The organism is Pseudoduganella sp. OTU4001 (genome assembly GCF_038440195.1).
Taxonomy (GTDB): domain Bacteria; phylum Pseudomonadota; class Gammaproteobacteria; order Burkholderiales; family Burkholderiaceae_D; genus Rugamonas.
On sequence record NZ_JASATG010000002.1, the window covers coordinates 55076 to 285761 of the forward strand.

The 230686-nt window shown below is 63.0% G+C and carries 191 protein-coding genes, 3 tRNA genes and 2 pseudogenes (2 of these 196 cut by a window edge); 67 read left to right on the forward strand and 129 right to left on the reverse strand.

Annotated elements, in window-relative coordinates:
- The 10 genes and pseudogenes from AAHE99_RS02295 to AAHE99_RS02340 all read right to left on the reverse strand — a co-directional run.
- Positions 1–39 carry the start of a hypothetical protein gene (locus AAHE99_RS02295; RefSeq protein WP_342113998.1) on the reverse strand. 408 nt of this gene lie to the left of the window's left edge, so only the first 39 of its 447 coding nucleotides appear in the window; its start codon is at positions 37–39; the stop codon falls past the left edge of the window.
- The gene (locus tag AAHE99_RS02300; protein WP_342113999.1) at positions 36–305 is read right to left on the reverse strand and encodes a hypothetical protein; all 270 of its coding nucleotides are present in this window, start codon (positions 303–305) and stop codon (positions 36–38) included. The genes AAHE99_RS02295 and AAHE99_RS02300 overlap by 4 nt, the downstream gene beginning before the upstream one ends.
- 19 nt (positions 306–324) lie before the next feature.
- The gene (locus tag AAHE99_RS02305; protein ID WP_342114001.1) at positions 325–711 is read right to left on the reverse strand and encodes a ribonuclease E inhibitor RraB; all 387 of its coding nucleotides are present in this window, start codon (positions 709–711) and stop codon (positions 325–327) included.
- A gap of 62 nt (positions 712–773) precedes the next feature.
- Positions 774–1340 carry a hypothetical protein gene (locus AAHE99_RS02310; protein ID WP_342114003.1) on the reverse strand — a complete coding sequence of 189 codons (567 nt, stop codon included), beginning with the start codon at positions 1338–1340 and terminating at the stop codon, positions 774–776.
- Between the two features lie 65 nt (positions 1341–1405).
- Positions 1406–1948 carry a tetratricopeptide repeat protein gene (locus tag AAHE99_RS02315; RefSeq protein ID WP_342114005.1) on the reverse strand — a complete coding sequence of 181 codons (543 nt, stop codon included), beginning with the start codon at positions 1946–1948 and terminating at the stop codon, positions 1406–1408.
- 75 nt (positions 1949–2023) lie between these two features.
- Positions 2024–2743, reverse strand: a complete 720-nt coding sequence (locus AAHE99_RS02320) for a tyrosine-type recombinase/integrase (protein WP_446728886.1) — start codon at positions 2741–2743, stop codon at positions 2024–2026.
- A gap of 54 nt (positions 2744–2797) precedes the next feature.
- Positions 2798–3333 (reverse strand): annotated as a pseudogene (locus AAHE99_RS02325) (tyrosine-type recombinase/integrase); the annotation flags it as partial.
- A gap of 230 nt (positions 3334–3563) precedes the next feature.
- Positions 3564–3654: transfer RNA gene (locus tag AAHE99_RS02330), tRNA-Ser, on the reverse strand.
- A gap of 147 nt (positions 3655–3801) precedes the next feature.
- Positions 3802–5760, reverse strand: coding sequence for an acetate--CoA ligase (gene acs / locus AAHE99_RS02335; protein WP_342114011.1), 1959 nt, complete (start codon positions 5758–5760; stop codon positions 3802–3804).
- Between the two features lie 103 nt (positions 5761–5863).
- Complete coding sequence (locus AAHE99_RS02340) at positions 5864–7003, reverse strand: acyltransferase family protein (protein ID WP_342114013.1); 1140 nt, start codon at positions 7001–7003, stop codon at positions 5864–5866.
- Between the two features lie 130 nt (positions 7004–7133).
- Here AAHE99_RS02340 and AAHE99_RS02345 point away from each other — a divergent pair, with 130 nt between their 5' ends.
- The 5 genes from AAHE99_RS02345 (at position 7134) to AAHE99_RS02365 (ending at position 11186) form a co-directional block, all read left to right on the forward strand.
- Positions 7134–7742, forward strand: a complete 609-nt coding sequence (locus AAHE99_RS02345; RefSeq protein ID WP_342114015.1) for a YqhA family protein — start codon at positions 7134–7136, stop codon at positions 7740–7742.
- A 19-nt stretch (positions 7743–7761) separates the two neighbouring features.
- Positions 7762–9288: a fumarate hydratase gene (locus AAHE99_RS02350; RefSeq protein WP_342114017.1), complete on the forward strand. Its 1527-nt coding sequence runs from the start codon at positions 7762–7764 to the stop codon at positions 9286–9288.
- Positions 9288–10124, forward strand: a complete 837-nt coding sequence (murI, locus tag AAHE99_RS02355) for a glutamate racemase (RefSeq protein ID WP_342114019.1) — start codon at positions 9288–9290, stop codon at positions 10122–10124. The genes AAHE99_RS02350 and murI overlap by 1 nt, the downstream gene beginning before the upstream one ends.
- An 82-nt stretch (positions 10125–10206) precedes the next feature.
- A tRNA-His gene (locus AAHE99_RS02360) sits at positions 10207–10282 on the forward strand.
- Between the two features lie 166 nt (positions 10283–10448).
- Complete coding sequence (locus tag AAHE99_RS02365; RefSeq protein ID WP_342114021.1) at positions 10449–11186, forward strand: PEP_CTERM-anchored TLD domain-containing protein; 738 nt, start codon at positions 10449–10451, stop codon at positions 11184–11186.
- Positions 11187–11233: 47 nt separating this feature from the next.
- On the opposite strand, the gene AAHE99_RS02370 is transcribed toward AAHE99_RS02365, so the two are convergent.
- Complete coding sequence (locus AAHE99_RS02370) at positions 11234–11992, reverse strand: substrate-binding periplasmic protein (protein WP_342114023.1); 759 nt, start codon at positions 11990–11992, stop codon at positions 11234–11236.
- Between the two features lie 68 nt (positions 11993–12060).
- On the opposite strand from AAHE99_RS02370, the gene AAHE99_RS02375 reads away from it, so the two are divergent.
- Positions 12061–12771 (forward strand): hypothetical protein, encoded by a 711-nt coding sequence (locus AAHE99_RS02375; RefSeq protein ID WP_342114025.1) that lies wholly within the window; start codon positions 12061–12063, stop codon positions 12769–12771.
- 80 nt (positions 12772–12851) lie between these two features.
- Positions 12852–13292: a hypothetical protein gene (locus AAHE99_RS02380; protein ID WP_342114027.1), complete on the forward strand. Its 441-nt coding sequence runs from the start codon at positions 12852–12854 to the stop codon at positions 13290–13292.
- 214 nt (positions 13293–13506) lie between these two features.
- On the opposite strand, the gene AAHE99_RS02385 is transcribed toward AAHE99_RS02380, so the two are convergent.
- The 8 genes from AAHE99_RS02385 to typA form a co-directional block, all read right to left on the reverse strand.
- Positions 13507–13827, reverse strand: a complete 321-nt coding sequence (locus AAHE99_RS02385) for a hypothetical protein (RefSeq protein WP_342114029.1) — start codon at positions 13825–13827, stop codon at positions 13507–13509.
- 82 nt (positions 13828–13909) lie between these two features.
- Positions 13910–14473, reverse strand: a complete 564-nt coding sequence (locus tag AAHE99_RS02390; protein ID WP_342114031.1) for a hypothetical protein — start codon at positions 14471–14473, stop codon at positions 13910–13912.
- Between the two features lie 61 nt (positions 14474–14534).
- Positions 14535–14870: an energy transducer TonB gene (locus tag AAHE99_RS02395; protein WP_342114033.1), complete on the reverse strand. Its 336-nt coding sequence runs from the start codon at positions 14868–14870 to the stop codon at positions 14535–14537.
- Between the two features lie 27 nt (positions 14871–14897).
- Positions 14898–15230 carry an energy transducer TonB gene (locus AAHE99_RS02400; protein ID WP_342114035.1) on the reverse strand — a complete coding sequence of 111 codons (333 nt, stop codon included), beginning with the start codon at positions 15228–15230 and terminating at the stop codon, positions 14898–14900.
- A 42-nt stretch (positions 15231–15272) separates the two neighbouring features.
- The gene (locus AAHE99_RS02405; RefSeq protein ID WP_342114037.1) at positions 15273–17003 is read right to left on the reverse strand and encodes a methyl-accepting chemotaxis protein; all 1731 of its coding nucleotides are present in this window, start codon (positions 17001–17003) and stop codon (positions 15273–15275) included.
- A 345-nt stretch (positions 17004–17348) separates the two neighbouring features.
- Complete coding sequence (gene dusA / locus AAHE99_RS02410; RefSeq protein WP_342114040.1) at positions 17349–18329, reverse strand: tRNA dihydrouridine(20/20a) synthase DusA; 981 nt, start codon at positions 18327–18329, stop codon at positions 17349–17351.
- A gap of 161 nt (positions 18330–18490) precedes the next feature.
- Positions 18491–20635, reverse strand: coding sequence for a DUF3141 domain-containing protein (locus AAHE99_RS02415; protein WP_342114042.1), 2145 nt, complete (start codon positions 20633–20635; stop codon positions 18491–18493).
- A gap of 79 nt (positions 20636–20714) precedes the next feature.
- Complete coding sequence (gene typA / locus AAHE99_RS02420; protein ID WP_342114044.1) at positions 20715–22550, reverse strand: translational GTPase TypA; 1836 nt, start codon at positions 22548–22550, stop codon at positions 20715–20717.
- Positions 22551–22748: 198 nt separating this feature from the next.
- Here typA and AAHE99_RS02425 point away from each other — a divergent pair, with 198 nt between their 5' ends.
- The gene (locus AAHE99_RS02425; RefSeq protein WP_342114047.1) at positions 22749–23261 is read left to right on the forward strand and encodes a DUF6622 family protein; all 513 of its coding nucleotides are present in this window, start codon (positions 22749–22751) and stop codon (positions 23259–23261) included.
- Here the strand turns inward: AAHE99_RS02425 and truB are convergent.
- From truB to AAHE99_RS02490, 13 genes are all read right to left on the reverse strand, one after another.
- Positions 23258–24190 (reverse strand): tRNA pseudouridine(55) synthase TruB, encoded by a 933-nt coding sequence (gene truB, locus AAHE99_RS02430; RefSeq protein ID WP_342114049.1) that lies wholly within the window; start codon positions 24188–24190, stop codon positions 23258–23260. The genes AAHE99_RS02425 and truB overlap by 4 nt on opposite strands.
- A complete protein-coding gene (gene rbfA, locus AAHE99_RS02435; protein ID WP_342114051.1) occupies positions 24187–24588 on the reverse strand; it encodes a 30S ribosome-binding factor RbfA in 402 nt (133 codons plus the stop codon). The genes truB and rbfA overlap by 4 nt, the downstream gene beginning before the upstream one ends.
- A gap of 84 nt (positions 24589–24672) precedes the next feature.
- Positions 24673–27558: a translation initiation factor IF-2 gene (gene infB, locus AAHE99_RS02440; protein ID WP_342114053.1), complete on the reverse strand. Its 2886-nt coding sequence runs from the start codon at positions 27556–27558 to the stop codon at positions 24673–24675.
- A gap of 50 nt (positions 27559–27608) precedes the next feature.
- Entirely contained in the window at positions 27609–29174 is a 1566-nt protein-coding gene (gene nusA / locus AAHE99_RS02445; protein ID WP_342114057.1) for a transcription termination factor NusA, read from the reverse strand.
- Positions 29171–29659 carry a ribosome maturation factor RimP gene (rimP, locus tag AAHE99_RS02450; RefSeq protein WP_342114060.1) on the reverse strand — a complete coding sequence of 163 codons (489 nt, stop codon included), beginning with the start codon at positions 29657–29659 and terminating at the stop codon, positions 29171–29173. The genes nusA and rimP overlap by 4 nt, the downstream gene beginning before the upstream one ends.
- 212 nt (positions 29660–29871) lie before the next feature.
- Positions 29872–31827, reverse strand: a complete 1956-nt coding sequence (gene rluB, locus AAHE99_RS02455) for a 23S rRNA pseudouridine(2605) synthase RluB (RefSeq protein WP_342114062.1) — start codon at positions 31825–31827, stop codon at positions 29872–29874.
- A complete protein-coding gene (gene scpB / locus AAHE99_RS02460) occupies positions 31814–32551 on the reverse strand; it encodes an SMC-Scp complex subunit ScpB (RefSeq protein ID WP_342114065.1) in 738 nt (245 codons plus the stop codon). Before scpB ends, rluB begins: the two co-directional genes overlap by 14 nt.
- 182 nt (positions 32552–32733) lie before the next feature.
- A complete protein-coding gene (locus tag AAHE99_RS02465; RefSeq protein ID WP_342114068.1) occupies positions 32734–33744 on the reverse strand; it encodes a glucokinase in 1011 nt (336 codons plus the stop codon).
- A 242-nt stretch (positions 33745–33986) separates the two neighbouring features.
- Positions 33987–34907 carry a VTT domain-containing protein gene (locus AAHE99_RS02470; RefSeq protein WP_342114071.1) on the reverse strand — a complete coding sequence of 307 codons (921 nt, stop codon included), beginning with the start codon at positions 34905–34907 and terminating at the stop codon, positions 33987–33989.
- Between the two features lie 29 nt (positions 34908–34936).
- The gene (locus AAHE99_RS02475) at positions 34937–37477 is read right to left on the reverse strand and encodes an ATP-binding protein (protein ID WP_342114073.1); all 2541 of its coding nucleotides are present in this window, start codon (positions 37475–37477) and stop codon (positions 34937–34939) included.
- A 59-nt stretch (positions 37478–37536) separates the two neighbouring features.
- Positions 37537–39204, reverse strand: coding sequence for an ABC transporter ATP-binding protein (locus AAHE99_RS02480; RefSeq protein WP_342114075.1), 1668 nt, complete (start codon positions 39202–39204; stop codon positions 37537–37539).
- Between the two features lies 1 nt (position 39205).
- A complete protein-coding gene (locus tag AAHE99_RS02485; protein WP_342114078.1) occupies positions 39206–40243 on the reverse strand; it encodes an ABC transporter permease in 1038 nt (345 codons plus the stop codon).
- Positions 40244–40253: 10 nt separating this feature from the next.
- Positions 40254–41189, reverse strand: a complete 936-nt coding sequence (locus AAHE99_RS02490; RefSeq protein WP_342114081.1) for an ABC transporter permease — start codon at positions 41187–41189, stop codon at positions 40254–40256.
- Between the two features lie 239 nt (positions 41190–41428).
- Here AAHE99_RS02490 and AAHE99_RS02495 point away from each other — a divergent pair, with 239 nt between their 5' ends.
- Both AAHE99_RS02495 and AAHE99_RS02500 read left to right on the forward strand, forming a co-directional pair.
- Positions 41429–44191, forward strand: a complete 2763-nt coding sequence (locus AAHE99_RS02495) for a TonB-dependent receptor (protein WP_342114084.1) — start codon at positions 41429–41431, stop codon at positions 44189–44191.
- Between the two features lie 155 nt (positions 44192–44346).
- On the forward strand, positions 44347–47163 hold the full coding sequence (locus AAHE99_RS02500; RefSeq protein WP_342114086.1) for a TonB-dependent receptor: 2817 nt from the start codon (positions 44347–44349) through the stop codon (positions 47161–47163).
- 39 nt (positions 47164–47202) lie between these two features.
- Here the strand turns inward: AAHE99_RS02500 and aroG are convergent, their stop codons facing one another.
- Positions 47203–48261: a 3-deoxy-7-phosphoheptulonate synthase AroG gene (aroG, locus tag AAHE99_RS02505; RefSeq protein WP_342114088.1), complete on the reverse strand. Its 1059-nt coding sequence runs from the start codon at positions 48259–48261 to the stop codon at positions 47203–47205.
- A 307-nt stretch (positions 48262–48568) separates the two neighbouring features.
- Here aroG and AAHE99_RS02510 point away from each other — a divergent pair, with 307 nt between their 5' ends.
- The gene (locus tag AAHE99_RS02510) at positions 48569–51208 is read left to right on the forward strand and encodes a TonB-dependent receptor (protein ID WP_342114092.1); all 2640 of its coding nucleotides are present in this window, start codon (positions 48569–48571) and stop codon (positions 51206–51208) included.
- On the opposite strand, the gene udk is transcribed toward AAHE99_RS02510, so the two are convergent.
- The 4 genes from udk to AAHE99_RS02530 are packed head-to-tail and all read right to left on the reverse strand — an operon-like array spanning position 51205 to position 58325.
- Complete coding sequence (gene udk / locus AAHE99_RS02515; protein WP_342114094.1) at positions 51205–51837, reverse strand: uridine kinase; 633 nt, start codon at positions 51835–51837, stop codon at positions 51205–51207. The two genes, AAHE99_RS02510 and udk, sit on opposite strands and share 4 nt — an antisense overlap.
- 44 nt (positions 51838–51881) lie before the next feature.
- Entirely contained in the window at positions 51882–53342 is a 1461-nt protein-coding gene (tldD, locus tag AAHE99_RS02520; protein WP_342114095.1) for a metalloprotease TldD, read from the reverse strand.
- A gap of 37 nt (positions 53343–53379) precedes the next feature.
- The gene (locus AAHE99_RS02525) at positions 53380–54177 is read right to left on the reverse strand and encodes a carbon-nitrogen hydrolase family protein (RefSeq protein WP_342114096.1); all 798 of its coding nucleotides are present in this window, start codon (positions 54175–54177) and stop codon (positions 53380–53382) included.
- Positions 54174–58325 carry a YhdP family protein gene (locus tag AAHE99_RS02530; RefSeq protein WP_342114097.1) on the reverse strand — a complete coding sequence of 1384 codons (4152 nt, stop codon included), beginning with the start codon at positions 58323–58325 and terminating at the stop codon, positions 54174–54176. The genes AAHE99_RS02525 and AAHE99_RS02530 overlap by 4 nt, the downstream gene beginning before the upstream one ends.
- A 101-nt stretch (positions 58326–58426) precedes the next feature.
- Between AAHE99_RS02530 and glnE the strand changes: the two genes are divergently transcribed.
- On the forward strand, positions 58427–61156 hold the full coding sequence (glnE, locus tag AAHE99_RS02535) for a bifunctional [glutamate--ammonia ligase]-adenylyl-L-tyrosine phosphorylase/[glutamate--ammonia-ligase] adenylyltransferase (RefSeq protein ID WP_342114098.1): 2730 nt from the start codon (positions 58427–58429) through the stop codon (positions 61154–61156).
- Between the two features lie 122 nt (positions 61157–61278).
- A complete protein-coding gene (locus tag AAHE99_RS02540; protein ID WP_342114099.1) occupies positions 61279–64131 on the forward strand; it encodes a TonB-dependent receptor plug domain-containing protein in 2853 nt (950 codons plus the stop codon).
- Positions 64132–64197: 66 nt separating this feature from the next.
- Here the strand turns inward: AAHE99_RS02540 and AAHE99_RS02545 are convergent, their stop codons facing one another.
- Positions 64198–64776: a glutathione S-transferase family protein gene (locus tag AAHE99_RS02545; RefSeq protein WP_342114100.1), complete on the reverse strand. Its 579-nt coding sequence runs from the start codon at positions 64774–64776 to the stop codon at positions 64198–64200.
- A gap of 91 nt (positions 64777–64867) precedes the next feature.
- On the opposite strand from AAHE99_RS02545, the gene AAHE99_RS02550 reads away from it, so the two are divergent.
- Positions 64868–65836, forward strand: coding sequence for a helix-turn-helix transcriptional regulator (locus AAHE99_RS02550; protein WP_342114101.1), 969 nt, complete (start codon positions 64868–64870; stop codon positions 65834–65836).
- Between the two features lie 95 nt (positions 65837–65931).
- Here AAHE99_RS02550 and gap read toward each other — a convergent pair whose 3' ends face one another.
- Positions 65932–66942, reverse strand: a complete 1011-nt coding sequence (gene gap, locus AAHE99_RS02555) for a type I glyceraldehyde-3-phosphate dehydrogenase (RefSeq protein ID WP_342114102.1) — start codon at positions 66940–66942, stop codon at positions 65932–65934.
- Positions 66943–66966: 24 nt separating this feature from the next.
- Positions 66967–68958 (reverse strand): transketolase, encoded by a 1992-nt coding sequence (gene tkt / locus AAHE99_RS02560; protein WP_342114103.1) that lies wholly within the window; start codon positions 68956–68958, stop codon positions 66967–66969.
- Positions 68959–69083: 125 nt separating this feature from the next.
- Here tkt and AAHE99_RS02565 point away from each other — a divergent pair, with 125 nt between their 5' ends.
- Positions 69084–69809 (forward strand): 16S rRNA (uracil(1498)-N(3))-methyltransferase, encoded by a 726-nt coding sequence (locus AAHE99_RS02565; RefSeq protein WP_342114104.1) that lies wholly within the window; start codon positions 69084–69086, stop codon positions 69807–69809.
- 11 nt (positions 69810–69820) lie between these two features.
- Here the strand turns inward: AAHE99_RS02565 and AAHE99_RS02570 are convergent, their stop codons facing one another.
- The 6 genes from AAHE99_RS02570 to AAHE99_RS02595 form a co-directional block, all read right to left on the reverse strand.
- Positions 69821–70621 (reverse strand): tetratricopeptide repeat protein, encoded by an 801-nt coding sequence (locus tag AAHE99_RS02570; protein WP_342114105.1) that lies wholly within the window; start codon positions 70619–70621, stop codon positions 69821–69823.
- A 24-nt stretch (positions 70622–70645) separates the two neighbouring features.
- A complete protein-coding gene (locus tag AAHE99_RS02575; RefSeq protein WP_342114106.1) occupies positions 70646–71104 on the reverse strand; it encodes a hypothetical protein in 459 nt (152 codons plus the stop codon).
- 86 nt (positions 71105–71190) lie between these two features.
- Entirely contained in the window at positions 71191–73983 is a 2793-nt protein-coding gene (locus tag AAHE99_RS02580) for a TonB-dependent receptor (RefSeq protein ID WP_342114107.1), read from the reverse strand.
- A 224-nt stretch (positions 73984–74207) separates the two neighbouring features.
- A complete protein-coding gene (locus tag AAHE99_RS02585; protein ID WP_342114108.1) occupies positions 74208–77138 on the reverse strand; it encodes a TonB-dependent receptor in 2931 nt (976 codons plus the stop codon).
- Between the two features lie 483 nt (positions 77139–77621).
- Entirely contained in the window at positions 77622–80639 is a 3018-nt protein-coding gene (locus AAHE99_RS02590) for a TonB-dependent receptor (RefSeq protein WP_342114109.1), read from the reverse strand.
- 416 nt (positions 80640–81055) lie between these two features.
- Complete coding sequence (locus tag AAHE99_RS02595) at positions 81056–84070, reverse strand: TonB-dependent receptor (RefSeq protein ID WP_342114110.1); 3015 nt, start codon at positions 84068–84070, stop codon at positions 81056–81058.
- 246 nt (positions 84071–84316) lie between these two features.
- Here AAHE99_RS02595 and AAHE99_RS02600 point away from each other — a divergent pair, with 246 nt between their 5' ends.
- Complete coding sequence (locus AAHE99_RS02600) at positions 84317–84535, forward strand: hypothetical protein (protein WP_342114111.1); 219 nt, start codon at positions 84317–84319, stop codon at positions 84533–84535.
- 73 nt (positions 84536–84608) lie between these two features.
- Positions 84609–86243 (forward strand): NAD(P)/FAD-dependent oxidoreductase, encoded by a 1635-nt coding sequence (locus tag AAHE99_RS02605; protein WP_342114112.1) that lies wholly within the window; start codon positions 84609–84611, stop codon positions 86241–86243.
- A gap of 1 nt (position 86244) precedes the next feature.
- Here the strand turns inward: AAHE99_RS02605 and AAHE99_RS02610 are convergent, their stop codons facing one another.
- From AAHE99_RS02610 to glnA, 10 genes are all read right to left on the reverse strand, one after another.
- Positions 86245–87012 carry a sel1 repeat family protein gene (locus AAHE99_RS02610; protein ID WP_342114113.1) on the reverse strand — a complete coding sequence of 256 codons (768 nt, stop codon included), beginning with the start codon at positions 87010–87012 and terminating at the stop codon, positions 86245–86247.
- A 62-nt stretch (positions 87013–87074) separates the two neighbouring features.
- Entirely contained in the window at positions 87075–90218 is a 3144-nt protein-coding gene (locus AAHE99_RS02615; protein WP_342114115.1) for a TonB-dependent receptor, read from the reverse strand.
- Between the two features lie 389 nt (positions 90219–90607).
- Positions 90608–91948, reverse strand: a complete 1341-nt coding sequence (locus tag AAHE99_RS02620; RefSeq protein WP_342114116.1) for a sensor histidine kinase — start codon at positions 91946–91948, stop codon at positions 90608–90610.
- A 9-nt stretch (positions 91949–91957) separates the two neighbouring features.
- A complete protein-coding gene (locus AAHE99_RS02625; protein ID WP_342114117.1) occupies positions 91958–93484 on the reverse strand; it encodes an HD domain-containing phosphohydrolase in 1527 nt (508 codons plus the stop codon).
- Between the two features lie 57 nt (positions 93485–93541).
- Entirely contained in the window at positions 93542–94507 is a 966-nt protein-coding gene (gene corA / locus AAHE99_RS02630) for a magnesium/cobalt transporter CorA (protein ID WP_342114118.1), read from the reverse strand.
- 74 nt (positions 94508–94581) lie between these two features.
- Positions 94582–97419 carry a TonB-dependent receptor domain-containing protein gene (locus tag AAHE99_RS02635; RefSeq protein ID WP_342114119.1) on the reverse strand — a complete coding sequence of 946 codons (2838 nt, stop codon included), beginning with the start codon at positions 97417–97419 and terminating at the stop codon, positions 94582–94584.
- A 239-nt stretch (positions 97420–97658) separates the two neighbouring features.
- Positions 97659–99149: a nitrogen regulation protein NR(I) gene (gene ntrC, locus AAHE99_RS02640; RefSeq protein ID WP_342114120.1), complete on the reverse strand. Its 1491-nt coding sequence runs from the start codon at positions 99147–99149 to the stop codon at positions 97659–97661.
- A 10-nt stretch (positions 99150–99159) separates the two neighbouring features.
- Positions 99160–100251 carry a nitrogen regulation protein NR(II) gene (gene glnL / locus AAHE99_RS02645; protein WP_342114122.1) on the reverse strand — a complete coding sequence of 364 codons (1092 nt, stop codon included), beginning with the start codon at positions 100249–100251 and terminating at the stop codon, positions 99160–99162.
- Positions 100248–100736: a DUF4124 domain-containing protein gene (locus tag AAHE99_RS02650; RefSeq protein WP_342114125.1), complete on the reverse strand. Its 489-nt coding sequence runs from the start codon at positions 100734–100736 to the stop codon at positions 100248–100250. Before AAHE99_RS02650 ends, glnL begins: the two co-directional genes overlap by 4 nt.
- An 82-nt stretch (positions 100737–100818) precedes the next feature.
- The gene (gene glnA, locus AAHE99_RS02655) at positions 100819–102234 is read right to left on the reverse strand and encodes a type I glutamate--ammonia ligase (RefSeq protein ID WP_342114126.1); all 1416 of its coding nucleotides are present in this window, start codon (positions 102232–102234) and stop codon (positions 100819–100821) included.
- Between the two features lie 217 nt (positions 102235–102451).
- On the opposite strand from glnA, the gene AAHE99_RS02660 reads away from it, so the two are divergent.
- Entirely contained in the window at positions 102452–102910 is a 459-nt protein-coding gene (locus AAHE99_RS02660) for a rhodanese-like domain-containing protein (protein ID WP_342114128.1), read from the forward strand.
- A 3-nt stretch (positions 102911–102913) separates the two neighbouring features.
- Here the strand turns inward: AAHE99_RS02660 and AAHE99_RS02665 are convergent, their stop codons facing one another.
- The 9 genes from AAHE99_RS02665 to AAHE99_RS02705 form a co-directional block, all read right to left on the reverse strand.
- On the reverse strand, positions 102914–105058 hold the full coding sequence (locus AAHE99_RS02665) for an NHL domain-containing protein (protein WP_342114129.1): 2145 nt from the start codon (positions 105056–105058) through the stop codon (positions 102914–102916).
- Between the two features lie 102 nt (positions 105059–105160).
- The gene (locus tag AAHE99_RS02670; RefSeq protein ID WP_342114130.1) at positions 105161–107644 is read right to left on the reverse strand and encodes a TonB-dependent receptor plug domain-containing protein; all 2484 of its coding nucleotides are present in this window, start codon (positions 107642–107644) and stop codon (positions 105161–105163) included.
- A gap of 99 nt (positions 107645–107743) precedes the next feature.
- On the reverse strand, positions 107744–109039 hold the full coding sequence (locus AAHE99_RS02675; RefSeq protein WP_342114132.1) for a TAXI family TRAP transporter solute-binding subunit: 1296 nt from the start codon (positions 109037–109039) through the stop codon (positions 107744–107746).
- A 9-nt stretch (positions 109040–109048) separates the two neighbouring features.
- Positions 109049–112231, reverse strand: coding sequence for a transglycosylase domain-containing protein (locus AAHE99_RS02680; RefSeq protein ID WP_342114135.1), 3183 nt, complete (start codon positions 112229–112231; stop codon positions 109049–109051).
- 313 nt (positions 112232–112544) lie between these two features.
- Positions 112545–113330 carry a competence/damage-inducible protein A gene (locus AAHE99_RS02685; protein WP_342114137.1) on the reverse strand — a complete coding sequence of 262 codons (786 nt, stop codon included), beginning with the start codon at positions 113328–113330 and terminating at the stop codon, positions 112545–112547.
- A complete protein-coding gene (locus AAHE99_RS02690) occupies positions 113315–114142 on the reverse strand; it encodes an EI24 domain-containing protein (RefSeq protein ID WP_342114138.1) in 828 nt (275 codons plus the stop codon). Before AAHE99_RS02690 ends, AAHE99_RS02685 begins: the two co-directional genes overlap by 16 nt.
- A gap of 4 nt (positions 114143–114146) precedes the next feature.
- Positions 114147–115112, reverse strand: a complete 966-nt coding sequence (locus AAHE99_RS02695) for a sterol desaturase family protein (RefSeq protein ID WP_342114139.1) — start codon at positions 115110–115112, stop codon at positions 114147–114149.
- Positions 115109–115897, reverse strand: coding sequence for a polysaccharide deacetylase family protein (locus AAHE99_RS02700; RefSeq protein ID WP_342114141.1), 789 nt, complete (start codon positions 115895–115897; stop codon positions 115109–115111). Before AAHE99_RS02700 ends, AAHE99_RS02695 begins: the two co-directional genes overlap by 4 nt.
- On the reverse strand, positions 115897–116865 hold the full coding sequence (locus AAHE99_RS02705; RefSeq protein ID WP_342114143.1) for a YVTN family beta-propeller repeat protein: 969 nt from the start codon (positions 116863–116865) through the stop codon (positions 115897–115899). The genes AAHE99_RS02700 and AAHE99_RS02705 overlap by 1 nt, the downstream gene beginning before the upstream one ends.
- A gap of 142 nt (positions 116866–117007) precedes the next feature.
- On the opposite strand from AAHE99_RS02705, the gene AAHE99_RS02710 reads away from it, so the two are divergent.
- Complete coding sequence (locus tag AAHE99_RS02710) at positions 117008–117364, forward strand: FKBP-type peptidyl-prolyl cis-trans isomerase (RefSeq protein ID WP_342114145.1); 357 nt, start codon at positions 117008–117010, stop codon at positions 117362–117364.
- A 10-nt stretch (positions 117365–117374) separates the two neighbouring features.
- Here AAHE99_RS02710 and AAHE99_RS02715 read toward each other — a convergent pair whose 3' ends face one another.
- Positions 117375–118133, reverse strand: a complete 759-nt coding sequence (locus AAHE99_RS02715; RefSeq protein ID WP_342114147.1) for an anti-sigma factor — start codon at positions 118131–118133, stop codon at positions 117375–117377.
- Complete coding sequence (locus AAHE99_RS02720) at positions 118130–118633, reverse strand: RNA polymerase sigma factor (protein ID WP_342114149.1); 504 nt, start codon at positions 118631–118633, stop codon at positions 118130–118132. Before AAHE99_RS02720 ends, AAHE99_RS02715 begins: the two co-directional genes overlap by 4 nt.
- An 89-nt stretch (positions 118634–118722) precedes the next feature.
- On the opposite strand from AAHE99_RS02720, the gene AAHE99_RS02725 reads away from it, so the two are divergent.
- Entirely contained in the window at positions 118723–120084 is a 1362-nt protein-coding gene (locus tag AAHE99_RS02725) for a S8 family serine peptidase (RefSeq protein ID WP_342114151.1), read from the forward strand.
- 6 nt (positions 120085–120090) lie between these two features.
- Here the strand turns inward: AAHE99_RS02725 and AAHE99_RS02730 are convergent, their stop codons facing one another.
- Positions 120091–120270: a hypothetical protein gene (locus tag AAHE99_RS02730; protein ID WP_342114153.1), complete on the reverse strand. Its 180-nt coding sequence runs from the start codon at positions 120268–120270 to the stop codon at positions 120091–120093.
- Between the two features lie 168 nt (positions 120271–120438).
- Here AAHE99_RS02730 and AAHE99_RS02735 point away from each other — a divergent pair, with 168 nt between their 5' ends.
- The 9 genes from AAHE99_RS02735 to AAHE99_RS02775 all read left to right on the forward strand — a co-directional run bounded on the left by AAHE99_RS02735 (position 120439) and on the right by AAHE99_RS02775 (position 125047).
- Positions 120439–121422, forward strand: a complete 984-nt coding sequence (locus tag AAHE99_RS02735; RefSeq protein ID WP_342114155.1) for a hypothetical protein — start codon at positions 120439–120441, stop codon at positions 121420–121422.
- 173 nt (positions 121423–121595) lie between these two features.
- Positions 121596–121883 (forward strand): HU family DNA-binding protein, encoded by a 288-nt coding sequence (locus AAHE99_RS02740; protein WP_057261775.1) that lies wholly within the window; start codon positions 121596–121598, stop codon positions 121881–121883.
- A gap of 175 nt (positions 121884–122058) precedes the next feature.
- Positions 122059–122310, forward strand: coding sequence for an acyl-CoA-binding protein (locus AAHE99_RS02745; protein WP_342114160.1), 252 nt, complete (start codon positions 122059–122061; stop codon positions 122308–122310).
- An 85-nt stretch (positions 122311–122395) separates the two neighbouring features.
- Positions 122396–122734 carry a hypothetical protein gene (locus tag AAHE99_RS02750; RefSeq protein WP_342114162.1) on the forward strand — a complete coding sequence of 113 codons (339 nt, stop codon included), beginning with the start codon at positions 122396–122398 and terminating at the stop codon, positions 122732–122734.
- Positions 122713–123225: a DUF2867 domain-containing protein gene (locus AAHE99_RS02755; protein WP_342114164.1), complete on the forward strand. Its 513-nt coding sequence runs from the start codon at positions 122713–122715 to the stop codon at positions 123223–123225. Before AAHE99_RS02750 ends, AAHE99_RS02755 begins: the two co-directional genes overlap by 22 nt.
- 45 nt (positions 123226–123270) lie before the next feature.
- Positions 123271–123519 carry a hypothetical protein gene (locus tag AAHE99_RS02760; protein WP_342114167.1) on the forward strand — a complete coding sequence of 83 codons (249 nt, stop codon included), beginning with the start codon at positions 123271–123273 and terminating at the stop codon, positions 123517–123519.
- A gap of 42 nt (positions 123520–123561) precedes the next feature.
- Positions 123562–124056 carry a GNAT family N-acetyltransferase gene (locus AAHE99_RS02765; RefSeq protein ID WP_342114169.1) on the forward strand — a complete coding sequence of 165 codons (495 nt, stop codon included), beginning with the start codon at positions 123562–123564 and terminating at the stop codon, positions 124054–124056.
- The gene (locus tag AAHE99_RS02770; protein ID WP_342114171.1) at positions 124053–124664 is read left to right on the forward strand and encodes a hypothetical protein; all 612 of its coding nucleotides are present in this window, start codon (positions 124053–124055) and stop codon (positions 124662–124664) included. Before AAHE99_RS02765 ends, AAHE99_RS02770 begins: the two co-directional genes overlap by 4 nt.
- On the forward strand, positions 124661–125047 hold the full coding sequence (locus AAHE99_RS02775) for a DUF1801 domain-containing protein (protein ID WP_342114173.1): 387 nt from the start codon (positions 124661–124663) through the stop codon (positions 125045–125047). The genes AAHE99_RS02770 and AAHE99_RS02775 overlap by 4 nt, the downstream gene beginning before the upstream one ends.
- On the opposite strand, the gene AAHE99_RS02780 is transcribed toward AAHE99_RS02775, so the two are convergent.
- Positions 125044–125325 carry a polyhydroxyalkanoic acid system family protein gene (locus tag AAHE99_RS02780; RefSeq protein WP_342114175.1) on the reverse strand — a complete coding sequence of 94 codons (282 nt, stop codon included), beginning with the start codon at positions 125323–125325 and terminating at the stop codon, positions 125044–125046. The genes AAHE99_RS02775 and AAHE99_RS02780 overlap by 4 nt on opposite strands.
- A gap of 126 nt (positions 125326–125451) precedes the next feature.
- On the opposite strand from AAHE99_RS02780, the gene AAHE99_RS02785 reads away from it, so the two are divergent.
- The 6 genes from AAHE99_RS02785 (at position 125452) to AAHE99_RS02810 (ending at position 130587) form a co-directional block, all read left to right on the forward strand.
- Positions 125452–126861 (forward strand): hypothetical protein, encoded by a 1410-nt coding sequence (locus tag AAHE99_RS02785; protein ID WP_342114178.1) that lies wholly within the window; start codon positions 125452–125454, stop codon positions 126859–126861.
- The gene (locus AAHE99_RS02790; RefSeq protein WP_342114180.1) at positions 126858–127136 is read left to right on the forward strand and encodes a protealysin inhibitor emfourin; all 279 of its coding nucleotides are present in this window, start codon (positions 126858–126860) and stop codon (positions 127134–127136) included. The genes AAHE99_RS02785 and AAHE99_RS02790 overlap by 4 nt, the downstream gene beginning before the upstream one ends.
- Positions 127137–127276: 140 nt before the next feature.
- Positions 127277–127600, forward strand: coding sequence for a ferredoxin FdxA (gene fdxA / locus AAHE99_RS02795; RefSeq protein ID WP_028100735.1), 324 nt, complete (start codon positions 127277–127279; stop codon positions 127598–127600).
- Positions 127601–127682: 82 nt separating this feature from the next.
- Positions 127683–128750: an NAD(P)/FAD-dependent oxidoreductase gene (locus tag AAHE99_RS02800; RefSeq protein ID WP_342114183.1), complete on the forward strand. Its 1068-nt coding sequence runs from the start codon at positions 127683–127685 to the stop codon at positions 128748–128750.
- A gap of 220 nt (positions 128751–128970) precedes the next feature.
- On the forward strand, positions 128971–130206 hold the full coding sequence (locus AAHE99_RS02805) for a polyhydroxyalkanoate depolymerase (RefSeq protein WP_342114184.1): 1236 nt from the start codon (positions 128971–128973) through the stop codon (positions 130204–130206).
- 75 nt (positions 130207–130281) lie between these two features.
- Positions 130282–130587, forward strand: a complete 306-nt coding sequence (locus AAHE99_RS02810; RefSeq protein ID WP_342114186.1) for a metalloregulator ArsR/SmtB family transcription factor — start codon at positions 130282–130284, stop codon at positions 130585–130587.
- Positions 130588–130628: 41 nt separating this feature from the next.
- Here the strand turns inward: AAHE99_RS02810 and AAHE99_RS02815 are convergent, their stop codons facing one another.
- A complete protein-coding gene (locus AAHE99_RS02815; RefSeq protein ID WP_342114188.1) occupies positions 130629–131405 on the reverse strand; it encodes a substrate-binding periplasmic protein in 777 nt (258 codons plus the stop codon).
- Positions 131406–131520: 115 nt separating this feature from the next.
- Between AAHE99_RS02815 and rsxB the strand changes: the two genes are divergently transcribed.
- Both rsxB and nth read left to right on the forward strand, forming a co-directional pair.
- Positions 131521–132198, forward strand: coding sequence for an electron transport complex subunit RsxB (gene rsxB, locus AAHE99_RS02820; protein ID WP_342114190.1), 678 nt, complete (start codon positions 131521–131523; stop codon positions 132196–132198).
- Positions 132195–132842 carry an endonuclease III gene (gene nth, locus AAHE99_RS02825; RefSeq protein ID WP_342114192.1) on the forward strand — a complete coding sequence of 216 codons (648 nt, stop codon included), beginning with the start codon at positions 132195–132197 and terminating at the stop codon, positions 132840–132842. The genes rsxB and nth overlap by 4 nt, the downstream gene beginning before the upstream one ends.
- 112 nt (positions 132843–132954) lie before the next feature.
- Here nth and proB read toward each other — a convergent pair whose 3' ends face one another.
- The 4 genes from proB to rplU all read right to left on the reverse strand — a co-directional run bounded on the left by proB (position 132955) and on the right by rplU (position 136020).
- Positions 132955–134073, reverse strand: coding sequence for a glutamate 5-kinase (proB, locus tag AAHE99_RS02830; RefSeq protein WP_342114194.1), 1119 nt, complete (start codon positions 134071–134073; stop codon positions 132955–132957).
- Between the two features lie 132 nt (positions 134074–134205).
- Positions 134206–135315, reverse strand: coding sequence for a GTPase ObgE (obgE, locus tag AAHE99_RS02835; RefSeq protein ID WP_342114195.1), 1110 nt, complete (start codon positions 135313–135315; stop codon positions 134206–134208).
- An 89-nt stretch (positions 135316–135404) separates the two neighbouring features.
- Positions 135405–135665 carry a 50S ribosomal protein L27 gene (rpmA, locus tag AAHE99_RS02840; protein WP_342114197.1) on the reverse strand — a complete coding sequence of 87 codons (261 nt, stop codon included), beginning with the start codon at positions 135663–135665 and terminating at the stop codon, positions 135405–135407.
- A 43-nt stretch (positions 135666–135708) separates the two neighbouring features.
- The gene (gene rplU, locus AAHE99_RS02845) at positions 135709–136020 is read right to left on the reverse strand and encodes a 50S ribosomal protein L21 (protein ID WP_055933037.1); all 312 of its coding nucleotides are present in this window, start codon (positions 136018–136020) and stop codon (positions 135709–135711) included.
- Positions 136021–136221: 201 nt separating this feature from the next.
- Between rplU and ispB the strand changes: the two genes are divergently transcribed.
- On the forward strand, positions 136222–137196 hold the full coding sequence (ispB, locus tag AAHE99_RS02850; protein ID WP_342114203.1) for an octaprenyl diphosphate synthase: 975 nt from the start codon (positions 136222–136224) through the stop codon (positions 137194–137196).
- Between the two features lie 55 nt (positions 137197–137251).
- On the opposite strand, the gene AAHE99_RS02855 is transcribed toward ispB, so the two are convergent.
- Both AAHE99_RS02855 and arsC read right to left on the reverse strand, forming a co-directional pair.
- Entirely contained in the window at positions 137252–138070 is an 819-nt protein-coding gene (locus tag AAHE99_RS02855; RefSeq protein ID WP_342114205.1) for a hypothetical protein, read from the reverse strand.
- Positions 138071–138418, reverse strand: a complete 348-nt coding sequence (arsC, locus tag AAHE99_RS02860) for an arsenate reductase (glutaredoxin) (protein ID WP_342114208.1) — start codon at positions 138416–138418, stop codon at positions 138071–138073.
- A 95-nt stretch (positions 138419–138513) separates the two neighbouring features.
- On the opposite strand from arsC, the gene AAHE99_RS02865 reads away from it, so the two are divergent.
- Positions 138514–138590 (forward strand) — tRNA-Pro (locus AAHE99_RS02865).
- Between the two features lie 11 nt (positions 138591–138601).
- On the opposite strand, the gene AAHE99_RS02870 is transcribed toward AAHE99_RS02865, so the two are convergent.
- From AAHE99_RS02870 to gcvA, 12 genes are all read right to left on the reverse strand, one after another.
- The gene (locus AAHE99_RS02870) at positions 138602–138823 is read right to left on the reverse strand and encodes a hypothetical protein (protein WP_342114210.1); all 222 of its coding nucleotides are present in this window, start codon (positions 138821–138823) and stop codon (positions 138602–138604) included.
- 114 nt (positions 138824–138937) lie between these two features.
- A complete protein-coding gene (locus AAHE99_RS02875; protein ID WP_342114212.1) occupies positions 138938–141313 on the reverse strand; it encodes a glycoside hydrolase family 31 protein in 2376 nt (791 codons plus the stop codon).
- A complete protein-coding gene (locus AAHE99_RS02880) occupies positions 141300–142565 on the reverse strand; it encodes a sugar MFS transporter (protein ID WP_342114215.1) in 1266 nt (421 codons plus the stop codon). Before AAHE99_RS02880 ends, AAHE99_RS02875 begins: the two co-directional genes overlap by 14 nt.
- A gap of 23 nt (positions 142566–142588) precedes the next feature.
- Complete coding sequence (locus AAHE99_RS02885) at positions 142589–144976, reverse strand: GH92 family glycosyl hydrolase (protein ID WP_342114217.1); 2388 nt, start codon at positions 144974–144976, stop codon at positions 142589–142591.
- Positions 144973–145899 carry a carbohydrate kinase family protein gene (locus AAHE99_RS02890; RefSeq protein WP_342114219.1) on the reverse strand — a complete coding sequence of 309 codons (927 nt, stop codon included), beginning with the start codon at positions 145897–145899 and terminating at the stop codon, positions 144973–144975. The genes AAHE99_RS02885 and AAHE99_RS02890 overlap by 4 nt, the downstream gene beginning before the upstream one ends.
- Positions 145892–147106 carry an AGE family epimerase/isomerase gene (locus tag AAHE99_RS02895; RefSeq protein ID WP_342114221.1) on the reverse strand — a complete coding sequence of 405 codons (1215 nt, stop codon included), beginning with the start codon at positions 147104–147106 and terminating at the stop codon, positions 145892–145894. The genes AAHE99_RS02890 and AAHE99_RS02895 overlap by 8 nt, the downstream gene beginning before the upstream one ends.
- A gap of 23 nt (positions 147107–147129) precedes the next feature.
- Entirely contained in the window at positions 147130–148116 is a 987-nt protein-coding gene (locus tag AAHE99_RS02900) for a LacI family DNA-binding transcriptional regulator (protein WP_342114223.1), read from the reverse strand.
- A 104-nt stretch (positions 148117–148220) separates the two neighbouring features.
- Positions 148221–150857, reverse strand: a complete 2637-nt coding sequence (locus tag AAHE99_RS02905) for a beta-mannosidase (RefSeq protein WP_342114225.1) — start codon at positions 150855–150857, stop codon at positions 148221–148223.
- Entirely contained in the window at positions 150854–152368 is a 1515-nt protein-coding gene (locus tag AAHE99_RS02910) for a tryptophan halogenase family protein (protein ID WP_342114226.1), read from the reverse strand. The genes AAHE99_RS02905 and AAHE99_RS02910 overlap by 4 nt, the downstream gene beginning before the upstream one ends.
- A 65-nt stretch (positions 152369–152433) precedes the next feature.
- Positions 152434–155520: a TonB-dependent receptor gene (locus AAHE99_RS02915; protein WP_342114228.1), complete on the reverse strand. Its 3087-nt coding sequence runs from the start codon at positions 155518–155520 to the stop codon at positions 152434–152436.
- Positions 155521–155727: 207 nt separating this feature from the next.
- Positions 155728–156474, reverse strand: coding sequence for a carbohydrate-binding family 9-like protein (locus AAHE99_RS02920; protein ID WP_342114230.1), 747 nt, complete (start codon positions 156472–156474; stop codon positions 155728–155730).
- 97 nt (positions 156475–156571) lie between these two features.
- Complete coding sequence (gene gcvA / locus AAHE99_RS02925; RefSeq protein ID WP_342114233.1) at positions 156572–157474, reverse strand: transcriptional regulator GcvA; 903 nt, start codon at positions 157472–157474, stop codon at positions 156572–156574.
- Between the two features lie 113 nt (positions 157475–157587).
- Here gcvA and gcvPA point away from each other — a divergent pair, with 113 nt between their 5' ends.
- The 5 genes from gcvPA (at position 157588) to ygjK (ending at position 166644) form a co-directional block, all read left to right on the forward strand.
- Positions 157588–158970, forward strand: a complete 1383-nt coding sequence (gene gcvPA, locus AAHE99_RS02930; protein WP_342114235.1) for an aminomethyl-transferring glycine dehydrogenase subunit GcvPA — start codon at positions 157588–157590, stop codon at positions 158968–158970.
- 5 nt (positions 158971–158975) lie between these two features.
- Positions 158976–160553: an aminomethyl-transferring glycine dehydrogenase subunit GcvPB gene (gene gcvPB / locus AAHE99_RS02935; protein WP_342114237.1), complete on the forward strand. Its 1578-nt coding sequence runs from the start codon at positions 158976–158978 to the stop codon at positions 160551–160553.
- Positions 160550–161683, forward strand: a complete 1134-nt coding sequence (locus tag AAHE99_RS02940; protein WP_342114239.1) for an ATP-NAD kinase family protein — start codon at positions 160550–160552, stop codon at positions 161681–161683. Before gcvPB ends, AAHE99_RS02940 begins: the two co-directional genes overlap by 4 nt.
- Before the next feature lie 34 nt (positions 161684–161717).
- A complete protein-coding gene (locus tag AAHE99_RS02945) occupies positions 161718–164210 on the forward strand; it encodes a TonB-dependent receptor (RefSeq protein WP_342114241.1) in 2493 nt (830 codons plus the stop codon).
- 76 nt (positions 164211–164286) lie between these two features.
- A complete protein-coding gene (gene ygjK / locus AAHE99_RS02950; RefSeq protein ID WP_342114242.1) occupies positions 164287–166644 on the forward strand; it encodes an alpha-glucosidase in 2358 nt (785 codons plus the stop codon).
- Here ygjK and AAHE99_RS02955 read toward each other — a convergent pair.
- From AAHE99_RS02955 to AAHE99_RS02970, 4 genes are read right to left on the reverse strand one after another with little or no spacing between them, the layout of a single operon-like run.
- Positions 166580–168028 carry an amino acid permease gene (locus AAHE99_RS02955; protein ID WP_342114244.1) on the reverse strand — a complete coding sequence of 483 codons (1449 nt, stop codon included), beginning with the start codon at positions 168026–168028 and terminating at the stop codon, positions 166580–166582. The two genes, ygjK and AAHE99_RS02955, sit on opposite strands and share 65 nt — an antisense overlap.
- A 7-nt stretch (positions 168029–168035) precedes the next feature.
- The gene (locus tag AAHE99_RS02960) at positions 168036–168491 is read right to left on the reverse strand and encodes a beta-galactosidase subunit beta (RefSeq protein ID WP_342114246.1); all 456 of its coding nucleotides are present in this window, start codon (positions 168489–168491) and stop codon (positions 168036–168038) included.
- A gap of 2 nt (positions 168492–168493) precedes the next feature.
- The gene (gene ebgA, locus AAHE99_RS02965; RefSeq protein WP_342114248.1) at positions 168494–171475 is read right to left on the reverse strand and encodes a beta-galactosidase subunit alpha; all 2982 of its coding nucleotides are present in this window, start codon (positions 171473–171475) and stop codon (positions 168494–168496) included.
- 3 nt (positions 171476–171478) lie between these two features.
- The gene (locus AAHE99_RS02970; protein ID WP_342114250.1) at positions 171479–172258 is read right to left on the reverse strand and encodes an SDR family NAD(P)-dependent oxidoreductase; all 780 of its coding nucleotides are present in this window, start codon (positions 172256–172258) and stop codon (positions 171479–171481) included.
- A 181-nt stretch (positions 172259–172439) separates the two neighbouring features.
- On the opposite strand from AAHE99_RS02970, the gene AAHE99_RS02975 reads away from it, so the two are divergent.
- Both AAHE99_RS02975 and AAHE99_RS02980 read left to right on the forward strand, forming a co-directional pair.
- Entirely contained in the window at positions 172440–172727 is a 288-nt protein-coding gene (locus AAHE99_RS02975) for a hypothetical protein (RefSeq protein ID WP_342114252.1), read from the forward strand.
- Between the two features lie 74 nt (positions 172728–172801).
- Positions 172802–173341 carry a hypothetical protein gene (locus tag AAHE99_RS02980; protein ID WP_342114254.1) on the forward strand — a complete coding sequence of 180 codons (540 nt, stop codon included), beginning with the start codon at positions 172802–172804 and terminating at the stop codon, positions 173339–173341.
- On the opposite strand, the gene AAHE99_RS02985 is transcribed toward AAHE99_RS02980, so the two are convergent.
- Entirely contained in the window at positions 173304–174230 is a 927-nt protein-coding gene (locus tag AAHE99_RS02985; protein ID WP_342114256.1) for a LysR family transcriptional regulator, read from the reverse strand. The two genes, AAHE99_RS02980 and AAHE99_RS02985, sit on opposite strands and share 38 nt — an antisense overlap.
- Before the next feature lie 123 nt (positions 174231–174353).
- Here AAHE99_RS02985 and AAHE99_RS02990 point away from each other — a divergent pair, with 123 nt between their 5' ends.
- Together AAHE99_RS02990 and AAHE99_RS02995 are read left to right on the forward strand one after the other, a co-directional pair.
- Positions 174354–175037, forward strand: a complete 684-nt coding sequence (locus AAHE99_RS02990; protein ID WP_342114258.1) for a type 1 glutamine amidotransferase domain-containing protein — start codon at positions 174354–174356, stop codon at positions 175035–175037.
- Positions 175034–175330 carry a putative quinol monooxygenase gene (locus AAHE99_RS02995; protein ID WP_342114260.1) on the forward strand — a complete coding sequence of 99 codons (297 nt, stop codon included), beginning with the start codon at positions 175034–175036 and terminating at the stop codon, positions 175328–175330. Before AAHE99_RS02990 ends, AAHE99_RS02995 begins: the two co-directional genes overlap by 4 nt.
- Here AAHE99_RS02995 and AAHE99_RS03000 read toward each other — a convergent pair.
- Entirely contained in the window at positions 175327–177630 is a 2304-nt protein-coding gene (locus tag AAHE99_RS03000) for a DNA polymerase II (RefSeq protein WP_342114262.1), read from the reverse strand. The genes AAHE99_RS02995 and AAHE99_RS03000 overlap by 4 nt on opposite strands.
- A 114-nt stretch (positions 177631–177744) precedes the next feature.
- Here AAHE99_RS03000 and AAHE99_RS03005 point away from each other — a divergent pair, with 114 nt between their 5' ends.
- Positions 177745–178263, forward strand: a complete 519-nt coding sequence (locus AAHE99_RS03005) for an outer membrane beta-barrel protein (RefSeq protein WP_342114265.1) — start codon at positions 177745–177747, stop codon at positions 178261–178263.
- Between the two features lie 47 nt (positions 178264–178310).
- On the opposite strand, the gene AAHE99_RS03010 is transcribed toward AAHE99_RS03005, so the two are convergent.
- On the reverse strand, positions 178311–179651 hold the full coding sequence (locus tag AAHE99_RS03010) for a S41 family peptidase (RefSeq protein ID WP_342114267.1): 1341 nt from the start codon (positions 179649–179651) through the stop codon (positions 178311–178313).
- Positions 179652–179771: 120 nt separating this feature from the next.
- On the opposite strand from AAHE99_RS03010, the gene AAHE99_RS03015 reads away from it, so the two are divergent.
- The 3 genes from AAHE99_RS03015 to AAHE99_RS03025 all read left to right on the forward strand — a co-directional run bounded on the left by AAHE99_RS03015 (position 179772) and on the right by AAHE99_RS03025 (position 183245).
- Positions 179772–182129 carry a S9 family peptidase gene (locus AAHE99_RS03015; RefSeq protein ID WP_342114269.1) on the forward strand — a complete coding sequence of 786 codons (2358 nt, stop codon included), beginning with the start codon at positions 179772–179774 and terminating at the stop codon, positions 182127–182129.
- 142 nt (positions 182130–182271) lie between these two features.
- The gene (locus AAHE99_RS03020) at positions 182272–182802 is read left to right on the forward strand and encodes an outer membrane beta-barrel protein (RefSeq protein WP_342114271.1); all 531 of its coding nucleotides are present in this window, start codon (positions 182272–182274) and stop codon (positions 182800–182802) included.
- Between the two features lie 11 nt (positions 182803–182813).
- Positions 182814–183245: a hypothetical protein gene (locus AAHE99_RS03025; RefSeq protein ID WP_342114272.1), complete on the forward strand. Its 432-nt coding sequence runs from the start codon at positions 182814–182816 to the stop codon at positions 183243–183245.
- Here AAHE99_RS03025 and AAHE99_RS03030 read toward each other — a convergent pair.
- The 3 genes from AAHE99_RS03030 to AAHE99_RS03040 are packed head-to-tail and all read right to left on the reverse strand — an operon-like array spanning position 183242 to position 186140.
- Positions 183242–183691 (reverse strand): thioesterase family protein, encoded by a 450-nt coding sequence (locus tag AAHE99_RS03030; protein WP_342114274.1) that lies wholly within the window; start codon positions 183689–183691, stop codon positions 183242–183244. The two genes, AAHE99_RS03025 and AAHE99_RS03030, sit on opposite strands and share 4 nt — an antisense overlap.
- A gap of 14 nt (positions 183692–183705) precedes the next feature.
- Positions 183706–184932, reverse strand: coding sequence for an ArgE/DapE family deacylase (locus AAHE99_RS03035; protein ID WP_342114276.1), 1227 nt, complete (start codon positions 184930–184932; stop codon positions 183706–183708).
- Positions 184932–186140 carry a urate hydroxylase PuuD gene (locus AAHE99_RS03040; protein ID WP_342114278.1) on the reverse strand — a complete coding sequence of 403 codons (1209 nt, stop codon included), beginning with the start codon at positions 186138–186140 and terminating at the stop codon, positions 184932–184934. Before AAHE99_RS03040 ends, AAHE99_RS03035 begins: the two co-directional genes overlap by 1 nt.
- A gap of 82 nt (positions 186141–186222) precedes the next feature.
- Between AAHE99_RS03040 and AAHE99_RS03045 the strand changes: the two genes are divergently transcribed.
- On the forward strand, positions 186223–187167 hold the full coding sequence (locus AAHE99_RS03045; protein WP_342114279.1) for a LysR family transcriptional regulator: 945 nt from the start codon (positions 186223–186225) through the stop codon (positions 187165–187167).
- Here AAHE99_RS03045 and yidD read toward each other — a convergent pair.
- The gene (gene yidD / locus AAHE99_RS03050; protein ID WP_342114281.1) at positions 187127–187549 is read right to left on the reverse strand and encodes a membrane protein insertion efficiency factor YidD; all 423 of its coding nucleotides are present in this window, start codon (positions 187547–187549) and stop codon (positions 187127–187129) included. The two genes, AAHE99_RS03045 and yidD, sit on opposite strands and share 41 nt — an antisense overlap.
- A gap of 69 nt (positions 187550–187618) precedes the next feature.
- On the opposite strand from yidD, the gene AAHE99_RS03055 reads away from it, so the two are divergent.
- On the forward strand, positions 187619–189376 hold the full coding sequence (locus AAHE99_RS03055; RefSeq protein ID WP_342114283.1) for an allantoate amidohydrolase: 1758 nt from the start codon (positions 187619–187621) through the stop codon (positions 189374–189376).
- On the opposite strand, the gene AAHE99_RS03060 is transcribed toward AAHE99_RS03055, so the two are convergent.
- From AAHE99_RS03060 to AAHE99_RS03085, 6 genes are all read right to left on the reverse strand, one after another.
- The gene (locus AAHE99_RS03060; RefSeq protein WP_342114285.1) at positions 189360–189566 is read right to left on the reverse strand and encodes a helix-turn-helix transcriptional regulator; all 207 of its coding nucleotides are present in this window, start codon (positions 189564–189566) and stop codon (positions 189360–189362) included. The two genes, AAHE99_RS03055 and AAHE99_RS03060, sit on opposite strands and share 17 nt — an antisense overlap.
- A gap of 4 nt (positions 189567–189570) precedes the next feature.
- Positions 189571–190017 (reverse strand): hypothetical protein, encoded by a 447-nt coding sequence (locus AAHE99_RS03065; protein ID WP_342114287.1) that lies wholly within the window; start codon positions 190015–190017, stop codon positions 189571–189573.
- 62 nt (positions 190018–190079) lie between these two features.
- Positions 190080–191150, reverse strand: a complete 1071-nt coding sequence (locus AAHE99_RS03070; protein WP_342114289.1) for a CaiB/BaiF CoA transferase family protein — start codon at positions 191148–191150, stop codon at positions 190080–190082.
- A 1-nt stretch (position 191151) separates the two neighbouring features.
- Positions 191152–193284 (reverse strand): FAD-dependent oxidoreductase, encoded by a 2133-nt coding sequence (locus AAHE99_RS03075; protein ID WP_342114291.1) that lies wholly within the window; start codon positions 193282–193284, stop codon positions 191152–191154.
- 12 nt (positions 193285–193296) lie between these two features.
- Positions 193297–194502, reverse strand: a complete 1206-nt coding sequence (locus tag AAHE99_RS03080; RefSeq protein WP_342114293.1) for an acetyl-CoA C-acetyltransferase — start codon at positions 194500–194502, stop codon at positions 193297–193299.
- 10 nt (positions 194503–194512) lie between these two features.
- Positions 194513–195649: an acyl-CoA dehydrogenase family protein gene (locus AAHE99_RS03085; protein ID WP_342114295.1), complete on the reverse strand. Its 1137-nt coding sequence runs from the start codon at positions 195647–195649 to the stop codon at positions 194513–194515.
- A gap of 94 nt (positions 195650–195743) precedes the next feature.
- Between AAHE99_RS03085 and AAHE99_RS03090 the strand changes: the two genes are divergently transcribed.
- A complete protein-coding gene (locus AAHE99_RS03090; protein ID WP_342114298.1) occupies positions 195744–196379 on the forward strand; it encodes a TetR/AcrR family transcriptional regulator in 636 nt (211 codons plus the stop codon).
- 185 nt (positions 196380–196564) lie between these two features.
- Here the strand turns inward: AAHE99_RS03090 and AAHE99_RS03095 are convergent.
- From AAHE99_RS03095 to AAHE99_RS03135, 9 genes and pseudogenes are all read right to left on the reverse strand, one after another.
- Positions 196565–196702, reverse strand: a pseudogene (locus AAHE99_RS03095) (antitoxin); the annotation flags it as partial.
- Positions 196703–196765: 63 nt separating this feature from the next.
- Positions 196766–198001, reverse strand: a complete 1236-nt coding sequence (locus AAHE99_RS03100) for a Zn-dependent hydrolase (protein ID WP_342114303.1) — start codon at positions 197999–198001, stop codon at positions 196766–196768.
- 9 nt (positions 198002–198010) lie between these two features.
- Entirely contained in the window at positions 198011–199405 is a 1395-nt protein-coding gene (gene hydA, locus AAHE99_RS03105) for a dihydropyrimidinase (protein WP_342114305.1), read from the reverse strand.
- Positions 199406–200884, reverse strand: coding sequence for an NCS1 family nucleobase:cation symporter-1 (locus AAHE99_RS03110; RefSeq protein WP_342114307.1), 1479 nt, complete (start codon positions 200882–200884; stop codon positions 199406–199408).
- Positions 200881–202167, reverse strand: coding sequence for an NAD-dependent dihydropyrimidine dehydrogenase subunit PreA (gene preA, locus AAHE99_RS03115; protein WP_342114309.1), 1287 nt, complete (start codon positions 202165–202167; stop codon positions 200881–200883). Before preA ends, AAHE99_RS03110 begins: the two co-directional genes overlap by 4 nt.
- Positions 202167–203534: an NAD(P)-dependent oxidoreductase gene (locus AAHE99_RS03120; protein WP_342114311.1), complete on the reverse strand. Its 1368-nt coding sequence runs from the start codon at positions 203532–203534 to the stop codon at positions 202167–202169. The genes preA and AAHE99_RS03120 overlap by 1 nt, the downstream gene beginning before the upstream one ends.
- A 12-nt stretch (positions 203535–203546) precedes the next feature.
- A complete protein-coding gene (locus tag AAHE99_RS03125) occupies positions 203547–205049 on the reverse strand; it encodes a CoA-acylating methylmalonate-semialdehyde dehydrogenase (protein ID WP_342114313.1) in 1503 nt (500 codons plus the stop codon).
- 15 nt (positions 205050–205064) lie between these two features.
- Positions 205065–206180 (reverse strand): alanine dehydrogenase, encoded by a 1116-nt coding sequence (gene ald, locus AAHE99_RS03130; protein ID WP_342114315.1) that lies wholly within the window; start codon positions 206178–206180, stop codon positions 205065–205067.
- A 12-nt stretch (positions 206181–206192) separates the two neighbouring features.
- The gene (locus AAHE99_RS03135) at positions 206193–207509 is read right to left on the reverse strand and encodes an aspartate aminotransferase family protein (RefSeq protein ID WP_342114317.1); all 1317 of its coding nucleotides are present in this window, start codon (positions 207507–207509) and stop codon (positions 206193–206195) included.
- Positions 207510–207673: 164 nt separating this feature from the next.
- Between AAHE99_RS03135 and AAHE99_RS03140 the strand changes: the two genes are divergently transcribed.
- Both AAHE99_RS03140 and AAHE99_RS03145 read left to right on the forward strand, forming a co-directional pair.
- A complete protein-coding gene (locus tag AAHE99_RS03140; protein ID WP_342114319.1) occupies positions 207674–209113 on the forward strand; it encodes an aminotransferase-like domain-containing protein in 1440 nt (479 codons plus the stop codon).
- On the forward strand, positions 209100–209744 hold the full coding sequence (locus AAHE99_RS03145) for a TetR/AcrR family transcriptional regulator (protein WP_342114321.1): 645 nt from the start codon (positions 209100–209102) through the stop codon (positions 209742–209744). Before AAHE99_RS03140 ends, AAHE99_RS03145 begins: the two co-directional genes overlap by 14 nt.
- On the opposite strand, the gene AAHE99_RS03150 is transcribed toward AAHE99_RS03145, so the two are convergent.
- From AAHE99_RS03150 to AAHE99_RS03165, 4 genes are read right to left on the reverse strand one after another with little or no spacing between them, the layout of a single operon-like run.
- The gene (locus AAHE99_RS03150; RefSeq protein WP_342114323.1) at positions 209716–210666 is read right to left on the reverse strand and encodes a diguanylate cyclase domain-containing protein; all 951 of its coding nucleotides are present in this window, start codon (positions 210664–210666) and stop codon (positions 209716–209718) included. The two genes, AAHE99_RS03145 and AAHE99_RS03150, sit on opposite strands and share 29 nt — an antisense overlap.
- A gap of 3 nt (positions 210667–210669) precedes the next feature.
- Complete coding sequence (locus tag AAHE99_RS03155) at positions 210670–211104, reverse strand: nuclear transport factor 2 family protein (protein WP_342114325.1); 435 nt, start codon at positions 211102–211104, stop codon at positions 210670–210672.
- Entirely contained in the window at positions 211101–211784 is a 684-nt protein-coding gene (locus AAHE99_RS03160) for a hypothetical protein (protein ID WP_342114327.1), read from the reverse strand. Before AAHE99_RS03160 ends, AAHE99_RS03155 begins: the two co-directional genes overlap by 4 nt.
- Complete coding sequence (locus AAHE99_RS03165) at positions 211784–212158, reverse strand: VOC family protein (protein WP_342114329.1); 375 nt, start codon at positions 212156–212158, stop codon at positions 211784–211786. Before AAHE99_RS03165 ends, AAHE99_RS03160 begins: the two co-directional genes overlap by 1 nt.
- Before the next feature lie 78 nt (positions 212159–212236).
- Between AAHE99_RS03165 and AAHE99_RS03170 the strand changes: the two genes are divergently transcribed.
- From AAHE99_RS03170 to AAHE99_RS03200, 7 genes are all read left to right on the forward strand, one after another.
- Positions 212237–212788 (forward strand): GNAT family N-acetyltransferase, encoded by a 552-nt coding sequence (locus AAHE99_RS03170; protein ID WP_342114331.1) that lies wholly within the window; start codon positions 212237–212239, stop codon positions 212786–212788.
- A gap of 113 nt (positions 212789–212901) precedes the next feature.
- On the forward strand, positions 212902–213144 hold the full coding sequence (locus AAHE99_RS03175) for a hypothetical protein (RefSeq protein ID WP_342114333.1): 243 nt from the start codon (positions 212902–212904) through the stop codon (positions 213142–213144).
- Positions 213137–214033 carry a sensor histidine kinase gene (locus AAHE99_RS03180; protein WP_342114335.1) on the forward strand — a complete coding sequence of 299 codons (897 nt, stop codon included), beginning with the start codon at positions 213137–213139 and terminating at the stop codon, positions 214031–214033. Before AAHE99_RS03175 ends, AAHE99_RS03180 begins: the two co-directional genes overlap by 8 nt.
- Positions 214034–214036: 3 nt before the next feature.
- The gene (locus AAHE99_RS03185; RefSeq protein WP_342114336.1) at positions 214037–214825 is read left to right on the forward strand and encodes a LytR/AlgR family response regulator transcription factor; all 789 of its coding nucleotides are present in this window, start codon (positions 214037–214039) and stop codon (positions 214823–214825) included.
- Between the two features lie 78 nt (positions 214826–214903).
- Entirely contained in the window at positions 214904–215329 is a 426-nt protein-coding gene (locus AAHE99_RS03190; protein ID WP_342114338.1) for a VOC family protein, read from the forward strand.
- On the forward strand, positions 215329–215727 hold the full coding sequence (locus tag AAHE99_RS03195) for a VOC family protein (protein ID WP_342114340.1): 399 nt from the start codon (positions 215329–215331) through the stop codon (positions 215725–215727). Before AAHE99_RS03190 ends, AAHE99_RS03195 begins: the two co-directional genes overlap by 1 nt.
- Positions 215728–216108: a YybH family protein gene (locus AAHE99_RS03200; protein ID WP_342114342.1), complete on the forward strand. Its 381-nt coding sequence runs from the start codon at positions 215728–215730 to the stop codon at positions 216106–216108.
- Here the strand turns inward: AAHE99_RS03200 and AAHE99_RS03205 are convergent.
- The 7 genes from AAHE99_RS03205 to xapA form a co-directional block, all read right to left on the reverse strand.
- The gene (locus AAHE99_RS03205; RefSeq protein WP_342114344.1) at positions 216101–217315 is read right to left on the reverse strand and encodes a nucleoside deaminase; all 1215 of its coding nucleotides are present in this window, start codon (positions 217313–217315) and stop codon (positions 216101–216103) included. The genes AAHE99_RS03200 and AAHE99_RS03205 overlap by 8 nt on opposite strands.
- A gap of 1 nt (position 217316) precedes the next feature.
- On the reverse strand, positions 217317–217721 hold the full coding sequence (locus AAHE99_RS03210; RefSeq protein ID WP_342114346.1) for a cytidine deaminase: 405 nt from the start codon (positions 217719–217721) through the stop codon (positions 217317–217319).
- Positions 217722–217769: 48 nt separating this feature from the next.
- On the reverse strand, positions 217770–219092 hold the full coding sequence (deoA, locus tag AAHE99_RS03215) for a thymidine phosphorylase (protein ID WP_342114348.1): 1323 nt from the start codon (positions 219090–219092) through the stop codon (positions 217770–217772).
- A 124-nt stretch (positions 219093–219216) separates the two neighbouring features.
- Positions 219217–221604, reverse strand: coding sequence for an aldehyde dehydrogenase family protein (locus AAHE99_RS03220; RefSeq protein WP_446728885.1), 2388 nt, complete (start codon positions 221602–221604; stop codon positions 219217–219219).
- A gap of 12 nt (positions 221605–221616) precedes the next feature.
- Entirely contained in the window at positions 221617–222579 is a 963-nt protein-coding gene (deoC, locus tag AAHE99_RS03225; RefSeq protein WP_342114350.1) for a deoxyribose-phosphate aldolase, read from the reverse strand.
- On the reverse strand, positions 222576–223769 hold the full coding sequence (locus AAHE99_RS03230) for a phosphopentomutase (protein ID WP_342114352.1): 1194 nt from the start codon (positions 223767–223769) through the stop codon (positions 222576–222578). Before AAHE99_RS03230 ends, deoC begins: the two co-directional genes overlap by 4 nt.
- Before the next feature lie 111 nt (positions 223770–223880).
- Positions 223881–224720, reverse strand: a complete 840-nt coding sequence (gene xapA, locus AAHE99_RS03235) for a xanthosine phosphorylase (protein ID WP_342114355.1) — start codon at positions 224718–224720, stop codon at positions 223881–223883.
- A gap of 222 nt (positions 224721–224942) precedes the next feature.
- Here xapA and AAHE99_RS03240 point away from each other — a divergent pair, with 222 nt between their 5' ends.
- The 3 genes from AAHE99_RS03240 to AAHE99_RS03250 are packed head-to-tail and all read left to right on the forward strand — an operon-like array spanning position 224943 to position 227861.
- The gene (locus AAHE99_RS03240; RefSeq protein WP_342114357.1) at positions 224943–226043 is read left to right on the forward strand and encodes a carbohydrate kinase; all 1101 of its coding nucleotides are present in this window, start codon (positions 224943–224945) and stop codon (positions 226041–226043) included.
- A 4-nt stretch (positions 226044–226047) separates the two neighbouring features.
- A complete protein-coding gene (locus tag AAHE99_RS03245) occupies positions 226048–226974 on the forward strand; it encodes a pseudouridine-5'-phosphate glycosidase (protein ID WP_342114359.1) in 927 nt (308 codons plus the stop codon).
- Positions 226959–227861 carry a LysR family transcriptional regulator gene (locus AAHE99_RS03250; RefSeq protein ID WP_342114361.1) on the forward strand — a complete coding sequence of 301 codons (903 nt, stop codon included), beginning with the start codon at positions 226959–226961 and terminating at the stop codon, positions 227859–227861. The genes AAHE99_RS03245 and AAHE99_RS03250 overlap by 16 nt, the downstream gene beginning before the upstream one ends.
- Here AAHE99_RS03250 and pcp read toward each other — a convergent pair.
- The 4 genes from pcp to AAHE99_RS03270 form a co-directional block, all read right to left on the reverse strand.
- A complete protein-coding gene (gene pcp, locus AAHE99_RS03255; RefSeq protein ID WP_342114363.1) occupies positions 227858–228502 on the reverse strand; it encodes a pyroglutamyl-peptidase I in 645 nt (214 codons plus the stop codon). The two genes, AAHE99_RS03250 and pcp, sit on opposite strands and share 4 nt — an antisense overlap.
- Positions 228499–229449, reverse strand: a complete 951-nt coding sequence (locus AAHE99_RS03260; RefSeq protein ID WP_342114365.1) for a DUF979 domain-containing protein — start codon at positions 229447–229449, stop codon at positions 228499–228501. Before AAHE99_RS03260 ends, pcp begins: the two co-directional genes overlap by 4 nt.
- Positions 229446–230144, reverse strand: a complete 699-nt coding sequence (locus tag AAHE99_RS03265) for a DUF969 domain-containing protein (RefSeq protein ID WP_342114367.1) — start codon at positions 230142–230144, stop codon at positions 229446–229448. Before AAHE99_RS03265 ends, AAHE99_RS03260 begins: the two co-directional genes overlap by 4 nt.
- Positions 230145–230224: 80 nt before the next feature.
- Positions 230225–230686: the final stretch of a TonB-dependent receptor gene (locus AAHE99_RS03270; RefSeq protein WP_342114369.1), read on the reverse strand. It continues 1785 nt past the right edge of the window; the window shows 462 of its 2247 coding nt (coding positions 1786–2247); its start codon lies beyond the right edge, outside the window; its stop codon occupies positions 230225–230227.

Sequence of the window (230686 nt, forward strand, 5' to 3'; positions counted from 1 at the left end):
TTCAGTGGTCAGGTCATAAACTTGTTTTCTCATCTTCATTCGCACCTCGGCAATTGCGCGAGCCATGCTTCGACGCTTTGCAAGACCTCATCCAGCGGAGGGGTAAAACCGTCGTCATCGTGCCATTGGGCTATTTCTAAATCCATCGCCAAGGATTCAATTGCTCTAATAAGCGGGTAGGGCATCGCCTCAAGCGCCTTCCCATTTCCACGAAGGGTTTCCGCGAGTGCCTTGGCGCTTGATTGTCCGGCGCGGGTGGCTGCCAGCGCAGATTCCATGCGCATGATTAACGTACGATTCGACATCAGGGGCGATCGTCCATTTTCATTTGGCCACTGGGGCGCCCCAGCCGTCGTAGTCGCCACCATATTTTTTTGCGAGCGTCGTAAACGCTATCGTAGTCGCCTGCATGTCGTCCACTTGCACCAGTTGACGGCGCTCGACATGAACTTCCCAGGGTTTCTGCTTGGGTGGTACGCCGATTTGTTGGACCGCGAAACCGGCTGCCGCCAGCTCCGCTGCGATTGCTTTTGCGCTCGCCTCGGTAGGCATAACGAAAAAGTAGTCGACGCGATGATGTTTCGTGAAATCAGAACCGTTCTTGCGAAGCGACTCGATGACTTGTGCGTCTTGCGCCAGAGCTGCCGACTGAGCATAGGCAAGCAGGGTGGTTGCTGCCAGCATGCAGCCGATGATGAATTTTTTGAGCATGGGTAGGGATGGATCTATGCGTCCGTCTGTTGGAATGAGCCGCTCGTAGAACTAAGCAGCGCTCATCTCCAGCGCGGATTGTCGCTTGTTTTGAAATCGTTGAAGAGTGATTCGTAACGCCAGCCGTCATCGGCGACGACGCTACAATCGGTGGCGCTCACCCGTTCATGCAGCAATTGAATTGGATCTGGGATTGCCGGGATCGGCAAGGTTGCCATGATTCTTTTCTTGGCAGCAGGGAGGTCAGGAAAGTCTAATACATATTCTCGCTCCATAAACTCTGCGGCCTTGCGCATTTCAGCCAAATTACCGCCACCCGAAAACTTGAGCAGATCCTGCCAGTATGGGACCGCCATCATCATGCCCAGAAGCTCAGTTAAATGGGCTGCAAGGCAGCCAGCTTGGCCTTCGGACGTTGCGTAGAGTATCGGAAGCCGTTCGATTTCATCGTCTCCATACCCAAGGAACACGCCACCGCAGCTTTCGCCAGCGAGTACGGTGAATTTCGTCGGTGGTTCCATCTTGATCCAAGAGTTATCGCGTGAAGCACGGTCTAAATTGAAATCGAAGTGGCACGCGAGATCCTCAACAATGGACCGCGATGCTTGTATGTCACGAAGGGAAATCATGGAATGCATATCGTGGGAGATGACGGCGGCTCGGGACTGAACTGCGGCGGTTGCAGGCCGGACCTTTACTGGTCACTGCCAGCGTATTTCGCTATACACTGCTTTGCGAGGATTTCACCATTAGCGAAATCCTCTTTACTTAACTTGCTGAGCAATTTTTCCAGCGATTGGCGGGCGTCATTTGCAAGGTCTTGTTCATATTCCTTGTCGTCGCCTGCTGTTGCCTTTGCGCTTGCCGCCGCGCATCGGTACCAGGAATAGGCCTCGGCGTAATTTTGCGAAAGTGCTTTGCCGTCTTCATAAGCCTGGCCCAGATGCCATTGAGCTTCAGAGTGGGCGGCGACTGCTGCTTTGCGCCACAGCGCCACGGCGCGCGCTTGATCGGCGGAGCCGCCCATACCGTAGTAGAGAAGGTAACCTAGGTTGTTTTGCGCCAGCGGGTCATTGGACTGGATGGCTACTTCCCAGTGTTGGCGTGCAGTGGCGAAGTCCTTGACCCGAAACGCATCGACGCCTTTGTTGTACGCGCTGTCTGCGTTGGCTGCAACAGTGCCGGCTTGTAGAGCTATGGCGATGACGAAGAGGACGTATCGAGCAGATATGCGCATTTGATTCTTACCGATTAACCGCAAAAGATTGCTAATGTAACATCAATGATGCTGCTTGGCTATTTTGTAACTTGTTCAGGCATGATGCTTGTCTGTCCCATCACTACGGCTGAATTCGTCATTGACGACAACAAGACGAGGTGATTGCGGAGGCGACCCCTTGCCGCTGACAGCATCGATGTAATCCGCCCAGTCTTGCATCATCCTGCGCCGCTCAGCGAGGAACTGGGCGCGGTCGTAGGCACTCGCTACCTTGTCCTTTGGTGCATGCGCCAACTGTCTGTCCACGACCTCATGCCGGTAGCCCAGGCGCTCTTTAATCGTGCTCATGGCCAGTGCCCGGAACCCATGGCCGGTCATCTTGCCCTTGTACCCCATGCGGCCAAGCGCCACCAGTATCGTGTTATTGCTGATGGGCTTTTCGTGATCGCGCTGGTTCGGGAACAGGTGCTTGCTGCGGCCCGTGATGGTGTGCAGTTCTCGCAGCAATTCCAGTGCCTGCCGCGACAGGCAAACATGATGGTTGGTCATATCCGGATTGACGGTTAGCCTGCCGCGCTTCATACGCTGCCACGGAATGATCCACTCACCGCGCTCCAGGTCGATCTCGCTCCAAGGCGTTTCGATCAACTCGCTGGTGCGCATGAAGCACAGCAGCATCAGGCGCAATGCAATGCGCGTCGGCGCGAACATGCGCGCTTCGTTCCGCTCCAGTATGGACAGGAACTGCGGCAGTTCGTCGGCATCGATGGCGGCGAAATGTCCAGCGCGGACAGTCTTCAGCACATCCTTCATGTCCACCACCAGATTGCGGTCAGTGAATCCGCACTGGATCGCGTAGCTGAAAATCTGCGAACAGACCGCTTTCAGGCGGTGCGCCACTTCGTTCGCGCCGCGCTCTTCGATCTTGCGCAACGTGGCGATCACGTCGCGGTGCTTGATTTCATCGATGGGCATGCGGCCAATGCTGGGAAAGATGCGGCTTGCAGACGCTGGATGGTGTTCTTGGCAGTGCGTTCGCTCCACGTCGGCACCTTGTTGGCGTGCCACTCGCGGGCGATCTTTTCGAACGTATTGCAGGCCTTGTCTTTCGCCAAGCGCTTGGCTTCGTCGCGATGCTTGGCGGGGTCTATCCCTTGCAGCAGCAGTCGGCGCGCAGCCAAGCGCTTTTCTCGTGCGTCCTGCAAGGTGATTTCCGGGTAGGGGCCGAACGTCAGCGTGTTCTCTTTGCCGTTGGCTTGCCGGAACTTGAAGCGCCAGATGCGGGAACCGATGGGAGAAACGTCGAGGTACATGCCATCGCCATCGAACAGCTTGTACGGCTTCTCGCGTGGCTTGGCGCTTTTGACAAGGATATCTGTCAGCGGAGCAAAGACCTTAGGCATGGCAACCTCCTTCGAAGCATGCTGTAAGAATCAATATAGTCCGTTTTCCAACGTTTGGGGGTACGCGGAATCGTTAGGGTAAGACGTGCCCCCAAGCATGCACTGGTGTAGTTGAGATGTAGGGAGTCGTCGTGAAACGTCCAGAAACGAAAAAACCGCTTAGATTCAGCATCTTAAGCGGTTTCGGTGAGACGTTTTGGAACGTCTTGGTACTTCCTGATTTGTGTCCTTGGCGGAGAGAGGGGGATTCGAACCCCCGATAGGCTATGAACCTATACACGCTTTCCAGGCGTGCGACTTAAACCACTCATCCATCTCTCCTGCATCTCTCACTCATCGCGAGAGGCCCGAATTATAGCAGCGTTTTGCGAGATGGCAAAGACTTTCTGCTTAGAACCGTTAAAACCGGTAAACCAGCCGGATGGCCGTCCCGTCTGACCCATAGGGTCAGACCCCGTCTGTTCAGGCTTAGGAGGTTTCTTTCAGTTGCTCGAGGATGGCGGGGTTTTCGAGCGTGCTGACGTCTTGGGTGATGGTTTCGCCTTTGGCCAGTACGCGCAGCAGGCGGCGCATGATCTTGCCGGAACGGGTCTTCGGCAGGTTGTCGCCGAAGCGGATCTCTTTCGGCTTGGCGATCGGGCCGATCTCTTTACCTACCCAGTTGCGCAGCTCGGTGGCGATTTGCTTGGCTTCGTCGCCAGTCGGGCGGGCGCGCTTCAAGACCACGAAGGCGCAGATCGATTCGCCGGTGGTTTCGTCTGGCTTGCCTACCACTGCGGCTTCGGCGACCAGCGGGTTGGCGACCAGGGCGGATTCAATCTCCATCGTGCCCATGCGGTGGCCGGATACGTTCAGCACATCGTCGATACGGCCGGTGATGGTGAAGTAGCCGGTTTCGGCATTGCGGATTGCACCGTCGCCTGCCAGGTAGTATTTGCCGCCCAGTTCTTCTGGGAAGTAGCCGGCCTTGAAGCGGTCCGGGTTGCCCCAGATGGTGCGGATCATCGATGGCCATGGGCGCTTCACCACCAGGATGCCGCCACTGCCGTTCGGTACGTCGTGCCCTGCTTCGTCCACAATCGCGGCCATGATGCCTGGCAGCGGCAGGGTGCAGGAGCCTGGGACCATCGGGGTAGCGCCTGGCAGCGGGGTAATCATGTGGCCGCCGGTTTCGGTCTGCCAGAAGGTGTCGACGATCGGGCACTTCTCGCCGCCGACATTCTTGTAGTACCACATCCATGCTTCCGGATTGATCGGCTCACCCACGGTGCCCAGCAGGCGCAGCGAGGAGATGTCGAAGTTCTTCGGATGCACTTTCGGGTCGACGTCGGAGGCTTTGATCAGCGAGCGGATCGCGGTCGGTGCGGTGTAGAAGATGTTGACCTTGTGCTTGGCGATGTTTTCCCAGAAGCGGCCGGCGTGCGGGAAGGTCGGGATGCCTTCGAATACCACCTGGGTGGCGCCAACCGCAGTCGGTCCGTAGGCGATATAGGTGTGGCCGGTGACCCAGCCGATATCGGCGGTGCACCAGTACACATCTTCCGGCTTGATGTCGAACGACCACTTCATGGTCAGCGCTGCCCACAGCAGGTAGCCGCCAGTCGAGTGCTGCACGCCTTTCGGGGTGCCGGTGGAGCCGGAGGTGTACAGGATGAACAGCGGGTGCTCCGCTTCCACCCATTCAGGTTCGCAGGTGGTGGCCTGGCCTTCCACCAGGTCGTGCAGCCAGATGTCGCGGCCTTCGGTCCAGGCGATGTTGCCGCCGGTGCGCTTGTACACCACCACGTTCTTGATCGAGTCGCAGCCGCCCATGGCCAGCGCTTCGTCGACGATGGCTTTCAGTGGCAGTTGTTTGCCGCCACGCAGCTGTTCGTCGCAGGTCAGCACGGCAACGGCGCCGGCGTCGATGATGCGTTCTTGCAGGGACTTGGCGGAGAAGCCGCCGAACACCACGGAGTGGGTGGCGCCGATACGGGCGCAGGCCTGCATTGCAGCCACGCCTTCGACAGACATGGACATATAGATCACAACGCGGTCGCCTTTCTTGATGCCGCGCGCCTTCAGGCCGTTGGCGATCTTGCAGACCTTGTCGTGCAGTTGCTGGTAGCTGACGCGGGTCACTTCACCGTCGTCGGCTTCAAATATGATGGCGGTCTTGTCGCCCAGGCCCTTCTTGATATTGCGGTCCAGGCAGTTGTAGGAGACATTCAGCTTGCCGTCTTCGAACCATTTGTAGAACGGTGCGTTGTCTTCGTTCAGGGTGCGGGTGAATGGGGTTTGCCACTCGATATGCTCGCGCGCCAGGCGCGCCCAGAAGCCTTCGTAATCGCGCTCGGCTTCATCGCACAGCGCTTTGTACGCGGCCATGCCGGATACGGCAGCCTTTTCCACGAATGCCGCAGGTGGCGCGAAAATGCGCGATTCCATTGGTCCCTGTTGATCTGCGCCTTGGTTGGTCATGCTTGTCTCCGGTTAGTGATGGTTTGCTAGCAACGATAGTGCCTGTCGCTTACTGCCCCCTTACACTTGATCAGGAGGCTATTTTTGACATTTTAATCACTTCTTTGGGCGCAGGTACAGCGCGCGAAGACAATATGCGATTGACCAGCAATACCAATTTGTCGCGCACCCATTCGCCCAGGCCGCGCTCGAGCAATCGGTGCGAGAGCGCGGCGAGCGGCATCGCCAACAGCAGCGTGAGGAACACCTCATTCCAGCTGTGATCGTGCAGGCCGAGCTGTTCGAGCCAGCGGGTCAAGACCACTTGGCCGAGGAAATGCGTCAGGTACATCGAGTACGACACGGTGCCGGTCCACACCAGCCAGCGCGGCATCGTCAGCGCGACGGTCTTGCTGGCGATGGCGAGCGCCAGCACCATCAGCGCCAGCGGCCAGCCCCACCCTGCCGGGCCGTGGAAGCCGCCCACGCCGGACCAGCCCCACCACAGCACAAAGCCGGCACTGCAAACGACGGTTTGCCACGCAACGGTCTCGTTCCTGATGCGGATGCGCGGGTTCAGGTAAATCAAGCCGATCACCACGCCGGCCAGGAACTCGTAGATGATCGGATTGGTCACCAGCTGCATATAAGCGGATCGGAACGACAGGTACTGCTGCACGTTCAGCGTTGGGCCGCCGTGCGTGGCGGGCAGCAGCACCAGCGTCAGGAGCATCCAGCTTGCCAGCACGAACCAGCGCAGGCGGCCGGCCAGCATGCTGATGCCGAACACGATATAGAAGTACATCTCGAACGCGAGCGTCCAGGCCAGCGGGAACACCAGGCCGAAGAACGGCGCCTCCTGCGGCGCCAGCGGCTGGAAGGCCAGTGATTTAAACAGGGCACGCAGGCGGTCCGCGTCATGGAAGAACCCCATGCCACCGCGGCTGATGAAAATCCAGAGGATGGTCACCACGGCGTAGGCCGGCCAGATGCGGGCGAAGCGCTTGACCGTGAACAGCGCCGCATCGCGCGGGCCGCTGGCGCCTTGCGTGGTGTAGACCATGATGAAGCCGCTGATCAGGAAGAACAGGTCCACGCCCATCGCGCCCGGCAGGAAGAACAGGTTGCCCAGCCCTTCGTTCGGGGTACCGCCCAGGAAATAGCGCCCGTGGGTGAGCACAACACCCAGCACGGCGAGCCCGCGCAGCCCTTGCAACCAATCCAGCTTCATCTTCACTTGCCAAATAAACAAAGGGTTGCACTGTAGCAGCATTCCATTAATGAAGCAATTGCGCCTGCCGCTGCCGTGCGGGCCTTGCCCGTGTAGAATATCGGCTTGTTTTATTCAACAACATTCACAGATGACCGAGCCACTGAACACCAACGGCAAACGCCTGAGCCCTATCCCTGCCTTTATCTTCATGTCCCGCTGGCTGCAGCTGCCGCTGTACCTGGGCCTGATCCTGGCGCAGTGCGTCTATGTGTTCCATTTCTGGGTCGAGCTGAAGGACCTGATTGGCGCCGCAATGGGCAATGCCGACTCGCTGGCGCACATTTTCCAGGCCATCGCCGTGCCTGGACAGCAACCGCCGACCAAATTGAGCGAAACCATCATCATGCTGGTGGTGCTTGGCCTGATCGACGTAGTCATGATTTCCAACCTGCTGATCATGGTGATCGTAGGCGGTTATGAGACCTTCGTTTCGCGAATGCATTTGGAGGGCCACCCGGACCAGCCTGAATGGCTGTCGCACGTGAACGCCTCCGTGCTGAAGACCAAACTGGCGATGGCGATCATCGGTATCTCCTCGATCCACCTGCTGAAGACCTTCATCAACTCGCATGCCTACGAGCCGAAAGTACTGATCGCGCAGACCGTAATCCACTGCGTATTCCTGTTGTCGGCAATGGCGATTGCCTACACTGACCGCATCACCACCCTGACGCACAACGATACAAAGCATCACTAATTAGCCAAACGAGCCAATCATGACCATCATCAAGCAAGACGACCTGATTGAATCTGTCGCCGCCGCGCTGCAGTACATCAGCTACTACCACCCTGCCGACTACATCCAGCACCTGGCGCGCGCTTACGAATCCGAGCAAAGCCCGGCTGCGAAAGATGCGATCGCCCAGATCCTGACCAACTCCCGCATGTGCGCGGAAGGCAAGCGTCCGATCTGCCAGGACACCGGCATGGTGAACGTCTTCCTGAAGATCGGTATGGGTGTACGCTTTGAAGGCTTCACCGGCACCGTGACCGACGCCGTCAACGAAGGCGTGCGCCGCGCGTACAACTTCGCCGACAACAAGCTGCGCGCCTCCATCGTGGCCGACCCGCACTTCGAGCGCAAGAACACCAAGGACAACACCCCAGCCGTGGTGCACATGGAACTGGTGGAAGGCAACACCGTCGATGTGGCCGTTGCAGCCAAAGGCGGCGGCTCCGAGAACAAGACCAAGTTCGTCATGCTGAATCCATCCGACTCGCTGGTGGACTGGGTGCTGAAGACCGTGCCGCTGATGGGCGCTGGCTGGTGCCCGCCAGGCATGCTGGGTATCGGTATCGGCGGCTCCGCAGAAAAAGCCATGCTGCTGGCCAAAGAGTCGCTGATGGAAGACATCGATATGTACGAGCTGAAAAAGCGCGGCCCGCAGAACAAGCTGGAAGAACTGCGTATCGAACTGTGCGACAAGATCAATGCCCTGGGCATCGGCGCGCAAGGCCTGGGCGGCCTGACCACCGTGCTGGACGTGAAGATCAATATGTACCCGACCCACGCTGCCTCCAAGCCGGTCGCCATGATCCCGAACTGCGCGGCCACCCGTCACGCCCACTTCGTGCTGGATGGTTCCGGCCCGGCCTACATCGAGCCGCCGAAGCTGTCCGACTGGCCTGATGTCACCTGGGCTGCCGACACCGAGAAGTCCAAGCGCGTCGACCTGAACACCCTGACCAAGGAAGAAGTCGCGTCGTGGAAGCCGGGCCAGACCCTGCTCCTGAACGGCAAGATGCTGACCGGCCGCGATGCCGCCCACAAGCGCATCCAGGACATGCTGTCCAAAGGCGAAAAGCTGCCGGTGGACTTCACCAACCGCGTGATCTACTACGTGGGTCCGGTCGACCCAGTGCGCGACGAAGTGGTAGGCCCGGCCGGCCCGACCACCGCTACCCGCATGGACAAGTTCACCGACATGATGCTGGAAAAAACCGGCCTGATCTCCATGGTCGGCAAGGCGGAACGCGGCCCTACCGCGATCGAATCGATCCAGAAGCACAAGTCGGCTTACCTGATGGCTGTTGGCGGCGCTGCTTACCTGGTGTCGAAAGCGATCAAGGGCGCCAAGGTCGTCGGCTTTGAAGACCTGGGCATGGAAGCGATCTATGAATTCGACGTGGTGGACATGCCTGTCACCGTGGCCGTTGATTCTTCCGGCACTTCCGTGCACAACACCGGCCCGAAAGAGTGGCAGGTGAAGATCGAGTCCCTGAAAGCAGCACAACCAGCCTGATGACACACGCTGTTCCCTCCTCCGCCGATGCGCCCATCGGCGTCTTCGATTCAGGCGTTGGAGGGCTCTCCGTGCTGCGCCATATCCACGCGCAGCTGCCGCATGAGCATGTGCTGTACTTTGCCGATTCCGCCTTCGCGCCCTACGGTGCGAAGACGGATGAATGGCTGGTGCAGCGTGCGCTCGACGTTACCGCTTTCCTGATTTCGCGCGGCGCCAAGGCGCTGGTGGTGGCCTGCAATACCGCCACCGTGGCCGCCATCAAGGCGGTGCGCACCGCCTACCCCGCCCTGCCGGTGGTCGGCGTGGAGCCTGGCCTCAAGCCCGGCGCCGCCGCCACGCGCAACGGCACCGTCGGCGTGCTGGCCACCGCCAGCACCCTGCGCGGCGAAAAATTCCTGGCACTGCGCGAGCAGATCTCCAGCGCCAACGGCACCCGCTTCCTGCTGCAACCATGCGGCGGCCTGGTGGAACGCATCGAACAGGGCGACCTGTCGGGCGCTGAAACTGCCGCCATGCTGGAAGGCTTTGTCACACCCTTGCTGGACCAGGGCGCCGATACGCTGGTACTGGGCTGCACCCACTACCCCTTCGTGCGCGAAGCCATCGCCAGCCTGGTGGCTGAACGCGGCGACAGCGCGGCCGTCACACTGATCGACACCGGCGACGCCGTGGCGCGCCAGTTGGCCCGCCTGCTGGAAGGGGCCGGCCTGCAGCGCCCGGGCGGCACGCCAGCCCACCTGCGCGGCTACACCAGCGGCAACGCGGCGGCCCTGGAGCAGCAGTTCGCCAACCTGCTCGGGCTCCATCCGCAAGTCGAATCAGTGCAAGTTTGAAATAAATTTGCGAGATTCCGGGAGTCCCTATATAATCTCGGCTCTGTCGCGCTGCGGTGCGATAAAAAAGCAGTTTTCAGTGGTGGCTGTAGCTCAGTTGGTAGAGTCCAGGATTGTGATTCCTGTTGTCGTGGGTTCGAGCCCCATCAGCCACCCCACCGAATTCACGAAGAAGGCCTGATCGAAAGATCAGGCCTTTTTTGTTTTCCGATGTTAAATCACTGTCGGAAAATTTTACACTCCCCTCCCGCCTCTATTCCTTCAATTTTGTAAGTGACTGATTTAACTGATGCAATTATTATTTCCACATAGATGGAATAATTCTTGCATGTTAACTTTGGTTATTCATCAACAAGGAAGCACATGCAGTTCAAAGCAATTCTCGCCGGCGCAACCCTGCTGGCGGCCAGTACCCTCACCCATGCTGGCGTGATCGTCGGCGGCTCCGACCTCCTGAACACCGCAAACCAGGCACAGCTCGAAGCATGGCTCGGCAAAGGCCCGCTGACGCTGACCAACATCTTCGACAAGAAAACCGGCGATAACGCCACCACTTTCCATAACGCAGTCAACGGCAAAGGCGCCACCTTCTCCGTAATGAGCGTTTCGCTGAACGGCCAGAGCTGGGAAACCATTGGCGGCTACAATCCGTCCAGCTGGTTTAACGTCGATCAGAACGGCCATGCAAATTACAACTACACCTTTGCGGCTGCCGATCAAACCGGCTTTATCTTTAACCTGACCGATTCCGTAAAGTGGAGCCAGAGGCATGTCTATCAAACTTACAATTATGTGGGCTATGGCCCAACCTTCGGCGGCGGGCATGACCTGTATGTCGATTACGGCTTGAGCTATGGTTACAGCCGCAGCCATACCTACGGCGCCGCCAACATCGGATACGACTACAACATTCTTACGCAGCAGGCTTTTGCGGCCGGCTTCCAGGTGCGGGATCTGGAAGTATTCACCGTCGCCCAAAGCACCGTGCCTGAACCGGGCAGCCTTGCGCTGATGGGCCTGGGCCTGCTGGGTCTGGCCTTCGCTGCCCGCCGCAAGCAGTAACGCAAAGCATCCCTTGCATTCAAAGCCCAGCCTCGCGCTGGGCTTTTTTATGGGTGGTCTTGCTGGTAGCGTTTATAGGCTGGACTGTTGCGGGCGTCCTGCACTGCCTGCCACAAACGCTGCGCAAGCTCAGGCTGCTGGGCGTGGAACTGCTTCGACAGCATCAGGTACATGGGCGTCAGGTCGAACGCCATGCCGGCGCGCTCGATTCGGCCAGCGTGGCGGCTGGCGACCAGGCGGTCGGCCTCCAGGTCCATGCCGATCACCACGTCCACCCGGTCGGCACGCAGCTTGTCCATGTTCTGCTCCAGCGTCTTGGCGCCGTCGTCAAACGGCACGCCAAGCGCGCGCAGGCGGTCGGTGACGAAGATGAAGGCCGACTCCACGCCGACGCTGCCATCCAGGCCATGGAAGCGCTGGCCATCCCAACTCACCTCACTGGCGACGCGCCGGTAAGGGTAATAGCGCACCGCGCCGAAAGACTTGGTGACATCGGGCGCCTCGCCGGACATGGGAAAGGCCGCAATCGCGGTGCGCTCCGGCGAATAGGCGCCGATCATGCCGTCAACGATGCCGGTCCGGACCTCGTCCAGGCAGCGCCGGCGCGGCGCGATTTTGCGCTCGATGGTGACGCCGGCCTTGCGCGCGGCCAGCTGCAGCAGGTACTGGTAATGGCCGGTGCCATCGACCCGCGCCACCGGCGCAAAGTCGATATCCAGCGAACAGAATCGCAATACCGGCGCCGCATTGGCGGCATGCACCGCAGGCAGCGCGGCAAGCAGCAGGAGGGGGAGCAAATGCTTCATCTTCACGCCGCAAGCGTAGCACAGGATACAGGGCGGGATCTGACCGCATTCGCACTTATGCTGGCGCCATGGACACCTACCCAATCATTGAATTCCGCCGCTACACGACCATCGAGGGCGGCCAGGCAGCGTTTGCGCGCTATTTCGAAACCCTGTTCCCGGAAGCCTTCCAGCAGCTGGGCGCGCTGGCCCTGGGCCAGTTCACGGAGCCGGAGCGGCATAACAGCTTCCTCTGGCTGCGCGGCTTCGCCAGCTGGGAGCAGCGCGCCATCGTCAACGGCGCCTTCTACTACGGGCCGGTATGGAAGGAGCACAAGGCCACGCTGAACGGCCTGATGACGGACAGCGACAATGTGCTGCTGTTGCGGCCACTGCGCCCCGGTAGCGGCGTGGCCGACTTGCCCGCCGTCGATCCCTACCGCGAGCCGCAGGGCGCACAGGGCGAGGCGGTGGCGGTAGTCTTCACGCTGCAGCCCGGCGCGGACGCGCTCGAGCGCTTCGCCGAACTGGCCGCCCCCACCTTCGCCGCCTGGCGCGATAGCGGCTGGCGCCAGGCCGGCGTGCTGGCCACGCTCGACATGCCGAACAACTTCCCCCAGCTGCCGGTGCGCGGCGACGGCCCGCACCTGGTCTGGCTTGGCATCGCCGCCCCGGGCAGCGCCCCACCCGTGCTGGAACTCCTGGATGACACCGCGCGCGCCCTGCTGCGCGAGCCGCCCGAGCGCATCCTGTTGTGCCCGACACAACGTTCGCGGCTGCGCTCCCACCGACAAAATTAATCCGGTCCGCCTTTGCCCGGCGGCATTAGTTTGGCGCTAAAATAACGGCTGGAAAAAATTTTGCGGGATTGGAAGAAGCCATGTCGGAGTTGAAAGATTTAACTACTTACAGCAAAGATACCCCAGTCGGCCTGCCGGTCGTGGGTGGCCGTGCTGGCGTCTTCGTCCCAACCGAGGAGTTCGATTTGAAGAACTCCACCACCATCCGTAAAGGCGCCGGCATCGTCGGCTTCGGCAATCCGGATGGCTCGCTGACGGTCTACTTCGAAGCCAACCGCTTCGATGAATCCAGCCTGCACAAATGGGAAAACAAGGCCCGTAAAGCCTACGACCGCCTGGTCATGGTGGCGCCGACCGTGTCGAAAGCCAAGATGGATGCCAAGTACCTGGAATTCATCGGCTACATCGACGGCGCCGGCATCACCCTGAAGGAACCGGAGCGCCTGATCCACTGGCTGTCGCAGTCCGACGCGATGGATACCGCCCCGGCCGGACCCGTTGTACTTTGGGGTAAAAAATAAAGGACGAGCAATAGTCCTACAAAGGCATCGGCAACCATCCGATGCCTTTTTTATTTGCTCTTGAATAAGATGGAGTTAAATCTACGGCAGGAGCGAAAACATGTCCCATCACCCTTACCTCAGCAGCGCACTGGCGCTTAGCCTCGCGGCTTCGGCCACCTGGCTGCTGTGTTCAGCGGACGTGCTGATGCACATCGCCCCTTACTTCCACTGATCAGCGGCGGCCGCGGCGGCCATGCCAGTGGCGGTTGGTGAACAGGAAATCAAAGCCAATCGTCACCGGCGGATAGTAATAGGCCGGCGCTGGCGCATAGTAAGGGGATGGCGCCACATACACCGGCTGCGGTTGCGCATACACCGGCTCACTGTAATACGTCACCGGCGCCCCGGAACGCGCCGCAGTACCATTCGGCACCGGCGTCACCGAAACGGTTTGCCATTCATACGGATTGCCGGACGCATAGCGCGCAGGCTGCTGGACAGCGCATCCGGCCAGGCCCAGGGCCAGTACCGGCAAGATCATCAAAGTTTTCATCACAAATTCTCCTCCCAGTATTCAACTATAGGGAAAATTCGCGCCCGTGCCGCCGCTTTTACAATCGCTTACAGCGGACACATCAAATATACGGAATCTCGCATTTATCCAGCGCCTTGCCCGTTTCGTCGACCCGCTGGGCACACAGCCGGTACGTGATGCCGTGGTCCATATCGATACGGTACACCTTCCCATACGGGAGCGATACCGTTTCCTGCAGCACGTGCTGGTAGCTGATGGCCGGCACATCGGCCGGCACCGCGATCGAGGTATGGAAGTTACGGCGCCGGTCCTGCTGGCGCCGATGCACGTCGACATTCACCGCCAGGTCGAGCGAAATACCGCCGGGCAGGAAGTTATAGCGCGTCACGCTGCGCGACGCACTCAGCACGCCCCAGGCGCACGGCAGCGCCTCCGGACAATTCTTGAGCTGGGCCAGCGGGAAGATTTCCTCGTGGTTGACGAGCTGGGGCAAGGGCCAGACGGTGCGGGTGCCGTCAGTCTTGCCGCTGGCCGCATTCGGCCAGGTCATGGAATTAACCACCACCACGGACTGCCTGTCGCGGGACGGATCGTTCGGATTGCGCCACATCGCGCAACCGGACAACAGCATGCCGGCCAGTGGAACGAGAAACAGAACTTTCATGGAAGCTAGATTAACAAAAAACGGCCCCGAGGGGCCGTTTTTCTTGTATCGGGCAGCCGGCTTAGTCCAGCTTCCAGGCGTAGTCCACCTTGGTCCAGGTTTCGGCCGGTGCGCCGTCCTTGGTGCCAGGCTTGAACTTGCACGCGCTGATGGCCTTGAGAGCGGCCTTGTCCAGGTTCTTGAAGCCGGACGACTTGTCCAGCTTGGAGTCCTTCACGTCGCCGCTGGCCGACACCAGGAAGGACATGCTGACGGTGCCCTGTTCCTCGTTCATCAGGGATGCTTTCGGATACTCAGCCTTGCAATTCTTGGCGTCGAAAGATGCTGGAACTTCCGCGGCGAATGCCGAAGCGCCCATCGCCAGGGCTACTGCCATAACACTCAACTTCGTAATCATGATGTTCCCCTAATGAGAGAGAATGAATTACAGGGACCAGGCGTAGTCGACCTTGGTCCAGGTCTGGGCTACGGCGCCATCCTTGGTGCCCGGCTTGAATTTGCAAGCGCTGATAGCTTTCTGGGCAGCCTTGTCCAGGTTCTTGTAGCCACTGGACTTATCGATTTTCGAATCCACGACTTCACCGGAAGCGGATACCAGGAAGGCCAGGCTGACGGTGCCCTGCTCTTCGTTCAGCAGGGAAGCCTTTGGGTATTCAGCCTTGCAGTTCTTGGCATCGAAAACTGCCGGAGTTTCAGCCGCGGAAGCGGAGAAGGACACGATGGATGCTGCGATAAAACCAATCAGACGCTTGTTCATTTCTATCCCAATCAAAATTTACTGAAAAACTGTTTTATATTTTTAAAACTCTTCCCACTCGTCGCTACCGGCAGTAGCGGCGACAACTTTCTTAGGCGCTGGAGCAGCGGCTGGCTTGGCTGCTGCAGGGCGGGCTGCGGCCCTCGGCACTACGGCAACCGCAGTCTGGGTCACGGCCGGCTTGGCGGCGCTCAGCGCATATTCGGTCTCCGCGTCCAGCTTGAAGATCGACACCACGCGCGACAGTTCGCTAGCCTGGTCTTGCAGCGACTGCGCAGCGGCAGCAGCTTCTTCCACCAGCGCAGCATTCTGCTGGGTCATGGCATCCATCTCGATGATGGACTGGTTCACTTGTTCGATGCCGGCGCTCTGTTCCTGCGAGGCCGAAGCGATTTCGCTCATGATGTCGGTCACGCGGCGGACGGAAGCAACCACTTCATCCATGGTCACGCCAGCCTGGCCCACCAGTTTCGAACCGCGTTCCACTTTCTCGACGGAGTCGCCGATCAGGGACTTGATCTCTTTTGCTGCGCCAGCGGAACGCTGGGCCAGGTTACGCACTTCGGAAGCCACTACCGCGAAGCCACGGCCCTGCTCACCGGCACGGGCTGCTTCAACCGCAGCGTTCAGCGCCAGGATGTTGGTCTGGAAGGCGATGCCGTCGATCACGCCGATGATGTCGACGATCTTGTTGGCGGAGGCGTTGATCGAGCTCATGGTCTCAACCACTTGTGACACCACCTGGCCACCCTTCAGTGCCACGTCGGAGGCGGAAGCTGCCAGCTGGTTCGCTTCGCGGGCATTGTCGGCGTTCTGCTTCACGGTGGAGGTCAGTTCTTCCATCGCGGAAGCGGTCTTCTCCAGGTTCGAAGCCTGCATCTCGGTACGCGAGGACAGGTCGATATTGCCGGCGGCGATTTCACGCGATGCGGTGCCGATGGTCTCGGTACCCTGGCGCACCTGGCCAACGATCTCCACCAGGCTATTGCGCATTTCTTTCATTTCAACCAGCAGGGAATCCTTGTCGGTCGAAACGGTGTCGATGCTGACCGACAGGTCGCCGTTGGCGATGGCGCCAGCGATCGATGCAGTGTAGTCAGGCTCGCCACCCAGTTGCTTCAGCAGGCCGCGGGTAATGACCCAGGCAGCGCCGACCGAGATCACCACCGCAGCCAGGCCGGCCACGATCATGAACAGGCGGGCGGAGGAGAAGCCTTCAGCAGCTTCCACCTTCATGTCTTCGTTCAGTTTGTCTTCCAGGGCAGCCAGCTGGTCCAGCGCTTCCATCCACTTCTTCTGCGCAGGACGGATTTCCTTGATCAGGATACGGGTAGCACCAACGGCATCGTTGGCCAGCCACAGGTCGGACGCCTTCTTGATGGCTGGCAGGGCCACGCCTTCGTGTTCCTTCACCTGCGCCAGCAGGGTCTTTTCTTCTGCGGTCGCGTCTTTGGCGTACAGGGCGGACAGCTTCTTGCTCAGCTCTTCGTACTTAACGCCCTGGTCGTTCAGGCGCTTCATTTCCGGTTCCATATCGGCCGGATCGGACATCAGGGTCAGGACTTTCAAGCCATTGATGCGTTCGTTGACGTTGTTACGCATGTCAACAACCAGACGGGTGGCGACAGAGTTGACACTTACTACATGATCCAGGCGGTCCTGAATCTGAGCCATGCGCCAGATACCGACGATAGTGATAATGACGAGGAACGCCAGTACCAGTGCGAAACCGAGACCAAGACGGGTCCCTACCTTCATTTTACTCAAATTCATTTCGGCTCTTATTTATAGAAGTGACACAAGTTGTTGACTGCCTAAGATGCATTAATGAAATATTTACTGCATCCACTGACCCTTGCTGCTACGCAAGTAGCGACAGTAGCAAACTATGACTGCGAATGCAAAGATCGCTTTCGCCGCAGGATGAAACCTGTCGTATTTCATCCCTAAAACACACGGTAGGAACCGTAAATAGCATGTGTGTATCAGCGGAATTATAGTCCTGAGGTTTCCGCACGGCAAGCAAATTTTGCTCAAATTGTGGGCAAGTGAACTTTCTTTGGGGAAAGAGCTCAGCCGCAGCGGGAAACGGAAGTGAATGCGCAGGATTTCTTTTGTTTACGCGGTTCGGCTGAATGCCTCGAGCAGGAGGCGCGGATCGCCGGCCGCCAGCTGCTTGGCGTCGGACAAAGTTTGGCGATATTGGCGCGCGCCCTTCAAGCCCTGGGCGATGCCGAGCAGGTGGCGCGTGATGGAGTTGATCTTCAAGCCGCGGCCGGCCTCTTTTGCCAACTGCTCCTCAATGTACGGGATCATCGCCTCCAGCACCTGCTGGCGGGTGCGCGGCGCTTCGCTGGCGCCGTAGTAGCGCTGGTCGAAGTCAGCCATCAGGTAAGGGTTGTGGTAAGCCTCGCGGCCCAGCATCACGCCGTCCACGTGCTCGAGGTGGGTGTCGATTTCGTCCAGCGTCTTGATACCGCCGTTGATCAGGATCTCGAACTGCGGGAAATCTTTCTTCAGCTGGTAAGCGTACTCGTACTTCAGCGGCGGGATTTCGCGGTTTTCCTTGGGCGACAGGCCCTTCAGGATGGCGTTACGGGCGTGCACGATAAAGGTAGTGCAACCGGCTTCCGCCACGGTGCCCACGAAATCGCGCACAAAGTCGTAGCTCTCCTCGTAATCGATGCCGATACGGTGCTTGACGGTGACGTCGATCTGCACCGCATCCTTCATCGCCTTGACGCAGTCGCGCACCAGTTCCGGCTCCGACATCAGGCAAGCGCCGAAAGCGCCCTTCTGCACCCGCTCCGACGGGCAGCCGCAATTGAGGTTGATTTCATCGTAGCCCCACTTCTCGCCCAGTTTGGCGGAAATGGCCAGGTCCTTCGGATCCGAACCGCCCAGCTGCAGCGCCACCGGATGCTCCTCCTCATTGAAGCGCAGATGGCGCTCCACATCGCCATACACCAGCGCACCGGTAGTCACCATCTCCGTATACAGCCAGGTGTATTTCGAGATCAGGCGATGGAAATGGCGGCAATGGCGGTCGGTCCAATCCATCATCGGCGCCACGGAAAGGCGGCGGGAAGGCTTAGTCATAGTAACAAGCGTCAAAACAAGGGCTGCACATTATACAGGCACCAGCACTGCCGCGCTCGTGTCCCACCATGGGGTCACACCCTAAACGGGACACGGACACAGCAGCGCATCAGTCGAGCTCGTGTCCCACTTGGGGTGTGACCCCAAGGTGGGACACGGGCTCAGCCATTGAAGAGTTCCTCGACGCGGGACATGCGGCGGGCCGCCTCGCCTTCCAGCTGGCCGGAGGCGGTCATGATCTGGCGCACGCCTTCCAGCGCGCGTTTGCGGTCGACGTCGGCCAGAAGCTTGGGCAGCGCCGCCATGGCGCGCTCTTCGTCCAGTTGGAGGATCATGTTCTGCTCCTGCACCACCTCCTTGAAGCGCGCCAGCGACATGCGCTCCTTGGCCGGCAGACGGGTACGCAGCTCGCGCAGGGTGGCGAAGGCGCGTTCGTCGGCGGCGCGCATTTCCGGGCTGCGGGCGATGTACAGGATGGAGCGCATCACCGCTTCGCGCTCGCCCCCACTGGCCAGGCGCTTGGCGGCTTCGGTGCGGCGTGCGGCCACCACCGATTCGCGGGCGATGTCGCGCCCAATCCGGCGGCGGATATTGGCCGAATCGGCGCGCAAGCCCACCAGCGTTTGCAGCAAGGGCTGGCCATAAGTCGAGAGGAAGAACTGCTCCACCGACTGGTCGCGCATTTCCTGGTAGCGGTCCAGCACCGCCACGATCTGCTGCGAGGCCGCTTCCTGCATCTGCAGGAAAGGATTATCCGGCGACACCGGCTTGCGCTGCGCCCTCACCTGTTCCGCCATCGCGCAGATCCCTTTGAGGAAGGGATTCATGTCGGAGAACATCTCGTAGCGCAGGCGGTATGGGTGCATGCGCCGCATCCATTCAGCAGTCTGCTCATTGGTGGTGGCGCGCACGAAGGGGCTCATGAAGGTGCGGTACAGGCCCTGGTTGATTTCCGACAGCCGCGCCACGGTGGCGAAGCGGCGCTCGTCCTCATCGTCATTGCCGCCCAGCGCGCGCAGCTCGTTCAGGTCGCGCCGCTCGAAGCGCACCACATAGTCGCCCTGCGCCAGCTCGGGACTATGCACGCCCTCCTCGCCCTTGTCGATGAAGACTGCCTCGTACAGGCCCGGCGGCAGCACATCGATCAAGTCCATGGAGCGGGTGAATTCGTCATGCTCCTTGTTCGCCACCGAGGCGGAAACGAAGATCCCCAAGTGCCCGATCGATTCATGCAGCGTATAGACCACGGTCTGCCCGCCCGCCACCATCGCCGCATCGGTCTCGTACAGGTCGAGCAGCCAGCCCAGCGCCTGCTGCGGCGGCGTGATGTCGTCGCCCCAGGAGCAGAACACCACGATCGGCGAACGGATATTGCGCAAGTCGATACGGCGTCCGTCCGAGTCGTGGATAGTGCCGTTGCTCAGGCGATTGCCGACAAACAGGTTGTCGGTGATGAACTGGATTTCCTCGGCATTGAGCAGCACCGGGTTGCCCCACCAGCGCTCGAACTCCAGGAAGCGCTTCTCTTCCGTATCCACGTTGGCGTACACGTGGTAACCCTTCTTCCAATAGGTATTGGAAGGATTCATATTCTCGAAGTTGCTGACCAGGTGGGCGCCGTCGAATTTGCCGTTGCCAAGGTCGCCGGCCAGGGATGTCATCCAGGTACCGCCGGTCAGGCCGCCCAGATAACGCAGGGGATTCTTGCCGCGCACGCCAGCCCAATAGGACAGCGGCGCGCCGGCCAGCACCAGCGGGCCGGCCAGCTCGGGATGCAGGGCGGCCGTCATCATGATCTGCCAGCCGGCCTGGCAATTGCCGATCAGGGCCGGCTTGCCCTCGGCGTCCGGGTGCAGGTAGGCCACCTGTTCGATGAATTGCGCCTCCGCGTGGCAGACATCCTCGATGGTCTGCCCCGCCACGGGTGCCGGCAGGAAGCCGATGAAGTAGCAGGGATTGCCGGCCTTGAGCACGACGCCGATTTCGCTGTCCTGCTTCATGCCACCGATGCCGGGCCCGTGCCCGGCGCGCGGGTCGACCACGATGAAGGGGCGCTTGGTATCGTCGATCTCCATCCCTTCAGGCGGGATGATGCGCATCAGCGAATAATTCACCGGCCGCGCCAGCGTGCGGCCGTCCACGATGGTCTCGAATTCGAAGTTGAGCACATGGGGCGCGGTTTCGCGCTCGCGGGCGTTGCGCTCAGTCCCCCTGCGGTACAACACGTCCATGAACAGGATGGAACGCTGCCAGGCGTCGGTCCAGTATTCCACGGCCTGGGTGGCCAGGTTGGTGTATTCGGCCATGCTGGTGCTCCTCGTCGGTTCCGGCTGGGACGTACAGGTTACCACGAAAAAAAACCCGCCTTGCGGCGGGTTTTTCATATTACGCGTTCTCTTTGGAAGCGCGCTTACGCTCGTGCTCTTTCAGGAAGCGCTTACGCAGGCGGATCGACTTAGGAGTCACTTCCACCAGTTCGTCGTCTTCGATGAATTCCACTGCGTATTCCAGCGACAGCTGGACTGGCGGTACCAGGCGCACTGCTTCGTCGGTGCCGGAAGCACGCACGTTGGTGAGCTGCTTGCCCTTGGTCGGGTTCACAACCAGGTCGTTGTCGCGCGAGTGGATACCGATGATCATGCCTTCGTACACTGGGTCGTTGTGGACCGAGAACATACGGCCGCGATCCTGCAGCTTCCACAGCGCGTAGGCAACAGCCTGGCCGTCTTCCTGCGAGATCATCACGCCGTTGCGGCGGCCGGCCATTTCACCCTTGGAGGTATCTACTGGAGCGTAGGCGTCGAACACGTGCGACATCAGGCCGGTACCACGGGTCAGGGTCATGAATTCGCCCTGGAAGCCGATCAGGCCACGTGCCGGGATGCGGTATTCCAGACGCACACGGCCCTTGCCGTCGGATTCCATGTTCTGCAGGTCGCCACGGCGGCGGCCCAGTTCTTCCATCACGCCGCCCTGGTTGGCTTCTTCCACGTCAACCGACAGCATTTCGTATGGCTCGTGACGTACGCCGTCCACCATCTTGAACACCACGCGTGGACGCGATACGGCCATTTCGAAGCCTTCGCGACGCATGTTTTCGATCAGGATGGTCAGGTGCAGTTCGCCGCGGCCGGACACTTCGAAGATGGTGTCGTCGTCGGTCGGCGCAACGCGCAGCGCCACGTTCGATTTCAGTTCCTTGTCCAGGCGGTCGCGCAGCTGGCGCGAGGTCACGAACTTGCCTTCGCGGCCAGCCAGTGGCGAGGTGTTAACCATGAAGTTCATGGTCAGGGTAGGCTCGTCCACGGTCAGCATTGGCAGCGGATCAGGAGTGTCAACCGCGCACACGGTGGAGCCGATACCGATTTCTTCGATACCGTTGATCAGGACGATGTCGCCGGCAACCGCTTCGTCAACCAGCACGCGCTCCAGGCCCTTGAAGTTCAGCACCTGGTTGATGCGGCCCTTGATCGGGGTGCCTTCCGGACCGTCGATCACCACCACGTCCTGGCCAGCTTTCGCGCGGCCACGGTTGATACGGCCGATACCGATCTTGCCCACGTAGGACGAGTAGTCCAGCGAGGTGATTTGCATCTGCAGCGGACCGTCCGGGTTATCGTCACGCACTGGCACGTACTTCAGGATCGCTTCGAACAGCGGCTTCATGTCGCCGGAGCGCACGTCTTCGGTTTCGCCGGCGTAGCCGTTCAGGCCCGATGCGTAAATGATTGGGAAGTCCAGCTGCTCGTCGTTCGCGCCCAGCTTGTCGAACAGTTCGAAGGTCTGGTTGATCGCCCAGTCAGCGCGCGCGCCAGGACGGTCGATCTTGTTCAGCACCACGATCGGCTTCAGGCCCAGGGCCAGCGCCTTACGGGTCACGAAACGGGTCTGAGGCATTGGGCCTTCTTGTGCGTCGACCAGCAGCAGAACCGAGTCAACCATCGACAGCACACGTTCCACTTCGCCGCCGAAGTCGGCGTGGCCTGGGGTGTCGACGATGTTGATGTGGGTGCCTTCGTACTCAACGGCGCAGTTCTTCGACAGAATGGTAATGCCGCGTTCTTTCTCCAGGTCGTTGGAGTCCATGACGCGGTTATCAACCTGCTGGTTTTCACGGAAGGTACCGGACTGGCGCAGCAGTTGGTCCACGAGGGTGGTCTTGCCATGGTCAACGTGGGCGATGATGGCGATGTTGCGAATTGCGCGTTTAGTATTAGACATGATTTGTGTATTGACAGGAATTCTGCACGTGCGGAGGCACTGAACCCACTAGTATAGCATGCTGCGCCGCAACCAACCAGCCATTCCGCCTGAACCTTGTTTCGCGCCGCCCTCCCCCGGTTTCGTCGCAATGCGCTGGCTTCGGCGCGGCCCGCGCGGCAAAGTACGGTCATCGTTACTTACTTCGTGGAGCGCCAAATGCTGCAACAGATCATCAGCCATACGCCAACTTATGTCTGGGCCCTCCTGGGCCTGCTGGTCTTTCGCGGCGTGGCTGCGAGCCGCGACGGGGAGATGCGCATACGTGCGGTCTTCATCATGCCGGTCGTCATGCTGGCGTTGGGCTTGCATAGCGTTGCCACCGGCTTCGGGCTAGCGTCGCCGGCTGGTGCGGCGTGGCTGGCGGGTCTCGCGGTGGGCGCGGGGATGGCGTGGCGCGTGGCCAGCGTGCGTGTCGATCGCGCAGCGGGAACGGTGTGGCTGCGTGGCAGCTGGGTGCCGATGATGTTGATGCTGACGATCTTTGTGGCGAAGTTCGCGTTTGCCGTGGCGCTGGCGATGCGGCCGGCCCTGCGCGGCAGCATCGCGTTTGCGCTGCCGGCTTGCGCGCTGTTTGGCGCGCTGGCCGGCGCCTTCCTGGGCCGACCACTGCGCGTGGCGGCGGCGCTACGCGCTGCACCGGCTGGCGCAGCGCGGGCCGCGGTAGTTTAAGCCTGGGCGCTGGCGATCAGGCGCTCGGGGGCGAGGATGGCGTATTCGCCGAAGATGCCGGTGCCAAGCAGGCGGCCGGTTTCGTCGTAGATGCGCACGCGGCCTTCGTATGGCGTCGGCACGGCGATCGATGGTTCTTTGCCGAGCGGCAGGCGCTGGCCGTGCAGGAAGCGTTTCGCCAGGTCGGCGTTCAGCACGATGCGCGGGAACGACGACAGCAGCGCGTCCACTGGCGCCAGCAGCTCGCGCGGGGCGGCGTGGGCTGCCAGGTCTTCCAGCGTGACCATCTTGTCGGTGGTCAGGGCGCCGACTTGCGTGCGGCGCAGCGCGTTCAGGTGCGCGCCGCAACCAAGCGCGGCGCCGATGTCCTCGCCCAGCACGCGGATGTAGGTGCCTTTGCTACAGGTGACTTCAATGCGCAGGAACGGCGCTTCATAGCCGACGATTTCCAGCTTGTGGATCACCACGTCGCGCGCCTCGCGTTCGAGCGTGATGCCTTCGCGGGCGTATTCGTACAGCGCTTTGCCGTCGCGCTTGAGCGCCGAGTACATCGGCGGCACCTGCTTGATCGGGCCGCGGAAGCGCGGCAGCACGGCTTCGATATCGGCCAGCGTAGCGCTGGCTTCGCGCGTCTCCAGCACCAAGCCTTCGGTGTCGCCGGTATCGGTGCGCACACCCAGATGCACGGTGGCCAGGTAGGTCTTGTCGGCTTCCAGCAGGTCTTGCGAGAACTTGGTCGCTTCGCCGAAGCACAGCGGCAGCAGGCCGGTGGCGAACGGGTCGAGCGTGCCGGTATGGCCGGCCTTCTTCGCGTTCATGAAGCGCTTGGCCTTGATCAGGGCGTCGTTGCTGGACAGGCCAACCGGCTTATCGAGCAGCAGCACGCCGTCCACGGCATCACGCACGCGCTTTACACGGACTTCGGTCATTCTTCGTCGGCGTTTTCGTCGTAATCCGCAGCGCGCGAAGCGTTGGCCTTGTCGATCAGGGCTGACATCGCCATGCCGCGCGATGCCGACATATCGTGCACGAAGTGCAGCTGCGGCAGCGTGTGGATATGCAGGCGCTTGCCCAGCTGGTTGCGCAGGTAGCCTGCGGCGGCGGTCAGGCCGGCCAGCACGTTCTTGATCGACTCAGGATCGTCCTTCAGCGTGGTGAAGAACACCTTGGCGTGGGCGTAGTCGGGCGTCAGCTGCACTTCCGACAGGGTGATCATGCCCACGCGCGGGTCCTTCAGTTCGAAGGCGATCAGCTCGGACAGGTCTTTCTGGATTTGATCCGCCACGCGCACGCCGCGCTGGGGAATGGATTTGCTATGTTTTGCCATGATAAAGCCTAAAAATGAAGACGGGCGCCTGGCCTCGCCGAAGCGAGGCGGGAGGCACCCGCCGTGTATCGCGCCGTCCTGCTGTTACAGGGTACGGGCGATCTCCTGTACTTCGAAGACTTCGAGCTGGTCGCCCACTTCGATGTCGTTGTAGCCCTTCAGGTTCAGACCGCACTCCAGGCCGGCGCGAACTTCCTTCGCATCGTCCTTGAAGCGCTTGAGCGAGTCGATCTCGCCGGTCCACACCACGATATTGTTGCGCAGCAGGCGGACGGAAGACGAACGCTTGACCACACCATCGGTAACCAGGCAGCCCGCAATCGCGCCGACCTTGGATACGTGGATGACCTGGCGGATCTCGACCTGGCCGGTAACGTGTTCGCGCTTCTCCGGAGCCAGCATGCCCGACATCGCCGCTTTGACCTCTTCGATCGCATCGTAAATGATGTTGTAGTAGCGGATGTCGACGCCGTTGGTCTCGGCCAGCTTGCGCGCCTGTGCATCGGCACGGGCGTTGAAGCCGATGATGACTGCCTTGGAAGCGGTCGCCAGGTTGACGTCCGATTCCGAGATGCCGCCCACCGCTGCGTGCACAACCTGTACGCGCACTTCGGAGGTCGACAGCTTCTGCAGCGAGCCAACCAGCGCTTCCTGCGAACCCTGCACGTCGGTCTTGATGATCAGCGGCAGGTTCTTCACTTCGCCTTCGGCCATCTGGTCGAACATGTTTTCCAGCTTCGCTGCCTGCTGCTTGGCCAGCTTCACGTCGCGGAACTTACCTTGACGGAACAGGCCGATCTCACGGGCTTTACGCTCGTCGGCCATGACCATGGCCTCTTCACCGGCGGCCGGCACTTCGGTCAGGCCCTGGATCTCCACTGGGATCGAAGGACCGGCTTCCGAAATCGCCTTGCCGTTTTCGTCCAGCATCGCACGGACGCGGCCGAACGAGGAACCAGCCAGCACGACGTCGCCGCGCTTCAGGGTACCGGACTGCACCAGGATGGTGGCCACAGGGCCACGGCCCTTGTCCAGACGGGCTTCCACCACCAGGCCGCGCGCAGGCGCTTCGACCGGTGCTTTCAGTTCCAGGACTTCGGCTTGCAGCAGCACTTGCTCCAGCAGGTCGTCGATGCCCTGGCCAGTCTTTGCCGACACCGGCACGAATGGCGAATCGCCACCGTATTCTTCCGGCACCACTTGCTCGGCCACCAGTTCCTGGGTCACGCGGTCAACATTGCCGCCTGGTTTATCGATCTTGTTGATCGCCACCACCAGCGGTACGCCTGCTGCTTTAGCGTGCGAAATCGCTTCTTTGGTCTGCGGCATCACGCCGTCGTCGGCTGCCACCACCAGGATGACGATGTCGGTTGCCTTGGCACCACGGGCACGCATTGCGGTGAACGCCTCGTGACCTGGGGTATCCAGGAAGGTGATGGTGCCGCGCGGGGTGTCCACGTGGTACGCACCAATGTGCTGGGTAATGCCGCCGGCTTCGCCCGACGCCACTTTGGCGCGGCGGATGTAGTCCAGCAGCGAGGTCTTACCGTGGTCGACGTGACCCATCACGGTCACCACCGGTGCGCGCGGGGTTGCTTCGTACTCGGCGTGCTCGCCCTGGTCGGCCAGGATCGCTTCCGGATCGTCAACAGCGGCAGCGAAGGCTTTGTGGCCCATCTCTTCCACCACGATCATCGCGGTTTCCTGGTCCAGCACCTGGTTGATGGTGCACATCTGGCCCAGCTTCATCAGCTGCTTAATGACCTCGGATGCCTTGACTGCCATCTTGTGCGCCAGTTCGGCCACGGTGATGGTTTCCGGCACGTGCACGTCATGGATGATCGCTTCGGTCGGCTGCTGGAAGTTGGTTTCACGGTCTTCGTGATGGCCACCGCGGCGGCCACCTTTGCCGCCTGCGCGCCAGCCGTCACGGCCGCCGGCATTCGCGCCCGCACCGCCACGGCCTTTGCCCGCGCCGCCGCCAGGAGCGCCACGGCGCTTGGCGTCGTCGTTCCAGGTCGATGCCACGTTGGCCGACTTGATGGACTTCTTGTCGCCCGGCTTCTTGTCGTCTTTCTTGTCTGCGCCAGGAGCAGCTGCACCGGCAGCCGGCTTCTTGTCGGCTGGCTTGTGCAGGGTGCCTTCCGCGACTTTCGGCTTGGCGGCAGCAGGTGCCGGCTCAGGAGCCTTCATTACGCGGCGCGGCTGGGACATCATCAGCTTGATCTGGGCCACTTCATCGGCCACGGCCTTGCGGGCGCGCTCGGTCGCTTCGGCGCGCTCGGCGGCTTCCTTGGCGGCGATTTCGTGCTTGCGCTTGGATTCTTCGGCGTCTGCCAGGCGTTTCTTTTCTTCTTCGTCGGCGGCGGCCTTCTGCGCGGCGCCGGCGGCTGCGGCGGCAGCGGCCTTTTCAGCGGCGGCCTTGTCGGCGGCGGCTTTCTTGGACTGCTCTTCCGCTACGCGCTTGGCTTCCTCTTCCGCGGCTTTGGCTTGTGCAGCCTTTTCCTCGTCCAGCTTGGCCAGGCGTTCCTGTTTCTCTTTCAGCTCCGCTTCCTGGCGAGCGATCAGCTCGGCCTGGCGGCGTGCTTCTTCATCGCGGCGCGCCTGTTCGGCAGCGTCGACCACCGGGGCGGCCGGCTTGGCGGCGGTGGTGGTCACCACGTCGTCGCGCTGGACGAAGGTGCGCTTCTTGCGCACTTCGACCTGGATAGTGCGGGCCTTGCCGGAGGCGTCGGCCTGCTTGATCTCCGTGGTCTCTTTACGAGTCAGGGTGATCTTTTTCTTCTCGCCCGGCTCGGAGCCTGCACCGTGGGTACGGCGCAGGTGCTCCAGCAGCTTGTCCTTATCATCTTTTGACAATGGATCTGACGCCGAACTCTTTTCGACGCCAGCAGAACGCAGCTGCGACAGCAGCAAATCTGCAGGCATCTTCAGTTCGGTGGCAAATTGGGCTACGTTGTTACTCGCCATTCAGTCCTCTTTTCTATGTGTCTCGATGATAAATAAAGCTGCTACTACTTTTAGGCCTTGGCGGCTTCGGACGACGCCCACGCCTTGGCTTGCAACGCCTTGGCACGATCATCGTACTTACCGTCGACCAGCTTCATTTCATCGTCGGTCACATTCTCAAACTCATTCGAAATCAGTTCACGTGCGCGGTCGGTCGACAGGGCCAGGATGGCGCCGAACTCGTCGTAGGCCAGACCGGCGAATTGCGCCAGGGTCTTGATGCCTGCGAGGCCCAGCTTGCCCGCGGTGATGCGGTCCATGCCTTCCAGGCCAACCAGCTGTTCTTCCATGCCTTCCAGGCCCTCTTCCGAAGCGATCGCCTCGGTCACCAGGGCGTCGCGGGCGCGGGTACGCAGCTCGTTGACGGTGTCTTCGTCGAACGCTTCGATGTCCAGCATCTCGGAGATCGGCACGTAAGCGATTTCTTCCAGGCTGCTGAAGCCTTCTTCCACCAGGATGTCGGCCACTTCCTGGTCCACATCCAGTTTTTCCATGAACAGTGCGCGCACTGCTGCGGTTTCAGCGGCCAGCTTGTCGGCCGATTCTTCCGCGGTCATGATGTTAATCTTCCAGCCGGTCAGCTCGGAAGCCAGGCGCACGTTCTGGCCGGAGCGGCCGATCGCGATTGCCAGGTTTTCCTCGTCCACCACCACGTCCATGGCGTGCTTGTCTTCGTCAACCATGATCGAGGACACGTTGGCAGGAGCCAGCGCGCCAATCACGAATTGCGCAGGATCTTCCGACCACAGCACGATGTCCACGCGCTCGCCGCCCAGTTCACCGGTCACGGCCTGCACGCGCGAACCGCGCATGCCGACGCAGGTACCGATCGGGTCGATGCGCTTGTCGTTGGTGTGCACGGCAATCTTGGCGCGGACGCCGGCGTCGCGTGCAGCGGATTTGATCTCCAGCATGCCCTGCTCGATCTCTGGCACTTCCAGTTCGAACAGCTTCATGATGAATTCCGGCGCGGTGCGCGACAGGATCACCTGCGGGCCGCGCATATTGCGGTCAACGCGCAGGATGAAGGCGCGTACGCGGTCGCCGATACGCAGATTCTCTTTCGGGATCATCTGGTCGCGCGGCAGGCGGGCTTCGATCTTGCCGGATTCGACGATCGCATCGCCGCGTTCCATACGCTTGATGGTGCCGGTCACCAGCGCGTCGCCGCGCTCCAGGAAGTCTTGCAGGATCTGCTCGCGTTCCGCATCGCGCACGCGCTGCAGCACGACCTGCTTGGTGTCCTGCGCGAAGCGGCGGCCGAATTCAACGGATTCGATCGGCTCTTCGATGTATTCATCGACTTCGATATCAGGGATCTGTTCTTTCGCTTCGAACAGCAGCACTTCCTGGTCAGGCAGCTGCAGGCCGGCTTCGTCCGGCACTACGTGCCAGCGGCGGAAGGACTCGAACTCGCCGCTTTCACGGTCGATCGAAACGCGAATATCGACTTCGCCTTCATAGCGCTTCTTCGTGGCTTGCGCCAGTGCGAATTCAAGCGCGCCGAACACGACTTCCTTGTCGACGTTCTTTTCGCGCGCCAGCGCATCAACCAATAACAATACTTCGCGACTCATGCTTTGCGGCTCCCAAAATTCACCTGCGGCACCAAGCGTGCCTTATCAATGTCCGCGAGCGTGAAATTCAGCACCGCCGGACCTTCTTTACCTTCAAATTCAATACCCAGTTGATCGCCTTCCGGCTCCGTCAGCAGTCCCTGGTAGGACTTGCGGTTCGCCGTGCCAGGAATGGCCATGCGCAGCTTGACGATGGCTTCGCAGCCGGCAAAGCGGACGAAGTCGCTGAACTTGCGCAGCGGACGGTCCAGGCCGGGCGACGAAATTTCGAGGCGCTCGTAAGGAACGTTCTCGACCGTCAGCACGTGCGACAGCTGGTGGCTCACCGTGGCGCAGTCTTCAACCGTGATCGGGCCCTTTTCTTCCGCATCTTCCGCCGTGAAATCGATATAGACGCGCAGCAGACCACGTTCGGCCCGCTCGAAGTCGACCAGGTCGTAGCCAAGGCCAGCGACGGTTTTTTCAATCAATTCAGGCAGTTGCAAAGAAAATCTCCAGATACTTAAAACGATTCAACCAAAAAAAAATGGGCAACTGCCCATCTTTCGTTACTGCAGCCAGGTGAAAGTTGCGATGAACTTTAACTAGGCTGCTCATTATAGCGTGATATTGATTTCGCTGCAATGCCACATACCACATCGTACGCGGGTGTAACAATAGCAAGGTGCCTAAAATCCAACACCTCGCCCACTACGCATTAGCCCTTGCGGCGGCGTGGCATGCCGTGGTCGGAAGCCCCGCCGCGCGGCTGGTGGCCGCCGCGGCGCTGCTGACCCTGGCCGTGGCCATGGCCTGCGAAGCCGAAAGTGGTCATCAGCGGATCCGGCTGGCGCGGGCCGCCCTGCCCCTTGCCCTTGCCTTTACCCTTGCCGCCACCGCCGGCGCCGCCGCGGCCACCCGGCTGCTGGTCGCCAAAGCCACCGAAACCGCCACCGCCATGACGCGGCGCACCATAGAACGCGCCTTGCCCCTGGCCACGGCCGCCACGCGGCGCCTGCGGGAACGGATCGGCGTTCTTGTTGCTCACATCCATGCGGTTGCCATTCGGCTCGCGCTCGCGCTCGCGCTGGCCGCCCTGCGGCTTCTTGCCTTCGCCGGCGTTCGGGCTGCCGCCTTCCTTCTTGAAGCCCACCGCCGTCAGCAGGTCGCGCACGGTGTTCTCTTCCATCTCTTCCCAGCGGCCGCGCTTCAGGTTGCTCGGCAGGGTCAGCGCACCGTAACGGGTACGGATCAGGCGCGACACGGTCAGGCCGATTGCCTCGAACATACGGCGCACTTCGCGGTTACGGCCTTCGCCGATCACCACGCGGTACCACTTGTTGACGCCTTCACCGCCGCCATCGGCGATCTTGGTGAACTGCGCCATGCCGTCCTCCAGCTCAACGCCGGCCAGCAGCTTCTGGCGCATGCCCTCTTCCAGCTCGCCCAGGGTACGCACCGCGTACTCACGGTCGATGTTGTAGCGCGGGTGCATCAGGCGGTTCGCCAGGTCACCGGAAGTGGTGAACAGCAGCAGGCCTTCGGTATTGAAGTCCAGGCGGCCAACGGCCAGCCACTTGCCGGTCTTCATGGTCGGCAGGCGGTCGAATACCGATGGACGGCCATCCGGGTCGTCGTGCGACACGATTTCGCCGGCCGGCTTGTGGTAGACCAGCACGCGCGGCGGCTTCTTGGACACCTTGCGCTGCACCAGCTTGCCGTTGATGCGCACCGCATCGGTCGGCAGGATGCGCTGGCCGATGTGGGCCGGCTCGCCGTTCACCGACACGCGGCCGGCGATGATCAGTTCTTCCATGTCGCGGCGCGAGCCCATGCCCGCCTCCGCCAGCACCTTGTGCAGCTTCGGCGCATCGTCTTCCGCCGTCAGGTCGCGGCGCACCTTGGCAGGCTTGCCCGAACCGCCCTCGTCGCGGTCAAACGCGTCCGAGGTCACGAAGGAGAACACGGCATCGGCTTCGGACGACTTGTCCTTGGCCCGCATCTTGTTGCCGAAGGCGCCGTGCACGCGTTTCTGCTGCTGGCCACCCTCGCCGGCTGGCGCGCCCTGGCCTTCGCCATGCGCCGGCTTGCCGTGCTTGCCCTTCTTTCCCTTGTGCTTACCGTGCTTGTCGTGCTTGTCGTGGCGCTTTTCCGCCGGGACAGCGGCTGGCCATGGGCTGCCGCCTTCGGCAGCGGCCTCGCCCGCCGGCGCAGCATCCGCACCCTGCGACACCGCAACCGCAGCAGCCTTCTCAGCCTGGCGCAGCGCGCGCTGTTCGCGCATCTGACGCGGGCCGCGCGGCGCACGGCCACGGTCCTTGCCCTGGCCGTCGGCCGCTTCACCAACATCGGCCGCGCCCGCAGGGGCCGCAGCCGGCGCTGGAGCCGCTGGCGCAGCTTCCGCTGCCAGCACTTCCGCCACCGCAGCCGCCTTTTTGGCGCGCGTTTTCTTCGCAGGCGCCGCCTCGGCGCTGGCGGCAGGCTGCTCGCCCGCTACATCTTCGGCCGCAGCCTTGGCTTTGGTGGTGCGCTTGGGCTTCGGCTCCACGCCGGCGGCCAAAGCAGCAGCGTTATCGGCTTCGATTTGCGCCTTGGTGCGGCGCTTAGGCTTGGCAGGTGCGGCTTCGGCGGATGCCGGAGCGCCAGTCTCTGGGGTGTTATCAGGGTTGTTCATTATTCGTTTCTGCTAAGGGCTCGACGTTATCGGGCGCCGGGTCGTCTGTTACCGACGGCGCCTCGTCCGGCGTCGCCTCATTCTCTTGTTCTTGTGCTGCCTGTGCTACGTGCGCCGCCTTCTCGAAGTTCTCCGTCAAGCGGGCCTCCAGTACTTCCAGCGGATTTTCATTCTGCGTATCGCTAATTTCCTGCAACGGCGGCAGTTGCGACAACGATTCCAGCCCCAGGTCATCCAGGAACTGCTTGGTGGTGCCCAATAGTGCGGGCCGGCCCAGCACATCGCGGTAGCCCACCGTATCGACCCAGCCGCGGTCTTCCAGCATCTTGATCGTCTGCGAGTTCACCGCCACACCGCGGATCTCTTCGATGTCGCCCCGGGTGACCGGCTGGCGGTAAGCGATGATGGCCAGCGTTTCCAGCGTCGCCCGCGAATACTTCTGCGGCTTTTCCGGGTTCAGCCGGTCCAGGTAGAGCTTCATTTCAGGCCGGCTCTGGAAGCGCCAGCCGCTCGACAGGCTGACCACCTCAATGCCGCGCCCCTGCCACTCCTGGCGCAATTCTTCCAGCAATTCCTTGATCGTATCGGCACCGACACCCACGCCGAGCGGATTGCCCAGGTCGTCGGTCTCGACGTACAGCTTTTTCAGGCTGTGGATCGATAAGGGTTCACGAGCGCATAGCAGCGCAGTTTCGAGGACTTTCTTAGCCTCTACAGTATCCATACTCTACAAGTTGGTAATAACTATGCAAGAAGATGCGCCGGACCGCTGCGCGCCGGGGCGAGAGTCTCAGGTGGAGAGCGTTTTCGGGGCGAAAACAAGGCGGGCGACAGGCGCCGCTTCATCCAACTTGGGCAATTGTACCTGATAAAACTGCGGAGAAGTGTAAAAGCCTGTAGCTTCGCTCAGGCTGCCAGCTTTTCGGCCAGAATTGCCGAAACGCCAACAAAGGCCGGATACTCGGCGGTGATCACATAGGTCGGGATCGCCGCCAGGTAGCCGTGGAAGCGGCCCTTCTCCTCGAACCGGGCGCGGAAACCGGAACGGTCGAAGCGCTCCCCCAGGCGCGGCACGATGCCGCCGCCAATATAAATACCGCCCGTCGCCCCCAGGGTCACGCCCAGGTTGCCGGCAATGGTGCCCAGCATGGTGCAGAAGTGCTCAATCACATCGTCGCACAGCTTGCACTCGCCCTCCAGCGCACGGCGCGCAATTTCGGGCGCCGCCAGGGTACGCTCATCCGCGCCACGCTGGGCCGCCAGGGCGCGATAGATCAGTTCAATGCCCACGCCCGACAGCAGGCGCTCGGCGGAAACGTGCGGGAATTCAGTCCAGGCATACTGGAGGATTGCTACTTCCTCCGGATTCATCGGCGGGAAGCTCACGTGGCCGCCCTCGCTCAGCAGCGCCGTCCAGCCCGCCGCCGACGGGATCAGGCCCGACACGCCCAGGCCGGTGCCGGCGCCGATCAGGCCCAGCGGCGCACCGGCTTGCGCCGCGCCGCCGCCCACCTGGCGTTTCTGGCCCTCCGCCAGCAGCGGCAGCGAACGCGCCAGCGCCGTAAAGTCATTGGCCACCACCAGCACCTCGAAACCGACCGCCACACGCAAGGCCTCGATCGAGAATTCCCAATGATGGTTGGTCATTTTTACGAAATCGCCATTGACCGGATTGGCAATCGCAATCGCCCCATGGCGGATCCCCTGCCCCGCAGCCGCCGCCACGTCCGGCAGCGCCAGATAAGCCTTCAAGGCTTCGGCCAGGGTGGGATAGGCCGCGCAGGCCAGCACATGGATGTTGCCAATTGCACCATCAGCCAGTTCCAGCGCAAAGCGCGCATTAGTACCACCCACATCGGCCAGCAGGCGCGGGCTATGGACGGCGGTAGGCGATGCGGAGTGAGTCTGGACGGTCATGGGCGCAAACGGTTAAGTGGAGCCCTAATCCTAAGGGATATGTTAGCCGAGACGCAAGGATTTCTTTGTAGTTTGAGTACAAGAATCGTCATCAGCAGGTATAAATGCTACATCGCGGAATATATTCTCGGTAGTATGACTACGAAAAAGTCGGGGTCATGTCTGACATTCGGACACGGGCCCAGCCGTTGGCGACGCCAACGGCTGGGCCCGTGTCCGAATGTCAGACATGACCCCGACCTTTATTCGTTGCGGAAGGCGTTGTTCCAGGCGTCGAGGCCGCCGTGCAGGGGCTTGGCGCGCTTGTAGCCGCTGGCGTGCATCTGCTTGGCGACCTTGGCGGCGGTGACGTCGTTGGGGCAGCTGCAGTAGACGATGATGTGGCGGTCTTTCGGCAGGGATTTGATGATCGACAGCGGATCGCTGGAACCAACCAGCAAGGCGCCCGGCACCGGCGGCTCCAGCATCTGGGCGGTGGCGCTGCGGGCGTCGACCATGACCGGGTCGTGCCCGCTGTCCAGCAGCTCCTTCAGCTCGTCGACGCTGATGCGCTCGGTCTGCATCGCTTTCTGGAAACGGCGGCGTTCGATGTACTTGGCCAGCACGAACAGGCCCAGCAGGATGGCCAGCACCGTCAGCGCTGTCGAGCCCATGGTCGACAGCACTTCCAGTACCTTGTCGACGTCGGCGTGGAAGTAGGCGCCGATCGCCAGGCCGGTGGCGCTCCACAGCAGCCCGCCCAGCAGGCTGAAGGCGAGGAAGGTCGGCACCCCAGTGCCCAGCGCGCCCGCCATCGGCGGGGCGATGGTGTTGAAGCCGGGGATGAACTTGGCCACCACCATCGACTTCGGCCCCCATTTGCGGAAATTGTCTTCGGTCTGGCTGACGCAGTAGTCGGGCGACAGGGAGATCTTGCACAGCAGTTTGAGAATGCGCTTGCCGAAGCGGCGCCCGGCGCGGAACCAGAAGACGTCGCTAAGCAGGCAGGCCGCCATGGCGACAGCCAGCACCAGCGGGAACGGCGTGCCGCCGTCGACCGCCAGCGCACCGGCAACAATCAGGATCGGGTACGCGGGGATGGGTAACCCCATCTGTTCGACCAGCACCACGGCAAAGACGATCAGGACTCCATACTGCTGCAACAAGGTAATAAGGTTAGCCATAGTCCGACTATGGTAGCGCAAATCGGCGCTTACGGCAGGGCGCCCTCCGCCTCCTCCAGCATGCGGCACAGCTGCCGGTATTCATGCCGCACCACCATGCGCTGGATCTGCTTGGCCAGCTCCGGCGCGCTGCTGCGGCAGGCGGCCAGCACCTGTTCGATATGGGCCGGATTCAGTTCGCGCAGCGCGCCATGCAACTCGCTGCGCAGGGCGGAAGGCAAGGTGGCCAGGGCGGCCGGCGTCAATGCGGCGGACGCCGCCTCGGCGTCGGCAGCCGGCGCCGGCGCGGCCAGCACTGTATCGGCATATTCCACATCGAGCTGTTGCGCCAGCACGCGGAACAGCTTGTCCTGCTCCACCGGCTTGCGCAAGAAGTCGTCGGCGCCGGCGGCCAGGGCCTGCTGGCGCTCTTCTTCGAAGGCGGAGGCGGTCAGCATCACCACCCGCGGCTGCGGCAAGCTGCGGTCGGCGCGCAGGCGGCGCGTCGCTTCCAGGCCGTCCAGCACCGGCATGCGCCAGTCCATCAGCACCAATTCCGGCTGCTCGCGCGCAATCGCATCCAGCGCTTCAACACCGTCGGAGGCTTCATAAACGTCGAAGCCGGCCGGCACCAGCAGGCTGCGCAGCAGGTGGCGGCCATCGACGCCATCGTCCACCACCAGGATGCGCCGCGCCTGGTGCGCTGGCGCCAGGTGCGGCAGGCGCGCCAGCGGCGCCACGTCCTGCGCCGCATCGACTTCCTCCGCTTCGATCGTGAAGCGGAAAGTCGAACCCACGCCGGGCTCGGACTGCACCTCCAGCTCGCCGCCCATGATGCGCACGTACTGGCGCGAGATGGCCAGGCCCAGGCCGGTGCCTTCGCTCACGCCGTCATTGCGCGCCTGCACAAACGGCTCGAAGATGCGCTGCTGCTCCTCGGGTGCGATGCCGATGCCGGTATCGCGCACGGCAAACGCCAGGCCATAGCGCCCGCCCGGCAAGAGCGTGGCGCGCAGCGACAGGGTAACGCTGCCGCTGCGCACGAACTTGAGCGCGTTGGAGGCGAGATTGAGCAGCACCTGGCGCAGCTTGGCGCCATCCAGCAGCAAGGCGCGCGGCAACGCATCGCATTCGGACTTGAGCGCGATGCCGCCCTGCTCCGCACGGGCGCTGACCATATCGCACACATCGCGCATCAACTGGGCGACGTCGTTGGCCTCGCGGTGCAGGCTGACGCCGCCCGCCTCGATCTTGGACAGCTCCAGGATATCGTTGATCAGCGTCAGCAAATGCTGGCCGGAGCGGTGGATGATGGCCATATTGCGCTTCTCGTCAGCCGACATGCTGGCCGAATGCGCCATCAGCCGCGAGAAGCCGATCACGGAATTCAGCGGGGTGCGCAGCTCATGGCTCATGGTGGACAGGAACACGCTCTTGGCGCGGTTGGCCGCCTGCGCCTCGGTCACGGCCACCGACAGCGCCGCCGTGCGCTCGGCCACCAGCTCCTCCAAGTGGCTGCGGTGACGCCGCAGCTCCTGCTCGCTCTCGGTGGCGTCGGTGACGTCGATGCTGACGCCCACCAGGCGCACCACCTTGCCCTGCTCGTCGCGGAAGGAGCGCGCCATCGATCGCAGGTGCCGGATCGCGCCGTCGTCGCGGCGTACCCGGTGCTGCAGGAAGAATTCGTGCTCGCCTTTCAGCGCAGCCGCCACTTCGGCGCGTGCTAGATCGCGGTCTTCCGGCACCACGCGGTCCAGCCAGGCCTTGTAATTGCCGCTGCCATGCCGGGTCGCCATGCCGTACTGGCGCAGGATCTCATCGTCCTGCACCAGTTCATCGTTCGGCACGTCCCAGTCCCAGATGCCGATGCGCGCGGCGCGCGTCGCCACCGTCAGGCGCTCTTCGCTTTCACGCATGGCGCGGTAGCGGCTATCGAGCAGCGCCCACATTTTCTTGATCGATTCGTTCAGCGCATGCAGTTCGCCAAAGAACCACGCCTTTTGCGGCGTATCGCCCGCCACGTACTGGCCGATAGCGCTCAGCGGGCGCAGGATCAGGAACCACAGCAATCCGTACACGCTGGCCACCAGCATCGCTGCCAGCACCAGGATCGCGAACATATTGGCGCGGCGCTGGTCGCGCAGTTCCTGCTGCACATGGGTGGGCGTGGCAAAGACCTTGATGGTGCCGATATTGGCGCCCTCGGCCATGATCGGGCGCTGGGCTACCAGCATGTCCGGCGTGGTGCGCAGCGGCGTGCCCACTTCGAGCTTGTCGCCGCTGCCACGCTGCACCACGTATTCGCGCTTGGCGCCGGTGCCGTAAATGACAATGGCATGCAGGTCGCGCTGGTTCATGCTGGCGCGCATGATGGACTGCACCTGGTTGTCGTCGAAATTCCAGGCCGGCAGCGCGACCCCGATCGCCAGCTGGTCGGCGCTCATATTGAGCACGCGCTCAAGCTCCCGCCAGCGCTTATCGCGCTCGGAGTTGTGCGAATAGGCGGCGAACACCAGCAACACGGCGGTGACGATGGCCGTCAGCGCCACGCTGGCTAACAATGCGATGGAGGCAACCTTATTCGAACGCAAAGACCTGCTCCAGTCCGGGCGCCGCCTCGTGCGGCGCAACGATGATCAGTTTGCCACGATCAGGCGGCCTTGGGAATGGCCGCCAGCAGCGAGCGCGTATAAGGATGCTGCGGGTTGCGGTACAGCTCATCAGCATCGGCCATTTCCACCACCTCCCCCTTGTGCATCACCATCACCTGGTCGGAGATGTACCTGACCACCGACAGGTCGTGCGAAATGAAGATGTAGGACAGGCCGAATTCATCCTGCAGGTCCTGCAGCAGGTTCAGGACCTGGGCCTGGACCGACACGTCCAGCGCCGATACCGATTCGTCGCACACCAGGATTTCCGGCTTCATGGTCAGGCAGCGCGCGATGGCGATGCGCTGCCGCTGGCCGCCGGAGAATTCATGCGGATAGCGCTGGTAAGCCTGCTGCGGCAGGCCGACGCGCTCCAGCAGCGCCAGCGCCATCTGCGTGCGCTCGGCGTCGTTGGCGCCGATGCCGTGCAGGCGCATCGGCTCCAGCAGGATCTGGCCGACCGTGAAGCGCGGGTTGAGCGAGGCGTACGGGTTCTGGAAGATGATCTGGATGCGGCGCTTGAAGGGCTGGTATTCGCGCGCATCCATTGCCAGCAGGTCGCGCCCTTCGAACATGGCGCTGCCGCCGCTGGCCTGGTGCAGGCGCAGCAGGGTCAGGCCGACGGTGGACTTGCCGCTGCCCGACTCCCCCACCATGCCCAGCGTCTTGCCGCGCGCGAGTTTGAAGGAAACGCCCTTCACTGCCTGGAATTCGCGTTTGCCGAACAGGCCTTCGCGCAGCCAGAAGCTCTTTTTCAGGCCTTGCACGTCGAGCACGATGTCGTCGCCGGGCGCGCTGCCGCGGACACGTTCGGGCTGCTGCGGCAGCGCGCCGCCCTCCATATAGTCGGCGATGACCGGCAGGCGGCGCGGGCGCGTGTCCAGCGATGGCCGGCAATGCAGCAGCGCGCGGGTGTACCGGTCTTGCGGGTCGGCGAAGACGGCGCGCGCGGCGCCGGTCTCGCGCACCTCGCCGTGGCGCATGACGATCACTTCGTCGGCGATTTCCGCCACCAGGCCCAGGTCGTGGGTGATAAACAGCACCGCCATCCGGTGCTTCTTCTGCAGGCCGGCGATCAGCTCCATGATCTGCTTCTGGATCGTGACGTCGAGCGCGGTGGTTGGTTCGTCGGCGATCAGCAGCTTGGGCTTGCAGGCGATGGCCATGGCGATCATCACGCGCTGCTGCTGGCCGCCCGACATCTGGCTCGGGTAGGCGTCGAACTTGCTGGCCGGGTCGGGGATGCCGACTTCCTCCAGCAATTCCAGCGTGCGGGCGCGGGCGGCGCGCTTGTCCATGCCCATGTGCTGGCGCAGCACTTCGCCGATCTGGAAGCCAACCGTGAATACCGGGTTGAGCGAGGACATCGGCTCCTGGAAGATCATGGCGATGTCCTTGCCGCACATGGCGCGGCGCGCGGCTTGGGACTGGTGCAGCACTTCGCGGCCTTCGAACAGCACGCTGCTTTGCCCGTCGATCAGGGTGGTGTGCGGGGGCAGCAGGCCCATGACGGCCAGCGAGCTGACCGACTTGCCGCTGCCCGATTCGCCCACCAGCGCCACGGTGCGGTTGTGCGGGATGTCGAAGGAAATGCCTTTCACGGCTTCGACCGTGTTCTTTTTGTCGGTGCGGAAGCGGATGCGCAGATTGCGGACCTGGAGCAGCATGTCATTTCACCTTGGGATCGAGCGCGTCGCGCAGTGCGTCGGCAAACAGGGAGAAAGCGGTGACCAGCAAGGCCATCGCGCTGGCGGCGGCGGTCAGCTGCCACCATTTGCCAAGGATCAGTTCATTCTGGGCTTCGTTCAGCATCGAGCCCCAGCTCACCACGCCTACCGGCACGCCGAAGCCGAGGAAGGACAGGATCACTTCGGCCTTGATGAAGCCCACCACCAGGATCGAGACCTGCACCAGCGCCACGTGGCTGACGTTGGGGAAAATGTGGGTGAACATTTTCTGCCAGGCGCTGGCGCCGATGGCGTCGGCGGCCATCACGTATTCGCGGGCCTTGTGCTTGATGTATTCGGCGCGGATCAGGCGATAAGGGCCGGTCCAGCCGGTCAGGCCCAATATCAGCACGATGGTCAGCACGCCCTTCTGTTGCAGCACGGCGGCCACGGTCAGGATCATCAGGATCGAGGGGATCGAGGTGAAGACGTTGTAGAACCAGTTGAAGAAGTCGTCCACCAGGCCGCCGTGGTAGCCGGAGATGGCGCCGAACAAGGTGCCGAGGCCCACCGCCAGCGTGGCGGCGGCCAGGCCGACCACGATCGAGGTTTCGCCGCCCTTGATGGTCTTCAGGATGATGTTGTGGCCCCATTTGTCGGCGCCGAACGGCAGGCTCGCCGCGCGCACCGCCGCCGGTTCCGCCACCGCCTTGCCGAGCGTCGCGCGCAGCTCGCGGATGTCCTGCGCCAGCGGATCAAACTCGTTGGCCGGCGGCACACCAGCAGGACCCTCGGCGCCGCCCGCGCCATGCGCTGCCGCAGCACCCTGGCCTGCCCGCGGCGGGGCGACGAAGGTGGGCGGCGCGTAGTTGACGGCAACCTCCTCCTCCCAGTCCGCGGCAACAATGCCGGATGCCGAGGCCGCAAGCAGCAGCAGGAACGCAGCGACAACCGCCAAAGCCCCCATCGCCAGCCGGTCAGCCCGCAAACGGCGCCAGGCCAGCGTCCACAAACCGGCGGAATCATGAATAGCGTGCATGCGTCAATCCTTACTTAAGCTGGACACGCGGATCGACAGCCTGGTACAGCACATCGGTCAGCAAATTGAACACCATGGTCGCCACCGCGACATACACGGTAATGGCCTTAATCACAGGAAAATCGGACCGTTCCACCGCCAGGATCACTTCGCGCCCGATGCCCGGTATGCCAAAGAAACGCTCCAACAGGAACGCACCAATCAGCATCGCCGGCAAGCTCGCCATCACATGCGTAATGATCGGGATCGCCGCATTGCGCAGCACATGCACCCACATCACGCGCCGCTCCGGCAATCCCTTGGCGCGCGCGGTGCGCACATAATCCTGCCCCGCCTCATCCAGCACAAAGCTGCGGTACAAGCGCAAGGTCGGCGCCAGCGACACCGCCAGCCCGATCAGGATCGGCAGCGCCGCAAAGCGCAGGTTATCCAGCAGCCCCTCGCCCCAGCCCTGCACCGGGAACCAGCCCGCCTTATAGGCCAGCCAGTACTGGAACACGATGATATAAACCAGGATCGAAATCGACATGCCCACCGTGCACGCCACCATCACCGCGCGGTCGGTCAGCGAGCCGCGCACGAAAGCCACCGCCAGCGCCAGCGCGATCCCCAGCACGGTTTCCAGGACGGTCAGCGGCACCAGCACCGTCAGCGAAGGCCCCAGCCGGCTGCCGATGATGTCCGACACCGCCTCGCCCGTGGCCCAGCTCTGGCCAAAATCAAAGCTCGCCACCTGCTTCAAGAAAATCCACAGCTGCACATGCCATGGCTGGTCCACGCCCAGCTGGCGGCGGATATTTTCGATGCTGGCCGCATCCGACATCTTGCCCGCCAGAATATAGGCCGGATCGCCGCCCACCCAGTTGAACAAAACGAACACCAGCAGCACGACACCCAGCATGGTCGGCAGCATTTGCCACACACGCCTTATCAAATAAGCAAACATTTTTAAGTAATTACAGTAAGTGCTTCACTTATAGACGTTTCGGAAAAGAGACGAATCGTCACAAAATTGTATCGTGCGACATTTTTCAATTGACGCAATGTTAGCCGAAATGATCTCATGCTTCCCGGAAGAAACTATAGGGAAATAGTTTTTCCAATGGGAGCGCTCAAAGCAGTTGATAAAAGCTGTAGCTCGTTTTGAGAACAAAATTTGGAGAATAAAACATGATGGAAAAAATCATGGCTCGTTCCGTACGCCTGGCAGTTGCCGGCGGCATGGTAGCCAGCCTCGCCGTGCCTGCATTCGCGCAGGACACCGCCCCGATGCAACGCGTTGAAGTTACCGGTTCCAGCATCAAGCGCGCCACCCAGGAAACCGCATCGCCAATCCAGGTCATCAGCAAAGAAGACCTGATGAAGTCCGGCAAATCCACCGTCGCGGAATACCTGCAAACCCTGACCGTTGACGGTGCCGGCTCCCTGCCGACCGGCTTCGGCAACGGCTTTGCCGCCGGCTCCACCGCGATTTCCCTGCGCGGCCTGGGCGCCACCTCGACCCTGGTGCTGCTGAACGGCCGCCGCATGGCGCCATTCGCGCGTGCCGACGACGGCCAGAAGAGCTTCACCGACCTGTCCACCGTGCCGATGCAAATCGTTGAACGCATCGAGATCCTGAAAGACGGCGCCTCCTCCACCTACGGTGCGGACGCGATCGCCGGCGTGGTCAACATCATCCTGCGCAAGGACTTCGAAGGCCTGCAGCTGAAAGGCGACACCGGTATGTCGCGCTACAGCGACGGCAAACAGAACAAGGCATCCATCACCTACGGCCAGGGCAACCTGGAAGAGAACAAGTACAACTGGGTCATCAACGCCGAGTTCTCCGATTCCGACCGCCTGAAAAACAAAGACCGTGCAGACCGCGGCCATATCGGCAAGGGCGACCTGCGCGCTTACGGCTTCCCGGTCGGCACCCAGTTTGCCAGCGGCTACATCGCCGGCCTGAACAGTGCTCAGCCGAACCCAGCCGGCTCGATCCGCAATCCAGCCACCACCGCTTACACCAGCCTGCCAGGCTGCGCAAACTTGAGCGAAACCAAGGACCAGACCGGCGCCAACGGCGGCTGCCTGTGGCACCAGGACCAGTTCCGCGACATGCAGCCGGAGATCGAATCGATCAACCTGTACACCCGCGGCACCTGGCAAGTGAACGACGACACGCAAGTGTATGCCGAAGCCGGCTACTCCAAGCGTGACACCGCCTTCACCCTGGTTCCGCCGTCGGTCACCCCAACCGTGGCCTTCCCGCCAAACGCTGCCAACCCGCTGGGCTTCATCAACTACGGCAACCTGCCGCTGATGGCTGCCACCCACCCGCAGAACCCATACGGCGCGGCCACCCGCATCCGTTACTCGGCGTTTGACGTCGGCCCAAGCACCCGCTCGGCCAACAACGAGTTCAACCGCTTCGTGGTCGGCGTAAAAGGCGCCTTCGCTGGCTGGGATTACGACGCTGGCTTCACCCACTCCAAGTCCAAGCTGCACCTGGACTACAGCAATATGCTGAACATGAAGGTCGTGGCGGCTGCGCTGGGTGATCCAAAATCGCAATACTTCCCGTACTACATCGGCGCGGAAGCCCACAAGAACCCAGCCTCGCTGTACGCAGCCATGGTCACCAACGCGACCTCGGACTCGACCACCAAGCTGGACGTGATCGACTTCCACGCTTCGCGTGAACTGATGGCCCTGCCAGGCGGCAAGCTGGGTCTGGCAGTCGGCGGCGAACACCGTCGCGAAAAACTGTCCAACCCATCCCTGTCCGGCTCCATCGACGGTTCGATCAACTCGTCCTACGTGGCGGCCTTCGGCGACAGCAAGGTTTCGGCAGTGTTCGCCGAACTGGTGGCGCCGGTCGTGCAAAACGTGGAGCTGAGCGCTGCTGTCCGTTACGACAAGTACGACAACTTCAACTCGACCACCCCGAAAGCCGGCTTCAAGTGGACCCCGGTTAAGTCCTTCGCCCTGCGCGGTACTTACACCGAAGGCTTCCGTGCGCCAGGCGCAGCTGAAGGCAGCCCACTGTCGCAATCGACCGGTACTTCGACCGTGCGCGACCCGATCCGTTGCCCAGGCGGCACCCCGGCAGCCGGCGGCGCCACCTCCACCGATTGCGCGATCCCGGTCGCGGCAGTCAAAGTTGGTAGCGCAGCCCTGCGTCCGGAAACCTCCAAGGGCTCGACCCTGGGTATCGTGTGGGATCCGTTCAACGGCACCAGCCTGGCGCTGGATGCGTGGAAGATCAAGCGTAGCGACGAGATCAACCCGCTGCCATACAACGAAGCAGCTGCCCTGCCGACCGCGATCCGCAACGACAACAACCTGATCGTCAACGGCGTGGCCATCCCGAACACCGGTACCCTGGTGCTGACCCAGGCGCCATACCGCAACTCGAGCTTCACTGAAGTTTCGGGCGTGGACCTGGACATCAAGCAGCGCCTCCGCCTGGGCGACTACGGCCGCGCGACCGTGGGCTTCGTCTGGACCCACACCGCGTCGTGGAAGCGTCACGAGTCCGCTACCACCGTGTACCAGTTCAACGGCACCCACGGCAACTGCGACACCTCGAACTGCGCCGGTACGCCTAAGAACAAGATGAACCTGAACGCATCTTGGGACTACAACGACTGGAACGTGGCCGGTATCGTCAACTACCGCGACAGCATGGACAACGTCCTGTTCGCCGGCGACCTGTGCGCATCGAAACTGGCCAACGGCCAGCCAGGCACCAAGGATTGCAAGATCGCATCCTTCACCACCCTGGACATGTCCGCCCGTTACAACTGGAACAAACAGCTGACCCTGTTCGCTTCCATCAACAACGTGCTCGACAAGATCGCTCCGCTGGACCCACTGACCTACGGCGGCATGAGCTACAACCCGATGGACGCCTCCGGCGCTATCGGCCGCTACTTCAAGCTGGGCGCGCAGTACAAGTTCTAAGGGTATAACCTTAAGTTCTTGCAAAAACGGCACTTCGGTGCCGTTTTTGCTTTTAATTGTTACGATTTGTATCGAGTTAGCAAGCGATCATTGCTAAGCAATCTCATCGGTGGTTTGATACCGGCCCCGATAGTTTATTAATGAGATGTTTAGCAATGATGATTGAGAAAGCCCTGTCCCGCTCCCTGCGCGTCATGTTCGCAGGCGGCCTGGCAATCAGCAGCATCGCCGCCTTCGCCCAGGAAGCGGCCCAGGAAGCACCCATGCAGCGCGTGGAAATCACCGGTTCGAGCATCAAGCGTATTGCCGCCGAATCCTCGCTGCCTGTGCAATCGTTTAGCCAGAAAGATATCAAGAAGTCCGGCGTCTCCACCGTAACCGACTTCATCCAGCAACTGCCAGCCATGCAGGGCTTCTCCGTGGCGGCCGACTCGGTCGGCGGCGGTGGCGGCGGCGTGACCACCGCATCGATCCACGACATCGGCGCGGCCTACACCCTGGTGCTGCTGAACGGCCGCCGTATCGCGCCGGCCAACTCCGGCACCACCATCGACCTGAACTCCATTCCACTGTCCGCCATCGAGCGCGTGGAAGTGCTGACCGACGGCGCCTCCGCCCTGTACGGCGCCGACGCGATTGCCGGCGTGGTCAACTTCATCCTGAAAAAAGGCGCGACCGACTGGGAATTCAACGCCAAGTACTCGCGCCCTGAAGCAAGCGGCGGCGCCAGCAACGCGGTGTCGCTGAGCAAAGGCTTCGGCGACATCGACGAAGACGGCTACAGCGTCTTCTTCTCCGTCAGCCACGACGAACAGAAGCAGCTGAAGGCTTCCCAGCGCGACTTCGCCAAGACCGGCATCGTCAACTTCACCGACCCAGCCACCGGCAAGCAGCTGCAGTTCATCAACGGTTCTTCGCGTTCGCTGCCGGCCAATGCCGGCGTCAGCTACAACTCCTACGAGATCGATCCGAAGACCGGCAAGCCGGTCAAGAAGACCGTTAACCTGAACCCGTACGCCCTAGCCCACGGCGGCAAGTGCGCTTCGGTCAACGCCGACTTCTACGGCGACGGCAACTGCTACTTCGACAGCCCGTCCACCATCGAAATCAATCCGAAATCGGAACGCAACGCCCTGTTCTCCTCCGGTAGCCTGAAGCTGGGCGACAGCGGCTTCCGCGGTTTCTACGACCTGGCCTACACCGAAGCCAAGATCGTCGCTTCCATCGCGCCGTACCCGGCGGACTTCTCGATCGCCAAAGGCTCGGCCCTGTACAACAAGTACATCAAGCCTAACCTGACCACCGAGCAGGACGAAGGCGCCACCTCCATCGTGGCCAAGTACCGCCTGTACGAAATGGGCAACCGCGTGTTCGACTACGGCACCAAGGCCACCCACCTGGTGGCTGGTGTCGACGGCGCCATCGCCGGCTGGGACGTGAACTCGGCCCTGACCTACTCCAAGAACAAGCAGACCCAGAAATACGTCAGCGGCTTCCCGCTGGCCGACAAGTTCCAGGCTGCGATCGACGCCGGCTCCATCGATCCGTTCGCCTACGGCCTCGGTGAAATGCCGCAATCCATGCGTGACACCCTGTTGGGTACCGGCTTCTCCGGCACCTACAACACCCAGACCGTGGAAATGAAGGGCGTCGATGCGCGCGCCTCGCGCGAAGCGTTCAAGCTGCCGGGCGGTACCGCACAGATCGGCGTGGGCGCGGACTTCCGCAACACCTCGTACAAGGTCAACCAGGCTGACGTGGCGAAGAACGCCGCTATCCTGTTCGACAACCCGCAAGTGGACAGCGGCTATGAGCGCGACAACTTCGGCGCCTACGCTGAGCTGGTCATGCCTGTCACCAAGGCGCTGGAAATCACCGGCTCCGCCCGCTACGACCAGATCGGCGCGATCGACAACAACCTGACCGGCAAGGAAGTCGGTAACAAGGAAAACGCCGCGACCTGGAAGCTGAGCGCCAAGTACACCGCCGCCAAAAACCTGCTGTTCCGCGCTGCCGCCGGCACCGGCTTCCGCGCCGCGTCGATGCAGGAGATCGCCGGCCCGCTGGAAGACTGGGGCGTCACTGGCGGCAACTACCAGTGCCCGCTGACCGGCACCAGCCACCCGCTGGCCTCCTACTGCAACGGCGTGGTACGCCAGCAGTTCGAAGCCTTCCAGGGCGGCAATCCAGACCTGAAACCGGAGAAGTCCAAGCAGTGGAGCATCGGCACCGTGTTCGAGCCGAGCAACTCGCTGTCGATGGCCTTTGACCTGTGGAATGTTGAAATCCGCGACCAGGTGACCGCCGTCTCCGAAGGCCTGATCTTCAAGGATCCAGCCAAGTACGCCAGCCTGTTCACCACCAAGCATATCGGATCGACCGGCGCGGACGTGCTGGCGATCAAGCTGCTGCCGATCAATATCGGCAAGGTGGAAAACCGTGGCATCGACTACGACTTCACGCACAAGACCAAGCTGTACGACGGCAAGCTGACCAGCCGCCTGGCCGGTACTTACCTGATGCGTTCGCGCTACACCACGCCGGGTACGGACGACCAGTGGGAAACCAGCCTGAACCGCTACGGCTCGAACGACAAGGTATCGTTCCGCCACGTGGTGCGTGCCTCGACCAGCTGGGAGAAGGCACAGTGGACCCACACCCTGAGCGCGAGCTACCGCAACGGTTACACCGACAAGGAACAGACTGCGGATGACTGCGCCGTGATCGTGGCTGGCCAGCCAGGCGAATGCTACGGCATCCCCCTGCAGGTGCCGAGCTACACCACGTTTGACCTGCAGACGGCTTACCGCCTGCAGAAGAACCTGGAACTCACCGGCGGCATCATCAATATGTTCGACCGCAATCCGCCGTTCACCCTGCGGAACACCGGCTCGCACCAGGTGGGCTACAACCCATCGTACTCGTCGGCACTGGGCCGCCAGTTCTACCTGAGCGCCAGCTACAAGTTCTGATGTTACTGGTGTCTGACCCTATGGGTCAGACACCATGAATCATTCGCCTTTCAGGCGGCGCGAGCGCACCGCCTCGGCGAGATTTTCCAGCACCGCAACGCTGGTCTCCCAATCGATGCAGCCATCGGTAATCGACTGGCCGTAGGTCAGCTCCTTGCCCGGCACCAGGTCCTGGCGGCCCGCCACCAGGTGCGACTCCACCATCACGCCGACGATACGGGTATCGCCTCCCGCCACCTGCCCAGCGATATCGGCGCACACCGGCACCTGGTTCTCAGGCTTCTTCGAGGAATTCGCGTGCGAAGCATCAATCATCAGGCGCGCCGCCAATCCCTGCGCCGCAATCGCCTTGCACGCCTCTTCCACATTGGCCGCATCATAGTTCGGCGTCTTGCCGCCGCGCAGGATGATGTGGCAATCCTCATTGCCGTTGGTCGACACGATGGCCGAGTGGCCGCCCTTGGTCACCGACAGGAAGTGGTGCGGCTGCGAAGCCGCCTTGATCGCCTCCACCGCAATCTTGGTATTGCCATCGGTACCGTTCTTGAAGCCCACCGGGCACGACAGGCCGGACGCCAGCTCGCGGTGCACTTGCGACTCGGTGGTGCGCGCGCCGATCGCGCCCCAGGAAATCAGGTCCGCAATGTACTGCGGGCTGATCACGTCCAGGAATTCGGTACCGGCCGGCAGGCCCAGCTCGTTGATATCGCGCAGCAGCTCGCGCGCCATGCGCAGGCCGTCGTTGATGCGGAAGCTGTTGTCCATATAAGGGTCGTTGATCATGCCCTTCCAGCCCACGGTGGTGCGCGGCTTTTCGAAGTAGACGCGCATCACGATTTCCAGGTCGCCCTTCAGGCGCTCGCGTACCGGCGCCAGGCGGCGCGCATACTCCATGGCAGCCTTCGGATCGTGGATCGAGCACGGGCCGATCACCACCATCAGCCGGTCATCCTGGCCGTGCAGGATGCGATGCAGGGCGATGCGCGCATCGGATGCGGTCTGGGAAGCCGCTTCGGTGCAGGGAAATTCGCGAATCAGGTGCGACGGAGGCGTCAGCTCCTTCATTTCACGAATGCGCAGGTCGTCGGTGCGTTGCATGATGGTTTCTCCTGGGGCTTGAATAAAATTGAGTAAAAAAAAACCGCCATTTCTGGCGGTTTGTTTTGGTATCTGCTGGGATCTCGTTTTTGCTGCTACGTGAACCGGCCGCTACTCCACCGCCTTTGGGTTGGAATTGCTAAAGTAAAAAAAGCCGGTAAAGAAGTGCAGACGCATTGTCGAGTTCCGTAAATTTCGACCCACTATAGCAACAGTTATGTACTAATGCAAGCAGCACTGTTAATGCAACAGATTGCATTTCTCCGCGTTACCTCCCAAAATCAGGACAACTTCCTGGGAGAAATCGATGACGCGTTCCATCCTGGTAGCAATCAGTGCCCTCGCCTCCTTGCCAGCAATTGCACAGGAGCAAGTTCCTGAAGAAAAAATGATCCGCGTCGAAGTCACGGGTTCCTCCATCAAGCGGCTGGTATCGGAAACGTCCCAGCCGCTTTCGGTTTTCAAAGCCGAAGAATTCGTGAAGCAAGGGCTGACCACGGCACAGGAGGTGCTGGAGCGCATTCCCGCCAACCAGTCCGGCATGGGCGCCGGCAATGTCGTGGGCGGCAACCTGAGCGGCCTGCCGACCGGCGGCCAGGCGGTGGCCGACCTGCGCGGCCTGGGCGGCGACAAGACCCTGGTGCTGCTGAACGGACGCCGCATCGCCAACCATCCGTATGACGGCGCCAGCGTCGACCTGAACGTGATTCCGGTGGCCGCACTGGAACGGGTGGAAGTGCTGCGCGACGGTGCTTCCGCCATCTACGGTACCGATGCGATTGGCGGCGTGATCAACTTCATCACGCGCCGCTCGGTCATCGGCACCACCCTCACGGCCGAAACCCTGCGGCCGCGCAAGGACGGCGGCACAGAGCGGCGCGCCAACATCGTCATGGGCCAGGGCTCGCTCGATCGCGATGGCTGGAACCTGATGGGCGTACTGGACTGGCAACGGCAGGACGTGCTGACTTCGCAGCAGCGCGAGTTTTCGAAAACCGGCGTGATCCCGGAGCGCGGCCTGAGCGTGGCCGATGGCACTTCCGGCACCACCTTCCCCGGCAACTACTTCGACCCGGTCAGCGAAGCGACCGGCAATCCCGGTTTCGCCACCGGCTGCCTGCCGCCGCTGTCGATCCCGCGCGTATCAAACGGCACCTGCCGCCAGGACTACACGCGCCAGATCGATAACCTGCCCAAGCAGGACCGCGTGGTCTTCTTCGGCAAGGCCGCCGCCAAGCTGGATGCCGTCACCACGGCCAGCCTGGAATACCTGCATTCGCGAAACGACGTGACGTCGCGCACCGCGCCGCCGCCGCAGACCGGCCTGGAGCTTCCGAAAAGCAGCCCCTACTATCCTGGCAATGCCGGCGGCGTACCGGCCCAGCCCGGACTGTCCGGCGAGCCGCTGTCGGTCAACTGGCGCCCCATCGAAGCGGGCCAGCGCCAGATCTTTTCGAAGGGCGAAGGCGACCGCTTCGTGGCCGCGCTGGAAGGCATTGCTGCCGGCTGGGATTACAAGACCGGCCTGAATCACTCCATCAGCAAGTCGGCGGAAAACCTGACTGGCGGCTATGTGCAAGACAGCGGCTTCGCGGCCGGGGTGCGCCACGGCATCCTGAATCCCTTCGGCTTGCAGAACGCGGCCGGACGCGCATACCTGGCCAGTGTCGCGCTGCGCGGCAAGGTGCAGGATGCGAAGAACACATCGACCACGCTGGATGCGAAAGCGTCGCGCGAACTGATGCAGCTGGCAGGCGGCGCCATGGCAATGGCGGTGGGTGCCGAGTGGCGCAAGGAAGACGCCGACTTCAATGTGAACCGCGACATCGCGGGCCAGGCCGCCAGCTCTGGCCTGTCCGGCTCGCAGTCCAAGAGCGGCTCGCGCAATGTGAAGGCTTTGTACGGTGAACTCAGCCTGCCGCTGGTCAAAGACCTGGATGTGCAGGCGGCCGTGCGTTACGACCATTACAGCGATGCGGGCAGCACCACCAATCCAAAGCTGGGCGTGCGCTACCAGCCACACCAGCGCTTGCTGCTGCGCGGCTCGGCCTCCACCGGTTTCCGCGCGCCGACGCTGTTCGAGAAAAATGCGCCGCAGTCGCGCAACGACACCAGCAATTCCTACGACGATCCGATCCTGTGCCCGGGCGGCGTGCCGCAGCCAGGCGCCAACCCGCTGCGCGATTGCGACCTGCAGCAGTTCAAGCTACAGGGCGGCAACCCAGCGCTGACGCCGGAGAAATCGAAGACCTTCGCGGCCGGCGTAGTGTTCGAGGCGATGCGCAACACGACCATCGCGCTGGACTACTGGAACATCAAGCTGAAGGACAAGATCGGCGCGCTGCCGGAGCAGACCATTTACGGCAACTACGCCAAGTACAAGGACCGCTTCCTGCGCTTCCCGGATGGTTCGCCGAATGCGATCCTGGATTTGAACGAGAACCTGGGGCGGGTGAAGACCGATGGCGTGGACCTCAGCGCGACTTTGAGCACGGGCCGCACCGCGTATGGCTCCTTCACCTTGACGCTCGACGGCACCTGGGTGCACAGCTATGAGTACCAGAACGAGCGCGATGGCGCCTATACCCAGAACGTCGCCACCTACGGCGACAACGGCCCGATCCTGCGCTGGCGCCACAACGCGGCGCTGACCTGGCGCGGCGGCAGCTGGAGCGCCACCTTGTCGCAGAACTATAAGACCGGCTACACCGACCAGAACCTGGTGGAGGCGCAGTATTTCAATGAGGTGGACTCTTACCAGCTGTGGAATGTGTCAGCCACCTATACCGGCTGGAAGGGGCTGACGCTGACTGGCGGCGTGAAGAACCTGTTCGACAAGGATCCCCCGTTCACCAACCAGGGCACCTTGTTCCAGAAGGGGTATGACGCGCGCTATGCCGATCCGATTGGGCGCGCGCTGTACCTGCGCGCCGCCTACAGTTTTTAGAGGCCCTGGATCAGGCTGGCAACCTTGGTGGTGATGATATCCACCGCCGGCCCATTGGCGCCATGCGGCAGGATCACGTGCGCATTGCGCTTGGTCGGCTCGATGAACTGTTTGTACATCGGCCGCACCGTCTCCATGTACTGGTTGATCACGCTCTCCGTGCTGCGGCCACGTTCGGCGATATCGCGCTGCAGGCGACGGATAAAGCGCACGTCCGCCGCGGTATCCACGAAAATTTTCAGCGACATCTGCTTGCGCAGGTCCGCATCGTACAGCGCGAACAAGCCCTCGATCACGATCACTGGCGCCGGCTTGACCGTGATGGTCTGGGTGGTCCGGTTATCGATCGAAAAGTCATACACCGGCATCTCAATCGACTGCCCCTCGCGCAGCTTCCGCACGTGTTCGATCATCAGCGGCCAGTCGAACGCATCCGGATGGTCGTAGTTGACCTTGCGCCGGTCTTCGGGAGCCATATGGGTCTGGTCGAGGTAGTAGTCGTCCTGCAGGACGACCGACACCACCTCCGAACCAAAAGACTTCAGCACCTCGCGCGTGACAGTGGACTTGCCACTGCCACTGCCGCCTGCGACACCAATCACGAAGGGTTTATTGTTCGAAGAGCTCATGTGATTTTCGTATCCCGGCAAAAAAACCCGCTATTTTACCCGGTTCAGGCGGTGCCCCCCACCGTCACGCCGTCCAGGCGCAAGGTCGGCTGGCCGACGCCGACCGGCACGCTCTGGCCTTCCTTGCCGCACACACCCACGCCCGGATCCAGTTTCATATCGTTGCCGATCATGGTGATGCGGTTCATCACGTCCGGACCATTGCCGATCAGGGTCGCACCCTTCACAGGATAGGTGACCTTGCCGTCCTCGATCATGTACGCCTCGGATGCCGAGAACACGAACTTGCCGTTGGTGATATCGACCTGGCCGCCGCCGAAATTCACGGCGTAGATGCCGTTCTTCACCGAAGCCAGGATCTCGCCCGGGTCCTTGTCGCCGCCCAGCATGTAGGTGTTGGTCATGCGCGGCATCGGCAGGTGCGCGAACGATTCGCGGCGCGCGTTGCCGGTCACGTTCATCTTCATCAGGCGCGCATTCATGGTGTCCTGGATATAGCCCTTCAGGATGCCGTCCTCGATCAGCGTGGTGCACTGGGTCGGGTTGCCCTCGTCGTCGATGTTCAGCGAGCCGCGGCGGTTCGCCAGCGTGCCATCGTCGACCACGGTCACGCCCTTGGCCGCCACGCGGTCGCCGATGCGGCCGGAGAAGGTCGAAGAACCCTTTCGGTTGAAGTCACCCTCCAGGCCGTGGCCGATCGCCTCGTGCAGCAGGATGCCCGGCCAGCCAGGGCCCAGCACCACAGTCATCGGGCCTGCCGGCGCCGGACGCGAATCCAGGTTCACCAGCGCCGACTTGACCGCGTCAGTCGCGTACTGGTCCAGCAGCGCATCGGTGAAGTAGCCATAGTCATAGCGCCCGCCGCCGCCGGAGGAACCGACTTCGCGGCGGCCATCCTGTTCCACGATCACGGTCACCGATACGCGCACCAGCGGACGGATATCGGCCGCCAGCACGCCGTCGCTGCGCACCACCAGCACCACATCGTATTCGCCGGCCAGGCCAGCCATCACCTGCACCACGCGCGGGTCCTTGGCGCGCGCCATCTTCTCCACGCGCTCCAGCAGCTTGACCTTGGACGCCGCATCCAGCGACACCAGCGGGTCATGCGGCATGTACAGCGAACGGCCGCCCACCGGCGTCATCTTGCCGGCCACCTTGATCTTGCCGGCGCCGGCGCGCGCGATAGTGCGCGTGGCAGCCGCCGCATCCAGCAGCGCGGATTCGGAAATCTCATCGGAGTAGGAGAAGGCGGTCTTGTCGCCCGACACGGCGCGCACACCGACACCCTGGTCGATCGAGAACGAACCGGTTTTCACGATGCCCTCTTCCAGGCTCCAGCCCTCGTTCTTGGTGAACTGGAAGTACAGGTCGGCGTAGTCGACCTTATGCGTGAACATGCTGCCCAGTGCTTTCAGCAGCTTGCCTTCGTCCAGGCCAAATGGCGTCAGCAGGATATCTTTGGCGGCCGCCATGGCAGTCAGGTTGGGGTCGAATGGTTTCATATTAGAAAAATTCTTTTAGTTGGCTCTTAACCGGATTTTAGAGGATTCGGTGCTTCAGCGCAGGCAGGCTTTCGCGCACGCCGTGGACAAACTGCGGATCGAGTTCGCCCGCTATCACGCCCTCGCCTTCCGCCAGCACGGCCTTGATTTCGCCCCATGGGTCGATCAGCATCGAATGGCCCCAGGTGCGGCGGCCGTTGACGTGGGTGCCGCCCTGCGCCGCCGCCAGCACGTAGCACTGGTTTTCGATGGCGCGTGCGCGCAGCAGGATTTCCCAGTGCGCCTTGCCAGTCGTGTAGGTAAAGGCGGCCGGCACGACGATCAGGTCGAGCGGGCCCATGGCACGGTACAGCTCTGGGAAGCGCAGGTCGTAGCAGACCGACATGCCGACCTTGCCCACCGCCGTTTCCACGGTGCCAACCGTCTTGCCCGGCACGATGGTGCGCGCTTCGTCGTAGGACTCGGAGCCCTTGGTGAAGCCGAACAGGTGGATCTTGTCGTAACGGCCAACATGCTTGCCCTGCGGATCGTAAACCAGCGTGGTATTGATGACACGCTCAGGATCGTCGGACGCCAGCGTCAGCGTGCCGCCCAGCAGCCAGATGCCATGCTCGCGCGCCATGGCCGTCATGAAGTCCTGGATCGGGCCCTGGCCCAGCGGTTCCGCCTTGGCCACCTTGTCGCTGTCGCTCATGCCCATGATGGCCCAGTATTCGGGCAGCAGCACCAGCTTGGCGCCCTTGGCGGCGGCCTCGCCGACCAGACGGCGCGCGGTGGCGATATTCTCTTCCACGACAGGGGTGGAAACCATCTGGACTGCAGCTACTTTGGTCATGGTGTCGGCTCCTTCGGGTTCTCTAGTTTGGTGATGACAGGGGCCTTCCACGGCCCGGTCACCTGCATCTGGTAGGTCAGCGCCTTCATCACCGGCGCGCTCAGGAACAGCTGCGCCAGATAGCTGCCCAGGCCGATCACCGGGTTTACCGCCAGCGCATACACCAGCGGCGCGGTACCCAGGTTGACCTGCGGGATCACCACCACATGCAAGTTGGTCGATTCATTGGCGATGTCGGCGGTGCCGTCCATCAGCACGGTGGCCTGCACCCCGTGCATCTTCAGGTTCTCGGTTTTTGCGATGCCACGGTTGATGGTGGCGTTGGCGGTAATGCCGTCGAACTGCAAGCCTTCCGAGAACACGTCGTTGAAGTCCAGTTTCAGCAGGCGCGGCAAGGCTTGCAGGCTCAGCACGCCGAGCAGCTTGGCCGCGCCCGGGTCCTGCTTCAGGAACTGGCCCTTCTCCACATTCAGCGCCAGCGAGCCCGACAGGCTTGGCAAATCCATGTGGTAAGGCAAGCCCTTCCAGCTGACATCGCCGCTCAGCTTGCCCTTGCCGTTGCGCAGGGTATCGGCAAAGCCGAAGCGCTCCAGTAGCTTGCCGGCGTTGTGGATGTCCATATTGAAGTTCAGCGAGGTATTGTGCTGGCCATCCTTGGTCTGCCAGCGCCCGGTGCCGTGCAGCTCGCCGTCGGCATTGGCCAGCGACAGCTTGCTGATGCGCCACTCGCGCGCCGACGTGATCAGGGCGTTATAGGCGTGCAGTTCAAGCTGGCCCAGCGGCTTGTTGAACCATTCCAGGCGCTCCACTTCGATATCCAGCGCCGGGATGGTCGGCGAGGTGGTCGAGCTTTCCAGCAGGTCCTTCACCTCGCCCGCCTGCGATTCGGGGATGACCAGCGACGACAGGCGCGCGGTGACCTTGCCGACGCCCTTGCCGGTGGCCGACTCGTTCCAGGTCACGTAGCCGACCGCCTGCTGCGAATCGATGCTGGCCTGCCACACGCCCTTGCTGTGCGTGGTGCCCACCACGACGTTATCCAGCTTGCGTTCGCCGACGATCAGCTCGGTGGCGCGCGCCGCCATGGTTTCCGGCACCACGTATTGCGAGACGTCGGCGCTCTCGGGCGCGCCCGGCGCGGCCGGCGTGGCGGGCGCCGCGCCGGCGATCTCGCTGGCCAGTTCGATCCAGTGGTCGACGTTGAGCGACTTCAGGCTGGCGTTGATCATCAGGCCGCTGTCCGGCTCCGGCGCCGGCACATTCACGCCGATACCGCCGTTCACCAGCTTCCACGGGCCCTTGTTGACGCGCTGGCGGTGGTAGCGCGCCGCGTAAGCCTGGCCCAGCGTGATGCGGATGTCGTCGCGCGCCACGCCGGCCGTGTCGGTGCCCAGGCCGTTCAGCTGGAAATGCACCGGCATGGCATCGGCCGCCGTTTTTTTCAGCGGCGCCGGGAAGTCCAGGCTGGCGCCCTGCATGGTGGAGTCCACCACCACTTCGTACTTGTGGTCGCGCGCCGTGATCAGGCCGCTGAATTTGGCGCTGCCGCCCAAGTGGTTGGCCAGGCGCTGCATGGCCGCCGACGGATACTGCTTGCGCAAGCCGTCCACCGTCGCCGTGCCGCCGATGCGCACCTGGATGCTGCCATCCTTCTGGCTGCCGCCGGTCACCGTCAGCGGGCCGCCCAGCAAACTGCCGCCCAGGTTGTTCAGGTTGACGCCTTTTTCATTGAATTCGATCTTGCCGGTGGCGCCGGCCACAGTCGGCATGTCGTGCCACAACACGATATCGTTGCCCTGCAATTGCAGCGTGCCCTGCACTTTCGACTCGACCAGGCGCGCCAGCGGCAGGTGCAGTTTCAGGCCCAGGCGGGCGTTGGCGCTGGCCGTGGTTTCGTCGGTAAAGTGGCCGATCCACTCCAGCACCGGGCTGGCCGCCACGTACTTGAGGAAGTCCTGCATCGGGCCGGCGGCGGTGCCGTCGATATCAAGCAGGCTGTCGTGGTGGTACAGGTCGGCGATCACCGCCTTCACATTGCTCAGGGCCAGGCCGGCCGTGCGCGCGGTGTCGGCCTTGATCACCATGCTGCTGCGGTCGAAGGCGATGCTGCCGCGCACCTTTTCCAGGATCGGCCAGACCGGGCTCTTGCCGTCCTTGGCGAAATGGCCCGGCTCGTAATTCAGGCGGCCATCGACGATGCGGCCGGCGATGCGGAATTCGCCGCGCGCCTTGTCCGGCGTGCCTTCCTGGAACGGGAAGTGGGACAGGTCGCCGCGCAGGCGCAGCGTGGTGTCGCGCAGCATGCCGTCTTCCAGCGCGCCGACCAGCCAGTGGCGGGTATGCTCCGGCGTCTGCTTCGGCAGGTAGTGGCCGATACGGTTGATGGTGAAATTATCGAGGCTGCCGGTGAAGTCGGACGTGCCGGGGCCCTTCGCGCCCGGGCCGCGCGGCAGCACGTGGCTGCCGGCCAGCTTGAGCTTCATGCCGTCCTGCACCAGGTCCAGCTGCTCCAGTTTGACGGCCAGCTGTTTGGCGTCGGCCAGCGACCAGCTGCCGTTCAGTTTGAACTGTTCGAACACCATCGGCGCATCGTCGAACCAGGCCGGCATGGACAAGGTAAAGCCGGGCGCGTCCAGCGCCACGCTGCCGCCCTGCTGGCCGGCCTCCACATGACCGCTCAGCTTGTCGAAGCCGGGAATGTTCGGCAGCGCCGGGATCGGCAGCACCTTGGGCCCGCGCGGTACGGCGGGACGGGCGGCCAGTGCTTCCATGCCCAGCGCTTCCAGGTCGGCGCGCAGCTTGTAGTCCTTGGCGGTGGACAGCGGACCGCGCCACTCCGCCACCAGGTTGCGCACGCGGCCGCGCGGCGCCGCATCGGCCAGCAGCTTGCGCTGCGCCTGCGGCAGCGGCAGGCGGGTCGCCAGCTCGGACAGGATGGTCAAGTCCAGCGCCGACGCCTTCACCTCGGTCCAGGTCGGCGCATTGGCCGCCATCACATGGCGCGCCGAAGCGCTGGTGGGCGCCAGCTCGACACCGTCGCGGGTGCGCAGCGAAAAGTCCTTCAGTTCCATGCTGCGCGTCACCGCCGCCGGCGCGGAGGAAGTCGGCACCAGGGTGGCGGCGCGTTCCTCGCTGGCGGACACGCGGCCGCGCAGCGAAGCCACGTCCAGCTGCGGCAAATCCTTGCCCAGCGTGGCCACCACGTCGTCCAGCACCACATCGGCGGTAATGGCGGTCGGGCGCGCATGGTCGACCGCCAGCCAGGCGCGTACGCCGCCGCGCGCCGACTGCACGTCCAGCTTGCCCGGCAGGTAAGGCTTCCAGGCCGCCAGGTCGGCGCGGCTCAGCTGGGCGTACAGCTCGCCCTTCCACAATTTGACTTCGGAAATACGGGAAAACGCCGGGTGGCTGAAATCGGCCCGCACATCGAGCGGCGCGGCCATGGCGGCCGGCGGCGTGGCCTTGAAGGCGAACTGGTGGCGGCGCCACTTGTTCAGCATCAGGGCGGTAACGTTGTCCAGCTGCAGCGGCGGCGCGCCGCGCTGCAGGTCGGTCCAGGTGATGCGGCCATCGCGCACCGCCACTTCGCGCTGCGCCAGCAGCCAGTCGGCGCTGCGGCCATCGCCCTTGCGGTCGAGATCGATGAACATGCCGGCCGCGTACAGCTTGCCGTCCACGTCGCGCCGCACGTCCACCTCGGGCCGGTGGAATTCCAGCGATTCAAAGCGCAGGCCGCCGGCCGGCACGCTCCACCACGACAGCGTGGCCGACACGCTTGGCAGGAGCAGGGCCTGCTGGCCGCGCGCGTCGCGCATGACCACATCGCCCAGGATCAGTTGCGGGCGCAGGCCCTTCCAGGAAGCGTAAATGCGGGCGATGGTGACCGGCTTGCCGACCGCCTGGGTGGCCAGGCGCTCGATATCGGGCTTGTAGTGGTCGATATTCGGCAGGACCACCCAGCGCAGCGACAAGAACAGGATGGTGAAGGCGAAGTACAGCAGCAGCACCAGCTTGACGGTGAAACCGAGCACATGGTGCGTGGCCAGGTTCCAAAAGCGATAGGCGGCCTGCAGGCGATGCCAGCGCTCTTTCAGCGGGGCCTCGACTGCCTCGATCTGCTCTACCAGGTTGTCCTTCAATACACTCAAGCCAGGCCCTTATCAATACAGCATTTTACCGCACCGTCTCTTCAATCTATGTTCCAATAGGCATGGTTTTGCAGCGTTTTTACACTATCTAACACCTGTCAATGAGCACTTCCGCCCTCGTTTCCGCGTCCCGCTTCTACCAGCGCTGGCTGGCTGCCGATCCATCCCGCCAGGCTAAAGTTGATTCCCTAGCGCAATTATCGCTTGCCTCGCTGGATTTTGCTGATGTTTTGGCAAGCGAACAGGGGGAGCTGCCGCTGCAGCGCGGCATGCGCCGCCTGCGCAACCTGGTGCTGGCCGCCCTGATCCGGCGCGACCTGGAGGGCAAGGCCGACCTGGACGAAGTGGTCACCACCATGACGCGCCTGGCCGACTTTGCCATCACCCGCCACCTGGCCGAACTGGACGCCGCCATGCGCGCCAACCACGGGGTACCGATCGGCCACGAAACAGGGACGGAACAAGTGTTGATGGTGCTGTCGATGGGCAAAGGCGGCGGCGGCGAGCTGAACGTCTCGTCCGATATCGACCTGATCTTCGTCTACCCGGAAGACGGCGAGACGGCGGCCGGTCCCGGCCAGCGCCAGCTGTCCAACCACGAATACTTTGTCCGCCTCGGCAAGCAGCTGATCGCCGCGATTTCCGAAATCACCGAAGACGGCTTCACCTTCCGCGTCGACATGGCGCTGCGCCCGAACGGCGCCTCCGGCCCGCTGGCCGCCAGCCTGGGCATGGTGGAGAACTACCTGATCGTGCAGGGCCGCGAATGGGAGCGCTACGCCTGGGTCAAGGCGCGCGCCGTGACCGGCCGCGCCGAAGACATCGCCGCGCTGGACGCCATCGTGCGTCCATTCTGCTTCCGCCGCTACCTCGACTTCGGCGTGATCGACGCCATCCGCTCGATGCACGCCCAGATCCGCGCCGAAGTGGCGCGCCAGGAGCGGCTGCATCCCGAGCGCAGCCACAACGTCAAGCTGGGCCGCGGCGGCATCCGCGAAATCGAATTCCTGGCCCAGGTGTTCCAGTTGATCCGCGGCGGCCGCGACCCGCAGCTGCGCGGCCGCTCCACGCGCGGCACCCTGCGCCTGCTGCCGGAAAAAGCCCTGCTGTCGCCCGAGGTGGTGGCGCGCCTGATGGACGCCTACACCTTCCTGCGCAACCTCGAGCACCGCCTGCAATACATCGACGACGCCCAGACCCACACCTTGCCGCCCAACGACACCGACCGCCTGGCCGTGGCGCAGATGATGGGCCTGCCCGACGTGGCGACCCTGATGGCCGACATGGACGCCCACCGCCAATACGTGGCGGAGCAGTTCGACGCCATCTTCGCCGACAAGAATGGCAACGGCAACGACGACGTCGATCCCGCCACCAGCAATGAATGCGCCGACCCCGACAACCGCGAAGCCATCGAAGCGCGCTTTGCCAGCCTGGGCTACGACGACCCGGCCGCCGCCGCGCAGCGCCTGATCGCCACCTGGCAGGCGCCCAAGCTGGCCAGCCTGCCCGACGCCAGCCGCCAGCGCCTGGTCGCGCTGGTCAACGCCGCCCTGCCCCAGATTGCGCGCGCCGCCGAACGCAATAGCGCCGGCACCAAGCTCGGCACACTGGGCCGCCTGCTCGACTTCCTGGAAGCGATTTCGCGCCGCTCATCCTACCTGTCGCTGCTGACCGAGTACCCGCACACGCTGGAACGCGTGATCACCATGATGCACGCCAGCGGCTGGGCCGCCAAATTCCTGACCCAGCACCCGATCCTGCTGGACGAATTGCTGGACGACCGCATCCTGAGCGCCACCTTCGACCCGGCCGCCGCCGCCGCCGAACTGGAGCGCCAGCTGGCCACCGCGCCCGGCGACACCGAGCGCCAGCTCGACATCCTGCGCGAAGTGCACCACGCCCAGCTGTTCCACCTGCTGGCGCAAGACCTGGCCGGCTCGCTGACGGTGGAAAAACTGGCCGACCACCTGAGCGCCCTGGCCGACGTGATCGTCGCCGCCGTGATCAAGGCCGCCTGGCAGACCATCGCCAAGCGCCACCTGGAAGTGCCGAAGTTCGCCGTCATCGCCTATGGCAAGCTGGGCGGCAAGGAACTGGGCTATGTGTCCGACCTCGACGTCATCTTCCTGTTCGACGACGAAGACCAGGACGCGCCCGGCCTGTACGCCAAGCTGGCGCAGCGCTTCATTACCTGGATGACCTCGCACACCTCGGCCGGCATCCTGTTCGACATCGACACCGCGCTGCGGCCCGATGGCGCCAGCGGCATGCTGGTGTCCAGCGTCGGCTCGTTCGAGAAATACCAGCACGCCTCGGCCTGGCTGTGGGAGCACCAGGCCCTGACGCGCGCCCGCTTCTGCGCCGGCGACGCCGCGATCGGCGAGCGCTTCGAACAGATCCGCTGCCAGGTGCTGCGCAAGGAACGTCCCGACGCCGCCGCGCTGAAACAGGAAGTGCTGGCCATGCGCCAGAAAATGCGCGACGCGCGCCCCAACCGCAGCGAGCTGTTCGACCTCAAGCAGGATGAGGGCGGCATGATCGACATCGAGTTCATCGTGCAATACCTGGTCTTGCAGCATTCGGCACAGTACCCCGAGCTGACCGGCAACATCGGCAATATCGCCCTGCTGCACCTGGCCGGCCAGCTGGGCCTGGTGGATGCCGTCCTGGCAGGCGCGGTTGCCGACGCTTACCGCGACATGCGGCGCTGGCAGCACCAGTTGCGCCTGCAGGGCCAGGACCAGTCGCGGGTGGCGCCGGAGAAAGCGGCACAGCACGCCAAAAACGTCAGTGCCTTGTGGGAACGTATATTCCACGCGACGCCGTGACACAGTATTACGCTGTTTTTCGCGCAAACTTATTGAACTTGAAACGTCCTCACGTAGATTGATAGCTAGGACCGTGCACCGACGCACGGTCCCATGCGTGTCAAACCTATGGGAGAACAATAGTGAAGCGAATCCTGCCGAAACGCAGCGTCATCGCAGTAGCGTTGACCCTGCCAGTCTCTTCCCTCCTGCTGGCGCAGGAAGCGGCCGACAAACCGGTCCCCAAAGTGATCGTCACGGGGTCCAATATTGCACGAATCGATACGGAAACTTCCACGCCGGTGCAGATCATCCGGCAGCAGGACATCAAGCGCCTGGGCGTGACCTCGGTCAAGGAGTTGATGGACACCCTGACCTCGTCCGACCGCTCGGCCCTGTCCGACGTGGGCGGCAGCAATTCCTTCGCCGGCGGCGCGTCCTCGGTGTCGCTGCGCGCGCTCGGCAAGCAATCCACGCTGGTGCTGCTGAACTCGCGGCGCGTGGCGCCCTACCCGCTGGCCGACTATAACGAAGTCTTCACCAACCTCGACACCTTGCCGCTTGACGCCGTCGAGCGGGTCGAAATCCTGCGCAATGGCGGCTCCTCGATCTACGGCTCCGACGCGGTGGCCGGCGTGATCAACGTGATCACCCGCTCCGACTACCGCGGCCTGACCGCCAGCGGCAGCTTCACCCGCTCGCTCGAACAGCAGATGATACGCAACGGCACCGTCAGCGTGACCGGCGGCATGGGCGACCTGGATACCGACCGCTACAACATCCTGGCCAACGTCGAGTACTACAAGCGCAACGGCGTGTTCTGGCGTGAAGTGGTGGACGACATCAACCCCACCTACGGCGAATACTTCGGCGCGGTGGCGCCGGGCAGCGGCCTGATGTTCGGCAACCGCGGCCTGCCCTCCACCTTCAGCTTTCCCGGCAACCTGCTCGGCCAGGGCCCGCTGCCCGGCTGCACCACCCGGAATGCCGGCGGCCTGTGCGTGTACGACCGCTTCAGCCGCTTCCAGGCCACGCCGGGCGCCGAGCGCGTCAACAGCCTGATCTCGGGCCGCTTCAAGGTCAGCGACACGACGGAAGCCTTTGCCGAGCTGCTGTATTCGCACACCACCACCGACTACGGCGGCGCCTTCGCCACCTATGGCTCCACCAGCTTCGACGCGGTGTGGGGCGACCCCAGTACCGGCCAGTCGCGCACTTTCGTCTACCGCTACCTGCCGGCCACCCACCCGCTAAACCAGAGCGGCGAAGAACTGGAACTGCGCTACCGCTTTGCCGACGACCCGTCCTACCGCAAATCCACCAGCGACCAGTACCGCGCGCTGACCGGCCTGAAAGGCACGCTGGCCAATAAATGGGAATGGGAAGCGGCCCTCGGCGTGATGGGCGGCAAGACCAAGGACCGCAGCCGCGGCGGCTTCTTCAGCGACAGCGGCTTCAAGCAGGTGATCGGCGACTACAACATCGACGACCCGCTGTTCTTCAACCGCGAGTACAAGCTGGGGCAGATGAACAGTGCCGCCGTGATCGACAAGCTGTTCCCGGAAAACGGCTACGACGGCAAGATCACCCAGACCTTCATCGACCTCAAGGCCAGCGGCCAGGTGGCCAGCGTGGCCGGGCGGCCGGTGATGATGGCGATCGGCGGCGACGTGCGGCACGAGAAGATCCGCATCTCGCCGACGGCCAACCTGCTGGCTGGCGATATCGTCAGCAACGGCGCCTCCGCCGCCAATGCCAGCCGCACCAATGAGTCGATCTTCGCCGAGGTCAATGTCCCCGCGCTGGAGAAGCTGGAACTGGTCGGCGCCGCGCGCTACGACAAGTTCCCCGGCTTTAGCGGCAGGTTCTCGCCCAAGGTCGCCGCGCGCTGGCAGGCCGCCGAATCGTTCCTGCTGCGCGCCACGCTGGAGTCCGGCTTCCGCGCCCCCAACCTGACCGAGAGCGCACCGTCCAGCAAATTCGCCTTCGACAATGGCGTGACCGACCCCAAACGCTGCGACCAGGCGCAGGCGCTGGCCAACGACTTGCGCAACCAGGCCGACGCCCTGCCACCCACCGACCCGAACGCAGCCGTGCTGCTGGCGCGCGCCGATATCGTGGAAGGCAATGAGTGCGCCGGCGGCATCGCCTCCATCGTGCGCAACAACCCCAACCTGAAGCCGGAAACTTCGCGCAGCGGCACCATCGGCTTTGTGCTGGAGCCGGTCAAAGGCACCTCGATTGCGATGGACTACTTCCACATCGAGCGCAAGAACGAAATCGGCCTGAAGAACACATCCGAACTGCTGTCGGCCGAAGACTCGCTGCAACCGGGCATCGTCAACCGCCTGCCGCTCGCGCAGGACAAGACCTTCAGCGCCGCCGAGCGCGCGCTGTATGGCGTGACGGTGGGACCGCTGTCGTCCACCTCCGGCATGTTCGAGAACGTATCGAAGACCCGCACCAGCGGTGTCGACGTCGGCCTCGGCTCGCGCTTCAACGTACCGGTGGGACGGCTCGACATCAACGGCAACGCCACCTACCTGCTCGACCTGCGCAACTTCGCACCGACGCGCAACGGCGGCAGCTGGGGCGACAACCTGGCCGGCCGCTACGGCTACTCCAAGTTCACCGCCAACCTGATGGCGGCGCTGACCACCGGCGCCTTCAACAACAGCCTGCGCCTGGTGTATTTCAGCCCGCAAAAGCTGCAAGGCGACTACTTCGACGAGGAGTACACCAAGGAAGGCTGCGAAGCCAACGAATGGGGACCGGGCGTGTGCCGCGTCGGCTCGGAAGTACGCTGGGACTACAACCTCAGCTACACCGGCATCAAGAACCTGACCTTGGCGCTCAACATCCGCAACCTGTTCGACCAGCGCCCGCCGCTTGACCTGAAAGCCTTCAACCGCGACGGCGGCGGCATCATCCCGCAAAACCTGGACGACGTCGCCGGCCGCCGCATCCGCCTCACGGCCGAGTACCGCTTCCAATAAGCCGAATAAGCCGCACTGTCCAGCCCGTGTCCCACCATGGGGTCACACCCCAAGTGGGACACGAGCTCAAGCGGCAAGGGGGAGTTGCTCGACGCTTGCGCTGCCGAGATAGCGGCCACTGCTGACGGCCGGGCGCCGGGTTTCGATGGCGTCGGCAAAGAACACGGCAGGATCGGCGTGCAATTCGCTGACGTGCCGCTGCAATGCCGGGTAGGCATCCAGGTTCAGGCCCGACTCGCGCTGCGCCCAGCGCACCACCGCCACCAGGCAAGCATCGGCAACGGTACGCTTGCACCCATCCAGCCATTCCTGCCCGCTCAATGCCTCATCCAATGCAGCGCATGTCATGGCCATGCGTTCCGTGCCCGCATCGAACCCTTCGTGCAAATAATCCAGCAGCGACGCCAGCTTGCGCGCCTCCGCCGTGCCGTCGCGGTAGCCTAGCAAGCAACGGCGCTGCTGGCCGATATGCTGCAGGATGGCGCGGCAGTCGCGCAGCAGCTTGCCGCCGTTTTGCAGCACCGGCACCGGCAGACCCGGCAAATCGACCTGCACCAGCCGATACGGCCGGCACAGCCACTCCAGGGCGACGATCACGCCGAACGCGCAGCCATTCGATGGGCCGTGATACAGGATGGTTTCCATATGCCTCTCTCTTTTTCTTGTTGGGGATGAGGCATTGTCTGATCAATATAGGACAATATCCGCCCTGTTTCCGTGCAAAAATAGCAGCATCATGTCGAAACCAGCCATCAAAGCCCTGTCCATCCTCGAACTGCTGCAAAGCCAGCGCCAGATTTCGGGGGCGGAAATGTCGGACCGCCTCGGCATCGACCGCCGCACCCTGCGGCGCTATATCGCCATGCTGGAAGAGTTGGGTATCCCGATCACCGCCGAGCGCGGGCGCTATGGCGGCTATATGCTGGTCCCAGGCTTCAAGCTGCCGCCGCTGATGTTCACCAACGATGAAGCCTCGGCCGTGGCGCTGGGCCTGATGGCGGTGCGCTCGCTGCGCCTGGCCGACACCGCGCCGGCCGTGGCCAGCGCCCAGGCCAAGCTGGAGCGCGTGATGCCGCCCGCCCTGCAGGGCAGCGTGCAGGCGCTGCGCGAAACCGCCGTACTCGATACGCCCGAGCAGCGCTGGAGCTACAGCGGCGCCGCCCGCCCTGCCCTGACCGGCGAACTGACCTCGCTGGCCCTGGCCGCCCAGACCCAGCACCGCGTCACCTTCCGCTACACTCCGCAGGACGGCGAGTCGATGCGGCGCGAGTTCGACCCCTACGGCCTGGTATTCAGCCACACGCGCTGGTATGTGGTGGGCATGTGCCGGTTGCGGCTGGCGATCCGCTCGTTCCGCCTGGACCGCATCGCCGAGGTGGCCGAAACCGGCGATGTATTCGACAAACCCGACAGCTTCGACGCCGCCGCCCAGTTGCAGCACGCCATGGCCACCTTGCCGCGCCCGCTGCCGGTACGCGTGCTGCTGCACACCGACCTGGCCAGCGCCGCGCGCGAAGTGGGCCGCTATATCGGCCCGCTGCAGGAAGCGGACGGCGGCGTGCGGCTGCAAACCACCACCACCAGCTACAGCTGGTTCGCCCGCCTGCTGGCCTCGTTCAACTTCGACTTCACCATCGAAGGCCCGGAAGAATTGCGCGACGCCGTGCGCGCGGAAGCACAGCGCCTGGCCCGACTTGCCGGCTGATTGCATTACAGCTTGAGCAAAATTCAGACCTGGCGCCGAATTTAACCCAAAAAAAAGCGCCCCGCAGGGCGCTTTCGATGGCGATAAAGCCAGGATTACTTGGCGTTCATCAGCGCCACGGTGGTGTCCAGCATGCGGTTGCTGAAGCCCCACTCGTTGTCGTACCAGGACGAAACCTTCACCAGGCGGCCCGACACTTTGGTCAGGGTGGCGTCGAAGTTCGACGATGCCGGGTTGTGGTTGAAGTCCACGGACACCAGTGGCTCGGTGTTGTAGGTCAGCACGCCTTTCAGTGGGCCTTCAGCAGCGGCCTTCATCAGGGCGTTAACTTCGTCCACGGTGGTGTCGCGCTTGGCGATGAAGGACAGGTCAACGATCGACACGTTGATGGTCGGCACGCGGATCGCGAAGCCGTCCAGCTTGCCGTTCAGTTCTGGCAGCACCAGGCCAACCGCGGCAGCGGCGCCGGTCTTGGTCGGGATCATGGACTGGGTGGCGGAACGGGCGCGGCGCAGGTCTTCGTGCATCACGTCGGTCAGCACCTGGTCGTTGGTGTAAGCGTGCACGGTGGTCATCAGGCCGGTTTCCAGGCCGATGGCGTCGTGCAGTGGCTTGACCAGCGGGGCCAGGCAGTTGGTGGTGCAGGAGGCGTTCGAGATCACGGTGTCCGAAGCCTTCAGCACGCCGTGGTTCACGCCGTACACGACGGTCGCGTCAACGTCCTTGCCGCCCGGTGCGGAGATGATCACCTTCTTGGCGCCGCCTTTCAGGTGGGCCGAAGCTTTTTCCTTGGTGGTGAAGAAGCCGGTGCACTCCAGCACCACGTCCACGCCCAGCTCGCCCCATGGGATCTCTGCCGGGTTGCGCTGTGCGAATACGCGGATCTTGTCGCCGTTCACAATCATGTTGTCGCCTTCCACCGTGACGGTGCCAGGGAACTTGCCGTGGGCGGTGTCGTAGCGGGTCAGGTGCGCGTTGGACTCAGCATTGCCCAGGTCGTTGATCGCCACGATCTGGATGTCCTGCTTTTTGCCGCCTTCGTAGAAAGCGCGCAGCACATTGCGGCCGATGCGGCCATAACCGTTGATTGCTACTTTGATCGTCATGCTCTTTACTCCTGATGATAGAAATTAGATGACTGCTTTGACCTTCGCCACGACATTCTCGACCGTGAAGCCGAAGTGCTTGAACAGCACGCCGGCCGGTGCGGATTCGCCGAAGGTGTCGATACCAACCACTGCGCCTTCCAGGCCAACATACTTGTACCAGAAAGCGGTAACGCCTGCTTCAATCGCCACGCGCGGCAGGCCCTTGGTCAGCACGGATGCCTTGTAGGCAGCGTCCTGGCGGTCGAACACGTCGGTCGATGGCATGGACACCACGCGCACCGGGGTGCCGGCGGCCTTCAGTTCGGCGGCGGCTTTCATGGCCAGTTCCACTTCGGAACCGGTGGCGATCAGGATGGCCTTGGCGCCTGGCTCGTCGGACAGCACGTAGCCGCCCTTGGCGACGTTGGCGATGGCTTCCGCAGAACGCTCGATGAACGGCAGGTTCTGGCGCGAGAAGATCAGGGTCGAAGGACCGTCGGCGCGCTTCACCGATTCGCCCCATGCAACCATGGATTCGACGGTGTCGGCTGGACGCCAGTTGTCCAGGTTAGGGATCAGGCGCAGCGAGGACACGTGCTCCACCGACTGGTGGGTCGGGCCGTCTTCGCCCAGGCCGATCGAGTCGTGGGTGAACACGAACAGGGAACGCTGCTTCATCAGCGCAGCCATGCGCAGTGCGTTGCGGCTGTAGTCGGCGAAGGTCAGGAAGGTGGCGCCGAACGGGATGTAGCCGCCGTGCAGGGCAACGCCGTTCATGATCGCGGCCATGCCGAATTCACGCACGCCGTAGTTGATGTGGTTGCCTGGCACGCCGGAACGCACAGCGACGCATTCCTTCCAGTTGGTCAGGTTGGAGCCGGTCAGGTCGGCCGAGCCGCCCAGGAATTCCGGCAGCACTGGCGCCAGGGCCTGGATCGCGTTCTGCGATGCCTTGCGGGTGGCGATGGTTTCTTTCTTTTCGACGCAGGCGGCGATGGCGGCGTCCAGGGTTGCCTGGAAGTTGCCTGGCAGTTCGCCCTTCATGCGGCGGGTCAGTTCAGCAGCTTCGGCCGGGTACTTGGCGGTGTATTCCGCGAACATGGCGTTCCACTGGCCTTCGAACTTCTCGCCTTCGGCCTTGAAGTTCCAGGCTTCAACCACGTCGTGCGGCACGTCGAACGGCTCGGCGCCCCAGGAGATGTACTCGCGCACTGCGGCGATCTCTTTCTCGCCCAGCGGTGCACCGTGCACCTTGTCGCCGCCCTGCAGGTTCGGCGAGCCCTTGCCGATGATGGTCTTGCAGCACACCAGGGTTGGCTTGTCGGATTTCTTGGCCGCTTCGATCGCTGCGGAAACGGCGGCAACATCGTGGCCGTCCACGTTCTTGATCACGTTCCAGCCGTAGGATTCGAAACGCTTAGGGGTGTCGTCGGTGAACCAGCCTTCGACCTTGCCGTCGATGGAGATGCCGTTGTCGTCGTACAGGGCGATCAGCTTCTTCAGGCCCAGGGTACCGGCCAGCGAGCACACTTCGTGCGAGATGCCTTCCATCAGGCAGCCGTCGCCCAGGAAGGCGTAGGTGTAGTGGTCGACCACGTCGAAGCCAGGCTTGTTGAATTCGGAAGCCAGCAGCCATTCAGCCAGCGCCATGCCGACCGCGTTGGCGATACCCTGGCCCAGCGGGCCGGTGGTGGTTTCCACGCCTGGGGTGTAGCCCACTTCCGGGTGGCCCGGGGTCTTGGAGTGCAGCTGGCGGAAGGCCTTCAGGTCGTCCATCGATACGTCGTAACCCGACAGGTGCAGCAGCGCGTAGTGCAGCATCGAGCCGTGGCCGTTGGACAGCAGGAAGCGGTCGCGGTTGACCCAGGCTGGGTTGGTCGGGTTGTGGCGGTGATGACCGCTCCACAGTGCTACAGCGATCTCAGCCATGCCCATTGGCATGCCTGGGTGGCCGGAATTGGCCTTCTGTACAGCGTCCATTGCCAGCGCACGGATTGCGTTGGCCATTTTGGTGAAGGGGAGCGAAGTTTTCATCGTGTATCGAGGAAGGTTGAGTATTTGGTGCACTGCGGCAGGCGCCGCTTTTGGAACCCGATATTTTACCAGAGCGTGACACCAACGCTTAAAATTGGTGCATTTCAACCTTTCCTGAGCGTTTTATGCCCCGTTTTTACGTGCCTCAACCCCTTGCCACCGGCCAGCAGCTGGAGCTGCCGGGCGATGTGGCGCACCATATCAACGTGGTGCGCATGGAACCGGGCGACACGCTGACCCTGTTCAACGGCGATGGCGGTGAGTATACGGCAGTGTTGACAGATGTGCAAAAGAAAAAGGCTTGGGCGGAGCTGAAACTGTTCGCCTCGCGCGATGTCGAACTGCCGTTTGCCGTGACCCTGGCCCAGGCCCTGCCGGAGGGCTCGAAAATGGACTGGATCATCGAAAAGGCGGTGGAACTGGGCGTGGCGGCAATCCAGCCGCTGGCTGCGCGGCGCTGCGTGGTGCGGCTGTCGGCCGAACGCGCCGAAAAGAAGCTCGAGCACTGGAGCGGCATCGTGGTGTCGGCTTCCGAGCAGTGCGGCCGCAACCGGCTGGCTGCCGTGGCGCCGCCGCAGGAGTTCAAGGAGTGGATCGGCCAGCAGGACCTGCATAAGCGCGTGATCCTGACCCCGCGCGCCTCGGAGTCGCTGGCGGATTGGGCACGCCACCAGCCGGCCCAGGCGCTGACCATCATGGTCGGCCCGGAAGGCGGCTTCTCGGACGAGGAAGAGGCGGAGGCCCTGAAGCATGGCGCCCTGCCCCTTTCCATCGGCCCGCGCGTGCTGCGCACCGAGACCGCCGCCCTGGCGGCAGTCTCAATCCTGTCCGCCGCCTGGGGCGGCATCTGACCGGCGCGTAATCAGCGCCGGGTTGGACCGGAGCCGCCGGTAGGCGTGCGTGCTGCCGAACGTACACGCTCAGCCGCTTTTTCGTTCGCGCGCATATTCTTCGCCACATCCTCCTGGCTTTTTTGCGTCACCAGCTTGGCCCAGGCTTCGGTACGCTCGACCCAGGCATTGTGCGCGGCAATCACCTGCTGTTTGGTTTGCTCGCCCTCGCCAATCATCTTGGCGTAGGCCTTGTCCATCGTGGCGCGCGCTTGCTTCAGTTCGGCTTGGTTCATCAGGGGAACCAGGGTCGCCGGGATCAGCTTGCCAGCCGGCAGTGCCGCCGCCAGGCCTTGTCCGAAACGCTTGAAGCACTCGCTCCATTCCGCCATTTTGGCCTGGACCGCCTTGGTTTCCTCCGGGTCCTTCGCTACTTCGGGGAACTGGGGGGCAGCACAGCCGTGCTTGCCATAGGCCAGCTCATCGCCGGTGTAGGCGGTGCGGTAAAACTCGATTTCCGCCTTGCGCGACTGGCGCTGCTGCAGCACCAGCAGGGACTTGGGCGCATCCTTGTTGCCGGCGGCTTTGGCCTTGTTCAACCACTGTTCTGCCTGCGCCGGATCTTCCGCCACGCCTTCGCCAAACGCATACATTTCCCCCACCAGTACCTGGGCGTCGGAATTGCCGGCTTGCGCCAGCTTGCCCAGCAACTGGTGGGCGCGGGCGTAATCCTGGGTCTCCCAGGCTTTGATGCCATCGGCCAGGTCGTCAGCTGAAGCAACGCTGGCAGCACCCAGCAATGCCAAGGCGGCGCATAGGACTTTAATTTGCATGAGACTACCTCCTTAAGGAAAAGATTAGCGCCGGTTGCTACCGAGAGAGACCTGAACCGACTCCTGCTTGCCACGCGGCAGCCGGGTCATGGGAGGGTTCAGGCTGATCAGTTCTTCGCGCTGTTTTTGATGAATTGTCTGGGCATGCGCCTCGCTGCGCAGCAGCCAGGCATCGTGCGCGGCGAAGACCTCCTGCTTGACTTGTTCAGCGTCGCTCACGATGCGGCTATAGGCTTGCTCCACATCGGCGGACATCGCCTTGCCAGCCGGCATGGCTGCCGCCAGGCGTTCGGCAAAACCGTTAAAGCACGCACTCCATTCCGCCAAACTGGCCTTGACCGCCTGGAATTCCTTCTCGCTCGTACTCACCTTGGGAAAGGTCGGGATAACACAGCCCTGCTTACTGTACGCCAGTTCATCCGCCGCCGCGTTGCTGACAGCGCCCAGCAACGCCAAGGCAGCGCAGATGGTTTTAATATGCATGGAACTATCTCCTCAAGGCAAAACACCCCGCCGGTTTCATCGGCGGGGTGCTCCGGGTTAATTTTTATTCCATTGTCAGCATAGCATCAGAATTTATAACCCGCTACAAGATACAGTTGCCGGCCCAGCGGATCGGCATAGCGCGCATCAAAGCCCATCTGGTTGCCGCCGCCGGTAATCCGTTGCGAGAACGGCGGCTCGCGGTCGAACAGGTTCTTGATGCCGCCGGTCAGGGTCAGGTTCGCATTGAACTTGAAGCGGGTCTGCCAGTCCCACACCAGGTAGTCGCTCACCTTGCGGTCCAGGGTGACGAAGTTGCCCGCTTCATCGCGGATCGCGAAGTTCGCGGCCGTCACATGCATATCCTGGTAGCCGGACTTATAGACCCCGGTCAGCGCATGCGACAGGCGGTCGGACTGCTTCCAGGTCGTCATCAGCTTGCTGATCCAGCGGAAGGTTACCGCGTTGTACGAATCGAAGCGCCCTACACTGCTTTCCACCGGGTCGGTCGGCAGCGTCTGGATGTCGGCGCGCTTCATATAGGTACCGGTCCAGTTGAAGGTCAGGCCATTGCTGCGGTAGGTATGGTCCCAGTCGATGCCCTGGTAATGCGACTTGGACAGGTTGAACGGGGTCAGCGAGGCGGCCAGCACATTCTGCTTCTGGATCGGATCGTAGAACGACACGAACAAGCCCATATAGCGCGCCGGATTGCCGAACACCTCATTCTCCGGCAGCTTGGCGATCTGGTCCTTGATCTCCACGTTCCAGAAATCCAGGCCCAGCGACAAGTTCCGGCTCGGCTCAAAGCGCAAGCCCATCGACGATTGCTTCGAGGTTTCCGGCCTCAGGCCTGCCGCGCCGGAAAACGGATTACCGCCGGACAGCAGGTTGTACTCCGTATTGCCCGCGCACAGCGGCAGCAGCGGACCGGACGTGATCGGGCACGGGTGCGCGCTGGCATTGCCGCCGCCCTGCAGCGCATTGGTGATGTCGGTCATCACCGGTGCCTTGAAGCCGGTGCCGTAGGATGCGCGCACCAGCAGGCTGTCCGATGGGCGCCAAGCCGCCGCCAGCTTGTAGGTGGTCTTGCTGGCCTCATTGCCTTTGACGGCAGGCGCCACCAGGTTACCGGCGGAATCGAAGTTCATGCGGTCACGCACTGCATCGTAGCTGTCGTAGCGCACATCGCCGGTCAACTCCAGGCCTTTCATCACCGGCACTACCAGCTCGGCAAACGCGCCCCAGTTCTTGCGCGAGGCATCGGTCGGCAAGCCGCCCTGCACGCCGCCGATCGGGCTGTCGGTGAAGTTCGGCTGCAGGCTGTTGGCGCCCATGGTGATGGCGCTCGGGTCGTACACGTATTTCTGGCGCAGGAAGTCGCCGCCCAGTGCCAGCATGGCGGCGCCGCCCGGCGCGCCGAACACCTCACGCGAGCCGCGCAGGTTCAGCACATCGATCTTCGAGCGGGTTTCATCCAGCTGCTGGTGCAGCACGGCGCCCGCCAGCGCGGCGCGCGTTTCGGCGGTCGGCACGATGAAGGGGTTGTAGGTGCCGGCCGCCATCAGCGCATCGAGCTTGTCGCTGCTGACGTAGCCCGCCACGGCGTGGTCGGCTGCCGTGCTTTCCGAATGGGTGTAGGCCGCATTCAGGTCCCAGCCCCATTGCGTGCCCTGCACACCAAAGGCCAGGTGCTTGGCATCGGTCTTCCAGTCGTCGGTGCGGCCGCCCGCATCGACCAGTCGCAGGCTCATCGTGGCCGACTTGACCGAGGCCGGATCGATGCCCAGCTTGACCAGGCCCGGCACCACGTGCGCCTTGTACAGCGCGGAGTTGATGTTCAACGACAGCGGCTGCGCTGGCGACGCATAGCGCGCGGTGCTGGTGAATTTCGAATACAGGCCTTCGGCAAAGAAGGTCCAGTCGGCGCCCAGCCTGATATTGGTGGAGGCGAACAGGCCATCGCGTTTCAGCTCCGGCAACAGTTCGACCACGGCGCCGTAGTTGTAGACGCATTTGTTGTCGACCTTGAAGGTATTGGGCGCACCGCAGGTACCGGTGGCCAGCAAGCTGGGATTGAACATCGCCTGCGGGTTCGGGTTGCGCACGGTGACATTGCCCGGGATCGAGTTGCTCGAGGTCTGGTACAGCGAGTACTTCTTGCCGGCCTCTTCGAACGGATGCACGCCGCCCGGCGCGGAGAAGCGGCGGTCGCTGGCGTTCAGCTCTTTCTGCGTATCGTGGCTGAAGGCCAGCAGAACGTTATAGCCGTCGCTATCGAGATCGCCAAAGCCTTTCGACACGGCGACGTTGGAAGTGGCGCCGGCGCTGCCCTTGCTTGGGCGGTTGTAGGTCAACTCGATGTTGGCATCGGTCTGGTTTTTCTTCAGGATGAAGTTGACCACGCCGGCAATCGCATCGGAGCCGTACAGCGCCGAAGCGCCGTCGGTCAGGATTTCGACGCGCTCCACCGCCGACAGCGGGATCGAGGCCAGGTTGACCGCCGAGCCCGAGCTGTAAGGCGCGATGCGTCGGCCATTCAGCAACACCAGCGTATAGCCGGTGCCGATCGCGTGCACCGAGGCGGTCTGCACGCCGCCGCCACCGCCATTGATCGAGGCGGCCGACGTCACAAAGCCCTGCATCGAAGGCAGCGTGGCGACCAGGTCGGCCACGGTGGTGGCGCCGGTCTGCTCGATCTGCGCTTTGGATAAAGCCTGTACCGGCAGCGCGCCTTCAATGGCGACGCGCTTGATGGCGGAACCGGTGATCTCTACGCGCTGGATATTGTCTTGCGCCAGCAGCGGTTGCGCGGCCAGGCCCAGACCTGCCATACACATCAGCCGCACGGAACGCGACAGGATGGTTTCTCTCATCATTGTTTCCTCTAATCGTCTCTCTGATTTTTAGCGCCGCGGTTGCGGCCCAATCATCAGAGCATGTCGATTCAACAAGGAACAATGGCTATTCGGCGACTGTGCCGGAGTCACTGGAATGCTGCAAGGGATTCGCCCAGCGCTTATTGCGCGCATACGACGAACGAAAGTAAAAAAGCCTGCCAGCTTTCGCTGGCAGGCTTCGTATCAAGCACTAAACGTAAAGCTTAGAACTCGTATTTCGCGGTGAAGCGGAACTTACGTGCGCCCTGCAGGCCGATTGGCTGCTGGTAGGACGGCGATGGGGAGTTCACGCCGGTTTCGCCAGCTTCTTCGATCACCTGAACGGTACGCTCGTTGAAGATGTTCTGCACGTCCATCTGGAACGACAGAGCCTTCATCCACTTCGGTGCGTAGTGAACCTGTGCGGACAGTTCCTTGGTCCAGTTCAGACGGCCCAGGGTGCCACGTGGGTTCAGCTTAGCGCCGCACCAGAAGGATGCCGACTGGTAGCCAATCGACACGCCATCCAGGTTACCAGCGTAGTAGCCCAGGCAGTTCATTGGACGGCCGGACTGCAGCAGCAGGTTCGCGCCAACACGCCATTCGTCAGCAACCTGGTAGGCACCGAAGGCCTTGAAGGTGTGGCGACGGTCGTTAGGCAGGTAGCCGTTAGCACCTTCCATCAGGCCTGGGTAGTCCCAGTCTTGGGAGATACCAGCGTCGTCCTGGCCGATGTCGGACTTGACGTAGCCTTCGGTGTTGCCCTTGTTGAAGGACAGCACGTAGGAACCAGCCAGGGACCACTTGCCGTCCCAGGAGCGGTCAAAGCTCAGCTCCAGAGCGTTGAAGGTGCGCTTTGGCTTTTCTGGGAAGCCCATTGCCGATGCTGGGATGGTCACTGGGGTCAGACCTTTGCCATCGCCGAAGTCGATGTTCGCGGTCAGATCGCCACCTGGGTTGTACAGGAAGCAGTGGCCGATTGCGGAAGCCAGGGTGTCGGCTTTAGCGTCGGAGTAGCCCTGTGCCTTGGCCCAGTTGTACGCGCCTTCGTCGTTACAGACGTCGTCCATAACTTTCTTCAGCTTGCGGTGGGTCAGCTTCACGCCAACTTTCCAGCGATCAGCCAGAGCTTGTTCCAGGCCGATGATGAATTCATCCTGGTACATTGGCTTGATGTTTGGATCAACCACGGAACGTGGGTCGCCAGCGGTGCCGTCGGACGAGGTCAGACGGGTGCCCAGCATTGCGCCCTTGCCTGGGATCTGGAACTTGTCGGCGCTCAGGGAGCCGTTGTAAGCGTAGAACTCACGGTAGTCCAGTTCGGCGCCGGACAGACGCACGTTGGTGTTCGACATCACAGGGATGTAGTAACGGCCAGCATTGGCGAAGGCCTTGGTCTGCGCCTTGCCGCCCACGTCCCACGCTACGCCCAGACGAGGAGCGATGGTGTTGTCAACCTTGATGAAGGTCTTGCCTTCAGCATTGAAGTTTTCGAACGATTCGCTACGAACGCCGATGGAAGCCATCACGTTCGGATGCACTTGCCAGTTGTCTTCCACGTAGAACGCGGAGTTCTTGGTGGTGAACTGGCCGCCGTTGGCGAAGGTACGTGCTTCGATGTACGACTGGGTTGCGCCGCTGGTGTTCACGTAGCCGTTGGACAGCTTGCCGCCGTTTGCCAGGTTACGGATGATGTAGCGGGTGGTGCCTGGGTACACGGTACCGTCGAGAACTTCATACTTCTCGTTGTCCATACCGAAGCGCAGGCCGTGCGCGCCCAGGTTCCACTCGGCGTCCAGACGCCATGCGGTACGCTTGTCGTTCGCGTTCGGATCGGAGATCGAGGTCGCGGTGGAGCAGCCGTAAGCGATGAATGGGGATACGCGGTTGTCGCGTACCACTGGGCAAGCTGCCGAAGCCACGTCGGACTTACGGTTGTACTTGCCAACGCCGTACAGGGCGGACACGGTCAGGTCGTCAGTCACCCAGGTGGTGTACTTGGCGATCAGGTTTTCACCACCGGTGGTGTACTCGTCAACACCCTGGTCAGCGCCCTTGGTGGTGCCGTAAGGTACTGGGGACTTCCAGTTGTAGACCTTGTCTTTCACCTTGTCGCTGAACGCGGTGAATTCCAGCAGGTTCTTGTCGGTGATGTTCCAGTCGAACTTGGTCAGGAAGCGTGGGGTGGTCGACTTGGTGACGTCCTGTACGGTGTTACCGTAGGTCGAACGCTCGATGTTGGCGCCCTGGATCAGGCCGAAGAAGAACAGCTTGTCTTCGATCAGAGGACCGCCAGCCCATACGTTGGCTTGCAGGTCGTCGGTGCCGCCTGGACGGTTGTGCAGGTGCCACTTGCCGGTCACAGCGCTCTTTTCAGCGTAGACGTTGGACGCTTCCAGATCTTCTGGCGACCAGATGACGTTGGCGCCACCTTTCCATTCATTGGTACCACGCTTGGTGGTCACAGCCAGCACGCCACCCAGGGAACGGCCGTATTCCGGGCCGTAGCCGCCGGTCTTAACCTGCTGCTGGGCGATACCTTCGAAAGGCACCTGGTTGAAGGTCACGCCGTTCACCGAGTTGGTGACGTTGAAGCCGTTGATGTAGTACACGTTCTCCGCTGGGGATGCACCACCCAGGGAAGGCACGTTGCCGCCGCGCAGTGCGGTCTGGCCGATACGGGTGTCACCCTTGGTTGCGCCTGGGGCCAGCAGGGCCACGGCGGTCACGTCACGGGTGATTGGCAGGCGGTCGATCGCTGCCTTGTTCAGCACGGTGCTGGACTCTGGCGACTTGGTGTCGATGCGGGTTACGCGGCCGGTAACCACCACGCGCGCAGCTTCTTCGAAGTGGGCGATGGAACCTTCACCAGCTTGCACCACAACAGCACGCTCTTCGATCTGGCCGTTTGGCAGCTTGACCTTCAGGGTGTAGTTGCCTGGTGGCAGTTGTGGCACGGAATAGGTGCCAGCCTTGTCCACGGTAACGGTGCGGCTCAGGCCGATTTCCTTGTTTTCCAGGGTGATGACGGTGCCAACAGCAGCACGGCCACCAACCGAACCAGCGGAGTTCGAGGCAGCGTAAACGTTGCCACCGATCACCAACGAAGCGCTAAATGCAACAGTCAGCGCATGCGCGAGTACAGTTTTTTTCATTGCAATTCCATCAAGAAATACAGCATGGATAAAAATATCCGGAGCGGTCTAAGCGCCGCTCTTCCGGCTTGTCCCAACAAAGTAGCTCCCACCGCAGCGAAAGCCCGCTCAACCTCGGTTAACTAGTGCCAACCCAAATCGAAGGCCTAATGGGATCATGCCGAAAGGTAAATGATCAAATAAAAAATGTATAAAAACGTTTCACACTTGAATACTTGCAACTTTATGACACACGAAAAGATGTCATCATAACCACATCCTCCGGCATTTCCTGCGAAACAACTTGCGGTAAAAGCTACTAAATTGCCACTAAGTCATTGCAAGTAACCTCGAACTGCTGAGCTACCCCGGCCGCCCCCCTGCGCGCCCGAAGCGGCTTTGCGGCAGCCGGCGGACTGTAGCGCCAGCACAACACATGAACCGGCAGGACGTAAAAAAACCGGCCCCTCACGGGGCCGGTTTCAGGCGCTGAATCTTCTGAAATTAGAAGGTGTAGCGCGCGCCGACGTACAGGCGGCGTGGCTGAACCCAGGCGTTAGCCTGGCCAAACTTGTAGGCGCCGGTCGCATTCACCAGGTCCTGCTCGCCGGTTGCGGACTGCTTGTCCAGCACGTTGAACAGGTCCAGGAAGAACTCAACCTTCTGGGCGCCAGCCAGCTTGTACACATACTTCAGACGCATATCCAGGGTGTAGTACGCTGGAGCGGTCTCGCTGCCAACCGAACCTGGTTTGATCCAGGTATCCACTACACCGCCGTTCGCGTATGGTGCATCGACCATTTCTGGCAGGTGGCGGCGGCTAGCCAGGAAGGTACGGCTGTAGATCAGACCGCTGTTCCAGTTGAACACACCGCTCAGCTCCAGGCCGTTGTTGAAGAAGTACGAACCGTAAGCCTTGGCCTGGTGCTTGATGTTGCCAGGCTGTTTGCCATAGGCGTTCGGAGCACGTGGGTCCAGTGCCAGCCAGTCGCCCTGGAAGTCGGCGTTGGAGTCGGAGTTGGTGTTGCCTTCAGCCTTGTTGAAGGTGTAGGAAGCACCGCCTTGCCAGTTGTCGCGCTTGGCCTTGGTCACGCTCACTTCCAGACCTTGGTAATCACGCTTGCCGCCAGCCAGGGTACCGATCACATAGTTCGAGTTCGGCTTGGTGGAGTAGCCGAAGTACGAGTATGGCAGGTAGTAAGCCGAACCTGGCGCTGCATAACCTTCCGGTGCGGTCGCCACGGTCAGGGTATCGTCCGAGTACAGGGTCAGGTCGTAGTCTTCCAGGATGTCGCGGGTCTTGCGCTTGGTGTAAGCGATCGACACGGTGTAGTCACGGCCCAGGTTGGTTGCATAACCCAGCATGAACTCATCGGTGTACGGGGTCTTGGTCGATGGCGAGAACAGCGCATCCGGGGTCTTTGGACCGCCACGGGTACGGAAGGTCAGCCATTGGTTGCCCAGGTAGACCTGCTCATCCAACACCGGACCGGTCAGGTTACCGGCGAAGTCAGCCATGTTGGTACGGATCGGGTCGTAGTAGCGGCCAACGAAGCCCCATACCTTGCTGCGGCCGTCGCCGCTCAGGTCATACACGGTGCTCAGGCGCGGCGCCAGCTTCCACTTGAACTTGGCGGACTGGTCACCCTTCGAATCGCGGTGCACCCACTCTTCGGTGCGCACACCGCCATTCACGGTCCAACGATCCATGGTCCAGGTATCCTGGACGTAGAAGGTCTTGCCGGTGGCTTCAACCGAGTATGGCGCAGCCTGGGCTTCCTTGATGCGGTAGTTGTTCACCTGGCCGTTCGGGTTGCCGGCGGTGCTGGTGAAGCGGTAAGCACGTACCTCGGCGTCCGATACGACACCGTTGTGGTCGGTATCCAGCAGGCTGACGAAGTAAGCCTTGTTCGGGCTGTTGTTGATGCCGGTAATAATACGTGGCACGTCGGCCGCGACGATGGACTTGGCGCCAGACCAGCCGCTGCCAAAGAATTCGGTGAACGAGACGCCGGCATTGGCCGCTGCGATCGAGCTGTAGCGCGCCTTGTCCGGGCCGGTCACCTGCGAGTCTTCGAAGTAGGTGTTGGTGGACTTCGAGAAGCCGCTCTTGAAGGTGTGGCTACCCCACTTCTCGGTCTCCAGGAAGTACTGGGCGCTCAGGCCTGCTTCGTCGCGGTCGCGCGAGGTCACCAGGTTGGTGCCGAAACCACCCAGCAGGGTCTGGGCGGTGGTCGGCTGCGGGTTGGCGTTACGGAAAATGACGGTGTTGCTGCTCGACAGGTCGGCTGCGAAGTCGGACACTTCACCTTTGTGGCGGAAGGCATAAGCTTCCACGGTCAGGTCGCCCATTTCGCGGCGGTATTCGACCTTGTAGTTGTCGCCACCCTGCTCGCGACGGCGGTCGCGGTTGTTCGGGGTGCCGGAAGCGGTCGAACCGCTGATGGTGGTCGGGTCGTTGAAGAAGACGGCGGTCAGGCGATCGTTTTCGGTCGGCTGCCAGGTCATCTTGAAGAAGCCCAGTTTTTCGTCGCGCTTCACGGAACGCATGAACGCGCCGGTGGTGGCATCGCCGACGTCGTCTTCACGCGACTTCTTCTGGAAGGAGCCGAAGAACCACAGCTTGTCCTGGATGATCGGGCCACCCAGGGTCACCGCTGCATCATAGGTCGAGAAGCCGGAGGCAGGAATATGCTTGTCCTTGGCGACCAGGCTGTCGTTCTGGAAGTAGTAGTTGACCGAGCCGTGATACTCGTTACCACCGGACTTGGTGACCACTTTCGACACCAGGCCCGAACCGCCGGCGTACTCGGCAGGGATACCGCCGGTCAGCACTTGCTGTTCCTGGATGATCTCGGAGTTGATGGCCGAACCAAAAGTGCCGGTGTCCGGGTCGGTCACGTCGACGCCGTCCAGGATGTACACGTTGTCGGACGAAGTACCGGTCGCGCCGTCGATGTCGGAGTAGTTCACGCCGGACTTCGAGGAAGGGTTGCCGCCGGCGGAAGGCTTCACGCCTGGCACCAGCTGCAGGTAGCTCTGGTAGCTACGGCCGGTTGGCAGGGACTCCACCACGCCCAGGTTCAGGATGGTACCCACGGTAGCGGAGGTGGTGTCCACCTGCGCCAGGCGGGAACCGGTCACCACCACTTGGGCGGTACCGGTTTCCAGGGCGTAGCTCAGCGCTGGGTTCTGGCCGGAAACCACGGCCACGCCCTGGGCGGCGAAGTTGGAATAGCCTGGCGCTACCACTTCCACCTTGTAGTCGGTTGCTGGGTCCAGGCCGCTGACGCGGACGGTACCGTCGGCTTCCGTCACAACGGTCTTCGATACCAGGGAGCTTGGCGAGCTGATCTTCACGGTAGCGCCAGCAACTGGCTTGCCACCGGAGGAAATGGCGATACGCAGGCCGCCGGTTTCGGCTGCCCAGGCAGCGCCCATGAAGCACATGCCAACTGCTACGGAGATTGCGGAGCGGCGCAGGAGCGCGGCACGCGATTTTTGTTTCTCGTTTTGCAACATATGTGTGTCCCTAAATGTTGTTGTTACGGAAGCACGCTTGACCCACCAACTGGCTCAAGGTTTCCCAGCTCCGGTACCGTTGTACGTACATTTTGCCGAGGTGCTACTGCTCATTAATGAGGGGCCGAAGCGCCCTCGTTTCGCTGCTTGTAAACAGCGCAACTTGGGCATGGAACCATATGCAAAGTTGCGACGTCAACAATAAGGCCCGGTTTGATGCGCACTCACAACACTTTTGAAAGGCACTGATACCCACAGGAAACTTTTACATTGCAATGCAAAAATCCGCGGTTACACTTGGCTGGAAAATGGCGGAAATTGTGACTATCTTTCTGAAAGTTCGCCGAATTTCAGACAAAAAAAGGGCCGGTTCCTGCAGCAGGAACCGGCCCTTTGCCGTTTAGGGACGGGGGATTTTAGAAGGAGTAGCGGCCGCCTACGTACAGACGGCGTGGCTCAACCCAGCTGGTGCCCTGGCCAAACTTGTAGGCGCCGTTGCCGGCCACCAGCGACTGTTCGGTGATGGTCGACTGCTTGTCGAACACGTTGAACAGGTCGAGGAAGAACTCCAGCTTCTGCGCGCCAGCCAGCTTGTAGGTGTACTTCAGGCGCACGTCGAAGGTGTAGTAGGCCGGCGCCTTCTGGCTGCCGATCGCGCCTGGCTGCAGCCAGGTGGAGACCACGCCGCCGTCCGCATATGGGGTATCCACATGGACCGGCAGGTTACGGCCCTGCTCCAGGAAGGTACGGCTATACAGCAGGCCGCTGTTCCAGTTGAACACGCCGCTCAGCTCCAGGCCATTGTTGAAGAAGTACGAACCGTAGCCCTTGAACTGGTGCTTGATATTGCCCGGCTGTGGGCCGTAGGCGTTCGGTGCGCGTGGGTCCAGGAAGATCCAGTCGCCCTGGTAGTCGGCGTTACTGTCGGAGTTGGTGTTGCCTTCCGCCTTGTTGAAGGTGTAGGACGCACCGCCTTGCCAGTTGTCGCGCTTGGCCTTGGTGACGCTCACTTCCAGGCCCTGGTAATCACGCTTGCCGCCAGCCAGGGTACCGATCACGTAGTTGGCGTTCGGTGCCGAGGAATAGCCGAAGTAAGAGTACGGCAGGTAGTACTTCGAGCCCGGCGCCGCGGTATCGTCCGGCGCGTGGGCCGGATCGATGGTTGGATCCGAATAGACGCTCAGGTCATAGTCTTCCAGCAGGTCGCGCGTCTTGCGCTTGGTGTAGCTGACCGACACCGTGTAGTCCTTGCCGATGTTGGTGGCATAGCCCAGCATGAACTCATCGGTGTGAGGAGTCTTGGTCGAAGGCGCAAAAATGCCGTCCGGCTGCTTCGGACCGCCACGGGTACGGAAGGTCAGCCACTGGTCGCCAATGTACATCTGCTCTTCCAGCACAGGGCCGGTCAGGTTACCGGCGAAGTCAGCCATGTTGGTGCGGATCGGGTCATAGTAGCGACCGGCGAACGCCCACACTTTGCTGCGGCCATCGCCCTTCAGGTCATACACGGCGCTCAGGCGCGGCGCCAGTTCCCACTTGAACTTGGCCGACTGCTCGCCTTTCGAATCGCGGTGGATCCATTCCTCGGTACGCACGCCGGCATTGACGGTCAGCTTGTCCATGGTCCAGGTGTCCTGGATATAGAAAGTCTTGCCGCTGGCTTCAACCGAGTACGGTGCAGCCTGGGCTTCCTTGCGGCGGTACAGGTTCAGTTGGGCGTGCGGGTTGCCGGCGGTGCTGCTGATGCGGTAGGCACGCAGTTCCGGATCGGTGACCTTGCCATCTTTGTTGCTGTCGAGCAGGCCCAGGAAATAGGCCTTGTTCGATGCGTTGTTGATGGCGCTCAGGATACGGGTGATGTCGGTGGAACCGATATTTTTCGAACCAGTCCAGCCGGCGCCGATCCATTCACCGAAAGTGAGGCCAGCCTTGGACGCCGCAATCGACTGGTAGGTCGCGTTGTCCGGGCCGGTCACGCGCGAGTCTTCGAAATAGGTATTGGTCGACTTCGAGAAGCCCGACTTGATGGTGTGGCTGCCGTATTTTTCCGTATCCAGGAAATACTGGGCTGTCAGGCCCGCTTCGTCGCGGTCGGCCGAGGTACGCAGATTGGCGCCGGCGCCGCCCAGCTGCAACTGCGCCAGGGTAGGATTCAGCACCGTCGGGTAGGCCACGTTATTCTGGTTCGACGCGTCGGCGGCATAGCTCGAGCTTTCACCCTTGTGGCGGAAGGCGTAGGCTTCCACGGTCAGGTCGCCCATCTCGCGGCGGTAGTCGATCTTGTAGTTGTCGCCGCCCTGCTCGCGGCGGGTGTCGCGGTTGTTCAGGGTGGTGGAGGTGGTGGAGCCGCTGATCTTGACCGGATCATTGAAGAACAACGCCGTCAGACGGTCATTGTCGGTTGGCTGCCAGGTCACCTTGAAGAAGCCCAGCTTGTCGTCACGCTTGACCGTGCGCATCAGTTCGCCCGTGGTCGCATTGCCGACGTCGGTTTCACGGTTTTTCTTCTGGAACGAGCCGAAGAACCACAGCTTGTCCTGGATGATCGGGCCGCCCAGGGTGACCGCCGCATCATAGGTCGAGAAGCCGTTGCCTGGGATGTTCTTGTACTTGGCGACCAGGCTGTCGTTCTGGAAGTAGTAGTTGACCGAGCCGTGGTACTCGTTGCTACCGGACTTGGTAATGACCTTGGACACCAGGCCCGAACCGCCGGCGTATTCGGCCGGGATACCGCCGGTCAGCACTTGCTGTTCCTGGATGATTTCGGAGTTGATGTTGGAACCGAAGGTGCCGGTATCCGGGTCGGTCACGTCGACGCCGTCCAGGATGTACACGTTGTCGGACGAAGTACCGGTGGTGCCGCCGATATCGGCGTAGTTCACGCCGGATTTGGACGATGGGTTGCCGCCGGTCGATGGCTTCACGCCTGGCACCAGCTGCAGGTAGCTCTGGTAATTACGGCCGGTTGGCAGCGATTCCACCACACCCAGGTTCAGGATGGTGCCGACGGTGGCGGAGGTGGAGTCCACCTGCGCCAGACGGGAACCGGTCACCACCACTTGTGCGGTACCGGATTCCAGCGAGTAGTTCACCGCCGGGTTCTGGCCCGACACCACGGCCACGCCTTGCGCCGCGAAGTTGGAGTAGCCGGCAGCCAGCACTTCGATCTTGTAGTCGGTCGCCGGGTCAAGGCCGGCAACACGGACGGTGCCGTCAGCTTCGGTCACAACGGTTTTGCTGACCAGGCTGCTTGGCGAGCTGATTTTCACCGTCGCGCCGGCGACTGGCTTGCCCGCTGCAGAGATGGAAATACGCAGACCACCGGTTTCGGCGGCCCAGGCAGCGCCCATGAAGCACATGCCTACCGCGACGGAAATTGCGGTCCGGCGCAGCAGCGCGGCACGCGATTGTTGTTTCTCGTTATGCAACATTATGTGAGTCCCTAAGTATTGTTGTTACGAAAGCACCTTTGACCGACAGCATCAAAATTTTTGCGCTACGGCTAACACATTGGCTGCTTGTAAACAGCGCAACTCGGTCATGGAAACATAGGCAAAGTTGCATCGTCAACAAGCAAAATGTTTCCATTCGACCATAAAATACTTGTGAACTAATAGTCATAGGGGAAACATTTGGTTCGATAGTCACGCTTTCTCACAAGCAAGAAAAGTTCTCTAATGCGCGGCAAATTATGCCGATTTCGCGTCAATTGGCGCGATTTGGGCCAAGTGCAGCGCCAGGAACTTGCTCAATGCACAGCGCTATTGCTGGAAAGGCAAAAAATGGCAGAAATTGCAACTGCCAAATATTGCAGTATTGAAAATTTCAAAATTGACCAAGAGTCGTTGCATTCATACAACCTCGTTGCCGCCAGCCAAGCCCCGCCGCAGCACTGACCAGCCCGGCGAAAGCGGGTAAAATGTCGCCTTTGGGCCCGTTGCGCGCCCCATCCTGCCGAGAAAGATCACCATGTTGCGACTGAACGAAATCAAGCTCCCGCTCAACCATGAGGAAGCGGAACTGCCCAAGGCCATCCTGGCCCGCCTCAAGATTTCACCGGAGCAAATGCTGGGCTTCACGGTCTACAAGCGCAGCTACGATGCGCGCAAGAAAGCCAACATCTTCCTGATCTATTCGGTGGACGTGGAAACCACCGACGACGCCGGCATCCTGGCGCGCCGCAGCGACGACAAGCACCTGATGCCCTCGCCGGACATGGCGTATAAATTCGTGGCCCACAATGTGAACCCCGACGGCAAACAGCCGCGCCCGGTGGTCATCGGCATGGGCCCGTGCGGCCTGTTCGCCGGCCTGATCCTGGCGCAGATGGGCCTGAAACCCATCATCCTCGAGCGCGGCAAGACAGTGCGCGAGCGCACCAAGGACACCTTTGGTTTCTGGCGCAAGCGCGTGCTGAATCCGGAATCGAACGTGCAGTTCGGCGAAGGCGGCGCCGGCACCTTCTCCGACGGCAAGCTGTATAGCCAGATCAGCGATCCGAAACACTATGGCCGCAAGGTGCTGACCGAGTTCGTCAAATCGGGCGCGCCGGAAGAAATCATCTACGTCAGCAAGCCGCACATCGGTACTTTCCGCCTGGTGAAGATGGTCGAAAACATGCGCGAGGAAATCTTCGCCCTGGGCGGCGAAATCCGCTTCGAGCAGCGCGTCACCGACTTCGACATCCAGGAAGAAAACGGGGTGCGCCAGATGCGCGGCCTGCACCTGGCCAGCGGCGAGTACCTGGAGGCGACGCATGTGGTGCTGGCCATCGGCCACAGCTCGCGCGACACCTTTGAAAAGCTGTACGAACGCGGCGTGTATGTGGAAGCCAAGCCGTTCTCGATCGGCTTCCGCGTCGAACACCCGCAATCGCTGATCGACCAGTGCCGCTTCGGCCCGAACGCCGGCCACCCTATCCTGGGCGCCGCCGACTACAAGCTGGTGCACCACGCCAGCAACGGCCGCGCGGTGTACAGCTTCTGCATGTGCCCGGGCGGCACCGTGGTGGCGGCGGCCTCCGAGCCGGGCCGCGTGGTGACCAACGGCATGTCGCAGTATTCGCGCGCCGAGCGCAACGCCAACAGCGCCATCGTGGTGTCGATCAGCCCGGAAGTCGATTATCCGGGCCACCCGCTGGCGGGCATTGCCCTGCAGCGCGAGCTGGAAGAGAAAGCCTACAAGCTGGGGGGCGAAAACTACAATGCGCCGGGCCAGCTGATGGGCGATTTCGTGGCCGGCGTGCCGTCCTCCGACGTGGGCGCGGTGCTGCCGTCGTTCAAGCCCGGCATCACCTGGACCGACCTGGCCACCATCCTGCCGGAGTACGCGGTGACGGCGCTGCGCGAAGCCTTCCCGGCCTTCGACAAGCAGGTCAAGGGCTACTTCAAGCACGACGCCGTGCTGACCGGCCTGGAAACCCGCACCTCCTCGCCGATCCGCATCAAGCGCAACAACGACGACCTGCAAAGCCTGAACACGCGCGGCCTGTTCCCGGCCGGCGAAGGCGCGGGCTACGCCGGCGGCATCCTGTCGGCCGGTGTCGACGGCATCAAGGTGGCGGAAGCGGTGGCGCTGTCGATGCAGGCCGCCGACCGCGCTTAAGCTATCTGCTGCCGCGCCCGAGCGGCGCGTTCTTCACCGTGCTCAGGTTGGCGCGCTTGATCTGGTCGGCCGCCAGCTCGCTCTCCAGCCTGGTTTCCTCATTGCGCTTGGCGACGTAATCCTCAGTCGCCTTGCGCCACGCCTGGTACGCAGCCGTCAGCTGCGCCGCCGTCTCGCCGGCCGCCTTGGCCTGGGCGCGGTACAGCTGGTCCAGGCGGGCGATGGCCTGGTCGTATTCGATCTGGTTCATCAGGCCCGCGATATCGGACGGGATGCGCTTGCCGGCCGGCAGTTCCTCGCTCAGCGCCTGGACGTAGGCGTCATAACACTTCTGCCATTCGGCGTGCGCTTTCTCGACCCCTGCAATGTCGCCATTGACTTTGGACATGGCGGGAATCTCCGGCCGCCGGCAACCGTAGGCGCGGCCCTGGTAGCCGCTGACCCAGTAATCGATGTCCTTGCGCCGCGTTTCGCGCTGCGCCATGGTGTCCAGCGCTCCCGCCGCTTCGCGGTGGCCGGCCGCGGCGGCCTTGCCGAACCAGTGGCGCGCCTGCGCCAGGTCGATGCGCCCTGCTTCGCCATACCAGTGCATTTCACCCAGGCGGAACTGCGCCTCCGCATTGCCCGCCTGCGCCAGCTTCGAGAACAGCGCCAGTGCTTGCGGGTAGGACTTGTTCTCCAACAGCTTGTTGGCGTCGGCCAGATCGTCGGCCACAGCCGGCAGCGCCAGCAGCATGGCCAGGCACAGTGCAGTGACTTTTACTTTCATCTTGTCTCCTTTCGCATAAAGAAAAACCGCGGCCGAAGCCGCGGTCTTTCGTGCCGGTACGCTCAGAACTTGTGGTTGTATTCCACGGTGAACTTGGCGGAACGCGCGTCCTGGAAGGTACGTGCTTCGCCGTAGTTCGGCAGGATGCCGAGGCCGGTGCCGTCATCGTACAGTTCGCGGCGGCCGGTCACGGCCTGCGCATTAAACACGTTGAACACGTCCAGCTTGAACGCCAGGCCTTTCACATAGTTCGGCGCATAGGTCAGGTTCAGGTCCAGGCGCTTCTCGGCCGGCAGGCGGCCCAGCGAACCGCGCGGGGCTGGCTTGCCGCCGCACCAGAAGTACTCGGCGCCATAGCCAGGGCCGCCGTACTCGGTGGAGTACGGTGGGAACAGCTCGCCGTTCTCAGCCGCCTCGTTGGTGCCCAGGCAGACCTTCGGACGGCCGGACTGGACCAGGGCGTTGCCGCCCACCGAGATCTCCGACGTCACCTGGTAGTAGCCGAACAGCTTCAGTTGGTGCTTGCGGTCGTTCGGCAAGATGCCGTTGGAGTACGCTGCGAACTCAGGGAAGTCCCAGCCGGCGGAAGTGCCGACGTCGGCCTGCTGCGTATCGGAGCGGGTCTGGCCTTCCATATTGCCCTTGCTGCGCGACAGCGTGTAGTTGATGCGGCCGTACCAGCCGTTGCGCAGTGGATGTTCGGCAAAGAAGTCCAGTGCCGCGTACTTGCGCTCGGCCTTGGGCTGGCCGATCTCCGCCGCGCTGAAGCGTGCATACTGGCCCTTGCCGCTGGCGACCGGATTGCCGGCAGCGTCGTGGCCGTCGACCCATACTTCGACATCCTTGCCCGGGTTGAAGATGTAGCAGTTCATGAAGTCCTTGGAGACCACAGGAATGCCATGCTTGAGGGCGAAGTCGTACAGCGGCCGGGTATCGCAGCTGTCGTCGATACCGGCGCCCAGCTTGCGGAAGGTACCTTTCACGCCGAAGTTGTACTCCGGGTTGAAAGCCTTCTCGAAGCCCAGGGTCAGTTCGTCCTGGTAGTTCGGTTTCAGGTCGCGCGTCACCACCGAGCGCGGATCCTTGCGGGCGCCGGTTTCGCCGTCCGGCGATTGCGCGGTGTTGATCGCGCGCAGGCCGGTTGGGACGCCGGTGTTCGGGTCGATACCGGTATAGGTGAAGTCCTGGTCGGTCAGGGTCGAACGCGATGCGGCACGCGCGGCCACCTGGCCTGGCAGCTGCAAGTAGTAGCGGCCGGCGCTACCGAACACTTTCATCGTGGCGTCGCCATTCACGTCCCACGAGGCCGACAGGCGCGGCGCCCACTGGTTCTTCATGTCGATGAACTTGTCGCCGTCGCCGGTGGTGTTGCTGTAAGCCTCGTTACGGATGCCGAAGGTAAGCAGCAGGTTCTTGTTGAACTGCCAGCGGTCTTCCAGGTACTGCGCGGTCTGGTCGGCTTTCGCATCGGTGATCGAGGAGAACACGCGCTGGCGGGCGTAATAGCCCTGGGTGCCGAAGCCGCCGAAGTCACACACCACGGCCGGACGCGCACCCGACAAGTTAACCGGCGAGCACTCACGTCCTGCCGGCACCTTGCGGTAGGTCCACAGCGAACCGCCCGAGGAAGCCAGGCCGGCGCTGGTGATGTCCATCTTGTTGGAGTCCAGGCCGCCGCGGATGGTGTGGTCGCCCAGCTTGTATTCCAAGTCGAGACGGAAGGACTTCACTTCGTCTTCGCCCGGACGGCTCAGGTTGCCAGGGAAGGGGTTGTAGGACTTGTACAGGCCCTGTGCATCGAGCGCAGGGACGCGGTTGGCCACGGCAGGCACGGTGACCGATGGCGGAACGCCGCCGCTGGTGGACGGGAACTCATACTGCACGCCGCGCTCGGATTTGAGCTGGCCGTACAGGGCGGTCAGGGTCAGGTCGTCGGTCAGGTTGCCGATGTATTTCAGCATATTGACCTTGGCGCCCGGGATGCCCGGATTGATGCCCAGCGAGCCCGGGTTGCGGGTCATCAGCTGCGTGTACAGCTTGTCGTTCGGCTTGCCGTTCAGGTCGGCAAGCGGGCCGTTCAGGTCGAAGCCGTAGCGCCGGACGCGTTCGCGCCAGTCGTCGCCGGCCGAGGTGAACTCGAGGCGGTGGTCATCGGTGACCTGGAAGTCCAGCTTGCCCACCCAGCGGCTTTCCAGGCTGCGGCGCGCGCGCCAGCCGTCGCGGCCGATGGTGGTGGAATCGGAACCGAGCTGCAGGTTGTTCTGCTTGTTGATGGTCTGGTCCATGGCGAAGAACATGAACAGCTTGTCCTTGATGATCGGACCGCCCATGTAGGCGCCGTACTGCGTGGTGTTGACCTCGTCCAGGTCGCGGCGGAAGTGCAGCTTGCCATCGGTGTTGGCGTTATCGACGTAGCCGGTCTTCTCGTAGTAAATGTTCTTGCGCTTGGAGCGCAGGCGGTTCGGCTCCATGCTGTACATGGCGCCGGCTTCCCAGTTGTTGGTGCCGGACTTGGTGGTCACGTTCATCACGCCGCCGATCGAGCGGCCGAATTCCGCGCCGAAGCCGCCGGTCATCACCGAGGCCTGCTGGATCGCGCCAAATGGCAGCTCCATCGAACCCAGCTGGGTCAGCGGGTTGGTGATGGCAAAGCCGTTCAGGTAGAACGCGTTTTCCGACGCGCCGCCGCCGCCGAACGAAGCGCCGCCGTAGGCCGCGTCCGCCTTGGTGGTGTTGGGCGCCAGCAGCACGATCGAGTTCAGGTTCGGCTGCACCGGCAGCTTGGACAGTTCGCGGGCGCTGAACACGGCGCCGTTGTTGGTGTTCGACACGTCGATGCGCGAGCGGCGGCCGGTCACTTGCACGGCGGCAATCGCGCCGAAGGAGGCGTTGGCGCCCTGCCCGGCCAGCACTTCTACTTCGCTGCTGTTGGCAATGGCGTTGTTACGGACCAGATCCACCTTGTAGCGGCCCGGTGGCAGGGCGGTGACCTGGTAGCGGCCATTGTCAGCCACGTCGACCGTGCGCTTCAGGCCGGTCTCCAGGTTGGTCAGGGTAATCGAGGCGCCGGCTGGTGCTTCCACATTACCGTAGACGCTACCGACAGCACTGGACTGGGCCAGCGCGGGCTCCACCAGTGCAACGTTCAGGACACCGGTCGCGAAGGCCAGGGTCAGGGCACGTGCGATGACTGTTTTCCTCAGCATATTATTTCCCAATTTAGATTGCATTGAACACAATAAACGGCCGACCAATTTACAAATAATTAATTCCGGCAGCGCTTATGTAAACATGCATATTACTAATTGGTCAATTGGAATGAATATGTTGATATCAACATGTAAGCTACAGATAGCATGTAATGGCGGCAATTTGCTGCATTTTGGAGCAAGTTTATTCTGTGCATCATTCAGGAATTTAACTGCTTTAATCAGCACAATCCTGAATTAAATTCTCTGCAAGACGATGCTTTATAAATAAAGCGGCCTCATGCACAGCTGGGCGGCGGAAGGCACAGGGAAGCCAGGCGCAGTAGTTCGCGCCCGGCGCGCCGGCGCCGGCGGCGTGGTGAAATAGCAACGTTTGGCGCTGCCGATCAGGCCGGGGGAGAAATGCGCAACTCAAGCGGCATGCGCAGGTGGAAGCGGCAGCCTTCGCCGGGCTTGCTCTCTACGTCCACCGAACCGCCCATCTGTTGCATGATGGTATAGACGATGTGCATGCCCAGCCCCGAGCCGCCCTGGCCGCGCTTGGTGGTGAAGAAGGGCTCGTAAATCCGTTCGCGCACGCCGGGCGCCAGGCCGACGCCCTGGTCGGTGAAATACATGTCCAGCCAGCCATCGGACTCGCTGGCACTGACCGCCACCGGACCGCCCTGCCCGTTCGGGTAGGCATGGCGCGCGGCATTCATCAGCAGGTTCGACAGCACTTGCGAAAACTTCCCGGGCGGCAAGCGGGGCCGCAGCAGGGGATCGATATCGAGCTCGACCCTGATACCCGCCTTGCGCAATTCCGGGCTGTGCGCCGACACCACGCCCTGCACATAGTCGGCCAGTGCCAGCGTGCTGACATGTTCGGTGCCCTGGTCCACCGCCAGCTGCTTGAAGTTGCCGATCAGCTCAGCCGCACGGTGCAGGTTTTGCTCGATCAACGCAGCAGCATCGTTGAGGCGGGTCGCCAGGCCGACCAGCTCGGCGCGGCTGACCTTGGGCGCCTCCAGCGCCTGCACCAGCTGCGCGGTATAGCTGCTCATGGCCGAAGCGGCGGTCAGCGCCACGCCCACCGGCGTATTGACCTCGTGCGCCACGCCGGCCACCAGCGCGCCCAGCGCTGCCATCTTTTCCTGCTCGACCAGGCTGGCCTGGGCGGCGCGCAGGGCTTCGGTGCGGCGCTCGACCTTTTCTTCCAGCAAGTGTTCGCGGTCCTGGTGCTGCAGCTCGGCCGCCGCGCGCGCCGTGAAAATCGACAGCAGCGACAGCGCCAGCAGGCGCTTGTTCTCATCGATCGGCTTGGTGTCGATGGCCGACAGGATGCCCAGCGTCTTACCTTCGGTATCGACCATCGGCATGCCGACATAGCTCTCCGCCTTCATGTCCACCAGCAGCGTGTCGAGCGGGTAATCCTGCTGGATGCCGCTGCCGTGGAAGCACATGGTCTGGCAGGTCACGTCCTGGCAGGGCGTGTGCTCCAGGCTGTAGTCCATATTCGGCAGGAAGTCTTCGCCGCCCCACACCGACAGGGTGCGGATGCCCTCGTGACCGTCGGGCATGCGGATCACGCGGCCGGCGATCACATAGGTCACGTCCAGCGCCGCCGCCAGGTCGCGCACCAGCACCCGGAAAAATTCGTCGCCCCGCGCCCGCGCGGTGGAATCGGTGATGGAGCGCAGCGCCGCCTCGGCCAGGATGCGTGCGTCATTGGCATCGAATAATTGCATGGCGGGCTCCTAATGGGTGGGGTGGCGCCGGTACAGCTCTTGCAGGTAATCGGTATTTTGCAGCAGCACGCTGGCCAGCGCCGGATCGAAGCGGCTGCCGCTGCCCTGGCGCACCTCGTCCAGCGCGTGCTGCAGCGTATGCGGCGGCCGGTAGCAGCGCGGGCTGACCATGGCGTCGACAAAGTCGGCCAGCGCGGTGATGCGCGCGGCCAGGCTGATGTCGGCGCCGCGCAAGCCTTGCGGGTAGCCGGCGCCGTCCCAGCGCTCGTGGTGTTCGTGCGCGATGCGCGCGGCCAGCTTCAGCACCGGCTGCTGCGACTGAGACAGCATCTGCCAGCCGATGTCGCTGTGGCCCTGCATGCGCTCGCGCTGGGCGGGGTCAAGCGGTCCCGGCACGTTGAGGATGGCGTCCGGAATGCCGGCATGGCCGATATCGTGCAGCGGCGCGGCCTGCCGCAGTTGGCGCACGGCGCCGGCCGGCATATCGACCGCCTGGGCCAGCATGGCAGCGATCTCGCCGACGCGCTCGACATGGCCGCCGGATGCGGCCGAACGGCTCTCCAGCGCTTCGCCCAGGATGTGGATGATGGCGGCCTGGGTCGCTTCCGCCTCTTCGCGCGCCAACAGTTTTTCGAAGGTGATGGCGACATTGGCGGCGAACAGGCCCAGCAGCTCGCGCGCTTCGGCCTGCACCGGCTCGTTGAAAGCCATATAGAGCAGGCTCTCATTGCCATCGCGCGTGCGGTAGTAGCAGGCGTAGTACAGCGGGCCGTCATGGTCGGCCTGCTCGGCCATGCAGCGCACGAACGCTTCACGCACGGGCGGCGGCAAATGCTCCAGGGTTTCCTCCGGCTGCAAGCCAGCGTAAGCGGGCGTGACAGCCAGCACCTGCAGGCGGCCGGGCTGGCGCGCCGCGGCATAGGCGTTCAGGCGGCTGGCGCACACGCCCTCGGCGGCATGCCCGAGCAGGGCCGAGGCCTGCTCCAGCACGGCTGAACAGAAATGGCGCAGGTTGTCCGAATCGCAGACGTGGGTGATCGCATCGATCGAGCGGCGCAGGCCGTGGCGCGCGCGCTCCAGACGCATCAGGTCGCGGTAGGCGCGCAGGCCGGAATAGAACACCGTGCTGAGCTTGGCGTGCGTCAGTTCGGTCTTTTCGCGGTAATCGTTGATATCGTAGGTTTTCAGCACCAGCGCCTGCGGCGCCTGGCCCGGCTGGCCGGTGCGCAGCACGATGCGCACATTGGGGTCGCGCAGCTCTTCGCGGATATAGCGCACCAGCTCCAGGCCGGCATGTTCGGACTCCATCACCACGTCGAGCAGGATCAGGGCGTACTTGCCCGGCTCGGTGAGCGCGGCGCGCGCCTCGGCGCCCGAATAGCAATGGGAAAAATGCACATGCCGGCCGTCGAACTCGAAATCCGACATCACCAGCTCGGTGACCTGGTGTACGGCTTGCTCGTCGTCAACAATGAGGATTTCCCAGGGCGGGAGCGAGGCAGCCGGGGCCGGCGACTCGTCATCGTCGAATAACATTTCGTCATCCACCATGCCCGGCCCCATTAAAGGTTGGTTATAAAAAATTATATACCTCTATAACCACCCTGCCTTCTTAAAGCGTCGATACAGCGAGCCGCAAACAACAGCCATCAGGGTCAGCGCGGCGGGGTAGCCGAAGCGCCAGTCCAGCTCAGGCATGTGCTTGAAATTCATGCCCCAGATGCCGGCAAAGGCGGTCAGCACGGCGAAGATCGCGGCCCAGGCCGCCAGGCGCTTGTTGACCTCGCCCTCTTCCAGCGCCACCATCGACAGGTTGACCTGGATCGCGGTGCCGATGGTCTCGCGCATGGTATCGAGGGCGGCGCTGATGCGCAGCAAGTGGTCGTGGACGTCGCGGAAGTATTCCTGGGTGTTCAGGCAGACCGACGGCACGCGCCCGCCGTGCAGCTTGCCGATCGCGTCCAGCAGCGGCGCCACCGTATGGCGCACCGTCATTACCTTGCGTTTGAGTTCGTACAGCCGTTCGATATTGTCCTGCTGCGAGCCGCGGATGAAGATGCGTTCCTCGATCTTTTCCAGCTCCATTTCCAGCGCGTCGATGATGGGGAAATAGCGGTCCACCACGGCGTCCATCAGGGCATACAGCACGAAGCCGGCGCCTTGCTGCAGCAGGTGCGGTTCGCGTTCGGCGCGCGCCCGCACGCCGAGGAAATCCTGGGTCGAATTGGAGCGGTTCGACAGCACGTAGTTGGGGCCGACGAAGATGTCGACTTCGCCCACCTGCAGCTCGCCTTCGCGCAGTTCCAGCATCTTGACCACCACGAACAGCGAATCGCCATATTCCTCGATCTTGGGACGCTGCTGGCCGCGCCCGGCATCCTCCACCGCCAGCTCGTGCAGGCCGAATTCCTCCTGCATCACCGCCAGCTCGGCGGCCGTAGCGTCGCGCAGTGCGACCCAGACGAAGGCGTCGTCGCGCGCCACGTAGTCGCTGATATCGGCCACCGGGATATCCGCCAGCTTGCGGCCATCCTGGTAGGCCACACAATTGATCAACATTCCTGCTCCATAAATAAAAAAAGCTCCGGGGGAAATCCCCCGGAGCTTAACCGTATTTCTTACTGATGTGTGACTTAGAACTTCACAGAGGCACCGAAAGTGATGTAGCGGCCCAGTGCGTCATAGGTCTGCGGGAAGGTGTTGCCGCTGTTAGGAGCGGTACCACCGATGTTGCCACCGACGATAGGCGGCTTCTTGTTGGCGGCGTTGTTCACCGACACGTTGAAGCGCATGTTCTTCCACTTGTAGTTCGCGCTCAGGTCGATGTAGTTGTGTGCATCGATGTGCGAGAACGCTGGCAGGAACACGGTGCCGCCTGGTTCCTCGTCAACCGCGCCGATGTAGCGCCAGTTGTAGCCCACGCTCAGGTTACCCATATTCCAGGTGGAACGCTGGTTGAACTTGCGCTTGGCCACTGGGGCGTTGACGATGTTGGAGCAAGCCACCGAGTAGTAGCCCAGGCAGTCGCGGGTCGCCGAGACCGGGGTCGCCTTGAACGAGAATTCCTTGACCAGGTTGTAGGTCAGCGACACGTCGAAGTTACCCCACTTGGAGTCCAGGCCCAGCATTGGCGCGCCGAAGCGGTAGCCAACGTTGAAGTCCCAGCCGGAAGTGTTGTTCTTGCCCAGGTTGGAGCGAGGGGTCAGCACGCCCTTCGAGTCAGGACCATTCAGGGTACCGTTGAAGGTGTTGCGGCCGATCGCTTCGCAGGCTGCGTTCATGGTGAAGGTTGGATTATTGCGGTAGCAATCATCCAGCACGTCAGTGGTCGATGCAGCCGACACCGCCTTGTTGATTTCGATGGAGTAGTAGTCCACCGAGATCGCCATCTTCGGCAGCGGCTCGATCACGAAGCCCAGGGTCTTGGTCTTGGCTTCTTCAGGGCCCAGGTTCGGGTTACCGCCGGTCAGGTTGTTGATCTGGCCGGACGATGGCGCCGAAACGCTGCCGATCACCGACTGTGGCACGCCGGTCAGGCGGCACAGGTTGGACAGGGTGCCCGGGGTGTTCGCCTGCGCCTGGTTGATGTTCGCGCCCTGGCAAGGATCGACTGCCGCGTTCGACAGGCCGGTGACCAGCGGTGCGAACAGTTCGTTCACGTTAGGGGCACGGGTAGCCATCTGCACCATACCGCGCATACGCACCATATTGATCGGCGCCCACTCGCCGCCGACCTTCCAGCTGCCGTAGGATTGGGTGCCGGTCTGGGTTTCCAGTTCGGTGTGGCGGTAGCCCAGTTCCGCGTTCACGGCCTTGGCGAACGGCAGGTTGGCCAGCACAGGTACAGCGAATTCAACCGCTGCTTCCTTCAGGGTGAACTGACCCTTGCGGTCCGGGGTTGGCGAACCGGTACCCAGCACTTCGGACTGGGTCTGCGATGCGCCGTCGGACTGGGTGTAAGCGCTGACTTTGCGCTGTTCCAGGGACAGCGAGCTGCCGATCGGCGCGTTGGCCCATGGGGACTTGAACTTGTCGCCGAAGTCACCCGACACGGTGGCCAGCGCCACGTCCTGCTCCACCTTCTGGTTCAGGATCGCGGACAGGTTGATGAAGCCCAGCATGGCTGGGGTGATCGAACCGGCTTCGCCGAACACGTTCAGCGGTACGCAACCGTTGGCTGGGTTCACGCAAGCGGTCTTCGACACAGCGTTCAGGGCCTGGGCCACCTTGCTGTTGGAGCCCCAGTTGCCGCGGGTCTGCATCTGCTCGGCTTCGCCGCGCGACCAGGAAATATCGTAGTTCCAGTCGTACGGCAGGTCGCCCTTCATGCCGAAGGTGTACTGCAGGGTCTTATTGTCGAACACGTTCAGGCGCGGGCCCAGTTCAACAAAGCGGCGGTCCACGGTCAGCGGCACCAGGGTGGTGTTACCCACCACGCAGGATGCTGCTGGAATGCCGCGGCGTTCGCACAGCTGGGTACGCATCGCGTCCGGCATCCATGGGTTGCCGATAGGTACCTGGTAGGTGCCGTTGAAGGTGCCCGATTCCGCCAGGGTGGAGGACACGTTGGACTTGGTGAAGAATACGTCGGTGTAGACTTCAACGCGGTCGTTGATGCGGTAGTTGGCCAGGGTGGTGACCTGGGTGCGGTCCAGGCCGGTCTGGTAGTAGTTCAGCGGGTTGGTGTTGTACAGCTTGACTGGCTGCACCAGCTTGCCGGTGGCCGGGTCGATCTGCCATGCGCCAGCCAGGGCGGTGGTACCGCCGGTGCCCTGGGTGGTCGAGAAGGCGGCTGGCACGGTGGTGCCGGAGCCGGTTGGCAGGCCGGTGACCGAGTTCAGGTTGCTCACGCCGTATGGGCGGGCACCCTGCTGCACTGGATCGGCGACAGTCTTGCCGATCGACAGCACCACATTGCCCTTGCCGTCGTCCAGCTGGGCGCCCATGGTCAGGTCGGTGCGCTTGCGCTTGCCGTCGTGGTCGCCGGTGGTCATGCCGTAGGAGGTGCTCAGGTCGAGGCCGGTGAAGTTGCGCTTCAGCACAAAGTTGGCCACGCCGGCCACTGCGTCGGCGCCGTACACCACGGACGCGCCGCCGGTGATCAGGTCAACACGGTTCAGCAGTGCGATCGGGATGGAGTTGGTGTCGACAGTACCGTTCAGGTTGAACGGCACCAGGCGGCGACCGTTGACCAGCACCAGGGAACGGTTCGGGCCGAGGCCGCGCAGGTCGATGGTGGCGCCACCGCCAGTACCGTTGTTGGTGCCTGGGCCGATCGCTGGCACAGCGGCTGGCAGGCCCTTGAAGAATTCTTCGACAGCAACCGGCTGGGCGGTCTTGATTTCTTCTGCGGAAATCGAAGAAATCGGGTTATTCGATGTGGTACCTGGGGTGGTGATGCGGGTACCGGTGATTTGCACAGTCTCGATCTTTTCCTGTGCCATCGCCGGTACGCCAACACTTGCCAGCATGCCGCCAGCTACAATCAAACGCACGGCACGTGACAACGTTTTCTCTTGAGCCATTCTTTTTTATCTCCCTCATATGAAAGTTACTAACAGCTGTAACAACTGCGTAACAGTGCGTAACTTACTATGGCAATAAACGGAATGGCATCGTTTCCAGACGGCAGGCTTTAACTTTCCTTAATGTTGTTGCGTGGCAGTGACAAATGGTGAGAATTATTTAACTAGTTGATATTATTAATTTTTTAATCATCGGCTGCCCCGTCGATCCCGAGTTCGGCGATTTTGCGCGTGATGGTATTGCGGCCGATGCCGAGGCGGATCGCGGCATCGTTCTTGCGGCCGTGGGTGTACTTCAGGGCGGTACGGATCAGGGCCGATTCGAACTGGCGTCCGAGCACGTCCATCACGTCCTGCTGGCCACTGCTGAGCATGCCGGCCGCCTGCAGTTCGAGCAGGCTGAGCCAGCCTTCCGGCGAGGCTGCCAGCGGCGGCGGGGCCAGCGGCTGCACGTTGCCGTGATGCTGCGGCATGGCGCTTTCGGCGGTTACGGCCGGGCTGGCAGGCGCGGCGCCCTGCCCCTGGCCCTGCGTCAGCTCGAGCGGCAAGTCCTTGATCTCGACCGTCTGGCCCGGGGCCATGACGGTGATCCAGTTACACAGGTTTTCCAGCTGGCGCACATTCCCCGGCAATTCCAGCCCTTGCAGGAATGCCAAGGTTGCATCACTCATACGCTTGGCTTCCACGCCCAGCTGGCGTGCGCTCTGCACCAGGAAGTGGCGCACCAGAATGGGGATATCCTCGCGGCGCTCCCTCAAACTGGGCAGGCGCAGGCGGATCACGTTCAGGCGATGGTACAAGTCTTCGCGGAACAGGCCGTCGCGTACGCGCTGCTCCAGGTTTTGGTGTGTGGCGGTAATCACGCGCACATTGGCTTTCAGCGGCGAGTGGCCGCCGACCCGGTAGAAGTGGCCGTCCGACAAGACGCGCAGCAGGCGCGTCTGCAGATCGAACGGCATGTCGCCGATCTCGTCCATGAACAGGGTGCCGCCCTCGGCCTGCTCGAAGCGGCCGCGGCGCGTGGTCTGGGCGCCGGTGAAGGCGCCGCGTTCATGGCCGAACAGTTCGGATTCCAGCAAGTCTTTCGGAATCGCCGCCGTGTTGATCGCGATGAACGGCTGCTCGGCGCGCGGACTGTGCTTGTGCAGGGCGCGCGCCACCAGCTCCTTGCCGGTACCGGATTCGCCGGTGATCAGCACCGTCACATTCGACTGCGACAGGCGGCCGATGGCGCGGAACACTTCCTGCATGGCAGGCGCCTGGCCCAGGATTTCCGGCGTGTCGGCCGGGCCCGATTCGATGCTCGATTCGCGCAGGCTTTCCTCCAGCGCGCGGCGGATCAGCTCGACCGCCTTGTCGATATCGAAAGGCTTGGCCAGGTATTCGAACGCTCCGCCCTGGAACGCCGCCACGGCGGAGTCCAGGTCGGAGAAGGCGGTAATGATAATGACCGGCAGGCCGGGATGGCGCTGCTTGACCAGCTGCAGCAGGTCGAGGCCGGAATCGCCCGGCATGCGGATGTCGGACACCAGCACTTGCGGCGTCTCGTGTTCCAGCGCGGCCACCGCATCGCGTGCGTTGGCAAAACTGCGCGTGGCCAGGTTTTCACGCGCCAGGGCTTTTTCCAGGACCCAGCGGATCGATTCGTCGTCGTCAACAATCCAGATTGGTTTCATGTATTCGTTATCAAGGCAAAGGCAATAAGATCCGGAAGTCGGTCAATCCGGGCCGGCTCTCGCACTCGATGACGCCCATGTGCTGTTGCACGAAGGTTTGCGCCAGGGTGAGTCCCAGGCCGCTGCCGCCATCCCTGCCCGACACCAGCGGGTAGAAGATACGGTCGCGGATCTGGGGCGGGATGCCCGGTCCGTTATCGATGATATGCAAATCTAATGCCAGCTGATAGCGCACCTTGGCCAGGGTCATCTGGCGCGCCACGCGGGTGCGGAAAATGATCTCGGCATCGCCGTATTCGATGCGCGCCGCCAGCGCATGCGCGGCGTTGTGGGCGATGTTCAGCACGGCCTGGATCAGCTGCTCCTTGTCGCCGCGGAATTCCGGCAGCGAGGCATCGTAATCGCGGCGGATGGTGAGGCCGACCGGGAACTCGGCCAGGATCAGGCTGCGCACCCGCTCCAGCACTTCGTGGATGTTGACGTCGCCCACGATGTGCGGCCGGCGGTGCGGCGCCAGCAGGCGGTCCACCAGGGTTTGCAGGCGGTCCGCTTCCTTGATGATGACCTGGGTGTATTCGCGCAATTGGGTCAGGTGCAGCGGCGGCAGTTCCATTTCCAGCAGCTGCGCCGCGCCACGGATGCCGCCCAGCGGATTCTTGATTTCATGCGCCAGGTTGCGGATCAGCTCCTTGTTGACCTGGCTTTGGTCCAGCAGGCGCTCCTCGCGGTCCTGCTTCATTTGCTGCACGATCTCGCGCAGCTCGATCAGCACCGCGCCATCCGGCTGGTCGAGCGCGCTGGCGATGATGTGCACATGCAGCGCTTCGCGCCCGGCGCGCTCCAGCACCAGCTCCTGGCGCACGTCGGAGAATTTGTGGTCGCGCGCCTGCGTGACGATGTGCTCCAGTTCCAGCGGCTGCGCGAACAGGCCGCCCAGCTGCTGGCGCGCCAGTGCTTTCAGCGACGATTCCAGCAGGTTCTCGCCGGCTGCATTGATGTATACGATATGCCCGCCGCGGTCCACGACGACCACGGCCGATGCCAGCAGGTCCAGCCCTGCCAGGTCAGCGGGCCGGAAGCTGGCAGTGCTGTCTGGGGTCATTTGATATTGCTAAGCTCGCGCTTCAGCGCTTCCACGTTCTGTTCTGCACGCGCAATGCTGTCCTTCAGGCCAGCCACGCGCTCCTGGTATTTGGCGGCGTTGCGCTCGTCGGCACGGCGTTCAGGCTCGCCGTTGTTGAACTCCTTGCGCAAATCCGCCAGCTTACGGTTTTCGGTGTTGAGTTCGTCGGTCAGGATGGCGCGGCGGTCGGCGTCGCGCGCCTTTTGCTCGGCGCTGTCGACGCGCGGGAAATTGGACGGCGCCACCGCCGGTGCGGCGGACGGTGCGGCGCTGCGGCGCGCGGCGCCGGCCGGCGCGGGAATCGAGGCGCCTGGCAGGTCCAGCGGCTTGCAGTGCGATCCCTTGCGGGTATCGGTCAACTCCTTGCGGCCTTCGGCATTCACGCAGAGGTAAATTTGCTGCGCCTGCGCTGCGCCACTCACGGCCAGCAACGCCAGCCCAGATACGAGAGTGCGAGTGTTCATGCCCCGACTATACAACATCCGAAAAAAAACGCGAGGGAAGCTGGGCTTACCTCGCGTTTTGCTTGTTCAGCAAAGTTGCCGATTACAGGGAGTAGTACATGTCGAACTCAACCGGGTGGGTGGTCTGGCGCATGCGGGTGACTTCGGTCATCTTCAGTTCGATGTAGGCATCGATCATCGAATCGGTGAACACGCCGCCGCGGGTCAGGAACTCACGGTCTTTGTTCAGTGCGTCCAGGGCTTCTTCCAGCGATGCGCACACGGTTGGGATCAGTGCATCTTCTTCCGGTGGCAGGTGGTACAGGTCTTTGGACGCTGCTTCGCCTGGGTGGATCTTGTTCTGCACGCCGTCCAGGCCGGCCATCATCAGTGCAGCGAAGCACAGGTATGGGTTGGCCAGTGGATCCGGGAAGCGCGCTTCCACGCGGCGGCCTTTTGGATTGGCCACGTGCGGGATACGGATCGAAGCGGAACGGTTACGGGCCGAGTAAGCCAGCTTCACTGGAGCTTCGTAGCCTGGCACCAGGCGCTTGTACGAGTTGGTGCCTGGGTTGGTGATCGCGTTCAGCGCTTTGGCGTGCTTGATGATGCCGCCGATGTAGTACAGCGCGAAGTCGGACAGGCCGGCATAGCCGTCGCCTGCGAACAGGTTTTTGCCGTCTTTCCAGATCGACTGGTGCACGTGCATGCCGGAGCCGTTGTCGCCCACCACTGGCTTAGGCATGAAGGTAGCGGTCTTGCCGTAGGAGTGAGCCACGTTCCAGACGATGTATTTCAGGTTCTGGGTCCAGTCGGCGCGCTCAACCAGGGTCGAGAACTTGGTGCCGATTTCGTTCTGGCCAGCGCCAGCCACCTCGTGGTGGTGCACTTCGACCGGGATGCCCATCTGTTCCAGGATCAGGCACATTTCGGAACGCATGTCCTGGAAGGAATCGACTGGAGGCACTGGGAAGTAGCCGCCTTTCACGGTTGGACGGTGGCCGGAGTTGCCGCCTTCGATGTCCTTGTCGGTCGACCAGGAAGCTTCGTCGGAGTCGATCTTGACCATGCAGCCGGACATGTCGATGCGCCACTTGACGGAGTCGAAGATGAAGAATTCTGGCTCTGGGCCGAAGTAGGCGGTATCGCCCAGGCCGGAGGACTTCAGGTAGGCTTCAGCGCGCTTGGCGATGGAGCGTGGGTCGCGGTCGTAGCCCTTGCCGTCCGACGGTTCGATCACGTCGCACTGCATGAAGAGGGTGGTCTCTTCCATGAACGGGTCGATGTTGGCAGTCGCTGGGTCTGGCAGCAGGATCATGTCCGAAGCTTCGATGCCTTTCCAGCCGGCAATCGAGGAACCGTCGAAGGCGTGGCCCGATTCGAACTTGTCCATATCGAAAGCGGAAACTGGCACGGTTACGTGCTGTTCCTTACCACGGGTATCGGCGAAACGGAAGTCCACGAACTTGACTTCGTGATCTGCTACCATCTTCAGAACGTCTGCGGCGGTCATTGCCATTGCATATCTCCTAAGTGAAAAAAGCGCCGCTACCTCTTGGGCGCGGCCAACGCTGGTGGTACATTAAGCAGGATTCATGCCAGCAAATTCCCGGCAAGCAGTGCAGAAAATGCGCACCATGCGAGTGCGTTTTCCGATTATCGCACCAATCTGGTGCATAGTCGCACCGATTAATGCAAATGCATCGTTGTGGTGCAGTCATCATAAAGGAAAAACCATGAGTTCCAGTGAGATTCTCGACCGTGCACGCAAACGCGACACTTCCCTGCCCTATGCCGGTGCGGTGACCCCGCAAGAAGCCTATGAACTGCTGAAAAGTGACCCGCATGTGCGCCTGGTGGACGTGCGCACGAATGCCGAACGCGACTGGGTAGGACGGGTGTCTTTGCCGGCCGAGCAGCAGGCGGCGGTGCAGTGGAATCTCTACCCGGGCGGCACGCCGAACCCGGACTTCCAGGGCCAGCTGGCCGCTGCCGTACCGGGCAAGGACACCGTGATCGTGTTCCTGTGCCGCTCCGGCGTACGCTCGCGCCACGCCGCCAAGGCCGCCACCGAAGCCGGCTACACCCAGTGCTTCGATATCCTGGAAGGCTTTGAGGGAGATAAGGACGCCGACGGCCATCGCAAGACCGTCAGCGGCTGGTGCAAGGCCGGCCTGCCATGGGCCGGCGCCTGATCCTTATTGCGTGATGCGCAGGATGGCTTGCTCGCTGGCGATATAGAGCACGCCGTCCTTGTCGACTGCCATGGCCTGGATTTGCGCCAGGCTGCCCGGCAGCGGTCCCAGCTCAACACCATATGAGCCTGCCTTGCCGAGGATGATGCTCGAGCTGCCGTCCGGCTTGACCTTGCGCACCACGACCGAGGTACCGCCGCTGCCCTCCGCCACATACACATTGCCATCCCTGTCCACCGCGATCGCGACGGGCACCGCATCGATTCCCCCATAGCCGTAGAACAGCAGTACCGTACGCGTGCCATCCGGCGCCAGGCGGACAAGATCCTGCCCGAACTTTGCCGTGTTCGCTTCAAGCACATGGCTGTTGCCGCGCGCATCGACCGAGTCGAGCAGGTAGCTGGTCTGCTGCACCGTGCTCACCACACCGGCTGGCGTCAGCTTGCGGAGCACCGATTGCATATGGCTGGCATTGGGCAGCCGCACCGCATCGTACAGATACAGATTGCCGGCGGTATCGAACTGCGCGTGGGCTACGGAATTGAAGCGCGCCTCGGCAGCACTGCCGTCAGCCACGCGCATATCGCCCTCCTTGCCCGCCAGCCAGGTCAGCGAACCATCCGCGTTCACCCGGCTGATGGCGCCACCGGAAAACGCCACCATGCTGCCGCCGAAGTTTGCCCCAGCCAGGAAGTATCGGATTGGGCTGCCAGCGGGCGTTACCGTCGCCAGGCCGGCCGGCTTGACCGATCCGTCCTTGCCGACTTTGTACACTACGTCGCCGAGCGCCAGTACCTCGCCCTTGCTGTCGATCGCGAGCCCACGCACAAAATTCAATGGCGGGGACACCAGCGAACCATTCACCACATCGTACTCGGCGGCTTTGCCTGAGACTGTGCTCACCGTGCCATCTGGCGTGATCTTGCGCAGCACCTCGCTGCAGGCAGCGAACAGGTTGCCGGCTTTGTCGAGCGCCAGGCCCGCCAGGCCATCGAGACAGGCCTGGTTGCCTTTGCCGTCCGCCGCTTTGCATGGCCCGGTCTTGCCCGCCAGCGTAGTCACGACGCCAGCCGCAGTCACCTTGCGGATCAAGCCACTGTCAGACACGTACACAGTGCCATCCGCGTCTGCCGCCACGCCACTGATTGAGCCGAAGCGGGCCGCGCTACCGCTACCGTCCACAGGCGTGGCCAAGGCGCCGGCCGGCTGTTCGACGCCCGCCAGCACGCTCACCGTGCCGTTCGGTGCAATGCGGCGCAGCACAGTGGCCGTCGCCACCAGTACGTTGCCAGCACCATCAACGCTGATATAGCGATCCACATCGACCCCGGTCGCCAAGGTTGTGGTTGCGCCCGATGGCGCGATCTTGCGCACGCTGCGGTAGTACAGGTCGGTGACATACAGGTTGCCGACCTTGTCGAAGGCCAGCGCACCCGGATCGCCGAAGCGCGCCGCAGTACCCATGCCGTCCGCGTTGCCCAACTGGTCGGCGACGCCGGCCACAAAGCTCTCCACACCAGCTGGCGTGGTCTTGCGCACCGAACGGCCGAACAGGTCGTAACGGTTGCCGTCGGCGTCGATTGCCAGCGTGCGCCCGTCAATCACCAAACCCGGCGCGGTGGCCAGCGTGGCTGTGCCATCGGTGCCCATGGTCGCGGTGCGCATGCGGCCATTGTCCGGCAGGTAGACCACGCCGTTCGGTGCAACCGCGACCGCGCGCGCGAAGAACAGGCGGCCCGGCTTGCCGTCCAGGTTGCCCTGCCCGCCCAGCGCGCCGGCGAACAGCGTAATGCCCGGCGCGGCCTTGACGGTCAGGATAGCCGGGGTGCTGGCCAGCGTGCTGATGCCGCTCTTGACGATCACGGTCCAGCTGCTGCCGTTGTCGGCCAGCTGCGGCGTGAAGGTGTAGCTGGCGGCAGTGGCGCCGGCGACGTCGGCGCCGTTGCGCTGCCATTGGTAAGTGAGGCCGCTGCCACTGGCGGCAACGGTGAAGGTGACGCTCTGCCCTGCCGTCACGGATTGCGCGGCGGGCTGGCTGGTGATGGCCGCCGGTGCCGGCGGGACAGGAGTACTGCTGCTACCACCGCCGCCGCAAGCGCTGAGCGCGATGGCCGCCAACAGACTGGCCAGGTAAGTCGAAATGCGCACTTCAATTCCTTGTTAAGTCTGCGGAATTGCAATGTTACATCATTACTTATTTTGCAATGTTACTTTCAAGTAAAAAGCCCCGCCGTAGCGGGGCCTCCAGTCTTACAGCGTGTAGTTCAAGCGCGCGTAGACGAAGCGGCCGGAACGTCCGAACGGCGAGTAGTTCGAGAACGGCGCGTTGCCGGTGCTGTTCAGGGCAGCCGGATAGGCATCCGGATACTGGTCGAACAGGTTCTCGGCACCCACGGCTGCCGTCAGGCGTTCGGTGATCTTGTAGCGGCCTTCGATATCGACCAGGGTCTTCGGCGTCATCCAATGGTCCAGCGCAGCGGTGGTGCCAGGCTGCAGCACCTTGCCGTAGCGGGTGGCGCGCAAGGTGCCGCTCCAGGCGCCCAGCGAGTGGTTCAGGCTCGCGGTGAACTTGGTCTGCGGGGTGCCGTGCTCAAAGGTCAGCACGTTGATGCGGTCGAACAATGGCGGTGCCGGGTTCAGCGCGGCCAGCTGTGCGGTCACCGGCACCTTGGTCACTTCGGTCTTGGTGTAATTGCCTGCCAGGGTGAAGTCGAAGCGGCCGGCCATCGGCGACATCCATGGGTAGCTTGCCACCACATCGACACCGCGCGTGGTGGTATCCACGCCGTTGATGAAGAAGCGGCCGCCGCCCACGCCGATGAAGCCCAGCGAGGTCAGGTAGTTGCGCACATTGGTCTGGGTCAGGTTCTCCGACAGCACGATGCGGTCGCGGATCTTGATCTGGAAGCCGTCCACCGTGAACGAAGCCTTGCCCACCTTGGCCACGGCACCCAGCGAGAAGTTGGTCGACTTCTCGGCGTCCAGCGGCTTGGCGCCCATCGCCACCGCCGCCGGGTGGTTCGGCTTGAAGGTGGTGATGTCGAACGGCACGCCGTTGATGAAGTTGGTCGCAGTCGAGGTGAAATTCTGCTGCTGCGGCGAGGGTGCGCGGAAGCCGTTCTGCACCGAACCACGCAGCGCAAAGCCTGGTGCGAAGTTGTAGCGGCCTGCCAGCTTGCCGGACCAGTTGTTGCCGAAGTCCGAATAGTGCTCGCCGCGTACGGCGAAGGACGCCAGCAGGTTCTGCGCCACGTCGGCTTCAAAGTCGGCGTAGACCGAGTAGGCCTTGCGGCTGGTATCGGATTCGTCGCTTGGGCGGAAGCCTGGGAACACCTGCGCGCCGGAGGCGGTTGGCGAACCGTTCGGCAGCAGCACGCCGCCGTTGCGCCAGGAGTCCGGCTCGCCGGCGTGCAGCGCGTAGCCTTCGCGGCGTGCTTCGGCGCCGATTGCCACGTTGAGCGGCGAATTGAGGCCGACGTCGAACTGCTTCACGCCGGACAGGTTGAAGGTGGTCTGGTCGTACTTGAAGCCACCGGCATCGAACTCGCGCTTGGAGGCCGCGCCGAGCGAGCGGTTCAGCGTGTTCTTGATGGTGTAATCCATCTTGTTCTCGCCGTAGGTGACCGAGGCATCCATATCCCAGCCGCCCGCACCCCAGTTGGCGCCGAAGGCGAAGCTGCCATCCGACACTTCCGGCGCGATGATCGGCAGGAAGCCGTTCGGATAAATGGCGATCACGTTCTGGTCCTGCAGGGCGCGGCGGAAGAAGCCGGCCGAACGCGCGTCGCGGTCCTGGTAGCTCGCCCAGCCATACAGCTTGACGCCGCCGGCCAGGTTGTAGCCGGCGTTGGCGAAGAAGGTGTTCTGCTTGATTTCAGGTTCGCCGTACCAGGCGTTGAAGCGGTCGAAGGTCGCTTCGCGCGGGTCGAAGGCGCCGCCCACCAGCGGGTACTGCTGGCGCGTGTCCCAGCCCGAGCGCTCGGTGTGGTCCTGGCGCTTGCGTTCCAGCGCAACGGTCAGGTAGCCGTCTGCGCCCAGCTCCATGCCCTTCCACAGGCTCATGGTCAGGGTGTTGCCGTCCGTGCGTTCGCGCGAGTTGACGGTGCCCCAGGTGGCGCCGGCCGGTGGCGTGACCGGGTTGAATTCGTACTCGGTGTCGCGGCGGCCGTAGCTGATGCTCGCCTCGCCGCCGGTGCGGTCGCTGCGCAGGCGCACGTTGACCACGCCGGAGATCGCGTCCGAACCGTATTGCGCGGAAGCGCCGTCGCGCAGCACTTCAATGCTCTTGACGATGCCGGTCGGGATGGTGTTCATGTCCACCGCCGCCGAACCGCGGCCGATGGTGCCGTTCAGGTTGACCAGCGAGGAGGTGTGGCGGCGCTTGGAGTTGACCAGCACCAGGGTCTGGTCCGGCGCCAGGCCGCGCAGCGTGGCCGGGCGGATGGTATCGGTGCCGTCGGCCAGGCCGGGGCGTGGGAAGTTCAGGGATGGCAGTGCCACCGACAGCGCCTGGGTAATTTCCGGTACGCCGCCGTTCTTGAGGGTTTCGGCGCTGATGATGTCGACCGGCGCGGTGGTATCGAGCACCGTGCGGTTCGACACGCGGGTGCCGGTAACGACGACGGTGGCGGAATTTTCTGCGGCGGGCGCCTCTTGCGCCCAGCTGGCGTTAGCGGCAAACAGCGATGCGATGGTGACTGCGAGAAGTTGCTTCTTTGGTGTCGTTCTATGCATATGCGCTCTCCGAAAAGTTAAACTATTTTCACTCCCTTAGCCTATCTTTCCGGTAACGCTGCTTGACTGTCAATCAAAGGTATCGCGAACGCAACACTTTTACGTGTTTGTACGTAGCCGCTGGCGCACAAATTCGATGTGGTTGCGCAGTCCGTAGAATTCGTCGGCGAAGGAGAGCGGGACGCTCAGGCGGTTGACGCGCTCTTCGATCTGGTCGAGGCGGCGCAGCAGTTCCTCACGCGGTTTGCCCTCGTCGACGCCCTGCTCCACCGAGCGCAATTGGCCGTACCAGCGGTAGACGCGGGAGCGGATGCGCCAGACGTACAGCGGCGGCACCACGCGCGACAGCGGCAGCACCAGGGCGCCGACGGCCAGCAGCACCACCCACAGGCGGTCGAACAGGTTGGCCAGCCAGAAGCTCATATAGCGCTGCAGGAATGGCGGGCCGTCCTTATAGAACTTGGCCGCTTCGTGCGCGACGGGGATTTCGGTGTAGCGCGGCGACGGGAACTGGCCTTGCTGCTGGAACCAGCCGGCACCGCTGTGGATATTGCTGGCGGCCTGCACGAACAAATCGACCAGGGCGGGATGCAGGTCTTCGCGCGCGACCAGGGTGGCGGTGGGGGCGATCAGCTGGTAGTCGCGTGCCGGCAGGTCGCGGCCCAGGTCGACGATGCCGCGCGGGAGCGTGACGTGTGTCAGGAACGGCAGGCGGCGCGTGTAGGCTTCGGCCTGGGTAAAGTCGAACAGCTTGATGCCGGGGGTCATCAGCAGCATCTGGATCAGGGGATCGTCGGGGGCGGCGGCGAACACCAGCGCGTCGATGCGGCCTTCCAGCAGTTCCACCGTGGCAGGGGTGTTTTCCAGGCCGCTGGCGGTAAAGTCGCCGGGCATCACGCCGTTCACTTGCAGCACCTGGCGGAACAGGCGCGGGGCACCGCTGCCTTCGGGGCCGAGGTTGATCTTCAGGCCTTTCAGTTTGGTCAGGCTGGTGACGGCCTTCTTTTCGCGCATGAAGAGCCATAGGGGCTCGGTGAACAGGCTGCCCAGCGAGACCAGGCCGCGCCGTTCGGCGTCGGCTTCGTTGGTGGAGCCGCTTTGGACGAAGGCGATGTCGGTGTCGCCTCTATTCAGGCGTTGCAGGTTTTCCTGCGAACCCTGGCTGGGCTGCAGGGTGACTTTGATGCCGTGTTTGGACATGGCTTGCGCGTAGCGCTTGCCGATGTTTTCGTAGGCGCTGTTTTCCTGGCCGGTGGAGAGCTTCACCACGCGCGGGGGCGTGGGGTCGATGATCCAGTAGGCTAAGGCGCAGGCGGCGGCGACCACAATGACCGTGGGGGCCACCGAGACGATCAGGTCGCGCAGGCTGAGTTGGGTGAACTTGGTGAGTTTCATGCGCGCATTTTAGCGCGCTCCGCATGCCCGTAGTGATGCTGCGGGAACGGCTGTCCCGCTGGCCAGCGAGGCCGCCGGCACCACTGCCCCCGGCGCATTGGCGGCAGCCACCACCGGCGCCGCCTTCTGCTGGTTCGGCTCAATCAGCGGCATCAGCGACGGCGCCAGCACCGTCAGCAGCTGCACCGGCAGCGCCGAGGTGAAGTCGTAGTTCTTCGACTCCGGCCCATGCACATACGCCGTCATCGAGCCAAAGAACCGCTCGCCAATATTGAACACAAAGGTCGCCGAGCGGTTCACATAACGCGACTCGATCAAACGCCCGCCCGCTGCATAGACATCAAAGCGCTGGTCGCCGGTGCCAGTCTTGCCGCCAACCGGGATGATCACGCCGTCCGCACCGACAAAGGCCGCCTTCACGCGCCGCGCGGTACCATCCGACACCACCTCGCGGATCGCATCGCCCAGTGCACGCGCCACTTCCGGCGACAGCACCTGCTCGTTGGAAGTCGACTTGTTGCGCGCCACCGTCGTTTCGTACGGCGTGCCCGCACCAAAGTGCAGCGACTCGATCCGCTGCGTCGTCTTGCGCACGCCGCCGTTGACGATAATGCCCATCATCTCAGCCAGCGCCGCCGGACGGTCCGCCGACGCGCCCAGGGTGGTGGCATACGACGGCACCAGCGAATCAAACGGATAGCCCATCTTCTTCCACTGGCGGTGGATGCCCATGAAGGCTTCCATCTCCAGCAAGCCGGCGATGCGCTTGTCCTGCGCATGCTTGCGGTGCGTCTTGAACAGCCACTGGTAAACCTCCTGGCGCTCCTTCTCGCTGGCCGCCACCACGTCGGTCAGCGAGGCGCCCTCGTTCTGGTGCAGGTAAGCCACCATCCACAGTTCCAGCGGGTGCACCGAAGCCAGGTAGCCGCGGTCGGCCAGGCTCCACTTGTCGATCGCGTACTGCTCATACATCTTGGCCAGGCGCTCATCCGGCACATCGTTCTGCACCTTCAGGTTGTCGTTGACGAACTTGCTGAACTCCGCCAGCGTCGCATTCGGATGCACGGTGCGGTGGATATTCGCCAGGCGCACCGGCGTCGGACGGATCGAATCGAGCAGCACGCCATCCAGCTCCGTCGCCTTCTTGCCCTTGTACTTGGCATAGAAGCGCACCAGGAATTCCTTGCCCTCCTTGTCAGCAAAGCGCGCCAGGTAAGCTGCGCGGCGCGGGTCATCGGCATCGGCCAGTACGGTCTGCGAGGAGCCCGGCATCTGGAACGAGTAGTACTTGACCACATCGCGCATCAGGCGCACGAACACCAGGTTGGTGGAACGGCGCAGCGCTTCGCGCACCGACATGATCTTAAAGTCGTCATCCTTGCTGAAGTTGCCGAAGTAATGCAGGCCGCCGCCGGTGAAGAAGCCCTCGCCCGGATTGGCCGAATACTTGCGCTCCAGCGCCGCCTGCAGCATGGCCGGCAGGTCGCGCTTGTCCATCGGCGTCATGATCAGGTACTCGAGGCCCCAGGCGGTCAGGCGGTCGCGCGGGTCGACGCTGATTTTCTTCAGCTCGGCCACTTCCATCTTGCCGTACTTCTTGTGCAGCTGGTCGACGATGTCCATATACGTGACCAGGGTGCGCAGCTTGGCGGTCGAACCCAGGTCCAGCTTGGCGCCCTCGTTGATGTCCAGCGGCTGGTCGTAGTTATCGGTCTGCACGCGCAGGTAGTTGGCGTGTTCGCCGCGCTCCAGCAGCGTGAAGCTGTACACCACATTGGCCGGGTCGCCATTGCCCAGCAAGCCTTTGCCGGTCAGGCCCGCCTTGACGGCGGTTTCCTGGTCGCGCAGTTCGCGCAGCATGGCGGTGACGGCCTTCTGGGTTTCCGCATCGAGCGTGCTGCTGACGGCCAGGTCCAGGCGGTCCAGGTTGTACATGCGGTTGTCGCCCAGCAGGTTGGCCAGGTGCACGCGCACGGCGTTGGACGCCTTCTTGGTCACATAGGACATCGGCGGCGCGGCCTGCAAGCCGTTGCCCTTGGCCGGATGCAGCTTCTCTTTCAGTGCGGCGTCGCGCAACTGCGGCGTGATGATGCCGGCCGTCGCCAGCAGGCGCAGGTGGCTGTTGGCCAGCACTTCCAGGTCTTCATCGCCGTCGCCCAGGTAGTAGCTGGGGCGGCGCTGCGCGATCAGCAGCGACAGCGCTTCCTTGAAGGCGCGCGCGCTTTCCGGCTTGTCCATCTTGCCGCCCAGCAGATGCGCCACTTCATCGAATTCGCGGCCGTACCAGACCCACATGCCGTCGCCGATGCCATTCACTTCGCCGTAGCCCGGCTTGGCCGACAGCGGCACGGTATTGAGGTAGTCGACCACGATCTGGCGCCGCACCTTGGTGGTGTCTTCGCCTTGCTGGTAGGCGCGCAGCGTGGCCGAGACCATCTGCTGCAGCTTGTCTTTCATCGAGCCGGTGCGGCCTTCCGGCGAATGGCGGTATTTCTCGATCTGGGTCGCCAGGGTCGAGCCGCCGGCGGCGCGATGGCTGCCCAGCCCGACCGCACCCATCGATTTTTCCAGGATAGCTTTGGACAAGCGGTCCCATTCCACCGCCGGATTGCGTTTCGGGTACTTATTGTCGAGCAGCTCGCGGTTCTCGATGAACAGCAGGCTTTGCACCAGGGCGGTCGGCGTCTTGTCGAAGCCGGCGTAGATGCGTTCCGGATAGCTGGCCGAGAACAGCGGCTGCGCGCGGCAATCGAGAATGGTCAGGCCGGTGCGGGTCTTTTCGCGGTAGGTCGCGAACACCCCCATATCGGTCAGCTCCACCATCTTCGGCGAGAAGCGCGCCTGCGAGGTGATTTCGTAATCGCGCGCTTTCAGCTTGCCCAGGTAGTCTGGCAGGTTGGCGTAGCCCAGGCGCTCGTCGTACGGGCTGTCATGCGGATAGCGGATTGCCTTGCTCGGCCCCGGTTCCACCTTATAGGTCAGCTGACTGACCAGGTCCGTGAACAGGCGCGCCTGCATCGTTGAGGTGCGGGTTTCATGGTAGCCCCAGAAACCGGCCACGGTCAGCAGCACCAGGATCAGCACAATGAGCGCATTGCGCGAACGCGAACCCTTTTTCGGTTCGGATGGTGGTGGTGGTGCGGGCTCGGTTGGATCGTGTGGGCTTTGTTCGTAATCTTGTTGGGAAGGCATAGGTACCGAGCGCAAACGCCGCCTGCTGCCGCCATATCCAATTGCTGCCGCACCTGCACGCATTTTGCGCACCGCACGTACGACAACTCGGGGCCGGCGAAAACGACGATTGCTTAACATAGTGTTCAAACCGGACAGTACACGCAGAGTATTTCTGCTTGATTACCATTGCACCACAACGGCGAACGGTGCACGGGGCAACTCGCAAAATATTTGAACTTCGCGTAGTACTTTCGCAAAAAAACAACGGCGCTCGACATGGTTTGTGAGCGCCGTTGCAAGAGCTGTTAACACCCTTTTCACACTGTGAATTTCAGGGCTTCACGTACTCCATATTCAAGGCATCGAGCTCACGGCACATGTGCGCAAAAGCTGCTTCGCATTGGGCCGGATCGCCCTTCACACCAAGCTCGATGTGGCGCCTGGTTTTGGCGTCGCCCACGCTGGGCAAGCTGAAGACCTTGATGCGCGGCCAGGCTGCTTCCAGGGCCAGCATCAGCGGAGTCAGCGCGGCTTCCGCTGCTTCATACACTAGCACCGATTGCTCAGCACGCGGCTCACGATTGAACAGGTCGGCGTAGTGGGTATCGAGCACCCATTCGATCATCGGCCACGCCATGACCGGGAAGCCGGGCACGAAGTAATGCGTGCCGTGCGCGAAGCCGGCCACATTGTTATACGGATTCGGTATAAGCGCGGCGCCTTGCGGGAACTCAGCCATCTGCAGGCGCTGCAGGTTTTCCGGCGAGTGCAGGTCGGCCACTTCGCCCTTCTCCTCGGCCACCTGGCGGATGCGCTGCTGGATGCCTTCTTTCGCGCCCTCGTGCAGCACCAGGGGCAGGCCCGCCGCGGCGGCTGCCGCCTGGCGCGTGTGGTCGTCCGGCGTGGCGCCGATGCCGCCGCAAGAGAACACGATATCGCCGCTGGCAAAGGTGCGCTTCAGCGTGGCGGTGATGCGTTCGCGGTCGTCGCCCAGGAACTCGGCCCAGCCCAGTTGCAGGCCGCGCGCCGCCAGCAGCTGCACCACTTTGGGGAAGTGCTGGTCGACCCGTTTGCCGGACAGGATTTCGTCGCCGATGATGATCAATCCGATTGGCATAGGCTTTCCTCGAATGGTGTGTGGCGCAGCTGGGCCAGGGCTTGCAGGCAGTAGTACTCAAACCACAGGCCGGTAAAGATGAATATTACGACATACACCCAGATCGAGGCAGCCAGCAGGATCGGGAAAAAGGCAATCGCTGCCGCCGCGCCGCCCACCCACACCAGGGCCGGCAGCGAGCCGGCCAGGCCGGACACCACGCCGATCGACATCAGCTGCCAGCGGTGTTCGCGCTGTAGCGTGGCCAGTTCTTCCGGGCCGGCGTAATCGGCCAGCGCGTCGTAGCTCATCACCCGGCTGGTCAGCCAGCCCCACAGCAGCACGGTGGCAAGGCCGGCCAGCGGCGGGAAGATGTACAGCGGCAGGATGCACAGCCAGGCGGCCAGGAAGATGCCAAACGCGCCCAGCGCCTTGAGCACGCCGCCGAGGATGGAGCCGCCCTGCTTCTTTTCCAGTTGCGGGAAATGGCGGCCGCCGACGTGGCGCACGACGAAGGGCATGGCCGCCACGCCGATGAAGATCATGGCGGTGACGATCATCAGCGGCAGCAGCAGGAGCAGCGCAAACAGCGGCACCACGATCGAGCGCAGGCCGCCCAGGCCGATCGATTGCAGCCAGTCGCTGGTGACGCGGTAAATTTCGAAATCGACGAAGTGGCCGTGCAGCCAGTCCAGCAGCGGCTGCAGGCCAAGCCACAGCAGCAGCGCCCACAGCGCCACGGACAAAATGAAAGGAACAATACTCAGCAACAGGATTTTGCCGTGGAACTGGGACAGCAGGGCCCGGCCATAAGCGTGGATGACAGCGCGCATTCTTTTAACTCGGTTTCTTTCTCATGTATTCAACCATCCGCTTCAGGCCCAGCCACTGCTGCGCCCAGAAGCCGCGCCCGTAGTCGCGGCCCGCCAGCTGGTCGCGTACGCCGGTCGCTTCGAAGCGCGGCGTGAAATTGGCGGTGCGGAAGATAATGTCCCAAATAGGGAACAGGACCGCGAAATTGCAACCACCGAGCGTGCCCTGCCCTTTCGATTCGTGGCCCACGCCGATGGCGTGGTGCATACGGTGGTAGCGCGGCGACACCAGCAGCCGTTCGCCGATGGGGCCGAAGTGTATACGAACATTGGCGTGCTGCAGGCTTTGCACGATACGCGACAGGGAAACCAGCAGGATGTACTGGCTGGGCGGCACGCCGATCGCCAGCGCCAGCACGGCCATCAGGATATCGCGCAGCAGGTCGTCCAGCAGGTGGTTACGGTCGTCGCTCCACAGGTTCATGTTCTGCTGGCTGTGGTGCAGGCTGTGCAGGCCCCACCACCAGTTGAAGTGGTGCTGGGCGCGGTGCAGCCAGTAATCGGCGAAGTCCAGCACCACCAGGTAGATGGCGAAACTGGCCAGCGGGTGCATGTCGGCCGCCAGGTTTTCCAGGTTGAAGGGCTTGAGGCCGGCCATATGCAGGTCGCCGGTGATGGCGTCGATCACCGGGTCGAGGGTGAAGAACAGCAGCAGCGGCACCAGGCCGATACGCTGCAGCACGGTGTAGATGAAGTCATTCCAGCGGGCGCGCTTGTCGCTGAACTGGTGCACGGGGATGGCGGCTTCCAGCGGGCGCAGGACGAGGTAAAGCAGCAGCAGCTCGGCCAGGCCGATCAGCAGCCATTCGGTGCCTTCGAAGGCTTCTTCGGTGATATCGCCCATGCCGGTCAGGTACAGCAGCGGCTGGATGGCGCTTTCGAACAGCCAGCCTTGGGCTTGGCCTAGCAGGTCGAGCAGGAATTGAATCATTTTTTGTAGTCCGGGTGTTCTCGCAGGGTGGCGAAGCAGAAGCCTTTCTGCTTCAGGCCTTCAATCAGGGGCTCCAGGTTGGCCGGGGCCCAAGGGTCTTTGCGGGACCAGATGCCCATATGGGCCATGAAGATGTCGCCGTCGCGCAGGCCGTCCAGCGCGCGGCGCAGCAATGCGGCATTCGACGCGCGTTCGACCGGCAGCTCGTCGCCGGAGAAGCCGGCGGGGGTGGCCCAGCCGGCGTGCTGGTAGCCGCAGGCTTTGCCTGCTTGCAGCGTGCGCGGGCTGGTCTTGCCGCCGGGTGCGCGCCAGAACGGGTCGAGGCGGGCGCCGGTCATCTGCTCGAAGCGGCGGTCGACGCGCTGCAGCTCGGCGCAGTATTGCTGCGGCGTCCAGTCCTGCGTGCGGCCGGCATGCGGGCCGAATTGCGGTTTGACGGTGATCTTGCCGTTTGCGGCGTCGCGCACGTAATAAGTGTGGTCGAAGGTATGGGAGCCGAAGGCGTGGCCCTCGGCCGCCCGTTCGCGCCAGTAGCCGGCCCACGCCTGGTCGAGCGAGTAGTCGCCGTTGACGGTCTTCTCGTTGGCCAGGAAGAAGGTGGCTTTCACACCCTGGCGCTTGAGCACCGTCGCGATCAGGCCGGCCTGCGACTGGCTGCCGGTGTCGAACGTCAGGTAGATGGTGCCGCGGCACTGCGGCCCGGCGGCCGCCTCCGCGCCCAACGCGAGGGCGGCCAGCGCCAGCACGGCGAGCGGCGCGGTGCGGGCTGGCGCGGCGGGGTTCATTACATCCTCGCGGAGGAGTTGGCGAAGAAGACGCCGTGCGGCGAGCGGCCGACCGGGATCATCTTGACGACCTTCTTCTGCTGCAGGTCGATCACTGCCACCTTCTTAATCCAGCGCAGCGTGGCCCACATATATTTGCGGTCGGCAGTGATTTCCATGCAATCCGGGCCGCCCGGCACGTTGATGGTGCCGACGCTTTCCAGCGTCTTCTGGTCGATGATGTTGATGGAATTGGACACCCGGTTCGACACATAGGTATACCGCCCATCGCCCAGCGCACGGAAATTGTGGGTGCCGGCGCCGGCCTTGATGCGCTTGACGGTCTTCTGGGTGCGCCAGTCGATCACCTCGACGTAGTCGCTGCCCATGATCCCCACCAGCAGGTACTTGTCATCCGGCGTCATGGCGATACCCGCCGGCAGCTTGCCGACCGGGATGGTCCACATCACCTTCTGCGTCTTCAGGTCGATACCGCTGACCTGGTCGCTGCCCTGCTGCGTGATGAAAGCCATCGAACTCTTGGCGTCAAACGCGATATGGCTTGGCAGCTTGGGCATCGGCACCCGCTTGGCCAGGACCATTTCCTTGCCGTTGTAGGAATAGATGTCAACCCGGTGCAGGCGCAGCGACGTCGCCACAAACCATTTCTGGTCCGGCGAGAAGCCGATCTGGTAAGGATCGAGGATATCCTTGACGTGGCGCTGCTTCTGACCGGTGACCGGATCGAGGAAGACCAGCTCATTGCCCACGGCGCTGGCTACGATCAGCGACTTGTTATCTGGGGTGGCCATCAGGTGGTGGGGTTCCTTCCCCACCGGGAAAGTCTGCAGGCTCTTGTAGCTGGCCTGGTCCAGCAACTGGACCGTGGCGTCGCGTGAATTCAACACGACCACCACATTGGCCTGGGCCGGCTGGACACCAGCCAGGACACCTAAAATTACTGCTGCGCTACGGATACTGCGGAACATGAAAAGCTCGCTTATTGGTTAAGCCAGCCCCTATTTTAAGGTTAAACGTCTTGATAATAGTTATTGCCGACAACATTTAGGGGATATCTGCCGCAGATGCACTACAATCGCGGCCTAAGTCCCTCATTTCAAAGGAATCCAAATGACTATCATCACTACTGCATCCGGCCTGCAATACGACGACATCAAGGTTGGCGACGGCGCCGAAGCCAAAGCTGGCCAGAATGTTACCGTCCACTACACCGGCTGGCTGCGCAACGACGACGGCAGCAAGGGCCCAAAATTCGATTCCTCCAAAGACCGCAACGACCCGTTCGAGTTCGCCCTGGGCGCCGGCATGGTGATCCGCGGCTGGGATGAAGGCGTGCAAGGCATGAAAATTGGCGGCACCCGCCAGCTGATCATCCCTGCTGACCTGGGCTACGGCTCGCGCGGCGCCGGCGGCGTGATCCCGCCAAACGCCACCCTGATCTTCGACGTGGAACTGCTGGGCGTTTAATTTTTCTGGCCTAACGCAGCCATTTGCGCTGCAAGGCCTCCTGCTCGGCCTTCGCATCCAGCGGCTGACCGCTGATGCGCTGGTCGATGGCTTCCAGGACCTGGGGCGGCATTTCCGCCCCGGCCTGCCGATATTCCCCCTGCGGGCCCTTGCCCTGGTTTTGCAGCGCCAGCTGCACTTTCCATACGCCGCCTTGCTTGCAGGCCAGGCCCGCCATGTCCTGCGCTGTCATGAAACTGCGGCAATACGTGCCTTCCTGCGACAGGAAGCTGGTGCCGATGCGCACCGGTCCGCCGCTGCCCCCCTGCTGCTGTTCCAGCGCCGTCGCCAGGCGCCCCTGCGCTTGCAGCACGCCATCGCGGCTGGCCACGGTTTCGCCATGGTCGATCGGCAGCATGCCCATGCCGTAATGGCCGGCCAGCACGCCGACCATCAGCATGGCGGCCAATGCGCCCCACTCCGGCCAGGACCAGCCCCGGCCGCGCGCAGCCTTGCGCGCCGCCTGCTGTTCCGCTTCGCGCCGGGCGCGCACTGAATCCAGGCTGACCACGGTGGCCTGGCGCAGCGGCTGGGCCAGGCGCGGCGGCACGGCTTCCTCGGCGATCGGGGCGTAGGCCGCGAACACGTTGGCGCGCATGGCCTTGTGCTGGGCCACGCGGTGCGCCAGGGCGGCGTCCTTGCGCATGGCCTCTTCCACGGCGCGGCGGGTGACTTCGTCCAGTTCGCCGTCGGCATAGGCCATCAGGATTTCGTCGGAAAAACTCTTCATACCATCCTCGCTTGTTCCGATAAATGTTCTTGCAGGGCAGTGCGGGCGCGCGCCAGGCGGCTGGTCAGGGTGCCGACCGGGATGTCCAGCACCTCGGCCGCCTCTTTATATGGCAAGCCTTCCACCAGCACCAGGCCGACCACCAGGCGGTGCTCTTCGCTCAGCAGGCTGATGGCTTTCTGCACGGCCAGCCGCTGCTGGTGGGCTTCGGCGTAATCGTCGCCGATATGCTCGCCCTCCTCTTGCGCCACGAACAGTTCGCTGCGGCGGGTGCGGGCGCGCACTTCGTCGATCCAGGCATTCTTGATAATGCGGAAGAGCCAGCTATCCAGCCGGGTGCCTGGCTGGTAAGAGCTGCTGTGCAGGATGGCGCGCTCCACGGATAGCTGCACCAGGTCGTCCGCATCCTCGCGGTGCCAGGCCAGCGTGCGGGCAAAGCGCCGCAGGCGCGGCAACAGTGCAGCAATTTCATCGTGCAGGGCGTTATCGTTGTCCATCATAAGTGGATAACGAACGGGGCAGGGATTTTCTTCCCACCGTCCATCGTTAATACAGATTAGATACCGATGGCCTATATTATCATCCGACCATGCCAAGCCTGCGCCCGTCTTACTTCCTGTTGCGTTCCTGCCGCTGCCTCGTGCTTACCTTTGGTACGCTGGCGGCCGCCGCGCCCGCCGTGGCGCAGATTGGCTTGCCCGGCTTGCCGCAATTGCCGGGCGCCGGGCTGCCGTCCCGACTGGGAGAGAGCGTCAGCCTGCCGCGCGAACGGCTGCGCGGGCGCTTGCTGGATGTTTCTGATCTGCCACGCAGCGTAGCGTCGCTCGACCAGCTACGGCTGGTCACCGTGCGCGACTTGCTGGCGCGGCATCCGGCGCAGCTGGAACCAGACCCGCGCGGATTTCCTGTGGTGCGGCGCGAGATTCTCGCATGGTCGCCCTCCCCTGCCGGGCTGACGGCAGCTGCGGCGGCTGGTCTTATCGTCGTGAGCAGGCATGAATTGCCGGAGGCGGGACAAACACTGGTCACCTTGCGCGCGCCGGAAGGTGCCGCTACCGCCAACGTCCTCGACGCGCTGCGCAAGGCGGATCCTGACGGTGTCTACGACTTCAACCACGTCTATGTTGGCGCGGGGGCCGATGCTGGCGCCGCCGGCGTGCCGGCGCCAATTGGCGCCCCAAGGGACACGGCGCATACTGCGGCCGGCGAACTGCGCGTGGGGCTGATCGACAGCGGGGTCAATGAACGTCACGAGGTTTTCGACAATGCCCGTATCGCGCGCTGGGGCTGCGATGGCGCCACGCGGCCCGCGCCGCACGGTACGGCCGTCGCCGCCCTGATGATCGGAAAATCCGATCGCTTCACCGGCGCAGCGCCCGGCGCAAAGCTCTACGCCGCAGACATATATTGCGACCAGCCGACCGGAGGCTCAGCCAGCCAGATCGTGCAGGCGCTCTCCTGGCTGGCGAGGGAGCAAGTCGGCGTAATCAATATCAGCCTGGTCGGCCCGCCAAACCAAATGCTGGGAAAATCGGTGCAGGCAATGGTGGCGCGCGGCCACCTGCTGGTAGCCGCAGTGGGCAACGACGGCCCGGCAGCACCACCGCTGTACCCAGCCAGCTATCCTGGCGTGGTCGGCGTAACCGGCGTTGACCCGAAACGAAATCCTCTACCGGAAGCAGCGCGCGGTCCGCAAGTCATGTTTGCGGCGCCAGGAAGCCAGTTGGTGGTGGCTGCCATCGGCACGCCTCCGTATAAGCTGGCGCGCGGCACGAGCTTTGCAGCGCCAGTAGTGGCGGCGCTGCTGGCCATTGAACTCCAGGCGCCCTCGCCTAGCCTGGCAGCGCAGGCGATTTCCGCGTTGGCTGCGCGCGCATTGCCCGCTGGGGATGGAACCGGCCGCGGCGTGGTCGGCGAACGGCTCCGCAATGCGCCGTCCAACTTCCGCTGATTGAAATCAGAGGATGCGTTCGAGATTATTCAGTACCGCCACTGATACGACGACCAACAGCATGATTCCAACGGCAATGCGCTGACGCTTGCCAAGCTTAGGGCCGGCAGTGATATATCCGAAATGGTGTAACAACAGACCAGCTGCAACGAGAATGCCGAGAACCACGAAGTGCATGTTCACCATAGATTTTCCACGCTAAATAAGAGCTGAAGTGCAGTTATCTTATATTTAACGTTGAAAATATGTCAATTCTGGGAATATTTTTTCAGCCGGATGGAAGGAATCGCAAATCCCATTCGTTCTCTGTATGAAAGCGGCGGATTCCCCGCGGCGTGAGACAGGAGAACGAACATGAACACCACCATCGCAACCATCATTCGTGCAGCACTGATTGCAGCGGCCAGCGCCGCCTCCATCGCACAAGCCGGGCCACTAGGCGGCGCATTGGGCGGCGCATTGGGCGGCAACATCGGCGGCGCAATTGGCGGCGGCTTTGGCGGCGGCATGGGTGCAATGCGCGGCGGCATGGCCGGGGATATCGCAGGCAGCACCATGCGCGGCAGGCGCGCCGGCATTGACATGGCTGGCAGCGCTGCTGCCCGCGCTTCGCGTGCAGCCACTGAATCAGGCAATGCGAACGGCGCGGCAAACGGCGCGGCGAGCGGGGCTGCCAACCTGACGGGCAGCCTGGCGCGCGGCGAAGCCGCTTCCACCGCCTCCGGCAATGGGACTTCCGACGGCGCAGCGGCAGCCGGCAGCGGCGGCTCTTCCAGCCTCGGTGCGGCCCTGACGCGCAGCACCAGCGGCGCCACCGCCGGTGCGCAAGGTGCGATGAACGCAGCCGGCAACGGTGCAGCAAGCGGCGAAACAGCAGCCTCCCGCGGCGACGGCGCAGCGGCGCGCGGCCTGCTGGCAAGCGGTGCGGCGGACGGCCAGGCGGCAGCGAACTCCGGCCGCAACGGCGCATCGGCCGCGCGCGGCCTGTTGGCGAACGGTGCGGCGGACGGCCAGGCTGCCGCAAACTCCGGCCGCAACGATGCATCGGCGACGCGCGGCCTGCTGGCGCAGGGTGCAGCGGATGGTCAGGCGGCAGCGGACTCTGGCCGCAACGGTGCGTCGGACTCTCGTGGCCTGCTCGCGAACGGCGCGGCAAGCGGTTCCGGCGACGCTGGAGCATCTGCTTCGGCCGGCCGCCAGTCCGCGAAAGCGAGCGGCAGCGGCAGCGCAAATGCAGTACACAAATCGCCCCGCCGCGCCTCCGCCAAAGCCAATATGAATGCCGGCTTTAACGCCGAAAACGGCAGAAACCCCGCCGTTGCAGGCTCCAGCCAGTGATGCGCCACGCCTGCGCGGGGCGGCGGAAAAGCTTAAACTATCCGAGCTTTCCGCCCAAATTTAGGTGCGATTTCGTGGCGAGCCAGTCACTATATGGCCTTCTTCAAAAAAGGGTACACACTTTTTTCAATTAATGTGCTAATCTGCGCGCTCCATTAACCAAGGAGGTAGTAATGAAAAAAGGCGAACTGATTGCTGAATTTGCGAAGCGTACCGAAATGTCCGGCGCTGCCGCTAACGACGCAATTAACACCCTGATCGCGATCGTTACCGAGCGTCTGAAAAAGGGCGACACCGTTGGCATCACCGGTTTCGGCACCTTCTCCGTCGCCAAGCGCGCCGCTCGTAAAGGCCGCAACCCAGCAACCGGCGAAGCGATCAAGATCGCTGCATCCAAGACCCCTAAGTTCTCGGCTGGCGCGACCCTGAAAGCCGCTGTGAACCCAACCAAGAAGAAGTAATTCTTCAGGCTTACCGCCAGAACGGCGGTTCAAGACTGGCCCGATTGGCTTGTCTTGAACCGCCGTTTTTTATTGTGCGGCGCACCCAGGATTGGAGCCTATCCTCTAAGGCATTAGCGGCATTCTTTTGTATGATGACGCATCACACACCCGCCCCTAACCAGAGGTAAACACCATGAGCCTGCAAGACCAATTCGACGCCGCCGTAGCGGATTCCAAGAACCTGCCGGAGCGTCCGGACAATATGACCCTGCTGAAGATCTACGCCCTGTACAAGCAAGGCTCGGCAGGCGATGCGACTGGCGAACGTCCAGGCATGACAGACTTCGTCAACCGCGCCAAGTTCGACGCATGGGCAGCACTGGCTGGCACCAGCCAGGACGACGCCAAGCAGCAGTACATCGACCTGATCGAAGGTCTGAAGTAATCCCCTCCTCAACCGGGGGCGGGCCCTGTGCGCCTTTCCCCCGCGTCATGTACACTAGCGGTTTTGCAAAATTACCAACTCCGCTATGCTGGACAACCACTCCAAGATCACCGCCGTCCTCCACATCATCATGGGGGCATTCCTGTTGTTGACGCTGATCTTCTTTACCCTGTTCTTCGGCGGCATGGCCGCGCTGGCGCACGCCGAAGTACCTTTCATTGGCTGGCTCGCCGGCCTGGGCGCCTTTATCGCCGGCCTGTTTGCGCTGTACGGCGTAGGCCAGATCGCGGCTGCCATCTCTTACCTGAATGGCTCCGCCATCGGCCGCACCTTCCTGATCATCTTCAGCGTGATCTCGCTGTTTAACTTCCCGATCGGTACCGCTGCTGGCGGCTACTCGCTGTGGGCACTGCTGCGCAAGTAATCCCGGCGACAACACCAGCCGGCAGCCAGGCCAGCATGCGCCTGCCGGGCGCCTATTACCACGACTGCTACCAGGTCGCAGCGCCGGACGACAAGGCATCGGCGCTGGAACTTTACCTGCATGTCGCGCATCGGACGCCGCGCTGGGTGAACCGGCTGATGGCAATGCGTAACTGGCTGGTGGGGTTGCTTGGCCTGAAAAACCTTGGCCACCTTGGCGCGCTTGACGCTTCGCGGCCCGCTGCCCATTACCGCGTGGGCGACCGTGTCGGCATCTTCTCCCTGCTCTATCTGTCGCATGACGAAGTGATGCTGGGCGATTCGGACAAGCATCTGGATGTGGTGCTGTCGGTGTGCCGCGCACCGCAAGGCGCCATTAGCGTCAGCACGGTGGTGCATGTGCATAACGCGCTGGGCCGCCTGTACATGCTGCCGGTAACGCCGCTGCACAAAATCATCGTGCGCTCCATGCTGAAAAAAGTCTCCGTCTGAGAGTCGTGCTAGAGTTGCATTTTCAGTAACTACATTGCGGCCGATATGACGACGCAGGCAGCAGCAATTCCGCGTAGTACCGTATCAAATTCCCTTTTACACTGGGCTGTCCTGCTTGGCCTGATATTCAGCGCCACCCGCGCTGCGGCCATGCTGGGGCCGGTGGCGTGGCGGCCGCTATTCCTGATCCATCATGGCCTGTTGATGACGGCACTGGCCCTGACCTTCCTGTGGAAGTCCGGCCCAGAAAGGCGGCAGCGTATGGCCCGCCGTGGCGGCGCATGCCGCCTTTAACGCCACCATGAACACCTTTATCTTCACCTACATCTGGAATACATGACAATTCAAATCCGCCGCGCCATCCCTGGCGACCTTGATGAAATGTGGGCTGCATTCCAGCCGCTGCTGGCGGGCGGCGACGCCTTCCCGTTCGGGCCGGGCTTTGAGAAGGCGACCTTCCAGCTGCACTGGTTCAGCAGCCATCCAGCCTATGTCGCCTGCGAAGGCGAACGCATACTCGGCATGTACAAGATGGGCGCCAACTACCCCGACCACGGCGCGCACGTCGCCAGCGCCACCTACGCCGTGGCGACGCAAGCGCAAGGCAAAGGCATTGGCCGCATGCTGGTCGAGCATAGCCTGCGGCAGGCGCGCGAGGAAGGCTTCCTGGCGATGCAGTTCAATTACGTAGTCAGCACCAATGCATCGGCAATGGCGCTATACCGCAAGCTGGGCTTCAACATCGCCGGCACCTTGCCGCAAGCTTTCCGTCACCGCGAACTCGGGCTGGTGGATGCCTATGTGCTGCACCGTTTCCTGGAGCCGGCATGAAATCGCGCATCCTCCTGCTCCTGTGGCTGGTATTGCCCGCGGCTTGGGCGGAGCCGGCAGCGGATGCATTGGCAACGCAGGTAATGGCGAATGAGGAGTGGACTGGCGACCTTGGCAAATGTCCGGTTGATCTTTTCGCTGCCAACAGACGGCAGGAATATGACCGCGCAATACGCAATCAGTGTTTCGCGCCGTCCGGACAGGAGGCGTGCATGGCCAGTTGCAAGGCGGGTCAAGGGCAACATTGCTATTGGCTGGCGAATGCCCTGCAATCAGCCCCTCAGAATAAGCAGGCAGCGGAAGTGTTGTTCCAGCGCGCTTGCAAGCTGGGCATTGCCTCGGGCTGCACCAACCGGGCCGCCGGGATGATGGCGGCACCACCCACGATCGTTCCAGTGGACAGCTGCGAGGCCCGCACGTTCGAGCAGACTTGCGCTGCCGACGATGCTTGGGGATGCTCGATGTACGGTTTCATACTAAGCCGCGACAAGAGCGCTGCCAACCACCGCGAACGGGCAATCCAGGCGCTGAAGAAGGCTTGCAAATATGGCGCAGATGATCCTGCCTGCGCGTCATCCTCATCCTTAATAAAGGAGCTGTCCCGATGAAGAAGGTTATTCCTGCTGCGAATCCGGATGCGTATGTAGCGGCGCTGGCAGGCTGGCAGCGCAGTTTCGTGGAAGCTTTGCGGGCGGCGGTGCTGGAGGCGGTGCCGGTGCTGGAGGAGCGTATCAAGTGGACGCATCTGGTCTACTTCTCAAACGGGCCGGTACTGCTGATCCGCGCGGAAGAAGAACGCGTGCTGTTCGGCTTCTGGCGCGGCAAACGCCTGCTGCATATCGAGCCGCGCATGACCGGCGGCGGCAAATACGAGCTGCGCACGCTGGAACTGCGCGAGGGTACGCCGCTCGACCGCGCGACCGTACTGGAGCTGGTGCGCGCGGCGGCGGCGCTGAATGAATCGGTGGGCAACCCCACCACGCTGGCTTAAACGGCAGCGAATACCGAGCGCATCTTCTCGGCGACCTTGCCTTCGATGGCGCTCTTGAAGGCGCCCATCAGGAAACCGAGCTTGATATTCATATGGGCCGCGCTGTCGGCCAGGGTCAGCGTGCCTTCCACGCCGCTGCGGCCGAATTTCAGGGTGTCGCCATGCCATTGGCACGCCAGGTCGAACTCCTTGGCAATACGGTCTGCGACCTGTTCTGCTGCTGCGCGCGCTTGCGCCGGGTCCAGTTTATGGGGCTGGGTGATATTGATGTCGGCCATGCCTTACCTACTCTGCAAATAACACAAAAGGCGGCATTTTAACTCACGCACCTTTGAGCAGGATCAAAGGGCGACCACACGGACAGGATAACCATGGTCTTTCAACCGCCCCTTGGGAGAAAGATCATGGATGAGAATGTGTGCATGACTTTGCCGGTCGGCTACGTGCCGACACCCTCCGCCCCCTACCGCGTACACCGCAAGTCGGCGCAACTGCTACAGCAACCGAGCCCGCCGCGCCTGAAGGATAACGGCCTGCCGACGCGCGCGACTGCCGCCCCACCGGCCGGTGCGCGCGTGCTGATCTGGAAGCAGGACCCGTCCGTCGCCGAGATCGGCACGCGCAAGCTGTTCATGCCAGGCGTATTCCTGGAAGGCCCGCGCGATGCCCGCATCACCTTCGGCCGGCCCGGCATCGCGCCGGTCAGCCCGAACGCGTTTGGCGACTTCATCATGCAGCCGGACACCGACCAGTTCGATGCCGTGCACAGTTTCGCCGTGGTGCGGCTGACACTGACCATGTACCAGCGCGTGCTGTCGCGCGCCGACCAGGGCGCTCCCCTGCCCTGGGCCTGGAACAGCAGCCACAATACCGAGCCGCTGGAAGTGTTCCCGCACGGCTTGCCGAATGTGATGAACGCCTATTACAGCCGCAGCGACCGCGCGCTGAAGTTCGGCCACTTTGTGCCAAGCGGTGGCATGGACCGCGTGTACACCTGCCGCTCCTTCGATATCGTGGCGCACGAAACCGGCCACGCCGTGCTGGACGGGCTGAAGCCGAAGTGGATCCTGAACAGCGCGCCACCGCAAACCGGCGGCCTGCACGAATCGTTTGGCGACCTGACGGCGATCTTCGTGACGCTGTCGCAATTCGACCAGGTCGAAGCGGTGATCGCACAAACCAAGGCCGACCTGCACGACAAGACCTTCCTGGCCGATATGGCGGAACAGTTCGGCCTGGCGCTAGGCCGCCCCAACGGCCTGCGCAACGCGGACAACGACCTCAAGCTGTCCGAAACCGGCAACGAGGTGCACGCGATTTCGCAGGTATTCACCGGCGCCATCTACGACATCCTGGCCGACGTGTTCTCGTTCGAGCGCGCGCCCGGCCTGCGCGACGACGCGGCGGTACTGCACAATGTCTCCGGCTACCTGTGCAGCCTGGTGCTGCGCGCCCTGGTCGCCGCGCCGGACACCAACGCCAAATACGCCGACGTGGTGAACCACATGCTGCGCATTGCCGCCGAAGACGGCAAACCGGTCGATTACGCCAACTTCATCCGCAACCGCTTTGCGCTGCGCGAGGTAGTGGTATCCCCCGTGCCGCTGACCAGCGACCAGCCGCCCAACCTGGAGCTGCCGGCCATGGTGGAAGATGCGCCGGACGCCCACCAGGACCGGCGCACCTGCTGCGGCACCATGAACCATGCCGAATACTTTGATATGGAAGGCATTCTGGATGCCGAGCGCCAGGCCCTGGCCGCGTGGTGCAAGAATTACGGTTCCCACCACGGAGAGCTGACCGTAGAGAAATGAAGATCACTGCCAGCGGCGGAGGCGGCTTTGCCGGCCTTCAGCAACACTTCGAAGTTGACACGGATGCAAGTCCGTTAGGTCCGGCACTGGAGGCGGCGCTCGCCTCCAGTGGTTTTTTTGCGTCCGAAAACGTCGAAAACGAGGCGATTGGCGCCGATCTGGGGCGCTGGAATATCACCGCCGACGATGGCCGTCAACGACATAGCTTAAGCTTTATCGAGACCGGCGCGCCACCATGGCAGGATCTGCTGGATTTGATCCGTTCCGCCGCCTGAAAGCAAGGTTGTTAGAGTGACGCCACGAATTTGCTTATTTAGATTGTATCTAAGCCCGAATTGTGAGAAATAGCGGATTGCCTTAAAATACAGTGCTTTGCTGAGCTTTTACCCAGCACCCAAATATAGATAGGACTGTTATGACCCACGTTGTCACCGAATCCTGCATCGCCTGCCGCTATACCGATTGCGTCGATGTTTGCCCGGTAGATTGCTTCCGCGAAGGCCCAAATTTCCTGGCGATTGACCCAGATGAGTGCATCGACTGCGCCGTGTGCGTAGCCGAATGCCCGGTCAACGCCATTTTCGCCGAGGAAGACGTGCCGTCCGACCAGCAGCAATACATCAAAATCAATGCTGACTTGTCGCGCAACTGGCCTTCTATCACCAAGACCAAGCCTGCCCTGCCGGAAGCCGAGCAGTTCAAGGACGTCAAGGAAAAGGCCCACTTGCTGAAACGCTAAGCGTTTTCAGGCAGCCTGTTATTCACCGTGCAACACCGCGCCTGACGCGGTGTTCGCTTATTCAGATGGAATGAGAATCATTATGAATGTCGTCAGCACCCCACCAGGCGGTTTCCACGAAACCGATGCAGTCATCATCGGCGCCGGCCCAGTTGGCCTGTTCCAGGTCTTCGAACTCGGCCTGCTGGAGATCAAAGCCCACGTGATCGACTCCCTGAACGCCGTTGGCGGCCAGTGCGTGGAACTGTATCCTGACAAGCCGATCTACGACATTCCTGCGATTCCATCCTGCACCGGCCAGGAACTGACCGACGGCCTGCTGAAGCAGATCGAGCCGTTCGGCGCGACCTACCACCTGGGCCAGGAAGTGACCGTGGTGCAAAAGCGCGAAGACGGCCGTTTCGACGTCGAAACCTCGCTGGGCACCAAGTTCATCACTAAGACCATCTTCATCGCTGCCGGCGTGGGTTCGTTCCAGCCGCGCACCATGAAGGTGGACGGCATCGACGCCTTCGAAGGCTCGCAGCTGTTCTACCGCGTGAAGAACCCGGCCCAGTTCGAAGGCAAGAACCTGGTCATCTGCGGCGGCGGCGACTCCGCGCTGGACTGGGCCCTGAACTTCGTGGGCAAGGCCGAATCCGTGGTGCTGCTGCACCGCCGTGAAGACTTCCGCGCTGCGCCGGCTTCCGTGGCGAAGATGAAGCAGCTGTGCGACGAATACGAGATGCAGCTGATCATTGGCCAGGTGTCGGGCATCGAAACCAAGGACGACAAGCTGTCCGAACTGCGCGTGACCGGCGCCGACGGCGTGACCCGCCGCGTGCCGCTGGACATGCTGCTGGTGTTCTACGGCCTGTCGCCAAAGCTGGGCCCGATCGCTGAGTGGGGCCTGGATATCGAGCGCAAGCAGCTGAAAGTGGTGTCGACCGAGAAGTTCGAAACCAATGTGCCGGGCATCTTCGCCGTGGGCGACATCAACACCTACCCAGGCAAGAAAAAGCTGATCCTGTCGGGCTTCCACGAAGCCGCGCTGGCCGCTTTCGGCGCTGCACCATACATCTTCCCGGACAAGAAGATCCACATGCAGTACACCACGACGTCGCCAAAACTCCACAAAGTGCTGGGCGTGGAAACCCCGGTGTTCGACTGATCTTCACCTGATCTGACCGATTCTTCGGACGCATCCTACAAAAAAGCAGCGGAAACGCTGCTTTTTTTGTTTTCTTGCCCGTATTATGTTGGGAGCATGGCGACTTAGCCGTTGTTTATGTACTTTCTGAGAGGTACTGCGGAATGCTTCTGGTCATGAATAAATGGCCTATAATTGAACTAACTTTGCGCATTGCCACAATTTTCAGCGGGACATCACTATGCTTTACCAATTGCACGAAATGCAACGCTCGCTCCTTCACCCGCTTATGCAGTGGGCTGAAGCTTCGTCGAAGCTGTTCACCAACCCGGTGTCCCCATTTGCCCATACCCCTTTCTCGCAGCGTATCGCGGCAGGCTACGAATTGATGTACCGCCTGGGCAAGGAGTATGAGAAGCCAGAATTCGGCATCAAGCAGGTGGAAGTCAAGGGCAAGGAAGTCGGCATTATCGAAACCGTGGTGGAGACCAAGCCGTTCTGCGAGCTGCGCCACTTCCGCAAGGAAATGCCGGCCAAGGAATTCAAGGCGCTGAAGCAGCCGACCATCCTGATCGTCGCACCGCTGTCCGGCCACCATGCCACCCTGCTGCGCGATACCGTGCATGCCCTGCTGCACGAGCATGACGTCTACATCACCGACTGGATCGATGCGCGCCTGGTGCCGCTGTCGGCCGGCCCGTTCCACCTGAACGACTACGTGAAGTACGTGCAGGAGTTCATCCGCCAGCTGGGCCCGGACCTGCATGTGATTTCCGTCTGCCAGCCGACCGTACCGGTGCTGGCGGCGATCTCGCTGATGGCAACCGCCAACGATCCCAAGCTGCCGAAGACCATGACCATGATGGGCGGCCCGATCGACCCGCGCAAATCGCCAACCCAGGTCAACAACCTGGCGGTGGAAAAGAAGTTCTCCTGGTTTGAGAACACCGTGATCTATGCGGTGCCGCCGAACTATCCAGGCTTTGGCCGCAAAGTGTATCCGGGCTTCCTGCAGCATGCAGGCTTTATCGCCATGAACCCGGGGCGCCACGCACAATCGCACCGCGAGTTCTACATGCACCTGGTGCGCGGCGACGACGAGCCGGCGGAATCGCACCGCAAGTTCTACGACGAGTACAACGCGGTGCTGGACATGCCGGCCGAGTACTACCTGGACACCATCAAGACCGTGTTCCAGGAATTCCGCCTGCCGCAAGGCACCTGGGAAGTGGATGGCGTGTTCGTGCGTCCGCAGGACATCAAGACCGTGGCGCTGATGACGGTGGAAGGCGAGCTGGATGATATCTCCGGCGCCGGCCAGACCCAGGCTGCGCACGACCTGTGCTCCGGCATTCCGGCCAATAAGCAGGAAGACTTCGTGGTGCCGGGCGCCGGCCACTACGGCATCTTCTCCGGCCGCCGCTGGCGCGAGATCGTCTGCCCGCGCATTTCGTCCTTCATCCAGAAACACGGCTAAGGGGCCTGCCCATGTGCCGGCCGGGCCGCAGCGCCCGGCTTTTATTTCGGCTTACAATATACTTTTTCATATATTATGAAAATTAATCCTGCCGCTTTGCAGGCTGCCGCAGGCCAGGCCTCGGGCTTGCTTAAATCGCTATCCAATCCCGACCGGCTGCTGCTGCTTTGCCAGCTAGTGGATGGAGAACATTCGGTCGGCGAGCTGGAAGCCGCCACCGGCGTGGCCCAGCCTACCCTGTCGCAGCAGCTCACCGTTTTACGCAATAACGAACTGGTTGCCACGCGGCGCGAAGGCAAGCAGATTTTTTACAGCATCGCCAGTGCGGAAGCGATGGCAGTGCTGCAGGTGCTGTACAAACTTTACTGTCCGAAGGAATAGAAGAACGAGCACCTGGAGCGCAACAAGGACTGAACGCAGGGTCAGTCGACAGTTGGGCGGTCGGTGTCGAGGCGGCGGAGGTATTCGCGTTCGAATCGGAGAAGATCGATCTCGCGGGCGGCTTCGTTAAAGGCGCGTTGCTGCGCCTGGCCAGCAGGGTTGCGCTGGAAACAAATGTGGACGGTGCGCTCGTGGAACAGGTTCTCGGCGAAGGCGATGCGGTCACGCTCGGCGCGCGTGAAGCGGTGGCTGGCCAACAGCTGGCGCAGCACGCGCTTCTCGATCACCATGGCATCGAACCGTTTGCTGAGCAGCTTGCGCAGATTGGTCTCGTCATTGACGCCTTCCTGCACGTGCAGCAAGCCACGCCGCGCCAGGGTGTCGAACTCTTCGCCGTTGGAATAGCCGGCGACGGTGCCGATACTGGCGCTGCGCAAATCGCGCAGTGCCGAGGCGATCACCGGGGCTTCCTTAAGGTAGACCAGCACATTCATGGTGCTGCCGATCGGCGCGGAAAAGTGGCATTGGGTTTCGCGCTGCGGCGTGCGCCAGACCGCCAGCAGGCCCCAATAGCGCCGGTCGTGCATGCCAACCTCCATGGTGCGCTTCCATGGAAAATAATCGATGGCCGAAATGCTGCCCAGGCGCGCAAATACCGCGGCAACATAAGCGCCCGAAATACCCTGCTCCGGCAAGGCCGCCGACACGTAGGGCGGCCATTCCTCCGACGCCAAACGCACGCGCGAATCAGCGGCAGCATAGCCTTGCCAGCCTAGCAGCAAGCACAGAATGCCCCCGATCGCCCGCACAACACGCATGGTTCCCCGCCCATTGTAAGAATTCGTCATGTTCCCACAAAAGTTGATGCGAGGCAACTTCCGCAAAGACGGGGGAGATGTTGGATAATAATGCTTTACCGTTTCGCCTTTCACCGTGACTGAACCGAAGACCCTGGCCGACCGCATCGAGGACGTGCTGCCGCAAACCCAATGCACGAAGTGCAGCTACAAAGGCTGCCGCCCCTATGCGGAGGCGATTGCGTCCGGTGAAGCGGAGATCAACCAATGCCCGCCTGGCGGTGCGGAAGGCATCCGCCGTTTATCCAGCGTAACCGGGCGTCCCGTCATTCCACTGAATCCTGTGAACGGCTTTGAACGGCCGCGCGCAGTGGCCTTCATCGACGAATCGCTGTGCATTGGCTGCACGCTGTGCATCCAGGCTTGTCCGGTGGACGCCATCATAGGCGCGGCCAAGCAGATGCATACCATCGTCCCCGAGGAATGTACCGGCTGCGACCTGTGCGTGCCGGCCTGCCCGGTGGACTGCATCGTGATGTATCCGGTTACCGAGACCACGGGCTGGGACGCGTGGACGCAGGCGCAAGCCGACGAAGCGCGCGGGCGTCACGACTTCCGCCTGGCGCGCCTGGTCCGCGAACGCGAAGAGAATGATGCACGCCTGGCTGCCAAGGCGCAGGCCAAGGCAGCTGCCGTGGAACGCCTGACGCCGGAGAATGAGGCCGAACAGGCTGAGAAGGAACGCAAACGCCAGATCATCGCCGCCGCCATGGAACGCGCCCGCCAGCGCGCCGAAGCCGATAAGAACAAATGAATCCAGCAAAACGCCAAGAAATTTTCGAGCGCCTGCGCGAAGCGAATCCCAATCCCGAAACCGAACTGGAATACACCACGCCGTTTGAGCTGCTGATTGCGGTGCTGCTGTCAGCGCAGGCGACCGACGTCGGCGTGAACAAGGCCACGCGTAAGCTGTATCCGGTGGCGAATACACCGCAGGCCATCCTCGACCTGGGTCTCGACGAGCTGACCGAATACATCCGCACCATTGGGCTTTACAAGACCAAGGCCAAGAACGTGATGGCGACTTGCCAGATCCTGGTCGACCAGTATGGCGGCGAGGTGCCGCAGACGCGCGAAGAACTGGAGCAATTGCCGGGCGTGGGGCGCAAGACAGCCAACGTGGTGCTGAATACCGCGTTCCGCCAGATAGCGATGGCGGTGGATACGCATATCTTCCGCGTCTCCAACCGCACCAATATCGCGCCGGGCAAGAACGTCGACATCGTCGAACAGAAGCTGATGAAGTTTGTGCCGAAGGAATTTTTGATGGACGCCCACCACTGGCTGATCCTGCACGGCCGCTACACTTGCATCGCCCGCAAGCCCAAGTGCTGGAACTGCGTCATTTCTGATCTGTGCGAATTCAAAGGCAAGACGCCGGCGCCGGCCGACGCCTAAAGCCGAGTCCGTGTCCACCTTGGGGTCAGGCTCTTTGGTAGACACAAGCCCAGCCGCGTAGCGGCTGTGCTTGTGTCTACCAAAGAGCCTGACCCCAAGGTGGACACGGGTTCTACAGTAGGACCATATTGTCGCGGTGGATCAGCTCGTGGCCTTCGACGTAGCCGAGGATCGCTTCGATCTCGGCGGAGGGCTTGCGCTTGATGCGGCGCGTTTCGGCGCTGGTGTAGTTGCTGATGCCGCGCGCGATCGCCTTGCCATCTTCGCTGACGCAGGTGATGACCGCTCCGCGCCCAAACTCGCCATGCACGTCGATCACGCCAATCGGCAATAAGGACTTGCCCTCTTCCGCCAGCTTCTGCACCGCGCCCGCATCCAGCACCACCTGGCCTGCGGTGTGCAGGTGATCCGCCATCCATTGCTTACGCGCTGTCAGGTGGCCGGTCTGTGCCGACAGTTCGGTGCCGATGCATTCGCCGCCCGCCAAACGGGTCAGCACATCGGCCTCGCGGCCAAACGCGATCACGGTGTGCGCGCCGGATTTGGCCGCGCGCTTGGCGGCCAGGATCTTGGTCAGCATGCCGCCGCGCCCCAGCGCGGAACCGGCGCCGCCAGCCATCGCTTCCAGAGCTGGATCGCCAGAGCGGCCGTGGGTGATCAGGTAGGCAGCAGGATCCTTGCGCGGATCGGCGCTGAACAGGCCGCGCTGGTCGGTCAGGATGATCAGCGCGTCGGCTTCGATCAGGTTGGCGACCAACGCGCCCAGGGTGTCGTTGTCGCCGAACTTGATTTCGTCGGTGACCACAGTGTCATTCTCATTGATGATCGGGACCACGCCCAGGCGCAACAAGGTGGTCAGCGTGGAGCGCGCATTCAGATAGCGCTCGCGGTCCGCCAGGTCGGCGTGCGTCAGCAGCACCTGTGCGGTGCCGATGCCGTGCGCGCGGAAGCTGGTTTCGTAGATCTGGGCGAGGCCCATCTGGCCCACCGCCGCGCAGGCCTGCAGTTCGTGGATATCCGTCGGTCGCTTGTCGAAGCCCAGGCGCAGCATGCCTTCCGCCACCGCGCCGGAACTAACCAGCACGACTTCCTTGCCCAGCGCGCGCAGGGCGGAGATTTGGGACGCCCAGCGGGCGATAGCGGCATGATCGAGCCCGCGTCCGTCATTGGTGACGAGCGAGGAGCCCACTTTGATGATGATGCGGGTGGCGTTCTGGATAAGCGAATTCATAAGGCGGCGAAGCTCTTGGTGACAATGATCAAAACGATGTATTGCGCCGGGCGGGGATGGTGCCGGCTTGCCGCAGACAATGCGCGCCCCCGCGTGTGGCAGGGGCGGCAAAGATAAGAGGTTGTCTGGATTTTAATCCAGAACTTTGAAACGTGGGTCGTCCGGGTCGATCGAGGAGATACCGCGTGCTTCCTCGGTCATCTGCACCTCTTCCGAACGCTGCTCGGAGTAGCGCTGCTGCTCCAAGTGCAGGTAGATGGCGTTGACCAGTTCCTGCGTGCCTTCGTGCGACAGTGCGGAAATCTCGAAAACCGGGCCCTTGAAGCCGACCTTTTTGACGAAGTCCTTCACGCGCTTGGCGCGTTCTTCTTCCGGCACCACGTCCAGCTTGTTCAGCACCATCCAGCGCTCTTTCTTGCCCAGCGCAGGGTCGTACTTTTCCAGCTCCTTGACCAGGGCCTTGGCTTCCTTCACCGGATCGACAGTCGCTTCGAACGGCGCCAGGTCGACGATGTGCAGCAGAAGGCCGGTGCGCGACAGGTGGCGCAGGAACTGGTGGCCCAGGCCCGCACCTTCAGCGGCGCCTTCGATCAGGCCAGGGATGTCCGCGATCACGAACGACTTCTCGTGCGACACACGCACCACGCCCAGGTTCGGGTGCAGGGTGGTGAACGGGTAGTCCGCGATCTTCGGACGGGCATTCGACACGGCGGTAATGAAGGTCGACTTGCCGGCATTCGGCATGCCCAGCAGGCCCACGTCCGCCAGCACCTTCAGCTCCAGGCGCAGTTCGCGGCGTTCGCCTTCCTTGCCGTCGGTCTTCTGGCGCGGTGCGCGGTTGGTCGAGGTCTTGAAGTGGATATTGCCCCAGCCGCCCTCGCCGCCCTTGGCCAGCATTTCCATCTGGCCGTGTTCGGTCATGTCGGCGATGATTTCGCCCGACACTTCGTCGATGATCAGGGTGCCGACCGGCATGCGCAGGAAGATATCGTCCGCGCCCTTGCCGTAGCAATCGGAACCGCGGCCCGATTCGCCGTTGCCGGCGCGGTGCATCTTGGAATAGCGGTAGTCCACCAGCGTATTGACGTTTCGGTCCGCGACCGCCCAAATGCTGCCGCCCTTACCACCGTCGCCACCGTCTGGGCCACCGAATGGTCGGAATTTTTCACGGCAAAAAGAGGCGCAGCCATTACCGCCGCTGCCGGCGATGACTTCGATACGTGCTTCGTCAATAAACTTCATGTGACCACCTTAAAAACTAAAAAGGCCCTACCACTGGCAGAGCCTTTTGATAGAAGGCTTGCGCCTTACTGTACCTTTAGAGCGCTGTATTAAGCAGCGGCTACGACGGTAACGTACTTCTTGTTGTCCGGACCCTTGGTCACGAACTTCACAACGCCGTCCACCAGAGCGAACAGGGTGTGGTCCTTACCGGTGCCCACGCCTTCGCCAGCGGAAACTGGGGTGCCGCGTTGACGGATGATGATGCCACCAGCGTTGATGGACTGGCCGCCGTACACTTTAACGCCCAGGCGTTTTGATTCAGAGTCGCGACCGTTGCGGGTAGTACCGCCGCCTTTTTTGTGTGCCATTTAGTTACTCCTTGATAGCTCGGTGAGTCTTGATGAACAGCGATTAGCCGTTGATCGAAACGATTTGGATTTCGGTGAAGTTTTGGCGATGGCCTTGACGCTTCTGGTAGTGCTTACGACGACGCATCTTGAAGATACGTACTTTGTCGTGACGACCTTGTGCGACTACTTTCACCAGAACCGATGCACCTGCAACCAGAGGAGCACCAAACTTGATGCTGTCGCCCGCGCCAACGGCGAGAACCTGGTCGATAGTGATTTCGGAACCAATGTCAGCCGGCAACTGTTCTACTTTAATTTTTTCGCCAGCAGCAACTTTGTATTGTTTGCCGCCGGTTTTTATGACCGCGTACATGATTGGAAACCTCTTGAATTGTTAATAAGTCTCCCCTGCTCGACGCCCAAAAACAACAAGACGGAAGCCAGGGAACCGCTGATTATACATAGTTTCGGGAAACGCGTCAAAAGGTATTGTCGGCGGGCGGGCCACGTGGTATGTGGGCAACGAGTAACGTATAATCGCGGCACTCTTACCAACGTTACCAGCAGGTTTACCTTGTCCAACGCCCAGAACTCCATCACCAGCACCATTGCCGCCGATATGGAAGCGGTCAATTCGGTGATTCGCCAGCGACTCCACTCGGAAGTGGCCCTGGTCAACCAGATTGCTGAATATATCATCAGCGCGGGCGGCAAGCGTATCCGGCCGGTTCTGGTCCTGCTGGTGGCGAATGCCTATGGTTATAAGGGCGTGGCGCACCACGAGCTGGCCGCCGTGGTCGAATTCATCCACACCGCGACCCTGCTGCATGATGACGTTGTTGACGAATCGTCAATGCGCCGTGGCCGCCAGACCGCCAACGCACTGTTCGGCAATGCCGCTTCAGTGCTGGTGGGCGACTTCCTGTACTCGCGCGCCTTCCAGATGATGGTGTCGCTGGATTCCATGCGCGTGATGCAGATCCTGTCCGATGCGACCAATGTGATCGCCGAAGGCGAAGTGCTGCAGCTGCTGAACATGCACGACCCGGACGTGACCGAGGAAAGCTACCTGCAGGTTATCCGCTCCAAGACCGCCAAGCTGTTCGAAGCTGCGGCGGAACTGGGCGCACTGGTGTCGGGCGCTTCCGACGCCGATATCGCCGCAGCCGGCGAATACGGCCGCTCGCTGGGTACCGCCTTCCAGCTGATCGACGACGTGCTGGATTACGCTGGCGATGCGGCCGAAATCGGCAAGAACGTGGGCGACGACCTGCGCGAAGGCAAACCTACCCTGCCGCTGATCTGGCTGATGGAAAACGGCACCGACGAACAGCGCGCCCTGGTGCGTTCCTGCATCGAGAACGGCGACGAGCAGCATTTCGACACCATCCTGGCCGCCATCACCAACAGCGGCGCGCTGGATTACACCCGCCGCGCCGCCGAAGTGGCAGCCCAGCGCGCGATCGATGCGATTGCCGACATGCCGGACGGCGTCTACAAGCAATCGCTGCTGCAGCTGGCCCGCTTCTCGGTGGACCGCAGCCACTAAAGACAAAGGCGCCAAACGGCGCCTTTTTTTGTCCCCCCCCGATTTGCACCGCTCTTTACCCCCCAGCCTGCGCCTTAATCGCAGCCACGCGACGCTTCGTGAAATAAGCCTTCCATACGTATGGAGCGACCGAAGGATAACGCAGCTTGCCCAGTCCCAACCAGGCATCGCGATAAGCCAGCCAACTGCGCTGCTTATCCAGGCTTGGCCTCAGCTGGCTCATTTCACGCTCAGCTGCGGCGGCATCCTCCGCTGTGAACGACGGCAGCCTGCCCGCTTCGAACTCCTGCAGCGAAGTGAATACCTCTTCCAACTGCGCCGAATCCCCAACGTGACGCCGCAACTGCTGCAAGGCGGCCTTTTCCTCGCTGCTCCAGCGCGTCGACAGAGAGTCAATCCGTGCATTGCGATCCTGGTCGGCCAGATCTAGCTGGATGGCAGCGCAGCGTGCGACGAGATGACTATTGCCCGCGTCATCACACATATCGATCTTGGGCGACGGACCTTCCTTCCCAGTCTGCATACGCGCCAGGCGGGCCAGCCGCGCTTCAATCTCAGACGCATCCGCACGGCAGGCCGCCATCTTGGCCATGGGGTAATTGCGCGGCACGCCTAAACCGTTCGCATACAGCATCATCAGCACATCATGGTTGTCTTTAGCCAGCGCGCAGTGGCGCGCCCTGACATAATCGAAGTGCTGGCCAATACCGTAATACAGCTTGTCCGCATCGCAGTCCTGCAACGCCGCGACCTGCTCCGCCGTCGGCCGGTGTGGGAACGGATAGTTCGAAAGCAGATGCCGCTCACACTCCGCAGTGTCGGCTTGGGCGCTCGCCGCCAGGGCAAGCAGCAAGAAGGCGTAGGCTTTGCGCACTTAGAGGATCTCTTTAACCGTTTCCGGCGGACGGCACAGGCGCACGCCCTTGTCGGTCACCACGAAGGGACGGTTGATCAATTCAGGATGCGCCATCATGGCGTCGATCAGTTTTGCCTCTGGCAGCGACTCGTCGGCCAGGCCAAGCTGGTCGTACAGCTCGCCCTTATTGCGCATGGCGCCGCGTGCGGTCAGGCCGGCACGTGCGATCAGATCCTGCAGCACCTCGCGCGACGGCGGCGCTTTCAGGTACTCGATGATTTCCGGCTCAATGCCCGCCTCGCGAATTAGCGCCAGGGCACCACGCGAATTGCTGCACGAGTTGTTGTGATAAATGGTCGTTCCCATGATGCAAATTAAGTATAACCAGAGGACGCAACTATATCACCGCCAAGGGTGTTGATAAATGGACAAAGTTATGGGTAAAATCAGTTCGCACCAGTCGGGGTGTAGCTTAGTCCGGTAAAGCGCTACGTTCGGGACGTAGAGACCGGAGGTTCGAATCCTCTCACCCCGACCAAATCTGATTAATTATGCCAATGCGACGCCGCCTGCCAGGCGCTCCGCGATTGCGTTGCGCATGTTTTCCGGCGCATCCTTGAGCAGGGCCGGCCAGTCAGCCTTGGCCCTGGCTACAACACTTCGCGCAACCTGAAGGATACGGCCCCGGCGCAGCACCTTGGCTCTTTCCAGGAGTGCGTCGAGATCGTCCCAAGTGAATGTGCGCACCGTCTTGTCGATTGCCCTGTTCAATGCACGACCCGCGACTGTCAACAATCCTGGTTCTTGCACGTTCCCTCGGCATGGCCTTGGAGCGCGAACAAATTGAGCGTTAAACTACTCATTTTACGTAAAAAGAGTATCAAACTACTCTTTGACTGAAATACTCAGCACTCCACCTGACATGTCAGGCGCCAGCTCCGACCGAGCGCCAGCCCAGCCGTGAACGTGAATGGCGAGGCCGGTCCACCATGGCTTCCATTCACCCTGGCGCTGTTCGAATATCACCTTCATGCCGTTCGGCGTTTCTTCGCAGCGGATGCGTTGGCGCAGGTAGGCGCCGCGCTGGTAGGCGAGGCTGGCGCCGTCGTCGGCGTAGATCTCACCCTGGCAGTTGGGACCGGGGTAGATGTGCAGCTCCAGCCGGCCTTCAGGTGTGATGGCGGTGCTTTGGACCAGCGGCTGTTTGGGGATGATGGCGCCGGGTCGGACGTAGACCGGCAAGGTCGCGCTGTCGGGCGTGACCATTTCGTCTTTGCCGGCCAGGCGCTGGCCAGTCCAGTAGTTGTACCAGCCTTTGCCGGGCAGTTCGACTTTGTAGGCGCCGGGCGATTCCATAGTTGGCGATGGGGCGACCAGCAAGTCGCCGCCCAACATGAACTGGTCTTCCGAGCCGCCCAGGCGGTCGCCGTTCGCCAGCACTTGCGGGAAGTTGAGGAAGACGGGACGCATCATCGGGATGCCGGTGCGGCTGTTCTCTTCCGCCGCGGCGTACAGGTAGGGCATCAGCCGGTAGCGCTCTGAGATGGCGCGGCGGCGGATGTCGACGTGCGCGGCGTCGCCGATCCATGGCTCCTGGTCGGGGCGGTTAGTTTCAGAGTGGGCGCGGAACAGGGGCGTAAAGGCGCCTACTTGAATCCAGCGCGTGAGCAGCTCGGGCGACGGTGGCTCACCGGCGTAGCCGCCAACGTCGTTGCCGGCCATGGAGAAGCCGCTCATGCCGAGGTTGAGCAGTTGATGGATGCCCATCTTGAGATGCTGCCAGCTCGATGCGTTGTCGCCGGTCCAGGTGGCCGCGTAGCGCTGGCCGCCGGCATAGGTGGCGCGGGTCAGCACGAAGGGGCGGACGTCTGGCTGCAGGCGGGTCAGGCCTTCATACGTTGCGCGGGAATTCAGTTGGCCGTAGACATTGTGCATCTCGGCGTGCGTCGTGCGGCGCGCGGTGAAGTCGTCGCTGTCGATGCGGTGCACCACGTCAAGCGGCATTGTCTTGCTGGCGACGTTGAAGATCGATGGCTCGTTCATGTCGTTCCAGAAGCCTGCCACGCCGTCGGCGAGGAAGCCGGTGTACAAATCGCCCCACCAGCGGCGCACCGGGGCGCGGCTGAAGTCGGGGAAGACGGCGGCGCCGGGCCAGACGTCGCCAGAGTAGTGCTGGCCGTTGGGAAGCTTCAGGAACATGTCCTGCGCGGCGCCGCTGTCGTAGGCGGCATAGTCCTGGCCGGGGGCGTTGGCGATGTGCGGGTCGGTGATCAACACCAGCCGCAGGCCCTGCCCTCTCAGGTCGCTGGCGAGCTTGCGCACGTCGGGGAAGGTGTTGCGGTTGACGGTAAAGGGGCGCGCGCGGTCCTGGTAGTCGATGTCCATGTAGACCACGTCGGCGGGCAGCCGTTCGCTGCGCAGGCGCTGGGCGATGGCGCGCACTTCGGCGTCGGTCTTGTAGCTCCATTTGGATTGCTGGAAGCCAAGCGACCATTGCGGCATCAGGGGCGGCTTGCCGGTCAGGTGGGCGTACTGCTGCAGCACGTCTTTTGGCGCGGGGCCGGACATGACGTAGTAGTCGATTGGGCCGCCCTCGCAGCTGATAGCGAGCACATCGCGCTCGGTCTTGCCGAAGTCGAAGGTGCTGCGCCATGTGTTGTCGAGGAAGACGCCGTAGGCGCGTCCACGATCTCCGACGGCCATGAAGAAGGGAATCGTTTTGTAGAGCGGGTCGGTGGCCTGGGTGAACTTGTAGGTGTCCGAGTTCCACATGGTGTAGGCGCCGCCCTTGCGGTCGAAGGTGCCGGTCTTGTCTCCGAGGCCGAAAATGTGGTCGGCGCCGGCCAGCTTGCCCCGCAGGCGGAAGCCGGCTTCGTGGCTGCCAGCCAGGTCGGTCAGCAGCGGCTTGCCGCTGGCATCCAGAATTTCAGCGCGCAGCGTGCGGCGGTTGATGCGGGCGCTGATGTTGGGGGCGCTCAGGTGGACTATGTCGCCGCTGCGGTTTACTTCGAGCGGCAGGTGGACGCTGCGTGTCGCGGCTGGCACGGCCCAGGATGCGTCTTCGGGCAGTTTGCCGCGGCCCAGACGGACGCGCATGATGCCGGCGGCGGGGGCGGTGACTTCCAGCACGGTGCCAGCCTGGGAAAACGTCAGGCGGGTGACGGTTTCGGCGTGCGCGACGGGTGCGCCGCTCAGTGCGGCGAGCAGCGCGACGGCGCCGGCCAGGCCGGCGCGGTGCGGATCGGCCTTATTTGGCCGCATACATCGACGCGTATTTGGCGCCAAAGTACAGGATGAAGCCGTAGCAGGCGGCCGGCAGCAGGAACGATGCCTGCACGCCCATCGCATCGGCCATGGCGCCTTGCGCGAACGGGATGATCGCGCCGCCGACGATGGCCATGCACAGGATGCCGGAGCCCTGGCCGGTATATTTGCCCAGGCCATGCAGCGCCATGCTGAAAATGGTCGGGAACATGATCGAGTTGCACAGGCCAACGGCCAGGATGGCCCACATGGCCACACTGCCCTTGCCGAAGACCGCCGTCAGCACCAGGCCGATCGCCAGCAGCGAGTTGACCGCCAGGGTCTTGCCCGGGCTGGCTACGCGCATCACCGCAAAGCCGATGAAGCGGCCCACCATGGCGCCGCCCCAGTAGATACTGACATAGTGGAAGGCGTCGGCGTGAGACAAGCCGGCAATTTGCGATTCACCGAAGAAGTTGATCAGGAAGCTGCCGATGCTGACTTCAGCGCCGACGTACAGGAAGATGCCGATGGCGCCCAGCACCAGGTGGCGATGCGCCCAGGCGGAGCCGTGGCCCTCGCCTGCCAGCGCGACGTCTTCGCTTTCGGCGATTTGCGGCAGCTTGGCAAAGGCGAACAGCACGGCCAGCAGCACCAGCGTACCGGCCAGCGCCAGGTAAGGACCACGCACGGTGGCGGCATCGGCAACCGCGCCGGCAACAGCGCTGGCGGTGGCCAGGATCAGCAGGCCGCCAATCGCAGGGCCGATGGTGGTGCCGAGGGAGTTGAAGGCCTGGGTCAGGTTCAGGCGGCTGGAAGCGGTGCGTGGTGGGCCGAGCACCGTGACGTAAGGATTGGCCGCCACCTGCAGCACAGTAATGCCCGATGCCAGCACGAAGAACGCCAGCAGGAACAAGCCGTAGCCGCCGAACGAGGCCGGATAGAACAAGGCGCAACCGCCGGCTGCGATCAGCAGGCCGGTCACGGCGCCCTTCTGGTAGCCAATGCGGCGGATCAGTGCGCCGGCCGGCATCGATACGATGAAGTAGGCGCCGAAGAAGCAGAACTGCACCAGCATGGCCTGGAAGTAGGACAGCGTGTAGATCGCCTTCAGGTGCGGGATCAGCACGTCGTTCAGCGACGTGATCAGGCCCCACATGAAGAACAGGATGGTGACGATAACCAGCGCGCTGGTGTTGGTTCCGTTCTGGACGCCGCCATTCGCCTGCGGCGGCGCGGTGGATGCGGTGTTGTGTGCCATGTTTGCCATGCTTGTCTCCTCGTATTTATCTTTTACATGCCGGCCGGTGGGCGCGGCAGGTCGCTGCTTCGGGTACCCCAACCTTTTGCATCCGGCTGCGGCGACAGTTTATACGTCAGTGTACCGGCAGTCTGCAATTGCTCCCAGTCCAGCCATACGCGCGACAGCGGACGGCCGCCCCATTGTACGGACTGTACGAAACGGCGCTCGCCCGGTTTGGCGTCGGGTGCTTCGATGCGCAGCACGCGGCCCCCTGGCAGGTCGATCTCGGCGCGGGCGAAGCGTGGCGCGTGCAGCAGGAAGCGGCCGCTCCCCGGGGTGTCGGGATACAGGCCCAGGGCGCTGAACAGGTACCAGGCGGACATGGTGCCCAGGTCGTCGTTGCCGGTTACGCCGCTTGGGCCATTACCGAACAGGGTCTCGGCCGCGCGCAGCACGGTGGTGGTTTTCCATGGTTGGCCCATCAGGGTGTACATCCATGGCGCGTGCAGGTCCGGTTCGTTGTTCGGGTTGTAGCGGAACTGACTGTAGTAGCTGTACGCCCCCACCACCCACGACTTGCGCACGGCGGTCGGATCGGCCAGCACGGCGTCGTAGTCGAAGAACTGGTCCAGGCGCTGCACGGCCTTGACCGGGCCGCCCATGGCTGCCGCCAGGCCGGGGATATCCTGCGGCACCAGCCACTGGTACTGCCAGGAGGTGCCCTCGTGGAAGCCACGTTCACCGCGCGGGTCGAAGGTGCCGCCGAAGTCGGAGAACCAGCTGCCGTCCAGCAGGCGCGGACGTGGGAAGCCGCGCAGGCCGGTCGGTGCATCGACAGCGGATGGGTCCCACACCTTGCGCCAGTTCAGGGCGCGCTGGGCCAGCACTTGCGCGTCCTTGGCGTGGCCGAGCGCCTTGGCCATTTCCGCCAGGGCGCTGTCGGCCAGGGCGTATTCCATAGTGGCCGATGCGCCGTGGTGGGGATCGATGTCCATGCCTTTGGCAACGAAGGTGCGGTCGTACTGCACGAAGCCTTGCTTCATGTAGTTCGGATTGCCGGCGCGGCCCTGGGCGCGGTTGCGGTGCGGTGGCACGCCGAAAGCGTTTTCGCGCAGCGCCGCATAGGCTTCACGTTCGCGGCCTTTCAGGGCGCCGTAGCGCCACAGGTCGACCAGGAATGGCGTGACCGGGTCGCCGGTCATGACGTTGCTGTCGAAGTTGGCGTAGCCCCAGCGTGGCAGCCAGCCGCCCTCTTCGCGGATCTTCAGCACGGAGTTGGCGATGTCGCGCGAGCGTTCAGGGCGCAGCAGCGCAAGCAGCTGGTTCTGGGCGCGGTAGGTGTCCCACAGCGAGAAGAACTCGTAGTAGGTCCAGCCTTTGGCAGTGTGGATGGCGTCGTCGTAACCGCGATAGCGGCCATCGGCGTCGCTGCCGGTCAGCGGCTGCAGCAGGGCGTGGTAGAGCGCGGTGTAGAACACGGTGCGGTCGTCCTGGCTGCCGCCTTCAATACGCACGCTACCCAGTTCCTTTTGCCACGCTGCCTCCGCCTTGCTGAGCATGGCGTCGAAGCTGAGCGGCTCGCCGCCGGACATGCCTTCGGCGCGCAGGTTGATGCGGGCGCCTTCGGCGTCAATGTGGGAGATGGCGCTGACGGCGGTGACGGCTGCGCCTTTGTTCAGGTCAAAACTGAGCCAGACGCCGTGCGGGCGGGCTTCGCCTTGCTGGCTCGGGCCTTTGGCGCCGGGCCAGCCGCCACGGTCGTCCCAGATACCGTGGGCGACGAAGGGGCGGTCGAAGGTCATGCGGAACCAGGTGGTGTACTGGGCGCCGCCGCAGAAGCTCTTGGTGGTGACGGTGCCTTCCACGCTGCGGTCGTCCAGCACCTTCACTTCGCTGCCGACCACCGAGTGGCGGTTGTTGGCCTGGCCAACGTTGAGCAGCAGGTGGCCGGTACCGGTGCCGGCGGCAAAGGTGTAGCGTTCGGCGGCGGCGCGGGTCAGCGCGGTGGCTTCGGCGGTAATGCCGCCGTAGCTGGTGAGCTTGACCTTGTAGTAGCCGGCCTGGCCTACTTCGCCGTCGTGCGTGTAATCGGCGGCATAGCGCTTGTAGTCGAAGCTTGCGGCTTTGCCGGTATCGAAGTCGCCGCCGGGGCCAATGCGGCCGGTGACGGGCAGCACGGACAGCTGGCCGCCCTGCTCCCAGCAGCCTGCGCCGGACAGGAAGGAGTGGCCGAAGCCGCGGATCTTTGGATCGCTGTAGCGCCAGCCGGCGTAATGTTCGCCGGTCGGGCTGACCTGGATCATGCCGAATGGTGCGGAGGCGCCGGGGAAGGTGTTGCCTTCGTCCTGGGTGCCGATGAAGGTGTTGACCGGCGTACTGTTGGCGAATGCCAGCGCGGGCAGCAGCGCAAGCAGCGCTATGAATCGGGTGCGGCTCATTGCGTTACCTCTCCTTGAAGCACTTCAAACAGTTTTTGCATGGCGGCTGGCGTCGGCGGGGTGGCGCCGGCATGCTGGCAGGCAGCAGAACCGGCCGCCAGCGCGGCGTGCAGGTGCGCTTGCAGGGAACGCTGCGGATGGCGCGCCAGGCTGACCAGCAAGCCAGCTGCGCTGGCGTCGCCGGCGCCCACGGTATCGACCACGGTGACGGCCGGGGCACGCGCATCCGCGCGCTGCTCGCCGAGGAACAGGCTGGCGCCCTGGCCGCCGCGCGTGAGCAGGCAGTAAGCCTTGGGATTAAAGCTACGCAGGCGCTGCAGCGCTTGTTCGACATCGACGCCGGGGAACAGGCCGCGCAGGTCATCGTCGGACACTTTGATCAAGTCGGCCAGTGCTGCCATACGCTCCAGGGTTGGCGTGTAGCGCTTGTCCATCAGGTTGCGGTAATTCGGGTCGTAGCTGATCGACACGCCCTGCGCTTTCAACTGCTCGGCCAGCACGACCAGGTTGGACGCCAGCGGTTCGCGCGCCAGGCTTATGCCACCGAAGTGGGCCCAGCGCAGTGCGCGTGACCAGCCGGCAGGCAGCACGGCCTGGTTGAAATGCAGGTCGGCACTGTCATCGCCAATAAAGAAGTAGCGCGGCGGCTCGCCTTGTTCGACGATGGCCAGCAAAGGCGAGCGCTGGACGCGCTGCAACAGGCGCAGGTCCAGGCCAGCGGCTTCGCTGGCGGCCCACAGGGCGTCGCCAAACCGGTCCCGGCTGATGGCGCCGGCGAATCCGGTAGGTTCGCCCAGGCTGGCCAGCGCGCGCGCCACATTCCAGGTCGAACCGCCGACGCGGCTCACCCACTGTTCTTCGCCCTGCTGGATCATGTCGGTCAGCGCCTCGCCGGCGCACAGCATAATCGGGGCGTTATGCATGGCCGGATTCCCCGAGGGCGTTCACGATATCGTAGCAGGCGCCCATGGTGTGGTAATCAACCTTGCCGGCAGGGCTCTTCTCGTCGCTCAGCTTGCGGTTCTCGCGGTCGAGGATGCGGTACCAGGCGCCGTACTTATGGTCGACCATATGGGTCCAGCTGTATTCCCACAGGCGCTGGTACCAGTCCCAGTATTCCTGCTTGCCGGTACGCTGGGCCAGCATGGCTGCCGCCGCCGCGCTCTCGGCCTGCACCCAGAAGTATTTGTGGAAGTCGCAGATGGCCAGGTCCGGCGCCAGCGAGTAGCACAGCCCCCCATGCACAGTGTCCCAGCCCTTTTCAACGGCGACGCTGAACAGGCGTTCGGCGGTTGGCAGCAGCCAGCCCAGGTCCTGCTCCAGCACGCCCTTGCCGCGCGCCTCCAGCTGCACCAGCAACTTGGCCCATTCGGTGAAGTGGCCGGGCTGGTAGCCCCAGGGACGGAACAGGTTTTCCGGATCGTCGATATTGAAGCGCCAGTCAGGCTGCCACTGCTGGTCGTAGTGCTCCCAGATCAGGCCACCGCAGCGCTGCGCCTGGCGCTGGGTGATGTTGTGCGCCACGGTGTAGGCGCGCTCCAGGTAGCGGCGCTCGCCGGTGGCCTGGTAGGCCGCTTGCAGCGCCTCGCAGGCGTGCATATTGGCGTTCTGGCCGCGGTAGGTGGACAGCACGCTCCAGTCCTGGCTTGCCTCGTCCGCATACAGGCCGGCTTCAGAGTCCCAGAACCGCTGCTCCATCAGGTCGAAGGTTTCGCCGATCCAGGCGCGCGCTTCCGCTACGCCGGCCATGCTGGCGTGGGCATAGGCCAGCAGCACGAAGGCCTGGCCATAGGCGTGCTGGGTACCGTCTTCCACATCGCGGTCGTTCAGCATCCAGGCGTAGCTGCCGTCGGCATTGCGGTGCGCCTCGCGCAGGAAGCTGACCGCGTGGCGGGCGCCCTGCAGGTAGGCCGGGTCCTGGAAGTGGCGATAGGCCATGGAGTAGGTGAACACGAAGCGCGTGCTGCTTACCAGGTGGCGGTGCTGGGCGTCATAGACGGTGCCATCGTCCTTGAAATAGTGATACAGGCCGCCGTTGGGATCGATCGCGCGCGGATGGTAAAAGCGCATGGTGTGCCCCGCATGGGCGAGCAGGACAGCCGGGCTACGAAAGTTCGGGAAATTGGACATGGTGGATTCGGGTTAGTTGGGCACTAATCGTCGTAGCTGCTTTCGCGCACGATCATTTCGACTGGTACGGTGATGTGGGGAGGGGTTTCGTCTGTTTTGTGGAGCAATAGTTCGATGCCGGCACGCCCCAGTTCTTCCTTGTCGACGTGGATGGTGCTGAGCGGCGGGATCGCGGCGGCGGCGGCGGCGATGTCGTCAAAGCCGACAATGGCAATGTCGTGCGGGATCTTCATGCCCTCGCCCAGGCAGTACTTCATGGCTGCCAGCGCGGTGCTGTCGTTGTAGCAGAACACGGCGTCGGGCGGCTTGGGCAGGCTAAGCAGGCTGCGCATCGCTTCAATCACGCCCTCATCGCCGTCGCCCATGGTCGGTACGATCACTTCCAGGTTAGGGTCGGCATGCACCTTGGCGTCGAACAGCGCCTGGCGGAAGCCGCGGTTGCGCTGCTGGATGCTGTAGTGGGCCAGGGAGCCGGACAGCATGGCGATGCGCTTGCGGCTGGTGCGCAGCAGGTGCTGGGTAGCCAGATAGCCGCCACGGAAGTTGTCCGGGTTGACCGAGGTGAAGCCGCGCCAGTGCATGTCGACCAGCACAATCGGCTTGCCGACTTGCTGCAAGGTGGCCAGTACTTCCGGTTCGAAGAAGCCGGCGCACACAATGGCGTCCGGCTGGTGCAGGCGGATCTGGGCCAGCACCGGTTCGGCCGGGCCGACCGCGATGAACGACAGCGCGACACCTTCGCGGCGGCAGGCTGCTTCCGCGCCTTGCAGCACGGGCGAATAGAATGGGCTGGACGCCAGCGTGTTGTGCTGGCTGTGCAGCAGGAAGGCGATGCGGCGGATACGGCCCTTCTTCAACTGGCCGAAGTCATAGCCGAGACGCAGGGCGGCTTCGCGCACTTTGTTGCGCGTTTCTTCGGTCATGCCGACCTGGTTTTTCAGGGCGCGCGATACCGTGCCGATCGACAGGCCGGTGGCTTCCGCAATGCCGCGCAGGGTGACCTGGCTCACTAAAATGTCTCCAAATTCCGGTTTATTAAACGCTTAGTTTTTATACCGCCGGCCTATATCGAACGTCAACCAAAGTCGTTGATTTAGCACGCTTTTAGCAAAGTTTAGTAAACAAGCACATCGACTAACGAACGTACGTGCGGCGGCGCCAGTCGAGCCCTGGATTTCACGCGCAGGATGACGCTTTCGCCGGGCAGCAGGGTCAGTGCGTTGTCGGATAACTCAGCATCGGCGTCGCCGAAATCGATCCACACGGCGCGCGCCATACTGGCGGCGCGCAGCTCGAGCTGGTAGCCGTCGCCGCTGCGGCGCAGGTCGGCCTTCAGCCCGGGCTCGGGCCAGCGCATCTCTTTCGCCGGCTTGAAATACACCACGGCGCGCGACGCCGGCTCGCCTTCCGCCTGCAAGTCGAAGACCGCAACCGTGGTGGCCGGGTCGGCGCTGCCAAGCAAATCGGCATCGGCGTAGCTGGCGACGGCGGCGGCGGACAGCGGCGCAAGAGTGAGCGGCTTGCGTTCTTCGCGCAACACCTTGCCGTCGAGCCCCATCACGCGCAGGCGCAATTCGGCGGTCAGGCTGCCGGTGCGGTCGTTGAGCAGGCTGACGGCAGTCTTGCCGCTGGCGTTGCGCAGCGCAGCAACGGCGACTGGGGCGAAGAAGCGGCGCGCGTGGAACTGCAGCGCTTTCCAGCGGCCGAACCAGTCCATGCCCGACCACGATGCGCCGGGCCAGACATCATTGAGCTGCCAGTACAGCGATCCCATGGTGTAAGGCCGGCTGGTGCGGTGGTGCAATGCGGCCAGGCCGATGCCTTCGGCCTGCATGGCCTGGCTCAGGTACGCGAAGGCGGCGAAGTCCTTCGGCTCGCCGAATTCGTCCTTCACGTATTTCAGCAGGCGTTCATTGCCTTTGCCGGCCATGAACTTCTGGTGCGCTTCGATGACCGGGGCGGCAATGCCCTGCTCGCCGCGCCCGGCGAAAGCATCGATCGTGCGCTGGACGGGCCAGGCCTGCAGGCCGTACTCGGACATGAAGCGCGGCGTGATTTCCAGGTATTTTCCCACCGGGTGGGCGGGGTTGCCCCACACTTCCCAGTAATGCATATCGCCGCTGGCCGGGGTGTTGGCAATTTCCGCCAGGTCGTCGCTGGGCGAGCTGGCCCAATAGGCGATGCCGCCACCCTCTTCCGCCACCACCTTGCGCAGGTCGGTGCCGAACAGCTGCACGTAGCCGTTCCATACTTTGGCCGCGAAGGCAGGATCGGCTGCGCTCATCGCCTTGCCGGGACCCCAGTATTTCCAGGCGATTTCCTCTTCGTTATTGCCGCACCACAGCGCCAGGCTCGGATGGTTGCGCAGGCGGCGGATGTTGTCGCGCGCTTCGGCGATGACGTTGGCACGGAAGGCGTCGTCGTAGGCCGGCTGCATGCCGCCGCCGAACATGAAGTCCTGCCAGACCAGCAGGCCCAGTTCATCGGCCAGGTCGAAGAAATCGTCGCTCTCGTAGTAGCCGCCGCCCCAGCTGCGGATCATGTTCATGTTGGCGTCGCGCGCGGACTGCAGCACGCGGCGCAGCTGCGCCTTGGTGACGCGCGGCTGGAACATATCGAACGGGATCGAGTTGGCGCCCTTGGCGAAAATCGGGATACCGTTGACGGCGAAATAAAAGCTCTTGCCTTGCGCGTCGGGGTCGCGGCGCAGCTCGATGCTGCGCAGGCCGGTGCGGGTGCTGGCTTTGGCGATGGCCGCCTTGCCGTCGCTGAGTTCAATCTCGTAGCGATATAGCGCTTGCGCGCCGTAGCCGGCAGGGAACCAGCGCTTCGGATTGTCAATCCGCAGCGGCAGTTCGACCCGGTTGGCGCCGGGCTGCATGGCGACGCGGCGTTGCGCGGCCAGCGTGCGCTTGCCGCCGGGGGCCGTTTGCCACAGGCGCAGGTCGAATTCGCCGTTGCGGGCTGCTTCGGCGGTCATGATGGCGGTGACGTCGGCGCGGCCTGCATCGACATGGTCCTGGCGCAGCTGCAGGTCGTCGATACGGGCTGCGCTCCAGCTTTGCAGCACGACGGGCTTCCAGATGCCGGCGGTGACGTAGCGCGGACCCCAGTCCCAGCCGTAGTGATAGCCGGGCTTGCGGGCGAAGTTGGCGGTCATCGCGTCGGGCGGTTCGTCGCCGTAGGGGGATGGATAATTGCCGGCGAGCTTGTGCGGCATCGCTTGCACATGCGGCAGCAGCCTGGTGATCGGCGAGCGGAAAACGATGCGCAGTTCGTTGGCTTTCGCGCGCAGCTTGCCTTGCACTGGCACACGCCAGGTGCGGAAGGCGTTTTCCGCGTCGAGCAATTTTTCGCCGTTCAGCCAGACTTCGGCAAAGGTGTCGAGGCCTTCGAATACCAGGTCGCTGCGCGCCGCCGGCGCTGCGTCGAAGCGGGTTTGGTATTCCCAGTCGGCCAGGCCAATCCATTGCAGTCCGGCTTCGGGGGCGCCGATGTAGGGATCGGGGATCAGCTTGTGCGCCAGCAGGTCGGTGTGTACGGTGCCGGGCACCTTGGCCGCGCGCCATTTTACGGTTTGCGGGTGCGCGGCTTGTTGCGCGCTGCCAGGCAAAAGGCGGAAGGTCCAGCCCTTATCAAGGACGACGCGCCCCGCAGCGCTTGGCGCGGCAATACTGGGCGCAGCGGCACATATGGCTGCGAACACCAGCAGGAGCCGGACGCACATGCGGGCGAGCGGATGCGGGCTCACGGCGCAGGCGCCTTTCCATAGCGGTCGAGCCATTGCTGGTGCGTGGGCATGCTGGCCACTGCATGCGCCAGCATGGCGCGCATGCCTTCCACGTGGTCAAGCAGCGCCCCTTCAGGCATATCGTCCACAATCGGGTGGTAGCTTTGCGGCACAATGCCCTGCCCCAGCATCACCTGCACCCAGCTTGGCAAGGCGAAGAAATCCTCGCCATTGCGGAAATAGCGGCCATCGTAGCGGAACATATCGACGGCTTCACGCAGCGTGTCGGGAATATCCATGGTGCGGCAGTAATTCCAGAACGGCGAGTCGTCGCGCTGCGTGGCGTTGTAGTGCAGGATCAGGAAGTCGCGCACGCGCTCATACTCAAAGGTTGATTCGCGGTTGAAGCGATCGACAAGCAGCGGGTTGAAATCGCGCTTGGGGAACAGGCTAAGCAAGCGGGTAATGCCAGATTGGGCCAGGTAGATGCTGGTGGACTCGAGCGGCTCCAGGAAGCCGCTGGCCAATCCCAGCGCCACCACATTCTTGTTCCAGAACTTCTTGCGCATGCCGGTGGTGAAGCGCAGCGGGCGCGGATCGGCCAGCGCCTTGCCGTCAAGTCCGGCCAGCAATGCCGCAGCGGCTTCGTCGTCGCTGATGTACTGGCTGGAGTAGACGTAGCCATTTCCGACGCGGTGCTGCAGCGGGATGCGCCACTGCCAACCGGCGCTGCGGGCATTGGAGCGGGTATAAGGCGTAATCGGATCGGTACTGGCGCTGGGCACCGCCATCGCGCGGTCGCACGGTAGCCAGTGCGTCCAGTCGACGTAGCCGGTTTTCAGCGTCTGCTCGATCAGCAGGCCGCGGAAGCCGGAGCAGTCGATAAACAACTCGCCCTCGACCAGCTGCCCGTTTTCCAACGTCAGCGATTCGATATAGCCGTCGGCGGCGCGCTGGTTCACGCCGACGATCTTGCCCTCGATGCGCTCTACGCCGCGGCTTTCCGCCAGCTCGCGCAGGAAGCGCGCGTACAGGCCGGCGTCGAAGTGGTAGGCATAGGCGATATCCGCCAGCGGCGAAGAAGGCGGCGCGTTGCGGTCGCCGGTGGCGAACCTGCCCTGCGGCGCCATGACGGTTTGCGGCGAATACTCGCCGATCGGGCCCGCGCGCCCGGAAAGGAACAGCTTGAGCCAGAACTGGTGGAGCGGCAGCGGGCCTACGGCACGGCCGATGGTCCCGAAACCGTGGATGTAACTGTCGCCGATACGGCCCCAGTCATTGAATTGGATGCCGAGCTTGATCGTGCCCTGCGTACGCTTGAGGAACTCGGCTTCGTCGATGCCGAGCATTTGACCATTGAACAGCCGGATATGGGGAACACTCGCCTCACCCACGCCAACGATGCCGATTTCCTCGGATTCGACAAGGCGTACCTTAGCTCCCTTGCCCAGGTAGGTAGCCAGGGCGGCGGCGGCCATCCAGCCGGCGCTGCCCCCACCCACAACGGTGATGCTGCTGATGCGGTTATCCATAACGGCGTCCTGAATTGAAAAAACCTCCCCGGCCGAAGACGCGGGGAGGAAACTTGGGGAAGTAATCAGAACTTGTAGTTCAAGCCAAAGTACGCGATGCGGCCGGCGTAACCGTTGGAGTAGAAGCGGTCCTTGGTATCGTTGCCCAGGTGGGAGCGCGACTCTTCCTTGGTGACGTTCAGCACCGACGCGGTGGCGCTCAACTGCTTGGTGATGTTGTAGGACACATTCAGGTCGACCTGGCTGTAAGGCTCGCGATACACGTTCAGACCGTTGACGATGCCGTCCACCACTTCACCGCGGCGGTTGTACGAAGCACGCGCCAGGAAGTTCTCGGTTTCGTAGAACACAGTCAGGTTGACCTGGTTCTTGGCGCTGCCGACCAGCGGCGACTTGCCGATTTCTTCGCCGTCGCCCAGGGTGATAGCAGCCTGGTTGGTCTTGTTGTACGTGTAGTTGAACTGGAAGCCCAGGCCGGAAGCCAGCGTATGCTGGGCGTACAGCTCAACGCCTTCCGACACGCCATCGCGGCCGCCGGCGCTGGTGGAGTAGCTTTGCACCAGGACGCTCTGGCCAGCAACGTCCATGGTCACGTCGCGCACCACCGGCACGGTGAAGTTGCTCACGTTCTTGCGGAACGCGTTAGCACCAAGCACCGAACCACGGTGGAAGTACCACTCCAGGCCCAGGTCGTACTGGGTCGCCTTGTACGGCTCCAGCTGCTTGTTGCTGCCCTCGCCGAACCAGCCCTGCTTGTCGCCGCCACCGATCAGGCGGCGGTCGTTGACGTATTCCTGGCTGTAGAACTGCAGGCCGCCCGGATAGGCGATGTCGGTGTAGCTTGGACGGGCCACCACTTTGGAAGCGGCGCCGCGCAGCAGCAGTTCCGGCGTCAGTTCATAGGCCAGGTTCAGGCTAGGCAGCACGTCGGTGTAGCTGCGGTCGAGCGAGCTGACAGCGAAGCTGGACTTGCGGGCGACGCTGTCCGGCAGGCGGGTGAAGCCGCTGGTGCAGCCCGAACCGGCCGGTGCGCCGGCTGCCGGCAGGCCGCCCGGCAAGCAAGGCGCCGGCGAGCCGTTAGGACCGTTGAAGAAGTAGTCGTTGTAGCTTTCCACCTGGTCGGTCGAATCGGCATGCTGGCGGGTGCGCACGAAGCGCAGGCCGACGTTGCCGCGCAGGCGTTCGGTCTTGATGTTGGCCTGCAGGTAGGACGAGGCGATCTTCTCTTCCACATTGAAGACAAAGTTGTCTTCGTTACGGGTCTGCATGGCGCCGTAGGTCTTGTCCAGGTGCGCAATGTAGGCCGGGTAGTTAATCGCCGGGAAGGCGCTGGCACTGATGCCGCCAGCCAGGTTGCCCAGCGATTCGCCGTACAGGAACTCAGGACGGAACTTGTTGGCGGTGGAATCGCAGCCAGCCTGGTAGCGCTTGTCGTAGTTTTTAGGATCGGCGCCGGCGCAGACCCAGTAGTTGTTGCCGGTGCTGCGGTGGGTGCCGCCGTCGCGGTACTTGGCGCCGAACTGCAGGGAATCCAGCCAGTTGCTGTCGGCACGCCAGGTGAAGTCGGCCTGGGCGTATTTCTGCTCGGTGCTGTTCTTGGTCCAGGAGGACGAAGTGGAGCCGAGGTCGATCTCGCCGATGCCCTTCATCAGGTTGGCCATCAGCTGCGGCGCGAAGGTCATGGTCGGCGTGCCGTTGGTGGTCCAGGCGCTGGCGGTGTTACCCAGGGTCCAGCTGCCGTCGGCATTCTGCACGCGCGGCTTGATCGGCATCGCCATCTGCATCTGCGGACCGCCATGGGCCCAGGTGCGGCCGAACTTGAAGCTGCCGTCCAGCGACTGGCCGCGCCATTCGGCTTCGAAATCGGCGGTCTGCGACAGCGATTTCTCGCGGTTGTAGCTGCCGGTGATCTGCGGGGTCGGCACGGTGCAATCGTCCGGGCCCCAGCCGCCAGGCGCTTTACCGCCAGCTGCCGCCTGCGCTTCGCTGCAGTAGTACGCCTTGTTCGGATGGATGCTGTATTGCGCGCCGGTGACGACGGTGTTGCTTGGGTCGAAGGTCAGGCCGTCCAGCAGGCGGCCGCCCGGCCAGTTGCCGTCGCCGTCATAGCGGGCGATATTCCATTCCGGGACCTTCAGGGTGTTGGTCTGGGAATTCTGCTTCAGGTCGAAGCGGAAGTAGTTGGCGGTCAGGGTCAGGTTGCGTACCGGCTTGAACTGCAGGGTGGCCTGGCCGCCCATGCGTTCGCGCTCTTCGGACTTCACGCTCAGGTTGACCGAGGTCGGCATCATGAAGTTCTTGTAGTACTTGCCGTTCTGGTCGTAGAAACCAGACTGGCCCCACCAGTAGCTGTTCATGTCGGACGGCTTGCCGTTGACATCAGTCGCTGGATTGGTCTTGTAGTTATCGGCGTACCACTGCCAGTTTTCGGTGCTGGCGCCCATGGTGCGCGTGGTGCGTTTCTGCGAGGTGAGGCCTACCAGGACGCCCAGGCGGTTGTCGTCATCGTGCCAGGCGTACTGACCGGAGAACTGGCCGTCGGTCTTCTTGGTGGTATCGGCCCAGGTGCCTTCTGCCGAGACGAAGCCGGAATTGGACTTCACTTCCAGCGGACGGCGGGTGCGCAGGATCACGGTACCGCCGATGCCGCCTTCGTCGATGCGGGCTTCCGGGGTTTTGTACAACTCGGCGCCGCCCAGCATATTCGACGGCATCAGCATGTAGTTGAACGAACGGGTCGGGTCGCCGTTGGATTCGGCAGTGGCGATGTAGTTGCCGTTCAACTGGGTCAGGGTCAGCTCGGAGGACAAGCCGCGCACGCTGACGTTCTTGCCTTCGCCGCCGCTGCGGTCGATGATCACGCCCGGCACGCGCTGCAGCGCGTCGGCCACGTTCTTGTCCGGGAATTTGCCGATGTCTTCGGCGGTGATGACTTCAACGATCGAGTTGGCGTTGCGCTTCTGGTCCAGGCTCTTCTCGATCGCGTAGCGGTAGCCGGTAACGACCACGGTCGCTTCGTTCGGTTCGGCCGCAGCCGACGTGGTTTGCGCGTGGGCGCTGGCGAGGGTTAGCAGGGCGCCGCTCACCGCCAGGGCGATCGGCGATACGCGGCAGCGGCGCTGCTGTAAAACGGTTTGATTCCTAAGCGTCATGTAGGTCTCCTAGTTATGCCCAACGGCGGGCTTTATTTGGCGGGATTTACTAAACCGCGAAGATGCCGCTTGCGTTTCGATGGGCATCTCATTCCACCTAGGAAAAACCTTACAAAGGAAGCCACAGTAGTTCAATAAACTTTCTAATTTTGAATGAAGTTTAGTTTTGATTAGTAAACAGAGTTGCGTCCTATTTGCTACACGCGATCACTTTGTTTTGGCCGAAAAGCGCAGGAATCCCCACTGTTCCGGCACGTGCATATCGATCAAACCCTGCGGCGACCAGACCCAGTTATCCTCCTTCGGCTTCCCTGCCGTCCATTGCACGCGGCTAAAGTTGATGCGCCATGTTGTACCAGCCTTTGGTAGCGGTACCGCCTGGCGATTGGCGAAGGCGTTCAGCGGGTACGCCATTTCCACGATCCAGCCGCGGTCCTTGTCCTTCGATTTGTTCAGGGTGCCCTGCACGCCAATGGCCGTTTTCAGGCCTTTGATGTCCCAGCTGTTATCGGGTTTGCCGTCCTTCTTGTAGGGCTTGGGCAGGAACAGGTCCCAGCCGGTGTTGAGGGCGTTGATCTCGAATTCGTAATAGCTTTCGGTGTCCGGCAGCGGTTTTAGGAAAACCTCGAAGTCGTTGTCCTTGAAGATGACGGAATCGCGCTGCGTCAGCGTGGCCTTCACGTCCGGTTCCTCCAGTTCGGCAGCGATGTAAAGGTACTGGTCATCCCACAGCATTTTCACGCGCGTGCGGAACCACGGGCGCGGTTTGCTGTCGCCTTCAATATCAACGAAATCCGAGGTCCAGGGCGCGTTCCGCCAGGCCGCGTCGTCCAGTTTTCCGTCGATCCTGATCGGCGCCGCGGTCCTGAAACACTCGTAGGAAAGCGGCTCGGCCGCGGCATTGGCAGCGGCGCCGAGTGCGGCGGCGCCAAGCAAGGTGGTGATGGCCTTCATGGGCTGGCTCCTAAACATGTGTGGCCCAACTTATAGCAAGGCCGCAGGGCCGGCTCAACACACATCCCGAGCGGCGGCGCATTTTAGTGCAACTTTACTAAACGCCTTCCTGCTCGCGCGCTTCGCCGCGCAGGAATTCGGAGAACCAGTCCAATGCTTCGTGCTCGCCGCGGCTCGGGCGCCAGCACATGTAGTAGGCGCCCTGCGCGGTCAGGGTCTGGCTAAAGGGGCTGACCAGGGTGCCGCGCTGCAGGTCGTCGCGGATCAGCGCCATGCGGCCAAGGGCGATGCCCTGGCCATTCAGGGCGGCCTGCATCAGCGCATTGCTGTCGTCGATCAGCGGGCCGCGCAGGGCCAGCGACGGCGCCAGGCCGGCCTGTTCGAACCAGCGCTCCCAGTCGTCGCAGCTATCCTCGTGCAGCAGCGTGTAATGCGACAGGTCGGACGGCGCCTGCAGCGGCGGGCCGTCCTTCAGCAGCGCCGGCGAGCACACCGGCAGCAGCTCGGTGCCGAACAGGCGCTCGCATTCCACGCCCGGCCACTTGCCATCTCCCCAGCGGATCGCCAGGTCGATGCCGTCGCGTCCGAGATCGGTGTGCATGACGGTGTGCACCAGCCGCACTTCGAGCTCGCTGTGCGCGGCCAGGAAGCGGTCCAGCCGCCCCACCAGCCAGCGCGAGCTGAAGGCAGGCGTCACCGCCACCGTCAGCCGCTTGCGGGCCCGCCCCTCCCCTTGCGCCAGCTGCGCCAGCACGCGGTCGATGCGGCCGAAGGCATCGATCACGCTGCGCTGCAGGATGGCGCCTTCACCGGTCAGGGTAATGGCGCGCGTCATGCGCTTGAACAGCTTGATCTGCAGCGCTTCCTCCAGCGTTTTGATCTGGTGGCTGACCGCCGCCTGCGAGATGCACAACTCGTCGGCGGCACGGGTAAAACTCATGTGCCGTGCCGTGACTTCGAACGTTTTCAACTGCCGCAGCAGGCTGGAAGAATGAACCATGGGGCGCTCCATGCATAAGGTTTTCTAATGTATCGCATGCATACTGATCATTTGTCAACGTTATTTCGGTCATACAAGATGGGCCATCCCATCCCCGACCAACAGGAAATGACATGGCAACCCATCCCTACATTCCCAACTCGGTACCTGCCGTGCGCGAAGCGATGCTGCGCGCGGTGGGCGCCGCCAGCACCGAAGATTTTTTCGCCGACATTCCCGCCGCGCTGCGCATGCAAGGGGCGCTGGACATCCCTGCCCCGCACCTGTCCGAAGCGCGCCTGAAACGCCATGTGGATGGCCTGCTGCGCAAGAACATCCACTGCGCCGGCCAGCTAAGCTTCCTGGGCGGCGGCTGCTACCAGCACCACGTGCCGGCGGTATGCGATGAAGTGAATGGCCGCAGCGAGTTCGCCACCGCGTATGCCGGCGAACCGTATGACGACCATGGCCGCTTCCAGGCGCTGTTCGAGTACTGCAGCATGATGGGCGAGCTGCTGGAAATGGACGTGGTCAATGTGCCCGTCTACGACGGCATGCAGGCCGCCGCCACCACCGTGCGCATGGCAGGCCGCCACACCGGCCGCTGCCGCGTGGTGGTCGCAGGCCATATCAATCCCGACAAGCTGGCCGTGATGCGCAACTATGGCCGCGCCGATCTCGATTTCGTGGTCGCTCCGTTCGACCAGGCCACCGGCCTGCTCGACATGGGCGCGCTGGCGGGCCTGATGGACCAGCAGACTGCCGCGCTGTACGTCGACATCCCGTCCTTCCTCGGCACCATCGACGACGGCGCCGCCATGGCTGCGGCGGCACACGCCGTGGGGGCGCTGCTGGTGGTCGGCGTCGATCCGGTTTCGCTCGGCGTGCTGGCGCCCCCGGCCAGCTACGGCGCCGACATCGTCTGCGGCGACATCCAGCCGCTCGGCATGCACATGAACTACGGCGGCGGCCAGGGCGGCTTTATCGCCAGCCACGACGATCCCGCCATCGTGATGCAGTACCCGTCGCGCCTGTTCGGCATTGTGCCGACCAGCGTGCCGGGCGAATACGGATTCGGCGACGTCGCCTACAGCCGCACCTCCTTCGACAAGCGCGAGAACGGCAACGAGTTCGTAGGCACCGCCGCGGCGTTGTGGGGCATCACCGCTGGAGTGTTCCTGGCGCTGATGGGACCACAGGGCATGGGCGACCTGGCCAACGGCATCGCCCAGCGCACCGCCTACGCCAAACAGCGCATGGCGCGTATTCCCGGCGTGCGCGTGACGCATGGCGCCAGCTGCCATTTCCGCGAGTTCGTCGTCAATTTCGACGCTACCGGCCTGCCGGTAGCAGCCATCAACGCGGCCCTGCTGAAGCAAAACGTATTCGGCGGCCACGATCTCAGCGCCGATTTCCCGGCGCTGGGCCAGTCCGCCCTTTACGCATTTACCGAAGTCCACACGCAGGAAGACATCGACCTGCTCTGCGCAACGTTAGAGAAAGTCATCGGCCAATGAAACCAATGGATAACATCGCCACCCACCGCAAACAGCAGCCGCGCCGCTACCACCAGGCGCGCTGGGACGAACCGGTCATCTTTGAACTGAGCCAGCCGGGCGAGCGCGGCATCCTGGTGCCGGAAGTGGAGCCGGAAATCGCGCGGGCCGCCGGCCAGCCGCTGGCCGGGCTGCCCGCCGCCATGCTGCGCCAGCGCGCCCCGGCACTGCCGGAAATGTCGCAGAACCGCGTGCTGCGCCACTACCTGCGCCTGTCGCAGGAGACTTTGGGCGCCGACCTGAACGTGGACGTCGGCCAGGGCACCTGCACCATGAAGTACAACCCGAAGATCAACGACCAGCTGGCGCGCCAGCCGGCCATGACCGAGCTGCATCCGCGCCAGCCCGACAGCACCGTGCAAGGCATGCTGGAAGTGATCGCCCGGCTTGAAAGCGTGATGTGCGAAGTGTCCGGCATGGACGCCGTCTCGCTGCAGGCGCGCGGCGGATCGCAGGCCATCTTCGCCAATATGTCGATGGTGCGCGCCTGGCACGAGAGCCGTGGCGAGGCTGCGCAGCGCGACGAAGTCATCACCACCATTTTCTCGCACCCGTCCGACGCAGCCTGCGCCAAGCTGGTTGGCTACAAGGTCATCACGATCTATCCGGACGCGGACGGCTACCCGGACCTGGAGGCGCTGAAGGCGGCCGTCTCCCCGCGCACCGCGGCGCTGGTCATCACCAACCCGGAGGACACCGGCATCTTCAATAGCCGCATCAAGGAGTTCGTCGATGCGGTGCACGCGGTGGGCGGCCTGTGCGTGTATGACCAGGCCAACGCCAACGGCCTGCTCGGCATCGCCCGCGCGCGCGAAGCCGGCTTCGACCTGTGCCACTTCAACCTGCACAAGACTTTCGCCACCCCGCACGCCTGCGGCGGCCCGGCCGTCGGTGCGGTGTGCTGCACGGCGCAGCTGGCGCCGTTCCTGCCCGGACCACTGGTGCGCCTCAAGGACGGCCGTTACCAGCTGGTACCCGGCGGCGAACAGTCGATCGGAAAGATCAGCAGCTTTTCCGGCGCAGCAGCGATCATGCTGCGCGCCTACGCCTGGGTAATGAACCTGGGTGCGGAAGGTCTGCGTACCGTGTCCGAAATCGCGGTCCTGAACAACAACTACATGATGCAGGAACTGCTGAAGATCGACGGCATGAGCGCTCCCTACGCTGCCGGCAAGCGCCGCATCGAGCAGGTGCGCTACAGCTGGAAGGCGCTGTGCGATGCGACCGGCGTGACGTCCGAGGAGATCGGCTTCCGCGCCGCCGATTTCGGCCTGCACTACTGGACCAGCCACCATCCTTACATCGTGCCCGAGCCGGCCACCATCGAGCCGACCGAGTCCTATTCGCGCGCCGACCTGGATGAATTCGTCGGCGTGATGCGGCATATCGCCGGTGAAGCGCGCAGCAATCCGGATGTGGTCAAGACCGCCCCGCACAACTGCCCGACCCACCGCGTGCAGGGCGAAATGCTGGACGACCCGGAACGCTGGGGCATCACCTGGCGCGCCTACCAGCGCAAGCTGGGCGAGCGCGGGCTGGCATGAAGATTGGGCTGGTGGTCAATCCCTGGGCCGGCATTGGCGGTCCAGCCGGACTGAAAGGCTCGGACGGCGCGGACTGCGTGCAGGCGGCGCTGGCTGCCAACAGCCTGCCGCAGGTACCGGCACGGCTGGCCGCCATGTTTGAAGCGCTGGGCGCCGCAGCGCATGCCGTCAGCTGGTATGCAGCCGATGGGGCGATGGGCCTGGCGGCGCTGCAAGCCGCCGGCCTGCGCGCCAGCGCCGTCGTGCCGGTCGGCTCGCCTTCGCAGGCTGCGGATACGCGCCATGCCGCCCGCACGCTGGCCGGCATGGGCGTTGACCTGCTGCTGTTTGCCGGCGGCGACGGCACCGCACGCGATGTGCTCGATGGCCTGCGCGATGCCGGCCTGGCCGGCAGCCTGCCGGTCCTGGGCCTTCCGGCGGGCGTGAAGATGCAGTCGGCGGTCTTCGCCAACCATCCGACTGCGGCGGGACTGCTGCTGCGCCGGCTGCAGCAGAACGGCCTGGCGGTATGCGGCGACGCCGAAGTGATGGACCTCGACGAGGAAGCGCTGCGGCGTGGCCTGATCCAGCCACGCCTCTACGGCTTCCTCCAGCTTCCGCTGGCGCCTTTGCTGACACAGGGCGGCAAGTCGCGCCATGCCGGCGGCAGCGGCGCGCAGCGGCAAGCCATCGCGCGCAGCTTCGCCGAAAGGATGGCGCCGGATGCGCTCTACCTGGTCGGACCGGGCACCACCACCCAGGCCCTGCTGGACCTGCTGGGGCTGGAAGGCAGCCTACTCGGGGTTGATGCGGTGCAGGGCGACGGCACGCTGCTGGCGCGCGACGCCTCGCGCAGCGAACTGGAAGACCTGGCCGCCAGCCGCCAGGCGCCCTTGCACCTGGTGCTGTCGCCGATTGGCGGCCAGGGCATGGTGCTTGGGCGCGGCAACCAGCAGATTTCGCACCGCCTGCTGCGCGCCGCAGGCCGGCAAAGGGTGCATGTGCTGGCGCCGCTCGGCAAGCTGATGTCCCTGCACGGCGGTGTGCTGCGCATCGACAGCGGCGACGCGCAGCTGGATGCGCAATTCAACGGGTATCTGCCCGTCACAACTGGGTACCGGGAACAGACCATGTGGCCTGTTTCGGTGTAGTAGCAATCATGAAAATAATCCTGAGGAGAATCAGATGAGACAAAAGAAAGCGCTGGCGACCGCGGTCGCCACAGCCCTGGCGCAGCTGGCGGCCCTGCACAACGCACAGGCCCAGGCCCAGCCGGAAGCGGCGCCAATCCAGGAGGTGGTGGTGACCGGCACCACCGCCAAGAACCGCACCAAGCTCGAATCGTCGGTGGCGATCACCACGCTCGATTCGGACAAGCTGGTGAAGCTGGCGCCGCACAGCCTGGCCGACTCGCTGCAGCAGGTGCCAGGCCTGTGGGTCGAAGCATCGGGCGGCGAAGTATCGAACAATGTGTCGCCGCGCGGCCTGAGCGGCGGCGCTGCGTTCCAGTTCATCAGCCTGCAGGAAGACGGCCTGCCGGTGATCTACGACGGCGAGCTGGTGGACGTGCTGCTGCGCGAAGACCTGACCATCAAGCGCTTTGAAGCAATCCGCGGCGGCACCTCGGCCATCCTGTCGACTAACGGGCCAGCCGCCATCGTCAACTTCATCAGCCACAAAGGCACGCAAAAGCCGCAGGGCGAAGCGAAGGTGACCTACGGCGACTACGGCATGGTGCGCACCGAAGGCGTCTACTCCGGCCCGATCAACGAGGACTGGTCGTACGCGGCCGGCGGCTACTACCGCCGTGGCAAAGGCGTGCGCCCGATCGGCATGACCGCCGACCATGGCGGCCAGTTCCGCCTCAACCTGACGCGCCGCCTGGCGGCGGGTGAACTGAACCTGTCGGCCAAGTACGTCAATGACCACAACACCTTCTACCTGCCGATCCCGCTGACCAACCCGGCCAAGCCGGCCGGCGTTCCGGGTGTGGATCCGCACTACGGATCGCTGGACGGTCCGGACGTGGCGCACATCACCAACCAGACCACCAATGGCGCCATCAGCACCGACCTCAAGACCGGCTTCCACGTTCTAGCCAAAGTGCTGGGCGCAGACCTGCAGCATGACCTTGGCGGCGACTGGTCGTTCCGCAACAACGCGCGCTACACGCGCTACGACGTGGCGCCGCATTCCGTCTTCAACGGCCCAAACAGCTACCTGGTGCGGGCCAGCAACCGCCTCGACCCAGCGCAGTATGCCGACGTGGCCGGCCTGCTGAAGCGCTTTGGCGGCACCGCGCGGCTGGCATACGCAGGCAGCGGCCAGCTGATCGACAATCCGGCGTCCCTGAACGGCAACGGCTTCACCACCGATGCGGTCGCCGAAACCCGTTTCCGCTCCCTCGGCCACTTCGTCGACAAACTGTCGCTGACCAAGGAGAACGAATCCAACAGCTTTACCGCCGGCGTGCTGTTCGCGTCGCAGAAGCTGCATGAAGACTCCGACTACGGCGCGCGCATCATTACCGAAGTGCGCGACCAGCCGAAACGCCTGGACATCGTTGCCGTCGACGCCAACAACAAGATCCTGGGCTATCTCTCCGACAAGGGCGTGCTGCGCAACGGCTTCTTCTACGAGCGCCACAAAGGCGATATGAATTCGACCTCCCTGTTCGTCAACGACGAATGGAAGGTCAGCAAAAACCTGCGCCTGGACGCCGGCGTACGCTACGAGGTTGCCCGCTACGACGTGCAGGACGAAGGCGTGAATGCCGCCGGCAGCGAAGTGCCGGGCACCAGCCTGGTAGGCGGCACGCCGATCCCGGGCGCCTTCAACCCGGACGGCAGCGACAAGGACAATATCATCGCCAACAACTACTACCGCCGTGCCGGTACGGGCGAGTGGACCCGCAAGCGCAAGACCATCAAGGAAGCGTCCTACACGGCAGGCTTCAACTATGCCTTCAACGACCATATCGCGGCCTATGGCCGTTATGCTAGCGGTACCAACATGCCGACCCTGTACAGCACCGACAGTTTCGTCGACGGCGCCAGCCGCCTGAGCTTCGGCGAGGTCGGCGTGCGCCATATCTCGCCGATGTGGACCACTTCGGCCACGCTGTTCCACACCAAATTCGACAACCTGTCCTTCGGCGAGACCAACCAGGCTACCGGCGATTTCCGCCAGGTCTTCGTCAAGACGCTGTCGACCGGCGTGGAGCTGGAAGGCGTGATCAAGCCGCACAAGCGCTTCTCGCTGGAGTACGTGGCAACCCTGCAGGATGCCACCATCGACGGCATCAACCCGGAAGCGGAGGAAGCCAAGCAGAATGGCAACCAGGTGATGCGCACGCCGAACACGCAGGTGCGCCTGATCCCGACCGTGCACTTCGATTTCGGCGACGTGTTCCTGATCTACAGCCATATCGGCAAGCGCTTTGCCGACTTTGAGAACGCGCTGGCACTGCCCAAGTACCATGTGATCGACATGGGCGCCGAAGTCAGGATCGACAAGCATTGGAAGCTGAACATGAAGGTCAATAACCTGACCAATGAAATCGGCCTGACCGAGGGCAATCCGCGCAGCGGCTTTAACCAGAGCTCGAACGGCAGCCTGTTCTACGCCCGTCCAATCCTGGGCCGCCACGCTACCGTGTCCCTGTCGTACAAGTTCTGATACTCCCCGGGGCCGCTCGCGTGCAGCGTCCGGCCCTCCGTGTTACCCTCCCCCCAACCTGTTTCGAATCCCGCCTATGTCTTCAGCATTCCGCAAACTGCTGCTGGCCGCAGCATGTACCGCCGCCTGGACTGCACAAGCGCAGTCCCCTTCCATCAACCGATACGGCACGCCCGCCGCCGCGCGCGAGTTCGATGCCGAGCAAAACCAGCGCTTCAATCCGATGTTCGATGCCGGCAGCTGGCATGGCTACCTGCTGCCCGACACGCCCAGGCTGGCCGGCACCTTTACCGGGCCGATGGTGGTGGCCGAGGAATACAGCCTGTTCATCGCTTCGGCGCTGGAACGGCTGGAACTTGCCGATCGCCGCGACGGCCGCAGTTTCAAGCCGGAGCAGGCCCGCTGGACCAGCTCCGCGCGGCCGGGCGTATTGAGCCAGCGCCTGGTGTGGCCGGGATTGCAGCTGGACGTGGACCTGCATTTTGCCGATTCCAGCAGGGCGCTGGTGCGCTACCGCTTGCGCAACACCTCGGGCAAGCCGCTGTCGCTGCGCGCGCACTGGCAGGGCGAACTGATGTCCCGCTGGGGCGAAGATGGCACGATCGCCGAGCGCCAGCCCGCATGGAAGCCGCAACTGGCACAGGATGCCGGCGGCATCAGCGTACTGTTCGGCAGGGTGCGCGATCCGGGCAACCTGATGACCAGCGGCCGCTCGCGCTACCGCATCCAGCGCAGCGTGCAGGCGCAGGACCATGTGGATAGCCAGCGCTATGACAGCAAAGCCGACCTGCCAGTGATTCCGGCTGGCGCGCAGCGGTCGATTTACAGCATCTACAGCTACCAGCTTGACGAAGCCGGCGCAGGCGCACGCGCCGCCCGTGCAATCAGCCCGTCGCGGATGGAGCAGGCCATTGCCGCCAACCAGCGCCGCTGGGCCAAATGGCAGGCCCGCCTGCCGGCTTCGCCGCTGTCCACCAAGGCACTGGAGACGCTGATCGGCAACTGGCGTGCGCCGCGCGGAGCGATCCGGCACGACGCCATGGTCCCCTCCGTCACCGCGCGCTCGTTCAACGGCGCCTGGAGCTGGGATACCTGGAAACAGTCGTATGCCCTCGCCGCCATTGACCCGGCGCTGGCCGCCAATAATGTACGCGCCCTGTTCGACTACCAGATCCAGGCCAACGATGCCCTGCGCCCGCAGGACGAAGGCATGGTTCCCGACAACGTCTTCTACAATACCGATCCCCAGCGCGGCGGCGATGGCGACAACTGGAATGAACGCGACACCAAGCCGCCGCTGGCCGCGTGGACGGTCTGGGAAATCTACCGCCACGCCAAAGACCGCAAGTGGCTGCAAGAGATGCGTCCCAGGCTGGAGGCCTACCACCGCTGGTGGTACCGCAACCGCGATCACGACCAGAACGGCCTGGCGGAATACGGCGCCACCGTCCACCCCCGCCACAATGACGATTCCGGCCGGCTGCGCTTCCGCGTCAAGCCGCTGTCCGCCGAACCGCTGGACGGCTGCAGCGCGGGCAAGAACGGCATGCTCGATTGCCTGGGCGTCGCAGCCTACAACCGCATTGTCGACAGGGGCCAGTACGCCGCCATCGACCTGCCGCTGCAACACGCCGCAGGCTGGGAATCCGGCATGGACAACGCCGCCCGCTTCGGCTTTATCGAAGCCGCCGCCTTGCAGCGCTACGCCGACAATGCGCACGGCGGCGACCTCGCTGCTGCCCGGCGCGACTGGCAAGTGCGTGTGGTGGAGAACCGCGACCGCAGTGGCAAGCTGTTGGGATATTCCATCGACCAGGAATCGGTCGACCTGAACGCCTTCCTCTACCGCGAAAAGCTGGTGCTGGCCGACATCGCGCAGGCGCTGGGCGACCAGGACGCCGCCCGCGACTGGCGCGCCCAGGCCAGCAAGCTGCGTGGCCTGATCAACGCCAGCTTCTTCGACGCCGCCAGCGGCTTCTATTACGACCGCCAGCTTGGCGGCAAGCTGCTGACCATGCGCGGACGCGGCCCGGAAGGCTGGACCGCCTTATGGGCCGGCGTCGCCGAGCAGCAGCATGCCGATGCCGTGATCGCCAAAATGCTGGACCCGAAAGAATTCGGCACGCCGGTTCCAATGCCGACCGCCGCCCTCTCCAACCCTTCGCACGACCCCGAGATCTACTGGCGCGGCCGCGTGTGGCTGGACCAGCTCTATTTCGGCGCAGCCGCACTGCGCCGGTACGGCCGCGCAGCCGAAGCGGATGCCATGGCTGCACGCTTCACGGCCGGCGCAAAGGGATTGCTGGGCGACGCGCCGATCCGGGAAAACTACCACCCCGTGACCGGCCAGATGCAGGGCGCCACCAATTTCAGCTGGAGTGCTGCGCACCTGCTGATGCTGGCCCGAGAGTCTGCGGCAAAACCGTCGAAGTAAGCAGGCTGCGCTCGTACTGGCGGTACTTCCACCACGCCCAGCCCAGGAACAGGACCACGCCGCCCACGTTGTAGCCCAGCGTGAGCAGCAGGTCCTGGCCGGCCGGGAAGATCGCAGCGATGAACGCGATGCCGGAAAACGCCAGCAGCACGCCGCTGACCGCCAGGCCGACGCCGCGCGATCCCATGCGGAAGTCGCGCGGCAAGTGGTCCAGCTTCAGGCGCAGGTGGAAGTAGGCCGCCATGATGATCAGCGGCGGCAATAGCGCCGTGGCAGCCGTCATATTGATCACCACATTGAGCAATTGGTTGACGTTCGACGATCCCAGCGCCGGGATCACCAGCAGCGGCACCACCACGGCAAACTGGATCCACGCCGCACGCTCCGGCATGTCGTGGCGGTTCAGGGCGACGGCGCGCTCGCCGAAGATGCCTTTCGGGATTTCCGAGAACAGCGCCTTGACCGGCGCGGCCGTCCACACCATCAGCGTACCGAAAGAGCCAAGCAGCATCACCGCGCCAACCAGGCGGTTCAGCAGCAGCGGCGGCACCTGATGGTGTTCGCCCAGCGCACCAAACACCTGGAACACGCCCGAGGTATAGCTCAGTTTTGACGCAGGCACGTAAAGATTGAGCACCAGGGCCGACACCGAGTACAGCGCCCCGATCAGCAAGCCCGCGAAGATGATGGCGCGTACAAAGGTGCGTGCGCCGCCGCGCACGTCATTCAGGAAGACGCCCACCGACTCGGCGCCGCCGGCGGCAAACAGTATCCACGCCATCGCCCCCAGGAAGGCCCAGTTGAAGGCCGGCGTCATGGCGGCGGCGGTCACCGGCGTGGCGGGCTGCACGCCGCCGATCCAGTCGGCCAGGCTCAAGGCCACGAAGCCGAACGCCATCGCCAGCACCAGCGAGCTGCCGATCGAGGTGACGCGGCCCACCCACGCCGCTCCCTTGGTCGAAACCCAGGTAGCAAGGGCGAACAGCAGCACCGACAGCAGCACCGCCACCATCGGCGAGAACTGCACCTCGTATCCGAGCCAGGCATACGACGAATACACCAGGATATTCGGCAGGACGGACGTGAAATAGAACAGGTTCACGAACCAGTAGCAGTAAGCGCCGACGAAGGCCCACTTATCACCCATCGAGGAGCGGATCCACTGGTAGATGCCGGATTTGGCGTCCTTATTCAGGCTGACGAATTCGGCGATGATCAGCACATAGGGAATGAAGAAGATCGCCGTCGCGAACAGGAAAGACGGCACCGCCGCCATGCCGATCGCGATATTGCTGTTGACTACATTGCGGATATTGAAGATTGCCGCCACCGCCATCGAAAGCAGCATGAAGCGGCCGATTTGCCTGTTGCCGGATGTAGCCATGGTCAGCTCACTTATTGTGGAATGTTGCGCCTTCTATCGTCACCATCAGGACCATCTTGCGCAGCTGGTCCGATCCAAGCGGCTGGTAGGCGTATTCGTTATCGAAGATCAGCAGCTGGCCGGGGCTGGCGGTGTGCCTTGCACTGGCCTCTCCGCTGAAGGTCTCGCGGTCGGTCTCGTCGCTGTAGTGCGACGCGCGCGCCAGCTCCCTTTTGGCGGCATAGGCCACGCTTTCGCTGCCGGACAAGTAGTAGTGGATTTCCACGTAGCGCCGGGTTCCGGTGAAGCAGGCCGCCGCAGCGCTGGCGCCATCCACCAGGCGGTAGACCAGCGAGTCGCCGATGGAGTGGCAGACACCGGGCTTCAGCTTCGGCAGGTTGGCGATGGCTTCCAGGCAGCGCTGCCACTTCTTTGCCGAGTGGTAGCGCTGGCGGAACTCTTCAAGACTATTGAGGATGATCATGGTCAGCCTTCCCCGGCCAGCGGCGACAAGTCCAGGGTGTAGCTGAACTCCTCCAGATACACGCGATAGGAATCCAGCACTTCGGAACCCCAGGAATTCGAACCAAGGCCGCTCATCCTGTGGTCCAGGTTGACCGTCCAGTAGCCGTCTTCGCGCAGCGCGTTGTCGTGGCGCGTACTGGCGATCTGCTGCGCACTGTAGGGCCAGACGCTGAAGTGGATGCCTTGCGCCGATTCGACGCGCAGCCCCCTGCCTTGGCAGTCGCGCAGCGTGGCCCAGCGCACGTCCATGCGGTTGCCGTTATCTTGCGGCTTGGGGTAGTGCTCGAACATGTCCGCTGCGCTGCTGCGGTAGCGGTCGATGATGCTGCACGCCTTGCTGTCCGGGTAGTTCTCGCCGGGGCCACGGCCATAATATTCGACCTCGCCCAGGCCCTGCGGCACACCGAGCGTCAGGCCGATCTTGGGGATCATGCCGCGCATGCCGCCGTAAGGGGTGCCGGACAGCGTGAGCTGCACGCGGCCCGCGCCGTCGATGCGGTAGCGGTAGCGGCAGCGCATGCCGTAGCCGAGCACCGGCGGCGCTATCTGGCAGTCGGCAACCACTTCCACGGCGGCGCCGTCGCGCCGTACTTCCATGCCGCGCAGGTGCTCCTGCAGCAGGTCCAGGTGCTGCGGCAGCCACAGCGCTTCGTTTTCCTGCTTGTGGTTGTCGATGCAGGGCTTGTAGAAGGCCAGTTGCGGCGGGCGCGCCAGCAAGGACATGCCGTGCGACTCCCACTCTTTGAGCTTGCCGGTCAGCTTGCAGAACACCAGGTGGAAGCCGGCGCCTTCGATGCGCCACTCCAGCCGCTGCTCCACGAGCGCAGGCGGGCCGCCCGCGGGCCGCGCCCGCGCCGGCGCCTGCGCCTGCGGCTGCGATGGCAGCGCAAACTGGTACACCGCCACCTCATGCTGCGCCGCGCTGTACGCGGTCGCCTGCTCTCGCACCACGCGCACGTTCAGGTGGTAATGGCCGCTGGCCGCCGGTGGCGCGGCAATACAGATTTCCCGCCGCTGGCCAGCCGCCAGCACGGGAAGCGCCACGCGCACGCGGTGCACCGTCTCGCCGTCCGCCTTGGCCTCCGCTAGCAGGCTAAAGCCTTCCAGGCTGCCGAACCAGTAGCGGTTCTCCACCTCCAGCCGGCCATTCGCCGCGTCAAGCGCCCGCACCTTCACCGGCGCGATCACCTGCTTGTATTCGCGCAAGCCGGGACCCGGCCGCTGGTCCGGATAGATCAAGCCATCGCAGCAGAAGTTGCCGCTATTCGGCACATCGCCATAATCGCCGCCAAACGCATAGAACGGCCGTCCCGCCACCTCCGGCTGCAGGATGGCGTGGTCGCACCACTCCCATACGTAGTGGCCCTGCAGGTGGGCGTGGCGGTCCATCACCGCCTGGTATTCGCTCAAGCCACCGGGCCCATTCCCCATGGCGTGCGCATACTCGCACAGGATGCGCGGCTTATCCATCGGGTACTCGCCGAAGGCGTTCATCATCTGCACCCGCGAATACATGGTGCTGACCACGTCGCACACTTCGGCGTCGCGGTCTTCCTCGTAGTGGATCAGGCGGGTCGGGTCGAGTTCGCGGCAGCGCGCCGCCATCGCACGGATATTGCAGCCATAGCCGGACTCATTCCCCAGCGACCAGATGATGATCGATGGATGGTTCTTCTGCGCATGCACATGGCGCTCGATGCGGTCAACGAAAGCCGCCTCCCAGGCCGGGTCGTCGGTGATCTGGCTCAGGTTGCCGACATTGACGAAACCATGCGTCTCCACGTCGGTTTCCGCCATGACGAACAGCCCGTACTGGTCGCACAGCTCGTAGAAACGCGGATCGTTGGGGTAATGCGCGGTGCGCACCGAATTGATATTGTGCTGCTTCATCAGCACGATGTCCTGCTCCGCACGCGCCATGCTCACGGCGCGGCCGCGCAACTGGTCGTTGTCGTGGCGGTTCACGCCGTGCAGTTTCAGGTAGCGGCCATTCACCAGCATCAAGCCGTCGCGCACGCAAACGTCGCGGAAGCCGACCCGCAGCGGCACCACCTCAAGCAAGGCCCCGTCTTCGTCGAACAGGCTCAGTTCCAGCCGGTACAGGTAGGGATCCTCGGCATTCCACTGGCGCGGCGCCGGCACGTCCACCTCCCATGCCAACTCTTGTCCGCTGCCCTGCTGCAGCAGCTGCGCGCCGTCATACAGCGACCAGCCAAGGCGCCAGCCATCGCCGGCCGATACGGCGACGGCGCACGACAGGCGCGCATCGCGCCAGTCGGCGTCGAAGCGCGTCCGCACGCAAACGTCCTGCAGATGGAGCGGTCCTTTGCCAATCAGGTAGACGTCGCGGAAGATCCCCGCCGTCCACCACATGTCCTGGTCTTCCAGGTAGCTCGAATCGGCCCACTGCAGCACGCGCACGCTGAGCAGGTTCTCGCCATCGACAAGGAAGCCGGTAATGTCGAATTCCGCCGCCAGCCGGCTGCCCTTGCTCATGCCGGCGTAGCTGCCATTGACGTAAATTTCGAAGTAGGTCTCGACGCCGTCGAAGCGCAGCACCACGCGCTGGCCGCGCCACTCCGGCCCCAGCGTCCAGCGGCACTGGTAGGCCCCGGTCGGGTTGGACGAAGGCACGTACGGCGGATCGACCGGGAACGGCATGCCATCGTCGGTGTACTGCAGCTGGCCGTGGCCCTGCATCTGCCACATGCCCGGAACTTCAATCGAGCCCCAGCCGGCCATGTATTCGCCGTAGAACTCTGGCGGCACTTCCAGCGGATGGCCGAAATACGCAAAACGCCAGCTGCCGCTCAGGGACAGGAAGCGGCGGCTGCGCTCACGCTCGAAGCTGCGCGCGGATTCGGCATCGTCATAGGCAAAGAAATAGGCGTGCGGAGGCAGCCGGTTCTCCTCCAGCAGCTGGTGGTTCTCCCACTTGTTCATGGTTTATGCCGAGCCGGCCAGGCCGCCGCCGTCCACCACCAGTGCATCGCCGGTGACGAAAGAAGATCGATCGGAAGCAAGGAACAGCACCGCCTGCGCGATTTCCGGCGGCTGTCCCACCCGCATCAGCGGACGGCCAGCGCCAGCGGCCACCAGCGCGTTCTGTTCCAGGCCAAGCTGCTGCGCCTCGTTGCGCAGCATGGGCGTATCGGTATCGCCCGGGCAGACGCAGTTGACGCGGATGTTCTGCGGGCCGTGGTCAACCGCCATGGCCTTGGTCATGATCACCACCGCGCCCTTCGAGGCGCAGTAGGACACCGCATCCTTGCCGCCCACCAGCCCCCAGCCGGAAGCCGTATTGATGATGCTGCCGCCGCCCTGCTGCTGCATGACCGGCACCGCGTATTTGCACATCAGGAAAATCGATTTGACGTTGACCGCCATCACCTGGTCCCACTCCTGCTCCGTGGTGTGGATGACGTTGGCCCTGCGCGTAATGCCGGCGTTATTGAACAACACGTCCAGCCGGCCATAGCGCGATACCGCCGCCGCCACTGCCGCCTCGCAATCCGCCGCCACCGCAACATCGGTGCGGATGAAGGAAGCGCGCCCGCCCGCAGCAGCCAGTGCCGCCACCGCCAGCTCGCCCGCCGCCGCGTCGCGGTCGGCGATCAGCACCGTGGCGCCTTCGCGTGCAAACAATTCCGCCGTGGCGCGGCCGATGCCGGATGCGCCGCCAGTCACCAATGCCACTTTCCCTGCGAGTTCGCCGCTCTGCTGCATTTACGTCTCCGTGATTTGATTGTTGGCCCATGTTGCCCTTTTTTTCATGCATTAACAAATGAAACATGGGCTGGGTATGCATCAATCCAGCTAATGCGTAAGCTTCGGCAGCGCACAATTAACGCATCAAGGCTTCACATTCGGCCGATACATTGGATTCTCCAAACCACAGGAGAACAGCATGGCAATCCAAAAGCAGCTGGCTTACGTCGGGCTGGCCACCGGCGCGATACTTTTGATCCCATTCACCGCGATGCAGTTCACCGACGAGGTGCGCTGGGACTGGCTCGATTTCCTGGTCATGGGCACCTTGCTGACCGGCGTGGGGGCGGCCTATGTGCTGCTGGCCAGCCGCATGCACGACCGCACGCAGAAAATGGTGCTGGGAGCAGCCTTGGGCCTCTGCCTTCTGGCGACTTGGATGGAACTGGCCGTGGGAGTGTTCGGGACGCCCTTCGCGGGCAGTTGAAGTTTCGATAGTTGATTGCAACAGGGCGTGCATTTTCGGTAAGATTTGGGGATCGTCCATGACAAAGCAACTTTATGACCAGCATCCGCCAGAATTTATCCATGATCGTCGCCACGATGGTCATGTTCGGCGCCGCCCTGCTGATCAACGAACTGCTGTTCAAGCAGCTGGAATTCGCAGAAGGCATCAACTGGATCTACCTGCCGGCCGGGGTGCGCCTGCTGGCGACCCTGCTCTTTGCCGAAGCGGGCGCCATCGGGCTGTTGCTCGTCTCCTGGCTGTATTGCGCAATCCTGCTGTTCCCGAATGAGCCGGTGCGCGCCTTTGCCGGCGGCATCCTGTCCAGCCTCGCGCCCTACCTGGTCTATCTGGGCGCCAAGCGCTGGCTCGACCTGCAAGGTTCCCTGGCCAACCTGACGCCATTCCAGATGCTGGCCTGCGCCGTCGCTTACTCGCTCGCCAGCCCGCTGCTGCACCATATCTGGTTCGCCTTGTATGAGGGGCGCGAGCAGCTCCTGGGCAGCTTTGCCGTGATGGCGATGGGCGACTTTTTCGGCACCGTGCTGCTGCTGTTCTTTACCAAGTGGGTGATGCGCCTGTCGATGCGGCGCTAACGCTATCGGACGACAGCAGGAAGTCGCGCAACAGTAGCGCGCTGGGGCCGATGCGCTGCGCATGCACCAGGTAGATCTCCAGCGGCGCCGTCTTCACGGACGGCAGCACATGCACCAGCTCACCGGTTGCCAGCAGCGCGGCGGCGTCATACGCCGGCAAGCGCGCCAGCCCCTCCCCCGCCAGCACAAAGGCCAGGCGCGCGGCAGCGTTGTCAGTCACCACGTCCCCATGCAGCGGCACGGCCACCTCGACGCCATCGGCGCGCACGGTGACGCTGCGGGCCGACGGCGGATAGACCACCCAGCGATGCTCTTGCAGCTCTTCCACCGTGCTGGGCGCGCGATGGCGCCGCAAATACGATGGCGCTGCACACAGGAAGGTAGGCTCGCGTAGCAGGCGGCGCGCCACCAGGGCGGAATCGGCCAGCGGCCCGGCGCGCACCGCCAGTTCAAAACCTTGCTGCACCAGATCGACATTGGCATCGTTCATGGCAACGTGCAGCCGGATGGCCGGATAGCGGCGGCGGAATTCAAGCAAGGCCGGCATGATGCGCTTGTTGCCGAAATGGTGGGAACAGGTAATCCGCACTTCGCCGCGCGGCTCGGCGCGCAGCAATTCCATGCCGCGGATGCCGTCACTGGCCTCATCGAGCAGACGTTCGCAATGCACGCGGAATGCCTCGCCAGCCGGCGTCAGGCTGAAGCTGCGCGTGCTGCGCTGCGCCAGCGGCACTCCCAGCTTGGCTTCCAGGGCGCGCACATGATGGCTGACGACAGCCCGGGTCAAGCCCAACGCACGGGCGCCTGCGGCAAAGCTGCCGCACCGCACCACCGTCGCAAAGACGGCCATGGCGCGCAATTCATCCAGTATCTGTGCCGGATCACCCATGGATTGATTGTATCAATTTCTTTTACATAGAGTCATTCCAGCGCGCTCTACCGGCTGGGCGCGCCGCCATCTACATTGGAGTCATCCCGGCGACGCCTGGAACCACCAACCAAGGAGAGCATCATGACTAAAGTAAAACATGTACTGTTTATTGTGACAAACGCTGCCACCATTGGCCCGAACCAGCGCGCTACCGGCTACTTCTTCCCCGAAATCGCCCACCCCTACGAGGTGCTCGATAAGGCCGGCATCGCCGTCGAATTTGCCAGCCTGCAGGGCGGCGAGCCACCATTCGACGGCTACGACGAGCGCGATGCTGTGCAAGTCGCCTTCCGCAACAGCGCAGCCTTCCGCCGCCTGGCGCATAGCCGCAAACTGTCCGACGTCGATGTACTGGACTACGACGCCATCTTTATCCCCGGCGGCCTGGGCCCGATGGTCGACATCACCGGCAATGCCCACATCCAGAACGCGGTGGCCCGCGCCTGGGACGGCGGCAAGATCGTCTCCGCCGTATGCCACGGCCCGGCAGCTTTATTGGGCGTCGTCCTGGCCGACGGTTCACCGCTGGTGCGCGGCCGCAACCTGACCTCCTTCTCCAACGCGGAGGAAGACGGCTACGCCAAAGACGACGTGCCGTTCAAGCTGGAGGACGCATTGCGCGCCGAAGGTGCGAAATACTCCGCCAATGACGTGTGGCAGGAAAATGTGGTGGTCGATGGCCGGCTGATGACGGGCCAGAATCCGGCTTCCGGCGGTCCGCTGGCCGAAGAAATCGCCAAGGCACTGAAAGGGGAAGCAGCATGAGCGCCGCCGCTGAAATCACGGTCCTCGCGCAATGGCAACCCAAGCCGGAGGCGCTGGACGAGGTGCTGTCCATCGTCGCCGAAATGCGCAGCCGCTCGCTGGAGGAACCAGGCTGCCTGCAGTACGAAGCCTATCAGCAGCTTGGCGCACCTGGCCGGCTGCTGCTGGTGGAGCGCTACCGCGACGCCGCTGCGCTGGAAGCGCACAAGCAGTCGGAGCATTACCAGCAACTGGTCGCAGGCCGCGCCATCGGTTTGCTGGCGCAGCGCGAAGTTGATTTGCTGCGGTCTTAAAACAAGGCTTGCTGCGCGGTTGTCAGCGCCGCGAAGCTGTCGTGCAGCGGCAGCAGGATGGCGTCGGCAATCGGCAGCAGCTGCTTATCCAGGTAGTGCTGGTAGTCGATCGGTGAACGCTGCACTTCCAGCGGCTCGGGCCCGCTGGTGGTGATCACATAGCTGATACGGCCGCCATTCTGGTAGCGCAGCGGCCGGCCCTGCGCCTTGTTGAATTCATCGGCCAGGCGGGCGGCCCGCACCTGCGGCGGCACGTTGACCTGGTATTCGTCCAGCCGGTGGCGCAGGCGCTTGCGGTACACCAGCAGATCGTCATGTTCGCCCGCCAGTGTCTTGCGGGCGTATTCGCGCACATACTCCTGGTAAGGCTCGTTGTTGAAGATGCGCGCGAACAGCTCCTGCTGGAAGCGCTGCGCCAGCGGCGTCCAGTCGCTGCGCGCCGTCTCCAGGCCGCGATAGATCATTTCGCCGTCGCCGGTCAGGCCGGCATAGCGCTTCTTGCTGCCCATATCGGTGCCGCGGATGGTCGGCATGAAGAACTTGCGGTAATAGGTGTCGAACTCGATCTCCAGGTAGCAATCGAGCTTGTACTTCTTGCGCAGGCGGTCCTTCCACCACTTGTTGATCTTGACCACCAGGCCGTGGGCGATGGCCAGCGCTTCTTCGGTCTCATGGGGGCGCTTGAGCCAGATGAAGATGGAGTCGGTGTCGCCGTAGATCGCTTCATAGCCCTCCTTTTCCACCAGCTCGCGGGTGAGCTTGAGCAGCTCGTGGCCGCGCAGGGTGACGGAGGAAATCAGGCGCGGATGGTAGAAGCGGCAGTCGGTGGAGCCCAGCACGCCGACGAAAGAATTCATCAGCAGCTTGAGCGCGGTCGACAGCGCATCGTTCTTGCTGCGCTTGGCGGCGTCGCGGCCCTGCCATAGCTGGGTGGTGATGGCGGGCAGGCAGTGGCGGGTGCGAGAGAACTGGGCGCCGCGCATGCCGGGAACGGCATCTTCTTCGGTCTCGCCCTCCACCATGCCGACCGGGTCGACCAGGAAGGAGCGGATGATCGAGGGATACAGGCTCTTGAAGTCCAGCACCACCACCGAGTCGTATAAGCCGGGGCGCGAATCCATCACGAAGCCGCCGGGCGAGGCCACGGCGGGGATCTCGCCCACATTGGGCGCCACATAACCCTCGCGGTGCATGCGCGGCAGGTACTGGTGGTTGAAGGCGGCAATCGAACCGCCCATGTGGTCCGGCACCAGGCCCGTCACGTGCGAGCGCTCCAGGATAAAGTCCATCACGCGCGTCTTTTCGAAGATGCGCGTCACCAGTTCGCAGTCCTTCAGGTTGTAGGTGGCCAGGGCCGGCTTATCCTCGCGGAAGCGGCGCTCGATCTCGGCCATCTTGTCGTAGTCGGTCCCGATATCCTTGCCTTCCCCCAGCAGCGCCTGCGACACGCTTTCCAGGCTGAAGGAGGGGAAATTCCACGACGCGGCGCGCAGGGCTTCGATGCCGTCGATGGCGATGCGGCCGGGAATGGTGGCGAACACATAGCCGTCGCGCGCCTGGTGCGTGCGCCATTCGACCGGACGGCCCTCTCGTCCCAGCAGCAGCGGCACCTTGTACTTTTCGGCGTTCTTCTGCAGCGTGTGCAGGTCGAACTGCACCACGCTCCAGCCGATGATCGCGTCCGGATCGTGCTGGCGGATCCACTCGTTGAGCTTTTCGATCACACGGCGCGGCGTTGGGCAGTATTCCAGGTCGAAATCGACCTCCGGCGCCTGCGCCGGCTGCTCGCCCAGCATATACACCTGGCGCTGGCCGCATCCTTCCAGGGCAATCGAATACAGGTCGCCAAACGCGCTGGTTTCGATATCGAGCGACACCATGCGCAGGCTCGGGCGGTACTCCGGCGCGGCGCGCAGCTTACCGCCCTCCTCTTCCACGCCGGCCGTGATGAAGCGCTCCATCAGGTAGCGCTCGGGCGGTTTGATATCGGCTTCATACAGGCGTATGCCGCGCTCGCCCAGCTTGCGCTCCAGCGCCAGCAGCTGCTTGTAATGGCTGGCGTAGATGCCCACCACCGGTTCGCGCTGGAAGGTCTTGAGCGCCACCTCGCGCACGTCGATGCCCGGCATGTCCGCCACCAGGGTGGCGATGGTGTCGCGCAGCGAAGCTTCGGCGAAAGCCACCGAAGCCTGCTGCGTCAGCAGGACTTTGCGCGGACCGTCATCGGTGGCGAGCCAGAACTCGATTTCGGTGCCATCGCGGGCGTCGCGCCAGGCGCGGGTGAGGATAAAACCAGGCATGGCCGAATTATACTGTACGAAAACACAGCAATCTTGCAACAACGGAACTGGCTTGATAAAATGCTATGTTTCCTTGCGACAACGCGGGGAATGAAACCAAGAATAGGAACAAGCATGATCAAGCATTTCGCAGCCGCAGCCCTGCTGGCCGCCACCTCCGTTGCAGCATCCGCCACCGAAACCCCAGGCTTCTACATGGGCGTCGACGCCGGCCAGACCAAGGTAGATTACATGGGCAACGACACCGCTTTCGGCGTCTTTGCTGGCTACCAGTTCAACCGCAACGTGTCCGTCGAAGCAAACTACCGCGACATGGGCAAGTACGCGTTCTACACCTCGTACTACGACTTCTCGACCCGCCGCAGCTACTACGGCTCCGTCAACGTAGGCATGAAGCAGACCGGCGTCTCCGTGCTGGTGGCCCTCCCGGTCGGTTCCCTGTCCCTGTACACCCGCCTCGGCTACAACAACCTGAGCGCAGACGCCGGCGGCGTATCCAAGAGCAAGAGCGGCACCCTGGCCGGTCTGGGCCTGGGCTACGACTTCACCGATAAAGTGTCCGCACGCCTGGAATACCAGCGTCCTGCGAGCGACGTACAGAACCTGAGCGCAGGCATCTCCTACAAGTTCTGATCGCGCAGCACCCAATGAAAAACGCCGGGCTTCAACCAGGCGTTTTTTTATTTGGCCTGCAACTGCGCCAGTGCCGCCTCCAGCACTTCGTCGCGGCCGGCCCGCATGCCGTCCACGGTCGGCTTGACCAGGTGCTGCGGCTGCACGCCGACACCGACAAAGGCGCGGCCATCGGCATAGGTGTCCTGCTTGGTGCAGATGCGGGCACGCCCGCCGCCCGGCAGCTTGATGAACAGCGGCTGGCCGGTGCTGCCGCCGGTCGGTTCCCCCATCAGGGCGCCGCGCTGCATGCCGTCGAACGCCACCGCGAAGTCCTCGGCAGCCGAGAAAGTGGCGGCGCTGGTCAGCACCAGCACCGGCTTGGCATAGCGGCGCTGCGGGTCCGGCTGGACCGCGTCCGGCGCCTCGGAATACATCGGCATATCCTTGCCCCAGGCACGCCAGGTCGGCTTGTACTCGCGGGTGGCCCAGCGGCTGGTCAGGAAGGCCTTGTCGTCCAGCGTCGACAGGATCTTGAATCCCACGCCGCCGTTGCCGCCGCCGTTGCGGCGCACGTCGATCACCAGGGCTGAGGACTTGGAGATTTCGTCGAAGGCCGCCATCCAGGCTTCGGCCGCGCTATCGTCCTCAAAGCTGTTCAGCGACACATAGGCCACATCGCCCGGCAGCATACTGAATTCAAACGATGGGGCGCTGCCGCCGGCCGCCTTGCGTACAGCGCCCGCCACGCGCGGCACCGGCTGCTCGAACTGCTTGCCGGCAGCGTCGCGGAAGGTGACGCGCGCCGAGCTGCCCACTGCCCCCATCAGGAACTGGTAGCCGAAGGTGCGCAGCTCCTGGTCTTGCGGAGTGGAAGCGCTGACGAAAGGCGCGACGTCGCGCGCGGCATAAGCTTTGACATCGGCGCCGTCCACCGCCACCACTTCCAGGCCCGGCATGATGCCCATGGCGCGCAGGCCAGGGTCCAGCACTTCGGTCACGATCACGCGGCCTTCGATCGGGCGGGTTTTCAGCATCGGCACGCCGTACATGCGGTCGAACAGCTCTTGCGGCGGGTAGACGTTGGTGTGGCCGTCTTTCAGCTTGGCCACCAGCTCCGCCAGCACGCGGTAGTATTCTTCGGTGCTGCGCGTGGAGCGCACGCGCGGCAGGGTTTCCAGGTAAAGCCTGTCCCAGTCCAGCTTTTCCAGCATGGCCGTGTCGACGAAGTTGTACTTCACTTCAGACCACAGCTTGGACAAACCGCCAATTTTCTCGTCCTCGCTGATGTTTTCCTTATACGCCCCCGCCAGCGCCGCGGTTTCCCACTGCATTGCCGGCTGCTGCTGCGCCATTGCGCCGGCGGCCGCCAGGGCCAGCACCAGCGCTGCTACATGGCTTTTTGCCATCTTGTCTCCAGGATTATTCGAATGGCCGACATTCTACCTTGTTACAAGGCTGATACTTTCCGTACCCCGGCCGGCTGCTAGAATGCTTCCTCGAAAATCTCACTTCACCCTTTCGAGACTATGCGCCGACTTGCCCTTCCTGTGCTGGCAGCCCTGCTGGCCGCCCCCGCCTTTGCCCAAACCCCGATCACCCTCGACCAGGCCATGTCCCATCCGGACTGGATCGGCACGCCCGTGGAAACCGCCTGGTGGAGCTGGGACGGCAAACAGATCTTCTATAAGCAGAAGCGCATCGGCTCCTCGCTGCGCGACACCTTCCAGGCCGGCGACAAGCCACGCCTGGTGAGCGACTCCGAGCTGGCCAACCAGGACAGCCCGCAGCCGGTGTACAACCGCGAGCGCACCCGCGCCATCGTGCTGCGCAACGGCGACCTGTTCGAACGCGACCTGAAATCCGGCGCGCTGGTGCAGATCACCCGCGGCACCGCAAACGCTTCCGCACCGCAGTATTCAGCCGACGGCCGCGGCGTGCAGTTCAAGGTTGGCAACGACTGGTTCAGCTGGAACCGCGCCGACCGCCTGGTGTCGCCGGTGGCCCTGCCGCGCGCCGCCAAGGACCCGGCTGCCGCGCCCGACGAAGACTACCTGCGCGATATGCAGCTGCGCCTGATCACCACCCTCAAGCGACAGAAGGACGAACGCGACGAAACCCGCGCCCGCGCCAAGGAAGAACGCCAGGCAGACGCCACCCGCGCACCGGCCCCGCTGTACTTCGGCGACAAGGTCTCGATCGACGCCTCCTCGCTGTCGCCGGACGGCCGCTGGCTGGTAGTCGCCACCTCGCCAAAGAGCTCCGACAATGGCCGCGTCGGCAAGATGCCGCGCTATGTGACCGAATCCGGCTACGAAGAATTCGACGACCAGCGCCCCCGCGTCGGCCGCAACCTGCCGCTGGCACAGTCGCTGAAACTGGTCGACCTGCGCACCGGCGCCATCAAGGACCTGCCGCTGGACAACCTGCCTGGCATCGGTACCGATCCGCTGGCCAGCCTGCGTGAAGCCGCCAAGCAGCCGGCCCTGAAGGGCAACCGCGCCACCCGCCTGGAAACCGACGAAGGCGACGGTATCGCGTGGAGCGACAACGGCGCCAAGGCTGCCGTCATGCTGCGCACGGTGGACAACAAGGACCGCTGGATCGCCGCCATCGACTTCGAAGCGGCCAAACTGAAGTCCGTGCACCGCCTGACCGACAACGCCTGGATCAACTACTCCTACAACGACTTCGGCTACCTGCCGGACAACAGCACGCTGTGGTTCATGTCCGAGGAAAGCGGCTACTCCCACCTGTACACCCTGGACGCCAGCGGCAAGCAGCGCGCCCTGACCAGCGGCAAGTGGGAAGCCTCCAGCGTGAAGTGGAACAGCGACGGCACCCTGGCCTACATGCTGTGCAACCGCCGCACGCCAGGCGAATACGAAGTCTGCGCCGCTTCCGCCAAAGACGCGACCGTGCGCGAAGTGACCCAGCTGAATGGCGGCGTCGAACAGTTCGCCCTGTCGCCCGACCAGCGCAAGCTGCTGGTGCACTACTCCTCCGCCTACATGCCCGCGCAGCTGGCCACCGTGCCTGCCGCAGGCGGCGCCGCCGCCAAACTGACCGACACCCGCAGCGCCGAGTTCAAGGCGCGCGAATGGATCCAGCCGCAAATGGTGGCCGTGCCGACCACCCACAATGCCGGCCAGCCGATCTGGTCCAAGCTGTACCGCCCGGCCAAGCTGGAACCCGGCAAGAAGTACCCGATCGTGCTGTTCGTGCACGGCGCTGGCTACCTGCAGAACACCCACAACCGCTATCCGCAGTACTTCCGCGAGCAGATGTTCCACAACCTGCTGGTGGAAAAAGGCTACATCGTGCTGGACATGGACTACCGCGCCTCCAAAGGCTACGGGCGTGACTGGCGCACCGCCATCTACCGCCAGATGGGCCATCCGGAACTGGAAGACTATGTCGATGGCGCCAAATGGATGGCCGCCAACCACCAGGGCGACCTGGACAAAGTAGGCATCTACGGCGGCAGCTACGGCGGCTTCATGACCTTCATGGCGCTGCTGCGCGAGCCTGAACTGTTCAAGGCCGGCGCCGCCCTGCGCCCGGTGACCGACTGGACCACCTACAACCACGGCTACACCGCCAACATCCTGAACACGCCGGACATCGACCCGGAGGCCTACCGCAAGTCCTCGCCGATCGAATATGCCGACAAGCTGAAAGGCCACCTGCTGATCGCCCACGGCATGGTTGACGACAACGTGTTCTTCCAGGATTCGGTGCGCATGGCGCAGCGCTTCATCGAGCTGAAAAAAGACAACTGGGAACTGGCCGCCTACCCGCTGGAACGCCACGCCTACACCCAGCCGGAAAGCTGGTACGACCAGTACCGCCGCATCTACCAGCTGTTCGAGCGCGCGCTCAAATAAGTAAGCGGATGTAAGCCCGGCCAGTGCCGGGCTTTTTTTCACTTACATCTTGCAACAACCATAAGGTTTACTTAAAGTTAATTTCCGCTGATCATCTTTTCCAGGACCTGCGCTAGTGCAGGTCCCTCAAAAAGGACTCAAGATGATCAAGAAAATTCTCGCCGCAGCCGCTTGCACCCTGCTCGTGCTGCCGGCATTCGCCCAGCAATCCGCCACGGCCGGCACTGGCTTCTACGGCGGTATCGATGTCGGCAACACGCACCAGAGCCCTGGCATCAACGACACCAGCGCCGGCCTGTTCGGCGGCTACCAGTTCAACCGCTACTTCAGCGCGGAACTCGGTTTCCGCCGCCTGGGCGATACTTCCGTTACCAATATCTCCGGCCCGCAGTTCGACGCAAAACTGATCAAGGAAGACATTCTGGTGTACCAGAAATCGCTGTCGCTGGTGGCGCGCTACCCGGTGGCCGACAAACTGGATGTATACGGCCGCGCGGGCTACAACCACATCGATTATCGCAGCGATAACGGCGCCAAGCCATCGGCCAATGAAGCCCTGGTCGGCGTCGGCGCATCCTACGCCCTGACACCAAAAGTCGACCTGCGTATTGAAGCGCAGCGCGCCAAGTCCAGCACCACCAACGTCAGCGTGGGCGCGAGCTACCGCTTCTAAGGCGAGAAACCATGATGCCCCGGAACATACTCGCCGCTGCAGCTTGCGCCGCGCTCGCAATGCCGGTCTTTGCCCAGGAAATCGCCCCTGCCAGGAAAGGTGTCTACAGCGAAACCGATGCAACCGGCTACCAATTCAACCACCACCTGAATGCTGAACTGGGATCGCGCCAAACGGTCAACGAACACGGCAAAATCGACCGGATGTCCCTGACGCTGAAGGGCCGCTATCCCATCACAGAGAAAGTCGACCTGTATGGCCGCGCGAGCTATGACCACATCGTGTACTTGCCCGAAACCGGCAGGAAGAAAACGGTGAATGATGCCGAAGCTGCAGTCGGCGCTTCCTATTCAATCAACCGGAAAGCCGGTGTGCACCTGGAGACCCAGCGTGCGAAAGACCTTCCGGCTAACGTCAATGTGGGCGCAGCCTTGAGCTTTTAAGGCTTGATCACACTGCTTGGCAGCACCTGGAAATCGTCTGTCTGGTACAGCGATTGCCAGGCTGCCAGCAGTACTGGCGGCGGCGTGACCAGTTTGCGCGCCGTCAGGTCCAGCCAGCCGCCCGAACTGTTGATGCGGGCGGCCAGTTTGCCGTCGCTGCGGTAGATATCGGAACGCAGCATCCAGCGGCTGCCATCCTGCGACAGGCCCGCCACCGCCAGCGTCACGGTGATCTGGTCCAGCAGCAGCACCTCCTTGAAGTAGGCAATTTCGTCCTTCATTACCACCGGACCGATGTTCAGGCGCTTGAATTCCGCCATCGGGAATCCATTCTCCGACAAGAACAGCATGCGGATATCGCCTGCCTTGTTCAGATAGGCCGTATTGGCCATATGGCTGTTGAAATCCATATCGCCCCAGCCGGCCATCATCTTGCGCTCAAACATCGTCAATCCTCTTCTTATTCGGCCGCGAGGAAGTCCAGCAATGTCAGTGCCACGATCTTGGTGGCCTTGCGCAAGTCTTCCAGCAGCAGTTTTTCATCCGCCTTCTTGGCATTCGATTCGGGCACGCTGCGCGGCCCTGCGCCATATAGTACAGCGGGAACGCCATGCTCGCCATAGAGGCGGGCATCGGCATACAGCGGGGTGCCGACCGCCGGGATATCCTCGCCCAGCACCGCTTTGGCGTTCTTTTGCAGGTTGGCCACCAGCTGCTGGCCCGCCGGCAGCGGGCGCAAGGCGTGCGACAGCAGCAGGCGCTTGATTTCCAGGCGGATGCCGGGGACGCCCTGCACCGCGTCTTCAATCAGCTTGCGCACCTGGGCTTCCACCGCCACCGGATCTTCTTCCGGAATCATGCGGCGGTCCATTTTCATGACGACTTTGCCCGGCACCACATTGGTGTTGGTACCGCCATCGATGCGGCCCACCAGCATGGTGGGCGAGTCGATGCCCTGGACCTGGGACTTGATCTTCTTCAGCTCCGGCAGCTGGCCGTAGATGGCGTTCAGGATTTTCGTCGCCGCCTGCAGCGCGTCGTGGCCGGTTTCCGGCATGGCGCCATGGCCGGACTTGCCATGCACCGTGATCTCCAGCTGCAGGCAGGCGTTATGCGCGGTGACGATGTTGTAGCTGAAGCCCGCCGCGATCACGTAGTCCGGCTTGGTCAGCTTCTCGCGCAGCAGGTAGCCGGGGCCCAACAGGCCGCCGAATTCCTCGTCATACGTGAAATGCAGCTCAACGCCGCCTTTCAGTTTGACGCCCAGCGCCTCCAGCGCACGCACGGCGAAGATGTAGGTGGCGAAATCGCATTTCGACACGGCGGCGGCACGGCCGTAGATATAGCCGTTGTCGATCACGCCGCCGTAAGGAGGATAGGTCCAGCCCTCGCCCGGTGGCACCACGTCGCCGTGGGCGTTAAGGGCGATGGTCGGGCCGCCCGCCGCGTAAGGCCGGCGGATGATCAGGTTGGTGATCGACTCCATGCCGTAGTCGCGCACTTCCTGCTCCGGCACGGCGTGCTTCTCGGCGCTCCAGCCGTAGGCTTTCACCAGCTCCGCCACAGTCTCCGCATGCGGCCTGTTGTTGCCGGGCGGCGTATCGGTTGGGACGCGCAGCACTTGCTGCAGCAGGGCCACTTCCTCGTCGAAGTGGGCGTCGATCCATTGGGTGATTTTCTCGTTCATTACTTTGCTCCTGCGGCGAACCAGGCGCCCAGTTCGGCGCGTTCCGCATCGGTCATATTGGTCAGGTTGGCGATCGGCATATCTTTCAGCTCCACCGCACGCTTGTGGATCTGGGCGGCGCGCTGGCGCACCTGGTCGGGCGTATCCAGCAGCACGCCGGCCGGCGCGGTGGCGAAGCCGGGCTGGGTCGGCGAGGCGGAGTGGCAAGACACGCAGCGCGCGTCGATAATCGCCTTCACTTTCGCGAACTGCGCAGCCGGGTCGGCGGCCGCCTTCACTGGTGCCGGCTTGGGCGGTGCAATCGCCACCGCCACCGCCAACAGCAGCGCCATGCCAATCGCCGGGTAGCGCCACTCGATGCGGCCCTTGTGGCGCAGGTTGAAGAAGTGGCGGATAAACACGCCGGCCGCCATAATGAAGCCCAGCACCAGCCAGGCGTACTTGTGCTGGTAGGTCATCGCGTAATGGTTGCTGATCATTATGAACAGCACCGGAAGCGTGAAGTAGTTGTTATGCACACTGCGCTGCTTGGCCTTGATGCCGTGGACCGGATCCGGCAAGCCGCCAGCCTGCATGGCCTGCACCATCTTGCGCTGGCCGGGGATGATCAGCATCGCCACATTGGCCACCATGATGGTGCCGATCATGGCGCCGATGTGGATAAACGCCGCACGCCCGCTCAGCACCTGGGTCAAGCCGTAGGCCGCACCGACCAGCAGCAGGAATACCACCAGGCCAAGCCATTTCTCGTCCTTGCCCAGCGGCGAGCGGCACAGCACGTCGTACACCACCCAGCCAGCGACCAGCGAGCCGATGCCGATACCGACGGCCTGCAGGCTGGTGAGGTCGGCCACCTGCTTATCCACCATCATGGCCTGCGCATTGAAGTAGTAGGCGATGGTCAGCAGGGCAAAGCCGGACAGCCAGGTGGTATAAGCCTCCCACTTGAACCAGTGCAGTTCCTTCGGCAATTCGGCCGGCGCCACCAGGTATTTTTGCGGGTTATAGAAACCGCCGCCATGCACCGCCCACAGCTCGCCCGACACACCCTTTTTCGCCAGGTCCGATCCAGGCACTGGCGGCCGGATCGAGTTGTCCAGCCACACAAAGTAGAAGGATGCGCCAATCCAGGCGATCCCAGTGATGATGTGCAGCCAACGCACCAGCAGGTTGGCCCATTCCAGGCCATAGGGCAGCAGGTATTCCATGCAAATCCTTGGGTTAAGAACGTTTCAGTATCATGAAATATGTCGTATATTCAAGATATTCGAATTCATATACGTAAGCAAGATGTCCGCCCTGCCGCAACACCTCGACATTCACCTGATCCGCATACTCTACCTGCTATTGGTGGAGAAGAACGTGTCGCGCGTGGCGCTCAAGCTCAATCAGCCGCAACCCTCGATTTCCGCCTCGCTGCGTAAGCTGCGCGAGCTGACCGGCGATCCCCTGCTGGTGCGCGGCGCGCGCGGCATGGTGCCGACCCAGCATGGCGAGAGCCTGCTCAAGCCGGCCAAGCGTATCCTGGACGAAGCCGAGTCCCTGTTTGTCAAAAAGACGCCCTTCGTGCCGCAGGAGGAAGCGCGCACTTTCAATATCGCCGCACCGGATTACCTGGACAGCCAGTTCCTGCCGAATGTGGTGGCAATGCTACGCCGCGGCTCGCCCAAGAGCCGGGTGGTGATCCACTCCATCGGCCCCGGCACCGACTATTTGCGCCTGCTGTCGGACGGAGACATGGACCTGGTGATCGCCAACTGGGACGAACCGCCGCAGCACCTGCACATCTCCAAGCTGTTCGAAGACCCGATCATCTGCGCCATGCACGCCGCCAGTCCCTACGCCAAACGCACACCCGCCGATGGCATGACGCTGGACGACTATCTCTCCCTGCCCCACGTCGCGCCCTCGCAGATGGTGCCCGGCTATGGCGGCGTGATCGACGCCTTCCTCGAACGCCAGGGACTGCGCCGCAACGTCGCCGTGGAATCGGCCTATTTCAGCCTGATCCCCTACATGCTGGCACAGACCGACCTGGTGCTGACTACCGGCCGCCAGTTCCTGCGTTTCTACGAGAACTCCCTGCCGCTAAAGTTCTTCAACATACCGGTCAAGTTCCCTCCGATGCGTTTCTACCAGCTGTGGCACGAACGCGTGCACCAGGCGCCCGAACACAAATGGCTGCGCGACCAGGTCACCGCCGCCGCGCACGCGCTGACCCGTAACGTGCCTTGAGTTTGGGATCGACGTCCATTTCGCCTTTGCGGCGGCCCGGCCAGCAGTCGCCGACGGCGCTGACGCAATCGAGAGCTTCCGACGCCCCACCGCAAACCTTGATGCTGTGCCCACAGTCGCAGTCCAGCGGTACGCCGATGTCGCATTCCCCGGCCTGGTAGTTGGTCGGACGCTGCATGGCGCGCATGGCCGCGCTGCAATCGTCAAAGCGCCGGAATAGCAGAGCCACGCCAAGCCGCACGCCAAAGCGCTCGATCACCCGATAGCCGTAGCCTGAGCATCCATCACCGCCATGCAGCACGCGGTGCGCGCAATGGTAGCCCTTACGCGGTGACAAATGGCGCTGGTAAGCTTTGATGGCGGCCAGCAGAATCCCCCTCATGGGTGCCCCGGTAGTTTCAGAAGCTATATGATAGCGTTATGATCGACAGGCCTACCTGGAATACCTGCAATGACAACTACCCTTTCAGAACTGAACTCCTGCGACCTGGCTGCGTTTGTCGAGCGGTTGCGCGGGATTTATGAGCATTCGCCCTGGATTCCGGAGCGGGCGGCAGCGCAGCGGCCGTTTGCTTCGCTGGCGGCGCTGAAACAGGCCTTGCAGGCTGTCGTAACCAATGCCAGCGAGGCGGAGCAGCTTGGCCTGATCCGCGCCCACCCTGAACTGGCCGGCAAGGCCGCCATCGCGGGCCAGTTGACGGCGGAATCGACCAGCGAGCAGGCCAAGTCCGGCCTGAACCTGTGCAGCGCGGAGGAATTCGCCCGCCTGCACCAGCTGAATGCGGACTACAACGCCAAGTTCGGCTTTCCCTTCATCCTGGCCGTGAAGGGCCCGACCGGCCTGGGTTTGACCCGGGAGACCGTCATCGCCACCTTCGCACGCCGCCTGAAGAACCAGCGTGCCGACGAAATGGCGGAATGCCTGCGCCAGATCCACCGCATCGCCGAAATCCGCCTGAACGACCTGCTGGCGGTGAAGCTGGAGTTCGGTCCGCAGATCATGCAGTGGTCGGAAGATCTGGCACAGTGGAGCGACGAGCCGGACGCACTCACCTGCGCTTACATGACCGACGCCCACCGCGCCACCGCCGCGCAGCTGCTGGCGTGGATGCGCGACACCGGCATGCAGGCCGAGATCGACGCCGTCGGCAACGTGGTCGGCCGCTACCTGTCCGATGACCCCGGCGCCAGGACGATCATCACCGGCTCGCACTACGACACCGTGCGCAACGGCGGCAAGTACGACGGCCGCCTCGGCATCCTGCTGCCGATCGCCATCGTGCGCCATCTGCGCGACAAAGGGGAAAAGCTGCCCTTCCATCTGGAAGTGATCGGCTTCGCGGAAGAAGAAGGCGTGCGCTTCCGCAGCACTTTCCTGGGAAGTAACGCCGTCACGGGCAACTTTGACATGACGCTGCTGGACGCAGTCGACGCCGACGGCACCAGCATGCGCGCGGCACTGGCGGCTGCGGGGCACGACTGCGCCGCCATCCCTGACCTCGGACGCCGCCGCGCGGACATTGCGGCTTACGTCGAAGTCCACATCGAGCAAGGCCCGGTGCTATTGGAGCACGGCCTGCCGCTCGGCGTAGTCACCGCCATTGCCGGCAGCTCGCGCTTCCTGGTCGAACTGCAAGGCGTCGCCAGCCATGCCGGCACCACGCCAATGCATATGCGAAAGGACGCCGCAGCCGCCGCAGCGGAAATCGTGCTGCTGGTCGAGCAGCGATGCGCGCAAGGCGAGGCACTGGTCGGAACGGTCGGCCAGCTGCAAGTACCAGGCGGCTCGGTGAACGTGATCCCCGGCGCCTGCAAGCTCTCGCTCGATATCCGCGCTGCCGACGACTCGGTGCGCGAAGCCGCCGTGCGCGACGTAATGGACGGCCTGGCCGCCATCTGCGCACGCCGCGCCATCGAGTTCAAAGTGGAAAAGATCGTGGAAGCCAAAGCCGCCCCCTGCGCACCCTGGCTGATGCAGCAACTGGGCGACGCCGTGCAGCGCAGCGGCCTGCCACGCTTCGACCTGCTATCCGGCGCCGGCCATGATGCAATGGCGATTGCCGCCCTGACGGATGTAGCGATGCTGTTCACCCGCTGCGGCAACGGCGGCATCAGCCACAATCCGCTCGAGACCATGACTGCCGACGATGCCGATATCGCCGCGCAGGTACTGCTCGATTTCCTGCGCCGCTTCAGCCCTCAAGGCTGAACAACGCCTCCACCGTCACCCCCAGGGCTCGCGCCAGTTTGAGCGCGAGCACGGTGGACGGCACCATGCGCCCCGCTTCGATCGCGTTGATCGACTTGCGCGTCACTCCCACCAGTTGCGCCAGGTCCTCCTGGGTCAGGTCGTGCATGGCGCGATGGGTCTTCAGGGTGGTGTGCAATTGCTCCGTCATCGGCTCACCTGTCGTGATACAGGACGCTGCCGAGCATCGCAGCCACGCCCACCATCACGACGGCGACCATCATGACCGCCGGCGCCTTGGCAACACCGGCAATCGACAGGATGGTGGCGATGGCGACCGTCGCGACCATCGACGCGAAGAAGCCGTTGCGATAGCCCAGGCCCAGTGCACGCTGGCGCAGTTCGTCATTGAGCACAGCGCACATCTGCGGCGAATTGATGCAGTTCACCTTACCCGCTTTCATGCGTAACGCACCGAGGGCAATGGCAGTACCGATTGGGAGCAGGACCAGGCCAATGCGGGCCGCCTCGGCCAGCTCCGGCCCGCCGAGCAGGATGAGCAGCATGCCGCTGCCGGCATACAGGATGGTGGCCAGTGCGATCCACAGGCCCATATGCGAAACGCGTACCAGCACGTCGGAATTCATTTCTTGCTGCGACATGACATCACCTCCAAGAGGGTTGCGATGTCATCTAATGTAACACAAACTTCCCAAAATGGAACCTATAGGTTCCATTTTTTATCGTTTTGCTCTCCAACGGCAGGAATTGGGCCGGCCACCGAAGGCGTGCCGGAGAAGCGTGGCGCGGGGTTCGCCTGTAGCACGCCGCCGCTGCGGTCGTAGGTACCGCGCGCCTCCAGGTGCGGGTGGCGCGCTGCTTCGGATGGCGTGAGCACAGGCGCAAAGCAGGCGTCGCTGCCTTCCAGCAGCGCACACCACTCGTCGCGCGTGCGTGTGGCGAACAACTCCGCCATTGCGGAACGCTGCAATGGCCACTGGTCTACCGAATGCTGTGCGGCGAAGCGGCGGTCGTCGGACAGGCCAAGTTTTTCCAGCAGCAGCTTGTAGAACTTGGGTTCCAGCGCGCCGACCGTGATGTCGCGGCCATCCTTGCAACGATAGGTGTTGAACCAATGCGGGCCATCCAGCATCGAAGTGCCGCGCTGCTCGCGCATCAGCCCCGTTGCCGACAGGTCGAGCAGGAGATTCATCATGTGCGCGGAGCCGTCGACGATGGCGGCATCGACCACCTGCCCTTTGCCGCCGCCGCGCGCGTGCAGGATGGCCGAGACCAGGCCAAGCGCCAGGTACAGCGCACCGCCGCCAAGGTCGCCGATCAAGGTGGCCGGCGCCACCGGCGGCACATCGCCGGCGCCCGCGTAATGCAGGGCGCCGGACAATGCGATGTAGTTGTTGTCGTGCCCCGCCGCCTGCGCCAGCGGGCCGTCCTGGCCCCAGCCGGTCATGCGGCCGTACGCCAGGCGAGGATTGCGCGCCAGGCAGACGTCCGGCCCAAGGCCCAGACGCTCCATGGCGCCGGGGCGCATGCCTTCGATCAAGCCGTCGGCGTCCTCAATCAGCTCAAGCACCTTATCGATGGCGCCGGGCTCTTTCAAGTCCAGCGCCACCGAGCGCTTGCCACGGCGCAGGATGCCCACCGTTGGGATTTCCGCCGGGCCGGGACGTTCAACAACGATCACGTCTGCGCCCAGGTCCGCCAGCAGCATGCCGCAAAACGGTCCCGGGCCGATGCCCGCAATCTCTACAATCCTGACGCCGGACAGCACGCCCATATCAACGCTCCGTGTAGTAGGTGGCGCCGTTTGCCGCCATCGCCTTCAGCTGCGCAGGTGCTGCGAAGCGGTCGCCATGCGCGGCCGCCAGGCGTTCGCACTGCGCCACGAAGGCTGCGGAACCGGCTTGATCGATCATGCTCAGCGGGCCGCCGCGGAAAGGCGGGAAGCCCCAGGCGAGGATAGCACCGACGTCGGCATCGCGTGCGGAACGCAGCACGCCTTCATCCATGCAGCGCGCGGTTTCCACCGCCTGCACTACGGTCAGGCGCTCGACGACAGCCGCCACGTCCGGCTGCACGGCAGCACGCGGGAACAGCTCCGCCAATCCAGGCCACAGATGCTTCTTGCCGCCTTCCGGATACTCATAGAAGCCCTTGGACGCCTTCTTGCCGATGCGGCCCAGTTCCACCATGCGTGCCGCAACTTCGTGGCCGGGACGTGCGCGGTAAGCATCGCCCAGGTCGGCGCGGGTCTGGCGGTCGATCTTCCAGATCAATTCGGACGACACTTCATCGGTCAGCGCCAGCGGGCCGACCGGCATGCCGGCTTGCAGGCCCGCGTTCTCGATCAGCGCAGGAGCCACGCCTTCCGCCAGCAGGGCCAGGCCCTCCAGCACATAGGTCGAGAACACGCGGCTGGTGTAGAAGCCGCGCGAATCGTTGACCACGATCGGGGTCATGCCGAGCGCACGCACCAGGTCCATCGAACGCGCCAGGGTGGCGTCCGAAGTCTGCTTGCCGACGATGATTTCCACAATCGCCATACGGTCCACCGGCGAGAAGAAATGCAGGCCGATGAAGTTGGCCGGACGCGAGCTGGCTTCAGCCAGACCGCTGATCGGCAGCGTGGAGGTGTTCGAAGCGAAGATCGCATCCGCCGCCAGCACCGCCTCGGCGCGTTGCGTGACATCGGCCTTGATGGCGCGGTCTTCGAACACGGCTTCCACCACGATGTCCGCACCCGCCAGCAGCGCATAGTCCGTGGTCGGCGTGATGCGCGCCAGCAGCGCCTCAGCCTTCTCGGCGGTGGTTTGGCCGCGTTGCTGCTGTTTGGCCAGCAGGCCTGCGGAATATTGCTTGCCGCGTTCCGCCGCCTCCTGCGAGGAGTCGATCAGGACCACTTCGATGCCGGCTTTGGCGGCGACGTAGGCAATACCCGCACCCATCATGCCCGCGCCCAGCACGCCGATCTTGCTGTACTTCTGCTGCGGTACGCCGGCCGGACGCGCGGCCAGCTTGTTCGCCTCGTTCATGCTGAAGAACAGCGTGCGGATCATGTTCTTCGCTTCCGGCGACAGCACGGTTTGCACGAAGTGGCGTGCTTCCGTCATCAAGCCGGTATCGAGGTCGGTGATCAGGCCTTCGTACACGCAGGAAAGGATGTTGCGCGGCGCCGGATAATTGCCGTAGGTCTTGGCGCGCAGCATGGCATTGGCCGCCATGAAGACTTGCTGCACGGCCGGCGACGAGACTGCGCCACCCGGAATCTTGAAGCCTTTGACGTCCCATGGCTGCTGCGCACCGCCGGCGGCGATGGCGCCCTCCAGCCAGGTGCGTGCGGCGGCAATCTCGGTACCGGCAGGGACAACTTCGTTCAGGATGCCCAGCTCGCGCGCAGCGGCGGCGGTCAGGCGCTTGCCTTCCAACAGCAGCGGCAGCGATTTCTGGATGCCGACCAGGCGCGGCAAACGCTGGGTGCCGCCACCACCCGGCAGCAGGCCAAGCGTCACTTCCGGCAGGCCGAAACGCGCCTTCGGATTGTCCGCCGCAACGCGGTAATGGCCGCACAGCGCCACTTCCAGGCCGCCGCCCAGGGTCATGCCCGGCAGCGCCATGGCGACCGGTTTGCCGCAGCTTTCAAGTTTGCGCAGCGCTTTGTCCAGGCGCACCACGCGGTCATACAATGCCTCCGCCGTTTTCGCGGACAGCAGCCAATCCAGGTCGCCACCGGCGATAAAGTCGGGTTTGGCGGACGTCATCAGCACGCCTTTGACGGCGGCGTCGCCAACCACGCGCTCCACCAGCTCGCACAGCACGGCGCAGCTTTCCTCGTTCAGCACATTCTGGCTGCGACCCGGCATATTCCAGCTCAGGGTGGCGATGCCGTGGGAATCCAGGCTGTAATCAATCATTGTCTGTCTCCCTTAGATGCGCTCGATGATGGTGGCGGTGCCCATGCCCGCGCCAACGCACAGCGTGGCCAGGCCGGTTTTCAGGTTACGGCGTTCCAGCTCGTCGAGCAGGGTGCCGAGGATCATGGCACCGGTGGCGCCCAGCGGATGGCCCATGGCGATGGCGCCGCCGTTCACGTTCATCTTGTCGTGCGGGACGTTCATCACTTCCATGAAGCGCAGCACCACGGAGGCGAAGGCTTCGTTCAGCTCATACAGGTCGATATCGGAAGCCTTCATGCCGGCGCGCTTGAGCGCCTTTTCAGCCGCGTAGCTTGGGCCGGTCAGCATGATCGACGGTTCGCTGCCGATCGAGGCGAAGGAGCGGATGCGTGCGCGCGGCTTCAAGCCGGCGCGCTCACCGGCTTCCTTGCTGCCGATCAGCACCGCAGCGGCGCCGTCCACGATGCCGGAGCTGTTGCCAGCGTGGTGGACGTGCTTCATCTGCTCGATTTCAGGATAGCGCTGGGTGATCACGGCGTCGAAGCCGAAGTTGGCGCCCATCTCGGCGAAGGATGCCTTCAGGGCGCCCAGCGATTCAACGGTGGTTTCCGGACGCACCATCTCGTCGCGCGCCAGGATGGTCAGGCCATTCCGGTCCAGCACCGGCACCACGGAACGGCCAAAGCGGCCTTCCTGCCAAGCGCGGTGGGCGCGCTGCTGCGATTCGACGGCATACGCGTCCACATCACGTCGGCTATAGCCCCAAATGGTAGCAATGGCGTCCGCCGAAACACCCTGCGGTACAAAGTAGGAATCAAACGCACTCGCTGGATCGACCGGCCAGGCGCCGCCCGAAGAGCCCATCGGCACGCGCGACATAGCTTCCACCCCGCCGCCGACCACCATGTCGGACTGGCCGGACATCACCTGTGCGGCCGCCATATTGCAGGCCTCCAGTCCGGAAGCGCAGAAGCGGTTGATCTGCACGCCGGCCACCGATTCGGCGTAGCCCGCTGCCAGCGCAGCAACGCGGCCGATGCAGGCGCCCTGCTCGCCGACCGGTTCCACACAACCCAGCACCACGTCATCGATGATCGCGCTGTCGAAGTTGTTGCGGTCCACCAGCGCGCGCAGCGCGGTCTCCGCCAGGCGCAGCGGCGTGACGCCGTGCAGCGAACCGTCTTTCTTACCCTTGCCGCGCGGGGTGCGCACGGCGTCGAAGATATAGGCTTCCACTCTGGTCTCCTTACAGCGAACGGCTGATCAGTTCTTTCATGATTTCATTGGTACCGGCGTACACGCGCTGCACGCGGGCGTCGGCCCAGGCGCGGGTGATCGGGTACTCCCACATATAGCCATAGCCGCCGTGCAGCTGCACGCATTTGTCGAGCGTACGGAATTGCATTTCGGTGGTCCAGTACTTGGCCATCGAGGCAGTGGCGGCGTCCAGTTTGTCTTCCAACAGCAGCTCCATGCAGCGGTCCACGAAGACGCGGCACATCTGCACTTCGGTCTTGATTTCGGCCAGCGTATGCGCCACGGTCTGGAATTCTGCGATCGGGCGCTTGAAGGCCTTGCGGTCGCGCGTGTATTGCACGGTCCACTCCAGGCCAGCTGCTGCCGCTTCCACCGCCATGATCGAGACCTGCATGCGTTCCCACGACAGTTCCTGCATCAGGTATTTGAAGCCCGCGCCTTCTTCGCCCAGCAGGTTCTGCGCCGGTACGCGCACGTTTTCGAAGAACAATTCGGAGGTATCCTGCGCCTTCATGCCGGCCTTCTTCAGGCGCTTGCCTTTGCTGAAGCCAGCCATCGACGTGTCGACCACGAACAGGCTGATGCCCTTGGAGCCCGCGCCCGGGTCGGTCTTCGCGACCACGATCACGCAGTCGGCGTGCCAGCCGTTGGTGATGAAGGTCTTGGAGCCGTTGATGATGTAGTGGTCGCCGTCACGCACTGCGCTGGTGGTCACGCCTTGCAAGTCGGAGCCGGTGCCCGGCTCGGTCATGGCGATGGCGCCGATCATTTCACCGGTTGCCAGCTTGGGCAGGTAGGTCGACTTCAGGTACTCGCTGCCGTAATGCAGGATATAGGGCGCGACGATTTCCGAATGCAGTCCGAAACCAAGGCCGGTGGCGCCGATGCGGGCCTGCTCTTCCATCAGGATCATGGAGTACAGCTTGTCGCCGCCGCAGCCGCCGTATTGCTCCGGCATGCTCGGGCACAGGAAACCGGCGGCGCCGGCCTTTTCCCAGATTTCACGGTCGACGTAGCCCTGTTCTTCCCAGCGCTCGTGGTGCGGGGCGACTTCGGTCTCCATGAAACGGCGCGCGGACTCGCGCAGCATTTCGTGTTCTTCGGTGAATAAGGTGCGGGGGATCATGTTGCAGGGTCTCCGGATCAAGTTATAGGTCAACTGACCGAAATAGTATCGGTCAGTTGACCTATTTGTCAATCGACGGGATAATCCACCCCGTATGCGAAAAAAGACAGACACGCCCCTGCAGGCAAAAGATTCCAATACCACCACCAAGGGGTATGAGCGCGCCAGCGCCATCCTGGAGGCGGCGCGGCTGTTGCTGGCGCGCGACGGCTATGCCGCGCTGGCCATGCGCAGCGTGGCGCAGCAGGTAGGCGTGAGCTTATCGACTGTTCAACATTACTATCCGAGCCGCGATGCGCTGATCGAAGCGCTGCTGGAGCAGACTTTTGCGCGCTACCAGGCGGGCATCGACGAGCGTGTCGCCGCTGCCGGCGCCGGGCCGCGTGTCGAGCTGTTTGAATCGATCATCGATTTCTTCCTGGCCGATTTGCGCGACCAGGTGGCGAGTGGATTGTTCTTCGAGATCGCCGCGCTGGCCAACCGCCACCCCGTCGCCACCAAGCTGTTCGACACCATGATGACCCGCGCCCGCCGCACGCTGCGCAACCTGATTCACGAAATCGATCCGGCCTTGACGATGCAGCAGTGCGAGGTACGTGGTGCGCTGATCGTCGCGCAAATGCTGGGCACCATGCTGTTCATCTCCGAAACCCGCCCGCAGCACAAGGAACTGGAAGACCTGGCCCACGAAGCCACCGTCGCCAGCACCCGCATTGCCTTCGGCCGCTAATCGGATTAATCCGCCCAGTCTTGCACATCCAGATCGGCGCTTAGCACCATGAATGATTTGTCACGTATGACAAGGATGCCTCCGATTGCATAAGCGTGGGCAGCTATCAGCATGTCCATGCGGCTTCATTTCTCGCTGCTGAACGGATCACGGGGAGCTTCGGATATACCCCGTTCGATACCCTTTGGTTTCTTGGAAAGAATGACGTCACCTGTTACCGGATCACGGCTGATGAACACCTCCGTGCCTTCGAACCTGTAATCCTTGGGCAAGCGCACCGCCTGGCTGCGGCCAGTAAAGAAGAGTTTTGCAATATCGCTCATACTTCCACTATAGGGCGATGGCGGTACGTATCAAGGTAGATACCGCCGCCCTATCGCGGTAGATCAAACAACACCGGCGCGGTCCAGCATGGCGTGCAGCAGCACGTTGCAGCCAGCTTCGAGGTGCTCCTTCTTGGCGTCTTCGATTTCGTTGTGGCTGATGCCGTCCTTGCAGGGGACGAAGATCATGCCAGCGGGGGCGACGCGGGCGGCGTAGATGGCGTCGTGGCCGGCGCCGGAGACGACATCCATCGTGGAGTAGCCCAGCTTCTCGGTGGCCTTGCGCACCGCGCCGACGCAGTCGGGGTGGAACGGGCATGGCGGGTAATACGACACACGCTCGATCTTGATCGGCAGGCCGGTATCGGCGGAGGTCTTGTCGACAAAAGCCAGGATCTCTTCGTGCATCTTGTTCAGCAGCTCGTCGTTCACATTGCGCAGGTCGATGCTGAATTTGACCTGGCCGGGAATCACGTTGCGGCTGTTGGGAAAGACCTGCATCATGCCGACCGTGCCGCGTCCGTATGGAGGGTAGCGGTTGGCGATCGCGACCACCTCGGGGATGATCTGGGCGGCAACCTGCATCGCGTCCTTGCGCAGGTGCATCGGCGTGGGGCCGGCGTGGGCTTCCATGCCGGTCACGGTGCAGTCGTACCAGGACAGGCCCATCACGGCGGGCACCACGCCGATCACCTTGTCGGCATCTTCCAGCACGGGGCCTTGCTCGATGTGGGTTTCGAAGTAGGCGCCGATGGGGTGCTGGCCGGGGACCTGGTCGCCTTTGTAGCCGATGCGCTCCAACTCTTCGCCAACGGTCTTGCCTTCGGTGTCTTTGGCGGCGTAGGCGTGTTCCAGGGTGAAGGCGCCGCAGAAGACACCGGAGCCCATCATCACCGGGACGAAACGGGAGCCTTCTTCGTTGGTCCAGAAGGCGACTTCGATCGGTGCGCGGGTTTTGATGCCGCGGTCGTTCAGGGTGCGCACGACTTCCAGGCCGGCCAGCACACCGTAGTTGCCGTCGAACTTGCCGCCGGTGGGCTGGGTGTCGATATGGCTGCCGGTCATGATTGGCGGCAGGGTGTTGTCTTCGCCGTCGCGGCGCATGAAGACGTTGCCGATCTGGTCGATGGTGATCGACAGGCCGGCGTCACGCGCCCAGCCGGTAACCAGGTCGCGGCCTTGCTTGTCGAGGTCCGTCAAGGTCAGGCGTTTGACGCCGCCTTTGGGCGTGGCGCCGATTTTGGCCAGCTCCATCAGCGAGTCCCACAGGCGGTCGCTGTTGATTTTTAGTTCGCTCATATTCTTCTCCTAGCGCGCCGTCACCGGCACAAATGCGGGGCGGTCGATATGGCGCCCGGCGCCTTCGACCGCACGCAGGTCGCCGCGATGGAAGACCACCTTCCCCGCCGCTACCGTAGTGCTTGGAATTCCTTTGACCGTGCGTCCTTCAAACACGTTGAATCCGCCTTTGGCGAACTGCGTCTTGGCGGAGATGGTGCGGGTGCCTTCCGGGTCCCACACCACGATGTCGGCATCCGACCCGGCGGCAATCAGGCCTTTGCGCGGGTAGATATTGAAGATCTGCGCCGCGTTGGCCGAAGTCACGCGTACGAATTCGGATGGCGTCAGCTTGCCGTTGTTGACGCCTTCGTCCCAGATCACGGCCATGCGGTCTTCCACCCCACCGCAGCCGTTCGGGATCTTGGTGAAGTCGTTGCGGCCGGCCGCCTTTTGCTCAGCGCAGAAGGTGCAATGGTCGGTGGCGGTGGTGTGCAGGTTGCCACCCTGCAGGCCTTGCCACAGCGCCTTCTGGTGCTCGCGGCTGCGGAACGGTGGGCTCATCACGTGGCCGGCGGCAAAGTCGAAGTCGGGATGGTCGTACACGCTGTCGTCCACAATAAGGTGGCCCGCCAGCGCTTCGCCGTATACACGCTGACCGGCAGCGCGGGCGCGGGTGATGGCGTCCAGCGATTCCTTGCAGGACACGTGCACGATGTACAAAGGCGTCTTCAGTACATTGGCAATGGCGATGGCGCGGTTGGCTGCTTCCGCCTCCACTGCGGGAGGGCGCGACAGCGGGTGCGCGCGCGGGCCGGTGATCCCCTGGCGCAGCAAATCCTGCTGCAGCTGGTAGACCAATTCGCCGTTCTCGGCATGGACGGTCGGTATGGCGCCCAGCTCCAGCGCGCGGCGGAAGCTTTTCACCAGCGTTTCATCGTCGGCCATGATGGCGTTCTTGTACGCCATGAAGTGCTTGAAGCTGTTCACGCCATGCTTGCGCACCAGCGTGCCCATATCCTCGTGCACCTGGTCCGACCACCAGGTGATCGCGACGTGGAAGCTGTAATCGCCCGCCGCCTTCTCTGCCCAGCCGCGCCACTGGTGGTAGGCCTCGAGCAGCGGCTGCTGCGGGTTGGGGATGACAAAGTCGATGATGGTGGTATTGCCGCCGGCCAGGCCGGCAGCGGTACCGGTAAAGAAGTCGTCCTGAGTGACGGTGCCCATGAACGGCAGGTTCATATGGGTATGCGGATCGATCCCGCCCGGCATCACATACTGGCCGCCGGCGTCGATGATCTCGGCGCCAGCTGGTGCGGCCAGGCCCGGCCCCACCGCGACAATCTTGTCGCCTTCACACAGCACATCCGCGCGGAAAGCACGGTCCGCATTCACTACAGTCCCGCCACGAATCAAGGTCGCCATTTATGCTTTCTCCGGAATTGCGGACTCCACGGCCTTGGCCGCCCTGCCCTTCATCATGATGCCGTACACCACCGCCGCAATGGCGATGCCGACGAACCACGCGTAGGTGTAAATCAACTTGAATCCTTCGCCGACATCGCCGAACGATGCGGGGAATGCCGCGTTGAGGAAGCCCGGTACATTCGGCGCAACACCCAGCGCGAAGGCCACCAGGGCCGCCGAATTCCAGCCGTTGGTGTAGCTGTACTCGCCCTTCTCGTCGTACAAGGCGCCGACATGCAGCTCCGTCTTGCGGATCAGGTAGTAGTCGACGATCAGCACGCCCGCAATCGGACCAAGCAGCGCCGAGTAGCCAATCAGCCAGGTGAAGATATAACCTTGCGTGGTTTCCAGCAGCTTCCAGGGCATCATGGCCAGCGCGATGCCGGCCGTGATGTAGCCGCCGGTGCGGTAGGAAATGTGCTTGGGCGCCAGCGCCGAGAAGTCATAGGCCGGGCCGACCAGGTTGGCGGCCAGGTTGACCGAGATCGTGTCGATCAGCAGGATGATCAGCGCCACCAGCACGGCGATGCCGGTCATGCGGCTGGCCAGGTCGACCGGGTCCCAGATCGCCTTTCCGTACAGGACCACCGTGGCGGAAGTCACGATCACCGCCAGCGCCGCCAGCAAGCCCATAGGCACCGGCAAGCCAATCGACTGGCCCAGCACCTGGTCGCGCTGCGTCTTGGCGAAGCGGGTGAAATCGGGAATATTCAGCGCCAGGGTCGCCCAGAAGCCGATCATCGCCGTCAGCGATGGCCAGAACGTCGGCCAGAACTGGCCCGCCTTCTTGCCGCCTTCAACGAACTGCGACGGCTGCTCCAGCAACGTGCCGAAGCCGCCGGCCTTCTGGTACACCCAGCCCAGCAACACGAAGCAAATGATGATCTTCAGCGGCGCGGTATAGGTCTCCAGTTTTCGGATCGCATCCATGCCGTGCACGATGTACCAGAACTGGATGGCCCAGAACGCCAGGAAGCACAATAGCTGGGCGCCATTGATGCCCAGGCCCGCGATCTTGTCGCCGCCGATCTCGCCGCCCATCATCACGCCCAGCAGCGTATAGATCATCTGTCCGCCGAACCAGGTCTGGATGCCGTACCAGCCGCAGGCCACAATCGCCCGCATCAGCGCCGGCAACCGCGCCCCGCGTGTGCCGAACGAAGCGCGCGCCAGCACCGCATAAGGAATGCCGTACTTGGTGCCCGCATGGCCGATCAGCAGCATCGGCAGCAGCACAATCGTATTGGCCAGGAAGACGGTCAGCACCGCCTGCCCCGCCGACATGCCGCCTTCAATCAGGCTGGCAGCCAGCGTGTAGGCGGGGATGCACATGACCATCCCAACCCAGAGTGCAGCGAAGTGATACCAGCGCCAGGTGCGCTGCGATTCATTGGTCGGGGCCAGGTCTTCGTTCCACAGCTGGGAGTTGTCGCTCATGCAGTCTCCTTGATTTCGGCACGCGGGTTGCGCGGGTCTTGGGTCCAGTTCATGTAAGGTTTGCCCGTTGGGACTGCGACCATCGTAATACAACCTTGCACTGGACAGGTAATTTCGCACAGGTTGCAGCCGACGCATTCGTCGTCGTTGACCTTGTAGGTGCGGGTTCCGGTCGCCTCATCCACCAGCTGGAAGATCGACTGGTGCGACGTATCCTCGCAAGCCACATAGCAGCGGCCGCACTTGATGCAGTCGTCCTGGTTGATGTGGGCGATGGACTTGTAGTTCATATCCAGGTACTTCCAGTCGGTGGTGTTGGCGACTGCCTTGCCGACGAAATCGTCCAGGGTCTGGTAGCCCTTGGAGTCCATCCAGCGCTCCAGGCCATCCTTCATCTCCTGCACGATGCGGAAGCCGTGCAGCATGGCGGCGGTGCAGACCTGCACGCAGCCCGCGCCGAGGGCGATGAACTCCGCCGCATCCTTCCAGTTGCTGATGCCGCCGATGCCGGAAATCGGCAGCCCTTGCGTTTCCGGATCGCGCGCGATCTCAGCCACCATATTCAGCGCCACCGGCTTGACCGCCGGGCCGCAGTAGCCGCCGTGGGTGCTGGCGCCGCCCACCTTTGGATAAGCGACCATGTTGTCCAGGTCGAGCGAGGTGATCGAGTTGATGGTGTTGATCAGCGATACCGCATCGGCGCCGCCAGCCTTGGCCGCGCGCGCCGGGCGGCGGATGTCGGTGATGTTCGGCGTCAGCTTCACGATCACCGGCAGCTTGGTGTGCTTCTTGCACCAGGCGGTGACCTGCTCCACGTACTCCGGCACCTGGCCGACAGCAGAACCCATGCCACGCTCCGGCATGCCGTGCGGGCAGCCGAAATTCAGCTCGATGCCGTCAGCGCCGGTGGCTTCCACCTTCGGCAGGATGGCGGCCCATGCCGCCTCCTCGCAAGGCAGCATCAGCGAGACCACAATGGCGCGGTCCGGCCACGCCTTCTTCACTTCCGTGATTTCCTGAAGGTTCAGTTCCAGCGAGCGGTCGGTAATCAGCTCGATGTTATTGAAGCCAATGACTTCGCGGTTCTTGCCGTAGGTAGCGGAGTAGCGCGAAGACACGTTGACCGGTGGCGGGTCTTCGCCCAGGGTTTTCCAGACCACGCCGCCCCATCCTGCTTCGAAGGCTCGGATCACGTTATAGGCTTTATCGGTCGGCGGTGCGGAGGCGAGCCAGAAAGGGTTCGGCGCCTTGATGCCGCAGAAATTGATGCTCAGGTCGGCCATTATGCAGCCTCCTTCTTCGATTGGATGTCGGAATGGATCGCCATGGCGGCGCGCTTGCCATGCTCCACGGCTTGCACGGTCAGGTCCTGGCCCGGCGCCACGCAGTCCCCGCCCGCATAAATTCCCGGCAGGACGGTGCGGAAGCTGTCGTCCACATGGATCTTGTCGCCGTCGCGCTTCAGCATCGAGGCCAGCGGGTCGGTCAGCGCGGCAGTGTCCATCGCCTGGCCGATGGCGCGGAAGATAGCGTCAGCCTGCAACTCGAAAGTGATGCCGGTGCCTTTCAGGTGCGAGCCCTCCAGCACGGTGCGCTCGAAGCGCATGCCGCGCACGCGGCCCGCTTCATCCAGCAGCACTTGCTGCGGCATGGCCCAGGTCTGCATGCGCACCTGGTTGGCCTTGGCGATGTCCTGCTCGTGGTGGGTAGCGCTCATGGCATCGAAGCCACGGCGGTACACCATGGTGACCTCCTCCGCTCCCAGGCGCTGGATCTGCACCGCCATGTCGATGGCGGTATTGCCGGCGCCGATCACGATGGCGCGGCGCGGTACCGGCAGCTTGCTCAGGTCATCAGCCTGGCGCAGTTCGGCGATATAGTCGACTGCCGCCATCAGGCCTGGCGCGTCTTCGCCGGTCAGGCCCAGGGCGCGGCTGGCGCCCAGTCCCAGGCCCAGGAACACGGCATCGTATTGCGCGTGCAGGTCCTTCAGGCTCAGGTTGTCGCCCAGCTTCTGGCCGTGGCGCACTTCGATACCGCCAATTCCCAACAGGAAGTCCACTTCCTTTTGCGCGAAATTGTCGGTCAGTTTGTATTTCGCGATGCCATACTCATTCAGGCCGCCGGATTTCTCCTGCGCTTCATAGATCACGACGTCGTTGCCCAGCATGGCCAGGCGGTGCGCGCAGGACAGGCCGGCCGGGCCGGCGCCGACCACGGCGATCTTCTTGCCGGTGCTGGCGGCACGCTTGAATGGATGCGAGTCGAGCGTGGCGTTATCCAGGGCGAAGCGCTGCAGCAGGCCGATCTTCACCGGCTGCCCTTCCGCATCGTGGTTGCGCACGCAGGCGTCCTCGCACAGGATCTCGGTCGGGCAGACGCGCGAGCAGCTGCCGCCGAGGATGTTCTGCTGCAGGATGGTGACGGCGGCGCCGTCCACGTTCTTCTCATGGATATTTCGGATGAAGCTCGCCACGTCGATGCCGGTGGGGCAGATGCGCGTGCACGGCGCGTCGTAGCAGTACAGGCAGCGCGAGCTTTCAATCGCCGCCTGGCGCGCATTCAGCGGCGGCGCCAGGTCGGTGAAATGACCGGCCAGCTCTTCGTTCGTGGCCTTTGGCTGCGGTATGTATTTGAGTGACTCGATCATTTGGTTCCATCCTCACTTCATTTGTGGGAAAGCAAACTGCGCGCCGGCACTTGCGGTATTTGGCCAGCGCTCCATCACGGCCTTGTGGCGGGTGTAGAAACGCACACCCTCCGGGCCATAGGCATGGTGGTCGCCGAACAAGCTGCGCTTCCACCCGCCGAAACTGTTGAATGCCATCGGCACCGGCAGCGGCACGTTCACGCCCACCATGCCGACCTGGATCTGGCGCACGAACTCGCGCGCCACGCCGCCATCGCGGGTAAAGACCGCAACGCCGTTGCCGTATTCGTTCTTGTTGATCAAGTCCACTGCCGTCGCGACATCCGGCAGGCGCACCATGCACAGCACGGGGCCGAAGATTTCTTCCTTGTAGATGGTCATGTCCGGCGTCACGTGGTCGAACAGCGTGCCGCCGATGAAGAAGCCGTTCGGGCGGTCCGCCACGCGGTAATCGCGGCCATCCACCACCAGGGTGGCGCCCTGCTCCACGCCTTCACCGATCAGGCGCTCGATGCGCTGCTTGGCGGCGGCGGTCACCACCGGGCCCATCTCGGCGTCGGACGCCATGCCGTCGCGTACTTTCAGCGCGGCGGTGCGTTCCTTCAGTGCGCCCAGCAGCTTGTCGCCGGCATCGCCCACCGCTGCCACGACGGAGATCGCCATGCAGCGTTCACCGGCCGAACCGAAGGCCGCGCCCATCAGCGCATCAACCGCCATCTCCATGTCGGCATCCGGCATCACGACCATATGGTTCTTGGCGCCGCCCAGCGCTTGCACACGCTTGCCGTGCTGCGAACCGCGCGAATAAATGTATTCCGCAATCGGCGTCGAGCCGACGAAGCTGACCGCCTGGATCACCGGGTGGTCGAGCAGCGCATCCACCGCGACCTTGTCGCCCTGCACCACGTTGAAGACGCCGTCCGGCAGGCCCGCCTCCTTCAGCAGCCGCGCATGCAGCAGCGATGGCGATGGGTCGCGCTCGGAAGGCTTGAGGATGAAGGTATTGCCGCAGGCGATAGCGATGGGGAACATCCACATCGGCACCATCACCGGGAAGTTGAACGGCGTGATGCCGGCCACCACACCGAGCGGCATGCGCATCGACCAGGCATCGATGCCGCGCGCAATCTGGTCGGTGTACTCGCCCTTCATCATCTGCGGGATGCCGACCGCGAATTCCACCATCTCGATACCACGCGCCACTTCACCCTTGGCGTCGGCGAAGGTCTTGCCGTGCTCGCGCGTCAGCATGGCGGCGAATTCGTCCGTGTGCTGGTGGCACAGCTCCAGGTATTTGAACAGCACGCGCGCCCGCGTCAGCGGCGGCGTATTGGACCAGGATGGGAAGGCTGCTTCGGCGGCGCGCACGGCGGCGTCCACCTCCTCCGCCGTGCCCAGCGCCACGCGTGCCACCGGCTCGCCCAGCGCAGGGTTGAAGACGTCGCCATAGCGCCCGCTGGCCGTATCGACCTTGGCGCCATTGATAAAGTGGGTGATGGTATCGAGATTGCTCATATAAGGCTCTAAGGGTTACGCCAGCAGCGACTCCGCCGGCACGTAGTTATAGCCAAGGTCGCGCGCCACCGCTTCATAGGTGACTTGCCCCTGGCAGACATTGAGGCCATTGCGCAGATGCGGGTTGGCCTTCATGGCCTTGGCCCAGCCCTTGTCGGCCAGCGCAACAGCGTGGCCGATGGTGGCGTTATTCAGCGCAAAGGTCGAAGTGCGCGCCACGGCGCCCGGCATATTGGCGACGCAGTAGTGCACTACGCCATCCACCACGAATGTCGGATTCTCGTGGGTGGTGGCGTGCGAGGTTTCAAAGCAGCCGCCCTGGTCGATCGCCACGTCCACCACGACAGAGCCGGGTTTCATGCGCGACACCATGGCTTTGGTCACCAGCTTCGGCGCGGCGGCGCCGGGAATCAGCACCCCGCCGATCACCAGGTCTGCATCCATCACCGCGTCGTCGACGGTGTAGGCGTTGGAGTAGATGGTCTGGATGCGGTTGCCGTACACCAGGTCCAGCTGGCGCAGGCGGTCCACATTCTTGTCCAGCACCGTAACGCGGGCGCCCATGCCGACGGCGATCTGCATGGCATTGGTGCCGACTACGCCTGCGCCGATAATCGCCACATGGCCTGGCGCCACGCCGGGCACGCCGCCCAGCAGCAGGCCCATGCCGCCTTTGGATTTTTCAAGATGGGCGGCGCCGGCCTGGATCGACATGCGGCCCGCCACTTCGCTCATCGGCGCCAGCAGCGGCAAGCCGCCGTTTGCGCCGGTGATGGTTTCATACGCAATGCAGACGGCGCCGGATTCGACCAGTGCCTTGGTCTGCTCGGGGTCGGGAGCCAGGTGCAGGTAGGTGTACAGGATCTGGTTCTCGCGCAGCATGGCGCATTCCTGGGGCTGCGGCTCCTTCACTTTGACGATCATTTCCGCCTTGGCGAAGATCTCTTCCGCCGTGGCGGCGATGGTCGCGCCGGAGCCGAGGTACATTTCGTCGGTCAGACCGATTGCAGCGCCCGCGTTGTGTTGCACCATCACCTGGTGCCCGCGGAGTGTCAGTTCCTTTACGCTGGCCGGGGTAAGGCCAACGCGCGATTCCTGATTCTTGATTTCCTTCGGTACGCCTACCAACATGGTTTGTCTCCTCTAGTCTAGTTCTTTCAACACCTTCCCGAGCTTCCCGAACAATTCGTCGACGTGCTTCTTCTCAAAGGTGAGCGGTGGCGACAGCGCGATGATGTCGCCGGTAACGCGGATCAAGACTCCATCCGCGAAAGCCTTCTTGAACGCGGCGTAGGCGCGCGCTCCTGGCGCACCGGGGCGCGGCGCCAGCTCGATGCCGGCGACCAGGCCAATGGTGCGGATGTCGATCACGTGCGGCATACCTTTCAGCGAATGCACCGCATCTTCCCAATACGGCTGGATCTCCTTGGCGTGGTCCAGCAGCTTCTGCTCCTTGAACACCTCCAGCGTGGCCAGCGAGGCGGCGCAGGCCACCGGGTGGCCGGTATAGGTATAGCCATGGAACAGCTCAATACCGGCCGGGGCATCCATGAAGGCGTCGTGGATGAACTTCTTGCTGAACACCGCGCCCATCGGGATGGTGCCGTTGGTCAGGCCTTTGGCGGTGGTCATCATGTCCGGTTCGACATCGAAGTAGTCGGTGGCGAACGGTGTAGTCAGGCGGCCGAAGCCGGTGATCACTTCATCGAAGATCAGCAGGATGCCGTATTTGGTGCACAGCTCGCGCAGGCGTTTCAGGTAGCCCTTAGGCGGCACCAGCACGCCGGTGGAGCCGGCCACCGGTTCCACGATCACGGCGGCGATGGTGGAGGCGTCGTGCAACGCAACGATGCGTTCCAGTTCGTCGGCCAGGTGGGCGCCGTATTCAGGTTCGCCGCGCGTATAGGCATTCTTCTCGATATTGTGGGTGTGCGGCAGGTGGTCCACGCCCGGCAGCATCACGCCGTAAGGCTTGCGGTTGCCGGCGATACCGCCGACCGAAATGCCGCCGAAACCGACGCCGTGGTAGGCGCGCTCGCGCCCGATCAGGCGGGTGCGGGAAGCTTCGCCGCGCGCCTTGTGGTAGGCCAGCGCGATCTTCAGCGCGGTGTCCACTGCTTCGGAGCCGGAGTTGGTGTAGAAGACGTGGCCGAAGCGATGGTTGGTGTATTCCATCAGCTTTTCGGCCAGGTCGAAGGCGGCCGGGTGGCCCATCTGGAAGGTCGGTGCGAAGTCGAGCTGGCCGACCATTTCGCTGACCGCCGCGACGATCTTCGGCTGGCGGTGGCCGCAAGGCACGCACCACAGGCCGGCGGTGCCATCGAGCACCTGGTTGCCGTCGACGTCTTTATAGTAGACGCCTTCGGCGGAGACCAGCAGGCGCGGATTGGCCTTGAAGTCCCGGTTATTCGTGAACGGCATCCAGAATGATGACAGCGATTGTGGCCGCGCTTCGTTCATTTGCTATCTCCCTCGGTGGGTTTTTACGATGCTCAAAAAACTTTACCAGTTGGCAAAATCATGATGCAATAATAGACAGCAAGTTAACTATGGCACATATACACGTAAGCGGAAACGCTCCAACCGTACAGGTAGCAAAAACAGTACAGTTTTAGAAGGCCCACATGCCGAATCCAGTCTGGCCAGAATTGACCATCGAGCGCGCGACCAAGGGCAGCCTGGTGGAAAAAATCGTGGATGCGATCAGTGCGATGGTCGCCAGCCGCGAGTTGCGCGTGGGCACGAAAATGCCTTCCGTGCGTCAGTTCGCGAAGTGTAATGGCATCAGCACCTTTACAGTTGTCGAGGCTTACGACCGCCTGGTCACGCTCGGACTGTTGTCATCACGCCGCGGTTCCGGCTATTTTGTTGCACGCCACGACGTTCCCGCGCTGCTTGCGACGCCCGCCATGGTGGCCGGCCCAGCGGCGGTCGACGCCCTTACCCCCGAACTGTATTCCGGCGCTTCCGAAGCGCTGCCGGTCGGCGCCGGCTGGCTGCCGCCCGAGTGGTATGGCGAAGACACCATCCTCGACGCCGTGCGCCACGCCATGCGCATTCCCGCCAACCGCCTGCGCGGCTACGGCCACCCGCTTGGCTTCCCCGGCCTGCGCCAGTACATGGCCAGCACCTTGAGCGAGGAACTGTTCGCCGTCGAATCCGAACAGATCCTGCTGACGCACGGCGCCACCCACGCCTTCGACCTGATCCTGCGCACGCTGACCAAACCGGGCGACACCGTGTTCGTGGAAGACCCGGTGTACAGCAACCTGCTGTCGCTGATCCGCCACCACGGCTGCCACGCCATCGGCATCCCGCGCGGCGAGCATGGCCTGGACATGGACTTCCTCGCCGCGCAGGCCAGGGAAACCCAGCCCAAGCTCATGTTCGTCAACACCGTGTTGCAGAATCCCCTCGGCACCAGCCTGTCGCAAGCCCAGGCCCACCGCCTGCTGGGCTTTGCCGAACAGTTCGACTTCTGGCTGGTGGAGGACGACATCTACCGCGAGCTCACGGCGCGCGGCGAAGCCTCGCTGGCGGCGATGGACGGCCTGCGCCGCGTGATCCGCGTCGGCAGTTTTTCCAAGACCCTGTCGCCGGTGCTGCGCGTCGGCTCCATCTGCGCCTCCGCCTCGCTGCTGCCGGAGCTGGTGCGGGTGAAGATGCTGGCCGGCCTCACCACCTCGGAAGTCAATGAACGCGCCGCCTACCACGCCATCACCGCCCGCCCCTACAAGCGCATGGTGGAACGCCTGGTCGGGCAACTGGCGGAAGGCCGCGAGCGCACCACCGAGCTTCTGGCGACAGCCGGCATGACACCGATTGCCCGCCCGCGCGGCGGCATGTTCGTCAGCGCCGGCTGGCAGCATGCGCCGACGCCGGAATTCAACGGCAAGACCGTGGCCGACCAGGCGCTGAAAGCTGGCATCCTGCTCGCGCCCGGTGAATTCTTCCAGCTGCGGCCAGCGCCGTCGGTCTGGTTCCGCTTCAACGTCGCCTATTCGGACAGCCCGCAGCTGCGCAACTTCCTGCAGGCCATCAGGAGAGAACATGGCATCAGCTAAACTGCGCCGCGAAATGAACCGCGACCGGCTGGAGGCGGACATCGTCACCGAAGCCGTGCGCGTGTTTGCCGAAAGCGGCTACGAAGGCGCCTCCGTCGCCACCATCGCCGACAACGTCGGGCTCTCCAAGCAAAACCTGATGTACTACTTCCCCAGCAAGCAGGTGCTCTACCAGCGCGTGCTGGACGATGTGCTGGATGAATGGCTGGCGCGCATGGCCAATATCGCCGAGCCGGATGGCGCACCGGCCGAAGTGCTGCGCGCCTATATCCGCGCCAAGCTGGCGTTCTCGCGCGAACATCCGCTGGCGTCGCGCGTGTACGCGATGGAAGTGATCAGCGGCGCGCCGCTGTATGGCGACAAGATCCGCGAGCGCGTGGTGCCGCTGGTCCGGCGCGATATCGAGGTGTTCGAGCGCTGGATCGCGGAAGGCCGTATCGCAGCCATCAACGCCACCCACCTGCTGTTCGCCATCTGGGCGATGACGCAGTCTTACGCCGACTTTGAAGCGCAAATGCGGCTGGTACTCGGCCGCGACGAGCTCGGCGCGGACGATTTCGCCGCCGCCGAAGACACCATCGTGCAGATGGTGCTGGCCTCCATCACGCTGGTCCCGGCTCGCGCGCCCTAGCCAGCAAATCGGAAATGCCGGCGCCATCCTCCGGATAAAGTGCGCTGCCGAATTGCAGCACCGGTTCGATTTTCTCCCCGCCCGGCAGCAGCACCGCCTGCGAGCCCGCCGTCTGGCGGAAGCGCAGCACCTGGCTCTGCACCACGCTGCGCCGCGCCGCCACACTGAGGATCACGCCGAATTCATCGCCACCCAAGCGCGCCAGCACGTCGCCCTCGCGGCATTCCTGCGCAAAGCGCCGCGCCAGTTCCACCATCACTTCGCTGCGCCATGGCTTGACCCGCGCCACCATCACGCCCACATGGCCACCACGCACGATCGCATCATCCAGCCGCACGCGCAGCTTTTCGTAGAACGATGAACGGTTGGCCAGGCCGGTCGCCGGGTCCTGCGTCACCTTGCGCTGCAGGACACTGGCGCCTTCCTGGGAGGCGTGGAACATCATGGCCGCCGTCATATCGGCGATCGCCTGCCCTACCGGCACTTCGTCCTGGTCGAAAGGACGCGGCGCGCGCCAGGCCAGCTTCAGCACCCCGCCCGACTGGTCGCCAAACAGCAGCGGCATGATCGCCATCGAACGCAAACCGACGCGGCGGCAGGCCTCGCGGTTGACGCGTTCGTCGGTTTCGGAATCGGTGCAGGTGGCCGCCTGCCGCGTCGTCAGTACAAGGCCCGACAGGCTGCCCTTGACCTGCATGCGCAAACCCAGTTGCGCTTCGGCCAGGCCGCAGGCCGCGCGGTAGACCACTTCCGTGCCTTCCAGCAGTTCAATCACCGCACCATCGGCACCGGTGAGCTGGGCGGCCTTCTGTACCGCGCAATCCATCAGGTTGCCGAACGCCGGGCCGATACGGGCCAGCTCCAGCTGGGCGTCCAGCAGGGCGACCAGCTTAGATTGGGGAAGATCCAGCCGGTCGCTCATGGTTCACTCCTGCACGGGTGTGATCTGCACGCTGGCCACCCGCCACTGGCCGTCCTTGCGCACATAAACGTCCACATAGCGGTAATGGCTGCTGAAAGGCTTGCCGTCATAGCTGCCCGTCATGCGCGTGCGGCCGCTGACCAGGGCTACCTCGCCGTAAAAGCGCACATCCAGGTCCTCCACGCCATAAGGATGGATAACCAGCTTGGGCGATGTGATGAACTCCAGGAAGGCGGCCTTGCCGGCCACGCCCCCGGTCCCGCTGATCTGGCGGAAGTCTTCCGCCATATTGGCGGCAATCGCCGCGCGGTCCTTGTTGATGATGGCCTTGTCCCAGGCATCGGCCTGCTGCGCCAGCTTTTCAGCGGGCGACACGGCAAAGGCGCTCATCGCGCCTAGCGTCAGCGATGTTGCGATGATGGCTATGCGGATCTTCATTTGCTGCAAATTTTAAGGTTGTGGAAGGTAGCCTTGGCGGTACTGGCGTAAGCTTCGTAATCCAAAGGAGCCAGCTCCGCTTCGACCGCTTTCATCGACTTCATTTCAGCCGCGTAAGTCCTGGACAGCGTGGCCAGGCAGGCCGACGGCTGCTTCATATGGTACAGGGTAATCGCCAGGTCGTTGCGGGTGCGATCCGCCTCCATCCAATGCTGCAAGTTCGCGCACTGTGCGAACCAGTTGTTGAGCGTATCAAATGCCTGCTGGTATTGTTTCGCCCTGTACAGCTCAAGGAAGCCGGCTTTCGCCGCCTTGTTGGCGCCCGGCGTGCAGGCTGGCGGCGGCAGCAGGTATTTTCCTTCGAATGTTGCGCGCGCGCCGCACATGCTGCTGCACGCTTCCATCGATTGGGCGGTTACCTCGATCGCACCGCCTTGTTGCGCGAAATTGATCAGGCATTCGGGCTGTCCCGGTTCGTTCTCGTACACGCGGCCGACATTGCCCTTGATGGTACCGCCCAACTCGCAGGAATGCGCATTCGCGCCGAAGGCGGAGATGCCGAATTTCTTCACACCGTTGGCGCCGGGCGAAATGGTCAGCGTGCCACTGCCGCCTTCGCGCTCGTATTCCACCGGCTGGGCAGCGGAAAGCGCCAGCAGGAGCAGGATGGCCGGGGCCATCAGATATGCTGGTCAATCAGGATCGGGTTACCGTCCGGGTCGACGGCGATAATGTAGGCCGGCCCGGAGGTGGACTCGTCGGCGCGCGCCGCCAGCGCAATGCCGCGTTCTTCCAGCTGGCGTTGCAGCTGGCGCACATCGGTATAGCCGGGCACTACCTGGGCATTGCTGTCCCAGCCCGGATTGAAAGTCAGCGTGTTCTTTTCGATCATGCCCTGGAACAGTCCGATGATCTGTTCGCTGTCGTTTTTCATGATCAGCCAGTTCTGCTCGATATTCCCGCCAAAGTCCTTGAAGCCGAGTTTCTCGTAAAACTCGCGCGAAGCTTTGATGTCTTTCACATTCAGGCTGAGGGAAAATACGCCAAGTTGCATGCCAGGCTCCTACGTAAGTGGTGAACATTGCCAATCTATCATTTGATAGAATGAAAATCCACTTACTAGTGAGTTGATATGCCGGCATTTGCACCATTTACCCTGTCCGCCAAACGCCTGGAATTGCGTTCGCTGACTGTTGACGACGCCCCCGCCATTTTCAAGCTGTTTTCCGATCCGGAAGCGATGCGCTACTGGAGCAGCGCACCCTGGGACAACCAGCAGCAGGCGGCCGACTATATTTCCGCCGCCTTTGCCGGCTATGAAAGCGGCGACCTGCTGCGCATGGGCGTGCAGGTGGACGGCCAGTTGGCCGGCGTGATCAACCTGTACGCCTTCAGCCGTCAGAACCGGCGCTGCGATATCGGCTATATGCTGGGCCGCGAGTTCTGGGGCAAAGGCTATATGCAGGAAGCCATGTCGGCCCTGATCGACCACGCCTTCCGCGTGCTGCGCCTGCACCGTATCGAGGCCGATATCGACCCGCGCAATACCGCCTCCGCCAAGCTGCTGAAAAGCTTGCATTTTGTACACGAAGGCCATATGCGCGAACGCTGGATCATCAACGGCGAGATCTGCGATACCGACTTTTTCGGCCTGCTGCGCTCGGACTGGCTGGCGGCGCGCTAGCCATTCATCCACCTACGCAGCAAGTCATCCGCCCTACCGCGCAGTTCGTCGGATAGCCCTCCCCTGTTGCCAAGCGCAGGGGTACAGTTGCACCATCGAAACGCAAGGAGGACATGATGAAAACCATCAACAAAAGCGCCAAGGAAACCGTTAAAGAAGTGTGGCACGCCTTCATCGGCATCGGCCGCCACTTCGTACGCACGCTGGACCATATGTCCTGGCCGGCCATCATCGCCATGTGCGTGGTGATCGCGCTGTTCCTTACCATCCTGCCGCTGGTGATCACCCTGTTCATTGCAGCACTGATCGTCAAGCTGGCCATCAATGTATTCGGGGATAAGAAGCAACATGGGTAACAAAGCACGCAACGTGCTCTCCTTCATCGGGGAGATTGGCGAAACCGCCAGCAGCTTGTGGTGGGACTTTTTCGACTGGCTGGCGCAAGTGCCTTTGCGCCAACTGGTTGTCACGTGGATACTGGCCTTCCTGCTGGCGTGCACGCCCGCCATCCACCCCGAGCAGGCAGCATTCTTCATGCTGCTGTCGGCCGGCCTGAAAATCCTGGCCGGCGGCAAACGCAAAGCCGAAATCGAAGCGCGCAAGGCCGCCACCCAGGCCGGTAACGAAAGCCTGGAGCGCCGCCTGGTGGAAGCCCAGATGTCGGCCCTGCAAGCGCAGGTGGAACCGCACTTCCTGTTCAACACCCTGGCCCTGATCGGCCAGCTGATCGAAACCGATCCGCCGGAAGCGGCCAAGATCCACACCCACCTGATCGAATACCTGCGCGCCACCCTGCCCCAGATGCGTTCGCGCGGCAACGGCACCGTGGGCCGCCAGATCCAGATGGCACGCTCCTACCTGGCCATCATGCAGGCCCGCATGAAGTCGCGCCTGTCGGTGTCGCTGGATGTGCCGCCGGAACTGGAAAGCGCCACCTTCCCGCCGATGATGCTGCAAATCCTGATCGAGAATTCGATCAAGCATGGCCTGGAGCCGAAGATCGAAGGTGGCCGCATCGACATCCGCGCTAGCGTGGACGGCAATATGCTGCAGGTCGATGTGCAGGACGACGGCGTCGGTTTCAACGCCTATGCCGGCGACGGTGTGGGCCTGAACAATGTACGCGAACGCCTGAAGCTGATGTACGGCACGCGCGCCCAGCTGCTGATCGAGCAGCCGATGGACGGCGGCTGCCGCGCCTCGATCCGCGTTCCATTCGCACCGGATATTTTTGCCAAGCCTTAAGCCATGACTCAACCAATCGCCACCGCCATCATTGCCGACGACGAAGAACCCATGCGCGACATGCTGCGCAAGCGCCTGCACGAGGCCTGGCCGGAGCTGGACATCGTGGCGGAAGCCGCCAACGGCATCGAAGCCATCGCGCTGGCCGGCCAGCACCAGCCGGACATCGTCTTCCTCGACATCCGCATGCCAGGCCTGAGCGGCATCGAAGCGGCGCGCATGCTGTTCAACCGCTGCCACATCGTCTTCATCACCGCCTACGACCAGTACGCGATTGAAGCCTTCGAACAGGGCGCGCTGGATTACCTGCTGAAACCGGTGAACCTGGATCGCCTGAAGACCACCTGCACCCGCCTGCAAGGCCGCCTCGGCAAGTCGCCAAACAATATCGAACGCCAGCTGAGCCAGCTGCTGCAGCAGACCGGCCGCAGCGCGGGCAGTACTGCCGGAGCAGCGCCGCAGCCAGAGTACCTGCACTGGATCCAGGCCCAGGTCGGCAACAGCCTGCGCATGATCTCGACCAAGGAAGTGTTGTTCTTCCGCGCCGACGAGAAATATACGCGCGTGCAGACGGCGCAAGGCGAATTCCTGATCCGCAAGACCCTGAAAGAGCTGGAAGACGAGCTCGACCCGAACGAATTCTGGCGCATCCACCGCTCCACACTGGTACGCGTCGACGCGATTGCCGAAGTCACGCGCGACCTGCGCGGACGCCAGATGGTGCGTGTGCGAAACTCCACGGAAGAACTGGAAGTCAGTCGCGGAAATACCCATTTATTCCAGCAAATGTAGCCCGCCCGCGCTCGCTTGCTCCCTGTACGGTGCTAGTCTATATTGTCCTGACTACGCTGCGTTTTCAGGGAGAGAACGATGACGATACCAAAGGCTACGCGCGCGACTATCCTGCCCTGCCTGCGCTACCGCGACGCGCCTGCCGCCATCACATGGTTGTGCAATACACTCGGCTTCAAGGCATCGCTCGTGGTGCCTAATGAAGACGGCACCATCGCCCATGCCCAACTTTCCTACGGTAATGGCATGGTCATGCTAAGCTCCATTTTCGACACCGATTACGGCCGCCTGCTCAAGCAGCCCTCCCAGATTGGGATGGCAGTCACGCAAAGCGCCTACCTGGTCGTCAACGACGCCGACGAAGTGCACGCCCGCTGCGTGCAAGCCGGGGCGCCGATCGAGATGCCCTTGCAGGATGAAGATTATGGCGGCCGTGGTTTCACCTGCCGCGATCCTGAAGGGCATATATGGAGCATAGGTACATATGACCCTTGGGAGCAATAATGGGACGCACCGTTCACTTTGAAATCCAGGCCAGCGAGCCACAGGCCCTGATCGACTTTTACGGCAAGATGTTCGACTGGAGCTTTTCCAAATGGGAAGGCGGCGACTACTGGCTGGTCGGTACCGGCGAGGTCGGCGCGCCCGGCATCAACGGCGGCCTGCTGCCGCGCCGCGGCCCGCGTCCTGAAGAAGGCGCCTCCGTCAACGCCTTTGTCTGCACCGTCGACGTGGAAAACCTCGACAGATCGCTGGAACAACTCAAGGAACTGAAAGGCGTGGTCGCCGTGCCGAAAATGCCGGTGCCCGGCGTCGGCTGGCTGGCTTACGCCAAAGACCCGGACGGCAATATCTTCGGCATGATGCAAACCGATGCCAGCGCTTCTTTCGAGGGAGCGTGAATGAGCGATGAACAGGCAATCCGCGACCTGGTCGCGGAGTGGACGCGCGCCACCCTGGCCGGCGAAGTCGAACGCATCCTGCCGCTGATGGCGGAAGACGTGGAGTTCTACGTACCCGGCCAGCCGGTCATGCGCGGCCGCGCCGCGTTTGAAACCGGCCTGCGCGCCGTGCTCGCCTCGCACCGCGTCGACTCCCACGCCGACGTCGAGCAGGTGGAAGTCAGCGGCAGCCTCGCCTACTGCACCACGCAGCTGCGCGTGGAAATTACGCCGCTGGCGGTTGGCGCCAGCATGCATAAAGCGGGACGGGTGCTGTCGGTGTTCCGCAAGAACGCCGCCGGCCAATGGCAGCTGGCGCGCGACGCCAATATGCTCAGCTGATTGCGGCCACCAGGGCGGCGTCGGCCACCTGGCTTGGGCGGATCTTGATCAGGTTGCGGTAAAGCGGCGGCAGGTGGCTGCACAGCTCGTGCAGCGCCTGCTCCGGCATGCCTGGGCGCACATACTGGAATTGCGCCGGATTATTGTGCGGCAGCGCGCCTTCCATCGTCGAGCCATAGGCGCCCAGCGCCATGAAACTCAGCGCGCTTTCGTCCGGGCCGACGGCGAATACGAATGTACCGTCTTTCGGGTGGCCGAGGTAATGGCGCACCTCGCACTGCGTTTCCGCATCGGCGCCTTCCATCAGCTTGTAGCGCAGCTGCGCATAGGCGCGCGTGCATTCCATGAAGGCGGTGCGGATGATCGAACTATGCTGGCGGCCGTGGCAACACAGCAGCAGGTTGCCGAAGGAATCCAGCAGCGCCACCGCCTCCCCCTTGCCGCCTTGCGCCTTGTCGCGCGCCATGGCTTGCTGCAGGTAGGGCGCCAGGCCGGCGTCCGGCTTGCGCGGTTCGCAGCGGTAGGTCAGCGCATCCGGGAAGGCGCGCTTCAGGGCGCGGATGATGTAATGGTCTTCCGGCAGCGTGGCTGGATCTTTCAGCTCCTGCTGCGGCGGATCGATATTGAACAAGTCCATCACATTGGCCGAGGTGGCCTCGAATACCAGCGAGCAAAGCGCCTGCGTCGGTTCGGCGATGGTTTTGCCGATGAAGAATGGCTTCGGTGCCGTCCCTGCCCCGCGCCGTGCGTACGAGGACGTGCCCAGCACGGCGGGATAGGCGAAGGTGGCTTCCGCCTTCGGCTGCAACGCTGCCGGCAGCGATGGGAAGAAGGCGGAACCGTTGTAGTTGATGCCGGCCTTGCCGTCCGGCGCTGCGACCACCACGTTGAAGCCTGCGGCGAGCATGGCGCCGGTGCACATGCAGCACGGGTCGAGCGAAGTGACGATGGTGCATTCCTCGGGCGGCGGCAATTCGCGGCCTTTGGCGCGTTCGGCGAAATACCAGTCAACCAGCTGGCGTTCGCCGTGCGCGGTGGGGTCGAAAATCAGGCCATGCTTGATGACGTTGTTGTGCAGCGCCTTGAGCACGGTGCCGCTGGCGTCGAGCATGACGCCGCCGACACCGAAGGTACCCTGGGTTTTCGCTGCAATGGCTTCGGACGCCGCGATGGCGACGGCCGTTTGAACGTCGATGGCCTTTTTCACGTTACTTCTTCAGGTCCCAGCCGCCAAAGGCTTCAGGCAGCAGTTCGGCTGCCGTGGTTTCGCGGGTGTCGCCGTTCAGGTTGGCCAGCACTACAGGCAGCTGGTTGCCGCCGAGTTCGAGCGTGACCTGTCGGCATGCGCCGCATGGGGCGATGGGGGCGTCGGTTTCGCCCACGACTGCCAGTTTGTCGAAATCGCCCGGCTTGTAGCCTTGCGCGATGGCGCTGAAGAAGGCGGTGCGTTCGGCGCAGTTGCACAGGCCATAGCTGGCGTTTTCCACGTTACAGCCGTGGAAGATTTTGCCGTCCTTGGTCAGCAGCGCAGCGCCGACCTTGAAGTTGGAGTAAGGCGTGTAGGCTTTCAGGCGGGCGGCCTTGGCTTCGTTGATCAGTTGGTCGTTGTTCATATGTTCTCCAAACCCGGTAAATCTGGGTCTGACCCAGCCTTTCCGGGTTTAAGGGCGAATAGTGCGATAAACAATCGGGTTAGCCGCAGGCGCGGCGTCAGCGATGGTGTAGGCAGCCTGCACCTCGCGCACCGCCTGCTCCGCAGCCGCCTGTGTACGTGCATGCACCATAGCCAGCGGCTGGCCCGCCTGGATCGGCTGCCCCAGCTCCACCAGGTCAGTCAGGCCAACAGCGAAGTCAATCGCATCGGTCGGACGACGACGTCCGCCACCCAGCGACACCACCGCCAGCCCGATATCGCGGCAAACGGTCGAAGCAGCGTAACCCGCGCGCAGCGCCGGCACCGGCACCACGATCGGCGCCTTCTCCAGATGCTTGTCCATGTTCTCCACCAGGTCGGCAGGACCGCCCAGCGCAGTCACCATGCGCGAGAAGCGTTCCGCCGCCTCGCCCGAATCCAGCGCGTGCTGCAGCTTGGCGCGGGCTTCGGTTTCGTTGGCAGCCAGCTTACCCATCACCAGCATCTCGGCGCACAGCGCCATGGTGACTTCGTGCAGGCGCGCAGGACGGAACTTACCGGTCAGGTAATCAATCGCTCCGCGCACTTCCAGCGCATTGCCGGCCCATGGCGACAGCGATTCATTCATATCGGTCAACAGCGCCGAGGTCAGCGTGCCCGCGCCATTGCCCACCTTGACGATGGACTCGGCCAGTTCGACCGACTTTTCATAGGTCGGCATGAAGGCGCCGGAACCGGCCTTCACGTCCATCGCCAGCACGTCCAGGCCAGCGGCCAGCTTCTTGGACAGGATGGAGCCGGTGATCATCGCCACCGATTCCACGGTCGCGGTGACGTCGCGGATCGAATAGAAACGCTTGTCCGACGGCGCCAGCGAGGAGGTCTGGCCGATGATGGCCACGCCCACGTTCTTCACCACTTCGCGGAACTTCTCGTTGGTCGGCACGGTGGAATAGCCAGGGATGGAATCGAACTTGTCCAGCGTGCCGCCGGTGTGGCCCAGGCCACGGCCGGAAATCATCGGCACGAAACCGCCGCAGGCCGCGATCATCGGGCCGAGCATCAGGGATACCACGTCGCCCACGCCACCGGTGGAGTGCTTGTCCATCACCGGGCCTGGCAAGTTCAGGGATTTCCATTCCAGCACTTCGCCGGAATCGCGCATGGCCAGGGTGAACGCCACACGTTCGTCCATGGACATGTCGTTGAAGTAGACCGCCATCGCCAGCGCGGCAATCTGGCCTTCGCTGACGCTGTTGTCGGTGATGCCTTTGACGAAGAATTGGATTTCTTCTTTCGTCAATTGGCCGCCGTCGCGTTTTTTACGGATGATTTCCTGGGGGAGGAACATTTCTTATCTCTTTTAGGTAATTAGGGCTGCGATTGCAGCCCCATTGTTCTTGCTTCCAAACCGGTAACCCGGCGGCCGCTGGCCTGGTACCTGACCCTGCGGGTCAGGTACCGGTTTACAGGTTTTAGACGCCGTAAGGGATCCAGATATTCTTAACCTGCGACGCATGCGCCAGCACAACGCGGCCACCCGCCTGCGCAGTCGAGAACCAGTCACGGCCCTTGGCGCCGCCAGTCCAGGTACGCTTCAGCGAACCAGCCGACAGCTTCTCCACTTCCGCGCAGCCGGCAGCCGAACCGTCGTGGCGCCAGATCGCATCCACATCCGAGTGCGACGCCAGGGTACGCGCCAGCTCATCAGCCGAACCGGTCACGATATTCACCACACCGCCCGGCAGGTCCGAAGTATCGAACACCTGGTACAGGTCGGTCGCCGACAGCGGATACGCCTCGGAAGGCACAGCCACCACACGGTTACCCACCGCGATTGCAGGAGCCACCAGCGAGATGAAGCCCAGCAGCGGGTTCTCGTTCGGGCACACGATACCAATCACGCCAATCGCCTCATTCAGCGCCACGGTGATACCGTGCATTGGCGGCTGGTGTGCCAGGCCGTCGTATTTGTCAGCCCATGCCGCCCAGTAGAACAGGCGCTCGATGGAAGCCTGGACTTCCTTCTCGGCGTTCTTGGTGCCGGTCTGCGCAGCGATACGCTCAGCAAACTCGGAGCCACGGGCAGCCAGGTTCTCGGCGATGTAGTACAGCACCTGTGCGCGGTTGTGCGCAGTCGCCTTGGTCCAGCCGGTCGCCTTGTGCGCAGCTTCAACCGCGTTACGGATGTCCTTGCGGTTACCCTCGCCCACCTCGCCCAGGAACTTGCCGTCGGCGCCGTGGATGGCACGCGAGTAGGCGCCGTCAGGGCGGGCCTGTTTGCCGCCGATGTACAGCTTGGCGGTACGGTCCACTGCGAACGGGTCAGCCGGTGGAGTGAACTCGCCATCCGGCTTGGCTGGCTTCTTGAAGGTAGGAGCTGCTGGACGCGCATCTTCCGACACTGGCACCAGGTACTCGAACATGCCTTCGCGGCCGCCTTCACGGCCGTAGCCGGATTCCTTGTAGCCGCCGAAACCGCAAGCGGCGTCGAACTGGTTGGCGGTGTTAATCCACACCACGCCAGCCTTGATCTGCGGCGCCATATCCAGCGCCAGCGAGATGTTCTCGGTCCACACGCAGGAAGCCAGGCCGTACACGGTGTTGTTGGCCAGCTGAACCGCTTCAGCCGGAGTACGGAAGCTCATCGCCACCAGCACCGGGCCAAAGATTTCAGCCTGCGCCACGGCGGCGGAAGTCGAGGCGCCGGTGATCAGGGTTGGCGGGAACCACGAGCCGGCGGCTGGCAGTTCGCAGCCGGCTGGCTGGTACACCTCGCAGCCTTCGGCGCGGGCGGAATCCACCAGGCCGGCGATGCGCTGACGCTGGATCGGGTCCACCAGGGCGCCGATGTCCATCGACTTGTCCAGCGGGGAACCCAGGCGCAGGTTGTCCATGCGCGCTTTCAGCTTCTTCAGGAAGCGCTCCTGCACGGATTCCTGCACCAGCAGGCGCGAACCGGCGCAGCAAACCTGGCCCTGGTTGAACCAGATCGAATCGACCAGGCCTTCCACCGCCGCATCCAGGTCGGCGTCTTCGAAGACGATGAACGGCGACTTGCCGCCCAGTTCCAGCGACAGCTTCTTGCCGGTGCCGGCGGTGGCTTCGCGGATGATGCGGCCCACTTCGGTGGAACCGGTAAAGGCCAGCTTGTCGATGCCCTGGTGGCCGACGATGGCTTCACCAGTGCGGCCGTCGCCGGTCACGATGTTCACAACGCCGGCCGGCACGCCAGCCTGCACGCAGATATCGGCGAACAGCATCGCGGTCAGCGGCGTGAATTCAGCCGGCTTGAAGACGATGGTGTTACCGGCGGCCAGCGCAGGAGCGATCTTCCATGCCAGCATCAGCAGCGGGAAGTTCCACGGCACGATCTGGCCGACCACGCCCACGGCGCGGTGGCCCGGGAATTCTTCGTCCAGCAGCTGGGCCCAGCCAGCGTGGTAGTAGAAGTGGCGCGCCACCAGCGGCAGGTCGGCGTCGCGGGTTTCGCGGATGGTCTTGCCGTTGTCCAGGGTTTCCAGCACGGCGAACAGGCGCGCGTGCTTTTGCATCAGGCGTGCGATCGCGTACATGATCTTGGCGCGGCCATGGCCGCCCAGTGCCTGCCAGCCCGGCAGCGCCTTGCGCGCAGCGGTGACGGCACGCGCCACGTCGACAGCAGTCGCCTGGGTCAGTTCAGCCAGTTGCGAACCGTCAGCCGGGTTATAGCAGGCGAAGGTTTCGCCAGGCTCGGTCCACTGGTTGTCGATAAACAGGCCGAATTTGCGGGAGCGCTGCTCCAGCCACGCTTGCGCTTCTTTCTGGCTTTCTGGTGCAGGGCCGTAGTCCATGGTGTTGAGGATCTCGTTAATAGTTGGCATGGCGGTGTCTTCTTATGGTTGCGCGTGGCGATGGGCGGCGGAGTAAGCGCCGGTCACGTGGTGCTCCAGCTGGCGCTCGATGTCGGTCAGCAGCGAGGAAGCACCGATACGGAACAGGTGCGGCTCCAGCCATTCATTGCCCAGCTCTTCCTTCATCACGGTCATGTACTGCAGCGCGGCCTTTGCAGTGCCCACGCCGCCCGCAGGCTTGTAGCCCACCTTGAAGCCGGTACGCTCGTAGTATTCGCGGATCGCGCGCACCATCACCAGCGACACTGGGATGGTGGCGTTGACGCCTTCCTTGCCGGTCGAGGTCTTGATGAAATCGGCGCCTGCCATCATGCAGACCCACGATGCCTTCGCCACGTTTTCCAGCGTCACCAGGTCGCCGGTTGCCAGGATGGCCTTCACGTGCGCTTCGCCGCAAGCCTTGCGGTAAGCCAGCATTTCATCGTACAGCGCTTGCCAGTTGCCGGTCAGGACGTGCTGGCGGGTGATCACGATGTCGATCTCTTTGGCGCCGGCGGCCACCGACAGTTCAACTTCGCGCACCTTGGTTTCCATGCTGGTCAGGCCAGCCGGGAAGCCGGTCGACACTGCCGCGATAGGCAGGCGGCCCTTCAGCACGGCGTCGGCGTGCTGGATCATTTCGTGGTACACGCAGACCGCGCCGGTCATCAGCTTGCGGTCCTGCAGGCCCAGCGCCTCCACCAGGTCCTGGCGCAGCGGGCGCATGGCCTTCATGCACAGGCGCTCGACGCGGCCCGGGGTGTCATCGCCGGCCAGGGTGGTCAGGTCGATCAGTTCGATCGCCTTCACCAGCCAGGCAGCCTGGTACTCTTTCTTGACGGTGCGGCGGTTGGCCAGCGACGCTGCGCGGCGGTCCGCGGCGGCCTTGTTCACGTGGATGTGATTCAGCCAGCCCAAATCGAGGCCGATAGCCTCGTTGCGCTTGAAGTTCTCGATGGTGGTCATAGGAGGTTGGTTCCGTTGGAAAGAGGTTTCACGCCCAGGTGATGCGCGATGGTCTGGCCGATGTCGGAGAACGTCTCCGAGATACCAAGCGACTGCGGCTTGACGTTCGGGCCGAAGAACAGCACAGGAATATGTTCACGGGTATGGTCGGAGCCTGGCGCGGTTGGATCGCAGCCGTGGTCGGCGGTGATCACGCACAGGTCGCCATCCTTCAGGTTGGCGATGAATTCCGGCAGGCGCGCATCCATTTCGTGCAGCGCGTTGGAGTAGCCGGCGACATCGCGGCGGTGGCCGAAATGCATGTCGAAGTCGACGAAGTTGACGAAGGTCAGCGACTTGTCGCCCGCTTCGCGCTGCACTTCCAGCAGCTTGTCGAACAGCGCCATATTGTCCGGGCCTTTCAGCACGCGGCTCACGCCTTGCGCCGCGTAGATATCGCTGATCTTGCCCAGTGCGATCACCTCGCCGCCTTCGTTCTTCACGTGGTCCAGCAGGGTGGGCGCGCTTGGCGGCACGGCGTAGTCATGGCGGTTGGCGGTGCGCTTGTAGTCGCCGTTCGCGCCCAGGAATGGACGGGCGATGATGCGGCCGATGTTGTATGGCTTGACCAGCTCATACGCTTTTTCGCACATATCGTACAGGCGCTCCAGGCCAAAGTGCTCCTCGTGGCATGCGATCTGCAGCACGGAGTCGGCGGAGGTGTACAGGATAGGCTTGCCGGTCGCGACGTGCTCGTCGCCCAGCTCATTGATGATGGTGGTGCCCGAAGCGTGGCAGTTGCCCAGGAAGCCCGGCACGCCGGTCAGTTCCTGCAGCTTGTCGGTCAGCTCTTTCGGGAACGACGGGAATTCTTTCGGGAAGTAGCCCCAGTCGAACAGCACCGGCACGCCGGCGATTTCCCAGTGGCCGGATTGGGTGTCCTTGCCGGTGGATTGCTCGCGCGCCGCACCGTAGGCGCCGGTGAAGCCCTCGCGCTGGTTAAAGCCGGCGGCCCACTCGCCGCACGCAGTGTGCGCGGCAGCGGCCAGGCCGAGTTTTTCCATGGTGGGCAGGGACATCGGCTTGCCTTCGCTGGCCGCCCATTTGGCGATGCTGCCAAAGGTGTTGCAGGCCTGGTCGCCGTATTTGACGGCATCCGGCGTTGCGCCGAGGCCGAAGGAGTCTAACAACAGGATAAATGCGCGGGACATGGGTGCCTCTCTATCAAACCCGGAAATCTGGGTCTGACCCAAGGGTCAGACCCGGCCGGCGGCGGTCACGTATGCGGGTCAGGCACTTGTGCCTGACCCAGGTTTACCGGTTTAAGCCTTAGGCGTCTTGGCCACGTTCTCCAGGAACGCCAGGATCAGCTTGATCAGCGATTCCGCACCAATCGCAGCGTACTTCAGGGTCTGCTCATGCGACAGCGGGAACGGCGACAGGCCTTCAGCCAGGTTGGTAATGACGGAAACGCCCACCACCTTCAAACCGCAGTGGCGCGCCGACACCACTTCCGGCACCACCGACATACCGACCACGTCAGCCCCCAGGGTCTTGAACGCGCGGATTTCCGCCGGAGTCTCGAAGTTCGGGCCTGGGTACGCGATGTACACGCCTTCATGCAGGGTGATCGACTTGTCGGCAGCGGTAGCTTGCAGCAGCTTGCGCAGGTCCGCATCGTAGGCATTGGCCATCGAGAAGAAGCGCGGACCGAAACGTTCGTCGTTCGGGCCCACCATCGGGGTACCTGGCAGGAAGTTGATATGGTCGTTCAGCGCCACCAGCGAACCAGCGTCGCACTCGGTGCGCAGCGAACCTGCCGCATTGGTCACGAACAGCATCTCGCAGCCCAGCAGCTTGATGGTGCGCACAGCGGAAGTCATCACCGCAGGACCGTAGCCTTCGTAGAAGTGGCCGCGGCCCTTCAGGCACACCACCTGCACACCTGCCAGCGTACCCATCACCAGCTGGCCAGCATGGCCGTGCACGGTGGAGATCGGGAAGCCTGGCAGCTCGTCAAAGCTGATCGACACGGCATCGGACATCTGTTCAGCCAGCACGCCCAGGCCGGAGCCCAGGATCATCGCCACGCGTGGCTGGAAATTGGCCGGCATACGGGCACGGATGATGGCGGCTGCCTGGAATGGGGTATTGGAAGACATGAAGTTCCTCGTTTTTCTAATCTTTAGGTGAGCTGGCCAGAACAGGCCTCTGAACGTACCACGACACTATGCATCATGGTCTATATGTATGGCAAATACCATTTTTCTTTATTATTTATATGCTCTAGATATAAATCTAGGTTTATTATAGGAGCGACTTCCGTTTGACACACATCGGACAAATGTTTAGCATCGCAAACAAATGTTTATAGCGAGCTTTTCGTGAGCGATCTCTCCCGCAAGGAACAGCTGTACGAGCTGATCCGCGCCAACCCCTTTATTTCCCAGCAAGAGCTGGCGGAGCAGCTCGCCCTGTCGCGTTCTGCCGTGGCCGGCCATATCGCCAGCCTGATCCGCGAGCGCAAGCTGCTGGGCCGCGCCTATGTGTTGCGCAATGAACGCACTGTGCTGTGCATCGGCGCCGCCTGCCTCGACCGCAAACTGCGCCCGCACGCCCCCCTGCAAATGGCCACCTCCAACCCGGCTTGCGCTGAGGAAAGTTTTGGCGGCGTGGCACGCAATATCGCCGCCAACCTGGCCCAGCTCGGCCTGCCCTGCTCCCTGCTGACCGCCCTCGGCGACGACTCCTCCGGCCGCGCCCTGCGCGCCCAGGTGGAAGCGGCCGGCATCGGCATGGAAGGCAGCTTGCAGGTCAACGGCATCGGCAGCGGCACCTATACCGCCGTGCTGGACGCTTCCGGCGAAATGGTGGTGGCGCTGGCCGATATGGCCATTTTCGACCAGCTTACACCCGGTTGGGTCGCCAGCCGCCAGCCGCAGCGCAATTCCGCCGGCATGGTGGTGGCGGACCTGAACCTGCCGCTGGAATCGGTGGCCATGCTGCTGGCCGATGCCCACGCATCCGGCGTGCCGCTGGTGGTGGTCGCCGTGTCGCAGCCGAAGATGGCGCGCCTGCCGAAGGACTTGAACGGCCTGTCGCTGCTGATCCTGAACCGCGGCGAATTGGAAACCCGCGCCGGCCGCGCCCTGCCGACCGAAGCCGATGTGCAGGCGGCCTGCCACGAGCTGCAAGCCGACGGTGCGCAGGACATCATCGTCACCTGCGGCGCCAGCGGCGTCTATCACACCCTGGGCGAAGCCCTGCACTGGCAGCCTGCGCACGACGCGCAAGTGGTCGACGTGACCGGCGCCGGCGATGCCTTCTCGGCCGCCGTGGTCTGGTCGCTGCTGCAAGACCCTGGATATCTGACCCTGGCCTGCGAGCGCGGTTTGAAAGCCGCCGCCATTACGCTGGCCAGCCCCCACACCGTATCGCCCGAGCTGAGCGCCGACGTGCTCGCAGCTGCACAAATCGAGGAGTAAAACCATGCACCATTTCCTGTCCCTCTCGCCGGAAGTCGCCAATGCGCAGGCCACCGGCAAGCCGATCGTGGCGCTGGAATCGACCATCATTTCGCACGGCATGCCTTACCCGCAAAACGTGCAGACCGCACGCGAGGTTGAACAGATCATCCGCGACGCGGGCGCGGTGCCGGCCACTATCGCCATCATCGGCGGCAAGATCTGCATCGGCCTGACCGATGCGCAGCTGGAAGAACTGGGCAACTCGCCGGACGCGATCAAGGTGTCCCGCCGCGACCTGGCCTACGTGCTGTCGCAGGGCAAACTGGGCGCCACCACGGTGGCCGCGACCATGATCTGCGCGCATCTGGCGGGCATCAAGGTATTCGTCACCGGCGGCATCGGCGGCGTGCACCGCGGCGCCGAGACCAGCATGGATATCTCGGCTGACCTGCAGGAGCTGGCGCAGACCAACGTAGCCGTGGTGTGCGCAGGCGTGAAGTCGATCCTCGATATCGGCCTGACGCTGGAATACCTGGAGACGCACGGCGTACCGGTGGTGTCGGTTGGCCAACCAGGCTTCCCGGCTTTCTTTACCCGCGAGAGCGGCTTCAATGCCGACTTCCAGCTGGATACGGCGGTTGAACAGGCCTCCTTCATTTCCACCAAGTGGGCGCTGGGCCTGAATGGCGGCGTCGTCGTGTCGGCACCGGTGCCCGTGGCGGACGCCATGCCGAAGGAAGAAATCGACGCCATCACGGTGCGCGCGCTGCAGGAAGCGGAGCAGAACGGCGTCACCGGCAAGAAGGTGACGCCGTTCCTGCTGGCCCGCATCAAGACCCTGACCGAAGGCCGCAGCCTGATGACGAATATCGCACTGGTTAAGAACAACGCGCGTGTCGGCGCCGCCCTGGCGCGTGCGCTGCAGGAGCATCCATGTCCATCGACCTGAAACAGTTAAAGTACTTCCTCGCCGTGGCTGAAGAGAAGAGCTTCAGCCGCGCGGCCGAACGCCTGCACATCTCGCAGCCGCCGCTGTCGCAGCAGATCATGAAGCTGGAGGCGGAGCTGGGCGTAAAGCTGTTCGCCCGCACCACCCGCACCTTCGAATTGACCGTGGCCGGCAAGGCGCTGATGCAGGAGGCCTCCGACCTGCTGGCGAAGATGCGCATGACCATCGACACCGTGCGCCAGATCGACCGCGGCGAAGTGGGCCGCCTGCGCGTGGGTATCGTGGGCTCGGCGATGTGGGGACCGATTCCCTCCATGCTGGAAGAGTTCCAGAGCAAGTATCCGCGCGTAACGTGGACCATCCACGAATCCGGTCCGACGGTGCAGTACGACGCGCTGCGCGCCAAACAGATCGACGTCGGCTTCTGGCGTGAGCCGAAGCTGGATGACGATGAACTGCGGCGCGATAACCTGAAGCAGGAGCTGTGCTTCCGCGAGAACGTGTGCGTAGCGGTGAATGAACATCACCCGCTGGCGAAGATGGATGCGATTGAGCTGATGGATATTGCCGACGAGCCGATGCTGACGCTGGCTCTCGACAAGTCGGCCTTCCCGCGCTACCTGATCCAGTGCTGCGTGAATGCTGGCTTCCAGCCGGAGATTTTCCAGGAAGCGCATGAGCCGCAGACGTTGCTGGCCATGGTTGGCGCCGGCCTCGGTGTGACCTTGATGCCCGAGACCACTGCGCGTATCGGCTGGCCGGGCGTGGTATTCCTGCCAATCCGCACCAATGCGCCGTCGGCCAACCTGTACATCACATACACCACGCTGGACGACGCGCCGGTGGTGCGCGCCTTCCTCAACATCCTGCGCCCGCCAAGCGCTTAGTGGGTTGCCCCTGCGGCGACGACCGCGTCGCGGTCCGTCGCCAGCGCAGTGCGGACCGCGACCCGCAAGCCCTCAACCATCTGCGCCAGCGACATGCTGGCCGCGCCCGGATGGCGTGCCGCCTGCTCCGGCAGGTAGGGGATGTGGATAAAGCCGCCGCGCACATCGGTCCGCGCCGCCAGCGCATGCATCAAGCCGTAAAATACGTGGTTGCAGACAAAAGTGCCTGCCGTCTGCGACACCGATGCAGGCAGTCCGGCGGCCCGCAGCGCCGCGACAATCGCCTTGATCGGCAACGTGGAGAAATACGCCGCCGGCCCGCCCGGCACAATCGGCGCGTCCACCAGCTGCTGGTCCGCGTTGTCCTTGATCGGCGCATCATCGACATTGATCGCCACCCGCTCCACCGACAAATCCACGCGGCCGCCAGCCTGGCCGACAGCGATCACCAGCGCCGGCTGCAGCTCGTCCAGCAGCGCGCTCATGGCGGCATTGGCATCGCCAAACACGCAAGGCAGCTGGCGTGCGATGACACGAGACCCGCCCTCCTGCCAGCCATCCAGCGCCCGCACCGCCTCCCACGCGGGATTGATCGGTTCCTTGTTAAACGGCTCAAAGCCAGTCAGCAGCACTGTTTTCATAGCAGGAAGTAAAGCAACACAATATTCGCGCCCAGCAGCGGCAAGGCCGTCGGGATTTGCGCCTTGATCACGGCATTCCGGTCCGGCAGGTCAAGCAGCGCCGCCGGGATGATGTTGAAATTGGCCGCCATCGGCGTCATCAGGGTACCGCAATACGCGCTGAACATGCCGATTGCCGCCATCACCGCCGGATTGCCGCCGTATTGCGTCACCAGCACCGGCACACCTACGCCGGCCGCCATCACAGGAAAGGCGGCGAAACCATTGCCCATCACGATGGTGAACACCGCCATGCCGATGCAGTACAGCGCCACCGCCGCCAGCTTCGAATCCGCCCCAACCAGGCCGCCGGCGACCTGCGCTACGGCCTTGCCGACACCGGCTTCGCTGAACAAGAGGCCAAGCACCGCCAGCATATGCGGCAGCACCAGCGCCCAGCTCATGGCATCGACCAGCCGGCGTGCCTCACGCCCGGCTTGCAGTGGCGTGGCGCGCGTCAGCCAGCACGCCACGGCCACCGCCACCACGGCGGCGCAGCCAAGGCTTACCAGCGTGAGGTGTTTCTGGTCCAGCACGAACAGTTCGCCCAGGCGGACATCTTTCATGAGCGTGGCACCGGTCATCGTCACCGCCGGAATCACCAGGGCCGGGATGAATAGCCGATGTCCAAGCCGCGCGGCACTGGCGCGGCGCGCCTCGTCCGTCAACACGTCCGGCTTGCCGCTGCGGACGCCACCAAAGCCTGCCAGCAGCGCCATCACAATCATCGCCAGCCCCACCATCGCCGGCGGCAGCCGCTCGCCGGCCAGATAGACAGTCGCGTACAGCGCCCAGAACATACCCGTCGTCCAGCGACGCGGGTTGCTGCGGTCCGCGAACGACATCAGCGCCACCAATGCCAGCATGACGCCCAATAGGTAATAGAAATATTCAACGCGGACAATCATGCGGCGCTCCTGCTCAGATAGCCGTCCAGCCGGTTCAAGCGCCAGGCGTGGATGATGAACGCGCAGATCGCAGTCGGGATGCCCCACAGCGCCATATGCAGCGGATCGACCTCGATCCCTTCTGCGCGCAGCACGGTCTGCATCAGCACAATCGTGCCGAAGGCCACGAAGATATCCTCGCCGAAGAACAGGCCGACATTGTCAGTCGCCGCCGCCATCGCGCGGATGCGGTAACGTTGTTCCTCGCCCAGTTCCCTGCCCTGCGCGCCGAGCTGCGACTCCGCCGCGCCTTCGGCCATCGGCGCCACCACCGGCCGCACCATTGAAGGATGCCCGCCCAGCGAAGTCAGCCCCATAGCAGCCGACAACTCCCGCACCGCCAGATAAACGATCAGCAACCGCCCCGTAGTCGCCGACCGCACCCGCGCAATTGCCGCCTGCGCATGCTCGCGCAAACCAAACCGCTCCAGCAACCCAATTGCCGCCAGCGGCAGCAGATAAATCATCGGCAAATTGCGCGTCTTGACGAACGCAGTACCAAGCGAGGCAAGCAGCGCCTCCACCGGCATATAAGCCGCAAAGCCTGTTGTAAAGCACGCCGCCACCACCACCAGCACCGGATGCAGCCGCAGCAAGAAACCAAGCACAATCACCGCCACCCCAAGCAGCGGCCACATATTCACAGCAGTTTGCATCTTCCCTCCCCCAAGGAGGCACCATCATACAAAAAAAAACGCGCACCAAAGTGCGCGTTTTCGCGAGAGGCGTCAACCTATCAGAACTGTGCCTTGAACTGCACGCCGTAGGTGCGTGGCTCGTTCACGATACCGGTCAGGTTGTTGAAGTCGATCGCGCCCAGGGCCTGGATACGGTTGGTGATGTTGCGGCCGTATGCAGCCAGCTCGTACTTGCCGTCGTTCCAACGGTAGCCAACGCGCACGCCGCCTTCCAGCAGTTCCTTGGCCTTGTACTCGGCTGCTTCGTACAGGAAGAAGTTGTACGAGGTGCGGTATGCCCAGTCGGTGTAGGCGTAGATCTCGCCGGCACCCAGGGACTGGCTGAAGCGCAGGGTCACGTTGTGCTGCCACTTCGGTGCGCGTGGCAGTGGGTTGCCGTTGATGACGGCCACGGTACCGCCGGTCACAACACGGGTTGGATCCATCACGGTGCAACCACCGCCGCAAGGCTGCACGAACAGGTTCGCGTCCTTGATTTCGGTATCGTTGTAGCTGGAGCC

Excerpts from the sequence above, each read along its gene's own strand:
- AAHE99_RS02300 (WP_342113999.1), bottom strand. The coding sequence starts at position 305 with ATGTCGAATCGTACGTTAATCATGCGCATGGAATCTGCGCTGGCAGCC.
- AAHE99_RS02305 (WP_342114001.1), bottom strand. The coding sequence starts at position 711 with ATGCTCAAAAAATTCATCATCGGCTGCATGCTGGCAGCAACCACCCTG.
- AAHE99_RS02310 (WP_342114003.1), bottom strand. The coding sequence starts at position 1,340 with ATGATTTCCCTTCGTGACATACAAGCATCGCGGTCCATTGTTGAGGAT.
- AAHE99_RS02315 (WP_342114005.1), bottom strand. The coding sequence starts at position 1,948 with ATGCGCATATCTGCTCGATACGTCCTCTTCGTCATCGCCATAGCTCTA.
- AAHE99_RS02320 (WP_446728886.1), bottom strand. The coding sequence starts at position 2,743 with ATGAAGGATGTGCTGAAGACTGTCCGCGCTGGACATTTCGCCGCCATC.
- acs (WP_342114011.1), bottom strand. The coding sequence starts at position 5,760 with ATGGAATCGCGCATTTTCGCGCCACCTGCGGCATTCGTGGAAAAGGCT.
- AAHE99_RS02340 (WP_342114013.1), bottom strand. The coding sequence starts at position 7,003 with ATGAAGCTGGATTGGTTGCAAGGGCTGCGCGGGCTCGCCGTGCTGGGT.
- AAHE99_RS02345 (WP_342114015.1), top strand. The coding sequence starts at position 7,134 with ATGACCGAGCCACTGAACACCAACGGCAAACGCCTGAGCCCTATCCCT.
- AAHE99_RS02350 (WP_342114017.1), top strand. The coding sequence starts at position 7,762 with ATGACCATCATCAAGCAAGACGACCTGATTGAATCTGTCGCCGCCGCG.
- murI (WP_342114019.1), top strand. The coding sequence starts at position 9,288 with ATGACACACGCTGTTCCCTCCTCCGCCGATGCGCCCATCGGCGTCTTC.
- AAHE99_RS02370 (WP_342114023.1), bottom strand. The coding sequence starts at position 11,992 with ATGAAGCATTTGCTCCCCCTCCTGCTGCTTGCCGCGCTGCCTGCGGTG.
- AAHE99_RS02375 (WP_342114025.1), top strand. The coding sequence starts at position 12,061 with ATGGACACCTACCCAATCATTGAATTCCGCCGCTACACGACCATCGAG.
- AAHE99_RS02380 (WP_342114027.1), top strand. The coding sequence starts at position 12,852 with ATGTCGGAGTTGAAAGATTTAACTACTTACAGCAAAGATACCCCAGTC.
- AAHE99_RS02385 (WP_342114029.1), bottom strand. The coding sequence starts at position 13,827 with ATGAAAACTTTGATGATCTTGCCGGTACTGGCCCTGGGCCTGGCCGGA.
- AAHE99_RS02390 (WP_342114031.1), bottom strand. The coding sequence starts at position 14,473 with ATGAAAGTTCTGTTTCTCGTTCCACTGGCCGGCATGCTGTTGTCCGGT.
- AAHE99_RS02395 (WP_342114033.1), bottom strand. The coding sequence starts at position 14,870 with ATGATTACGAAGTTGAGTGTTATGGCAGTAGCCCTGGCGATGGGCGCT.
- AAHE99_RS02400 (WP_342114035.1), bottom strand. The coding sequence starts at position 15,230 with ATGAACAAGCGTCTGATTGGTTTTATCGCAGCATCCATCGTGTCCTTC.
- AAHE99_RS02405 (WP_342114037.1), bottom strand. The coding sequence starts at position 17,003 with ATGAATTTGAGTAAAATGAAGGTAGGGACCCGTCTTGGTCTCGGTTTC.
- dusA (WP_342114040.1), bottom strand. The coding sequence starts at position 18,329 with ATGACTAAGCCTTCCCGCCGCCTTTCCGTGGCGCCGATGATGGATTGG.
- AAHE99_RS02415 (WP_342114042.1), bottom strand. The coding sequence starts at position 20,635 with ATGGCCGAATACACCAACCTGGCCACCCAGGCCGTGGAATACTGGACC.
- typA (WP_342114044.1), bottom strand. The coding sequence starts at position 22,550 with ATGTCTAATACTAAACGCGCAATTCGCAACATCGCCATCATCGCCCAC.
- AAHE99_RS02425 (WP_342114047.1), top strand. The coding sequence starts at position 22,749 with ATGCTGCAACAGATCATCAGCCATACGCCAACTTATGTCTGGGCCCTC.
- truB (WP_342114049.1), bottom strand. The coding sequence starts at position 24,190 with ATGACCGAAGTCCGTGTAAAGCGCGTGCGTGATGCCGTGGACGGCGTG.
- rbfA (WP_342114051.1), bottom strand. The coding sequence starts at position 24,588 with ATGGCAAAACATAGCAAATCCATTCCCCAGCGCGGCGTGCGCGTGGCG.
- infB (WP_342114053.1), bottom strand. The coding sequence starts at position 27,558 with ATGGCGAGTAACAACGTAGCCCAATTTGCCACCGAACTGAAGATGCCT.
- nusA (WP_342114057.1), bottom strand. The coding sequence starts at position 29,174 with ATGAGTCGCGAAGTATTGTTATTGGTTGATGCGCTGGCGCGCGAAAAG.
- rluB (WP_342114062.1), bottom strand. The coding sequence starts at position 31,827 with ATGAACAACCCTGATAACACCCCAGAGACTGGCGCTCCGGCATCCGCC.
- scpB (WP_342114065.1), bottom strand. The coding sequence starts at position 32,551 with ATGGATACTGTAGAGGCTAAGAAAGTCCTCGAAACTGCGCTGCTATGC.
- AAHE99_RS02465 (WP_342114068.1), bottom strand. The coding sequence starts at position 33,744 with ATGACCGTCCAGACTCACTCCGCATCGCCTACCGCCGTCCATAGCCCG.
- AAHE99_RS02470 (WP_342114071.1), bottom strand. The coding sequence starts at position 34,907 with ATGGCTAACCTTATTACCTTGTTGCAGCAGTATGGAGTCCTGATCGTC.
- AAHE99_RS02480 (WP_342114075.1), bottom strand. The coding sequence starts at position 39,204 with ATGCTGCTCCAGGTCCGCAATCTGCGCATCCGCTTCCGCACCGACAAA.
- AAHE99_RS02485 (WP_342114078.1), bottom strand. The coding sequence starts at position 40,243 with ATGCACGCTATTCATGATTCCGCCGGTTTGTGGACGCTGGCCTGGCGC.
- AAHE99_RS02490 (WP_342114081.1), bottom strand. The coding sequence starts at position 41,189 with ATGTTTGCTTATTTGATAAGGCGTGTGTGGCAAATGCTGCCGACCATG.
- AAHE99_RS02495 (WP_342114084.1), top strand. The coding sequence starts at position 41,429 with ATGGCTCGTTCCGTACGCCTGGCAGTTGCCGGCGGCATGGTAGCCAGC.
- AAHE99_RS02500 (WP_342114086.1), top strand. The coding sequence starts at position 44,347 with ATGATGATTGAGAAAGCCCTGTCCCGCTCCCTGCGCGTCATGTTCGCA.
- aroG (WP_342114088.1), bottom strand. The coding sequence starts at position 48,261 with ATGCAACGCACCGACGACCTGCGCATTCGTGAAATGAAGGAGCTGACG.
- AAHE99_RS02510 (WP_342114092.1), top strand. The coding sequence starts at position 48,569 with ATGACGCGTTCCATCCTGGTAGCAATCAGTGCCCTCGCCTCCTTGCCA.
- udk (WP_342114094.1), bottom strand. The coding sequence starts at position 51,837 with ATGAGCTCTTCGAACAATAAACCCTTCGTGATTGGTGTCGCAGGCGGC.
- tldD (WP_342114095.1), bottom strand. The coding sequence starts at position 53,342 with ATGAAACCATTCGACCCCAACCTGACTGCCATGGCGGCCGCCAAAGAT.
- AAHE99_RS02525 (WP_342114096.1), bottom strand. The coding sequence starts at position 54,177 with ATGACCAAAGTAGCTGCAGTCCAGATGGTTTCCACCCCTGTCGTGGAA.
- glnE (WP_342114098.1), top strand. The coding sequence starts at position 58,427 with ATGAGCACTTCCGCCCTCGTTTCCGCGTCCCGCTTCTACCAGCGCTGG.
- AAHE99_RS02545 (WP_342114100.1), bottom strand. The coding sequence starts at position 64,776 with ATGGAAACCATCCTGTATCACGGCCCATCGAATGGCTGCGCGTTCGGC.
- AAHE99_RS02550 (WP_342114101.1), top strand. The coding sequence starts at position 64,868 with ATGTCGAAACCAGCCATCAAAGCCCTGTCCATCCTCGAACTGCTGCAA.
- gap (WP_342114102.1), bottom strand. The coding sequence starts at position 66,942 with ATGACGATCAAAGTAGCAATCAACGGTTATGGCCGCATCGGCCGCAAT.
- tkt (WP_342114103.1), bottom strand. The coding sequence starts at position 68,958 with ATGAAAACTTCGCTCCCCTTCACCAAAATGGCCAACGCAATCCGTGCG.
- AAHE99_RS02565 (WP_342114104.1), top strand. The coding sequence starts at position 69,084 with ATGCCCCGTTTTTACGTGCCTCAACCCCTTGCCACCGGCCAGCAGCTG.
- AAHE99_RS02570 (WP_342114105.1), bottom strand. The coding sequence starts at position 70,621 with ATGCAAATTAAAGTCCTATGCGCCGCCTTGGCATTGCTGGGTGCTGCC.
- AAHE99_RS02575 (WP_342114106.1), bottom strand. The coding sequence starts at position 71,104 with ATGCATATTAAAACCATCTGCGCTGCCTTGGCGTTGCTGGGCGCTGTC.
- AAHE99_RS02580 (WP_342114107.1), bottom strand. The coding sequence starts at position 73,983 with ATGATGAGAGAAACCATCCTGTCGCGTTCCGTGCGGCTGATGTGTATG.
- AAHE99_RS02585 (WP_342114108.1), bottom strand. The coding sequence starts at position 77,138 with ATGAAAAAAACTGTACTCGCGCATGCGCTGACTGTTGCATTTAGCGCT.
- AAHE99_RS02590 (WP_342114109.1), bottom strand. The coding sequence starts at position 80,639 with ATGTTGCAAAACGAGAAACAAAAATCGCGTGCCGCGCTCCTGCGCCGC.
- AAHE99_RS02595 (WP_342114110.1), bottom strand. The coding sequence starts at position 84,070 with ATGTTGCATAACGAGAAACAACAATCGCGTGCCGCGCTGCTGCGCCGG.
- AAHE99_RS02600 (WP_342114111.1), top strand. The coding sequence starts at position 84,317 with ATGCGCGGCAAATTATGCCGATTTCGCGTCAATTGGCGCGATTTGGGC.
- AAHE99_RS02605 (WP_342114112.1), top strand. The coding sequence starts at position 84,609 with ATGTTGCGACTGAACGAAATCAAGCTCCCGCTCAACCATGAGGAAGCG.
- AAHE99_RS02610 (WP_342114113.1), bottom strand. The coding sequence starts at position 87,012 with ATGAAAGTAAAAGTCACTGCACTGTGCCTGGCCATGCTGCTGGCGCTG.
- AAHE99_RS02615 (WP_342114115.1), bottom strand. The coding sequence starts at position 90,218 with ATGCTGAGGAAAACAGTCATCGCACGTGCCCTGACCCTGGCCTTCGCG.
- AAHE99_RS02620 (WP_342114116.1), bottom strand. The coding sequence starts at position 91,948 with ATGCAATTATTCGATGCCAATGACGCACGCATCCTGGCCGAGGCGGCG.
- AAHE99_RS02625 (WP_342114117.1), bottom strand. The coding sequence starts at position 93,484 with ATGTTATTCGACGATGACGAGTCGCCGGCCCCGGCTGCCTCGCTCCCG.
- corA (WP_342114118.1), bottom strand. The coding sequence starts at position 94,507 with ATGTTGATCAATTGTGTGGCCTACCAGGATGGCCGCAAGCTGGCGGAT.
- AAHE99_RS02635 (WP_342114119.1), bottom strand. The coding sequence starts at position 97,419 with ATGCTGGCAAGTGTTGGCGTACCGGCGATGGCACAGGAAAAGATCGAG.
- ntrC (WP_342114120.1), bottom strand. The coding sequence starts at position 99,149 with ATGAAACCAATCTGGATTGTTGACGACGACGAATCGATCCGCTGGGTC.
- glnL (WP_342114122.1), bottom strand. The coding sequence starts at position 100,251 with ATGACCCCAGACAGCACTGCCAGCTTCCGGCCCGCTGACCTGGCAGGG.
- AAHE99_RS02650 (WP_342114125.1), bottom strand. The coding sequence starts at position 100,736 with ATGAACACTCGCACTCTCGTATCTGGGCTGGCGTTGCTGGCCGTGAGT.
- glnA (WP_342114126.1), bottom strand. The coding sequence starts at position 102,234 with ATGGCAATGACCGCCGCAGACGTTCTGAAGATGGTAGCAGATCACGAA.
- AAHE99_RS02660 (WP_342114128.1), top strand. The coding sequence starts at position 102,452 with ATGAGTTCCAGTGAGATTCTCGACCGTGCACGCAAACGCGACACTTCC.
- AAHE99_RS02670 (WP_342114130.1), bottom strand. The coding sequence starts at position 107,644 with ATGCATAGAACGACACCAAAGAAGCAACTTCTCGCAGTCACCATCGCA.
- AAHE99_RS02675 (WP_342114132.1), bottom strand. The coding sequence starts at position 109,039 with ATGAAACTCACCAAGTTCACCCAACTCAGCCTGCGCGACCTGATCGTC.
- AAHE99_RS02680 (WP_342114135.1), bottom strand. The coding sequence starts at position 112,231 with ATGCCTTCCCAACAAGATTACGAACAAAGCCCACACGATCCAACCGAG.
- AAHE99_RS02685 (WP_342114137.1), bottom strand. The coding sequence starts at position 113,330 with ATGCCAATCGGATTGATCATCATCGGCGACGAAATCCTGTCCGGCAAA.
- AAHE99_RS02690 (WP_342114138.1), bottom strand. The coding sequence starts at position 114,142 with ATGCGCGCTGTCATCCACGCTTATGGCCGGGCCCTGCTGTCCCAGTTC.
- AAHE99_RS02695 (WP_342114139.1), bottom strand. The coding sequence starts at position 115,112 with ATGATTCAATTCCTGCTCGACCTGCTAGGCCAAGCCCAAGGCTGGCTG.
- AAHE99_RS02700 (WP_342114141.1), bottom strand. The coding sequence starts at position 115,897 with ATGAACCCCGCCGCGCCAGCCCGCACCGCGCCGCTCGCCGTGCTGGCG.
- AAHE99_RS02705 (WP_342114143.1), bottom strand. The coding sequence starts at position 116,865 with ATGTTCCGCAGTATCCGTAGCGCAGCAGTAATTTTAGGTGTCCTGGCT.
- AAHE99_RS02710 (WP_342114145.1), top strand. The coding sequence starts at position 117,008 with ATGACTATCATCACTACTGCATCCGGCCTGCAATACGACGACATCAAG.
- AAHE99_RS02715 (WP_342114147.1), bottom strand. The coding sequence starts at position 118,133 with ATGAAGAGTTTTTCCGACGAAATCCTGATGGCCTATGCCGACGGCGAA.
- AAHE99_RS02720 (WP_342114149.1), bottom strand. The coding sequence starts at position 118,633 with ATGATGGACAACGATAACGCCCTGCACGATGAAATTGCTGCACTGTTG.
- AAHE99_RS02725 (WP_342114151.1), top strand. The coding sequence starts at position 118,723 with ATGCCAAGCCTGCGCCCGTCTTACTTCCTGTTGCGTTCCTGCCGCTGC.
- AAHE99_RS02730 (WP_342114153.1), bottom strand. The coding sequence starts at position 120,270 with ATGGTGAACATGCACTTCGTGGTTCTCGGCATTCTCGTTGCAGCTGGT.
- AAHE99_RS02735 (WP_342114155.1), top strand. The coding sequence starts at position 120,439 with ATGAACACCACCATCGCAACCATCATTCGTGCAGCACTGATTGCAGCG.
- AAHE99_RS02740 (WP_057261775.1), top strand. The coding sequence starts at position 121,596 with ATGAAAAAAGGCGAACTGATTGCTGAATTTGCGAAGCGTACCGAAATG.
- AAHE99_RS02745 (WP_342114160.1), top strand. The coding sequence starts at position 122,059 with ATGAGCCTGCAAGACCAATTCGACGCCGCCGTAGCGGATTCCAAGAAC.
- AAHE99_RS02750 (WP_342114162.1), top strand. The coding sequence starts at position 122,396 with ATGCTGGACAACCACTCCAAGATCACCGCCGTCCTCCACATCATCATG.
- AAHE99_RS02760 (WP_342114167.1), top strand. The coding sequence starts at position 123,271 with ATGACGACGCAGGCAGCAGCAATTCCGCGTAGTACCGTATCAAATTCC.
- AAHE99_RS02765 (WP_342114169.1), top strand. The coding sequence starts at position 123,562 with ATGACAATTCAAATCCGCCGCGCCATCCCTGGCGACCTTGATGAAATG.
- AAHE99_RS02770 (WP_342114171.1), top strand. The coding sequence starts at position 124,053 with ATGAAATCGCGCATCCTCCTGCTCCTGTGGCTGGTATTGCCCGCGGCT.
- AAHE99_RS02775 (WP_342114173.1), top strand. The coding sequence starts at position 124,661 with ATGAAGAAGGTTATTCCTGCTGCGAATCCGGATGCGTATGTAGCGGCG.
- AAHE99_RS02780 (WP_342114175.1), bottom strand. The coding sequence starts at position 125,325 with ATGGCCGACATCAATATCACCCAGCCCCATAAACTGGACCCGGCGCAA.
- AAHE99_RS02785 (WP_342114178.1), top strand. The coding sequence starts at position 125,452 with ATGGATGAGAATGTGTGCATGACTTTGCCGGTCGGCTACGTGCCGACA.
- AAHE99_RS02790 (WP_342114180.1), top strand. The coding sequence starts at position 126,858 with ATGAAGATCACTGCCAGCGGCGGAGGCGGCTTTGCCGGCCTTCAGCAA.
- fdxA (WP_028100735.1), top strand. The coding sequence starts at position 127,277 with ATGACCCACGTTGTCACCGAATCCTGCATCGCCTGCCGCTATACCGAT.
- AAHE99_RS02800 (WP_342114183.1), top strand. The coding sequence starts at position 127,683 with ATGAATGTCGTCAGCACCCCACCAGGCGGTTTCCACGAAACCGATGCA.
- AAHE99_RS02805 (WP_342114184.1), top strand. The coding sequence starts at position 128,971 with ATGCTTTACCAATTGCACGAAATGCAACGCTCGCTCCTTCACCCGCTT.
- AAHE99_RS02810 (WP_342114186.1), top strand. The coding sequence starts at position 130,282 with ATGAAAATTAATCCTGCCGCTTTGCAGGCTGCCGCAGGCCAGGCCTCG.
- AAHE99_RS02815 (WP_342114188.1), bottom strand. The coding sequence starts at position 131,405 with ATGCGTGTTGTGCGGGCGATCGGGGGCATTCTGTGCTTGCTGCTAGGC.
- nth (WP_342114192.1), top strand. The coding sequence starts at position 132,195 with ATGAATCCAGCAAAACGCCAAGAAATTTTCGAGCGCCTGCGCGAAGCG.
- proB (WP_342114194.1), bottom strand. The coding sequence starts at position 134,073 with ATGAATTCGCTTATCCAGAACGCCACCCGCATCATCATCAAAGTGGGC.
- obgE (WP_342114195.1), bottom strand. The coding sequence starts at position 135,315 with ATGAAGTTTATTGACGAAGCACGTATCGAAGTCATCGCCGGCAGCGGC.
- rpmA (WP_342114197.1), bottom strand. The coding sequence starts at position 135,665 with ATGGCACACAAAAAAGGCGGCGGTACTACCCGCAACGGTCGCGACTCT.
- rplU (WP_055933037.1), bottom strand. The coding sequence starts at position 136,020 with ATGTACGCGGTCATAAAAACCGGCGGCAAACAATACAAAGTTGCTGCT.
- arsC (WP_342114208.1), bottom strand. The coding sequence starts at position 138,418 with ATGGGAACGACCATTTATCACAACAACTCGTGCAGCAATTCGCGTGGT.
- AAHE99_RS02875 (WP_342114212.1), bottom strand. The coding sequence starts at position 141,313 with ATGCGGCCAAATAAGGCCGATCCGCACCGCGCCGGCCTGGCCGGCGCC.
- AAHE99_RS02880 (WP_342114215.1), bottom strand. The coding sequence starts at position 142,565 with ATGGCAAACATGGCACACAACACCGCATCCACCGCGCCGCCGCAGGCG.
- AAHE99_RS02885 (WP_342114217.1), bottom strand. The coding sequence starts at position 144,976 with ATGAGCCGCACCCGATTCATAGCGCTGCTTGCGCTGCTGCCCGCGCTG.
- AAHE99_RS02890 (WP_342114219.1), bottom strand. The coding sequence starts at position 145,899 with ATGCATAACGCCCCGATTATGCTGTGCGCCGGCGAGGCGCTGACCGAC.
- AAHE99_RS02895 (WP_342114221.1), bottom strand. The coding sequence starts at position 147,106 with ATGTCCAATTTCCCGAACTTTCGTAGCCCGGCTGTCCTGCTCGCCCAT.
- AAHE99_RS02910 (WP_342114226.1), bottom strand. The coding sequence starts at position 152,368 with ATGGATAACCGCATCAGCAGCATCACCGTTGTGGGTGGGGGCAGCGCC.
- AAHE99_RS02915 (WP_342114228.1), bottom strand. The coding sequence starts at position 155,520 with ATGACGCTTAGGAATCAAACCGTTTTACAGCAGCGCCGCTGCCGCGTA.
- AAHE99_RS02920 (WP_342114230.1), bottom strand. The coding sequence starts at position 156,474 with ATGAAGGCCATCACCACCTTGCTTGGCGCCGCCGCACTCGGCGCCGCT.
- gcvA (WP_342114233.1), bottom strand. The coding sequence starts at position 157,474 with ATGGTTCATTCTTCCAGCCTGCTGCGGCAGTTGAAAACGTTCGAAGTC.
- gcvPA (WP_342114235.1), top strand. The coding sequence starts at position 157,588 with ATGGCAACCCATCCCTACATTCCCAACTCGGTACCTGCCGTGCGCGAA.
- gcvPB (WP_342114237.1), top strand. The coding sequence starts at position 158,976 with ATGGATAACATCGCCACCCACCGCAAACAGCAGCCGCGCCGCTACCAC.
- AAHE99_RS02940 (WP_342114239.1), top strand. The coding sequence starts at position 160,550 with ATGAAGATTGGGCTGGTGGTCAATCCCTGGGCCGGCATTGGCGGTCCA.
- AAHE99_RS02945 (WP_342114241.1), top strand. The coding sequence starts at position 161,718 with ATGAGACAAAAGAAAGCGCTGGCGACCGCGGTCGCCACAGCCCTGGCG.
- ygjK (WP_342114242.1), top strand. The coding sequence starts at position 164,287 with ATGTCTTCAGCATTCCGCAAACTGCTGCTGGCCGCAGCATGTACCGCC.
- AAHE99_RS02955 (WP_342114244.1), bottom strand. The coding sequence starts at position 168,028 with ATGGCTACATCCGGCAACAGGCAAATCGGCCGCTTCATGCTGCTTTCG.
- AAHE99_RS02960 (WP_342114246.1), bottom strand. The coding sequence starts at position 168,491 with ATGATCATCCTCAATAGTCTTGAAGAGTTCCGCCAGCGCTACCACTCG.
- ebgA (WP_342114248.1), bottom strand. The coding sequence starts at position 171,475 with ATGAACAAGTGGGAGAACCACCAGCTGCTGGAGGAGAACCGGCTGCCT.
- AAHE99_RS02970 (WP_342114250.1), bottom strand. The coding sequence starts at position 172,258 with ATGCAGCAGAGCGGCGAACTCGCAGGGAAAGTGGCATTGGTGACTGGC.
- AAHE99_RS02975 (WP_342114252.1), top strand. The coding sequence starts at position 172,440 with ATGGCAATCCAAAAGCAGCTGGCTTACGTCGGGCTGGCCACCGGCGCG.
- AAHE99_RS02980 (WP_342114254.1), top strand. The coding sequence starts at position 172,802 with ATGACCAGCATCCGCCAGAATTTATCCATGATCGTCGCCACGATGGTC.
- AAHE99_RS02985 (WP_342114256.1), bottom strand. The coding sequence starts at position 174,230 with ATGGGTGATCCGGCACAGATACTGGATGAATTGCGCGCCATGGCCGTC.
- AAHE99_RS02990 (WP_342114258.1), top strand. The coding sequence starts at position 174,354 with ATGACTAAAGTAAAACATGTACTGTTTATTGTGACAAACGCTGCCACC.
- AAHE99_RS02995 (WP_342114260.1), top strand. The coding sequence starts at position 175,034 with ATGAGCGCCGCCGCTGAAATCACGGTCCTCGCGCAATGGCAACCCAAG.
- AAHE99_RS03000 (WP_342114262.1), bottom strand. The coding sequence starts at position 177,630 with ATGCCTGGTTTTATCCTCACCCGCGCCTGGCGCGACGCCCGCGATGGC.
- AAHE99_RS03005 (WP_342114265.1), top strand. The coding sequence starts at position 177,745 with ATGATCAAGCATTTCGCAGCCGCAGCCCTGCTGGCCGCCACCTCCGTT.
- AAHE99_RS03010 (WP_342114267.1), bottom strand. The coding sequence starts at position 179,651 with ATGGCAAAAAGCCATGTAGCAGCGCTGGTGCTGGCCCTGGCGGCCGCC.
- AAHE99_RS03015 (WP_342114269.1), top strand. The coding sequence starts at position 179,772 with ATGCGCCGACTTGCCCTTCCTGTGCTGGCAGCCCTGCTGGCCGCCCCC.
- AAHE99_RS03020 (WP_342114271.1), top strand. The coding sequence starts at position 182,272 with ATGATCAAGAAAATTCTCGCCGCAGCCGCTTGCACCCTGCTCGTGCTG.
- AAHE99_RS03025 (WP_342114272.1), top strand. The coding sequence starts at position 182,814 with ATGATGCCCCGGAACATACTCGCCGCTGCAGCTTGCGCCGCGCTCGCA.
- AAHE99_RS03030 (WP_342114274.1), bottom strand. The coding sequence starts at position 183,691 with ATGTTTGAGCGCAAGATGATGGCCGGCTGGGGCGATATGGATTTCAAC.
- AAHE99_RS03035 (WP_342114276.1), bottom strand. The coding sequence starts at position 184,932 with ATGAACGAGAAAATCACCCAATGGATCGACGCCCACTTCGACGAGGAA.
- AAHE99_RS03040 (WP_342114278.1), bottom strand. The coding sequence starts at position 186,140 with ATGGAATACCTGCTGCCCTATGGCCTGGAATGGGCCAACCTGCTGGTG.
- AAHE99_RS03045 (WP_342114279.1), top strand. The coding sequence starts at position 186,223 with ATGTCCGCCCTGCCGCAACACCTCGACATTCACCTGATCCGCATACTC.
- yidD (WP_342114281.1), bottom strand. The coding sequence starts at position 187,549 with ATGAGGGGGATTCTGCTGGCCGCCATCAAAGCTTACCAGCGCCATTTG.
- AAHE99_RS03055 (WP_342114283.1), top strand. The coding sequence starts at position 187,619 with ATGACAACTACCCTTTCAGAACTGAACTCCTGCGACCTGGCTGCGTTT.
- AAHE99_RS03060 (WP_342114285.1), bottom strand. The coding sequence starts at position 189,566 with ATGACGGAGCAATTGCACACCACCCTGAAGACCCATCGCGCCATGCAC.
- AAHE99_RS03065 (WP_342114287.1), bottom strand. The coding sequence starts at position 190,017 with ATGTCGCAGCAAGAAATGAATTCCGACGTGCTGGTACGCGTTTCGCAT.
- AAHE99_RS03070 (WP_342114289.1), bottom strand. The coding sequence starts at position 191,150 with ATGGGCGTGCTGTCCGGCGTCAGGATTGTAGAGATTGCGGGCATCGGC.
- AAHE99_RS03075 (WP_342114291.1), bottom strand. The coding sequence starts at position 193,284 with ATGATTGATTACAGCCTGGATTCCCACGGCATCGCCACCCTGAGCTGG.
- AAHE99_RS03085 (WP_342114295.1), bottom strand. The coding sequence starts at position 195,649 with ATGATCCCCCGCACCTTATTCACCGAAGAACACGAAATGCTGCGCGAG.
- AAHE99_RS03090 (WP_342114298.1), top strand. The coding sequence starts at position 195,744 with ATGCGAAAAAAGACAGACACGCCCCTGCAGGCAAAAGATTCCAATACC.
- AAHE99_RS03100 (WP_342114303.1), bottom strand. The coding sequence starts at position 198,001 with ATGAGCGAACTAAAAATCAACAGCGACCGCCTGTGGGACTCGCTGATG.
- hydA (WP_342114305.1), bottom strand. The coding sequence starts at position 199,405 with ATGGCGACCTTGATTCGTGGCGGGACTGTAGTGAATGCGGACCGTGCT.
- AAHE99_RS03110 (WP_342114307.1), bottom strand. The coding sequence starts at position 200,884 with ATGAGCGACAACTCCCAGCTGTGGAACGAAGACCTGGCCCCGACCAAT.
- preA (WP_342114309.1), bottom strand. The coding sequence starts at position 202,167 with ATGGCCGACCTGAGCATCAATTTCTGCGGCATCAAGGCGCCGAACCCT.
- AAHE99_RS03120 (WP_342114311.1), bottom strand. The coding sequence starts at position 203,534 with ATGATCGAGTCACTCAAATACATACCGCAGCCAAAGGCCACGAACGAA.
- AAHE99_RS03125 (WP_342114313.1), bottom strand. The coding sequence starts at position 205,049 with ATGAGCAATCTCGATACCATCACCCACTTTATCAATGGCGCCAAGGTC.
- ald (WP_342114315.1), bottom strand. The coding sequence starts at position 206,180 with ATGTTGGTAGGCGTACCGAAGGAAATCAAGAATCAGGAATCGCGCGTT.
- AAHE99_RS03135 (WP_342114317.1), bottom strand. The coding sequence starts at position 207,509 with ATGAACGAAGCGCGGCCACAATCGCTGTCATCATTCTGGATGCCGTTC.
- AAHE99_RS03140 (WP_342114319.1), top strand. The coding sequence starts at position 207,674 with ATGCCGAATCCAGTCTGGCCAGAATTGACCATCGAGCGCGCGACCAAG.
- AAHE99_RS03145 (WP_342114321.1), top strand. The coding sequence starts at position 209,100 with ATGGCATCAGCTAAACTGCGCCGCGAAATGAACCGCGACCGGCTGGAG.
- AAHE99_RS03150 (WP_342114323.1), bottom strand. The coding sequence starts at position 210,666 with ATGAGCGACCGGCTGGATCTTCCCCAATCTAAGCTGGTCGCCCTGCTG.
- AAHE99_RS03155 (WP_342114325.1), bottom strand. The coding sequence starts at position 211,104 with ATGAAGATCCGCATAGCCATCATCGCAACATCGCTGACGCTAGGCGCG.
- AAHE99_RS03160 (WP_342114327.1), bottom strand. The coding sequence starts at position 211,784 with ATGGCCCCGGCCATCCTGCTCCTGCTGGCGCTTTCCGCTGCCCAGCCG.
- AAHE99_RS03165 (WP_342114329.1), bottom strand. The coding sequence starts at position 212,158 with ATGCAACTTGGCGTATTTTCCCTCAGCCTGAATGTGAAAGACATCAAA.
- AAHE99_RS03170 (WP_342114331.1), top strand. The coding sequence starts at position 212,237 with ATGCCGGCATTTGCACCATTTACCCTGTCCGCCAAACGCCTGGAATTG.
- AAHE99_RS03175 (WP_342114333.1), top strand. The coding sequence starts at position 212,902 with ATGATGAAAACCATCAACAAAAGCGCCAAGGAAACCGTTAAAGAAGTG.
- AAHE99_RS03180 (WP_342114335.1), top strand. The coding sequence starts at position 213,137 with ATGGGTAACAAAGCACGCAACGTGCTCTCCTTCATCGGGGAGATTGGC.
- AAHE99_RS03185 (WP_342114336.1), top strand. The coding sequence starts at position 214,037 with ATGACTCAACCAATCGCCACCGCCATCATTGCCGACGACGAAGAACCC.
- AAHE99_RS03190 (WP_342114338.1), top strand. The coding sequence starts at position 214,904 with ATGACGATACCAAAGGCTACGCGCGCGACTATCCTGCCCTGCCTGCGC.
- AAHE99_RS03195 (WP_342114340.1), top strand. The coding sequence starts at position 215,329 with ATGGGACGCACCGTTCACTTTGAAATCCAGGCCAGCGAGCCACAGGCC.
- AAHE99_RS03200 (WP_342114342.1), top strand. The coding sequence starts at position 215,728 with ATGAGCGATGAACAGGCAATCCGCGACCTGGTCGCGGAGTGGACGCGC.
- AAHE99_RS03210 (WP_342114346.1), bottom strand. The coding sequence starts at position 217,721 with ATGAACAACGACCAACTGATCAACGAAGCCAAGGCCGCCCGCCTGAAA.
- deoA (WP_342114348.1), bottom strand. The coding sequence starts at position 219,092 with ATGTTCCTCCCCCAGGAAATCATCCGTAAAAAACGCGACGGCGGCCAA.
- AAHE99_RS03220 (WP_446728885.1), bottom strand. The coding sequence starts at position 221,604 with ATGCCAACTATTAACGAGATCCTCAACACCATGGACTACGGCCCTGCA.
- deoC (WP_342114350.1), bottom strand. The coding sequence starts at position 222,579 with ATGACCACCATCGAGAACTTCAAGCGCAACGAGGCTATCGGCCTCGAT.
- AAHE99_RS03230 (WP_342114352.1), bottom strand. The coding sequence starts at position 223,769 with ATGTCCCGCGCATTTATCCTGTTGTTAGACTCCTTCGGCCTCGGCGCA.
- xapA (WP_342114355.1), bottom strand. The coding sequence starts at position 224,720 with ATGTCTTCCAATACCCCATTCCAGGCAGCCGCCATCATCCGTGCCCGT.
- AAHE99_RS03245 (WP_342114359.1), top strand. The coding sequence starts at position 226,048 with ATGCACCATTTCCTGTCCCTCTCGCCGGAAGTCGCCAATGCGCAGGCC.
- AAHE99_RS03250 (WP_342114361.1), top strand. The coding sequence starts at position 226,959 with ATGTCCATCGACCTGAAACAGTTAAAGTACTTCCTCGCCGTGGCTGAA.
- pcp (WP_342114363.1), bottom strand. The coding sequence starts at position 228,502 with ATGAAAACAGTGCTGCTGACTGGCTTTGAGCCGTTTAACAAGGAACCG.
- AAHE99_RS03260 (WP_342114365.1), bottom strand. The coding sequence starts at position 229,449 with ATGATTGTCCGCGTTGAATATTTCTATTACCTATTGGGCGTCATGCTG.
- AAHE99_RS03265 (WP_342114367.1), bottom strand. The coding sequence starts at position 230,144 with ATGCAAACTGCTGTGAATATGTGGCCGCTGCTTGGGGTGGCGGTGATT.